213 protein-coding genes and 3 tRNA genes (2 of these 216 only partly in view) are annotated in these 228,619 nt (G+C 71.2%); 92 read left to right on the forward strand and 124 right to left on the reverse strand.

Annotation, left to right across the window (positions count from 1 at the left end; translation table 11 throughout):
• The 6 genes from ABG085_RS11965 to ABG085_RS11990 form a co-directional block, all read right to left on the reverse strand.
• Positions 1-209: the 5' end (the start) of a MarP family serine protease gene (locus ABG085_RS11965; protein WP_347975962.1), read on the reverse strand. The gene continues 964 nt to the left of window position 1, outside the view; the window shows 209 of its 1,173 coding nt (coding positions 1-209); it begins with the start codon at positions 207-209; its stop codon lies off the left edge, out of view.
• Between the two features lie 117 nt (positions 210-326).
• Entirely contained in the window at positions 327-1,193 is an 867-nt protein-coding gene (locus tag ABG085_RS11970) for an ATP-binding cassette domain-containing protein (RefSeq protein WP_347975963.1), read from the reverse strand.
• Complete coding sequence (locus ABG085_RS11975) at positions 1,190-2,086, reverse strand: ABC transporter ATP-binding protein (RefSeq protein WP_347975964.1); 897 nt, start codon at positions 2,084-2,086, stop codon at positions 1,190-1,192. Before ABG085_RS11975 ends, ABG085_RS11970 begins: the two co-directional genes overlap by 4 nt.
• Positions 2,083-3,063: an ABC transporter permease gene (locus tag ABG085_RS11980; protein ID WP_347979181.1), complete on the reverse strand. Its 981-nt coding sequence runs from the start codon at positions 3,061-3,063 to the stop codon at positions 2,083-2,085. The genes ABG085_RS11975 and ABG085_RS11980 overlap by 4 nt, the downstream gene beginning before the upstream one ends.
• Before the next feature lie 103 nt (positions 3,064-3,166).
• The gene (locus ABG085_RS11985) at positions 3,167-4,162 is read right to left on the reverse strand and encodes an ABC transporter permease (RefSeq protein ID WP_347975965.1); all 996 of its coding nucleotides are present in this window, start codon (positions 4,160-4,162) and stop codon (positions 3,167-3,169) included.
• 43 nt (positions 4,163-4,205) lie between these two features.
• Positions 4,206-5,882: an ABC transporter substrate-binding protein gene (locus tag ABG085_RS11990; protein WP_347975966.1), complete on the reverse strand. Its 1,677-nt coding sequence runs from the start codon at positions 5,880-5,882 to the stop codon at positions 4,206-4,208.
• A 256-nt stretch (positions 5,883-6,138) separates the two neighbouring features.
• Here ABG085_RS11990 and ABG085_RS11995 point away from each other — a divergent pair, with 256 nt between their 5' ends.
• The 6 genes from ABG085_RS11995 to ABG085_RS12020 all read left to right on the forward strand — a co-directional run bounded on the left by ABG085_RS11995 (position 6,139) and on the right by ABG085_RS12020 (position 13,115).
• Positions 6,139-6,858: an NUDIX domain-containing protein gene (locus ABG085_RS11995; protein ID WP_347975967.1), complete on the forward strand. Its 720-nt coding sequence runs from the start codon at positions 6,139-6,141 to the stop codon at positions 6,856-6,858.
• Positions 6,859-6,881: 23 nt separating this feature from the next.
• Positions 6,882-8,252: a quinolinate synthase NadA gene (nadA, locus tag ABG085_RS12000; protein WP_347975968.1), complete on the forward strand. Its 1,371-nt coding sequence runs from the start codon at positions 6,882-6,884 to the stop codon at positions 8,250-8,252.
• Positions 8,249-10,024, forward strand: a complete 1,776-nt coding sequence (gene nadB / locus ABG085_RS12005; protein WP_347975969.1) for an L-aspartate oxidase — start codon at positions 8,249-8,251, stop codon at positions 10,022-10,024. Before nadA ends, nadB begins: the two co-directional genes overlap by 4 nt.
• Positions 10,018-10,875 carry a carboxylating nicotinate-nucleotide diphosphorylase gene (gene nadC / locus ABG085_RS12010; protein ID WP_347975970.1) on the forward strand — a complete coding sequence of 286 codons (858 nt, stop codon included), beginning with the start codon at positions 10,018-10,020 and terminating at the stop codon, positions 10,873-10,875. The genes nadB and nadC overlap by 7 nt, the downstream gene beginning before the upstream one ends.
• A gap of 25 nt (positions 10,876-10,900) precedes the next feature.
• On the forward strand, positions 10,901-12,070 hold the full coding sequence (locus ABG085_RS12015; protein ID WP_347979182.1) for a cysteine desulfurase family protein: 1,170 nt from the start codon (positions 10,901-10,903) through the stop codon (positions 12,068-12,070).
• Positions 12,071-12,161: 91 nt separating this feature from the next.
• The gene (locus ABG085_RS12020) at positions 12,162-13,115 is read left to right on the forward strand and encodes a glycosyltransferase family 2 protein (RefSeq protein WP_347975971.1); all 954 of its coding nucleotides are present in this window, start codon (positions 12,162-12,164) and stop codon (positions 13,113-13,115) included.
• 19 nt (positions 13,116-13,134) lie between these two features.
• Here the strand turns inward: ABG085_RS12020 and ABG085_RS12025 are convergent, their stop codons facing one another.
• A complete protein-coding gene (locus tag ABG085_RS12025; protein WP_347979183.1) occupies positions 13,135-15,150 on the reverse strand; it encodes an ABC transporter ATP-binding protein in 2,016 nt (671 codons plus the stop codon).
• A 60-nt stretch (positions 15,151-15,210) separates the two neighbouring features.
• On the opposite strand from ABG085_RS12025, the gene ABG085_RS12030 reads away from it, so the two are divergent.
• From ABG085_RS12030 to ABG085_RS12040, 3 genes are all read left to right on the forward strand, one after another.
• A complete protein-coding gene (locus ABG085_RS12030) occupies positions 15,211-15,420 on the forward strand; it encodes a hypothetical protein (RefSeq protein ID WP_347975972.1) in 210 nt (69 codons plus the stop codon).
• A 134-nt stretch (positions 15,421-15,554) separates the two neighbouring features.
• Positions 15,555-17,084, forward strand: coding sequence for a DHA2 family efflux MFS transporter permease subunit (locus ABG085_RS12035; protein ID WP_347975973.1), 1,530 nt, complete (start codon positions 15,555-15,557; stop codon positions 17,082-17,084).
• A gap of 107 nt (positions 17,085-17,191) precedes the next feature.
• Positions 17,192-17,788 carry a carboxymuconolactone decarboxylase family protein gene (locus ABG085_RS12040; RefSeq protein ID WP_347975974.1) on the forward strand — a complete coding sequence of 199 codons (597 nt, stop codon included), beginning with the start codon at positions 17,192-17,194 and terminating at the stop codon, positions 17,786-17,788.
• 54 nt (positions 17,789-17,842) lie between these two features.
• On the opposite strand, the gene ABG085_RS12045 is transcribed toward ABG085_RS12040, so the two are convergent.
• From ABG085_RS12045 to ABG085_RS12065, 5 genes are all read right to left on the reverse strand, one after another.
• Complete coding sequence (locus ABG085_RS12045) at positions 17,843-18,352, reverse strand: hypothetical protein (RefSeq protein WP_347975975.1); 510 nt, start codon at positions 18,350-18,352, stop codon at positions 17,843-17,845.
• A 33-nt stretch (positions 18,353-18,385) separates the two neighbouring features.
• The gene (locus ABG085_RS12050) at positions 18,386-18,508 is read right to left on the reverse strand and encodes a hypothetical protein (RefSeq protein WP_347975976.1); all 123 of its coding nucleotides are present in this window, start codon (positions 18,506-18,508) and stop codon (positions 18,386-18,388) included.
• A 50-nt stretch (positions 18,509-18,558) separates the two neighbouring features.
• Entirely contained in the window at positions 18,559-19,398 is an 840-nt protein-coding gene (locus tag ABG085_RS12055) for a DNA-formamidopyrimidine glycosylase family protein (RefSeq protein ID WP_347975977.1), read from the reverse strand.
• 40 nt (positions 19,399-19,438) lie between these two features.
• Entirely contained in the window at positions 19,439-19,726 is a 288-nt protein-coding gene (locus ABG085_RS12060) for a hypothetical protein (protein ID WP_347975978.1), read from the reverse strand.
• Positions 19,727-20,051: 325 nt separating this feature from the next.
• Positions 20,052-20,420: a hypothetical protein gene (locus tag ABG085_RS12065; protein ID WP_347975979.1), complete on the reverse strand. Its 369-nt coding sequence runs from the start codon at positions 20,418-20,420 to the stop codon at positions 20,052-20,054.
• Positions 20,421-20,703: 283 nt separating this feature from the next.
• Between ABG085_RS12065 and ABG085_RS12070 the strand changes: the two genes are divergently transcribed.
• From ABG085_RS12070 to ABG085_RS12080, 3 genes are all read left to right on the forward strand, one after another.
• On the forward strand, positions 20,704-21,057 hold the full coding sequence (locus ABG085_RS12070; protein ID WP_347975980.1) for a helix-turn-helix domain-containing protein: 354 nt from the start codon (positions 20,704-20,706) through the stop codon (positions 21,055-21,057).
• A 73-nt stretch (positions 21,058-21,130) separates the two neighbouring features.
• Positions 21,131-21,916, forward strand: coding sequence for an EI24 domain-containing protein (locus tag ABG085_RS12075; RefSeq protein ID WP_347975981.1), 786 nt, complete (start codon positions 21,131-21,133; stop codon positions 21,914-21,916).
• A 92-nt stretch (positions 21,917-22,008) separates the two neighbouring features.
• On the forward strand, positions 22,009-22,791 hold the full coding sequence (locus ABG085_RS12080; protein ID WP_347975982.1) for a patatin-like phospholipase family protein: 783 nt from the start codon (positions 22,009-22,011) through the stop codon (positions 22,789-22,791).
• A 27-nt stretch (positions 22,792-22,818) separates the two neighbouring features.
• Here ABG085_RS12080 and ABG085_RS12085 read toward each other — a convergent pair whose 3' ends face one another.
• A complete protein-coding gene (locus ABG085_RS12085) occupies positions 22,819-23,619 on the reverse strand; it encodes a DUF1206 domain-containing protein (protein WP_347975983.1) in 801 nt (266 codons plus the stop codon).
• A gap of 75 nt (positions 23,620-23,694) precedes the next feature.
• Positions 23,695-24,381, reverse strand: coding sequence for a phosphatase PAP2 family protein (locus ABG085_RS12090; protein ID WP_347975984.1), 687 nt, complete (start codon positions 24,379-24,381; stop codon positions 23,695-23,697).
• A gap of 115 nt (positions 24,382-24,496) precedes the next feature.
• Here ABG085_RS12090 and ABG085_RS12095 point away from each other — a divergent pair, with 115 nt between their 5' ends.
• Positions 24,497-25,870, forward strand: coding sequence for an NAD(P)-binding protein (locus ABG085_RS12095; protein ID WP_347975985.1), 1,374 nt, complete (start codon positions 24,497-24,499; stop codon positions 25,868-25,870).
• Between the two features lie 16 nt (positions 25,871-25,886).
• Here the strand turns inward: ABG085_RS12095 and ABG085_RS12100 are convergent, their stop codons facing one another.
• Positions 25,887-26,192: an NIPSNAP family protein gene (locus tag ABG085_RS12100; RefSeq protein ID WP_347975986.1), complete on the reverse strand. Its 306-nt coding sequence runs from the start codon at positions 26,190-26,192 to the stop codon at positions 25,887-25,889.
• A 230-nt stretch (positions 26,193-26,422) separates the two neighbouring features.
• Between ABG085_RS12100 and ABG085_RS12105 the strand changes: the two genes are divergently transcribed.
• A complete protein-coding gene (locus ABG085_RS12105; RefSeq protein ID WP_347975987.1) occupies positions 26,423-26,773 on the forward strand; it encodes a LysR family transcriptional regulator in 351 nt (116 codons plus the stop codon).
• A 72-nt stretch (positions 26,774-26,845) separates the two neighbouring features.
• Here the strand turns inward: ABG085_RS12105 and ABG085_RS12110 are convergent, their stop codons facing one another.
• From ABG085_RS12110 to ABG085_RS12120, 3 genes are all read right to left on the reverse strand, one after another.
• Positions 26,846-27,535 carry an alpha/beta hydrolase gene (locus tag ABG085_RS12110; RefSeq protein ID WP_347975988.1) on the reverse strand — a complete coding sequence of 230 codons (690 nt, stop codon included), beginning with the start codon at positions 27,533-27,535 and terminating at the stop codon, positions 26,846-26,848.
• A gap of 66 nt (positions 27,536-27,601) precedes the next feature.
• On the reverse strand, positions 27,602-28,675 hold the full coding sequence (ychF, locus tag ABG085_RS12115) for a redox-regulated ATPase YchF (RefSeq protein ID WP_347975989.1): 1,074 nt from the start codon (positions 28,673-28,675) through the stop codon (positions 27,602-27,604).
• Positions 28,676-28,732: 57 nt separating this feature from the next.
• Complete coding sequence (locus ABG085_RS12120) at positions 28,733-29,344, reverse strand: dihydrofolate reductase family protein (protein ID WP_347975990.1); 612 nt, start codon at positions 29,342-29,344, stop codon at positions 28,733-28,735.
• 81 nt (positions 29,345-29,425) lie between these two features.
• On the opposite strand from ABG085_RS12120, the gene ABG085_RS12125 reads away from it, so the two are divergent.
• Entirely contained in the window at positions 29,426-30,082 is a 657-nt protein-coding gene (locus ABG085_RS12125; RefSeq protein WP_347975991.1) for a methyltransferase domain-containing protein, read from the forward strand.
• Positions 30,083-30,111: 29 nt separating this feature from the next.
• Here the strand turns inward: ABG085_RS12125 and ABG085_RS12130 are convergent, their stop codons facing one another.
• The gene (locus tag ABG085_RS12130; protein WP_347975992.1) at positions 30,112-30,882 is read right to left on the reverse strand and encodes a class I SAM-dependent methyltransferase; all 771 of its coding nucleotides are present in this window, start codon (positions 30,880-30,882) and stop codon (positions 30,112-30,114) included.
• A 75-nt stretch (positions 30,883-30,957) separates the two neighbouring features.
• Between ABG085_RS12130 and ABG085_RS12135 the strand changes: the two genes are divergently transcribed.
• Complete coding sequence (locus ABG085_RS12135; RefSeq protein WP_347975993.1) at positions 30,958-31,560, forward strand: 3'-5' exonuclease; 603 nt, start codon at positions 30,958-30,960, stop codon at positions 31,558-31,560.
• 52 nt (positions 31,561-31,612) lie between these two features.
• A complete protein-coding gene (locus ABG085_RS12140) occupies positions 31,613-32,944 on the forward strand; it encodes a DNA recombination protein RmuC (RefSeq protein WP_347975994.1) in 1,332 nt (443 codons plus the stop codon).
• Between the two features lie 9 nt (positions 32,945-32,953).
• On the opposite strand, the gene ABG085_RS12145 is transcribed toward ABG085_RS12140, so the two are convergent.
• Positions 32,954-33,166, reverse strand: coding sequence for a UDP-N-acetylmuramyl pentapeptide phosphotransferase (locus ABG085_RS12145; RefSeq protein ID WP_347975995.1), 213 nt, complete (start codon positions 33,164-33,166; stop codon positions 32,954-32,956).
• 161 nt (positions 33,167-33,327) lie between these two features.
• A complete protein-coding gene (gene glpX, locus ABG085_RS12150) occupies positions 33,328-34,317 on the reverse strand; it encodes a class II fructose-bisphosphatase (RefSeq protein WP_347975996.1) in 990 nt (329 codons plus the stop codon).
• Positions 34,318-34,614: 297 nt separating this feature from the next.
• On the opposite strand from glpX, the gene fbaA reads away from it, so the two are divergent.
• Positions 34,615-35,646 (forward strand): class II fructose-bisphosphate aldolase, encoded by a 1,032-nt coding sequence (gene fbaA / locus ABG085_RS12155; RefSeq protein WP_347975997.1) that lies wholly within the window; start codon positions 34,615-34,617, stop codon positions 35,644-35,646.
• Positions 35,647-35,757: 111 nt separating this feature from the next.
• On the opposite strand, the gene ABG085_RS12160 is transcribed toward fbaA, so the two are convergent.
• The 5 genes from ABG085_RS12160 to ABG085_RS12180 all read right to left on the reverse strand — a co-directional run bounded on the left by ABG085_RS12160 (position 35,758) and on the right by ABG085_RS12180 (position 39,513).
• Positions 35,758-36,309, reverse strand: a complete 552-nt coding sequence (locus ABG085_RS12160) for an MOSC domain-containing protein (RefSeq protein ID WP_347975998.1) — start codon at positions 36,307-36,309, stop codon at positions 35,758-35,760.
• 49 nt (positions 36,310-36,358) lie between these two features.
• Positions 36,359-37,063, reverse strand: a complete 705-nt coding sequence (locus tag ABG085_RS12165; protein ID WP_347975999.1) for a hypothetical protein — start codon at positions 37,061-37,063, stop codon at positions 36,359-36,361.
• Positions 37,060-37,599 carry a sigma-70 family RNA polymerase sigma factor gene (locus ABG085_RS12170; RefSeq protein ID WP_347976000.1) on the reverse strand — a complete coding sequence of 180 codons (540 nt, stop codon included), beginning with the start codon at positions 37,597-37,599 and terminating at the stop codon, positions 37,060-37,062. The genes ABG085_RS12165 and ABG085_RS12170 overlap by 4 nt, the downstream gene beginning before the upstream one ends.
• Before the next feature lie 172 nt (positions 37,600-37,771).
• Positions 37,772-38,476, reverse strand: a complete 705-nt coding sequence (locus ABG085_RS12175; RefSeq protein WP_347976001.1) for a DUF6264 family protein — start codon at positions 38,474-38,476, stop codon at positions 37,772-37,774.
• Positions 38,473-39,513 carry a 4-hydroxy-3-methylbut-2-enyl diphosphate reductase gene (locus tag ABG085_RS12180; RefSeq protein ID WP_347979184.1) on the reverse strand — a complete coding sequence of 347 codons (1,041 nt, stop codon included), beginning with the start codon at positions 39,511-39,513 and terminating at the stop codon, positions 38,473-38,475. The genes ABG085_RS12175 and ABG085_RS12180 overlap by 4 nt, the downstream gene beginning before the upstream one ends.
• Positions 39,514-39,673: 160 nt before the next feature.
• Here ABG085_RS12180 and xseA point away from each other — a divergent pair, with 160 nt between their 5' ends.
• The 7 genes from xseA to ABG085_RS12215 are packed head-to-tail and all read left to right on the forward strand — an operon-like array spanning position 39,674 to position 46,227.
• Positions 39,674-41,029, forward strand: coding sequence for an exodeoxyribonuclease VII large subunit (gene xseA / locus ABG085_RS12185; RefSeq protein WP_347976002.1), 1,356 nt, complete (start codon positions 39,674-39,676; stop codon positions 41,027-41,029).
• Between the two features lie 10 nt (positions 41,030-41,039).
• Positions 41,040-41,285: an exodeoxyribonuclease VII small subunit gene (locus tag ABG085_RS12190; RefSeq protein WP_204260114.1), complete on the forward strand. Its 246-nt coding sequence runs from the start codon at positions 41,040-41,042 to the stop codon at positions 41,283-41,285.
• A complete protein-coding gene (locus ABG085_RS12195; protein ID WP_347976003.1) occupies positions 41,282-41,929 on the forward strand; it encodes a DUF4245 family protein in 648 nt (215 codons plus the stop codon). The genes ABG085_RS12190 and ABG085_RS12195 overlap by 4 nt, the downstream gene beginning before the upstream one ends.
• Before the next feature lie 35 nt (positions 41,930-41,964).
• Positions 41,965-42,576: a carbonic anhydrase gene (locus ABG085_RS12200; protein ID WP_347979185.1), complete on the forward strand. Its 612-nt coding sequence runs from the start codon at positions 41,965-41,967 to the stop codon at positions 42,574-42,576.
• A gap of 46 nt (positions 42,577-42,622) precedes the next feature.
• Positions 42,623-44,017: a class II fumarate hydratase gene (locus ABG085_RS12205; RefSeq protein WP_347976004.1), complete on the forward strand. Its 1,395-nt coding sequence runs from the start codon at positions 42,623-42,625 to the stop codon at positions 44,015-44,017.
• Positions 44,018-44,029: 12 nt separating this feature from the next.
• Positions 44,030-45,574 carry a HAMP domain-containing sensor histidine kinase gene (locus ABG085_RS12210; protein ID WP_347976005.1) on the forward strand — a complete coding sequence of 515 codons (1,545 nt, stop codon included), beginning with the start codon at positions 44,030-44,032 and terminating at the stop codon, positions 45,572-45,574.
• Complete coding sequence (locus ABG085_RS12215) at positions 45,571-46,227, forward strand: response regulator transcription factor (protein WP_163618675.1); 657 nt, start codon at positions 45,571-45,573, stop codon at positions 46,225-46,227. Before ABG085_RS12210 ends, ABG085_RS12215 begins: the two co-directional genes overlap by 4 nt.
• Before the next feature lie 80 nt (positions 46,228-46,307).
• Here the strand turns inward: ABG085_RS12215 and ABG085_RS12220 are convergent, their stop codons facing one another.
• The 4 genes from ABG085_RS12220 to ABG085_RS12235 all read right to left on the reverse strand — a co-directional run bounded on the left by ABG085_RS12220 (position 46,308) and on the right by ABG085_RS12235 (position 50,774).
• Entirely contained in the window at positions 46,308-47,039 is a 732-nt protein-coding gene (locus tag ABG085_RS12220) for a hypothetical protein (protein WP_347976006.1), read from the reverse strand.
• A 170-nt stretch (positions 47,040-47,209) separates the two neighbouring features.
• Positions 47,210-48,565, reverse strand: a complete 1,356-nt coding sequence (locus tag ABG085_RS12225; protein WP_347976007.1) for a PhoH family protein — start codon at positions 48,563-48,565, stop codon at positions 47,210-47,212.
• Positions 48,566-48,821: 256 nt separating this feature from the next.
• A complete protein-coding gene (locus ABG085_RS12230) occupies positions 48,822-49,949 on the reverse strand; it encodes an aminotransferase class V-fold PLP-dependent enzyme (RefSeq protein WP_347976008.1) in 1,128 nt (375 codons plus the stop codon).
• Between the two features lie 39 nt (positions 49,950-49,988).
• Positions 49,989-50,774 (reverse strand): isoprenyl transferase, encoded by a 786-nt coding sequence (locus ABG085_RS12235; RefSeq protein WP_347976009.1) that lies wholly within the window; start codon positions 50,772-50,774, stop codon positions 49,989-49,991.
• Between the two features lie 112 nt (positions 50,775-50,886).
• Between ABG085_RS12235 and ABG085_RS12240 the strand changes: the two genes are divergently transcribed.
• Positions 50,887-51,630 carry a hemolysin III family protein gene (locus tag ABG085_RS12240; RefSeq protein WP_347976010.1) on the forward strand — a complete coding sequence of 248 codons (744 nt, stop codon included), beginning with the start codon at positions 50,887-50,889 and terminating at the stop codon, positions 51,628-51,630.
• 53 nt (positions 51,631-51,683) lie between these two features.
• Here ABG085_RS12240 and ABG085_RS12245 read toward each other — a convergent pair whose 3' ends face one another.
• A complete protein-coding gene (locus ABG085_RS12245; protein ID WP_347976012.1) occupies positions 51,684-52,019 on the reverse strand; it encodes a hypothetical protein in 336 nt (111 codons plus the stop codon).
• 131 nt (positions 52,020-52,150) lie between these two features.
• On the opposite strand from ABG085_RS12245, the gene ABG085_RS12250 reads away from it, so the two are divergent.
• Positions 52,151-52,558, forward strand: coding sequence for a DUF4307 domain-containing protein (locus ABG085_RS12250; protein ID WP_347976013.1), 408 nt, complete (start codon positions 52,151-52,153; stop codon positions 52,556-52,558).
• Positions 52,559-52,662: 104 nt separating this feature from the next.
• Entirely contained in the window at positions 52,663-53,154 is a 492-nt protein-coding gene (gene greA / locus ABG085_RS12255) for a transcription elongation factor GreA (RefSeq protein WP_308869562.1), read from the forward strand.
• 30 nt (positions 53,155-53,184) lie between these two features.
• Here the strand turns inward: greA and ilvA are convergent, their stop codons facing one another.
• Complete coding sequence (gene ilvA / locus ABG085_RS12260) at positions 53,185-54,471, reverse strand: threonine ammonia-lyase (protein WP_347979186.1); 1,287 nt, start codon at positions 54,469-54,471, stop codon at positions 53,185-53,187.
• Positions 54,472-54,479: 8 nt separating this feature from the next.
• Positions 54,480-55,685: an AI-2E family transporter gene (locus tag ABG085_RS12265; RefSeq protein ID WP_347976014.1), complete on the reverse strand. Its 1,206-nt coding sequence runs from the start codon at positions 55,683-55,685 to the stop codon at positions 54,480-54,482.
• An 84-nt stretch (positions 55,686-55,769) separates the two neighbouring features.
• Here ABG085_RS12265 and ABG085_RS12270 point away from each other — a divergent pair, with 84 nt between their 5' ends.
• The gene (locus ABG085_RS12270) at positions 55,770-57,140 is read left to right on the forward strand and encodes a crosslink repair DNA glycosylase YcaQ family protein (protein WP_347976015.1); all 1,371 of its coding nucleotides are present in this window, start codon (positions 55,770-55,772) and stop codon (positions 57,138-57,140) included.
• A gap of 42 nt (positions 57,141-57,182) precedes the next feature.
• On the opposite strand, the gene ABG085_RS12275 is transcribed toward ABG085_RS12270, so the two are convergent.
• The 14 genes from ABG085_RS12275 to ABG085_RS12340 form a co-directional block, all read right to left on the reverse strand.
• Positions 57,183-58,280, reverse strand: a complete 1,098-nt coding sequence (locus tag ABG085_RS12275) for a crosslink repair DNA glycosylase YcaQ family protein (protein WP_347976017.1) — start codon at positions 58,278-58,280, stop codon at positions 57,183-57,185.
• A gap of 135 nt (positions 58,281-58,415) precedes the next feature.
• Positions 58,416-58,982: a LemA family protein gene (locus ABG085_RS12280; protein WP_163618666.1), complete on the reverse strand. Its 567-nt coding sequence runs from the start codon at positions 58,980-58,982 to the stop codon at positions 58,416-58,418.
• An 83-nt stretch (positions 58,983-59,065) separates the two neighbouring features.
• Complete coding sequence (locus ABG085_RS12285) at positions 59,066-60,379, reverse strand: D-arabinono-1,4-lactone oxidase (protein WP_347976019.1); 1,314 nt, start codon at positions 60,377-60,379, stop codon at positions 59,066-59,068.
• Positions 60,376-61,605: an alanine racemase gene (locus ABG085_RS12290; protein WP_347976020.1), complete on the reverse strand. Its 1,230-nt coding sequence runs from the start codon at positions 61,603-61,605 to the stop codon at positions 60,376-60,378. The genes ABG085_RS12285 and ABG085_RS12290 overlap by 4 nt, the downstream gene beginning before the upstream one ends.
• A gap of 108 nt (positions 61,606-61,713) precedes the next feature.
• Complete coding sequence (locus tag ABG085_RS12295) at positions 61,714-61,878, reverse strand: hypothetical protein (RefSeq protein WP_347976021.1); 165 nt, start codon at positions 61,876-61,878, stop codon at positions 61,714-61,716.
• Positions 61,879-61,946: 68 nt separating this feature from the next.
• Positions 61,947-62,019 (reverse strand) — tRNA-Leu (locus ABG085_RS12300).
• A gap of 101 nt (positions 62,020-62,120) precedes the next feature.
• Entirely contained in the window at positions 62,121-63,563 is a 1,443-nt protein-coding gene (locus ABG085_RS12305) for an FAD-dependent oxidoreductase (RefSeq protein ID WP_347979187.1), read from the reverse strand.
• 34 nt (positions 63,564-63,597) lie between these two features.
• Positions 63,598-64,878, reverse strand: coding sequence for a S8 family serine peptidase (locus ABG085_RS12310; RefSeq protein WP_347976022.1), 1,281 nt, complete (start codon positions 64,876-64,878; stop codon positions 63,598-63,600).
• Positions 64,875-65,393, reverse strand: coding sequence for a DUF501 domain-containing protein (locus ABG085_RS12315; RefSeq protein WP_347976023.1), 519 nt, complete (start codon positions 65,391-65,393; stop codon positions 64,875-64,877). Before ABG085_RS12315 ends, ABG085_RS12310 begins: the two co-directional genes overlap by 4 nt.
• A gap of 94 nt (positions 65,394-65,487) precedes the next feature.
• Positions 65,488-65,976, reverse strand: a complete 489-nt coding sequence (locus tag ABG085_RS12320; RefSeq protein ID WP_347976024.1) for a septum formation initiator family protein — start codon at positions 65,974-65,976, stop codon at positions 65,488-65,490.
• 132 nt (positions 65,977-66,108) lie between these two features.
• On the reverse strand, positions 66,109-67,389 hold the full coding sequence (gene eno, locus ABG085_RS12325; RefSeq protein ID WP_347976025.1) for a phosphopyruvate hydratase: 1,281 nt from the start codon (positions 67,387-67,389) through the stop codon (positions 66,109-66,111).
• A gap of 96 nt (positions 67,390-67,485) precedes the next feature.
• On the reverse strand, positions 67,486-68,172 hold the full coding sequence (locus ABG085_RS12330; protein ID WP_347976026.1) for an O-methyltransferase: 687 nt from the start codon (positions 68,170-68,172) through the stop codon (positions 67,486-67,488).
• A 31-nt stretch (positions 68,173-68,203) separates the two neighbouring features.
• Positions 68,204-69,220, reverse strand: a complete 1,017-nt coding sequence (locus ABG085_RS12335) for a DUF1648 domain-containing protein (protein WP_347976027.1) — start codon at positions 69,218-69,220, stop codon at positions 68,204-68,206.
• Entirely contained in the window at positions 69,210-69,566 is a 357-nt protein-coding gene (locus ABG085_RS12340; protein ID WP_347976028.1) for a GntR family transcriptional regulator, read from the reverse strand. Before ABG085_RS12340 ends, ABG085_RS12335 begins: the two co-directional genes overlap by 11 nt.
• A gap of 100 nt (positions 69,567-69,666) precedes the next feature.
• On the opposite strand from ABG085_RS12340, the gene ABG085_RS12345 reads away from it, so the two are divergent.
• Positions 69,667-70,209 carry a DUF4442 domain-containing protein gene (locus ABG085_RS12345; RefSeq protein WP_347976029.1) on the forward strand — a complete coding sequence of 181 codons (543 nt, stop codon included), beginning with the start codon at positions 69,667-69,669 and terminating at the stop codon, positions 70,207-70,209.
• A gap of 7 nt (positions 70,210-70,216) precedes the next feature.
• Here the strand turns inward: ABG085_RS12345 and ABG085_RS12350 are convergent, their stop codons facing one another.
• Both ABG085_RS12350 and ABG085_RS12355 read right to left on the reverse strand, forming a co-directional pair.
• Positions 70,217-71,035 (reverse strand): SGNH/GDSL hydrolase family protein, encoded by an 819-nt coding sequence (locus tag ABG085_RS12350; RefSeq protein WP_347976030.1) that lies wholly within the window; start codon positions 71,033-71,035, stop codon positions 70,217-70,219.
• Between the two features lie 36 nt (positions 71,036-71,071).
• Positions 71,072-71,542, reverse strand: coding sequence for a YdeI/OmpD-associated family protein (locus ABG085_RS12355; protein WP_347976031.1), 471 nt, complete (start codon positions 71,540-71,542; stop codon positions 71,072-71,074).
• Between the two features lie 76 nt (positions 71,543-71,618).
• On the opposite strand from ABG085_RS12355, the gene ABG085_RS12360 reads away from it, so the two are divergent.
• On the forward strand, positions 71,619-72,866 hold the full coding sequence (locus ABG085_RS12360; protein ID WP_347976032.1) for an amino acid permease: 1,248 nt from the start codon (positions 71,619-71,621) through the stop codon (positions 72,864-72,866).
• An 8-nt stretch (positions 72,867-72,874) separates the two neighbouring features.
• Here ABG085_RS12360 and ABG085_RS12365 read toward each other — a convergent pair whose 3' ends face one another.
• The 5 genes from ABG085_RS12365 to nhaA form a co-directional block, all read right to left on the reverse strand.
• Entirely contained in the window at positions 72,875-73,405 is a 531-nt protein-coding gene (locus ABG085_RS12365) for a hypothetical protein (protein WP_347976033.1), read from the reverse strand.
• A complete protein-coding gene (locus tag ABG085_RS12370) occupies positions 73,402-73,656 on the reverse strand; it encodes a hypothetical protein (RefSeq protein ID WP_347976034.1) in 255 nt (84 codons plus the stop codon). Before ABG085_RS12370 ends, ABG085_RS12365 begins: the two co-directional genes overlap by 4 nt.
• Positions 73,657-73,730: 74 nt before the next feature.
• Positions 73,731-75,050 (reverse strand): ATP phosphoribosyltransferase regulatory subunit, encoded by a 1,320-nt coding sequence (locus ABG085_RS12375; protein ID WP_347979188.1) that lies wholly within the window; start codon positions 75,048-75,050, stop codon positions 73,731-73,733.
• A gap of 88 nt (positions 75,051-75,138) precedes the next feature.
• A complete protein-coding gene (locus ABG085_RS12380) occupies positions 75,139-75,825 on the reverse strand; it encodes a MazG family protein (protein ID WP_347979189.1) in 687 nt (228 codons plus the stop codon).
• Between the two features lie 53 nt (positions 75,826-75,878).
• The gene (nhaA, locus tag ABG085_RS12385) at positions 75,879-77,039 is read right to left on the reverse strand and encodes a Na+/H+ antiporter NhaA (protein WP_347976035.1); all 1,161 of its coding nucleotides are present in this window, start codon (positions 77,037-77,039) and stop codon (positions 75,879-75,881) included.
• A 173-nt stretch (positions 77,040-77,212) separates the two neighbouring features.
• On the opposite strand from nhaA, the gene ABG085_RS12390 reads away from it, so the two are divergent.
• Both ABG085_RS12390 and ABG085_RS12395 read left to right on the forward strand, forming a co-directional pair.
• Entirely contained in the window at positions 77,213-79,900 is a 2,688-nt protein-coding gene (locus ABG085_RS12390; protein WP_347976036.1) for a phosphoenolpyruvate carboxylase, read from the forward strand.
• A gap of 67 nt (positions 79,901-79,967) precedes the next feature.
• The gene (locus ABG085_RS12395; RefSeq protein WP_347976037.1) at positions 79,968-80,138 is read left to right on the forward strand and encodes a hypothetical protein; all 171 of its coding nucleotides are present in this window, start codon (positions 79,968-79,970) and stop codon (positions 80,136-80,138) included.
• Between the two features lie 78 nt (positions 80,139-80,216).
• On the opposite strand, the gene ABG085_RS12400 is transcribed toward ABG085_RS12395, so the two are convergent.
• The 3 genes from ABG085_RS12400 to ABG085_RS12410 form a co-directional block, all read right to left on the reverse strand.
• Positions 80,217-81,902, reverse strand: a complete 1,686-nt coding sequence (locus tag ABG085_RS12400; RefSeq protein ID WP_347976038.1) for an MFS transporter — start codon at positions 81,900-81,902, stop codon at positions 80,217-80,219.
• Positions 81,903-81,988: 86 nt separating this feature from the next.
• Positions 81,989-82,588, reverse strand: coding sequence for a gamma carbonic anhydrase family protein (locus ABG085_RS12405; RefSeq protein ID WP_347976039.1), 600 nt, complete (start codon positions 82,586-82,588; stop codon positions 81,989-81,991).
• Positions 82,589-82,708: 120 nt separating this feature from the next.
• Complete coding sequence (locus ABG085_RS12410) at positions 82,709-83,080, reverse strand: VOC family protein (RefSeq protein WP_347976040.1); 372 nt, start codon at positions 83,078-83,080, stop codon at positions 82,709-82,711.
• A 171-nt stretch (positions 83,081-83,251) separates the two neighbouring features.
• Here ABG085_RS12410 and gdhA point away from each other — a divergent pair, with 171 nt between their 5' ends.
• On the forward strand, positions 83,252-84,634 hold the full coding sequence (gene gdhA / locus ABG085_RS12415) for an NADP-specific glutamate dehydrogenase (protein WP_347976041.1): 1,383 nt from the start codon (positions 83,252-83,254) through the stop codon (positions 84,632-84,634).
• Between the two features lie 81 nt (positions 84,635-84,715).
• Here the strand turns inward: gdhA and mfd are convergent, their stop codons facing one another.
• Positions 84,716-88,348: a transcription-repair coupling factor gene (mfd, locus tag ABG085_RS12420; protein ID WP_347976042.1), complete on the reverse strand. Its 3,633-nt coding sequence runs from the start codon at positions 88,346-88,348 to the stop codon at positions 84,716-84,718.
• A gap of 182 nt (positions 88,349-88,530) precedes the next feature.
• On the opposite strand from mfd, the gene ABG085_RS12425 reads away from it, so the two are divergent.
• Entirely contained in the window at positions 88,531-89,157 is a 627-nt protein-coding gene (locus ABG085_RS12425; RefSeq protein WP_347976043.1) for a hypothetical protein, read from the forward strand.
• Positions 89,158-89,328: 171 nt separating this feature from the next.
• On the opposite strand, the gene pth is transcribed toward ABG085_RS12425, so the two are convergent.
• Both pth and ABG085_RS12435 read right to left on the reverse strand, forming a co-directional pair.
• The gene (gene pth, locus ABG085_RS12430) at positions 89,329-89,913 is read right to left on the reverse strand and encodes an aminoacyl-tRNA hydrolase (protein ID WP_347976044.1); all 585 of its coding nucleotides are present in this window, start codon (positions 89,911-89,913) and stop codon (positions 89,329-89,331) included.
• 71 nt (positions 89,914-89,984) lie between these two features.
• On the reverse strand, positions 89,985-90,620 hold the full coding sequence (locus tag ABG085_RS12435; RefSeq protein ID WP_347976045.1) for a 50S ribosomal protein L25/general stress protein Ctc: 636 nt from the start codon (positions 90,618-90,620) through the stop codon (positions 89,985-89,987).
• Between the two features lie 281 nt (positions 90,621-90,901).
• On the opposite strand from ABG085_RS12435, the gene ABG085_RS12440 reads away from it, so the two are divergent.
• Positions 90,902-91,024, forward strand: a complete 123-nt coding sequence (locus ABG085_RS12440) for a hypothetical protein (protein WP_347976046.1) — start codon at positions 90,902-90,904, stop codon at positions 91,022-91,024.
• Here the strand turns inward: ABG085_RS12440 and ABG085_RS12445 are convergent.
• Positions 91,009-91,623 (reverse strand): gluconokinase, encoded by a 615-nt coding sequence (locus ABG085_RS12445; RefSeq protein ID WP_347976047.1) that lies wholly within the window; start codon positions 91,621-91,623, stop codon positions 91,009-91,011. The genes ABG085_RS12440 and ABG085_RS12445 overlap by 16 nt on opposite strands.
• Positions 91,624-91,923: 300 nt before the next feature.
• Here ABG085_RS12445 and gndA point away from each other — a divergent pair, with 300 nt between their 5' ends.
• The gene (gene gndA, locus ABG085_RS12450) at positions 91,924-93,366 is read left to right on the forward strand and encodes an NADP-dependent phosphogluconate dehydrogenase (RefSeq protein WP_347979190.1); all 1,443 of its coding nucleotides are present in this window, start codon (positions 91,924-91,926) and stop codon (positions 93,364-93,366) included.
• Positions 93,367-93,451: 85 nt separating this feature from the next.
• Here the strand turns inward: gndA and ABG085_RS12455 are convergent, their stop codons facing one another.
• Positions 93,452-94,795, reverse strand: a complete 1,344-nt coding sequence (locus ABG085_RS12455; protein ID WP_347976048.1) for an FAD-binding protein — start codon at positions 94,793-94,795, stop codon at positions 93,452-93,454.
• A 104-nt stretch (positions 94,796-94,899) separates the two neighbouring features.
• Here ABG085_RS12455 and ABG085_RS12460 point away from each other — a divergent pair, with 104 nt between their 5' ends.
• Complete coding sequence (locus ABG085_RS12460) at positions 94,900-95,889, forward strand: SDR family oxidoreductase (protein ID WP_347976049.1); 990 nt, start codon at positions 94,900-94,902, stop codon at positions 95,887-95,889.
• 28 nt (positions 95,890-95,917) lie between these two features.
• On the opposite strand, the gene ABG085_RS12465 is transcribed toward ABG085_RS12460, so the two are convergent.
• Both ABG085_RS12465 and ABG085_RS12470 read right to left on the reverse strand, forming a co-directional pair.
• Entirely contained in the window at positions 95,918-96,646 is a 729-nt protein-coding gene (locus ABG085_RS12465; RefSeq protein WP_347976050.1) for an ABC transporter ATP-binding protein, read from the reverse strand.
• 80 nt (positions 96,647-96,726) lie between these two features.
• Entirely contained in the window at positions 96,727-98,193 is a 1,467-nt protein-coding gene (locus ABG085_RS12470) for an ABC transporter permease (RefSeq protein WP_347976051.1), read from the reverse strand.
• A 195-nt stretch (positions 98,194-98,388) separates the two neighbouring features.
• On the opposite strand from ABG085_RS12470, the gene ABG085_RS12475 reads away from it, so the two are divergent.
• Both ABG085_RS12475 and ABG085_RS12480 read left to right on the forward strand, forming a co-directional pair.
• Positions 98,389-99,117, forward strand: coding sequence for a response regulator transcription factor (locus ABG085_RS12475; RefSeq protein WP_347976052.1), 729 nt, complete (start codon positions 98,389-98,391; stop codon positions 99,115-99,117).
• Complete coding sequence (locus tag ABG085_RS12480) at positions 99,114-100,733, forward strand: HAMP domain-containing sensor histidine kinase (protein WP_347976053.1); 1,620 nt, start codon at positions 99,114-99,116, stop codon at positions 100,731-100,733. Before ABG085_RS12475 ends, ABG085_RS12480 begins: the two co-directional genes overlap by 4 nt.
• On the opposite strand, the gene ABG085_RS12485 is transcribed toward ABG085_RS12480, so the two are convergent.
• From ABG085_RS12485 to ABG085_RS12520, 8 genes are all read right to left on the reverse strand, one after another.
• Positions 100,720-102,282, reverse strand: coding sequence for a flavodoxin reductase (locus ABG085_RS12485; protein ID WP_347976054.1), 1,563 nt, complete (start codon positions 102,280-102,282; stop codon positions 100,720-100,722). The genes ABG085_RS12480 and ABG085_RS12485 overlap by 14 nt on opposite strands.
• 5 nt (positions 102,283-102,287) lie before the next feature.
• Positions 102,288-102,854 (reverse strand): MOSC domain-containing protein, encoded by a 567-nt coding sequence (locus ABG085_RS12490; RefSeq protein WP_347976055.1) that lies wholly within the window; start codon positions 102,852-102,854, stop codon positions 102,288-102,290.
• A complete protein-coding gene (locus ABG085_RS12495; protein ID WP_347976056.1) occupies positions 102,851-103,786 on the reverse strand; it encodes an FAD:protein FMN transferase in 936 nt (311 codons plus the stop codon). The genes ABG085_RS12490 and ABG085_RS12495 overlap by 4 nt, the downstream gene beginning before the upstream one ends.
• Positions 103,787-103,789: 3 nt before the next feature.
• Positions 103,790-104,269 carry an FMN-binding protein gene (locus ABG085_RS12500; RefSeq protein WP_347976057.1) on the reverse strand — a complete coding sequence of 160 codons (480 nt, stop codon included), beginning with the start codon at positions 104,267-104,269 and terminating at the stop codon, positions 103,790-103,792.
• Between the two features lie 90 nt (positions 104,270-104,359).
• The gene (locus ABG085_RS12505; RefSeq protein WP_347976058.1) at positions 104,360-107,155 is read right to left on the reverse strand and encodes an HAD-IC family P-type ATPase; all 2,796 of its coding nucleotides are present in this window, start codon (positions 107,153-107,155) and stop codon (positions 104,360-104,362) included.
• Between the two features lie 58 nt (positions 107,156-107,213).
• A complete protein-coding gene (locus ABG085_RS12510) occupies positions 107,214-108,248 on the reverse strand; it encodes a ribose-phosphate diphosphokinase (RefSeq protein WP_347976059.1) in 1,035 nt (344 codons plus the stop codon).
• Positions 108,223-109,695, reverse strand: coding sequence for a bifunctional UDP-N-acetylglucosamine diphosphorylase/glucosamine-1-phosphate N-acetyltransferase GlmU (glmU, locus tag ABG085_RS12515; RefSeq protein WP_347976060.1), 1,473 nt, complete (start codon positions 109,693-109,695; stop codon positions 108,223-108,225). Before glmU ends, ABG085_RS12510 begins: the two co-directional genes overlap by 26 nt.
• 1 nt (position 109,696) lies before the next feature.
• Positions 109,697-109,768: transfer RNA gene (locus ABG085_RS12520), tRNA-Gln, on the reverse strand.
• A 166-nt stretch (positions 109,769-109,934) separates the two neighbouring features.
• On the opposite strand from ABG085_RS12520, the gene ABG085_RS12525 reads away from it, so the two are divergent.
• The gene (locus ABG085_RS12525; RefSeq protein WP_347976061.1) at positions 109,935-110,438 is read left to right on the forward strand and encodes a MarR family transcriptional regulator; all 504 of its coding nucleotides are present in this window, start codon (positions 109,935-109,937) and stop codon (positions 110,436-110,438) included.
• 84 nt (positions 110,439-110,522) lie between these two features.
• Here the strand turns inward: ABG085_RS12525 and ABG085_RS12530 are convergent, their stop codons facing one another.
• The 5 genes from ABG085_RS12530 to ABG085_RS12550 form a co-directional block, all read right to left on the reverse strand.
• Complete coding sequence (locus ABG085_RS12530; RefSeq protein ID WP_347976062.1) at positions 110,523-112,334, reverse strand: ABC-F family ATP-binding cassette domain-containing protein; 1,812 nt, start codon at positions 112,332-112,334, stop codon at positions 110,523-110,525.
• A 62-nt stretch (positions 112,335-112,396) separates the two neighbouring features.
• Positions 112,397-112,699 (reverse strand): DUF427 domain-containing protein, encoded by a 303-nt coding sequence (locus ABG085_RS12535; RefSeq protein ID WP_347976063.1) that lies wholly within the window; start codon positions 112,697-112,699, stop codon positions 112,397-112,399.
• A gap of 96 nt (positions 112,700-112,795) precedes the next feature.
• Positions 112,796-114,145 (reverse strand): GNAT family N-acetyltransferase, encoded by a 1,350-nt coding sequence (locus ABG085_RS12540; protein WP_347976064.1) that lies wholly within the window; start codon positions 114,143-114,145, stop codon positions 112,796-112,798.
• A gap of 33 nt (positions 114,146-114,178) precedes the next feature.
• Positions 114,179-115,105, reverse strand: a complete 927-nt coding sequence (locus tag ABG085_RS12545; protein WP_347976065.1) for a 4-(cytidine 5'-diphospho)-2-C-methyl-D-erythritol kinase — start codon at positions 115,103-115,105, stop codon at positions 114,179-114,181.
• Positions 115,102-116,187: an aldo/keto reductase gene (locus ABG085_RS12550; protein ID WP_347976066.1), complete on the reverse strand. Its 1,086-nt coding sequence runs from the start codon at positions 116,185-116,187 to the stop codon at positions 115,102-115,104. Before ABG085_RS12550 ends, ABG085_RS12545 begins: the two co-directional genes overlap by 4 nt.
• Before the next feature lie 191 nt (positions 116,188-116,378).
• Between ABG085_RS12550 and ABG085_RS12555 the strand changes: the two genes are divergently transcribed.
• Complete coding sequence (locus ABG085_RS12555) at positions 116,379-117,965, forward strand: stealth conserved region 3 domain-containing protein (protein ID WP_347976067.1); 1,587 nt, start codon at positions 116,379-116,381, stop codon at positions 117,963-117,965.
• On the opposite strand, the gene ABG085_RS12560 is transcribed toward ABG085_RS12555, so the two are convergent.
• Both ABG085_RS12560 and rsmA read right to left on the reverse strand, forming a co-directional pair.
• On the reverse strand, positions 117,913-118,833 hold the full coding sequence (locus ABG085_RS12560; RefSeq protein WP_347976068.1) for a phosphodiesterase: 921 nt from the start codon (positions 118,831-118,833) through the stop codon (positions 117,913-117,915). The two genes, ABG085_RS12555 and ABG085_RS12560, sit on opposite strands and share 53 nt — an antisense overlap.
• Before the next feature lie 119 nt (positions 118,834-118,952).
• Positions 118,953-119,813, reverse strand: a complete 861-nt coding sequence (rsmA, locus tag ABG085_RS12565) for a 16S rRNA (adenine(1518)-N(6)/adenine(1519)-N(6))-dimethyltransferase RsmA (protein ID WP_347976069.1) — start codon at positions 119,811-119,813, stop codon at positions 118,953-118,955.
• Between the two features lie 106 nt (positions 119,814-119,919).
• Between rsmA and ABG085_RS12570 the strand changes: the two genes are divergently transcribed.
• Positions 119,920-121,383, forward strand: coding sequence for a sugar porter family MFS transporter (locus tag ABG085_RS12570; RefSeq protein WP_347976070.1), 1,464 nt, complete (start codon positions 119,920-119,922; stop codon positions 121,381-121,383).
• A gap of 45 nt (positions 121,384-121,428) precedes the next feature.
• Entirely contained in the window at positions 121,429-122,733 is a 1,305-nt protein-coding gene (locus ABG085_RS12575; RefSeq protein ID WP_347976071.1) for an MFS transporter, read from the forward strand.
• Positions 122,734-122,870: 137 nt separating this feature from the next.
• Here ABG085_RS12575 and ABG085_RS12580 read toward each other — a convergent pair whose 3' ends face one another.
• The 3 genes from ABG085_RS12580 to ABG085_RS12590 form a co-directional block, all read right to left on the reverse strand.
• Positions 122,871-123,791, reverse strand: a complete 921-nt coding sequence (locus ABG085_RS12580) for a TatD family hydrolase (protein WP_347976072.1) — start codon at positions 123,789-123,791, stop codon at positions 122,871-122,873.
• A gap of 93 nt (positions 123,792-123,884) precedes the next feature.
• Positions 123,885-125,465 (reverse strand): methionine--tRNA ligase, encoded by a 1,581-nt coding sequence (metG, locus tag ABG085_RS12585; protein ID WP_347976073.1) that lies wholly within the window; start codon positions 125,463-125,465, stop codon positions 123,885-123,887.
• Between the two features lie 121 nt (positions 125,466-125,586).
• Complete coding sequence (locus ABG085_RS12590) at positions 125,587-126,603, reverse strand: LacI family DNA-binding transcriptional regulator (protein ID WP_347976074.1); 1,017 nt, start codon at positions 126,601-126,603, stop codon at positions 125,587-125,589.
• A 204-nt stretch (positions 126,604-126,807) separates the two neighbouring features.
• On the opposite strand from ABG085_RS12590, the gene ABG085_RS12595 reads away from it, so the two are divergent.
• The 5 genes from ABG085_RS12595 to ABG085_RS12615 all read left to right on the forward strand — a co-directional run bounded on the left by ABG085_RS12595 (position 126,808) and on the right by ABG085_RS12615 (position 135,096).
• Positions 126,808-128,862 (forward strand): beta-galactosidase, encoded by a 2,055-nt coding sequence (locus tag ABG085_RS12595; RefSeq protein WP_347976075.1) that lies wholly within the window; start codon positions 126,808-126,810, stop codon positions 128,860-128,862.
• A gap of 142 nt (positions 128,863-129,004) precedes the next feature.
• Positions 129,005-130,237 (forward strand): extracellular solute-binding protein, encoded by a 1,233-nt coding sequence (locus ABG085_RS12600; protein WP_347976076.1) that lies wholly within the window; start codon positions 129,005-129,007, stop codon positions 130,235-130,237.
• Positions 130,238-130,322: 85 nt separating this feature from the next.
• Positions 130,323-131,948, forward strand: a complete 1,626-nt coding sequence (locus ABG085_RS12605; RefSeq protein ID WP_347976077.1) for an ABC transporter permease subunit — start codon at positions 130,323-130,325, stop codon at positions 131,946-131,948.
• Positions 131,948-132,862 carry a sugar ABC transporter permease gene (locus ABG085_RS12610; RefSeq protein WP_347976078.1) on the forward strand — a complete coding sequence of 305 codons (915 nt, stop codon included), beginning with the start codon at positions 131,948-131,950 and terminating at the stop codon, positions 132,860-132,862. The genes ABG085_RS12605 and ABG085_RS12610 overlap by 1 nt, the downstream gene beginning before the upstream one ends.
• A gap of 44 nt (positions 132,863-132,906) precedes the next feature.
• On the forward strand, positions 132,907-135,096 hold the full coding sequence (locus ABG085_RS12615) for a glycosyl hydrolase 53 family protein (RefSeq protein ID WP_347976079.1): 2,190 nt from the start codon (positions 132,907-132,909) through the stop codon (positions 135,094-135,096).
• Positions 135,097-135,106: 10 nt separating this feature from the next.
• Here the strand turns inward: ABG085_RS12615 and rsmI are convergent, their stop codons facing one another.
• Positions 135,107-135,925 carry a 16S rRNA (cytidine(1402)-2'-O)-methyltransferase gene (gene rsmI / locus ABG085_RS12620; protein WP_347976080.1) on the reverse strand — a complete coding sequence of 273 codons (819 nt, stop codon included), beginning with the start codon at positions 135,923-135,925 and terminating at the stop codon, positions 135,107-135,109.
• A gap of 23 nt (positions 135,926-135,948) precedes the next feature.
• Here rsmI and ABG085_RS12625 point away from each other — a divergent pair, with 23 nt between their 5' ends.
• On the forward strand, positions 135,949-137,622 hold the full coding sequence (locus ABG085_RS12625) for a glycosyltransferase family 39 protein (protein ID WP_347976081.1): 1,674 nt from the start codon (positions 135,949-135,951) through the stop codon (positions 137,620-137,622).
• A gap of 12 nt (positions 137,623-137,634) precedes the next feature.
• On the opposite strand, the gene ABG085_RS12630 is transcribed toward ABG085_RS12625, so the two are convergent.
• Genes ABG085_RS12630 through ABG085_RS12660 form a run of 7 tightly spaced genes read right to left on the reverse strand, consistent with a single transcriptional unit; the run spans position 137,635 to position 143,950 of the window.
• A complete protein-coding gene (locus ABG085_RS12630; protein WP_347976082.1) occupies positions 137,635-139,518 on the reverse strand; it encodes a DUF255 domain-containing protein in 1,884 nt (627 codons plus the stop codon).
• 28 nt (positions 139,519-139,546) lie between these two features.
• Positions 139,547-140,383: an aldo/keto reductase gene (locus ABG085_RS12635; protein WP_347976083.1), complete on the reverse strand. Its 837-nt coding sequence runs from the start codon at positions 140,381-140,383 to the stop codon at positions 139,547-139,549.
• 32 nt (positions 140,384-140,415) lie between these two features.
• On the reverse strand, positions 140,416-141,225 hold the full coding sequence (locus ABG085_RS12640) for an ABC transporter permease (RefSeq protein WP_347976084.1): 810 nt from the start codon (positions 141,223-141,225) through the stop codon (positions 140,416-140,418).
• Positions 141,222-142,145, reverse strand: a complete 924-nt coding sequence (locus tag ABG085_RS12645) for an ABC transporter ATP-binding protein (RefSeq protein WP_347976085.1) — start codon at positions 142,143-142,145, stop codon at positions 141,222-141,224. Before ABG085_RS12645 ends, ABG085_RS12640 begins: the two co-directional genes overlap by 4 nt.
• Complete coding sequence (locus ABG085_RS12650; protein WP_347976086.1) at positions 142,142-142,438, reverse strand: transcriptional regulator; 297 nt, start codon at positions 142,436-142,438, stop codon at positions 142,142-142,144. Before ABG085_RS12650 ends, ABG085_RS12645 begins: the two co-directional genes overlap by 4 nt.
• Positions 142,431-143,132 carry a hypothetical protein gene (locus ABG085_RS12655; protein ID WP_347976087.1) on the reverse strand — a complete coding sequence of 234 codons (702 nt, stop codon included), beginning with the start codon at positions 143,130-143,132 and terminating at the stop codon, positions 142,431-142,433. The genes ABG085_RS12650 and ABG085_RS12655 overlap by 8 nt, the downstream gene beginning before the upstream one ends.
• Positions 143,129-143,950 (reverse strand): CPBP family intramembrane glutamic endopeptidase, encoded by an 822-nt coding sequence (locus tag ABG085_RS12660; RefSeq protein ID WP_347976088.1) that lies wholly within the window; start codon positions 143,948-143,950, stop codon positions 143,129-143,131. The genes ABG085_RS12655 and ABG085_RS12660 overlap by 4 nt, the downstream gene beginning before the upstream one ends.
• Before the next feature lie 119 nt (positions 143,951-144,069).
• Here ABG085_RS12660 and hrpA point away from each other — a divergent pair, with 119 nt between their 5' ends.
• On the forward strand, positions 144,070-148,077 hold the full coding sequence (gene hrpA / locus ABG085_RS12665; RefSeq protein WP_347976089.1) for an ATP-dependent RNA helicase HrpA: 4,008 nt from the start codon (positions 144,070-144,072) through the stop codon (positions 148,075-148,077).
• Positions 148,078-148,104: 27 nt separating this feature from the next.
• A complete protein-coding gene (locus tag ABG085_RS12670) occupies positions 148,105-149,046 on the forward strand; it encodes an NADP-dependent oxidoreductase (RefSeq protein WP_347976090.1) in 942 nt (313 codons plus the stop codon).
• A gap of 12 nt (positions 149,047-149,058) precedes the next feature.
• Here ABG085_RS12670 and ABG085_RS12675 read toward each other — a convergent pair whose 3' ends face one another.
• The gene (locus tag ABG085_RS12675; RefSeq protein ID WP_347976091.1) at positions 149,059-149,889 is read right to left on the reverse strand and encodes a sulfurtransferase; all 831 of its coding nucleotides are present in this window, start codon (positions 149,887-149,889) and stop codon (positions 149,059-149,061) included.
• A gap of 137 nt (positions 149,890-150,026) precedes the next feature.
• Between ABG085_RS12675 and ABG085_RS12680 the strand changes: the two genes are divergently transcribed.
• Genes ABG085_RS12680 through ABG085_RS12690 form a run of 3 tightly spaced genes read left to right on the forward strand, consistent with a single transcriptional unit; the run spans position 150,027 to position 153,791 of the window.
• Positions 150,027-151,424 carry a PLP-dependent transferase gene (locus ABG085_RS12680; RefSeq protein ID WP_347976092.1) on the forward strand — a complete coding sequence of 466 codons (1,398 nt, stop codon included), beginning with the start codon at positions 150,027-150,029 and terminating at the stop codon, positions 151,422-151,424.
• 41 nt (positions 151,425-151,465) lie between these two features.
• On the forward strand, positions 151,466-152,491 hold the full coding sequence (locus ABG085_RS12685; protein WP_347976093.1) for a Gfo/Idh/MocA family oxidoreductase: 1,026 nt from the start codon (positions 151,466-151,468) through the stop codon (positions 152,489-152,491).
• Position 152,492: 1 nt separating this feature from the next.
• Entirely contained in the window at positions 152,493-153,791 is a 1,299-nt protein-coding gene (locus tag ABG085_RS12690; RefSeq protein WP_347976094.1) for an NYN domain-containing protein, read from the forward strand.
• Positions 153,792-153,829: 38 nt separating this feature from the next.
• On the opposite strand, the gene ABG085_RS12695 is transcribed toward ABG085_RS12690, so the two are convergent.
• Complete coding sequence (locus tag ABG085_RS12695) at positions 153,830-154,657, reverse strand: alpha/beta hydrolase (protein WP_347976095.1); 828 nt, start codon at positions 154,655-154,657, stop codon at positions 153,830-153,832.
• 1 nt (position 154,658) lies between these two features.
• Positions 154,659-156,044 (reverse strand): FAD-linked oxidase C-terminal domain-containing protein, encoded by a 1,386-nt coding sequence (locus tag ABG085_RS12700; RefSeq protein ID WP_347976096.1) that lies wholly within the window; start codon positions 156,042-156,044, stop codon positions 154,659-154,661.
• Between the two features lie 121 nt (positions 156,045-156,165).
• Between ABG085_RS12700 and ABG085_RS12705 the strand changes: the two genes are divergently transcribed.
• The 7 genes from ABG085_RS12705 (at position 156,166) to ABG085_RS12735 (ending at position 164,286) form a co-directional block, all read left to right on the forward strand.
• Positions 156,166-157,368 carry an ROK family transcriptional regulator gene (locus ABG085_RS12705; RefSeq protein WP_347976097.1) on the forward strand — a complete coding sequence of 401 codons (1,203 nt, stop codon included), beginning with the start codon at positions 156,166-156,168 and terminating at the stop codon, positions 157,366-157,368.
• A gap of 9 nt (positions 157,369-157,377) precedes the next feature.
• Positions 157,378-158,475, forward strand: a complete 1,098-nt coding sequence (locus ABG085_RS12710) for a substrate-binding domain-containing protein (RefSeq protein ID WP_347976098.1) — start codon at positions 157,378-157,380, stop codon at positions 158,473-158,475.
• 58 nt (positions 158,476-158,533) lie between these two features.
• Positions 158,534-159,469 (forward strand): ATP-binding cassette domain-containing protein, encoded by a 936-nt coding sequence (locus ABG085_RS12715; protein ID WP_347976100.1) that lies wholly within the window; start codon positions 158,534-158,536, stop codon positions 159,467-159,469.
• Positions 159,466-160,713 carry a sugar ABC transporter permease gene (locus tag ABG085_RS12720; protein ID WP_347976102.1) on the forward strand — a complete coding sequence of 416 codons (1,248 nt, stop codon included), beginning with the start codon at positions 159,466-159,468 and terminating at the stop codon, positions 160,711-160,713. Before ABG085_RS12715 ends, ABG085_RS12720 begins: the two co-directional genes overlap by 4 nt.
• Positions 160,714-161,009: 296 nt before the next feature.
• Positions 161,010-162,095, forward strand: coding sequence for a substrate-binding domain-containing protein (locus tag ABG085_RS12725; protein ID WP_347976103.1), 1,086 nt, complete (start codon positions 161,010-161,012; stop codon positions 162,093-162,095).
• A gap of 95 nt (positions 162,096-162,190) precedes the next feature.
• Positions 162,191-163,018: an ATP-binding cassette domain-containing protein gene (locus ABG085_RS12730; protein WP_347976104.1), complete on the forward strand. Its 828-nt coding sequence runs from the start codon at positions 162,191-162,193 to the stop codon at positions 163,016-163,018.
• Positions 163,015-164,286, forward strand: a complete 1,272-nt coding sequence (locus ABG085_RS12735) for an ABC transporter permease (protein WP_347976105.1) — start codon at positions 163,015-163,017, stop codon at positions 164,284-164,286. Before ABG085_RS12730 ends, ABG085_RS12735 begins: the two co-directional genes overlap by 4 nt.
• Here ABG085_RS12735 and ABG085_RS12740 read toward each other — a convergent pair.
• From ABG085_RS12740 to ABG085_RS12755, 4 genes are all read right to left on the reverse strand, one after another.
• Positions 164,283-165,281: an IS481 family transposase gene (locus ABG085_RS12740; RefSeq protein WP_347976106.1), complete on the reverse strand. Its 999-nt coding sequence runs from the start codon at positions 165,279-165,281 to the stop codon at positions 164,283-164,285. The two genes, ABG085_RS12735 and ABG085_RS12740, sit on opposite strands and share 4 nt — an antisense overlap.
• A gap of 172 nt (positions 165,282-165,453) precedes the next feature.
• The gene (locus ABG085_RS12745; protein WP_347976107.1) at positions 165,454-166,179 is read right to left on the reverse strand and encodes an NAD-dependent deacylase; all 726 of its coding nucleotides are present in this window, start codon (positions 166,177-166,179) and stop codon (positions 165,454-165,456) included.
• Positions 166,176-166,796, reverse strand: coding sequence for a hypothetical protein (locus ABG085_RS12750; protein ID WP_347976108.1), 621 nt, complete (start codon positions 166,794-166,796; stop codon positions 166,176-166,178). The genes ABG085_RS12745 and ABG085_RS12750 overlap by 4 nt, the downstream gene beginning before the upstream one ends.
• Positions 166,797-166,885: 89 nt before the next feature.
• Positions 166,886-168,418, reverse strand: a complete 1,533-nt coding sequence (locus tag ABG085_RS12755; RefSeq protein ID WP_347976109.1) for a CitMHS family transporter — start codon at positions 168,416-168,418, stop codon at positions 166,886-166,888.
• A 241-nt stretch (positions 168,419-168,659) separates the two neighbouring features.
• Between ABG085_RS12755 and ABG085_RS12760 the strand changes: the two genes are divergently transcribed.
• Positions 168,660-170,309 (forward strand): sensor histidine kinase, encoded by a 1,650-nt coding sequence (locus ABG085_RS12760; protein WP_347976110.1) that lies wholly within the window; start codon positions 168,660-168,662, stop codon positions 170,307-170,309.
• Positions 170,306-170,962 carry a response regulator gene (locus tag ABG085_RS12765; protein WP_347976111.1) on the forward strand — a complete coding sequence of 219 codons (657 nt, stop codon included), beginning with the start codon at positions 170,306-170,308 and terminating at the stop codon, positions 170,960-170,962. The genes ABG085_RS12760 and ABG085_RS12765 overlap by 4 nt, the downstream gene beginning before the upstream one ends.
• 17 nt (positions 170,963-170,979) lie before the next feature.
• Here ABG085_RS12765 and ABG085_RS12770 read toward each other — a convergent pair whose 3' ends face one another.
• From ABG085_RS12770 to ABG085_RS12790, 5 genes are all read right to left on the reverse strand, one after another.
• The gene (locus ABG085_RS12770) at positions 170,980-172,515 is read right to left on the reverse strand and encodes an ATP-dependent DNA ligase (protein ID WP_347976112.1); all 1,536 of its coding nucleotides are present in this window, start codon (positions 172,513-172,515) and stop codon (positions 170,980-170,982) included.
• A gap of 61 nt (positions 172,516-172,576) precedes the next feature.
• Positions 172,577-173,578 carry a DUF1731 domain-containing protein gene (locus ABG085_RS12775; protein ID WP_347976113.1) on the reverse strand — a complete coding sequence of 334 codons (1,002 nt, stop codon included), beginning with the start codon at positions 173,576-173,578 and terminating at the stop codon, positions 172,577-172,579.
• 10 nt (positions 173,579-173,588) lie between these two features.
• Complete coding sequence (locus ABG085_RS12780; protein ID WP_347979191.1) at positions 173,589-174,017, reverse strand: hypothetical protein; 429 nt, start codon at positions 174,015-174,017, stop codon at positions 173,589-173,591.
• Positions 174,017-174,781 (reverse strand): LLM class flavin-dependent oxidoreductase, encoded by a 765-nt coding sequence (locus ABG085_RS12785; RefSeq protein ID WP_347976114.1) that lies wholly within the window; start codon positions 174,779-174,781, stop codon positions 174,017-174,019. The genes ABG085_RS12780 and ABG085_RS12785 overlap by 1 nt, the downstream gene beginning before the upstream one ends.
• Positions 174,778-175,653, reverse strand: coding sequence for an LLM class flavin-dependent oxidoreductase (locus ABG085_RS12790; protein WP_347976116.1), 876 nt, complete (start codon positions 175,651-175,653; stop codon positions 174,778-174,780). The genes ABG085_RS12785 and ABG085_RS12790 overlap by 4 nt, the downstream gene beginning before the upstream one ends.
• Before the next feature lie 133 nt (positions 175,654-175,786).
• Here ABG085_RS12790 and ABG085_RS12795 point away from each other — a divergent pair, with 133 nt between their 5' ends.
• On the forward strand, positions 175,787-176,509 hold the full coding sequence (locus tag ABG085_RS12795) for a DUF72 domain-containing protein (RefSeq protein WP_347976117.1): 723 nt from the start codon (positions 175,787-175,789) through the stop codon (positions 176,507-176,509).
• Positions 176,510-176,665: 156 nt separating this feature from the next.
• On the opposite strand, the gene ABG085_RS12800 is transcribed toward ABG085_RS12795, so the two are convergent.
• Positions 176,666-179,227, reverse strand: a complete 2,562-nt coding sequence (locus tag ABG085_RS12800; protein ID WP_347976118.1) for an ATP-dependent Clp protease ATP-binding subunit — start codon at positions 179,225-179,227, stop codon at positions 176,666-176,668.
• Positions 179,228-179,415: 188 nt separating this feature from the next.
• On the opposite strand from ABG085_RS12800, the gene ABG085_RS12805 reads away from it, so the two are divergent.
• Positions 179,416-179,787, forward strand: coding sequence for a GNAT family N-acetyltransferase (locus tag ABG085_RS12805; protein WP_163618581.1), 372 nt, complete (start codon positions 179,416-179,418; stop codon positions 179,785-179,787).
• 115 nt (positions 179,788-179,902) lie between these two features.
• Here the strand turns inward: ABG085_RS12805 and ABG085_RS12810 are convergent, their stop codons facing one another.
• Both ABG085_RS12810 and ABG085_RS12815 read right to left on the reverse strand, forming a co-directional pair.
• The gene (locus tag ABG085_RS12810; protein WP_347976119.1) at positions 179,903-180,367 is read right to left on the reverse strand and encodes a DUF3817 domain-containing protein; all 465 of its coding nucleotides are present in this window, start codon (positions 180,365-180,367) and stop codon (positions 179,903-179,905) included.
• Between the two features lie 39 nt (positions 180,368-180,406).
• The gene (locus tag ABG085_RS12815) at positions 180,407-180,838 is read right to left on the reverse strand and encodes a helix-turn-helix domain-containing protein (RefSeq protein WP_347976120.1); all 432 of its coding nucleotides are present in this window, start codon (positions 180,836-180,838) and stop codon (positions 180,407-180,409) included.
• A gap of 83 nt (positions 180,839-180,921) precedes the next feature.
• Between ABG085_RS12815 and ABG085_RS12820 the strand changes: the two genes are divergently transcribed.
• The gene (locus tag ABG085_RS12820; RefSeq protein WP_347976121.1) at positions 180,922-182,052 is read left to right on the forward strand and encodes a methyltransferase; all 1,131 of its coding nucleotides are present in this window, start codon (positions 180,922-180,924) and stop codon (positions 182,050-182,052) included.
• Between the two features lie 3 nt (positions 182,053-182,055).
• On the opposite strand, the gene ABG085_RS12825 is transcribed toward ABG085_RS12820, so the two are convergent.
• The 5 genes from ABG085_RS12825 to nrdH all read right to left on the reverse strand — a co-directional run bounded on the left by ABG085_RS12825 (position 182,056) and on the right by nrdH (position 187,123).
• The gene (locus ABG085_RS12825; protein ID WP_347976122.1) at positions 182,056-182,673 is read right to left on the reverse strand and encodes a hypothetical protein; all 618 of its coding nucleotides are present in this window, start codon (positions 182,671-182,673) and stop codon (positions 182,056-182,058) included.
• 571 nt (positions 182,674-183,244) lie between these two features.
• On the reverse strand, positions 183,245-184,219 hold the full coding sequence (nrdF, locus tag ABG085_RS12830; RefSeq protein ID WP_347976123.1) for a class 1b ribonucleoside-diphosphate reductase subunit beta: 975 nt from the start codon (positions 184,217-184,219) through the stop codon (positions 183,245-183,247).
• 28 nt (positions 184,220-184,247) lie between these two features.
• Complete coding sequence (gene nrdE / locus ABG085_RS12835) at positions 184,248-186,401, reverse strand: class 1b ribonucleoside-diphosphate reductase subunit alpha (protein WP_347976124.1); 2,154 nt, start codon at positions 186,399-186,401, stop codon at positions 184,248-184,250.
• Positions 186,386-186,817 carry a class Ib ribonucleoside-diphosphate reductase assembly flavoprotein NrdI gene (gene nrdI, locus ABG085_RS12840; protein WP_347976125.1) on the reverse strand — a complete coding sequence of 144 codons (432 nt, stop codon included), beginning with the start codon at positions 186,815-186,817 and terminating at the stop codon, positions 186,386-186,388. The genes nrdE and nrdI overlap by 16 nt, the downstream gene beginning before the upstream one ends.
• Positions 186,818-186,889: 72 nt before the next feature.
• Positions 186,890-187,123 carry a glutaredoxin-like protein NrdH gene (nrdH, locus tag ABG085_RS12845; protein ID WP_163618574.1) on the reverse strand — a complete coding sequence of 78 codons (234 nt, stop codon included), beginning with the start codon at positions 187,121-187,123 and terminating at the stop codon, positions 186,890-186,892.
• Positions 187,124-187,516: 393 nt separating this feature from the next.
• Here nrdH and ABG085_RS12850 point away from each other — a divergent pair, with 393 nt between their 5' ends.
• Positions 187,517-188,725: an MFS transporter gene (locus ABG085_RS12850; RefSeq protein ID WP_347976126.1), complete on the forward strand. Its 1,209-nt coding sequence runs from the start codon at positions 187,517-187,519 to the stop codon at positions 188,723-188,725.
• Positions 188,726-188,749: 24 nt separating this feature from the next.
• Here the strand turns inward: ABG085_RS12850 and ABG085_RS12855 are convergent, their stop codons facing one another.
• Entirely contained in the window at positions 188,750-189,154 is a 405-nt protein-coding gene (locus ABG085_RS12855; protein ID WP_347976127.1) for a pilus assembly protein CpaE, read from the reverse strand.
• A 65-nt stretch (positions 189,155-189,219) separates the two neighbouring features.
• Between ABG085_RS12855 and ABG085_RS12860 the strand changes: the two genes are divergently transcribed.
• Positions 189,220-189,978 carry an alpha/beta hydrolase gene (locus ABG085_RS12860; protein ID WP_347976128.1) on the forward strand — a complete coding sequence of 253 codons (759 nt, stop codon included), beginning with the start codon at positions 189,220-189,222 and terminating at the stop codon, positions 189,976-189,978.
• 33 nt (positions 189,979-190,011) lie between these two features.
• On the opposite strand, the gene ABG085_RS12865 is transcribed toward ABG085_RS12860, so the two are convergent.
• Complete coding sequence (locus tag ABG085_RS12865; protein WP_347976129.1) at positions 190,012-191,019, reverse strand: TIGR00341 family protein; 1,008 nt, start codon at positions 191,017-191,019, stop codon at positions 190,012-190,014.
• On the opposite strand from ABG085_RS12865, the gene ABG085_RS12870 reads away from it, so the two are divergent.
• From ABG085_RS12870 to ABG085_RS12890, 5 genes are all read left to right on the forward strand, one after another.
• A complete protein-coding gene (locus ABG085_RS12870) occupies positions 191,018-192,220 on the forward strand; it encodes an acyl-CoA dehydrogenase family protein (protein WP_347976130.1) in 1,203 nt (400 codons plus the stop codon). The two genes, ABG085_RS12865 and ABG085_RS12870, sit on opposite strands and share 2 nt — an antisense overlap.
• Positions 192,221-192,324: 104 nt before the next feature.
• Positions 192,325-193,596, forward strand: coding sequence for a DUF445 domain-containing protein (locus ABG085_RS12875; protein ID WP_347976131.1), 1,272 nt, complete (start codon positions 192,325-192,327; stop codon positions 193,594-193,596).
• A gap of 110 nt (positions 193,597-193,706) precedes the next feature.
• Positions 193,707-194,057: a gamma-glutamylcyclotransferase family protein gene (locus ABG085_RS12880; RefSeq protein WP_347976132.1), complete on the forward strand. Its 351-nt coding sequence runs from the start codon at positions 193,707-193,709 to the stop codon at positions 194,055-194,057.
• A gap of 52 nt (positions 194,058-194,109) precedes the next feature.
• Positions 194,110-194,580 (forward strand): histidine phosphatase family protein, encoded by a 471-nt coding sequence (locus ABG085_RS12885; RefSeq protein WP_347976133.1) that lies wholly within the window; start codon positions 194,110-194,112, stop codon positions 194,578-194,580.
• A 25-nt stretch (positions 194,581-194,605) separates the two neighbouring features.
• Positions 194,606-195,253 (forward strand): HD domain-containing protein, encoded by a 648-nt coding sequence (locus ABG085_RS12890; RefSeq protein WP_347976134.1) that lies wholly within the window; start codon positions 194,606-194,608, stop codon positions 195,251-195,253.
• Positions 195,254-195,429: 176 nt separating this feature from the next.
• Here ABG085_RS12890 and hutH read toward each other — a convergent pair whose 3' ends face one another.
• A complete protein-coding gene (gene hutH, locus ABG085_RS12895; RefSeq protein WP_347976135.1) occupies positions 195,430-197,028 on the reverse strand; it encodes a histidine ammonia-lyase in 1,599 nt (532 codons plus the stop codon).
• Positions 197,029-197,230: 202 nt separating this feature from the next.
• Between hutH and ABG085_RS12900 the strand changes: the two genes are divergently transcribed.
• The 3 genes from ABG085_RS12900 to ABG085_RS12910 all read left to right on the forward strand — a co-directional run bounded on the left by ABG085_RS12900 (position 197,231) and on the right by ABG085_RS12910 (position 199,921).
• Entirely contained in the window at positions 197,231-197,995 is a 765-nt protein-coding gene (locus tag ABG085_RS12900; RefSeq protein ID WP_347976136.1) for an IclR family transcriptional regulator, read from the forward strand.
• A 64-nt stretch (positions 197,996-198,059) separates the two neighbouring features.
• Positions 198,060-198,644: a helix-turn-helix domain-containing protein gene (locus ABG085_RS12905; protein WP_347976137.1), complete on the forward strand. Its 585-nt coding sequence runs from the start codon at positions 198,060-198,062 to the stop codon at positions 198,642-198,644.
• Positions 198,641-199,921, forward strand: coding sequence for an MFS transporter (locus ABG085_RS12910; RefSeq protein WP_347976138.1), 1,281 nt, complete (start codon positions 198,641-198,643; stop codon positions 199,919-199,921). The genes ABG085_RS12905 and ABG085_RS12910 overlap by 4 nt, the downstream gene beginning before the upstream one ends.
• Before the next feature lie 99 nt (positions 199,922-200,020).
• On the opposite strand, the gene ABG085_RS12915 is transcribed toward ABG085_RS12910, so the two are convergent.
• Positions 200,021-200,503, reverse strand: a complete 483-nt coding sequence (locus tag ABG085_RS12915) for a YbaK/EbsC family protein (protein WP_347976139.1) — start codon at positions 200,501-200,503, stop codon at positions 200,021-200,023.
• A complete protein-coding gene (locus ABG085_RS12920) occupies positions 200,500-201,309 on the reverse strand; it encodes a methyltransferase domain-containing protein (RefSeq protein WP_347976140.1) in 810 nt (269 codons plus the stop codon). The genes ABG085_RS12915 and ABG085_RS12920 overlap by 4 nt, the downstream gene beginning before the upstream one ends.
• Positions 201,310-201,502: 193 nt before the next feature.
• Here ABG085_RS12920 and ABG085_RS12925 point away from each other — a divergent pair, with 193 nt between their 5' ends.
• The 4 genes from ABG085_RS12925 (at position 201,503) to ABG085_RS12940 (ending at position 207,920) form a co-directional block, all read left to right on the forward strand.
• Positions 201,503-202,588 (forward strand): Glu/Leu/Phe/Val dehydrogenase dimerization domain-containing protein, encoded by a 1,086-nt coding sequence (locus tag ABG085_RS12925; protein ID WP_347976141.1) that lies wholly within the window; start codon positions 201,503-201,505, stop codon positions 202,586-202,588.
• Positions 202,589-202,796: 208 nt separating this feature from the next.
• Positions 202,797-204,389: an AMP-binding protein gene (locus ABG085_RS12930; RefSeq protein ID WP_347976142.1), complete on the forward strand. Its 1,593-nt coding sequence runs from the start codon at positions 202,797-202,799 to the stop codon at positions 204,387-204,389.
• 427 nt (positions 204,390-204,816) lie between these two features.
• On the forward strand, positions 204,817-205,638 hold the full coding sequence (locus ABG085_RS12935) for a ZIP family zinc transporter (RefSeq protein ID WP_347976143.1): 822 nt from the start codon (positions 204,817-204,819) through the stop codon (positions 205,636-205,638).
• A 371-nt stretch (positions 205,639-206,009) separates the two neighbouring features.
• The gene (locus ABG085_RS12940; RefSeq protein WP_347976144.1) at positions 206,010-207,920 is read left to right on the forward strand and encodes a heavy metal translocating P-type ATPase; all 1,911 of its coding nucleotides are present in this window, start codon (positions 206,010-206,012) and stop codon (positions 207,918-207,920) included.
• Here the strand turns inward: ABG085_RS12940 and ABG085_RS12945 are convergent.
• The 3 genes from ABG085_RS12945 to ABG085_RS12955 all read right to left on the reverse strand — a co-directional run bounded on the left by ABG085_RS12945 (position 207,872) and on the right by ABG085_RS12955 (position 211,911).
• The gene (locus ABG085_RS12945) at positions 207,872-208,702 is read right to left on the reverse strand and encodes a MerR family transcriptional regulator (RefSeq protein WP_347976145.1); all 831 of its coding nucleotides are present in this window, start codon (positions 208,700-208,702) and stop codon (positions 207,872-207,874) included. The genes ABG085_RS12940 and ABG085_RS12945 overlap by 49 nt on opposite strands.
• 150 nt (positions 208,703-208,852) lie before the next feature.
• The gene (locus ABG085_RS12950; protein WP_347976147.1) at positions 208,853-210,184 is read right to left on the reverse strand and encodes a DUF222 domain-containing protein; all 1,332 of its coding nucleotides are present in this window, start codon (positions 210,182-210,184) and stop codon (positions 208,853-208,855) included.
• 476 nt (positions 210,185-210,660) lie between these two features.
• Positions 210,661-211,911, reverse strand: a complete 1,251-nt coding sequence (locus ABG085_RS12955) for a glutamyl-tRNA reductase (RefSeq protein ID WP_347976148.1) — start codon at positions 211,909-211,911, stop codon at positions 210,661-210,663.
• A gap of 17 nt (positions 211,912-211,928) precedes the next feature.
• On the opposite strand from ABG085_RS12955, the gene hemE reads away from it, so the two are divergent.
• From hemE to ABG085_RS12995, 8 genes are all read left to right on the forward strand, one after another.
• Positions 211,929-212,987: a uroporphyrinogen decarboxylase gene (gene hemE, locus ABG085_RS12960; RefSeq protein ID WP_347976149.1), complete on the forward strand. Its 1,059-nt coding sequence runs from the start codon at positions 211,929-211,931 to the stop codon at positions 212,985-212,987.
• Positions 212,980-214,200, forward strand: a complete 1,221-nt coding sequence (locus tag ABG085_RS12965; RefSeq protein WP_347976150.1) for an FAD-dependent oxidoreductase — start codon at positions 212,980-212,982, stop codon at positions 214,198-214,200. The genes hemE and ABG085_RS12965 overlap by 8 nt, the downstream gene beginning before the upstream one ends.
• A gap of 468 nt (positions 214,201-214,668) precedes the next feature.
• Positions 214,669-215,352: a hydrogen peroxide-dependent heme synthase gene (gene hemQ, locus ABG085_RS12970; protein WP_347976151.1), complete on the forward strand. Its 684-nt coding sequence runs from the start codon at positions 214,669-214,671 to the stop codon at positions 215,350-215,352.
• Positions 215,349-216,281, forward strand: coding sequence for a hydroxymethylbilane synthase (gene hemC / locus ABG085_RS12975; protein WP_347976152.1), 933 nt, complete (start codon positions 215,349-215,351; stop codon positions 216,279-216,281). The genes hemQ and hemC overlap by 4 nt, the downstream gene beginning before the upstream one ends.
• On the forward strand, positions 216,278-217,264 hold the full coding sequence (gene hemB, locus ABG085_RS12980) for a porphobilinogen synthase (protein ID WP_347976153.1): 987 nt from the start codon (positions 216,278-216,280) through the stop codon (positions 217,262-217,264). Before hemC ends, hemB begins: the two co-directional genes overlap by 4 nt.
• A complete protein-coding gene (locus ABG085_RS12985; protein WP_347976154.1) occupies positions 217,261-218,595 on the forward strand; it encodes a glutamate-1-semialdehyde 2,1-aminomutase in 1,335 nt (444 codons plus the stop codon). Before hemB ends, ABG085_RS12985 begins: the two co-directional genes overlap by 4 nt.
• A gap of 19 nt (positions 218,596-218,614) precedes the next feature.
• Positions 218,615-219,265, forward strand: coding sequence for a DUF6624 domain-containing protein (locus ABG085_RS12990; RefSeq protein WP_347976155.1), 651 nt, complete (start codon positions 218,615-218,617; stop codon positions 219,263-219,265).
• A 28-nt stretch (positions 219,266-219,293) separates the two neighbouring features.
• Complete coding sequence (locus tag ABG085_RS12995; protein ID WP_347976156.1) at positions 219,294-220,208, forward strand: macro domain-containing protein; 915 nt, start codon at positions 219,294-219,296, stop codon at positions 220,206-220,208.
• 86 nt (positions 220,209-220,294) lie between these two features.
• Here ABG085_RS12995 and ABG085_RS13000 read toward each other — a convergent pair.
• The 4 genes from ABG085_RS13000 to galU all read right to left on the reverse strand — a co-directional run bounded on the left by ABG085_RS13000 (position 220,295) and on the right by galU (position 223,165).
• Positions 220,295-220,370, reverse strand: a tRNA-Ala gene (locus tag ABG085_RS13000).
• 66 nt (positions 220,371-220,436) lie between these two features.
• On the reverse strand, positions 220,437-221,492 hold the full coding sequence (locus ABG085_RS13005; RefSeq protein WP_347976157.1) for a large exoprotein: 1,056 nt from the start codon (positions 221,490-221,492) through the stop codon (positions 220,437-220,439).
• 121 nt (positions 221,493-221,613) lie between these two features.
• Positions 221,614-222,243, reverse strand: coding sequence for a GNAT family protein (locus tag ABG085_RS13010; RefSeq protein WP_347976158.1), 630 nt, complete (start codon positions 222,241-222,243; stop codon positions 221,614-221,616).
• A gap of 34 nt (positions 222,244-222,277) precedes the next feature.
• Positions 222,278-223,165: a UTP--glucose-1-phosphate uridylyltransferase GalU gene (gene galU, locus ABG085_RS13015; protein ID WP_347976159.1), complete on the reverse strand. Its 888-nt coding sequence runs from the start codon at positions 223,163-223,165 to the stop codon at positions 222,278-222,280.
• 81 nt (positions 223,166-223,246) lie between these two features.
• On the opposite strand from galU, the gene ABG085_RS13020 reads away from it, so the two are divergent.
• The 3 genes from ABG085_RS13020 to mscL are packed head-to-tail and all read left to right on the forward strand — an operon-like array spanning position 223,247 to position 224,622.
• Complete coding sequence (locus ABG085_RS13020) at positions 223,247-223,843, forward strand: 5-formyltetrahydrofolate cyclo-ligase (RefSeq protein WP_347976160.1); 597 nt, start codon at positions 223,247-223,249, stop codon at positions 223,841-223,843.
• 19 nt (positions 223,844-223,862) lie between these two features.
• On the forward strand, positions 223,863-224,162 hold the full coding sequence (locus tag ABG085_RS13025; protein ID WP_347976161.1) for an FmdB family zinc ribbon protein: 300 nt from the start codon (positions 223,863-223,865) through the stop codon (positions 224,160-224,162).
• 43 nt (positions 224,163-224,205) lie between these two features.
• Entirely contained in the window at positions 224,206-224,622 is a 417-nt protein-coding gene (gene mscL, locus ABG085_RS13030; protein ID WP_347976162.1) for a large conductance mechanosensitive channel protein MscL, read from the forward strand.
• A 284-nt stretch (positions 224,623-224,906) separates the two neighbouring features.
• On the opposite strand, the gene ABG085_RS13035 is transcribed toward mscL, so the two are convergent.
• Complete coding sequence (locus ABG085_RS13035; protein WP_347976163.1) at positions 224,907-225,107, reverse strand: hypothetical protein; 201 nt, start codon at positions 225,105-225,107, stop codon at positions 224,907-224,909.
• Positions 225,094-228,619 carry the 3' portion of an AAA family ATPase gene (locus ABG085_RS13040; protein WP_347979192.1) on the reverse strand. It continues 245 nt past the right edge of the window, so 3,526 of the gene's 3,771 nt are visible here — the last part of the coding sequence; its start codon lies beyond the right edge, outside the window — the gene reads right to left on this strand; the stop codon is at positions 225,094-225,096. Before ABG085_RS13040 ends, ABG085_RS13035 begins: the two co-directional genes overlap by 14 nt.

Genomic DNA, 228,619 nt, shown 5'->3' on the forward strand with positions numbered 1-228,619 from the left:
ATGAGTCCGATCGCGGCGAGGATCACGGCCGGCCCACGCCAGATGGGCGACGGCACCCACGAGCTCACCAGCGGCGTGAGCCAGTACGCCGCGAAGGCGCCGGCGGCGATGCCCGCGAAGGTGCCGATGCTGGCGAAGAAGCCGCGCTGCACCCCGGCGATGCAGGCCGCAATCAGGAGGAGGACGATCACCACGTCGACGACGACCATCCCACCCCTTCCGCCCGTCAGGATCCGCCTCGACAGGCTACGCATCAAGCCTGGGAGACGACCCCGACGGGCACTCCGGGCGTGTCGTGCGGTGGGGTGCGGCGCGCGGGAGGTGGCTCAGTGCTGCGGCGCGGCCAGCTCCCTGCGCACCTCGTCGCGCAGCCTCCCCTGGTTCTCGGGATCGGGCGCGGCTCCCAGCAGCGTGCGGGTGTAGTCGTGCTGCGGGTCGAGGATGACGGTGTCGGCCGGGCCGCGCTCGACGATGTCGCCGCGGTACATCACCAGGATCTCGTCCGAGAAGTGGCGCGCGGTCGCGAGGTCGTGGGTGATGTAGAGGACTCCCAGGTGGTCCTCGCGCTGCAGCTGTGCGAGGAGGTTCAGCACGCCGAGGCGGATCGACACGTCGAGCATCGAGACGGGCTCGTCGGCGATGATGAACTGCGCCCCCGGCGCGAGGGCGCGCGCGATCGCGACGCGCTGGCGCTGACCGCCCGACAGCTCGTGCGGGCGGCGCTCCGCCATCTTGTCGGTCGGGGTGAGTCGCACGCGGTCGAGCAGCTCGAGCACCCGCCGGCGGACCTCCGCCTTGCCCATGCCCGGATTGTGGATGCGCAGCGGGCGCTCGAGGTGATGCTCGATCGAATGGAAGGGGTTCAGCGAAGAGAACGGGTCCTGGAACACCATCTGCACGTCGCCGCGGTACGCCGCGACCTCGCGGCTGCTGTTGCCCGCCGGTCTCCCGTCGAGGAGGATCTGCCCCTTCGTCGGCGTCTCGAGCCGTGCGAGCATCTTCGCGATGGTGGACTTGCCGGAGCCGGACTCCCCCACCAGCGCGATCGTGCGACCCGCCTCGAGCGTGAACGAGACATCCTTCACGGCGTGGAGGGTGGAGAAGCTCAGCCCGCTGCGGAGCCGGAAGTCCTTGACCAGGTTGCGGGCCTCGAGCGTGCGCGGCCCCTGCGCGGTGGGTGGCTGGGCGCTCATGCGGCTCCTCCTTCGAGCGGGACGTTCACGGCCGAGCCCAGCGTCGCCGAGACCGGCTGCGCGCCGGTGCGCACGAAGTCGCCGCGATCGCCGCGCAGGCTCGGGAAGCTCGACAGCAGCTTCTTCGTGTATTCATGCTGCGGATCGCGGTAGATCTCGGTCGCGGTGCCCAGCTCGACGATCTCGCCCTGCAGCATGACGGCGATGCGGTCGCTGATCTCGATCAGCATGGGCAGGTCGTGGGTGATGAAGATCACGGCGAACCCGAGCCGCTCGCGCAGGCGCATGATCTCGCGGATGATGCCGCGCTGCACCACGACGTCGAGTGCGGTCGTCGGCTCGTCCATGATCATGACCTGCGGATCGAGGGCGAGCGCCATGGCGATCATGACGCGCTGACGCATCCCGCCCGACAGCTCGTGCGGGAAGCTCGACAGCCGCTTCGGGTCGACACCCACGAGCTCGAGGAGCTCTTCGCTGCGCCGCTGCTTGTCGCGTTTGGACATCTCGGGGCGGTGGGTGGTGAACACGTCGAACAGCTGCGCACGAACGTTGATGACGGGGTTCAGCGAGTTCATCGCCCCCTGGAAGACCATCGACACCTTGTCCCAGCGGAAGCGGCGCAGCTCCTCGTCGGCAAGGCCGACGACGTCGATGTCCTCGCCGGAGCGGTCGTGGAACACGATCTCGCCCGACGTCATCAGCGCCGGCGGCTTGAGCAGGCGGTTGACCCCGTACGCGAGGGTGGACTTGCCGCAGCCCGATTCCCCGGCGAGGCCGAGGATCTCGCCGCGGTGGAGCGTCAGCGACACATCGCGCACCGCCTTGACGGGCGGATCGACCTCGTACTCGATCGATACGCTGCGCGCCGTGAGGACGGCATCCCGGTTCATGCGGCGACTCCGTTCGTGCTGCGGACCGACTCGACACCGCGGCCCGCGCGCTTGGCCTTGCGCACACGGCGCGCATTCTCGGGGGCGAGGCGGAGCTTCGGGTTGATGATCTCGTCGATCGAGAAGTTGATGAGCGACAGTCCGGCGCCGAGCAGCGCGATCATGAGGCCCGGCGGCACGAACCACCACCAGGCGCCCGTGCCGAGCGCCTGACCGGTCTGCGCGTCGTTGAGCATCGTGCCCCACGTGATGGATCCCGTCGGCCCGAGCCCGAGGTACGACAGGCCCGCTTCGCCGAGGATCGCGAAGATGATCGCGAAGAGGAACTGCGCCGCGAGCAGCGGGAGCAGGTTGGGCAGGATCTCGACGCGGATGATGCGCGTCGTCTTCTCGCCCGCGACGCGGCTGGCGGCCACGTAGTCGCGCGACCGCAGCGAGCGCGCCTGCGCCCGGAGCACGACCGCGGATCCCGCCCAGCCCGTGATGCCGAGCACCACGGCCACCAGCATCCAGCTTCGCCCGGGGATGTAGGTGGCGATCACCATCACGAGGGGCAGGCCCGGGATGACGAGCATGATGTTCGTGAAGAGCGAGAGGATCTCGTCCCACCAGCCGCCCTTGTAGCCGGCGATGATGCCGAACACGATCGACAGCACCAGCGCGATGAGACCGGCGGTGATGCCGACCATCAGCGATCCGCGCGTGCCCCAGGCGAGCTGGGCGAGCACGTCGTAGCCCAGCTTGGTCGTGCCGAGGAGATGCTCGGCGCTGGGCGGCGACAGGGCGGGGTTGTCGGAGTCCATCGGGTCCTGGGTGAACAGCGGCCCGAGGATGCCGAACAGCACGATTCCGATGACGATGGTGAGGCCGAGCGCCAGCTTCAGCGACATGCGCGGCAGCAGCTGCCGGATGCCGCGGCGGGCGGCGGACGCCTCGTCCCGTGCGGCGATGACCTCGGCGTCGACGGGCGGCGTCATGAGGGCGCCGGGCGCGACGATGACGGAGTCGATGGTGCGGTCGGAGAGCGTCTCGGGGGCGCTCTCGAGACGGCCGGTCGACGATTCGGTCACTTCGACCCTCTCAGACATTGTGACGCGCTCTCGGGTCGATGAATCCGTAGACGATGTCCATGATGAAGTTCGCCGCGAGCACCGCGACGGTGATCACGAGGAAGACGCCCTGCATGAGCGCGTAGTCGCTGTTCTGCACGGACTGGATCATGAGCTTGCCGATGCCGGGGTAGGTGAACACCTGCTCCATCACGATGGAGCCGGCCACCACGAAGCCGAGCGAGATGCTGAAGCCGGCGATCGACGGGATCGCGGCGTTGCGCGTCGCATAGGTGCGGAGGATGCGCATCGGCTTCAGCCCTTTGGCCTCGGCCGTGATGATGTAGTCCTCCGACACGGTCGAGACCATCATGTTGCGCATGCCGAGCAGCCAGCCGCCGACGGAGCTCAGCACGATCGTCAGCGCCGGCAGGAAGCCGTGGTAGATCGCGCTGCCGATGAAGTCCCAGCTCCACTCCGGGCCGTTGGGGAACTCCCAGACGTCGTAGCCGCCGAAGATCGGGAAGATCCCGAGTGCGACCGAGAAGATCGCCACCAGCACGAGGGCCAGCCAGAAGTACGGGATCGACTGGAGCACCGTGGTGAACGGCACCAGGTGATCGACCCACGTGCCCCGCCGCCACCCCACCCAGGCGCCGATGCCGACGCCGAGCACGAACGAGATGACGGTGGCGATCCCCACCAGGATGACCGTCCACGGCAGCGCCGCGGCGATCAGCTCGGTGACCGGCGTCGGGTACTTGGTGACCGAGACGCCCAGGTCGCCCTGGAGCATCCGGCCCCAGTACGCGACGTACTGCTCCCACATCGACGACGTGTCGCCGCCGAGGAGGGCCTTGATGTTGCGGACGGTCGTCTCATTGAGCTCGCCGCCCGCCCGCTGCATCTTCGCGAGGAGGATGTCGGCGGGGTCCCCGGGCAGAAGCCTCGGCAGGAGGAAGTTGAGGGAGATCGTCGCCCACAGTGTCACCACGTAGAACGCGATCCGCCGCGCATAGAACTTCATTGCGGCCTGCTCCTCCGTGCCGCGGCCTCTGCCCGGTTCTGCATTACTTCACCGGCTCCAGGTGCTGGAGGACGTAGCCGGACGCGACCGAGCCCCACGCGGGCGGGAAGGCGTACAGGTCGTCCTCGGTCGGCCAGCCCGTGAAGTCCTTGGTGTTGAAGAACGTCTGGGTGGCGTTGATGACCAGCGGGATGTAGGGCAGGTCGCGCACGATCTCGGCCTGGAGGGCGGCGTACGCCTCCTGCTTCGCGGCCTCGTCGTCGGTGGCGGCCGCCGCGGCGACGGCCTCGTTGACGACGGGGTTGTCGTAGCGGCTGAAGTTCCAGCGACCCGAGGGGACCTCCTCGCCGACCTGCGACGTCGACTCACCGGCGAACCAGTCCTTGTAGATCTGGAACGGGTCGGCGACCGAGGTGCCGATGACGCCGCCCATGATCAGCTGGTACTGACCGGTCTGGCGCGCGTCCGAGAACTCCTGCCACTGCACCGTCGAGGCGTTGACCTTGATGCCGGCCTCGGCGGCCTGCTCGCTGATGAGCTTCGCGGCGTCGTTGTAGTCGGTCCAGCCGTCGACCGAGATGAGGCTGAGCTCGAGCGGCGCGCCGTCCTTCGCGTAGAAGCCGTCACCGCCCTTCGCGTAGCCGGCGGCCTCGAGGATCTCGCCGGCGGCCGCGGCGTCGGGCGACTGGGGGCTGATCTCGTTCGCCGGGTCGCCGACCCACTTCTGGTCGCGCGGCAGCAGCGCGAAGGTCGGCGAGATGTCGCCGGTCAGGCCGACGAAGGCCTTCTCCTTGATGGTGCCGCGGTCGATCGCGACGTTGAGGGCCTGACGCACGGCGACGTCGGTCTGCGGACCGGTGCAGCCGAGTTCGGCGTTGGCGCAGGTGTACAGGACCGTCGGGTCCTGCGGCGTGTTGAGCATGCTGATCACGCCCTTGGACGTGATGGAGTCCGGGTTGGGCACGAACATGCCCGTCCAGTCCAGCTCGCCCGCGGTCAGCAGATCCTGGGCCGACTGGTTGGCGTCGATGCCGATGTACTGCAGCTTCTTGATCGCGGGCACGCCCTCGTCGCGGAACTCCTCGTTGGCGACGACGGTGTAGGAGGCATCGGTCACGGTGTCGACGACGTACGGGCCGGTGCCGACCGGCTCCTCGTCGGTGAACGTGGTGTAGTCGTCGACCTCCGACCAGATGTGCTCGGGCAGCATCCAGGTGGTGCCGAGGATCTGGAACTCGTTGGTGAACTGCGGCGTCTCGTAGGTGAGGACGACGGTGCTCTCGTCCGTGGCCTCGGCCGAGATGAGGCCGTCGCGGTGGTTCGGCTCGTAGTTGAAGGTGAAGGCGGCGTCGTCGGCGGTGAAGTCCTCACCGTCGTTCCACTTCACGCCCTCCTTGAGCTTCACCGTGATGACGGTGCCGTCCTCGTTGTACTCGTAGCTCTCGCCGAGCATGGGCGCGGGAGTGTCGTCCGCGGTCTTGTTGTAGAAGAACAGCGGCTCGTAGATCGGGCCGAGTGCGGCGTGCAGCACGCTCGGCGAGAACGGGTTGAAGTTGGCCTCGATGGGCGTCTGGCTGCCGGCCCAGACCCGGAGGGTGCGTCCCTCGGAGTCACTGTCGTCGTCGCCGCCACCACCGGCACAGCCCGACAGGCCGATGCCCAGGATCGCTGTCCCGGCCACGGCGATGAGCGCCGCTCGGCGCTTCGCGTTTCGAATCATCGTTGGTTCTTTCTCTCGTGCGGCATTGCAGGAAGGGAAGGTGCGGGGCACCGGCATTCATTAAGTACTGAGCCCTAACAAATGTTTGGACGTAAACCTAACAAACATTCCTCCCACTTCGCATCCCTCAGCGGCCGCGCGTACGTCACGTCTTGGCAACGGTTCGCCCGAGCAGCCAGGAGCCGGCTCGTGTGACGGCGACGGTTTGGCTTCTGGTCGCAGTGACACTATGATCGATTCGACAGTTAGAGTCATCATGACCAGAACAGCTTCCGAAGTCCCCGCCCCCGGCTCACCGACCGGCGCCGATCCCACGCGCGTGGCGGTGTCGACCGTGATCTTCACGCTCCGACGCCTGCCCGGCAGCGACGGCGTCCGGGTGGTGCTTCCGCTCGTGCGGCGCACCCGGGATCCGCACGAAGGTCAGTGGGCGCTCCCCGGCGGCTGGCTCGATGCGGCCGAAGGCCTCGCCGCCGCGGCATCCCGCACCCTCGCCGAGACGACCGGCCTCGCGCCCAGCTATCTCGAGCAGCTGTACGCCTTCGGCGCCGTCGACCGCTCCCCCACGCGCGTCGTCTCGATCGTGTACTGGGCGCTCCTGCGGGCCGACGAGATCACCGACGCCTCGGTCGAGAACGTCGCCTGGTTCGATGCCGCGACGCTCCCCCGCCTCGCCTTCGACCACAACGAGATCGTCGAATACGCACTGTGGCGCCTGCGCAACAAGGTGGGCTACAGCCGCATCGCCCACGGCCTCCTCGCCGACGAGTTCACCCTCGCCGAGCTGCGCGAGGTGTACGAGGCGATCCTCGACAGACGCCTCGACCCGGCGAACTTCCGCCGCCAGGTCGAGAACTCCGGCACCCTCATCCCCACCGAGGGATTCCGCACCGGCAGCCACCGCCCGGCGCGCCTGTACCGCTACAACAAGGACGTCGAGCTCGCCGACCGCGGCCCGCTCGACACCCGCGACTGACCCATCCGAACGGAGCGCCCGACATGCCTGCCGTCAACATCACCCTCCAGCCGCCGCCCGCCGCCGCGGAGCGGACTCCGACCGATGCGTCGGTGGACCACGCGATCCAGGCGATCATCGCGGGCGCGTCGACCGGCGAGACCTGCAACACCGACCTGGCCGCCGGCCCGTGGGACTTCGACACGCGCCCCGGCTACGGACCCGGCTCGTCGATGGGAGACGTCATCCCCACCGGCTCCCCCCGCCAGGGAGAGCTGCCCCGTGAGTACCGCGAGGCGTCCGAGGCCGAGCTCGCCGATCGCGTCCGCGCCGCCAAGGCGACGCTCGGCGACCGCGTCGTCGTGCTCGGCCACTTCTACCAGCGGGAAGAGGTCGTCGTCCACGCCGACTACGTGGGCGACTCGTTCCAGCTCGCCAACGCGGCCCTCGAGCATCCGGATGCCGAAGCCATCGTGTTCTGCGGCGTGCACTTCATGGCCGAGACCGCCGATCTGCTGTCGCGCCCCGAGCAGGCCGTGATCCTGCCCAACCTCGCCGCCGGCTGCTCGATGGCCGACATGGCCGACATCGACCAGGTCGAGGACTGCTGGGAGCAGCTCGCCGAGGTGTACGGCGACATGGACGCCACGGATGCCGACGGCCTCGTGCCCGTCATCCCCGTCACGTACATGAACTCCTCCGCCGCGATCAAGGGCTTCGTCGGTCGCCACGGCGGCATCGTGTGCACGTCGTCGAACGCGCGCACCGTCCTCGAATGGGCCTTCCAGCGTGGACGCCGGGTGCTGTTCTTCCCCGACCAGCACCTCGGGCGCAACACCGCGAAGGCGATGGGCGTCCCCCTCGAGCAGATGCCGATGTGGAATCCGCGCAAGCACCTGGGCGGGGCATCCGTCGACGCGATCGAGAGCGCCCGCGTCATCCTCTGGCACGGCTTCTGCTCGGTGCACCGGCGCTTCTCGGTCGACCAGATCGAGAAGGCGCGCGCCGAGCACCCCGGTGTGCGGGTCATCGTGCACCCGGAGTGCCCGATGGAGGTCGTGGACGCCGCCGACGAGGCCGGCTCGACCGACTACATCCGCAAGGCCATCGCCGGCGCGACCGAGCCCACGACGTTCGCCATCGGCACCGAGGTGAACCTCGTGCAGCGCCTCGCCGCCCAGTACCCGCAGCACGAGATCTTCTGCCTCGACCCGGTCGTGTGCCCCTGCTCGACGATGTACCGCATCCACCCGGGCTACCTCGCCTGGGTGCTCGAGGGGCTCGTGGCGGGCGAGGTGCGCAACCGCATCGAGGTGCCGCAGGACGTGGCCGATCCCGCCCGTCTGGCACTGGAGCGGATGCTGGCGGCCAAGCCCCCCGCCGCACCCGCGGCCGCCTGGGAGCACGCGTCATGACCGCGGCTGCGACTCGGCCGCACGCGATCGTCGTCGGGTCGGGGATCGCCGGACTCCTCACCGCGCTGCACGCCGTCGCGCACGGCTGCCGCGTGACGCTCGTCACCAAGGACGTGCTCGAGCACGCCAACACCCGCTACGCCCAGGGCGGGATCGCCGGCGTCATGTTCGACGACGACCGCGCCCAGGACCACGTGCGCGACACGCTCGTCGCGGGCGCCGGGCTCAGCGATCCCGACGCCGTCCAGGTGCTGGTCGACGAGGGCCCGGCCCGCATCCGCGAGCTCATCGCCCTCGGCGTCGCCTTCGACCGCGACGCCGGCGGCGGGTTCGTGAAGGGTCTCGAGGCCGCGCATTCGTATCCGCGGATCCTGCACGCGGGCGGCGACGCCACCGGGACGGCGATCGAGAAGGCGCTGGTCGCCGGGCTGCGCGTGAGCGACGTCACCGTCATCGAGCACGCCTTCCTGCTCGGCCTGGTGCTGGACGAGGTCGGCGCGCCCGCGGCGGGCGGGCGACGGGTCACCGGAGTGGAGCTGCTGATCGGCGAGACGGATGCCGGCCCCGACGGCCGCGCGACCCTCGCGGCCGACGCGGTCGTGCTGGCCACGGGCGGCGCCGGCGAGCTGTACGCGCACTCGACCAACCCCGAGGTGGCCACGGGCGACGGCATCGCCGCGGCGATCCGCGCCGGCGCCGACGTCGCCGACCTGGAGTTCTTCCAGTTCCACCCGACGGTGCTGGAAGGCAAGGCTGACGCCGCCGGACTGGCGATCGGAAGATCGTTCCTGGTGTCGGAGGCCGTACGCGGCGAGGGCGCGACCCTGGTCGACGAGCACGGGCGCCGGTTCGTCTTCGACGCCCATCCCGACGGCGAGCTGGCGCCTCGCGACGTCGTCGCCCGGGCGATCGCGCAGCAGATGGAGGCTCAGGACGGGCGCCCGGTGCTCCTCGACGCGACGCACATCCACTCCTCGGACGCCGACGAGCGCGCGGCGTTCCTCGCGCGGCGCTTCCCGACGATCGACCGCGCCGTGCGCGAGCGCGGCCTCGACTGGGCGCGCGAGCCGATCCCGGTGACGCCGGCCGCCCACTACCTGATGGGCGGTGTCGCCACCGACCTGTTCGGCCGCACGTCCCTGCCGGGTCTCTACGCGGTGGGTGAGGTCGCCCGCACCGGCGTACACGGCGCGAACCGTCTGGCGTCGAACTCGCTGCTCGAGGGCGCTGTGTTCGGCGCGCGTGCCGGAGATGCGATCGCGGCGGATGCGGCATCCGGTTCGTGGCCGGCATCCGCGGTCCAGGACGCAGCCGTCACCGCGGGACTCCAGTCCACCGGCGCCGCGGCATCCGCGCGCGATACGCCTGGACCGACCACGCCGGGCTTCTCGCGGCGAGCGCTGCAGGAGCTCATGTGGGAGCACGTGGGACTGGTCCGCGACGAGGAGGGACTCGGGCGCGCGGCATCCGTCCTCGCGCACTGGCGTGCCGAATCGCGCACCCCGGTCGCCGAGCACGGATACGAGGACGAGAATCTGCTGCTCGTCGCGGGGGAGGTCGTCGCCGCGGCCCGCGCCCGCCGCGAGTCCGTCGGCGCGCACTTCCGCGCCGACGCACCGGTCGAGGATTCCGCTCCCGCCCCGGCCCGCAGAACTCCACGGATCGACGCGCCAGCCCGCCTCGCGGCCGCGGGCGCTGCAGATCGGCGCCAGGATCTGTGGAGTTCTGCAGATACCCCGGCGCCCGCCGTCGAGGAGGTGGTCGCTTGCTGACCCGGGCCGTGATCGACCGGGCGGTCGCCGCCGCGCTCGAAGAGGACGCCCCCTGGGGCGACCTCACGAGCGAGACGCTCATCGCCGAGAACGCGGTCGCGCGCGCCGACCTGGTGGCCCGGGAGCGCGGCGTCTTCTCGGGCGGCGAGGTGTTCCAGGCCGCGTTCCGGCTCACCGATCCGGCGATCGACGTCGAGCTCGTCGTCGAGGACGGCGAATGGTTCGAACCGGGCGCGGTGCTCGCCGTCGTCACCGGACCCGCGCGGGGGGTGCTGACGGCCGAGCGCATCGGACTGAACTTCGTGCAGCGGATGTCGGGCATCGCGACGCTCACCGGCGCCTACGTCGCCGAGGTGGCCCACACCGGCGCTCGCATCGCCGACACCCGCAAGACGACGCCGGGTCTGCGCGCCTTCGAGCGCAAGGCGGTACGCGACGGCGGCGGCCGCAACCACCGCCACTCTCTGTCGGACGCCGTCATGGCGAAGGACAACCACCTCGCGGTGCTCGCACACAAGGGTGTCTCGCCCACCGCGGCACTCCTCGCCGCGAAGGACCTCCTGCCCCACACCACCCACATCGAGGTCGAGGTGGACCGGCTGGAGCAGATCGAGCCGGTGCTGGCCGCCGGCATCGGCACGATCATGCTCGACAACTTCTCGCTCGACGAGCTGCGCGCGGGTGTCGCCCAGGTCGCCGGCCGGGCGACGGTCGAGGCATCCGGCGGCGTGTCTCTCGAGACGGTGCGCGCGATCGCCGAGACCGGTGTGGACGTCATCTCGGTCGGCGCGCTCACCCACTCCGCCCGCGCGCTCGATCTCGGGCTCGACGTGCGGATCGACGCACCCTGAGCCACGGGAGCCGCAGCCCATGAGCATGCTCTACCTCGACAACGCCGCGACCACCCCGGTGCGCCCCGAGGTGCTCGAGGCGATGACGCCGTACCTGACCCGCTGGTACGGCAATCCGTCGAGCCATCACACCGTCGGCGAGGCGGCGGCCGATGCGCTGGCCGATGCGCGCGCGCGCGTCGCCCGGGTGCTGGCGCTGCGCGCCGGCGACATCGTCTTCACGTCCGGCGGCACCGAGGCCAACAACCTCGCGATCAAGGGCATCGCGATCGCCGCGGCCCTGCGCCGCGCGGGGGCCGACGGTCCGCGGGCTGGGCTGCACGTCGTCACGACTCCGATCGAGCACGAGTCGGTGCTCGAGTCGGTCGCCTACCTCGAGCGGGTGCACGGATTCGCGGCGACGCGGGTGCCGGTCGACGCGCACGCACGCGTGTCGACAGATGCCGTCGCCCGAAGCCTCCGCGAAGACACGGCGCTGGTGAGCATCGGCTACGCCAACAACGAGGTGGGCACCGTTCAGGATGTCGCCGCGGTGTCTGCCGCCGTTCGCGACCGCGGCGTCCCGCTGCACCTCGACGCTGTGCAGGCCGCCGGCTGGCTGTCGCTGTCGGCGGCGGAGCTCGGCTACGACGCGATCTCGCTCGCCGGGCACAAGCTCGGTGCACCCAAGGGCACCGGGGTGCTCGGCATCCGCGGCCGGATCCCGCTCGAGCCGCTGCTGCACGGGGGCGGGCAGGAGCGCGGTCGCCGCAGCGGCACCGAAGACGTCGCCGGCGCCGTCGGCTTCGCCACCGCGCTGGAGCTCGCCGAGGCGGAGCGGGTCGAGGCATCCGCTCGCGTCAGCGCGATCCGCGACCGCTTCATCGCCCGCGTGCTCGAGCGCGTGCCGTCTGCACGGCTCACGGGCGATCCCGTGCACCGGCTCGCCGGCACCGCGAGCTTCACCTTCGCCGGCACCAGCGGCGAGGCCGTCCTGCTCGAGCTCGAACGCCGGGGCGTCGTCTCGTCCAGCGGCTCGGCCTGCGCGGCGGGCAGCGACGAGCCGTCGCACGTCCTCCTTGCGATGGGCATCGCGCCGGAGCTGGCGCAGACCGCCGTGCGGTTCACCTTCCCTCGTTGGCTGAACGCACCGCTGGATGCCGTCGCCGACGCGGTCGAGGCATCCGTCGCCGCGGTTTCGCCGCCCGGCCGCTGAGCCGCCGCACCGCGCACGCCCCGCAGAGCCGCCCGCAGCGCGGTGCCGCCCGAAGGATCCCGGTGCCCCCGGGCGACCGTAGGATCAGGACGTGACTTCCGCCGTGACCGTGATCGTGCCCGGTTACGACGTGGCGGCCTACGCCGGCGAGGCGCTGGACTCCCTCCGTGCCCAGACCCGGACCGACTGGACCGCGATCCTCGTCGACGATGCGTCGACGGATGAGACCGGTGCCCTGTTCGACGCCGCAGCGGCCGACGACGACCGCTTCCGGGTGGTCCACCACCCGGCGCAGCAGGGCCTCGGCGCAGCGCGCAACAGCGGGCTGGATCTGGTGCGCACGCCCTTCGTCGGCTTCCTCGACGCCGATGACCGCCTGACCCCCCGTGCCCTCGAGCGGCTCGTGGGCACTCTCACGGCCAGCGGCAGCGACTTCGCGCTCGGCGCGTACGTGCGGCTGCGTCCCGACACCGCGGGCGGCTATACGCCCGGCATCGTGCAGCCGTGGGTCGCGGCCGCCACCGCTCCGACGCGCCTCGGCACGACTCTCGATCAGCACCCCGAGGCATCGGGCAACATCGTCGCGTGGTCGAAGGTCAGCCGCACCGATCTGTGGCAGCGCACCGGCCTGCGGTTCCCCGTCGGCAAGGCGTACGAAGACCAGATCGTCGCGCAGCAGATGTACACGCGCGCCCGGGCGTTCGACGTCATCCCCGACGTCGTGGTCGAGTGGCGCGAGCGGGCGGACGGCTCGTCGATCACCCAGCACAAGGGTGAGCTGCCGGTGCTGCGCGACTACCTCGACGCGCTGACGGGTGGCATCGCGGTGCTGGATGCCGCCGGCCAGGCACGTGCCGCGGCATCCCGGGTGCGACTCATCCTCGCCATGGACCTGCCGCCGCTCGTCGATCTTGCCCGCGACCATGCCGACGAGGACTACCGGCGGGAACTCGGGGCGTTCGCACGGGCGCTCTGGGCGCGCTTCGACGGTCCGGAGCTTCCCGAGCCCGCCGCGACCGCCGTCGCCGCCGCCCGGCTGTGGTGACCCGGGTCTGACGACCGCGTCAGTCCTCGCGCCACTCCGCCTCGACAGCGCCCCGCCCGGACGCCAGCACCTCGTCCACGGGGACCACCGGAACGTCCGGAGCGATGTCCGCCCGACGGCCCGGGTGGTCGGCCGGCGGCTCGGCATCCTCCGCCTCGAGGATCTTGGTCGTCGCGAGCTGCTGGGCCGCGAGCTCGGTGTAGAGGCCGCCCGCCGCCAGCAGCGACGCGTGGGTGCCCGACTCGACGATGCGTCCCGCCTCGACCACGTGGATCACGTCGGCCGCGATCACCGTCGACAGCCGGTGGGCGATCGACAGGGTGGTCCGGCCGCGGGCCGCGGCATCCAGCGCCTCCTGAACCACGCGCTCCGACACGGTGTCGAGCGCCGACGTGGCCTCGTCGAGCAGCAGCACCGGCGGGTCCTTCAGCAGCACGCGGGCAATGGCGATGCGCTGCTTCTCACCGCCCGAGAGCCGGTAGCCGCGCTCACCGACGACGGTGTCGTAGCCCTGCTCGAAGCGCTCGATGACGTGGTGGATGTTGGCCGCACGGCACGCGGCCTCGAGCTCGGCATCCGTCGCCGCCGGCTTCGCGTAGCGGAGGTTCTCGCGAATCGTGGCGTGGAAGAGGTATGTCTCCTGCGAGACGATGCCGACGTGGTCGACGATCGACTCCTGCCGAAGGCGGCGCACGTCTTCACCGGCGAAGAGCACGGAGCCGCCGGATGCCTCGTACAGCCGCGGCGTCAGATACAGCACCGTCGTCTTGCCCGCGCCCGAAGGCCCGACGAACGCGACGTGCTGGCCCGGCTCGGCCACGAACGAGACGCCGCGCAGCGTCGCCCGGCTGTCGGCGGCGGCGTCGGGGTAGCGGAACACGACATCGCGGAACTCGATGCGCCCGAGGGGACCGGGCGCGTCGGCCACGTCGATCGCGACGGGATCGTCGCGGATGGCCGGCACCAGGTCGAGGTACTCGAAGATGCGCGCGAACAGCGCCGACGAGGTCTGCAGGTCGAGGGAGACGCGCATCAGGCCCATGAGCGGCATGAGCAGCCGGGCCTGCACGGTCGTGAAAGCCACGATCGTGCCCGCGGTGATGGTGTCGCTGCCACCGCCGATCAGGTAGCCCGAGACCAGGTAGATGATCGCGGGCACGCTCGCCATGATGACCTGCACGACGGCGAAGAAGCCCTGGCCGCTCATCGCCCGGCGCACCTGCAGCCGCACCTGGTTGAGGTTCTCGTCGGCATAGCGGCTCGCTTCGGTGCGCTGCCGGTTGAAGGACTTCGAAAGGAGGATGCCCGAGACGCTCAGCGTCTCCTGCGTGATGGCCGTCAGCTCCGAGAGCGACTCCTGCGTCTCGCCGGCGATGCGGGCCCGCACCTGGCCCACACGTCGCTGCACCAGCACCAGGAAGGGCATGAGCACGACCGCGATGATCGTGAGCCGCCAGTCGATGAGGATCATCGCCACGAGCGAGGCCACGACCGTCACGGTGTTGCCGAGGATGCTCGTCACCGTGTTGGTGAGCACCCCCGAGACGCCGCCCACATCGTTCTGCAGGCGCGATTGGATGACGCCGGTCTTCGTGCGCGTGAAGAAGCCGAGCTCCATCGACTGCAGGTGGTCGAACAGCTTCACCCGCAGATCGCCCGTGACCCGGTTGCCGACGGTGGAGGTGAGCCAGGTCTGCACCACGCCGAGCGCCGCCGACAGCAGGAACAGCGCGATCATCGCGACCACGAGCTGCCAGAGCAGCCTCAGGTCGGGCGGCGAGCCGTCGAGCGGGAACAGCGCATCGTCGAACACCCGCTGCACGAGGAGCGGCGGGATGACGGCGATACCCGCTCCGACGACGACGAGCAGGCCCGTGATGAGGATGGACCACTTGTACGGACGGAAGAGTCCGACGACGCGCTTGCCCAGCCCTGGGATCTCGGGCGCCTCCGCGTTCGCGCGGCGCTGCGCCTCGGTGTCGACGGGCCGGAAGCCGGGGTGTCCGCCGCCTCCCCCGCCCCCACCACCGCGCATGCTCACACCGCCAGCCTAATGAGCCCTGCCGACGCGGGGCTCCGACGCTAGGCTCGAAACATGACCTCGACTCCCGACGCCCCCGAACACGATGGCAGCGACCTCGCCGAGCTGCGCGAGGAGATCGACGCGCTCAAGGCGATCCCGCACGAGGAGATCGTCAACCCGCTTCCGAAGAACCTCGAGGACCGCGAGCCCGACGCCGAGCCGACCGACGCGATCGGATCGGAGAGGTGGGACGACACCGAGTCCCCGCGCCCCGGCAGCTGATCCCCGCGGACCGTCCGCCCGGCGGTCGACCTTCCCCGAATCGGGAATGGGATGTCGGAACCTGTGGTTATGGTGAGAGCTTGCCATCCTCGGGTGGCACTTCGCTGTCCATCCGAGCCTCGAGGAGACGACCTATGGCCGCCATCGATACGACCCCCGGAACCGGCAGCATCGCCGTCCCCCGCACCACCGCCGCCACCGGCGTCGCGAAGCTCGGCCCGCGCGAGAGCCGCGTCATCTGGCTGCTCCTCGCCGCCGCGTTCGTCGCGATTCTCAACGAGACCACGATGGGCGTCGCGATCCCGCACCTCATCACCGATCTCGGCATCACCGCCCTGGCCGCGCAGTGGCTGACGACCGCGTTCATGCTGACGATGGCCGTCGTCATCCCGATCACCGGCTTCCTGCTGCGCCGCTTCACCACGCGGACGATGTTCGTCGCCGCGATGTCGCTGTTCTCGACCGGGACGCTCCTCGCGTTCCTCGCGCCCGGGTTCCCGATGCTCCTCGTCGCGCGCGTGGTGCAGGCCTCGGGCACCGCCATCATGATGCCGCTGCTCATGACGACGCTGATGACCGTCGTGCCCGCAGCCATCCGCGGCCGCATGATGGGCCGCGTCAGCATCGTGATCTCGCTCGCCCCCGCGATCGGCCCGACGCTCGCCGGCGCCATCCTGAACAACTTCGAATGGCGCTGGATCTTCGGCATGGTCCTGCCGATCGCCATCGTGGCGCTCGTCGTCGGCGCCCGCTGGATCCACAACCTCGGTGAGACCACGCACGCTCCCATCGACGTGCTGTCGGTGATCCTGTCGGCTCTCGGCTTCGGCGGACTGGTCTTCGGGCTCAGCCAGCTGGGGGCCGGCGGCCATGGCGGTGGAGCGGATGCCGCGGCCGCGAGCGCCGCCTCGACCACCACGCTCGTCGTGTCGCTGACCGTGGGCATCATCGCACTCGGCCTGTTCGGCTGGCGCCAGGTGCTGCTGCAGCGCAAGGACGACGCGCTGCTCGACCTCCGCGTCTTCCGCAGCGCGAACTTCTCGCTCTCGATCGGGCAGATGGCCATCATGTCGATGGCGTTCTTCGGTGCCATCACCGTCGTGCCGCTGTACCTGCAGGACGTGATCGGCGTCGACGCGCTCACCGCGGGTCTCGTGGTGCTGCCCGGCGCGCTGGCGATGGGACTCGCCGGTCCCTTCATCGGTCGCATCTACGACCGCTGGGGCACGAGGGTGCTGCTCGTGCCCGGTGCCGTGATCACCAGCGCGATGCTGTGGTTCTACACGACCTTCGGCACCGAGACTCCGGTGTGGCTCGTCGCAGGGGCGCAGACCGTGCTGTCGATCGGCCTGGCGCTGTCGTTCACCCCGCTGTTCACGGCGTCGCTCGCGTCGCTGCAGCCGAAGTTCTACTCGTACGGCTCGGCGGTCGTCGGCACCGTGCAGCAGGTCGCGGGCGCCGCCGGCATCGCGGTGATGTTCGGGGTCATGGCCGCAGCCACCGCCGCGGCCACCTCGTCCGGCGCGGAGCAGGCCGCCGCGGGCGCCGCCGGCACGCATGCGGCGTTCCTGACGGCTGCCGTCCTGTCGCTGCCGATGCTCGTCGGCGCCTTCCTGATCCGCAAGCCCGCCGATCAGCCGATGGGCATGCCCGCGGCCCACTGATCGCTCGGCCGCGCCGGCCCCGGTATCAGGCGGATGCCCCACCCCTCGACAAGGGGTGGGGCATCCGCCATTCTGGTTGCGCCCGAACCCGACGGGAAGGCACGACAATGATCGTCAGCACTCCGGATCTCGACGGCGCCACCGGCCACGTCGCCGACATGTACGACAGCGACCGGAAGGGCGACGGCTTCGTCTTCGCGTACACCCGGGCGATGGCCGTGAATCCCGAGGCGCACCAGGCCTTCGAGACGCTGGTCCGCGCGATCGTGCCGTCCATCGGCCTGCGCACCTACGAACTCGCCACGCTGGGCGCCGCGCGCGCGATGGGCTCCGAGCACTGTCTCCTCGCGCACGGCCGCCGGAGCCTGCGCGCGGGTCTCTTCGACGAAGACCAGCTGGCGAGCGTCGCGCGCGACGGCGTCGGGGCCGACCTCGACGAGCGCGACCGTGCCGTGGTCGCCTACGCCGAGAAGCTCTCGACGGATGCCGCGGCCATGACGGACGCCGACTCGGGCCGGCTGCGCGAGGTCGGGTTCACCGACCGCGAGATCGTCGACATCACTCTGGCCGCCGCCGCGCGCAATTTCTTCAGTCGCGCGCTGCTCGCTCTCGCCGTTCCGGTCGACGACGTCCCCGGGTTGACGCCGGCGCTCGTCGCCGCGCTGCGCGCACCGGGCGACGCCGCGCGCGTCAGTGCCGGTTGATCTTCAGCGCTGGTCGATCGTCAGTGCTGGTTGATCGTCAGCGCTGGTCGAGCCTCAGTGGTGGATGAGCGCCTTCAACAGGATGAGCACCCCGCCGAAGGCGGCCGTGATCACGGCGCTGAGGATGCGGGGAATCCAGTGGGTGCTCCAGCGGGCCACGGCGATCCAGCCCAGCGCGCCGAGCAGCACGGTGTTGGCGATGAGCGCGACCCAGAGGGCGAGGCTGTCGTCGATCACGCGCGTCGCGCCGAGGAGCAGGATGATCAGGGGCGGCACGGCGGCGAGGAGCATGCCGCCCGACAGATGGGCGGAGGCCCGAAGGCTTGCCCGCAACCCGGCCTTCCCGTCCGTCGCGGCGAGGCGACCGAGCGTCCCGGCGAACACATGGGCCGCGAAGAACACGACGACCGTCACTCCGACGGTGATGAACGCATCGACGGCGGTGCCCGTCGAGGACCCGCTGACCACGATCATCCCCGAGACGAGGATCAGTCCGTAGATCGCCTCCTCGGACATGAGGATGCGACCCACGCGGGGCGTGATGTGGAGCTGTTCGTCGGTCATCGACGGCGCGTGGCGAGGTTGGGGAGCGTCAGGTCAGTCGATGCTGCAGCTGCCGCCGCCGCAGCACGAGCCGGCGGAGTCGACGACCGTGAGAAGGTTCTTGTCGTCCGGAACCGGCGCGAGCGTGATCGGGGCCGGCTGCTGCGAAGTCGTCATGCCGTCCATGCTACCTACGCGGGCGCCCGCCGGGGCCCACTGCGACCCGGTCACAGCGGCACTCCCCCGTTCTGACAGGTGGGGCAGTACTGCGCCGATGCGCCGGAGAACGTCAGATCGAGGATCGTATCGCCGCAGACGGGGCATGCTTCGCCTCTGCGCCCGTGCACGCGCATCGCGGCGACCTTCTGCGCCTTCAGCTGATCGATGGGCACGCCGCTCCGAGCCGCGATGGCCCCTCTGACCGTGGTGATCGTCGCCTCGAAAAGGCGGTCGGTCGCCTCCGCATCGAGTGCCGCAGCGTGGGTGACAGGCGACTGGCGTGCGAGGTGGAGGATCTCGTCGGAGTACGCATTGCCGATGCCTGCGAGCGTCTCCTGCTCCTGGAGGATCGCCTTGATCTGCTTCCGGCGCCCGCCGAGCGCGGCATCGAACTGGGCGCGTGTGAAGTCCGGATCCGCCGGATCAGGGCCGAGCTTCGCGATGGCGGGGACTTCGTCGGCCCGGTCGACCACGAACAGGCCGAGCGACACCCAGGATCCGGCATCCGTCACCTCAAGAGCGATGTCGCGCGACAGATCGAGCGTGGCGAGGGCCGGCGGCGCATCGGAAGGCACCTCCGACTCCGCCTCCGTCGAGTCCGCGCCGACCCAGCGCATCCACCCGTGCCGGCCGAGCGACACCACGAGACTCTTCTCGTCGAGGATGAGCTCGACATGCTTGCCGTGACGCGCCGCACCCGTGATCGTGCGTCCGGCGATGCCGGTCGGCGGCGCACTGCGGGTCTTGACCGTGCGGAACTCCAGCACATCGACGGCGCGGATCTCACGACCGGATGCCTCGTCGGCGAGGAACCGCGCGAGAGCCTCGACCTCTGGCGACTCAGGCATGGCCCCATCCTGCCATCGCCCGCCGACACGGGCGATGAGCTCACGCGCGGGCGGGTGGGCGGTGCGGGATCGGGTCGGGCTTGAGAGCGCCGAGGCTGCGGCACTGCTCCAGCATCTGCACGGCCGCGAGGAAGAGCATCTCCAGCGATGCGAACCGCGCCGTGCCGCTGCCGACCGAGACCCAGACGGCCTCGTACATGCCGTCGTCATCGAGCTCGACGTAGGCGACGAGGCTGGAGGGATCGCCCCGGTCGATCGCGTGATCGCGCAAGCGCCACGCGCGATCGGCCAGCGGGGTCAGCACCAGCTGATGTATGTCGTCGCGCATGTTCGCCTCCGCGCTCTCACTCATGCCGGTCGGCCGGCATGGGACCCCACCAGGGGTGCTCGTCGGAGAGGCGCCGCCGCGGGCGTTCCGGGGCGTCGCTGCGCGCCGATCGCTCCCCGGACCTCGTTCCGCGTGGCGATTCTGGCGCCGATGTGCTCGGCGCCGGCTTGTGCGCGACGTCCTCGTCGGCGATGGATTCGGTCATCGTCAACCTCCTGCGCTCCGAGGATGCGGCCCCGCCGGCACGAGGACAAAAGGGTTGACAGCGGACGCCTCGACCGGTCTGCGAGACCGAACCCGGGCGCGACGCAGGTCGAGGCCGCGATCACGCCGCCGGCTGGGCCACCTCGGCCGGTGCCTTCTCCGGCCGCGGCGGAGCGTCGCCCGACGCCGCGAGCAGATGCATGTCTGCGAGGTCGAGGATGAGTCCGCCGTTGGAACTGGCCGCCGCCGCCAGGCTCGCGAGCAGAGCGTGATCGATCGCCGGTTCTTCGATGCTCTCGAAGACGAACCGCAGTGGAATGGACGGCTCGAGCCACACCGAGGAACGGCCGCTGCCGTCAGGATGACGCCAGGTCATCATGAAGCTCTCGTTGCGGCGCAGCTTCGTGGCGACGACGAGTTTGACATGTGCGAGGAGATGTTCCGGCATGTGCACCGGATCGCCCTCGGCACCGTAGATGAGTTCAGCCATGGGTGCTGTTCCTTCCGAAGGCCAGAGCTCCATGATACTTCGTCATCGAACTATTCGATGATGAGAGTTTTACCATCTGGTGTTTCATTCACTTGAATTTCATGGTCCAATAGGACCCCGGCGTCCTCACCGCGGCGCCGGAGGCAGAGAAGGGCGAGTCGTGATGGTCCAGACCGGGGCTTCCGAACCAGCAGAGGGCAGACGACCTGACGTCGCCGGCATCCTCGAGCATCTCCGCCTCGCCGAGGCGAAACTCACGCGCCAGCGCGAACAGCAGAGCGGGATGACCGAGACCGACCGGGCCGCGATGCGGTACCTGCTCGAGCGCGATGACTCAGAAGAGGTCACGCCGGGGAGGATCGCACGCGCGCTGCACCTCTCCCCCGCCTCGGGCACGGCGCTCATCGATCGCCTGGTGGCACGCGGACTCGTGGTCGTGCACGGGCACCCCAATGACCGCCGCAAGAAGCTCGTGCGGCCCCTCGACGGCGACCTCGACCTCGACCACCTCGACCCGCTCACGGTGCGGCTGCGCTCGATCGCCGCGAAGCTCACATCCGGCGACGCGCGGATCGTGGCGACGTTCCTCGAGGACGTGCTCGCGAGCGTCACGCACGCGACGGCACCGTCGCACTGACCGCCGGGTCGTCGATGCCTGTCGCAGGACGGACGGCACCGGACGCTCGAGACGGCGTCGTAGGCTGAGGCAGATGCGCGAGATCGGCAGAGGAGTGGCCCACCTGGGGCGCGGCTTCGCCTACTGGCGGCGCCGCCCCGGTCTGATGATGCTCGGGCTGCTGCCCGCGGCGATCGTCGGGGCTCTGTTCCTGGCCGGGCTGATCGCCCTGAGCGCCTCGCTGCCCGGACTCACGGACGCCATGACGCCCTTCGCCGACGGTTGGCCGAGCCTCTGGGCGACGGTCTTCCGCATCGCCGTCGGCACGGCCCTGCTGGGCGCCGCGCTCGTGCTGGTGGTCGTGACCTTCACCGCCGTGACGCTGCTCGTCGGCGACCCCTTCTATGAGCGCATCTGGAGAGCCGTGGAGACGGATGCCGGTGCCGCGCCTCCCGATGCGCGCTATGGTTTCTGGCGCTCGGTCTTCGACGGACTGTCACTCATCGGCCGCGGACTGGGGGTGGCGCTGCTCGCCGCGCTCATCGGGCTGGTGCCGGTCGTGGGCGGCGCGCTCAGCGCGGTGTTCGGCGTGGCGCTCACCGGATGGCTGGTGGCAGACGAGCTCACGTCGCGGGCCTTCACGGCGCGGGGGATGGCCCGGTCCGAGCGTCACCGGCTGATGCGCCGCCACCGCGGTCGCGTGCTGGGCTTCGGCGTGGCCACGCAGCTCACCTTCCTGGTGCCGCTGGGCGCGGTCGTCACGATGCCGGCGGCGGTGGCGGGTGCGGCGCTGCTGGCGCGGTCGATGCTCGACACGGGTACCGGGCAGGCGGAGCCACCCCGCGGGAACGATCCGAGGCTCGGCATCCCTCGGACGTGATCGCGGATCGACCGCCACCGCGGCGCCGCGCCCACAGTCAGCACCCATGTGCGCGGTGCTAGCTTGGCTCCGCACGACGAGCGGAGGACCACGTGGGCGACGACCCTGATCTCGGGCTCGTGCTCGGCGGCGGCGGCGCGTTCGGCGCCGCGCACGTGGGTGTCCTGCAGGTCCTCGCGGAGCGCGGCATCCGACCGGGCATCGTCACGGGAACCAGCTCGGGCGCCCTCGTCGGCGCCGCCTACGCCGCGGGCGTCGAGCAGGAGGCTCTCGACCGGGCTGCGCGCGAATTCCGCTGGGGCGCCATCGCACGCTGGTCGCTGGCTCCGCGATGGGGCCTGCTCGACACGACGGCCATCGTCGACGCGGTGTCGCGCACGTTGGGCGACGATCCGCTCATCGAGGAGCTGCCGCGACGATTCGCGGCTTTCGCCACCGATCTGCGGACGCGACGAGGCGTGATCATCGACACCGGTCCGCTCAGCTTCGCCCTGCGGGCGACCGTCGCCGTCCCCGGCCTGCTTCCGCCCGTGAGGCGAGGTCGCGAACTGCTGGCCGACGGCGGGATGATCGACAACGTGCCGGTCGCGGCCGCCCGGGAACTCGGCGCGTCCCGCGTCATCGTGGTGCGCCTGCACGCGAAATGGGAGAACGTGCGCATGATGCGCACCGTCACCCGCACGGCGGACCTCGTACAGGATCCGTCGGTCGTGCTCGTGCAGCCGGAGATGGAGGGGATGGCGCAGTGGACGATGTCCGACGTGCCGCGCCTCATCGGCGAGGGGCGCCGCGCCGCGATCTCGGCGCTGGACGACGCGGACTGGGAAGGGCGGAGCGTCGCGGCGTCGGATGACGGGCAGCCGGAGGCCCGCTGATCCCGGGCGGATGGGCGTCGGAGCGGCTCACATGCGCGCGTAGCGGGCACGCGCGAAGCAGAACAGTCCGTAGATGATGAGACCCGCCGCGACCACCCAGAGGATCACCGGCCCGAACGGCAGCTCGGCGAGCGCGTGGAGGGCGCCGTCCAGTCCGCCGGCCTTCTCAGGGTCGTTGGTGAAGGCCGCGACGATGAAGAGCACGCCGGTGACGGCGACGGCGACGCCCTTCGCGACGTAGCCGACCACCCCGAACGTCACGATGCCCTTGCGGACGGTGCCGGCCGGCAGATCCAGGTGCTTCTCGAACGCCCGGGTGAACCCGCGGACGACGAAGGCGATCCCGATGGCGAGCACGACGAGCCCGATCAGCACCAGCAGGATCATGCCGCCCGTGCTGGCCATCAGCTGCGCGCTGAGGCCCTGCGACGACTGGGACGAGTCGGACTGGCCTCCCACGGCGTACACCAGCGCGGTGAGGGCGATCGCGACGTAGACGATCGCGGTGCCGGCGAACTTGACCCGATGACCCCACTTCTTCTTGGCGTCCGCATCCCGAGCGAGAAAGGCCTCGGCGATCTGCCACGCGGCGAGCGCCACGAGCCCGATCACGATCGCCCAGAGCAGCGCCACGCCGGCGGGGGAATCCCGGATCATCTCCATCGCACCGCCCTGGTCGGCCTGGCCCCCACCGCCCGTCGCGACGGAGATCGCGATGATGCCGATCACGATGTGCAGCACACCCAGCACGACGTAGCCGATGCGGGCGATCGTACGGAAGGCGGGCGATTCCGTCGCGGTGCGTGCCGCGTTCTTGGCAGTGGTCATGGCGGAAGCGTATCGAGGTGCCGGCGCCGAAATTGGGGCTTGCAATCGGGCGCGATCCAGGCATCAGGCGGCCGACTACGACGACGACATCGTCCGCCGGATCCGGTAGGCCTGGACGGCACTCCACACCAGCGTGGCCACCGCCACGCCCTCCAGCATCCCGGCGACGACGTCGCTCAGCCAGTGCGCCTGCAGATAGGTCCGGCTCCACATCATGTAGAGCACCCAGATCGCGCCGAGGAGCCAGACGTACCAGCGCCGCAGCAGCAGACCGAGGGTGACCGCCATCGTCGTCGCGACCGCGGTATGGCCGGACGGGAACGACGTGGCGACGCTCTCGGCGAGCGAGTCGGCGGGCCGCACGCGCGCGATGATGGCGGCCATGGGCGCGCCGATCGCGACGACCACGATGATGGCGCCGGCAAGGGTCACGGCATCCCATCGCCTTCGCTGCCACAGGAAGACCGCGACGAGCAGGATGCCGATCACGATCATGCCGATCATGCCACCGGCGATCGCCGGCACCCATGCCGCGATGATGCCGACCTCGCTGACGGTCGCCACCATGAGGTCGTGCCACCACAGGTCGATCGGAAGCGGCTCATGCCCGCCGAGTGCCACGACGAAGCGCAGCACGACGAAGGCGACCGTCGCGACCACCCCCACGACGAGGACGACGGCCCGGTGCGGTTCGGGGTGCGGAAGCTGCTCGAGGGGCGGGGCCGCGTACGGCGCTGTCCCCTGACGTTCGTCGTCGGTCACCAGCCCATTGTGGGTGCACCGGGCCGGGCCGCCGTCGCACTTGCCCCAGGTCGCGCATCGGTGTAACGCGGGGCGGCCCATTGACGCCGTCCATCGCCACTGCTCTGATGAGCGCATGGAGGCGATCGTCGACGTCGACTACCTGGTGGTCGGCGCGGGAGCCATGGGGATGGCGTTCGTCGACGCCCTGACCGCCCACGCCGACGTCTCGGTCGCGATCGTCGACCGTCGCCACGGCGCCGGCGGCCACTGGCTCGACGCATACGGATTCGTGCGGCTGCACCAGGCCTCGGCGTTCTACGGCGTCGCGTCGACGCTGCTGGGCGGCGGGCGCGTGCAGTCCGACGGCCCCGAGCGCGGATTGCACGAACGCGCGCGTGCCGCCGAGGTCACGGAGTACTACGCGCGGGTGCTGACCCGCCTGACGGCGAACGGGCAGGTGGTGTTCCACGGGCGCTCCGAGTACCTGGGCGACCGCCGGTTCGCATCGCTCCTGAGCGGGCGACGGTACCGAGCGCCCCGTGCGCGGGTGGTGGATGCCGCGTATCTGTCGCCCGACATCCCCGCCCTCACTCCCCCGCCGTTCGCCGTCGACGACGGCGCCCGGGTCATCCCCGTGAACGACCTGGTCCGCATGTCGCGCGCCCCCGAGCACTACGTCATCGTGGGGGCGGGGAAGACCGCGACCGACACGTGCGTGTGGCTGCTGCAGAACGGCGTCTCGCCGAGCGCCATCACCTGGGTGCGCCCGCGCGACCCCTGGCTGCTCAATCGCGCCGTCGTGCAGCCCGACCCGCGGGTCTTCCTCGGCATGGCCGCGGACACGATGGCCGCGGCGGCGCAGGCGACGAGCCCCGACGACGTGTTCCTCCGGATGGAGGATGCCGGGATCATGCTCCGCATCGACCCGACGGTGACGCCGACCATGGCCAAGACCCCGACCCTTGCGACGTGGGAGCTCGACCTCGTCCGCACCATCGACGACGTCGTCCGCCGCGGCCACCTGCGCGCCGTCGCTCCCGGACGCCTGGTCTTCGCCGACGGTGAGGTGCGGGTCCCTCTCGACACGCTCGTCGTGCACTGCGCGGCCGAGGGCCTCAAATACCCGGGCCTGCGGCCGATCTGGACGCCGGCCGCGATCACCCCGCAGCCGGTCCGGGTGGGGTTCCCCTGCTTCGGGGCGGCGCTCGCGGGCTATGTGGAGGCCACGCGCGACGACGATGCCGACAAGAACCGCGTCTGCAAGCCGTCGCCGTATTCGAACACGCCCGCCGACTGGACCACCATGCAGGTGATCGGCGGGGATGCGTCGCTGGCGATGACGAGGGAGGCCGACCTGCGGGAGTGGTCGAACACCACGCCGCTCAACCCTGCCCGCATCCCCGCGGAGCTCACCGACGATCCGTCGGTGCTCGGCGCCCGCGACCGGTTGAAGCAGACCATCGGAGCCGGACGCGCGCGTCTCGCGGCGCTCGCGGACCTCGGGTGACGCCGCGGGATCCCTGTCAGTCGAAGACCGGGGTCTGGAAGCGGCGCTCGTAGCGGCGGATGCACTGCGTGTCACGCGCGAACTGGAAGGCCGCCACGCATTCCGGGTCGGTGCGGGAAGCGATGCGGTAGGCCTCGTAGTCCGCCATGGACGGGAAGGTGAACAGCGCGAAGGCCTCGTCGCTGTCGCCCTCGCCGGGCATGAAGTAGCCGTGGTGGGTGCCGCCGAGCCTGTTGACGAGCCGGATCCACTCCCGGCCGTACTGCGTGAACTCCTCGAGCTTGTCGGGGTCGATCTCGTAGCGCAGGTGGATGGTGATCATGGGTGTCCGTTCGTCCGTCGGGCCGGCAGTCGCGCCGTGGGCCGTCTTCGATTGTCGCCGACCGTGGGTCCCCGACTGTCGACGGGGCGGCCCATCGGCCGCGGCTGGCGGAATCGCGTCCACCTTTGGCAGGACGTCGCCCACCCTCTGCCGCGGTGCCGAGGGCGAACCGAACGCGGAGGGTCCTGATACCGCCGTATCCTGAAGACGCCGGCGACGGAAGGCCCTCTGTGAACATCACCCTGCTGCAACGGTTCGTCACCGTCGTCGCCGAAGACCTGCACTTCCCGCGCGCCGCGCAGGCGCTCGGCATCCCGCTCGCCGCGCTGTATTCGTCGATCGACAAGCTGGAGGCCGAGGTCGGACACCCGCTGATCGTCCGCGGCAAACCCAGCTGGTCGCTGACGCCGGCCGGGGTCCTGCTGCTCGAAGAGGCGCAGCGGCGGATCGCCGAGGCGCCCGTGTCCGCTCCGAAGCCGGCCGTGCCCGCCGGCGGCAAGGCCAAGGCCTCGAAGGGCAAGGGTCGGGCTCCGGCGGTGAAGGGCCAGCCGAAGCCGTTCAAGAAGCGCCAGGGCCGCTAGAGCGGTCGCCGTCCGGACGTCAGACGCGCGGCCGATGCGCGAATACTCGGCGCGGGCGCTGCGGGATGCCGCTCAGTCCCAGTCGAGGTAGTCCTCGATCGGCCACGCGGTGGCACCGACGTGGGTCACGGGGAACAGGTGCCCGGCGCCCTCGACGCGCGCGACACTCACGCGATCCGGTGCGGATGCCTGGAGCTCTTCGCCGTTCGACGGCGGGGTCATCCGGTCCTCGGTGCCCTGCACGACCAGCACCGGCACGGCCGGTGCGAGGGACGACCACTCGAGCTCGGGCGTCGCTTCCAGCGCGCTGCGCTGCATCGACTCGACTTCGGCATCGCGCGCCTGCGCAGGGATCTCCGACATATCGGATCCGAGCTCGTCCGTCGACTCGGCGCCTTCGACGCCGAGCAGCAGCACGCCGTTCACCCGTCCCGGGTGGTCGAGCGAGACCGCCCGCGCGACCGAGCCGCCGAACGCGTGGCCGCCGACCCAGGCGCTCGCGAGTCCGAGGTGCTCCATCACGTCGACGACGTCCTGGGCCAGATCGTGCATCGAGACCACCTGGTCGGCGGCGGCACGCGGATGACGCGGGCCGATGCGGACGACGTGGAAATCCTCCTCGGCCAGCGCGTGCGTGAGCGGACCCAGATAGCTGATGTTGAGGCCGCGCCCCGGAAGCAGCACGAGGGCGGGGCCGTTGGCCCGCTCGTCGACGTAGGGGATCGCACGGCCGTCGGGCTCGAAGATCTGGGTTTCAGCCAAGGTTCTGGGGTCCTCTCGCGTGCACGTTCGTGGGTTCGTCGCGCCCGGCCGGACGCGGTGGGGGCTTCAGACGTTGAAGCGGAACTCGACGACGTCGCCGTCCTGCATGACGTAGTCCTTGCCCTCGAGGCGGGCCTTGCCCTTCGAGCGCGCCTCCACGACCGAGCCGGTCGCCACGAGGTCGTCGAACGAGATGACTTCGGCCTTGATGAAGCCCTTCTCGAAGTCGGTGTGGATGACGCCCGCGGCCTGCGGAGCCTTCCAGCCCTTCCCGATCGTCCAGGCGCGGGCCTCCTTCGGCCCGGCGGTCAGGTACGTCTGCAGGCCGAGCGTGTCGAAGCCGATGCGCGCGAGCTGGTCGAGGCCCGACTCCTCCTGGCCGGTCGATGCCAGCAGCTCCGCCGCGTCCTCCGGGTCGAGGTCGATGAGCTCGGATTCGATCTTCGCGTCGAGGAAGACGGCATGGGCGGGCGCGACCAGCGCCTCGAGCTCCGCCTTGCGGGCGGCATCCGTCAGCACCGCCTCATCGACGTTGAAGACGAAGATGAACGGCTTCGCGGTCAAGAGGCCCAGCTCCTTGATCGGGGCGAGGTCGATTCCCGACGCCGACAGCAGGACGCCGCGCTCGAGGGCGTCCTTCGCCTCGACGGCCGTGGCGAGCACCGAGGGGTCGAGCTTGCGGCCCTTGACCTCCTTCTCGTACCGGGTGATCGCCTTCTCGAGCGTCTCGAGGTCGGCGAGCTGCAACTCGGCGTTGATGGTCTCCATGTCGCTCTTCGGGTTCACCGCGCCCTCGACGTGCACGACGTCGTCGTCGGCGAATCCCCGGACCACCTGGGCGATGGCGTCGGCCTCCCGGATGTTCGCGAGGAACTTGTTGCCGAGCCCCTCGCCTTCCGAGGCGCCGCGCACGATGCCGGCGATGTCGACGAACGACACCGCTGCGGGCAGGATGCGCTCGGAGTGGAAGATCTCCGCCAGCTTGTCGAGCCGAGGGTCGGGCAGGTTGACCACGCCGATGTTGGGCTCGATCGTGGCGAACGGGTAGTTCGCCGCGAGCACCTGGTTCTTGGTCAGCGCGTTGAAGAGGGTCGACTTGCCGACGTTCGGGAGTCCGACGATTCCGATGGTGAGAGCCACGGGCATCCAGTCTACGTGGGAGGGATGCCGCACCCTGCCCCGCCTGCACCGGAAGAGTCAGTCGGGGTCGACGCGCCAGCGCATGAGCACGTTGCCGCTCTCCTCCCACACCCGCGTCTCCAGCAGCTTGAGCGCGACCGGCGGTCGATCGTCGAACAGCGGGACCCCCGATCCGGCGATCAGCGGGAACGTCACCAGGTGCAGCTCGTCGACGAGTCCCGCGCGCATCAGGTCGTTCCACAGCACCCGGCCGAGCAGGATCAGGATGCCGCGTCCCTCGCGCTCCTTCAGCGCGGCGACTTCTGCGCGCGCCGCGGCGACGGGCACGATGCGGACGTTCTCGTAGGGAGCGACGTCGGCATCGGTGATCGTGTCCGAGACGACGATCTTCTCGACACCGAGGATGAGCTCGGCGAACTCGCGGCGGATGGCGGTCGCGGCGGGGTCCGCGCGCACGCTGGTCCAGTAGCCGAGGTTCCCGAGCGCCGAGCGGCGGCCGGCCAGCAGCAGGGTGTCGGAGTCCCGCAGGAGCGCCGTGGTGTAGTGGTCGAACGTGTCCGCACCGTGGTAATCGGGGTGCCAGTGCTCGAAGAACGAGACGATGTCGTGGTCGTCGTCCTCGTAACGGCCGTCGACGGTGACGAAGTTGCAGACGGTGAGAGTGCGCATCCGCGACACGGTACTCCGCCCCGAGGACACCCGAGGACCGCACCCGTTGCCCGGCCGTCGCCGCCGGACGATACTGACGCCATGGACGACTGCTGCGCACCGCAGACGCCTGACGGATACGAGCGCGAGTTCGACGCGCGGTTCGCACGCGGGCTCGCGCGTCGCTACCGCAACGAGGGGCTGACGCCCAGCGCGCAGCTGATCCTCTCGTTCGCGGCATCCATCGGCCTGGACGGCGCCTCCGTGCTCGAGATCGGCGGCGGCATCGGCGACATCCAGCTCGAAGCACTCAAGCGCGGCGCTGCCCACGCCACGAACGTCGAGCTGTCGTCGGCGTACGAGCCCGAGGCGGGTCGGCTGCTCGATGAGGCGGGACTCCGCGAACGCGTCACGCGTGTGCTGGGCGTCGACCTCGCGGGCACGCCGCAGGCCGTGGATCGGGCGGACATCGTCGTCCTGCATCGGGTCGTCTGCTGCTACCCCGATTACCGTCGGCTGCTCGGCGCCGCGGCCGGCCGAGGCAACCGCGCCGTGGTCTTCAGCCATCCGACGCACAGCCTCGGCATGCGCTTCGCCGCACGCATGATCAACGCGTGGTACACGCTGACGGGCAATCCGTACCGCGCGTTCGCGCACGCGCCCGATGCGATGGTCGACGTGCTGCGCGAACGCGGGTTCGAGCCCCGGTTCCGCGAGCGCAGAGGACCGTGGCACGTCGTGGGGACGGTTCGCATCTGACGACGCCGTCGGTGCCCGCACCCGCGGCGTCAGGGACGGATGCTGCGGTACGCGCGCGTGACGTACGGCAACGTGATCGTCTCGGCGCCGTCGCCCGCTCCGTGCGGCTCCGCGCGCCGCCGCTCGTCGAACAGGTCGCCGACGGCGGCGAGGATCCTGGCGCGCTCGGCGTCGGAAGCGGTGATGATGTAGCTCCGTGAGGCGACCATGTCGAGCAGGGCGGCACGGGAGAGCGAGCGGGTCCAGCTCCACGACCTCGCCTCGAGGCCGTCGAACGGCTGGGCGACCTGCGGCCCGTCGCCCGCGAGCATCTCCTCGGCGTGACTGCCGTGCATCGCGGCGGTGAGCCGCGCGACCCAGGGGTCGGACTCGTCGCGGATGTTCCACACGAGGCCGAGCACGCCGCCGGCGCGGAGCACGCGCCCGGCCTCCGCGGAGGCCGCGACCGGGTCGACCCAGTGCCACGCCTGTCCGAGCAGCACGGCGTCGACGGAGGCGTCGGGCAGCGGCATCCGCTCGCCCGTGCCCACGAAGGTGGGGATGCCGTGCACGTTGCCGCGCAGCGTGGCGAGCATGTCGGGGTCGGGATCGATCGCGACGACCTCGGCGCCCGCCTCGACGATCGTGCGGGTGAGCTTGCCGGTGCCGGCGCCCACGTCGGCGACGCGCAGCGCGCGGCCCTCGTCGCGCACGGGGGCGAGCATCCAGTCCACCGCTTCGCGGGGGTAGTCCGGCCTCCCCGACTCGTAGGCTCCGGCGGCGGACCCGAACGACAGCGACATCTCCTCGCGGCTGGCCATGATCCGACCCTATGCCGACACCCTCGTGCGGCGCGCCTTCCGTCGGCGCGGCCTGTGCCGGGTGAGTCTGGGGAGGTGCCATTGGACTTCACCGCGATCGACTTCGAGACGGCGAATTCCAGCAACGCCTCCGCCTGCGCCGTCGGCCTCGTGCGCGTGCGCGACGGCCGGGTCGTCGACAAGACGGGCTGGCTCATCCGCCCGCCCGCCGGTCACGACGTGTTCTTCGAGCTGAATGTGCGCATCCACGGCATCCAGCCCGAGGACGTCGCCGACGCCGCCCCATGGAGCCGGCAGCTCGCCGACATCATCGCCTTCGCGGGCGACGACATCCTGGTGGCGCACAACGCCGGCTTCGACATGGCCGTGCTCAAGCGCGCGTGCGACGCGACGGGCGACGACTGCCCCGCCTACCGCTACGCCTGCAGCCTGCAGGTCGCGCGCAAGGTCTACCGGCTCGAGTCGTACCGGCTGCCGTTCGTCGCGGCCGAGGCGGGCTTCGGGGACTTTCCGCACCACAACGCGACGGCCGACGCGCTCGCCTGCGCCCACGTCATGATCGACGCCGCGCGCCGCCTGGGCGCGGCGGACATCGAGGCGCTCACCGAGGCGGTCGGCGTGCGCGTGTCGCAGATCGCGATCACCCAGGCCCCCGCCGTCTCGTTCGCCGTCGCCTGAAGCCCCAGCGCGGTGCGAGCGTCATGTCGGAGGCCTCGGTCATTCTGAAGGCATGGACGCAGCAGTGATCGGTGTGGTGGTGATCGCCTGCATCGTCGTGGGTGCCGTGGCCGGATGGGCGGCAGGACTCGCGCGCGGTGCCGCCCGCGCGGCCCGAGAGCAGGCAGCACTCACGGCGCAGCTGGCGGGGTCTGAAGCCGCGCGTCAGGGCGTCCAGGCCCAGCTCGAGCACCAGCAGCTGCTGTACCGCGAGCTGGCGAGCCAGGCGCGCCATGACCAGGCGGCGCGGGAGGAGCGGGAGCGGCGCGAGCAGTCCGTGCTGCGGGCCCTCGCCCCCGTGCAGGAGACGCTCGCCGCGATGCACACCAAGGTCGACGACCTCGAGCGCGATCGGCACCTCCAGTTCGGCACGCTGGCCGAGCAGCTGCGCCGTGCGCAGGAGTCCGACGAGGCCCTGCGCGTGACGACCGAGTCGCTGGCGAGCGCCCTGCGCTCGGGCAGCACGCGCGGGGTCTGGGGCGAGACCCAGCTGCGCCGCGTCGTCGAGGCGGCCGGCCTCACCCGACATGTCGACTTCGACCTGCAGGCATCGATCACGACGGATGCCGGTGCAGGCCGCCCCGACATGGTCATCCGCCTGCCCGGCGACAAGGCCATCGCCGTCGACGCGAAGGTGCCGCTCGACGCGTTCCTCGAGGCCAGCGCGATCCCGCTGACCGCACAGGGGGCGGAAGCGGCGCGACGTCGCTCACTGCTCGACAAGCACGTCAAGGCGGTGCGCGCGCATGTCGACGCGCTCGCGCGCAAGACCTACTGGGCCGGCCTGTCGTCGAGCCCAGAGTTCGTGGTGTGCTTCCTTCCGAGCGAGTCGCTGCTGGCCGCCGCTCTCGAAGAGGATGCCTCGCTGCTCGACTACGCGTTCGGCAAGCGGGTCGCGCTGGCGTCGCCCGTGAACCTCTGGGCGGTGCTCAAGACGGTCGCCTACACCTGGACCCAGCAGGACGTGTCGCAAGAGGCCCGAGCCCTCTTCGACCTCGGCAACCAGCTGTACGAGCGACTCGGGTCGCTCGCCACGCACGCCGACGACCTGCGGCGCGCGATCGAGCGGACCGTCGACAGCTACAACCGCTTCGCCGGGTCGCTCGAGACCCGCGTGCTGGTGAGCGCGCGCAAGTTCCCCGGCATCGATGCGACGAAGCTCGACGCGGTGAGCGAACCCGCCACGATCGACAAGAGCCCGCGCCGGCTCACCGCGCCCGAACTGCTCGACGAGACCCTCGCCGGCATCGACGAGACCCCCGCACCGCCGACGGCGACCACGACGCCCACGGCGACCGCGGAACTCGGCGACGTGCGCGTGCGCATCGCCATGCCGAACGACTAGCGCCGGAGCTCAGGCGCCGCCCGGCACGAAGCTGAGGAGCACGATCACGGCGGCGGACACGCCGACGAAAGCGCCCACCATCCACCAGGCGCTGATCTCGTGGCCCTCGTCACGCCGGACGCGCAGCAGCACGTCGGGGCGACGAGCCGGATCGATCGCATTGGCGACCACCGCATGCGCGCCCGTCTGGGGCGACGACGGTTCAGCGGACTGCGCAGACATCGTCAACTCCTCGCGTCGGAAACACCATCATGTCTCCATCGACACCACAGTCGATTCTGCCAGAGTCGCCCGTGAACGGCGGTCACGAATCAGTCACAAGAGCATCATCTGCCACACCGGCCACAGCTGCCCCGCGGGACACGTCCTCAGATGCAGTCAGCTCACAGCCACTTCGAGACGAGGTGCTCCGACGAGATGCGCCGCAGCGTCCCCGACGCTCCACGCAGCACGACGCTCTCGGTGTACAGATAGCCGCCCTCGCGGCGCACACCGGCGACGAGCGCGCCGTCGGTCACCCCGGTCGCCACGAAGATGGTGTTGCTGCCCTTGACGAGTTCGTCGGCCTCGTACACGTATCCGTCGAGCCGCAGGCCGGCATCGACGCCGCGCTGCTTCTCGTCGTCGTCGCGCGGCCAGAGCCTGCCCTGGATGTGACCTCCGAGCGCCTTGATCGCACAAGCCGTCACAATGCCCTCGGGGCTGCCGCCGACGCCGACGCACATGTCGGTGCGCGCGTTGTGACGGGCGGCGTTGATCCCGCCGGCGACGTCGCCGTCGCTCATCAGGCGCGTGCCCGCCCCCGCTTCGCGGATCTCCTCGATGAGGCGCTCGTGGCGTGGGCGGTGCAGCACCGACACGACCAGCTCGTCGACGGGCTTGCCGAGCGCCTTGGCCAGCAGACGGATGTTCTCGCCGATCGGAAGGCGGATGTCGACCACTCCGACTCCGGCCGGGCCGGTGACGAGCTTGTCCATGTAGAAGACGCTGGAGGCGTCGAGCATCGTGCCGTGGTCCGAGACGGCGATGACCGACAGCGCGTTGTTGCGCCCGGCGGCCGTCAGCGAGGTGCCGTCGATCGGGTCGACCGCCACGTCGGCCTGAGGCCCGCGGCCGTTCCCGACCCGCTCGCCGTTGTACAGCATCGGGGCTTCGTCCTTCTCGCCCTCGCCGATGACGATGGTGCCGTCGAAGTTCACGGTGGTGAAGAACGCGCGCATCGCATCGACGGCGGCTCCGTCCGCCGCCTCCTTGGCTCCGCGGCCGATGAACGGCACAGCGCGGATCGCGGCGGCCTCGGTGGCCCTCACCAGCTCGAGTGCGAGGTTGCGGTCGGGATGGAGGGGACTCATGTCCGCGGTCAGACTCACCATGCTGGTCAGCCTAGCCAGGCGGCTGCCCGATTCCCCGGAATTTCACGCTTTCAGAAGTGAAGGAATCGCATTTCTTTCCGATGCTGCAGGGACGTGGATTTCCCGCGGCGGCGCAGCGCAGCGGCATCCGTGCGCGATCCGGCGCTTCGGTAGAGTTTGCAGTACGCCCGCAAGGATCGACAGCCTGGGGCCGACGCCCTTCCGCCGACGCCCTTCCGCCCGACACCCTTCGGCCGGCACTTTCAGCCGAAACCCTTCAGCCGACACGTTCAGCACAGCGAAGATCTAGGAGCACCCATGCCCGTCGCCACCCCGGAACAGTACGCCGACATGCTGGACCGCGCGAAGGCCGGTGGCTTCGCGTATCCCGCCATCAACGCCGCCAGCTCGCAGTCGGTCAACGCCGTCCTGCAGGGCCTCACCGAGGCCGGATCCGACGGCATCATCCAGGTCACCACCGGCGGCGCCGACTACTTCGCCGGCCACACCGTCAAGGCCCGCGCGACCGGCGCCCTCGCCTTCGCCGCCTACGTCCACGAGGTCGCCAAGAGCTACCCCATCACGGTCGCCCTCCACACCGACCACTGCCCCAAGCCGGCGCTCGAGGACTTCGTGCTGCCGCTCATCAAGGCATCGGAGCAGGTCGTCGCCGACGGCGGCAACCCCATCTTCCAGTCGCACATGTGGGACGGCTCGGCCGTGCCGCTCGCCGAGAACATCGAGATCGCGAAGGAGCTGCTCCCCCGCATCAAGGCGATCAACGCCATCCTCGAGGTAGAGATCGGCGTCGTCGGCGGCGAAGAGGACGGCGTCCAGCACGAGGGCTCGAACGAGGCTCTCTACACGACGACCGCCGACGTCTCGCAGGTCGTCGAAGCACTCGGCCTCGGCGACCAGGGCCGCTGGATCGCGGCCCTCACGTTCGGCAACGTGCACGGCGTCTACAAGCCCGGCAACGTGAAGCTGCGCCCCGAGCTGCTCGGCGAGATCCAGGAGGGCATCGCCGCGCAGTTCGGCACCGGCCCGAAGCCTCTCGACCTCGTCTTCCACGGCGGCAGCGGCTCGACCGACGAGGAGATCGCGCTGGCCGTGGCCAACGGCGTCGTGAAGATGAACATCGACACCGACACGCAGTACGCCTTCACCCGCTCGGTCGCCGGCTTCATGTTCCAGAACTACGACGGCGTGCTGAAGGTCGACGGCGAGGTGGGCAACAAGAAGGCCTACGACCCGCGTGCGTGGGGCAAGATCGCCGAGTCGGCGATGGCGGCCCGCGTCGTCGAGGCGACGCGGCAGCTCGGTTCGGCGGGCAAGAGCCTCGCCGCGTAACAGCCCACGCGGGCAGCGATGCCCGTGAACATCGGATGCCCCGGCACCCGCCCTGCGAGGGGCTGGGCGCCGGGGCATCCGCATCTCGTCGAGGCGGCCGGGAGGCAGCGTCTATTCGGGGTCGCGGTAGACGTCGAGGAGCCCGGGAGCGCCCTCCGGGCGATGGAGCACCACGATCTCGTCCCCGGCCTGCACCCGCCCACCCTGGACCACGCGCAGGTAGGGTCCGAGGCGGCGTTCGCTCGAGAAGCGCTTCACCCAGCCGCGCGCCGCGTCGCCGCCGACCCAACGGGCGAACGTCTGACACGGCGTCCGCGGCATCGTCACCTCGACCTCCACGCGGTCGCCGATCCGCCATCGCTCGCCGATCAGCGCCCCGTTGACATCGAGCCCTTCGACGCGGAGGTTCTCGCCGAACCATCCGGGCGGGAGTTCCCGCCCGAGCTCCGACTCCCAGTACGCCGCGTCCTCCGCCGCGTACGCGTACAGCGCCTTGTCCACGCCGCCGTGGTGCTTGCGGTCCGCCTGCACGTCGGCGTAGACGCCGTACGGCCCGACGCGCACCGGCCCGTCCACGGGGGCCTTGTCGATGGCGGTCACGCCGACGGAGCCGCGGTCGGGGTGCAGACGCCGGACAGCGCAGACGGCGACGAGGCGAGGCATCCGCTCATCGTAGCCAGCGCGCCCGTACCCACGCGAGGCCAGGACGACCTCACTCTCCCGGCTCCCCGCGCAGCAGGACGCTGCCGTCCGAGACGGCACGCACCTCGATCGCGGCGATATCGGAGCGGTCCAGTGCGGTGCCGGCGTCCAGGTGCGCGGTCGATCCCGGGCCGGCGCGCCAGCTCGACAGTTCGCTGGTGGCGCCGTCGGCCGACGTGACGACGAGCACGTACGGCCACTCCTGGTCGGCGACGGAGGGGTCGTCGCTGGAGGCGTACTCGCAGACCATCGCGATGCGCGTGCCCCACGCGACGTCGGTCAGCTCCACCGTCGCACTCAGCGGCACGTCGGTGACGGGCTGGAGCGCGACGACCTCTTCGGGCACCGCCGCCGGAACGATCGAGGTCGTGACCGCGAAGGCGACCACCACCGCGAGCACCGCCGCCGCCGCGATGCCGGCTCCCCACGCGATCACCCGCCGACGGCGGGCGTAGCGCCTGCCCCGTGCCACGAGCCGCGCCCGCGTCGCGGGATCGAGGCCGCTGCCCTGACCCGGCGCGTCGAGGAGCGACTCGGCGCGGTCGACCCCCACGCGCGCCAGCAGACCGATCGCCGGGGCGAGGTCGGCGATCGCGTCACGACAGATACGGCAGTCGTCGAGGTGCGCCTCGTAGAGCTTGCGGTCGTCGGAGCCCAGCGCGCGCACGACGTACGCGGCATCCCATTCCGCGAAGCGGACGTGGTCGGTGCTCATCGCGTCAGCCCCTTCTCCTGCAGGGTGAGCCGAAGGGCGCGCAATCCGTAGTGGAGGCGGGACTTGACGGTGCCGGCGGGGATGTCGAGCTCGTCAGCCATCTCGGCGACCGACTGCCCGCGGTAATAGGCCCGCACGACGACGGCGCGATGCTCCGTCGTCAATGCGGCCAGCGCCTCCTCGACGATGATCGCCTCGAACAGCGCGTCGGTCCCATCGGGCGCGATGCGCTCGGGCACCTCCGCCACGCCGATCTCACGGCGGCGGCGCGCGCTGCGGGCCTCGTCGATGACGAGGTGGCGGGCCACCGTGAACATCCACGAACGCGTGGTCGAGGGGTCCTGCTCGAGGATCCTGGGCGTACGCCACGCCCGCAGCAGCGTCTCCTGCACGATGTCGTCGGCACCGGAACGATCGCCGGTGAGATGCACGACGTAGCGCCAGACCGGGGCGGCGTGGGCATCGTAGAGAGCGGCCAGCCGAGCGGCGTCACGATCGGCGGCGCCCTCCCGACTCTCCACGCTGTCGTGCGGCATCCATCACCTCCCGCAGGAGACACGAGACGTGGCAGCCGCAGGTTCAGGTGAGCCGCAACGCCCGTGCCGTCATCCGAGTATGGACCTTTGGCACCTGGTCACGGCACCCCGACGCCGCGTGCCGCCCGCACCCGACAGCGCACCGCCGTTACGCGACCCGCGCTGCGGGCACTCAGCCGCCCGCGCTGTCGATGAGCGCCTGCCACACCGCGGGATCGCTCAGGAGCGGGACAGCCATCAGCGCGCCGGCCGCGAACGTGAACAGGATGCCGGCCACCAGCGGGATCCACCAGGTCAGCCGCCCGCGGCGCACGCTCCAGAACGAGACCGCCGTCGTCGCGCACCACCCGATGGTCAGCACGAGGACGGCGGCGATCCCCCACGCCCTTCCGTCGGCAGGGTCGCTGACCTGAACGTCGACGCCCAGCATCGTGAGCATCGTCTCGGCGTACGCGCCGTAGTCGAGGAACGCCGGCACCGCCGACACGACGTTCACCAGGCCGTACGCCAGCAGCGCGAACGTCACGATCCGGTCCACCGGGCGTGGGCGTCGCGGGGCGGGCTCGGCAGGCTGAGACGGCGACGGGATGCCGGCTGCCGGGGCCTCCTCCGTCATGATGGGCGTCGCCAGCTCCTGCTGCCAGGGAGCGGGCGCCTGGATGCGAGCGCGCTGCTCTTCGGGCGTGGCGTACTCGCCGTATTGCGGCCGGGGTCGCGATGATTCGGCACCGTGCGGCCGGGGTCGCGATGTTTCGGCACTGTGCGGCCGGGGTGAGGATGACTCGGCACCGCGCGGATGGGGCAGCGGTGCCTCCGCGGGCGGCGCCGCCGATCCCGACGGCGGATCGGGCTCTGCGGTCGCCGGTGCGTCGCTCATGCGCGGCTCCGGCCACCGAGGGCACGGTCGTCACGCCGGCCCGCGGCATCCGTCCGCAGCTCCTTGGGGAGGGAGAACTGCAGGTCCTCCTCGGCGGTGCGCACCTCTTCGACGTCGCGGTATCCGGCGGAGGCGAGGTCGTCGAGCACCTGCTGCACGAGCACCTCGGGCACCGACGCGCCGCTGGTGACCCCGACGGTCTCGACGCCCTCGAGCCAGGCCTGCTCCACCTCGTCCGCGTAGTCCACGCGATAGGCGGCCTTGGCACCGTACTCGAGTGCGACCTCGACGAGCCGCACGCTGTTCGACGAGTTCGCCGAGCCCACGACGATCACGAGGTCGGCATCCTTCGCGACCTTCTTGATCGCGACCTGGCGGTTCTGCGTCGCGTAGCAGATGTCGTCCGACGGCGGGTCCTGGAGCTCGGGGAACCGTGCCCGCAGGCGCCGCACCGTCTCCATGGTCTCGTCGACCGACAGCGTCGTCTGCGACAGCCACACGACCTTCGACGGATCGCGCACCTCGATGGTGTCAGCTTCGTCGGGAGAGTTCACGATGGTGACGTGGTCGGGCGCCTCGCCCGCCGTTCCCTCGACCTCTTCGTGGCCGACGTGACCGATGAGGAGGATCTCGAAATCGTCGCGGGCGAAGCGCACGGCTTCACGGTGCACCTTGGTGACGAGCGGGCAGGTCGCGTCGATGGCGCGGAGGCCGCGATCGGATGCCGCATTCACGACCGCCGGCGACACCCCGTGCGCGCTGAACACGACGTGGGCGCCCTCGGGGACCTCGTCGACCTCCTCGACGAAGATCGCGCCGGCGGCCTCGAGCTCGGTGACGACGTGGATGTTGTGGACGATCTGCTTGCGCACGTACACCGGCGCACCGAAACGCTCGAGCGCCTTCTCGACGGCGATCACGGCGCGGTCCACGCCCGCGCAGTAGCCGCGCGGGGATGCCAGGAGCACCCGCTTCTGTCCGGACCCGGCGATATCCTGGAGCGGTTCACGCCGCCGCGGGATGCGCGGAATGGGCATGCTCACAGGGGTCTGACTCATTCGGGTCTGCCCCGCGGTGCTGATGCTCACCCCACGATTCTACGGGCGGGCTCCTGAGCGGGGCCTCCGTGAGACCACCCGCGGCGCCGAGCGGTGCCCCGGGCGAGAGCCACCCGCCCTCCGGGCACGAAAGGACCGCATGACGACCTTCCAGCCCGTCGCCGTCCCCGGCGAGCCCCCGCCCGCCGACTCGGTGCGCCCGCGGGACTCCACCGCGCAGGCTCCGACCTCGGTCGCCCGCCTCAACGACACGATCCGCGGCTTCGTGCAGACGTGGGGGTCGGTGTGGGTCGAGGGCGAGATCACGGCGTTCAACCTGCGCGGCGGCAACGTGTTCGGGCGCCTCAAGGACCTCGCCGGCGACGCCACGATCTCGTTCCGCATCTGGTCGTCCACGCGCGACCGGCTGCCCGGCGACCTCAAGGTCGGCGACCACGTGATCGCCTGCGTGAAGGCGGACTACTTCGTCAAGAACGGCGACTTCGGCTTCGGCGTCTCGGCGATGCGTCATGTCGGGCTCGGCGACCAGCTCGAGCGTCTCGAGCGGCTGCGGGTGCAGCTGCGAGCCGAGGGGCTGTTCGACCCGTCGCGCAAGAACGCCCTGCCGTTCCTTCCGCGCCTGATCGGCCTGATCACCGGCGAGAATTCGGATGCCGAGAAGGACGTGCACCGCAACGCCGAGCTGCGCTGGCCCCAGGTGCGGTTCCAGACCAAGTACGCCGCCGTCCAGGGCGACCGCTGTGTGCCCGAGACGATCGCGGCACTGAAGGCGCTGGATGCCGCGCCCGACGTCGACGTCATCATCATCGCGCGCGGCGGCGGCGACCCGCAGACCCTGCTCGGCTTCAGCGACGAGCGCCTGCTGCGGGCGGTGGCCGCGGCATCCACCCCCGTCGTCAGCGCCATCGGCCACGAGAACGACCATCCGCTGCTCGACGACGTCGCCGACCTCCGCGCCTCGACGCCGACGGATGCCGCCAAGCGCGTCGTCCCGGATGTCGCGGAGCAGCGCGCCATCGTCGGTCAGCTGCGCTCCCGCATGAACATGCGGCTGACGCAGCGGATCTCGCACGACATCGCGCAGCTCGAGCAGCTCAGGTCGCGTCCGGTGCTGCGTGCGCCCGAGACGCTCCTCACGACGCGCGCCCACGAGGTGGAGCTGCTCGCGGCGCGGGGGCGCGACCGCGTGGGCCGCTCGCTCCAGCTGCACGAGCGTCGCACCGCCGAGCTCCGTGCGACGCTGCGCGCGCTCTCGCCGGCGTCCACCCTCGCCCGGGGCTACGCCATCGCGCACCTGACCGACGGCGTCATCGTGCGCGACGCGGCGCAGGCTCCGGCATCCACTCCCGTCATCGTCACCGTAGGGCGCGGATCGTTCGCCGCGCACTCCGACGGCGAGATCGCCGAACAGCCGTCCCCCGCCGCCGAGCCTGCGGGGGAAGATGCCGCGCAGGCCGATTCGCCGGGGCGCGGGGCCCCCTCGGCCGCGAACTAAGATGGAGGCCATGACTGAGACGAGCGGCGCCCTCGAGGACGTCGCGACCCTCTCGTTCGAGCAAGCGCGTGATGAGCTCGTGCGCGTCGTCGCCGAGCTCGAGCAGGGTGCGCCGACGCTCGAGCACTCTCTGGCCCTGTGGGAGCGCGGCGAAGCCCTCGCCGCGCGCTGCGAGGAGTGGCTGCTGGGCGCCAAGCGCCGGCTCGAGGCCGCGCGGGCGACGGTCGAACGTGGCGACGGCGAGGCGGCCCGATGACGCGCGGGCCCCGCATCGTCGCCGAGCTCGGCCGGCCCGAGACACCGGAAGAGACCGCCGACCGCAAGGCGGAGTCGTCGCGGGTCTACCGCTCGAGCCAGAATGTGCGCAACCTCGTGGCGGCCCTGCTGGCGACCCTGGCGGTCGTCGTCGTCATCATGTTCGCCGTTCCTCGTGGCACTCCCCCGGAGCGCGAGCCCATCGACGTCGCCGCGGTCGCCGAGAGCATCGCGGCCTCGGAGGAGCGCACCGTGATCACGCCCGAGATGTCGGACGGGTGGGTGGTGAACAACGCGGGCATCGAAGGCAACGGCTCGGTGCGCGCCTTCACCGTCGTCTACGCCCCGGCAGGAGAAGACCAGCGGGGCTTCCTGCGTGTGGCTCAGGGCTTCGACGCCGACGAGGCGTGGGCGGCACGGGTGCTCTCGGGCTCCGCCCCGCAGGACACCGTGACCATCGACGGCATCACGTGGGAGCGCTACGACCTCGACGCCGATCGCACCGGCAACATCACGGTCGCTCTGGCCACCGACGCCGGCACCGACACCGTGCTGATCTACGGCGCCGCCGCCGAGAAGGCCCTGGAAGAGACGGCGCGCTCCGTCACCGATCAGATCACCGCGCTGCGCGAGGAGGCCGAGTGACCGACCAGCCCGCACCTGCCAAGGCATGGCAGGAGATGCAGCGCGGAAACGCCCGCTTCGTCGCCGGCAACCCGCGGCACCCCCGCCAGGACGTCGACACCCGTCATGAGCTCGCCGACGGACAGCGCCCCCGCGCCGCCCTGTTCGGCTGCTCCGACTCGCGGCTGGCGGCGGAGATCATCTTCGACAAGGGCCTCGGCGACCTGTTCGTCGTGCGCAACGCCGGTCAGGTCATCTCGGACTCGGTCGTCGGCAGTCTCGAGTATGCGGTGGCGGTGCTCGAAGTGCCGCTCATCGTGGTGCTCGGCCACGACGCGTGCGGTGCCGTGCGCGCGGCGATCGACATCACCGCTCCCGAGGCCGACCCCCTGCCGCCGCACATCTGGCGGCTGATCTCCCCCATCGTGCCCGCGGTGCGCCGCGTCCAGCGCGGGTCCGCCGTGGACGGCGTCTACCCGGCCGCGATCGACGCCGACGAGGTCGGCCGCGAGCACCTGCGCGACACCGTAGGCGAGCTGCTCAACGCGTCCGAGCTCATCAGCACAGCCGTCGCCGAGGGCCGCCTCGCGATCGTCGGCGCCAACTACCGCCTCGCCGAAGGCACCGCGGTCCCCGACGTGATGGTCGGCATCCCCGACCTGGCCTGATCCCGACTTCTCCCCCCACCCGTACCGACACGTGAGGAACAACGACGTGACCGACATCGAGTACCGCATCGAGCACGACACCATGGGCGAGGTGCGTGTGCCCAAGGACGCGCTCTACGCCGCGCAGACGCAGCGCGCCGTCGAGAACTTCCCGATCTCCGGCGACCGGCTCGAGCCCGCGCAGATCGTGGCGCTCGCTCGCATCAAGAAGGCCGCGGCGCTCGCGAACAAAGAGCTCGGCACCCTCGACGGCGCGATCGCCGACGCGATCGCCGGCGCCGCCGACCGGATCATCGCGGGCGAGTTCGCCGACCAGTTCCCGATCGACGTCTACCAGACCGGCAGCGGCACGTCGTCGAACATGAACATGAACGAGGTGCTGGCCACTCTCGCGACGCAGGCGCTCGGCGCCACCGTGCACCCGAACGACCACGTCAACGCGTCGCAGTCGTCCAACGACGTCTTCCCCACGTCGGTGCACATCGCGGTGACACAGGAGATCATCGACGACCTGATCCCCGCGCTCGACCACCTCGCGGTGGCCCTGGAGGCGAAGGCCGACCTGTGGAAGACCGTCGTCAAGTCGGGCCGCACCCACCTGATGGACGCGACGCCGGTGACCCTGGGCCAGGAGTTCGGCGGCTACGCCCGTCAGATCCGCCTCGGCATCGAGCGCGTGCAGTCTGTGCTCCCCCGCGTCGCAGAGGTGCCGCTGGGCGGCACGGCGGTGGGAACCGGCATCAACACGCCGCTCGGCTTCCCGCAGCGCGTGATCGAGCTGATCGTGACCGACACCGAGCTTCCGATCACCGAAGCCAAGGACCACTTCGAGGCCCAGGCCAACCGCGACGCTCTGGTCGAGGCATCCGGCGCTCTGCGCACCGTCGCCGTCTCGCTCACGAAGATCAACAACGACCTCCGCTGGATGGGCTCGGGCCCGAACACCGGCCTCGGCGAGCTGCACATCCCCGACCTGCAGCCCGGTTCGTCGATCATGCCGGGCAAGGTCAACCCGGTGATCCCCGAAGCGACGCTCATGGTGTGCGCCCGGGTCATCGGCAACGACGCGACGGTCGCGTGGGCCGGAGCCTCCGGCGCCTTCGAGCTGAACGTCGCGATCCCCATCATGGGCAGCGCGGTGCTCGAGTCCATCGAACTGCTCGCCAACACCTCGCGCGTGCTCGCCGACAAGACCATCGACGGTCTCGAGGCGAACGTCGAGCGCGCGGCGGCCTACGCCGGGATGTCGCCGTCAATCGTCACGCCCCTCAACAAGCTCATCGGCTACGAGGCGGCGGCGAAGATCGCCAAGCACTCGGTGGCGAAGGGCATCACGGTGCGCGAAGCCGTGATCGACCTCGGCTACGTGGAGCGCGGCGAGCTCTCCCTTGAGCAGCTCGACGAGAAACTCGACCTGCTCTCGATGACGCACGCGGGCTGATTCGCCCGCCCCATGCCGCTCCCCCTGCGTCGGCGGGATAATCGGGACATGGCCCGAACGCCCCGCCCGGTCCCCGCGCGCGTCAGGATCCTTGCCGCGATCCTCGCCGTGGCGTGCGTCGGTCTGGCGATCGTGGGCAGTGTGACGTTCCTCGTGCAGCGCGAGCAGGCCCTGGCGGGCATCAACGAACGGCTCGAAGCTCAGGTCGACTCGCTGCAGGCGGTGTCCGCCGATGCCGCCGAGGGCGCGACCCAGGGGGCTCCCGCGGCGACCGAGGAGAAACTCGACAAGGACGACTTCCGCTCCATCGACGAGTACCTCAGAGCCGTCGTCGCGCGGCTCGTCCCCGCCCGCAACGAGGCCTCGCTGGCGCTGGTCGACGGCGTACCGCGCTGGGTTCCGGCCACGCTGTCCGGCTTCGACATCTCGAAGAACCAGCAGCTCATCGACCGCGTCGTCGAGGAGACCGCAGACGGCGGCACGAAGCGGGGAACCGCGGTGACCGACCAGGGATCGCTGCGCTACATCGCGATTCCGGTGCGCATGGATGGCGACCCGGGACAGGGACTCTACGTGCGCGCGGTCAACCTCGGCGAGGAACTGCAGCCGGTGACGTTCGCGATGACGACGTACGTGATCGCCGCGGTGGCGGTGCTGTTCGCGATCGGCATCGTGGGCTGGTTCGTGACGGGGCGGCTGCTGTCGCCGATCCGCCATCTGCGTGAGACGGCCGACGCCATCTCCATCAGCGACCTCTCGCGGCGACTGGAGCCGCACGGCAACGACGACATCTCCGACCTCTCCCGCACCGTGAACTCGATGCTCGACCGCCTGGAGGACTCGGTCGACGGTCAGCGTCAGCTGCTCGACGACGTGCGTCACGAGCTGAAGACCCCGATCACCATCGTCCGTGGCCACCTCGAACTGATGAATCCGCAGGATGCCGCGGATGTGGCCTCGGCACGCGACATCGGCATCGCCGAGCTCGACCGGCTGACCCGGCTCGTCGAAGACATCGATCTGCTCGCGACCGCCGAAGCGGACTCCAACACGGTCGCGCCGGTGGACCTCGCGTCCCTGACCGCGCGTGTCGGCGAACTCGTCGCCGTGATCCCGGGTCACACCTGGACGATCGAGGCGATGGCCGACGGTGAGACGAGCGGTGATCAGGACCGCCTGCTGCAGGCCTGGCTTCAGCTGGCCGACAACGCGGCCAAGTACACGCCCGTCGGCAGTCCGATCGAGATCGGCAGCGCGCGCGACCTCGAGGGCACCCGTCTCTGGGTGCGCGATCATGGCCAAGGGATCCCGCCGGACGAGCGTACCCGGATCTTCCGGCGCTTCGACCGCGCTCACGTCAAACGCTCCGTGGGAGGCTCGGGACTGGGCCTCGCCATCGTCGACGCCATCGCCAAGGGTCACGGCGGTCACTGCACGGTCACCGACACCCCCGGCGGCGGGGCCACTTTCACCATCCATCTGCCTCCGACGGAGGCCGAGCTGCCGGTGCCGGTGCGCGCCGGAGACGTCGTACTGCAACGGGAGGCCGCCGGATGACCAGGATCCTGATCGTCGAGGACGAGCCGCGGATCGCCGCCTTCGTCAGCCGTGGGCTGGAGGCAGCGGGCTACGAGACCCTCGTGGTCGAGGACGGGCCGGAAGGACTCGAGGCGGCCCTCCGCGGTGATGCCGACCTGGTGCTGCTGGATGTGGGCCTGCCGACGATGGACGGATTCGAACTGCTGCGCGAGCTGCGCGCCCGCGGGTCGGCGATCCCGGTCATCATGCTCACGGCGCGTTCCAGCACCCGCGACACCGTCACCGGATTGGATGCCGGAGCCAACGACTACGTACCCAAGCCCTTCACGTTCGAAGAGCTTCTGGCCCGCGTCCGCTCCCGGCTGCGCGAAAGCGTGCCCCAGCCCGGAGTGTCGATCTCCCATGGCGACGTCGTCCTGGACATCCTGGCTCGCCGCGCCACCGTCACCGGACGGGAGATCGACCTGTCGGCGCGTGAGTTCTCGCTGGCCGAGCAGTTCCTGCGCAACCCCGGGCGGGTCCTCAGCCGTGAGCAGCTGCTGAGCCGCGTGTGGGGGCTGGACTTCGATCCCGGGTCCAACGTGGTCGACGTGTACGTGCGCTACCTGCGGGGCAAGCTCGGCTCGGACCACATCGTCACGGTCCGCGGCGCCGGCTACCGCTGGGAGTAGGGCCGGAGGGCACGAAGAAGCCCCCGGTGCTGGGGGACACCGGGGGCTGTGAAAGGCCGGACTGGGGAATCCGACCGTTGTCAGTCGCGCTTGTCTGGGGAATTGCGCGACTGGTCTTTCTTCGCGTCGTGACCGGCGCCGTTGCCGTTCCCGACGTTCGAGCCCGCTTGCGCGGGACGTTCTTTGCCGACCGATACCGGGTCGGGAGCGGTCTGGCGGTCGTACTCCGCCTCAGCCTGGACCTGACGCCGCTGGGTGTCGGGCTCGCTGGGCACAGGGGCCTCGGCGAGTTCGGCGTTGTTGGACAGCTCCGACGACTTCTCTGCCAGTTCCCGCTCGAGGCGTGACACCAGGGCATCGATTCGCGCGGCGGTCCAGCCGTGCGCCTGCGTCCACGCGCGGAGCTCGTCCCACGAGCCGGACGCCTTCGCCGCCGCGATCACGGGCTCGATGTCGGCTGCGGGGGCGGGCCCCGATGCATCCGGCGGCGTCGCCGGGGTGGCGGGGGCCGCAGGCGCCGCCGGGATCTTGGGCGCGTCGGATGCGAACGGCGGATCCACGACGAGCGGAGCAGGTGCTTCGACGACTTCCGCGTCAGCCGGAGGAGCCGCTTCGAGTGTGGCGGTCGGCGTCGCCCGAGGAGACGCGGACGGCGATGTGGTGGAGGGAACGACCACGCTCTCGGACGCGAGGCTCGTGCCGCGCGAGTCCGTCAGGGCCATGGTGTTCGTCAGCGCGACCGCGGTCACGACGGCGATGCTCGCTGCGACGGCGGTGACGCCGCCGATCACGAGCCCCGTGCGTGCTTCCACGTCTCGCCTGCCTCCCCTGTGCGCCGAACGATTCCCCTCCATCCATGGTGACAGACCGACCGCGTCACAGGAGCCACGGGCGATGAGACTCTTCTCATGCTGATCCGGCGCGGCGGGTCAGGGATGCGGCATCCCCGACCCGCCGCGCCGTCAGCGCATCCGACGGTCTCTCAGGCGAGTTCTCCCGCCTCGAGCAGGTCGGTGACGAGCGCGGCGATGGCGGAGCGCTCCGAGCGCACGAGCGTCACGTGCCCGAACAGCGCGTGCCCCTTCAAGGTCTCGATCACCGACGCGACACCGTCGTGGCGGCCGACGCGCAGGTTGTCGCGCTGGCCCACATCGTGGGTGAGCACGACGCGTGAGCCCTGACCGATCCGGCTCAGCACCGTCAGCAGCACGTTGCGTTCGAGCGACTGCGCCTCGTCCACGATCACGAACGCGTCGTGCAGCGAGCGTCCGCGGATGTGCGTCAGGGGCAGCACCTCCAGTAGGCCCCGCTCGATCACCTCTTCGAGCACGTTGCTCGACACGACCGAGCCGAGAGTGTCGAACACCGCCTGACCCCAGGGGTTCATCTTCTCCTGCTGGTCCCCCGGCAGGTATCCGAGCTCTTGCCCGCCGACGGCGAACAGCGGCCGGAACACGATGATCTTGCGCTGCTGCTGCCGTTCCAGCACCGCCTCCAGCGCTGCGCAGAGCGCCAGCGCGGACTTGCCTGTGCCGGCCCGGCCGCCGAGCGAGATGATGCCCACCTCCGGGTCGAGGAGCAGGTCGATGGCGATGCGCTGTTCGGCAGAGCGTCCGTGCAGCCCGAACACGTCCCGATCGCCGCGGACGAGGCGGAACTCGCCGTCGCCGATGACGCGCCCGAGCGCCGATCCCCGCTCGGAGTGGACGATCAGCCCGGTGTTGACCGGGAGCCCGCGGACGTCCTCGCTGACGGCGACTTCGCTCTCGTAGAGGTCGCTGATGTCGTCGCCCGACACGTCGATCTCGGAGATGCCGGTCCAGCCGGAGTCGACGGCCTGCTCCGCGAGGTACTCCTCCGCGCTGATGCCGAGCGAGGCGGCCTTGACGCGCATGGGCAGGTCCTTCGAGACGACGGTGACCTCCTGCCCGTCCCTCGCGATATTCATCGCGATGGCCAGGATGCGACTGTCGTTGTCGCCGAGTCGCATGCCCGACGGCAGCACCGTGGGGTCGGTGTTGTTGAGCTCGACGCGCAGCGTCCCGCCCTCGCCGACCGGCACCGGGAAGTCGAGGCGGCCGTGCTCGACGCGAAGCTCGTCGAGGTGGCGCAGCGCCTGCCGGGCGAAGTAGCCGATCTCGGGATCGTGCCGCTTGCCTTCGAGCTCCGTGATCACCACGACGGGGATCACGACGCTGTGTTCGGCGAAACGGAAGAATGCCCGTGGATCACTGAGCAGCACCGATGTGTCGAGGACGTAGGTGCGCAGATCCTGATCGGAGTCCGCGACCTCCTCGAGATGCCGACTGCGCTGCTCGTGTGGTGCTCGTGTGGTCACAACCCACTCCCGCCCCGGGTGTTTCACCCGGCAGTCACGAGTCGACCAGGGTAGCGAGTCGAAGATCGTGAAGTCGCGATCCGTGAGGCCGACTCGACCGGGCTCTTTGCCCGATGCGCTCACGCTACGTCCGTGCGCCGACATTGCGCGCGCCCGACACGCAGGAAACATGTGTCGATTCGATGAACGGATGCTGTGGCCCCTCGCCTCGCCGACGGCTCCGGCATCGCGAGGCGATGTCAGCCGGCGAGCGTCGTCACCAGACCCGCGCGGAAGAGAACGCGGCGAGCGCGTCCCCGAACAGCCGGAGCGTGTCTGCGCCCGTGCCGACGTGCGGGGCGACGCGGATGCGGCCCGCCCGCGTGGTCACGGTGAGGCCATGGTTCGCGAGCGACGCGGCGAGCGGTGCGGCGTCCTGCGGAGCGGGTTCGAGTGTGACGATCCCCGCGCGGTGCTCAGGCTCGCGCGGCGTCACCACCGGCACCTCATAGCGGTCGGCGAAGAACATCACGTCCGTCGCGCGTGCCGACAGCGCCGACTCGATCTGCGTGACGCCGACGTCGGCGACCTCGCGGAGCGCCGTCGCCAACCGCGCGGTCGCGAGCGTGTCGGGCCCGGAGACCGAGAATGCCTGGGCCGACGCAGAGGGCGCCGGCACGGTGTCCACCGGCAGGTCGCCGTCGACGCCGCGGAATCCCGAGAGCACGGGCGCGATGCGCTCGAGCGCGCGCTCTCCGAACCACGAGAAGCCGGTCCCGCGTCCGGCGCGGAGCCACTTGTACCCGTGGCCGCAGACGACGTCGGCGGCCAGATAATCCGCCTCGACCATGCCGAAGCCCTGGATGGCATCGACGATGAGCAGACGATCGCCGATGACCTCGCGCAGAGCGGACAGGTCGGTGCGGTAGCCCGTGCGGAAGTCGACGAGACTCACCGCCACGGCCCGGGTGTCGTCGGAGAGAGCAGAGCGCACCGCGTCCGGCGTCATGAATCCGTGCGACGGCTCCACCCACTGCAGCTGGAGTGATCCGAAGGCGTCCGAGGCGCGGGTGGCGGCCACCGTGAGGCTGGGGAACTCGCCCCGGCTCATCATCAGTCCGCCTGCCAGTCCGTAGACGGCGTGCATCAGTCCGTGCGTGGTGGACGGCTGCAGCACCACGTGCTCGGCATCCGTGCCGATCAGCTCGGCGACCAGCTCGCGCGCCTCGCGGACGTGGTCGGCCACCAGCTCGATGCTCGTGCGGCGCCCCGAGCCGAGCAGCTCGGTGTCTCCCTGCGCCTCGCTGCGGACGGCAGGAGAGAGCGGGCCGAACGCCGCCCAGTCCAGATACCCCGGTTCCCCATCGAACGACGCCAGATACGAATCCAGATCGGTCACGCGCATCAGTCTGTCAGAGCGGCGAGCCCCGGTGGGACAGCGGTTTCAGCTGCCGAAGCGGCGCTCTCGCGAGGTGAAGTCGCGGATCGCACGCAGGAAGTCCACCTCGCGCAGATCGGGTCCCAGGGCCTCGACGAAATAGAACTCCGAGTGCGCCGACTGCCACAGCAGGAAGTCGCTCAGGCGTTGCTCGCCCGAGGTGCGGATCACGAGGTCGGGGTCGGGCTGTCCGCCGGTGTAGAGGTGCTCGCCGATCTGCTCGGGGGTGAGGCTCGCGGCGAGCTCCTCGAGCGATCCGCCCTGCTCGTCGTGCTGCGCGATGATGCTGCGCACGGCGTCGACGATCTCGCCGCGCCCGCCGTAGCCGACGGCGAGGTTGACGTGCATCCCGGCGTTGCCCTTGGTGCGGGCCTCGACGTCGGCGAGCACGCGAGACAGGTCGCCGGGCAATGCATCGGCGCGGCCCACGTGCTTCACGCGCCAGTCGCGCTCGTGCGAGAGCTCGTCGGCGAGCTCGGCGATGATCTCGATCAGATCCGACAGCTCGCGGGAGTCGCGCTTGCGCAGATTGTCGTTCGAGAGGAGATACAGCGACACGACGCGGATGCCCACGTCGTCGCACCAGCGCAGGAACTCCTTCATCTTGGCGGCGCCGGCGCGGTGGCCGTGCGCGGCGGAGTCGTATCCGAGCTGCTTGGCCCAGCGCCGATTGCCGTCGATCATCATCGCCAGGTGGTGGGGCACCGCGGCGGGATCCAGCCGCCGGCGCAGGCGGTTGATGTAGAGGCGGTAGAGGGGTCCCCTGCCCTCGTTCGTCTCGCCGCGCGCCACACGCCTACGCTACCCCGGGTGCGGCGGGGACCCTAGCGCGAGGGCGGGCTGCGGCATGGCCTCGACCGGGCATGTTCCCCGACGGGTATGCGCCGCCGTCTACGCTGAGACGATGAGCCGCCGTCGCAGTGATTCCCGGGCCCCCGAGGTCCCCGTGCTGCCGCTGATGGATGCCGCGGCCGTCGATGCCGCGACGCCCGAGATCAAGCCCTCGTGGCGCGGGTGGATCCATGCGGCCACGTTCCCGGTCGCCATCGCCGCCGGCATCGTGCTGATCGTGGTCGCGGAGGGCGGGCCGGCGAAGTGGGCGTGCGTCGTGTTCATGGCGACGTCGCTGCTGCTGTTCGGAAACTCCGCGCTGTACCACCGGTTCGACTGGAACCCGCGGACCAAGACGATCCTCAAACGCATCGACCACGCGAACATCCTGCTGCTGATCGCCGGAACGTACACCCCGATCGCGACGCTCGCGCTCCCGCCGCAGCAGGGCGCACTGCTGCTGGTGCTGGTGTGGAGCGGCGCGCTGGTCGGCATCCTGTTCCGCGTCTTCTGGCTCCACGCGCCGCGCTGGCTGTACGTCGCCCTCTATCTGGCGCTGGGCTGGGCCGCGGTCATGTACCTCGTCGACCTCTTCGAGGCCAATGCCGCGATGATGATCCTCGTCGCCGTCGGCGGGCTGCTCTACACGGGCGGAGCCGTCGTCTATGCGCTCAAGCGGCCCAACCCGTGGCCCGGCCACTTCGGCTTCCACGAGATCTTCCACGTCTGCACGGTGCTGGCGTTCCTGTGCCACTGGACCGCGTGCCTGCTGATCGCGCTCAACCCGCTGTCACCGTCGCTGGGACTGCCTGGCTGACGAAGGATGCCGCGACCCGCGGCATCCCGTCCCGTCCCGTCCGTCTGACGGGGTCAGGCTCGAGGCGCCCCGCCGCGGCGGGGGTCGTCGTCATCGGGGCTCGGCTCATCGGCGCTTCCCGCATCGATGCTCTGGTCATCGGCCTCGGTCGCCTCGGTGGCCCGTGCCGCCTGCTCCTCGGCATCCAGCTCCTCCTGGATGTCCGCGCGCACGCGACCGCGGCGGATGCGCCGCATCATGTCCCACACCAGCAGGATCACGGCGATCGCCACGAACGCGGTGACGAGGAAGCCCACCACGCCCGGGGTCACGATGTCGGGGTCGACCTCGGACGGCGTGGGCGTCGGAGTCGTCGCGGCGCTGAGGATCACGGCGATCGCGTGCTGCATGGGGTCCTCGCTCTGCCCGGGGAGGGCGGTGTCGTCGGGGGTGCGCGCGAGCGCATAGCCTGGAGGTCCAGCCTAATCTTCCGATCCGGCGTCGACTTCCGATCCGGGTCCTCGAGACGTCAGGGAGCGGCGTGACCACGCAGGACATGCTCGACGAGCGCTACGGCCGTCGTCGTTCGCCTGCCCGCCGCTGGGCGATCGGGGGCGCAGTCCTGATCGCGGTGGCGGTCGTCGCCCTGTTCGGCTGGTTCACGGTGCAGAACGCCCTGGACTCCGTCGACGCCGACACGACCTCGTTCGAGGTGGCCGATGAGCACTCGGTCTCGCTCGGATTCCAGATCACCTCTCCCCCGGGATCCGCCGTCGCCTGCGCGATCGAGGCCCAGGACGAGGAGCACGGCGTGGTGGGCTGGCGCGTCGTCGAGCTCCCGGCATCCGATCTGCACGCCCGGGCGTTCCGCGAGGTGATCCCCACGACCGCGCTCGCGACGACGGGATTCGTCAACTCGTGCTGGGTTTTGTCTCCGTCCGCGCAGTGACGTAGTCTGTCGGGACATCAGTCGAATCGCGCCCTGGCCGTGAGCCGGGGCGTTCGGTTTATGCCCGTGCCGCACGTATGCCGGGCCGAACGAAGGAGTCAGCCGTGTCCACCGACGCCCCCGTGACCTTCCTCACCCAGGACGCGTACGACCGCCTGGCCGCCGAGCTCGAGCACCTGTCGACGACCGGCCGCGAGGAGATCGCCAAGCGCATCGAGGCCGCGCGCGAAGAAGGCGACCTCAAGGAGAACGGCGGCTACCACGCCGCCAAGGACGAGCAGGGCAAGCAGGAGGCCCGCATCCGGACGCTCCAGCACCTGCTGAAGACCGCCACGGTGAGCGAGGCCCCGCAGAGCACCGGCGTGGTCGAGCCCGGCACCGTCATCACGGCGATCATCGCCGGCGGCGAAGAGGTCTTCCTCCTCGGCAACCGCGAGATCGCCGTCGGCTCCGAGCTCGACGTCTACAGCGAGGCCTCGCCGCTGGGCACCGCGATCCTCGGCCGCAAGGAGGGCGAGAAGACCTCGTACACCGCTCCGAACGGGCGCGAGATCGCCGTCGAGATCGTCAAGGTCGAGACCTACAACGGCCAGTGACGCCGGTTCCCGACGGGCGCGCGCGGCGCGTCAGTCGGGAACGACGGTCGGAGCATAGCCGGCGCCTTCGAGCACCGAGATGACGTGTGCGCGGTGCTCCTCGCCGCGCGTCTCGACGCTCAGCTGCAGGATCACCTCGCTGATCTGCAGTCCCTGGCCGTGGCGCGTGTGCAGCACCTCGATGACGTTCGCCCCGGCGATCGCCAGCAGCTCCGAGACCTGCGCCAGCTGACCGGGGCGATCCGGCAGCGGGATGCGCAGCGTCATGTACCGACCGGATGCCGACAGCCCGTGCGCGACGACGCGCTGCAGCAGCAGCGGATCGATGTTGCCGCCGGACAGCACGGTCACGGTCGGGCCGTCGGCGACCACCTTGCCTGCGAGGATCGCGGCCACGCCGACGGCGCCCGCCGGCTCGACGACCTGCTTGGCGCGCTCGAGCAGCACGAGGAGCGCCCGCGCGATGTCGTCCTCGGTGACGGTGACCACCTCGTCCACCAGATCCCGGATGATCTCGAACGGCAGGTCCCCCGGCCGGGCCACGGCGATGCCGTCGGCGATCGTCGGCAGGGTGGGCACCTCGAGCGGATGCCCCGCCTCGAGCGACGGCGGATACGCAGCCGAGTTCGCCGCCTGCACGCCGATCACCCGCACCGTGCGGCCCTCCGCGGCGGCGCGGGCCTTGACGGACGCCGCCACGCCGGCGATGAGCCCTCCCCCGCCGATGCCCAGCACGATCGTGTCGAGGTCGGGCAGCTCGTCCATGAGCTCCAGGCCCAGCGTGCCCTGGCCGGCGATGACGTCATGGTGGTCGAACGGATGGATGAACACGGCACCGGTGCGCTCGGCGAACTCGGCCGCCATCCGCAGCGGCGTCTCGACGGTCGCGCCCTCGAGCACGACATCGGCGCCGTAGCCGCGCGTGGCGAGGAGTTTGGGCACCGGCACGCCGAGCGGCATGAAGATCGTGGCGCGGATGCCGAGGGCCTTCGCCGCGAGCGCCACGCCCTGCGCGTGGTTGCCGGCGGAGGCGGCGACCACGCCGCGCGCACGCTCCTCGGCCGTCAGCCGGGAGAGGCGGTACGTCGCGCCGCGGATCTTGAACGACCCGGTGCGCTGCAGGTTCTCGAGCTTGAGGTGCACCGGCACGCCGAGCACGTCGGACAGGTGCTGGGACTCGTCGAGCGGCGTGTGCGTGATGACGCCCTCGAGCGTGGCCCTCGCGTCCTCGAAATCGGCGAGGGTGGGCACCGACGACGCGGAGGGAACCGCATCGTCGGCCGCCGCAGCGGGGCCGGCGGGTCCTGCGGAAGACATGGCGGTGGTCACGGGCGGACTCTCCTCTGCCGCGGAACGGTGCTCCAGATGAGGTCGCCGGAGGGTTTCGCTCCGGTCTCCCACGCACGTTCTGCGAGATAGACGGCGACGACGTTGACGAACGCCGCGAGCGGGACGGCGAACAGTGCGCCGGGGATGCCGGCGATCATTGCACCGCCTGCCACGACGAGCACGACCGCGAGCGGATGCACCTTGACGGCGGAGCCCATGAGCAGCGGCTGGAGCACGTGGCCCTCGAGCTGCTGCACGCCCAGCACGACGACGAGCATCCACAGGGCGATCCAGGGGCCGTTGTAGACGAGCGCGAGGAACACCGCGACGGTGCCGGTCACCACGGCACCGACGATCGGCACGAACGCGCCGAGGAAGACCAGGACGGCGACGGGGATGGCCAGTGGGACGCCGAGGAGTGCGGCCCCCAGGCCGATGCCGATGGCGTCGATCGTCGCGACGAGCAGCTGCGTCCGTGCGTAGTTGACGACGGTGACCCAGCCGGCGCGTCCGGAGCCGTCTGCGGCGGGACGGGCTTTCTTGGGGAAGAGCCGCAGCGTCCACCGCCAGATGCCGGCGCCGTCGGCGAGTAGGCACAGCAGGATGAAGAACGCCAGCACGGCGCCGGTGACGACGTGACCGATGGTGGAGCCGATCGCCAGCGCACCCGACCACAGGAGCTCGGCCTGCTCCTGGACGAAGACCCAGCCCTGGTCGAGGAGGTCGTCGATCTGCTCGGGGCTCAGATGCAGCGGCCCGTCGATGAGGTACTGCCGGAACTGGTCGATGGCCGCGACGGTGCTGGCCCGCACGGAGTCCCACTGGTTCATGATCTGCCACACCACGAGCCAGAGCAGGCCCGTCACGATGGCCAGGGTGCCGACGACCGAGATGACGATGGCGAGCCAGCGGGGAACGCGCCGGCGGAGCATCCACGCGAAGGTGGGCCACAGGAGCGCGGTGATGAGGATGGCGATCAGCAGCGGGATCACGAGCAGCTTCAGCTGGATCACGAGCCACACGACGATGCCGATCGCCGCAGCGACGACGATCACCCGCCAGGAGTACGCGGTCGCGATGCGCAGGCCACGCGGCACGGCGGCGGAGGTCTCGGTGGAGACCACCCGACTGCGGTCGCGCACCGCATCGAACAGGGAGCTGCGGGGCTTGTCGTCGGAGCCGCTCGTACGCCCAGTGCTCATTCGCCCAGTCTAGGCGCGTCGCATTCCGCACCGGTCATGAAGGAGCCTGCGGGGATGTCGGAGGCGCTGGCTAGGCTGACGCGCGTGAAGTCCTCGCTCAGCGCCGCGGAGGCGCGCCGCGTCGCGCTCGCCGCCCAGGGGTTCGCGCGCCCCCGACCGGCGACCGCGGGGACGCGGCAGCTCAACGGCGCCCTCGCGCGCATGGCGACGCTCCAGATCGACTCCGTGAACGTCTTCGCCCGCTCGCACTACATGCCGCTGTTCTCGCGCGTCGGCGCCTATGACACGGCCGCGCTCGACCGCCTGCTGTTCGCGCGGCGATCGCCCTACGTCGAGTACTGGGCGCACGTGGCCGCGTTCATCCCCGCGGACGACTGGGGGCTCTTCGACTTCCGTATGCAGGCGATGCGCGCGAAGTACGGCTCGCAGCCCGGCGGCTGGTTCGACACCCATCGCGAGATCATCGACTGGGTGCGTGCCGAGCTCGCCGACCGCGGCCCGCTCCGCCCCGCTCAGATCGAGCACGACGCCAAGAAGGGCGCCCGCGGACCCTGGTGGGACTGGGACGTCGTCAAGCACGCCCTCGAGTACATGTGGCTGTTCGGCGAGGTGGCGATCGCCGGCCGTCGCGGATTCGAGCGACGCTACGCCCTCGCCGAGCAGGTGATCCCGCGCGAGGTGCTCGACGCGCCGGTGCCCCGCGACGACGCCGTGCGCGAGTTGGTGCGGCGCGCCGCCCGGGCATACGGGGTCGCGACGGCGGCCGACATCGCCGACTACTGGCGCATCGCCGACCGCAAGGCGGTGACAGCCGCCCTGGACGACCTCACGGATGCCGGCGAGCTGCACCCGGTGGCGGTGGAGGGGTGGACCACGGCGGGCCGCCCCGCCAAGGCGTGGCTGCACGCCGACGCCGTCGTGCCGCGTCGTATCCAGGCTGCCGCGATCCTCACGCCGTTCGACCCGGTGGTGTGGTTCCGCGATCGCGCCGAGCGCCTCTTCGACTTCGAGTACCGCATCGAGATCTACACGCCGGCAGCTCAGCGCCGGTTCGGCTACTACTCGCTGCCCGTCCTCATCGACGACGACGTCGTCGGCCGCGTCGATCTGAAGGCCGATCGTGCGGCGTCGACGCTCCGGGTCCAGTCGGCCTGGTGGGAGCACGGGCGACCCGCGGATGCCGCACCGCGCCTCGCCGACGAGCTCCGGCTCGCTGCGGACTGGCAGCGGCTGGCGTCGATCTCGATCTCACGGTGGGGCGACGCGGTCGAGGACCTCGCCCGCGTGATGCCGGAGGCCTCGCGCCATGATGCCGGGCCGGCAGAGCCCGTGGCGCTCGCCACCGATGAACCCGGCACCGATGAGCCGGGCACCGATGAGCCGGGCACAGACGAGCCGGGTGCCGGTGCGCGGTCGCGCAGCGCCGATCTGCGCGTCGAGGAACTGGCGAACTGACGGCGCCCGACCGGCGGGCACCGCTGCGCGACCTGCGACTCGTCAGGCCGCCGGCGAACCGACGACGTCGAGCCCGAGCCAGCGGGCGAGATCCTGGATCTCGGCATCCACCGCCCGGCGGATCTCATCGGTGAACGGCTCGTCCTCGTGGACCGCGTGCACCCGCAGCACGCCGGCCTTGCGGTCGCTTTTGGCGTCGAGCTTGCCGACGAAGCGGTCGCCGTGCAGGATCGGCAGCGCGAAATAGCCCCACCGGCGCTTCGCGGCGGGCTTGTACATCTCGAGCAGGTACTCGTACCCGAAGATGTCCTCCAACCGGCGACGGTCGAACACGAGACGGTCGAAGGGCGACAGCAGCGCGGTCCGGGGCGTGAAGTCGTCGAGCGCGGCGAGTGCGTCGGCATCAACCCGCCAGGTGCCCTGCGTCCCGTCGACGACGGCCTCCTCGCCGAGCTCGCCGACGTCGATCGGCTCCAGCGGCTGGGCGATGCCCTTTGCGCGCGCGATGCCCAGCGAAGCGAGCCGGCGCTCCGCCCGCTCGCGAGCCGCCTCTTCGTCGCCGAGGATCGGCACATCGGCGGGATACACGCGGTCGGCGACGTCGAACAGGCGGCCGGAGGAATCCCTGGACGAGATGGCCACGTCGCCGCGCAGCACGAGGATCTCGAGCAGCTGCAGCGAATTGCGGTTGTTCGTCCAACCGGACGAACGCCACGACACCTGAGCGGCGTCGGGGATGTCGCTCGCCCGCAGGGGTCCCTCGGCACGCAGGCGCGCCATCACCTCACGGCGGAACACCTCGTTGGCCGCGAGCCACTCCCGTGCCTGCGCCGACTGGGGCCGGCGCCGCATCTCGGGCAGGAGGAGCGGCAGGTCGGTCATGGCGCGATAGAAGCCGCCCCACTCGAACACGGCGCGGTCCTCTTCGACCAGTCGCACGAGGTCGGCAGGCTGGTAGGGCCAGCCGAGCCGGCTCCAGAGGATCAGATCCGCACTGGGCGCCACCGCGGCGGTCGGCTCGATGTTCACGATCGTGAGCGCGTCGATGGTCTCGACGATGCCCGCGGGACGCTCGGCCGTCAGCAGCTGGCCGCGCAACGCGATGCGACGCGCCTCGTCACGGGTCAGCCGGACTGTCACGCCTCGACGCTACCGGCCGGATCCGACATCCGTCTCGATGGAGGTTGCAGCGGGGGTTTCGACTCGCTCCGCTCGCTCAACCTTGACCCCGACCCGCATCAACGCTCGCTGCCGCTCGCATTGATCCGAGTCGCGTCAGAACTGCACGCGTGGCGGCTCTGAGATCGCGGCGCCGTCGATGACCTCGAAGAACTCGCGCTCGAAGAACCCCAGATTTCGCGCGAAGAGGTTGTTCGGGAAGACCTTGATCTTGGTGTTCAGCTCGCGCACACCGCCGTTGTAGAACCGGCGGGAAGCCTGGATCTTGTCTTCGGTGTCGACGATCGACTGCTGCAGCTGCAGGAAGTTCTGGCTCGCCTGCAGCTGGGGGTACGCCTCGGCGACGGCGAACAGGGACTTGAGCGCCTGCTGCATGCGCCCCTCGGCAGCACCCGCCTCAGCGGGGCCGGTGGCCGACAGCGTGTCGGCGCGCGCCTGCGTCACGCGTTCGAAGACCGCCTTCTCGTGCGTGGCATAGCCCTTGACCACCTCGATGAGATTCGGCAACAGGTCCGCTCGACGCTTGAGCTGGACGGTGATGTCGCTCCACGCCTCATCGACGCGCACGTTGAGCTGGACGAGCGAGTTGTACGTCGCCCAGAGATAGATGCCGACGATGACGGCGAGCGCCACCACGATAAGGACTGGGATCAGCCATTCCATGTGCCGAGGCTCCGTTCCGTAGTCACCTCATCCTACCGACGCACACCCGCCGCACATGATGGCGATCCTGGGACTCCCAGCCGTTACCCACCGAGGACGCGATCGAGATACGGGTTGCGGAACAGCCGCTCCGGGTCGAGCCGGTCGCGCAGCTGTACGAAGTCGTCGAACCGCGGATGCCGCTCACGAAGGGCCGCCGCATCGAGGGTGTGCATCTTGCCCCAGTGCGGACGCCCCCCGAATCCGAGCATGATCTGCTCGACCTCCTCGAAGTACTCCGTGGCGTCCTCGCGCCAGTAGCGGTGCACCGCGATGTAGCCCGACGCACGCCCGTGGGCGGTCGACAGCCAGCGGTCGTCGGCCGCGGCGAACCGCACCTCCACCGGGAACCCGATGCGCCATCCGCGATCGTCGATCAGAGCGCGGAGCGCCTCGAAGGCGGGGCGGACGTCCGCCGCCGGCAGGGCGTATTCCATCTCGCGGAACCGCACGGACCGGCTGGTCGCGAACACGCGGGCGGAGGCATCCGTGAATTCCCGGTCACCCCAGATCCTGGCCGACACGCGGTTGATGGTGGGTACGAGGGCGGGAATCGCGCGACCGGTCGAGCAGGCGATCTGGTGCAGGCCGCTGCCGACGAGAGTGTCGTCGATCCACTTGCCGACCGGGGCGAGCGGATGCCGCGGGGCGCTCTCGGGCAGCCGGGTGTTGGTCTTCGTCATCGCGCGATCGGTGTGCGGGAACCAGTAGAACTCGAAGTGGTCCGCGGCCGCGACGCGCTCGTCGAGCGCCGTCAGCACCTCGTCGAGGGGTTCCGGCTGCTCCACCGCGTGCAGCACGTACGCCGGCACGCACTGCAGCGTGACGTCCACCAGGACGCCCAGCGCGCCGAGCCCGAGCGCCACCGCGGGCACCAGCTCGGGGTTCTCGTCCTCGTTCACCGTGAGGAGATCGCCGGATGCCGTCACCAGCGTCGCACCCACCACCTGGGCCGCGAGTCCACCGAAGCGGGCGCCGGTGCCGTGCGTGCCGGTCGAGATCGCCCCGGCGATCGACTGGCGGTCGATGTCGCCCAGGTTCTCCATCGCGAGGCCGAAAGGCGCCAGGAGTGCGGGCACGCGGTGCAGGCGGGTGCCGGCGAGGAGCGTCACGCGGCCGCGGTCGACGTCGACCGAGACGAGGCCGCTGAGGTCTCGCAGCTCGAGCAGTGCGCCGGGCGCGACGGCGATGCCGGTGAAGCTGTGACCGGCGCCCACCGCCTTGACCGGGATGCGCTGCGCCGCAGCGGCGACCACCGCACGCTGCACCGCCGCCACCGTCGGCGGGAACTCCACGCGCTGAGGCCGTACCGACTCCGTCCTCGCCCAGTTGCGCCATATGCCACCCGGGCGGGTCACAGGAACGCCTTCCCCTCGCCGCGGTACGTCGCCAGCTCGCCCACGCGGGCGTCGCCGTCGACCAGGTGGTAGCTGAGGACGCGCTCGGCGAGCTCTCCGCTCTTGGAGTGGCGGAACCACACGCGGTCACCCACGCGCAGGGCCTGCGCCGCGTCGCCGCGCAGCGGTGTCTGCACTTCGCCGGCACCCTCGCGCGGCGCCATGCGCAGGCCCGTGGGCGCCACCGCCCGCGGCTGGCGCGACTCGAGTGCGGGACCCGACGCGATCCACCCGCCGCCGAGCACGGTGGCGACGTCGGGCGCCGGCTTGCGCACGACCTCCAGGGCGAACGCCGCGGCCGGCGCCGGATCGAACGCGCGGTAGCCGTCGAACAGGTGGCCGGCGAGCAGACCGCTGCCGGCGGTCACCTCGGTGACGGACTGATCGGATGCCGTCAGCTCGAGCGATCCCGTACCACCCCCGTTGACGAACTCCAGGGGCGCGATGTCGTGGAGGGCCGCGACGATGGCGGCACGGCGCTCGAGCAGCTCGGACGCCGAGCGACGCTGCATCCACCGGATGACGGCATCCCCCGATCCCGTCGCGTCGCCCTGACCGGCGATCTGGGCCTCGTACATCATCAGGCCGACGAGCCGGAATCCGGGCCGGGCGGCGATCGAACGCGCGAGCGCCGCGACCTCCCCCGCCTCGTACAGGGGCGAGCGGAGCACGCCGATGTGGCCGAGGCCGGGAGCCCGCCACGAGGCGTCGGCGTCGATCGCGACGCGGATCTCGGAACGGGTGGCCGGGGCCGCGATGGCGTCGACGAGGTCGAGCTGCGCGAGGTCGTCGACCATCAGGGTGATCCGCGATGCGGCGGTCTCGTCGGCCGCGAGGGCCGCGATCGCCGCCCGATCGACCGTCGGGTAGCCGAGCACGATGTCATCCGTGGTCTCGGCGAGCCAGAGCGCCTCGGGAAGCGTGAAGGCGAGGATGCCGCGGTAGCCCGGCAGCGCGAGGACCGCGTCGAGGACTTCGCGCACGCGCACGGACTTGCTCGCGACGCGGATCGGGACGCCGCCGGCGCGCACGACGAGGTCGAGGGCGTTGTAGCGGAGGGCCTCGGCGTTGATGGCGGCGACGGGGCCGCTGACCTCGGCGAGGGCAGCAGTCATCGCGCCCCAGTAGGAGGCGGGGTGGGCCCAGGGCTTCGTCGTCCTGGGTGTGGACAGCAGATCGAGACTCATACGGCTCGCTTCGGGTGCGTGCGCATCGCACCAGCCTAGAGTGCGGCGGACGCCTGCCACGACCGTCGCCGGGGCCGCTCGTCGGCGCGTGACAGGCGACGGCGTGCTTCAGTCCTTCGGCTTCGAGGCGCGCTCCTGTTCGACCTCTTCCTCGGCGCCCCAGACCGCGACCGGCGGCACACCCATGAACAGGGCGGTGAGCTTCCACCACCACCCGCTCCGGGGCGCTTCGCTCCCGCTCGCGCCTCGCTCTTCCGTGCTCTTCTCGCCCATATCGGGGCCCCTTCGCCGCTTTTGCCCAGGCTAGCGGGTCTTCTCGACGATGGCGAGGGGTCGGCGAGTGCCCCCGCTGGGACTCGAACCCAGACTGAAGCGATTTTAAGTCGCCTGCCTCTGCCATTGGGCTACGGGGGCCGATCGTCGTCCGCCGGACACACGAACGCCGCAGGCTCATCTTCTCAGACGAGCCTGCGGCGGGGCCGGCGCGCTCCCGTAGGGCGCGACAACTCACGACGTTAGTTGGCGGCGACCTTTCCGGCGTCGGCCGCAGCGGCCTTCGCCGGCGTCTTGCGCGCGGGAGCCTTCTTGGCCGGGGCGACCGGGGCCGCCTGCTCCGCCGGGGCTTCGACGGGCTGCGGCGGGCGCGGACGCGCCGCGAACTCTTCGAAGACGTAGCGCGGGTTCTGCACCGTCGACAGGTTCACCATGTCGCGGCCGAGCCAGAAGTTGTTCCACCAGCCCCACAGCACGCGCCACTTGCGCTCCCACGACGGCATCGCCAGGCCGTGGTAGCCGCGGTGGGCGAGCCAGGCGATGGGGCCCTTGAGCGCGAGCTTGCCGGACTGGAACACGCCGACCCAGAGCCCGAGGCCCGCGACGGCGCCGAGGTTCTTGTGGTAATACTCGCGCGGCAGTTCGCCGCGCAGCACGCCCACGAGGTTCTTCGCGAGCAGCTTCGCCTGACGCACCGCGTGCTGGGCGTTGGGGACGCAGTAGCCGCCCACGCCGCCTCCGGTGAGGTCCGGCACGGCGGACACATCGCCGGCCGCCCAGGCGCCCTCGACGATCTCGTCCTCGCTGCCCACCCGCAGGTCGGCGCGGGTCCGGATGCGACCGCGCTCCTCGACGGGAAGGTCGCCGCCGCGCACCACCGTGGGGTTCGCCATGACGCCGGCGGTCCAGATGATGAGATCGCTCGGGATCGTCTCGCCCGTCGAGAGCTCGATGTTGCCGCCGACGGCGCCGGTCACCTGCGTGTCGAGGTGCACCGAGGCGCCGCGCTGGGCGAGGTTCTTGAGCACCCACTCGCTCGTCTTCAGCGACACCTCGGGCATGATGCGGCTCATGGCCTCGATGAGGTGGAAGTGCGTGTCGTCGAACGTGATCTGCGGGTAGCTCTTGACCAGCGACGAGGCGAGCGAGCGCAGCTCGGCGAACACCTCGATGCCGGCGAACCCGCCGCCGACCACCACGACGGTCAGCAGCCGGTCGCGGTCGGGACCGGGGGGAAGCGTCGACGCCTTGTCGAAGTTCGACATCAGCCGGTCGCGGATCGCGACGGCCTCTTCGATCGTCTTCAGGCCGATCGCGTTGTCGGCGATCCCCGGGATCGGGAACGTGCGCGACACGGCGCCCGCGGTGACGACGATCTGGTCGTACTCGAACTCGTACGGCTCCCCCGCGATGGGCGTGATCGTGGCGACCTTGCCGGCGTGGTTGATGCCGGTGACCTTGGCGGCGACGACGTTGGTGCGCTTGAGGTGGCGGCGCAGCGCCACGACGGAATGGCGCGCCTCGATCGAACCGGCCGCGACCTCGGGGAGGAACGGCTGATAGGTCATGTAGGGAAGCGGATCGACGATCGTCACGTCCGCCTCGCCCCTGCGCAGATGCTTCTCGAGCTTCCAGGCCGTGTAGAAGCCTGCGTATCCGCCACCGACGATGAGGATCTTGGGCACGGTGTTGGTCACGGTTTGGAGTACTCCTCCTGTGTCAGCGGCTCGGCGCGCGGGACGCCAATCGGATGCGTCGGACAGCAGCGGTGACGCCGAGCGCCACCAGTATAGCCGTCGCTGTGGCCAACAGGAGCGGCAGGGTGCCGTAGAGCACGGTGTCCCGATCGGGCAGCAGCGGCGAGGTGACGCGCGTGGGCGCATCCGCTTCCGGCAGCGCGGGAACCTCCACGGCGGGCGCCGGCGCCTCCGGCGTCGGCGCGACAGGGGCGCGGCGATACAGCCGCACCCAGTCCTCGAGGCTGCCCATCGGGTTGGCGGTCACACCGGGCACGCTCGCCGCGACGGCGGCTGCGGCATCCACCAACCCGAAGCCGTAGAGGAGCCGGGTCTGGGGGTCCTCGCCGACGGGCCGTGCGGTCTTGACGATGCGGTTGATGACGTTCGCCGCGTCGAGTTCGGGATGCGCCGCCCGCACGAGAGCTGCGATCCCGGCGACGATCGGCGCGGCGCCGCTCGTGCCGTCCCACGAGACGAGGGTGGAATCGGCCGAGACGCCGATGAGCTCTTCGCTGGGCGCCGACACGCCGATCGTGATGCCCTGCGTGGACGCGTCGACGCTCGCCTTTCCGGAGCGGTCGACGCCGCCCACGGTCAGCACGCCCGGGATGGTCGCGGGGGCGCCGACGCGGGTGGTGCCGCTTCCGCGGTTGCCTGCGGCCACGACGATGACGACGTCGTGCTCGAACGCGTACAGGAACGCATCGTCCCAGCTCTCGGGCCAATCCGGCACGTTCGTGGTGAGCGACATGTTGACGACGTCGGCGCCGTTGTCGACCGACCAGCGGATGGCGTCCGCGATCTGGTCGGAGAACGGCCGCTTCGCCGACGATCCGAAGGCAACCGACACCGAGAGCAGCTGCGCCTCGGGTGCGACGCCGATCATGCCCGTGTCCGGACCCGTGCCCCGCCCCGCCGCGAGGGAGGCGACCCAGCTGCCGTGATCGCTGTCGACCGTGCCGAGGGGCGTTCGACCGTCGGACGAGCCGGCACCGGAGACATCCGTGCCGCCGGCGACAGCCCCGTCCAGCTCGACGGGTCCACGGCCGATGCCCGTGTCGATGACGGCGATCTTGACGCCGGCGCCCCGCGTGGTCTCCCACGCCTTCTCGACGCCGTAGTCGGCGAGCCAGTACTCGGCGGCACGCACCGGGTCTTCACCGCCGGGCGCCGGCGCCGCCAGGGCCGTGGCGGGGGCCGCCACGACCAGAGCCGCGGCGACCGTCGCCGAGGCGACGACGGCGACCAGCCGCCGGATCATCCGCCCGACCCCGGCTCGGCGCAGACGCAGCGCTCGGGCGACCAGGACGACAGCGCGAGCGCGCGGTCGCCGATCGGATTGACGCCGGGACCCGCGGCGAGCGCGTGCCCTGCCAGTGCGTGCAGGCACTTGACGCGTGTCGGCATCCCGCCCGCCGAGATGCCGGCGATCTCGTCGACCTCGCCGAAGTTGGAGCGGTCGCGAAGATACGCCTCGTGGGCGAGCCGGTAGGCGGAGGCGACCTCTTCGTCGTCGGCCAGCACCTCGGAGAGCTCGCGCATCACGTGGTCGGCCTCGAGGACGGACATCGCGGCGGTCGCAGCGGGGTGGGTGAGGTAGTAGAACGTGGGGAACGGCGTGCCGTCGGGAAGCCGGGGCGACGTGGCAACGACGGTGGGATTGCCGCACACGCAGCGCGCGGCGATCCCGACGACGCCCCGCGCCGGGCGACCGAGCTGTTCGCGAAGCACGGCGAGGTCGGCGTCGCTGACAGGGGGGTACGGCGGGGTCGTCACAGAGCAGCTCCTTGGTCGGGCCTAGGGTACCGGCGGCACCTGGGATGGTGCTGGACCGGGTGACGGCCGAGGGGGCCGTGCCGGTCGCGGTCACTCACGGCGTCGGCGTGGGCGAGGGTTCGGGATCGGGCACGCCCACCGTCACGGGCGCGACCGTCTGCGCGAGCCCGGCCTCGGTCACGGAGCGCATCAGCTTCGCCATCCAGTCGGCGTCGGCGGCCTGGAGCTCGTCGCTCACCGGCTCCTGCTCCTGGGGCTCGAGCTCGGGCGGAAGATCGTCGTCGACGAGATAGACGACCTCGCCGGGCTGGACGTAGTACAGGCGCTCGCGCGCCTGCGTCGTGATGTACGCGGGGTCCTGCCAGCGCTCGCGCTGCGACTCGAGGTCGGCGACCTCGTCGCGGCTGAGCTGCACCGCCTCTTCGAGGGCCGCCACCTGCTGGCGCTGGTCGACGTAGGTGCCGATCGTCGGCACGAGCACGAACGCGGCGAGCACGACCAGCCCCATCATGATCACCATGAAGCCGGAGAGACGGATGCCGCCGAGCCATCCCCGCACGTCGACCGGACGCCGTCCGCTCACGGGCCGACGGCGCGCCGCGGCGGCCGGCGAAGGCGCCCTCGGAGTACGAGAAGGGGGAGCCGTCGTCTTGGCCACGGCTCCCCCTTCCCTGTGCGCTCGCTCAGCGGCGCGACTTCTCACGCTGTCAGCGCATCAGCCCTTGAACCGGGGGAAGGCTCCACGGCCCGCGAACACCGCGGCCTCGCCGAGCTCCTCTTCGATGCGCAGAAGCTGATTGTATTTCGCGACGCGCTCGCTGCGAGCGGGCGCGCCGGTCTTGATCTGACCCGCGTTGACGGCGACGGCGAGGTCGGCGATCGTCGTGTCCTCGGTCTCGCCCGAGCGGTGCGACAGCATCGAGCGGTAGCCGTTCTGGGTGGCCAGGGCGATGGCGTCGAGCGTCTCGGACAGCGTGCCGATCTGGTTGACCTTCACCAGCAGCGCGTTGCCGACCCCGAGGTCGATGCCCTTCTGCAGGCGGGTGGGGTTGGTGACGAAGAGGTCGTCGCCGACCAGCTGCACCTGCGAGCCGATCTTCTCGGTGAGAATCTTCCACGCGTCCCAGTCGTCCTCGTCGAGGGCGTCCTCGATCGTGACGACGGGGTAGTTCGCCACCAGGTCGGCGAAGTAGTCGGTGAGCTTCTCGGCCGACCACGGGTTGCCCTCGACGGTGTAGACGCCGTCCTCGAAGAACTCGCTCGCGGCGACGTCGAGTCCGACGCCGATGTCCGTGCCCGGGGTGAAACCGGCCTTCTCGATCGCCTGGATCAGGAAGTCGAGGCCCTCGCGGTTGTTCGGGAGGTCGGGCGCGAAGCCGCCCTCGTCGCCGAGCCCGGTGGCGAAGCCGGCCGCCTTCAGCTCGCCCTTGAGGACGTGGTAGACCTCGGTGCCCCAGCGGAGCGCCTCGGTGTAGGTCTCGGCGCCGATGGGGGCGAGGAAGAACTCCTGGAAGTCGATCCCGTTGTCGGCGTGCTGGCCGCCGTTGATCACGTTGAACAGCGGCACGGGCAGGACGTGCGCGTTCGGGCCGCCCAGGTAGCGGAAGAGGGGCAGGTCGGCCGAGTCCGCGGCCGCCTTGGCCACCGCGAGCGACACGCCGAGGATGGCGTTCGCGCCGCAGCGCGACTTGTTCTCGGTGCCGTCGGTGGCGATGAGGATCTCGTCGATGACGCGCTGCTCGCTCGCCTCGACACCCTCGATGGCCGGACCGAGCTCGTCGATGACCGCCGCGACGGCCTTCAGAACGCCCTTGCCGCTGTAACGGCTCTTGTCGCCGTCCCGCAGCTCGTACGCCTCGAAGGCTCCGGTCGACGCGCCGGACGGCACGGCCGCACGCTGGACGATGCCATCGTCCAGCAGCACCTCCACCTCGACGGTCGGGTTTCCACGCGAGTCGAGGATCTCGCGGGCGCCTACAGCCTCGATCTGTGCCACAGGGGTTCTCCTTGCTTAGGGTGATTCGCTGGAGCGTCGTCGGTCCGCCCCTCAGCCTACTGACCCGCCACCGCGTTGTGACGACGACCTCGTCCGTCAGACGACCAGCGCGATGGCGATGCCGTCGTAGCCCTTGGCGTCGAGCGTCTGGATGGCCGTGGCGTCGAAGCGCGGGTCGCGCCCCAGCATCTCGAGGCCGCGCTGCACCCCGATGATCTGCGGATTCTCGGTGGCGGGGTTGGCGACTTCGCCGCCGCGGACGGTGTTGTCGACCATCACGACAGTGCCCGGCCGGCCGAGCCGCGCCGCCCAATCAAGGTAGATCGTGTTGGACTCCTTGTCGGCGTCGATGAAGACCAGGTCGAACGGCTCGTCGCCGGCGAGGGTGGGCAGCACGTCGGCCCCTCGGCCGAGCCGGATCTCGACCTTGTCGCCGACGCCCGCACGTTCGAGGTTGGCACGGGCGAGCTCGGCGTTGCGAGGCTCCGCTTCGATCGTCACGACATGGCCGTCGCCCGGGATGCCGCGGGCCAGCCAGATCGTCGAGTACGCGGCCAGCGTTCCCACCTCGAGCACCCGGCGGGCGCCCGAGATCCGTGCCATGAGGTGCAGCAGCTTGCCGTTGACGGGCGCGACCTCGATGGCCGGGAGCCCCGCGTGCTGCTGATCGGCGACCGCACGCTCGAGGTCGGGGTCGTGGCCGACGAGCAGCTCGGTCAGGTACGCGTCCACACGCGACCACTTCTCGGGAGTCGGCCAGGTGTCGGGTGCGGGTTCAGCCATGTCCTCAGCCAATCCGCCCGCCGACCGGGCGTCAAGGCCTCGAGGCCGCCCGGCTCACCAGGGCCTCGAGAAGCGCGGCGCCGGTGTCGGCGTCGTCGACGGTCACGACGAACCGCTTGCCGCTGCGGCGGAGCACCTCGATCGCCTCGCCGGCGCGCAGCACCACACCGAAGCGCCGGCCGGTCGACAAGCGCAGCCCCCAGCCGCCGAACTCGCCCATCGGGTTCACCTCGACGCGCGCAGCCGACTCGATGTCTGCGAGCGGCACGTGGAATCGCGGGATGCCGAGCACCGAGCCGACGTGCAGCCCGCTGTCGTCGACGCGGACGTGGAACGCCAGCGTCGTGGCTGCGAAGGCTAGCAGCAGCAGCGCCACACCCATGAGCACCCACACGAGGATCGGCTCAGCGCCCGTCGCCCAGGCGCCGAGCGCGCAGGCGGCGATGACGAGCACCGCGGCGACGATCGCGATCGCCGCGCCCCGGTTCATGCCGATCGTGCGCATCCACAGCACGCGCTCGTTCGCGGACACCGCGAGCGGCGTCGCGCGCGTGGTGGCGGCATCCATCGACTCCTGGCGCGGCTGGAGGAACCACGCCGCCACACCGGCGACCGCGGCCGCGACGAACGCGGCGATGAGGGCCGGCCACACGGTGGGCGCAGCGGTCGAGCCGTCGAGCCCGCGCTGCATGACGAAGGTCCAGGTCAGCGCCACGGTCACGAGCGCCGACAGTGCGGCCGCCGTGGCACCCATCAGGCGGTAGGTCGGGCCGCGCTCACCCCGGCGAAGTCCCGGCAGCGAGGTCAGGGCGATGAGCAGCGGCAGCCCGAGGCCGAACACGATGGTGGCGAGGGGCTGGCTCCAGGCCGGTGCGAAGCCGTCGGCTGCGCCCGCGGCATTCCAGTGCACCGCGATCGCCGCCGGCATCTGGGGCAGCAGGACCAGCTGCACGGCGACTCCCAGCGCCGTGAGCACGACGGGAAGCCACACCGCCACGAGCACGAAACGGCGCAGGGCGAGGCGGGACGGGGTGCGGTCAGCGTTCACGGGCGATCTCCTTGACGAGGGCGGCGAGGGCGTCGGGCGGCAACCCCGCCGCGCGCGCCCGTGCGACGAGGTCCTCGATGTCGTGGTGAAGCGTCTCGAGGGTCGCGGCCTGCACGGTGACGACCGCGCCGCGGCCGCGCCGCAGTTCGACGAGACCTTCGTCGCGCAGGTCCTGGTAGGCGTGCAGCACGGTGTGCACGTTCACCCCCAGGGCGGCGGCGATGTCACGGGCCGCGGGCAGCCGGTCTCCCGGGCGCACCCGGCCGGCTGCGGCATCCGCTCGGACGGATGCGGCGATCTGCGCGAACAACGGCGCTTCGCTCTCGGGATCAATGCGAACCAGCATGGCCATAACTCTACTAGCACTAGAACAAGTAACGGAACCATTTGTGGAAATCGACCAATCGAATTCCGCGCTCACGCCGCACTCGGCCATGCTGAAACCCATGCGCGTGACTCCCCGACGCCTGGCTCTCGGCATGAGCCTGTGGATCCCCAACCTGTGCAGCGGCATCCGCGTGAAGCGGTTCGCCGACGACTGGACGAGCGCCACCGTCGAGCTGCATGTGAACGTCGTCACCCGCAACTACGTCAAGACGGCGTTCGGCGGATCCATGTCGGCGATGACCGACCCGTACTTCTTCATGCTCGTCATGCACCAGCTCGGCCGCGACTACGTCGTCTGGGACACGCGCGGCGAGATCGAGTTCCTGAAGCCCGGACGCGGGGTGCTCACCGCGCGCTTCGAGGTGTCGCGCGAGAAGGCCGAGGAGCTGCGCGAACGCGCGCGAGGCGGCGCGAAGGTGCTCGAGTGGTTCGAGACGGACATCACGGATGCCGCGGGCGACGTCGTCGCGAGGGTGCGGCGCGAGGTGTACGTGCGCGAGAAGAAGCGCGTCACCGCGGCCTCGACGAACGGCTCAGCTCCCGCCTCCGCGCCGTCGTCGGAGTCGGTTGCCGAGCCGGACGACCGTCAGGCCGCGCGGTAGTCCTCGGTCACTCCACCAGCGCGCGAGCCGCGGTCAGTTCCTTGAGGATCGCGGGCAGCAGTGCCTCGGCGGTCCGCCGATAACCCAGCGCGCTGGGGTGGAACCGGTCGAGACTGAACATCTCGTCCGGCTGGGTCACGAAGAACGGCCCCACGGCTCGACGCAGCGACACCGGGCGCGCTCCGCACCGCGAGGCCGCCTCGGCCTGGGCTTCGGCGAGCTGGCGCGACAGCCGCGAGCCGAGCGCCCGCAGGGGCTGCGGCACCGGCCGCAGGGCACCCAGATCGGGGCACGTTCCCACCACCACGACAGCGCCCCGCGCGCGGAGGCGCAGGATCGCCTTCTCGAGGTGGGCGACCGAGATCGGCACGGGCACACGGTGGGTGATGTCGTTGCCGCCGACCACGATGACCGCCGCGTCCGGCGCGTAGTCGGCGGGCAGGGCGTCGACCTGGTCGTCGAGCACCGACGACTCCGCGCCGACGATCGCCGCCGTCCGCAGCCGCACCGGCCGCTGCGTCCTGCGGGCGAGTCCCTTCGCGATCCGGGCGCCCAGGGTGTCCTTGCGGCGCTCCGCACCCAGCCCCGCGGCGATCGAGTCACCGAGTACGACGAGCTCGATCGGCTCGCCTGCGAAGCGACGGGCCCAGACGCGGTCGGCGTCGAGTGCCTCCTCCCCCAGCGGCTTGCCGATCCGGCGACGGGCCAGCGCGGCCTGCCGCGCCAGCACGGCGCGTCCGCCGAACACGACGAGTCCGGCGCCGAGCAGGGCGCCGGCCGAGGCCGCGGCGACGGCTCCGGGCGAGAGGTCACGCGCGCGGGACATGCCGACATGCCACAACACGCGGGTGAACGGATGCCGTCACCCCGGTGACGTGCCGGGTTCGGGCGTTCCGGCCCCCGCGAGCACATCCAACACGGCCCCGATGCGGCGCTCGCGGGTCTCGGGACGCTTCGCCTCCGACACGGAGCGTGCGAGCTCCTTGCGCCTGCTGAGCGACAGCGCGTCGAACGCGGGGCGCACGCCGCCGGCGTCGAGGGCTGTGGCGAGGTCCGCCGGAACCTCGACGTCGCGCTCCTCCGTGTCGAGTGCGACGGTCGCGTCCACCTCGTCGCCGATCTCGACGCCCAGGTCGGCGCGCACCGCCTTCGAGAGCCCGATGACGTTCCGGCCGTCCATCACGGCCAGGCGCACCCGTGCAGACCGCCCGCCGATGCCGACCACGACCGCGGCCCGCTTGCCGCCGCCGAGTTGCGCGACCTGCGCGTCGGTCAGCTCGATCGCGGTCGCCGGCCCGAACGGCACCAGCACGGTGTGGATCTGCAGCGTCATGGCATCATCCTGGCGGGCGGCGGGCGTCTCGTGAACCCCGAAACCGCCGTTCGATCGCGCGCGCTAAAGTTCGCCCGTGACATCCCCCTCCCTCCAGCGTCGGCTCGGCCTCGGTGATGCCGTCTTCATCGGCCTCGGCTCCATGATCGGCGCCGGCGTGTTCGCGGTATGGGCGCCGGCGGCGGATGCCGCGGGCACCGGTCTGCTGATCGGACTGGCGATCGCGGCGGTCGTGGCGTTCGGCAACGCGACCTCGTCCGCGCAGCTCGCCGCCGCGTACCCGACGTCCGGAGGCACCTACGCCTACGGTCGGGCGGAGCTGGGTCCCTGGTGGGGGTACATCGCGGGCTGGGGCTTCGTGGTGGGCAAGATCGCCAGCTGCGCCGCCATGGCGCTGACCTTCGCCGCCTACGCCGCGCCGAGCGGGTGGGAGCGACCGGTCGCGGTCGCGGCGGTGGTCGTGCTCACGGCCGTGAACGGATTCGGCGTGACGCGCACGGCCGGCGCCGCCCGCGTGATCGTCGTGGTCTCGCTCGGCGCGCTCGCCGCCGCGATCACGGCCGCCTTCTCGGCGAGCGCGACGCCGGAGTGGCTGACAGCCGAGACGGTGTGGGCGGGCGGCGGCTACGGCATCCTGCAGTCCGCCGGTCTGCTGTTCTTCGCGTTCGCCGGCTACGCGAGGATCGCGACGATGGGCGAAGAGGTCCGCGATCCCCGTCGGGTGATCCCGCGGGCCATCGTGATCGCGTTCCTCGTCGCACTCGCGGTCTACGCCGTGGTCGCCGTCGCGGTGCTGAGCGCGCTGGGCCCCGCCGGCGTCGCCGCATCGACCGAGCCGGTGGCGGAGGCGGCGGTGCGGTCGGGATGGGAATGGATCGGCACGGTCGTGCGCGTGGGCGCGGCGGCCGCGTCGCTGGGGGCGCTGCTCGCACTCATCGCGGGCGTGAGTCGCACCACGTTCGCCATGTCGCGCGAAGCGGACCTGCCCCGGTTCCTCGATCGCGTGCACCCCCGCACCCGCGTGCCGCTGCGCGCCGAGATCGCCGTGGGCGCCGTCGTGGTGGTACTCGTCGCGCTGATCGATCTGCGCGGTGCGATCGGGTTCTCGTCGTTCGGCGTGCTGCTCTACTACTTCGTGGCCAACGTCGCGGCCCTCCGCCAGCGCGGTGAGGCGCGGCGCTACCCGGTGGCGCTGCAGATCGTCGGGGCGATCGGATGCCTCGTCCTCGCCGTCACGCTGCCCTGGCAGTCCGTCGTGGGCGGCGTGGTCGTCGTCGCCGCCGGCATCGCCTACCGCGCGGTCAGGCTCCGGCGGAGAGCCTGACGCATGCTCTACGCCGGTGGCGGTTCGGGCGGCGTGCCGAGATCGCGGATCAGGTAGATCCACGGGAAGGCGCGGCATCCCACCCGCCAGCCGTCCGCCGCCTCCGCCGCGAGCGAGCCGCGCCACAGGATCCGGCGGTGCTCCCATTGGGTGTCGGTGCGCACCATGCGGTGCGACAGCATGCCGGCCTCTACCGTGTGCCAGCCTTGGCGTCCCGCGATCTCGAGTTCGGCGAGCTCGTCGAACGCGGTGACCGGGCCCAGCCACCGTTCCGACTCGCCGGCGGTGCTGCTCGCGGCGCCGAACCGCTGCTGCGCGGCCTGCCGCGACATGCCCAGTTCCGCCCCGATGAGCGCCCAGCTCGCGCCGCCGGCCCGCGCCGCCGCGACCGACCGCTGCAAGAGCCCGCGGGCCTCGTCCTCGGCGCGCGCGCTCGCGGCGACCAGCGCGAGGTGGTCGCCGACGGTCAGCGAGCCCGTGGTCTCGACCTGTGCGGCGGCCAGGACCGCCCGCCCCACCGCGTCCGCGAGCGCGGTCATTCCCGCCCGTCGCGGCTCGGGAGCCAGCCTGCCCGGGTCGCGGGCCGGCTCATCCCGTTGGCGTAGCCCCAGAGGTACGCACCCACGCCGGCGAGGCCGACTCCTGCGCCGAGGGCGAAGCCTCCCCCGACGCCGGACCACCCGAATCCGACGCCGAGGATGACGATGACGACGCCCGTCACGATCGCGGCGATGGCTGCGCCGGTCAGGCGTCGGTGGAGAGGCGACAGATGCTCGGGGAATGCGCTCATGCCTGTCAACTTACGCTTGACGTTCGGCCATGTCAACTTCGTCTTGACATCCCGGCGCCGGCCGACACAACCCGTCAGCTGAGGGGCTTAACCTCGAGCGTGGCGCCGGTCGTGCCCGCCCCGACCGTCGCGAAGGCGGTGTAGCCGTCGGTGGCCGCGCGCTCGAGGAGCGCCTTGAGGTTCTTCGTGCGCTGCTCCAGGCGCACCCGCGAACCCTGTCGCACCAGCCCGGCCTTCAGGGCGAGCAGCTCTGCCTCGGACACGTCGCGGTCGTGGACCAGCACGACGGCCGGGGCTGCGGCATCCGTCTGCTCCGCCACGAGGTCGACGATGCGCTCGAAGCCGATCGAGAAGCCGACCGCGGGCACATCCTGCCCGAGGAAGCGGCCGATCATGCCGTCGTAGCGACCGCCGCCGCCGAGCGAGTAGTCGACCGAGGGGTGGGCGAGCTCCAGGATCGTGCCCGTGTAGTAGCCCATGCCCCGCACCAGGAACGGGTCGAACACCAGCGGGATCTCGCCGCCCTTCGACAGGCTCACGGACCCCGCATCGGTTGCTGCGCCTGTCGAAGCGCGCGCCGCGGCCACCGCCTCACCGATCCCGACGAGGTGCGCGACGATGTCGTCGGGCGCGTCCGCCGGCAGCGCCTTGCGGATCTGGCGCTCACCGTACGGGTGGTGCTCGAGCGCCATCGGGCGGCGCAGGAACGCCTCGAAGGCGTCGATCGCCGTCGAGTCGGGCCCGGACGCCTGTCGAAGGGCGCGCTCGCGCAGCTCGGCGACGATGCCCTCCGGCCCGATCTTGTCGAGCTTGTCGATCGTGATGAGGACGCCGGGACGCTCGTCGGCGCCGAAGCCGAAGCTGTCGAGCATCCAGTCGAGCAGGCGCCGGTCGTTGATGCGGATGCTGCCGCCGTCCAGGCCCAGTGCGTCCAGCGTGTCGAGCGTCGCGACGGCGAGCTCGGCCTCGGCACGGGCCGACGCATCCCCGATGATGTCGATGTCGCACTGCACGAACTGGCGGTAGCGGCCCTTCTGCGGGCGCTCGGCGCGCCACACCGGTGCGATCTGGATCGAGCGGAACACCGACGGCAGCTGCCCGCGGTTGGTCGCGTAGAAGCGCGCGAGCGGCACGGTCAGGTCGTAGCGCAGCCCGAGGTCGGTGAGGCTCGCGGGGTCATCGGCAGCCCCGCGGATGGCGTCGGCGTCGAGGCCGCGCTTGAGCACGTTGTAGGCGAGCTTCTCGTTGTCGCCGCCGATGCCGGCGTGCAGCCGCGAGTACTCCTCCATCACGGGCGTCTCGATCTCGTCGAACCCGTGCGCGCGGTAGCGCTCGCGGATGACGGCGAGCACGCGCTCGCGACGGGACTTTTCGGCGGGGAGGAAGTCGCGCATGCCGCGCGGCGGATTGACGGATGCCACGGAGCCATCTTCCCAGATGGGCCGAGGGCGCTCCTCGCGCACGGCCTCCGCCGACGACCCTCTACCCTTCGGCGGCCCCTTCGGCGGCCCCTTCGGCGGCGCGGATGTCCCGCTCCATGCGCCGCAGCCGCTCGCGGAGTGCCCGCTCCGCGTCCCAGCCGTTCGCTCGAGCCGTTGCGACGAGCGCGAGCAGCGCGTCGCCGAGCTCGGCCTCACTCGTCGCCTCGTCGCGCTGAGACCGGGCGGCTCCGCCGAGACCGGTGGTCTCGCCCTCGGTGTCGACGGGGATCTCCTGGTTCGACGTCCCCGGCGCGGGGACCCCGGCCTGGGCCGCCTTCGACAGGAGCTTCTGGGCGAGCGCGAGGCTCGGCATCCGCTCGCTCACGCCGTCCAGGACGCTCGTGCGCGCGCTCTTCTCGGCCGCCTTCGCGGCGTTCCAGTGCACCAGCACCTCTTCGGGCGTCGTCGCGATCGCATCGCCGAAGACGTGCGGATGCCGTCGCACCATCTTGTCGGTCAGCCCACGCGCGACGTCGTCGATGTCGAACGGCGCGGTCTCGTCGCGGGAGGCGATCTCGGCGTGGAACAGCACCTGCCAGAGCAGATCGCCGAGCTCCTCGCGCAGCTCGTCGCGCGAGCCGTCCTCGACGGCGTCGATGAGCTCCGCGCTCTCTTCCACGAGGTAGGGCACCAGGGCGCGATGGTCGATCTGCTGGGTCCACACGCAGCGGTCGCGGACCGCGCGCATGACCTCGGCCGCCTCGCGGAGCGGGTCGGCCGCGTCATGCGGGCGTGCGTCGGTCACGTCGTCGCGGATCCGGTCGTCGCCCGCTGCCGGTAATGCCATGCCCGCCAGGATACGAGGCCGGCGGCCAGCAGGAGCGAGATCACGGAACCGGCCAGCACGCCGAGTGTCGCCTGATCGCGCAGGTCCGCAGCATCCGTGAAGGCGAGCTCCGACAGCAGTAGCGACACCGTGAACCCGATGCCGCCCAGCGCTCCGGCGGCGACGAGGTCGGCGAATGCCAGAGGCGGCGCACTCCCCCGGTGCGCGAGGCGCAGCGACAGCCAGCCGAACGCCGCGATGCCCACGATCTTGCCGACAGGGAGCGCCACCAGCACACCCCAGAACGCCGGCGACAGCTGCGACAGCGGCACGGACGGGATGGCCACGAGCGCGGCGGAGAACGCGAACACCGGCAGCACGATGACGTTCACCCACGGCTCGAGCTCGTGCCGCACGCGCAGCGCGGGCCGCTGCGCCATCGCGAGCCCGAGGACGACGCCCGCGATCGTCGCGTGGACGCCCGACAGGTAGACCAGCACCCACGTGGTGATCGCGAGCAGCACCAGCACCACCGCGATCGGGATGCGGGCGCGGGTATCGAGCTGCCTGCTCAGTATGCCGAACGCGACCACCGCGACCGCCGCCCCGGCGAGCGCCGCGATGTCCACCCCGTCGGTGAAGAGCACCGCGATGAAGATGATGCCGACGATGTCGTCGAGGATCGCGAGGGCGAGGAGGAACACCCGCAGCGCCGCGGGAAGCCCCTTGCCGAACACCGCGAGGACGCCGAGCGCGAAGGCGATGTCGGTCGCCGTCGGGATCGGCCATCCTGCGGTCGCGTCGGTGCCCCACGCCATCGCGGCGTAGATCGCGATCGGCACGAGCACGCCGCCGGCCGCTGCGATGGCCGGCTGCAGCGCCTTGCGGGCGGAGTTGAGCTGCCCGCCCGTGAGCTCGTACTGCAGCTCGACGGCGACGACGAAGAAGAAGACGGCGAGGAGGCCGTCCTTGATCCAGTGCGACAGGCTCAGCTCGAAGACGCCCGGGATGCCGAACTCGGCGTGCATGGCCGCGTCGACGGCGGGCGCCACCGCGGAGTTGGCGACGAAGAGGCCGAGACCTGCGGCGACGAGCAGGATGACAGCGGGAAAGCGGGCGGAGCGAAGAAGCGACATCGGGCCTCCGGAGGGGATCGCGGGTCGACAAGGGGTGCGCCGACCAGACTTCCCGGCTCTCCACGGGCCAGTGTAGCGAGGCCGACTTCGTCACCGAGGGACGCCGTGCGGCGCCGTCGTCACACAGCGTCGGCCGTGACGGCCGGGCGACAGCGCGCCGTTAGCCTGGAGAGATGCGCGAACTCACCCAGACCGAAGCGATCGACCTCGTCGGCCGATACGAGGCGGAGCAGGCGATCCCCGAGCAGATGCGCAGCGACGTGCGCATGCTGGGCACCCTCCTCGGCCAGGTGCTGCGCGAGAGCGGTTCGCCCGGGCTGTACGAGGACGTCGAGCGCCTGCGCACCGCGACCATCCAGGCCTACACCGACGAGACGCCCGAGGCGTTCGCCCGTGCCGCGGCGATCGCCGACTCCTTCACGGTCGCGCGCGCCGAGGAGGTCGCCCGGGCGTTCACCGCGTACTTCCACCTCGTGAATCTCGCCGAGGAGCACCAGCGGGTGCGCATCCTCCGTGAACGGGACGGCCGGCCCGACCGCGAGCAGGCCACCGACTCGGTCGCGGCGGCCTTCGTGCGGCTCGCCGCCGAGGTCGGCGACGACACCGCGCTGCGCCGGCTGCAGAACATGCGGTTCCACCCCGTCTTCACCGCGCATCCGACCGAGGCGCGCCGCCGCGCCGTCTCGACCAGCATCCGCCGCCTCGCGACGCTCCTCGAAGAGCACGACGCATCGCGGCGCAGCGGTGTGAATCAGCAGCGTGCCGACCAGCGCCGCGCCGAGCGGCGCATGCTCGAAGAGATCGACACGCTGTGGCGCACGGCACCGCTGCGATCCGAGAAGCCTGCGCCCACCGACGAGGTGCGCGCGGTGATGGCAGTGTTCGACGACACGCTCTACACCGCGGTGCCGCACGTCTACCGCCGCGTCGACGACGCGCTGCAGGGGCCGGCGGCCGGCGGCCGCGCGCCCGTCGTCCGTCCCTTCGTGCGGGTCGGGTCGTGGGTCGGCGGCGATCGCGACGGCAACCCGTTCGTGACGGCATCCGTCACCCGCAAGGCGTCCGCCATCGCGAGCGAGCACGTGCTGCTGGGCCTCGCCCGCACCGCCGGCCGCATCGGGCGCACGCTCACGCTGGACGCGACCACCACGCCGCCGAGCGACGCGCTGCTGGCGCTGTGGCGGCGCCTGAAGGCGGCCGACGAGGACGCCGCGAAGGACATCGCCAAGCGGTCGCCCGACGAGCCGCATCGCCGCATCGTGCTGCTGATCGCGCGGAAGATCGAGGCGACGCGCGCCCGCAACGCCGACCTCGCGTATGCCGACCCCGAGCACCTCCTGGCCGACCTCCGCGTCGTGCAGGATTCCCTCGTGCAGGCCGGCGCACCGCGCCAGGCCTATGGGCACCTGCAGCAGCTGCTGTGGCAGGTCGAGACGTACGGGTTCCACCTCACCGAGCTCGAGGTGCGTCAGCACTCGGCCGTGCACGCCAAGGTGCTCGCGGAGCTCGAGTCGGGTGTCCCGCGCAGCGAGCTCGCCGAGGAGGTGCTCGATGTGATCCGCACCGTCGGGTTCCTGCAGGAGCGCTACGGCTCGCGGGCGGCCGGCCGCTACATCGTGTCGTTCACGCAGTCCGCCGAGGACCTCGCCGCCGTCCACAAGCTCGCGGCGTACGCGGTCGGCCCCGAGGGCCGGGCCCCCGTGCTCGACGTCATCCCGCTGTTCGAGACCTTCGCCGATCTGCAGGCGGCGCCCCGCATCCTCGCCGAGATCGTCGAGCACCCGGAGTTCGCGGCTCGCCTGGAAGCCACCGGACGGCGCCTGGAGGTCATGCTCGGCTACTCCGACTCGTCGAAGGACGTCGGACCGGTCGCCGCGAACCTCGCGCTGTACGAGGCGCAGGCCAAGATCGCGGCCTGGGCCGACGAGAACCGCATCGAGCTGACGCTGTTCCACGGACGCGGCGGCGCGCTCGGCCGCGGCGGAGGGCCTGCCAACTCGGCGATCATGGCCCAGCCGCCGCACTCGGTCGACGGCCGGTTCAAGCTCACCGAGCAGGGTGAGGTGATCTTCGCCCGCTACGGCGATCCGGCCATCGCCATGCGGCACATCGACCAGGTCGCCGCGGCGATCCTGCTCGCGTCGTCACCCTCGAACGAGGAGCGCAACCGCGCGGCGGCCGACAAGTACGCGGGTGTCGCGGCGACGCTGGATGCCGCATCCCGCGAGCGCTTCTTCTCGCTGGTGAAGGCGCCCGGCTTCGCGCCGTGGTTCGCCCGCGTCACCCCGATGGAGGAGATCGGCCTGCTGGCGCTGGGTTCGCGCCCGGCCCGCCGCGGTCTGTCGGTCGAGTCCCTCGAGGACCTGCGCGCCATTCCCTGGGTGTTCGCGTGGACCCAGGCTCGGATCAACCTGGCCGGATGGTTCGGACTCGGCACCGCGCTCGATGCGGTCGCCGACGAGCCCCTCCTGCGGCAGGCGTACCAGGACTGGCCGCTGTTCCGCACGCTGATCGACAACGTGGCCATGAGCCTCGCGAAGACCGACGATCGCATCGCGCTGCACTACCTGGAGCTCGGCGACCGCGACGACCTCGCCGCGCTCGTGCGCGACGAGATGCGGCTGACGCGCGACTGGGTGATCCGGATCACCGACGGCACCGAGCTGCTCGGCAACAAGCCGGTGCTGCAGCGGGCCGTCAAGATGCGCAGCCCCTACGTCGACGCCCTCTCGCTGCTGCAGCTGCGCGCCCTGCGGGCGCTCCGCGAGGCACCGGAGGGTGCACCGGTCGACCCGGAGCTGCAGCGACTGCTGCTGCTGTCGGTGTCGGGCGTGGCCGCCGGGCTGCAGAACACCGGCTGACCGGACGCCGCGCGGGATCGGCGCGTCGCACCCGGGGCCGCGCACCGCGCGGCGTACCGTGGCCCCCATGGCACGGATCATCGTCGCCGAAGTCTGCCCCCACTGCGGGTCGCTCGATGCGCGGGCGACCGAGCCGAGGTGGTTCCGGATCGAGTGGGATCGTCGAGACGCCCTCGACGACGGCTTGATCGACCGCGTCGAGTTCGAGTGTCGCGACTGCGGCCTGCACTGGGAGTGACGACGGCGGATCACGAATGCCGCTGGGCCGCAGGCCCACGCGGCCCGGCCCTTCGTCGGTCGTTCATCCCGGCGGGTCTCACGATGCCCGCGGCCCGTCGGGCGGTTCGTCGGGCGCGTACCGATCCAGCTGGTCCTCCACCGTCGTGGCGGCCGCCTGGGCACTGGGCGCGAAGCCGAGGACGACGGCGGTGAACCGATCGGCGGCGAGCGCCTTCAGCTCGAGCCGCGTTTGCGCGACCACCGTCGCCGTCCGCGGCGTGCGACGAAGCAGCGCGATCTCGCCGAATCCCTCGCCTTCGCCGAGCGTCGCGATCACGCGACCGTCGCCCAGCACGTCGGCTCGGCCGCTCTCGACCACGTAGTAGTGATCGCCGAGGTCCCCCTGGCGGAAGACGGCGCTGCCCGGTGCCACCTCGACCGGCTCCAGCCCGCGAGCGAGCTGCTCGATCGCGGGCAGCGGGAGCGGCTGGAACATCGGCACACGCTGGAGGAGGTCGACCTCGGCGTCCAGCGCCCCGACGGAGTGATCAAGACCGCGCAGCCGCCACCACGAAGCCAGCGCGAGCACTGGACACAGCATGCCGATCGCAATCAGCGCGCCGTCGACGCCGAGCCACGCGATCATCACCGACGCGACGATGGCCCCGACGCCGATGGAGACGGCGACCAGGCTCTCGAGCACGCCGAAGACGCGCGCCATCAGGGCGTCCGGAGTCAGCCTGCCGATCAGCGTGAACCCGGCGAGGTCGATCAGCGCGTTGCCGACCCCGACGAACGCGAGCAGGAAGAGCGCCGCCGCCTGCGCCGGGAAGACGCCGACGAGGGCGATGGGCAGTCCCCACAACGCCACGCCGACGGCGAACCACCCGCCCAGCCGCCGGGTTCCGACGAGCAGCGAGGCCGCGAGCGAGCCGAGGACCGCGCCGACGCCGACCGAGGCCATCAGCGATCCGGCGCCGGACTCCCCCATGCCGAGCAGCTCGATGGCGACCACGACCGAGAACACGGTGAGCGCGCCCCGGGTGAGCGATTGGGCGGCGGCCAGGCCGAGGATCAGCTGCAGATCGCGGCTCCGCCACACCGCGGCGGCTCCTTCCGCGGCCTCCCTCAGCAGGTCGCGCCGCGGCGCCGCCGGTCTCGGCGGCGCGTCGTATCGCACTCGGAAGAGCAGCAGCGCCGCCCAGAACGACGCGACCGCCGCGACGGCGAACACGACGGAGACATCGGTGAAGGCCAGCAGGATCGCGGCGAGGAGCGGCCCGACGAGCGTCGCGACGGAGTCCAGCAGACCCCGCACGACGTTGGCGCTGGCCAATTCGTGGCCGGTGCGGCACAGCGTGGGCAGGAGGGCGGAGTGCGCCGGCCGGAACATGGTCGCCGCGATCGTCGAGACGACCGCGAGCGCGTAGACGACGGCGATCGGGCCCGACACGGCCACGACGGCCGCCGCGACCGCGGTGGCAGCACCCCGCACGACCGACACCACGACGAGGACGCGCTCACGCCGCCCACGGTCGGCGAACGGCGACAGGATGGGCGCCAGCAGCGCGGAAGGGAGCATGCGCAGCAGTCCCACCGCGCCGAGGGCGAGCGCGCCGCCGGCGTTGTACGCGACGATGCCGAGCGCCACCGTGAAGGCCCACTCCGCTGTCCAGGCACCGAGAAAGCTCAGCTGCGCGCGCCGCAGATTGGCGTTGCGCCAGTTGCTCGAGAAGGCCCCCACGGCCTGATCGAGCCTCGAACGGGTCCCCAGACGGCCCATGTCGCGACCCTACGGCTTCGGCCGGGGGAAGGCCAGCGCCACGTGGATCTCGTGACCGCCGGCTGAGCGACCGAATCGCCGAGATGTCAGTCGAGGCGGCGGTCGTCGGCGTGACGCGCGAGGCTGCGGCCGTAGCGCTCGGTGAGCTGCACCATGAGGTCGGGGGTCTCTCGGTCGAGGCCGAACACGTAGCCGGGGAAGTCCAACTCCCGCTGCGCCGCCCAGATCTCCTCGTGGCGATCGGGCGGAAGGACCTGGACCGGATCTCCCACGGCGACCCAGCCGATCGGCACCGTCGAGTCCGCCGGAAGCGTCGTGCGCAGGTGCACGACGGCGTTGATGCGCACCTCGCTGCGCGCGCCGATGCGCGCACCGTTGAAGACGCGGGTGCCGGTCGCGAGGAACACCTCCTCCTCGACGACGGCGCCCGACACACTCGCCATCGGGCCGACGAGCACGTGATCGGCGATGTGGACCGGATTCGTCGAGGTGGCACGGATCAGCGCATTCTCCATGACGATCACATTCGCGCCGAGGGTGACCGCTCCGCCCTCGGCGGTGATGACCGCACCGTGGAGGATCTGGCAGTCGGCGCCGATCTCGACGTCGCCGCTGATCACGGCCGTCGCGGCGACGACGGCGTCGGGGTGGATGCGGGGCTGGGCCCCGAGGTGCTCGAAACGCATCATGCCTCCTCGATCCCGAGCCGGCCCGCTCGTCGTCGGGGCCGTCGCGGTCGGTTCACAGCGTAGTGCGGTGCATCTTCACCGCACGCCGTCTCCATCGCACGACGTCTTCTCACGCGGTCAGGTCGGGTGCTCGGTCAGCCGCCAGTAGTACCCGCTCGGATCGAGCACCCGGAAGTCGCGGAGGCCCCACGGCTGCGCCTGCACGTCGTCGTCGACGGGCCAGCCCTCCTCGGCGACCCGCAGGCGGGCGGCATCCAGATCGTCCGTCTCGAGCACGAGCTCCACCCCGACGGGTGGTCGGCGGGGCGCGGTATCGACGGACGCCCGCCAGGCCGCGCCGACGCGCACGCGGCCGAGCTCGAGCGCGACGTAGGCCCACTCGACGTGCCGCTCATCGCGCACGAGCGTGAACCCGAGCACGCGGACGTAGAAGTCGACGGCCCGGTCCAGGTCGTCCGGGAAGATCTCGATGCGGAGGTCGGCCACCATCCCACCACTCTCCCGCACCTGGATGCGGTGCGTCGCGCGGAGCGCGCGCAGACACGCTGCGCGGGGACGGCGGGCGCCGTCGTCACACGCGCGGTCGACGCTGCGGACCCTGGGTAGGGTGAAGAAGCGCCACCCCAGAGCGCATCGCTCCACCCCGAAAGCTTTCCCGATATGCCCTCTGCACTGCCGACCACCGCTGCTCCCGCCGCCCTCGCGTCCACCGAGTCGATCCGCCTCGTCCTCGACACCGTCGCGGCGCGCAATCCTCACGAGCCGGAGTTCCTGCAGGCGGTGCACGAGGTGCTCGAATCGATCGCACCGGTGCTGGAAGCGCACCCGGAGTTCATCGACGGCGGCATCTTGGAGCGGCTCGTCGAGCCGGAGCGGCAGATCATCTTCCGCGTGCCGTGGGTCGATGACGCCGGACGCCTGCAGGTCAACCGCGGGTTCCGCGTGCAGTTCTCCTCGGTGCTCGGTCCCTACAAGGGCGGTCTCCGCTTCCACCCCTCGGTGAACCTGTCGATCATCAAGTTCCTGGGTTTCGAGCAGATCTTCAAGAACGCCCTCACGGGTCAGGGCATCGGCGGCGCCAAGGGCGGCAGCGACTTCGATCCGCACGGCCGCTCCGATGCCGAGATCATGCGCTTCTGTCAGTCGTTCATGAACGAGCTCTACCGCCACCTCGGCGAGCACACCGATGTGCCCGCCGGAGACATCGGCGTGGGTGCCCGTGAGATCGGCTATCTCTTCGGCCAGTACCGGAAGGTGACCAACCGCCACGAGTCAGGCATGTTCACCGGCAAGGGCGTGCAGTGGGGCGGCGCGGAGGTCCGCACCGAAGCGACCGGCTACGGTGCGGTCTTCTTCAGTGCGGAGATGCTCGGCGTCCACGGCGAGACGCTCGCGGGCAAGCGGGTCGGCGTGTCCGGCTCGGGCAACGTGGCGATCTACGCCATCGACAAGGCCCACCAGCTGGGCGCGACGCCCGTGACGGCATCGGACTCCTCCGGTTACGTCGTCGACGACGCCGGCATCGACGTCGGTCTGCTCCGGCAGGTCAAGGAGGTCGAGCGGGCGCGCATCGCGGAGTACGCGGCGCGACGCCCGACGGCCCGCTACGCCGAAGGCGCACGCCCCTGGGAGGTGGCTGTCGACGTCGCGATCCCCTCGGCCACGCAGAACGAGCTCGACGCCGACGACGCGCGGACACTCATCGCGAATGGCGTGGGCGCCGTCGCCGAAGGCGCCAACATGCCCTCGACTCCCGAGGCGATCGAACTCTTCCAGTCCGCGGGCGTCCTGTTCGGGCCGGGCAAGGCGGCGAACGCGGGCGGCGTCGCGACCTCGGCGCTCGAGATGAGCCAGAACGCCGCCCGTCAGCGCTGGAGCTTCGATGACAGCGAGGCGAAGCTGCGCGCGATCATGGCCGACGTGCACGACGCCGCGTTCGCCGCCGCCGAGAGATACGGCCGCCCGGGCGACTATGTCGTCGGGGCCAATTCGGCCGGCTTCGAACGGGTCGCGCACGCGATGCTGGCGCAGGGCGTCATCTGACCGCCACGGTGGCAGAACGGGTCGCCCACAGCGGGCTGTGCCCGCCCACTCGGCTGAGGGGCGGGGCGCGCACGCCGACGGTCAGGCGCTGACGGCCGCCTCGGCGGCGGCATCCGCGTCGGCCTTCTTGGGCGGCCACAGCTGCTCGATCAGCTGCGCGACCCAGGCGATGAGCTCGTCGTCGCCGAGCGGCTCGCCGCCGGCCGACGGAAGCGGCACGACCATGGCCTCGCCGCCGGCGACGAGCTTGGCCTTGGGGTGCAGCCGCTGCAGGCGCACGCGCATCGAATCGGGCAGGTTCGCGGGCGCGATGCGCAGGTTCGGACCCATCGCGACCACGTCGGCGAGGCCGGCCTGTCCTGCACGGCGTCGCAGCCGTGCGACCGCGAGCAGTCCCTCGACCTCGGCCGGCGGCTCGCCGTAGCGGTCGGTCAGCTCCTCGACCACGAGGTCGATCGCGTCGGGCTGCGCGGTGACGGATGCCGCCGCCGAGAGCTTCTGATACGCCTCGAGTCGCAGGCGCTCACTGTCGATGTACGACTCGGGGATGCGGGCCTGCACCGGCAGCTCGAGGCGCAGCTCGGCAGGTCCCTCGGTCTCTTCGCCGCGGAACGTGGCGACCGCCTCGCCGATCATGCGCAGGTACAGGTCGAAGCCCACGCCCGCGATGTGACCGGCCTGCTCGGCGCCCAGGAGATTGCCGGCGCCGCGCAGCTCAAGATCCTTCAGCGCGACCTGCATGCCCGAGCCGAGGTCGTTGTTGACCGCGATCGTCTCGAGGCGGTCGGCCGCGGTCTCGCTGAGCGGCTTCATGTCGTCGTAGAGGAAGTACGCGTAGGCCCGCTCCCGCGCGCGACCCACCCGGCCGCGCAGCTGATGCAGCTGGCTGAGACCGTACTTGTCGGCGCGGTCGATGATGATCGTGTTGGCGTTGGAGATGTCGAGACCGGTCTCGACGATCGTCGTGCAGACCAGGACGTCGGAGCGCCGCTCCCAGAACGCGTCGACGACCTCTTCGAGCGCGTGCTCCCCCATCTGGCCGTGTGCGACCGCGATGCGCGCCTCGGGCACCAGCTCGGCGAGCTCGGCCGCCACGCGCTGGATCGACTGCACCCGGTTGTGCACGTAGAACACCTGGCCCTCGCGCAGCAGCTCGCGGCGGATCGCCGCGGTGATCTGCTTGTCGTTGCGCGGCCCGACATACGACAGGATCGGATGCCGGTCCTCGGGCGGCGTCTGCAGCGTCGACATCTCACGGATGCCCGTCACCGCCATCTCGAGTGTGCGCGGAATCGGCGTCGCGCTCATGGCGAGGATGTCGACGTTGGTCTTCAGCTTCTTGAGCTGGTCCTTGTGCTCGACGCCGAAACGCTGCTCCTCGTCGATGATCATGAGGCCGAGATCCTTGAAGATCACCTTCTCGGTGAGGATGCGGTGCGTGCCGATGACCATGTCGACGGTGCCGTCGGTGAGGCCGGCGAGCACCTCGCGCGCCTGCTTGTCGCTCTGGAACCGCGAGAGCGCCTTGACCTTCACCGGGAAGCCGGCGAAGCGCTCGGTGAACGTCTCGAGGTGCTGCTTGACCAGCAGCGTCGTCGGCACGAGCATCGCGACCTGCTTGCCGTCCTGGATGGCCTTGAACGCGGCGCGGACGGCGACCTCGGTCTTGCCGAAGCCGACGTCGCCGGACAGCAGGCGGTCCATCGGGATCGGCTTCTCCATGTCGGCCTTGATCTCGTCGATCGTCTGCAGCTGGTCGGGAGTCTCGGCGAACGGGAACGCCTCTTCGAGCTCGCGCTGCCAGGGGGTGTCCGGCCCGAAGGCGTGGCCCTTCGACGCCATGCGCGCCGAGTACAGCTTGACGAGCTCGACGGCGATGTCGCGCACCGCGCGGCGGGCCTTGCTCTTGGCCTGGGCCCAGTCGCTGCCGCCCATCTTCGACAGCGTCGGGGCCTCGCCGCCGACATAGCGCGAGAGCAGGTCGAGCTGGTCGGTCGGCACGAACAGCTTGTCGCCCGGGTAGCCGCGCTTGGACGGCGCGTACTCGAGCACGAGGTACTCGCGCACGCTTTTCACCGCGTTGCGTCCGCCGCTCGAGACCTCGCGCTGGGTGAGCTCGACGAACTTGCCGATGCCGTGCGTCGCGTGCACGACGTAGTCGCCGGCCTTGAGCTGCAACGGGTCGACGACGGCCTTGCGCCGCGAGGCGAGCTTCTTGACGACCCGGTTGTCGCCGCCGATCGTGCGGCCGTAGAACTCCGACTCGGTGAGCACGGCGAGCTTCGCGTCCGCCGCCTCGAACCCGCGCTCGAGCACGCTCAGGACCACGTGGGCGACACCCGGCTCGGGCGCCTGCAGCACCTCGTCGACCCTGCGGGCCGCGATGCCGCGTTCGGCCAGCACGTCGCGGGCGCGTTCTACGAGGCCGGCTCCGGATGCCGCGACGACGACGCGCCAGCCGTCCGCCAGGAGCGCTCCGATGTGCGCCGTCGCGCCTTCCACGTTGCCCTGGAAGGACGGGACGGCCGACCCGGGCACGCGGATCGCGGCGGCGGCCTCGAGTGCGACGTCGATGTCCTCGTCGATCAGGCCTTCGGCGGCGGCATCCGCCTGTCCCGAGTCGAAGGCGCTGAGACTCCACCAGACACCGCCCCGTGCGCGGGCAGCCGCACGCACCGCGGGCAGCGACAGGAAGTCGCCGGCACCCAGGTCGATCGGGGTGCTGGCACCTGCCGTCGCCGCGCTCCACGCCGCCTCGAGGAATTCGCGGTTCGTGTCGCCGAGGGTGATCGCACGCGCGACGGCGCGCTCCGGGTCGACGAGCGCGACGGCCGAGCCCTCGGGCAGATAGTCGACGACGGCCACGAGCCGATCCACGACGGCCGGGAGCAGGGACTCCATGCCTTCGACCGGGATGCCCTCGGCCATCTTCTCGAGCATGCCGGCCAGGCCCGGCAGCTCGTCCTTGAGCTCTCGGGCACGCTCGCGCACGGCGTCGGTGAGCAGCAGCTCTCGGCTGGGCAGCAGGGTGACCTCACGCACTTCGCCGGGCAGCGACCGCTGATCGGCGACCGAGAAGGCGCGCATCTCGTCCACCTCGTCGCCGAAGAACTCGACGCGGTACGGGTGCGGTGCGGTCGGCGGGAAGACATCCAGGATGCCGCCGCGCACCGCGAACTCGCCGCGCCGCGACACCATGTCGACGCGGTGATAGGCGAGCTCGATGAGCCGGGCCGAGACGTCGCCGAGGTCGTGCCCGCGAGCGCCGATGACGAGTTCGATCGGCGCGACGTCGGTGAGTCCGGCCGCCAGCGGCTGGATGGCGCCCCGCACCGAGGCGGTGATCACGAGCGGCGTCGTGGCATCCCAGCGGGCGATGCGCGTGAGGATCTCGAGCCGGGTGCCGACGGTCTCTGCGCTCGGGCTCAGCCGCTCGTGCGGCAGCGTCTCCCACGCCGGGAAGTGGAGCACCTCGGCGCCGGGCAGCAGCGCACCCAGCGCGGGACCGAGCGACTCCGCACGGCGCCCCGTGGGCGCGATCAGCATCACCACCGGCGGTTTGCCCGCGGCGCGGCGGCGCTCGATCAGGGCTGCGAGGAGCGGAGCGTCGAGTCCTTCGACGAGCGAGAAGTCGGCATCGACGGATGCCGCGGCCACCGCGTCCCGAAACGGCTCAGCCTGCTCGAGGGCGCGAACGATCCCGGGAACTGTCACCGCACGAGTCTACGGCGCAGGACCGACACCCGGGCTCCACGGACCGACACGACACCGGGTGCACAGAATCGGAGGGCGTGCGGGGCGCGCCGGGCCGCGGCATCCGCTCTCCGGCGTGTCGCCGACAAGATCCGATTCTGTGCAGGCGGATTCCACGTGACCGTGCTCCTAGGATCAATCGCGTGAGCACCCCTGACGCGCCGCAGAACCCGCCCGTCCCGCCCGGGCCGTGGGCGCCGCCCGCCGCACCACCGTTCGGACCGCCTGCGGGGACGACCGGAGGCCCGGCGCAGCCCGCCGGCGGACATCCGGGGGTTGCGCCCGGTCGGCCCGCACCTCCCGCAGGAGCGTACGCCCCGCCGGCCGGCTACGCCCTCGCGCCCGGTGCGGCGGGTCCCGCGTACGGCGCCGCGCCCGCGCATCGCAGCAGCGTACTCGGCGTGGTCGCCCTGGTCCTCGCCCTCGTCGCGACGGTGGGGGCGAGCATCTTGGGTGCGATCGCGAGCTACCGGATCGGACTCGGCGCCGGCCGCCAGATCACGGCCGGGGCCCTCGACACCGATTTCGACTGGTCGATCCTGACGCCGGTACGCGACTGGGTGCTGCTCGGCGAGGTCTCGTTCTGGGTAGGCACCGCGCTCGGTGTGTGGGCCCTGGTGCAGGGTGTCATCGCGATCGTCACGGCGCGCGGACGAGGCGCCGGCATCGCCGCAGTGATCGTCGCCGCCCTCGGCCCGATCGCCTTCGGCGCCGTGGTGCAGGGCTTCCTGACCGCCGGCCTCGCCGCCGGCACCGGCATGGGCAGCTGACGGGTCTCGCGAAGCCTCGGCCCGCGGCATCCGTCTTCTCCGTCGCTGTTTCCTCAGTTGAGGACCAGAGCCGAAACGAGGGCCGATCTCGGCCCGCTGCTCCGCATCTCGGCACCATTCCTCAACTGAGGAACGCGGATGCCGCAGCCGGCGCTCAGCGGACGCGAGAGGTCAGACGCGGGGGGCGTGGTGCTTCTGCTGAGCGGCGAGGAGGCCATCGGCCACGAGCTGCTCGACCGCGTCAGCGGCGTCGCCGATGAGGATGGGCAGGTTCTTGCGCTCCGTGGCGCCGAACGGGTCGAGCACCCAGTCGGCCGGGTCCTGACGCCCCATCGGGCGGCCGATGCCGACGCGCACGCGCGGGAACTCCGCCGTGTCGAGCGCCTTGGCGACATCGCGCACGCCGTTGTGGCCGCCGTGGCCGCCGCCGACCTTGAGCTTGATCGTGTCGAACGGGATGTCGAGCTCGTCGTGCACGACCACCACGTGGTCGGGGGCGATGCCGTAGAACTTCGCGAGCCCGGCGACGGGTCCGCCGGACACGTTCATGAACGTGTTCGGCTTGGCGAGGATGAGCTTCGCCGCACCGGGGCGCAGCCACGTCTCGACGACGCGCGCGTTCGCCTTGTGCGCCTTGAAGGACTCGCCACGCCGTCCCGCGAGCTCATCCACCACGAGCTGTCCGACGTTGTGGCGCGTGAGCTCGTAGCGGGGGCCGGGGTTTCCCAGGCCGACGATCAGCCACGTCTCTGCCATGTCATCCATCCTGCCGGTGAGACGAAGGCGAGGGGGCGCGGCATCCGCACCCCCTCGCCGTCGTGAAGGAATTACTCGGAGGCGGACTCTTCCGAGGCCTCGGCCTGCTCGGCGGCGACCTCGGCATCGGCCTCGGCGATCTCTTCCTCGGCGGCCAGCGTCGAAGCCGGCACCGAGATGGCGACGATGAGCAGCTCGGCGTCGGCGATGAGGACCGACCCCTTCGGCAGCTTCAGGTCGGCGGCCGTGATGTGCGTGCCTTCCTCGAGGCCCTCGACGTCGACCTCGATGTGCTCGGGGATGTGCGTGGCCTCGGCCTGGAGGGTGACGGTCGTGTTGTCGAGGTTCGCGATGGTGCCGGGAGCGGACTCGCCCACGACGACGATCGGCACCTCGATCTCGACCTTCTCGCCCTTCTTCACGACGAGCAGGTCGATGTGCTCGATGACCTGGTGCACCGGGTCCTTCTGCACATCCTTGACCAGCGTGAGCTGCGACGTGCCTTCGAGGTCGAGCTCGAGCACCGCGTTCGCGCGGCGGATGAGCAGCGAGACCTGGTGGCCCGGCAGGGCGACGTGCACGGGGTCGGTGCCGTGACCGTAGATGACGGCGGGGATCTTGCCGGCGGCGCGGAGGCGGCGGGCGAAGCCCTTGCCGAAGCTCTCGCGGAACTCGGCCTGGACCTTGGTATCGGGCTCGGACGACATGGGGTTCTCCTTGTGGGCGCACTGGCCCGGTAAGCTGCGGCGCGTGGCCGTTCTGACTCGGCCTGCGCGGTGGCGGGCCCGGGGTATTCGGGGTGTCTTCGACTCGAACGCGCACGCGTGAGGAAAGCCCGTTGGGCCGGCATCACTGCGTCGATCACGGATGCCGCAGCCCACCGGAATCGACGGGCGCGAGGCATCCCTCGCCGAAGTTCGAGACGAGTCTACCAGCGCGCCCGCTACGATGAGGAACGCCCCTGCTTCCCGCTCCCTCGGAGGACCCCATGGACTACGGCTTCTGGAGCCACGCTCTTCTCTGGCTCATCGGCGCCATGGCCGCGGTCGGTGCGCTTGCGACCGCGCTGGCGTTCTGGAGCCTCGGTCGCCAGGGCTACCGCAAGGACTGATACCGCTCGAGCGCCGCCACCGCGGCGTCGACGACATCGGCCAGCGGCGGGTCTCCCGCCACGACGACGCCCGCCTCATCCGGCTCGAGGTGCTCGAGCGTCTGCAGCTGCGAGATCAGCAGCGATGAAGGCATGAAGTGCTCGCGCGCGCCCATGCGACGCGCGAGCTCGTCCCGCGGCACGCGGAGTTCGACGAAGACGACACGGGGTGCGGTCGTTCGGCCGCGGATGCGGTCGCGGTAGCGGCGGGCGAGCGCCGAGCAGGCCATCACCACTCCCCCGGGCGCTTCCCGCAGCGTCGCGGCCACGACGTCGAGCCACGGCATCCGATCGCCGTCGTCGAGTGCGACCCCGGCGGCCATCTTCGCGACGTTCTCCGTGGGATGGAGGTCGTCCGCATCGACGAACGGCAGTCCGAGCCGCTGGGCCAGCGCCAGACCGACGACGGATTTGCCCGAACCGCTCGGCCCCATCACCACGATCCGCATCGCCGATGCGGGGCCGGCGCCGACGACTCCCGGCGCAGCGGGCTCCGGCGCAGCGGGTTCCGGCGGGGTGGACTCCGGGAGGGGGGACCCCGGGAGGGAGGGCTCGGTCACGACGGCCACGGTAGCCCACCGCCCGACGACGCGTCACACCCGGCCGGTTCGGGGTGTGAGCGTCCCGCCGCTGCGGCGTAACACGGACCCGTCAGACTCTAGGCTGAAAGAGACGATCTAACCTCAGGAGCGCGTGTGTCTTCGAACGACCCTTCAGCGAGCGGCAATCAGGCCGAGACGAACATCTCGACGGATCAGGACCAGGCTCCTGACGAGGCGACGACCGCACACGAGGCCGCACCGGCACCCGAGGACGTGGCCCGCGAGACTCCGGAGCCGCAGGGTCCCGAGACCGATCGCGTGGCCACGGCGAACATCGGCGTCGTGGGTCTCGCGGTGATGGGGTCGAACCTCGCGCGCAACCTCGCCAGCCGCGAGGGCAACACCGTCGCCGTGCACAACCGCAGCCGGTCCAAGACCGACGAGCTGCTCGCCGCCCATCCCGAGGCGGGCTTCGTGCCCGCGTTCTCGTACCAGGAGTTCGCCGCGTCGCTGCAGAAGCCGCGCGCCGCGATCATCATGGTGAAGGCCGGCCGTCCCACCGACGCCGTCATCGACGCGCTCGTGGAGGTGTTCGAGCCGGGCGACATCATCGTCGACGGCGGCAACGCGCTGTTCACCGACACGATCCGCCGCGAGAAGGCCGTGCGCGAGACCGGCATCAACTTCGTCGGCGCCGGCATCTCGGGCGGCGAGGAGGGGGCCCTCAACGGCCCGTCGATCATGCCCGGCGGCTCGGACGAGTCGTGGGTCACCCTCGGCCCGATCCTCAAGTCCATCGCCGCGGTCGCCGAGGGCGAGCCGTGCGTCACGCACATCGGCCACGACGGCGCCGGCCACTTCGTGAAGATGGTGCACAACGGCATCGAGTACGCCGACATGCAGCTCATCGCCGAGGCGTACGACCTCATCCGGCGCGGCACGGGCAAGACGCCGGCCGAGATCGCCGACGTGTTCGCCGAGTGGAACCGCGGCGAGCTGGAGTCGTACCTCATCGAGATCACCGCCGAGGTGCTCCGCCAGGTGGATGCCGAGACCGGCGAGCCGCTCGTCGACGTCATCCTGGATCAGGCCGGCGCCAAGGGGACCGGCGCGTGGACCGTGCAGACCGCCCTGTCGCTCGGCGTCCCGGTCTCGGGCATCGCCGAGGCCACGTTCGCCCGCTCGCTCTCGTCGCACCCCGAGCAGCGCGAGATCTCGCGCGACCTGCCCGGCGCCGAAGAGGAGCTCGAGGTCGAGGACGCCGACGCGTTCATCGAGGACGTGCGGCTCGCCCTGTACGCCTCGAAGATCGTCGCGTACTCGCAGGGCTTCGACGAGATCCGCGCCGGCGCCGCCGAGTACGACTGGCAGATCGACCTCGGCGCGGTGTCGAAGATCTGGCGCGCGGGCTGCATCATCCGCGCCCAGTTCCTCAACCGCATCGCCGACGCCTACGACCAGACGCCGGATCTCGCCGTGCTGCTGACCGCGCCCTACTTCGTCGAGGCGCTGGGCCGCGCACAGGGCGCCTGGCGCAGGATCGTGTCGACGGCCGCGGGTGCCGGCATCCCGGCGCCCGCGTTCTCGTCGTCGCTGTCGTACTACGACGGCCTGCGCGCCGAGCGCCTGCCGGCAGCGCTGATCCAGGGTCAGCGCGACTTCTTCGGCGCCCACACCTACAAGCGCATCGACAAGGACGGCACCTTCCACACGCTGTGGTCGGGCGACAGGTCCGAGATCGAAGCCGAAGACACCCACTGACGCGAGACCCGCGCCGGACGAGGCCGACACATCAGAGGGCGGATCTCCATCGCGGGGATCCGCCCTCCGGCGTCTGCGCCGACTTCTAGCCCGCGTGGCCGTTCGGTACGGGCTTCACGTTGTGGTTGCGGCAGAACATGTTGCCCGGGTCCCACGTGTGCTTGACCGCGGCCAGTCGCGCCATGGTCGCCGGCGGGTACATGTGCTGGGCGATCGTCTCGTCCGTCGACACGGTGAAATTGCCGTAGACGCCCGAGCCCTTGGCCTCGATGGCCTCCCACTCGGCCGTGACGTCGGCGCGCCCCGCGTCGTCGAGCATGCCGGGGATGTCGAACGCCCCGGCCATTGCGAACCACGTCGCGTCGCGCGCCGGGAAGGCCGTGTCGTCCTGCGCGACGTCGCCGTACGCGCCGCCGAGCGAGCGCAGCAGCACCACCGACGCGGGGTGCTGCTCGCGGAACGTCACGAGGCGGTCGATGGCGTCGTCGTCGAGCGCCCCGAGCAGCGTGTTTCCTCCGACGAAGCCGGGCATCGGCTGTTCGGGGTCGAACTCGGGAGCCTCCAGCAGGACGTCGGGATAATCCTGCACGCCGAACTCCCGCTCGGTGACGCCGGGCGCATGCGCGAGCGGCGCCAGCGCGCGACGGGCGGCGTCCTCATCGGTGCCTGCCCACACCGCCGTGATCGAGGCGCCCGCCGGCGCACTCGGGTCCATCGCGGGGACGTCCATGTAGGTGACGGTCAGCTCTCGCGGCGCATCGGCCAGGACATCGGCCAGCACGCGCAGGACCGGCCGAGCGTCGCCCTCGAGCCCGTAGACGGCGTGCACGACGCCGTCGAGCGGGTGGGCTTCGAAGTCGAACCGCGTCACGACGCCGAAGTTGCCGCCGCCGCCGCGCAGCGCCCACAGCAGCTCCGGGTGGGACGTCTCGGTCACCTCGACCACGTCGCCGCGCGCGGTGACGAGCTGCGCGCCCACCAGCTGGTCGGCGGCGAGTCCCCAGGCCCGCACCATCCAGCCGATGCCGCCGCCGAGTGTGAGCCCGCCGACGCCCACCGAGGCCGTATCGCCCGAGCTGAGCCCGAGCCCGCGTTCGGCGAGGGCATGGGCGACGCCGCCCCAGAGGGCACCGCCGCCGACGCGCACACGCGTGCCGTCGACCTCGACCGTGTCGAGGGCGGAGAGGTCGAGGGTGAGGCCGCCGGGCACCCCGCCCCAGGCGCTGTGACCGCCGCCGCGGATCATGATGTCGAGCCGCTCGGCGGCGGCGTAGCGGACGGCGCCGCGCACGTCGTCGACGCTCGCGGCGCGGATCACGGCAGCGGGCTCGCCGATGCCGGAGTGGAAACGGCGGGCGGACTCCCATTCGGAGTCGCCCGGACGGATGACGGTGCCGACGGATCCGGCACTGAGGTCGTCGTTGCTCATGACCGCAACGCTAGGGGCCTCCACCGACATCGGGGAAGATGTTCGCCGTCAGCGAGAGAGCGCCTTCCACCGCGCCGTCCGCGTGCGGGCGTAGGCTCGCACGGGTGACGAGCATCCTCTACATCGGCGGTACCGGAACGATCAGCGCGGCGTGCGTGCGCCGCTCGGTGGCCCTCGGGCACGAGGTCGCGGTGCTCAACCGCGGCACCGCGAGACGCCCGCTCCCGCCCGAGGTCGAACTGATCGAGGCCGACGTGCGCGACGCCGGCGCGGTGCGCACCGCCCTCGGCGACCGCCGGTTCGACGTGGTCGCCGAGTTCCTGGCCTTCACTCCCGAGCACATCGCCACCGACCTCCAACTGTTCGAGGGACGCACCGGGCAGTACGTGTTCATCAGCTCGGCATCCGCGTACGAGAAGCCTCCGCGGCGCGTGCCGGTGACCGAGTCGACGCCGCTGCGCAATCCGTTCTGGAAGTACTCGCGCGACAAGATCGCGTGCGAGGACGTGCTCGTCGCCGCATACCGCGAGCGCGGTCTGCCGGTGACCATCGTGCGACCCTCGCACACCTACGACGAGCGGCTGCTGCCGACCCTGGGCGGCTGGACCGACATCGCGCGCATGCGCGCGGGTCGACCGGTCATCGTGCACGGCGACGGAACGAGCCAGTGGACCATCACGCACTCGGACGACTTCGCGGTCGCCTTCACCGGGCTGCTCGGCAATCCGGCAGCGATCGGCGACGCGTTCACGATCACCGGGACGCACGCGCCGACCTGGAACCAGATCTACGGCTGGCTGGCCGATGCCGCCGGTGTCGACTCCCCCGATCTCGTGCATGTCGCCTCGGACACGATCGCGGCGTTCGCACCCGATCTCGGGCCCACGCTCATCGGCGACAAGGCCCACTCGATGCTGTTCGACGCGTCGAAGGTGACGCAGCTGGTGCCCGACTTCCGCACCACGATCACCTTCGACGAGGGCGCCCGCCGCATCCTCGCCCACTACGACGCGCACCCCGACGAGCAGCGCATCGACGAGGGCCGCGACGCGCTCTTCGATCGCATCGCGGCCCATGCGCGCTCGGCCGGCTGATCAGCGTCGGCTGACCGGCGGCAGCTGATCAGCGGCGGGTGATCTCGCGCACCGCACCCTTGTCGAGACGCAGGCGGCGCCGCGCGCGGCGCGCGACAGCGGAGTCGTGCGTGACGACGATGAGCGTGAGCCCTTCGTCGTTGAGAGCCTGCAGCACCGAGAGGATCTCGTCGCGCATGCTCTCGTCGAGGTTTCCGGTCGGCTCGTCGGCCAGGAGCACGCGCGGGCGCTTGACGATCGCGCGCGCGATCGCGACCCGCTGCTGCTGACCGCCTGAGAGCTCACCCGGACGGTGGTCGGCGCGGTCGGCGAGGCCGACGTGCGAGAGGGCCTCGGCGACGCGGGCGGAGCGCTCGTCCTTCGACAGCCCGAGTGGCTCCAGCGCCATGTCGACGTTCTCGTGCGCGGTGAGCGTCGGGATGAGGTTGAACCCCTGGAACACGAAGCCGATCTCGTGCGCGCGGATGCGGCCCAGCTCGGCGTTGCTCGCGGTCGCGATGTCGATCTCGCCCAGGTGCACCGAGCCGGCGCTGGGACGGTCGAGCGCGCCCAGCAGCTGCAGCAGGGTGGACTTGCCGCCGCCGGTCGGCCCCTGGATCGTGACGAAGTCTCCGGCGTCGATCGTGAGGTCGACGCCGGCGAGCGCCTTCACGATGCGGCCCTTCTGCGTGTAGGTGCGGCTGACGCCCTCGAGCCGGTACTGCGCCGGGGCTGCGGCATCCGGAGCAGAGGGGGTCTCGATGTCGATCATGGTCATGATGTGCTCTCCCTTCCTGGAGGCGGGTTCTGCGGAGACGGGTTCGGGTGCGGTGGGGACGGCGCCGGACATCGGATGCCTCAGCCGACCGAGCGGAGCGCTTCGGCGGGGCTCAGCCGCGCGGCGCGCCAGCCGCCGAACGCACCGGCCACGAGGCCTCCGAGCACCGCGATGCCGACGGCCGCGATGACGACCCAGAGCGTGACCGGCGCCTGCAGGACGATGTCGGCTCCCGACTGCTGCATGGCCGCGGCGCCGAACGGGCCGCCGCGGGACACCGTGCCCCCGGCGCCACCGGGGCCGAAGCTCTCGGTGGCGGGCGGCGTCGAGATCGTCGGGGCGATGAGGTTGATGGCGAGGATGCCGGCGAAGCCGATGACGAGACCGGCAACACCGCCGATGAGCCCCTGCACGACCGATTCGCCGGCGACCTGCCCGACGACGCGGCTGTTCGACCAGCCGATCGCCTTGAGCGTGCCGAACTCGCGGGTGCGGCGCGAGACGCCCGAGATGGTGAACAGCACCGCGAGCACGAGTGCGACGGCGAGCACGACGAGGGACAGCCAGGTGCCGAGATTTGTGATCAGCGCCGACGCGCTCGAGAGGGATCCCGACACGGTGGAGGCGAGATCGGACTGCGAGCTCACCGTCGCCTCGGGGAGCTCCTCCTGGAGCGCCGTCTGCACGGCCGAGATGTCGTCGGAGGTCTCCGCCTGCACGTACACCGTCGAGATCACATCTCCTGCGCCGGAGAGCTCCTGAGCCACGTCCAGCGGGATGTACGCGTTCGACGCGGTGTCGGCCTCGTCCGAGGTGGAGGCGACGATCCCGACGACCTCGAAGTCCTGCCCGCCGACGTCGATGGTGTCGCCGACGGCGAGGTCGGCGGTCGCGGCGTAGGTCGCATCGAGCACCGCCACGTAGGCGCCGGCGTCGGATGTCTCGAGGCCTCGGCCGTCGCTCAGCTCCACGGCGGACAGCGGGCCCACGGCATCCGCCGACGGGTCGATGCCGAGCACCGTGAAGGAGTCCACGTCGAACGAGCCGCCGGCGAATCCGCCCCCGGCTTCGCCCTCGGTCTGCTGCGGGGGCAGTGCCTGGGTGGTGTCGCCGGACTCATCGGGACGCGGCGGCAGCTCGCCCGAGAAGGTCATGTTCGTGAGGCTGAGCGCCCCGGATGCCGCGGCCACGCCTTCCACGCCGGTCACGGTGCCGAGCGTCGACGCGTCGAGGGTCGAGCGCATCGGCTCGGTCACCAGGCGCGACTGGCTGAGCTCGGTGGTGCCGTCGTCGGCGGTCTCGCCTCCGTCCTCGGCGAAGTCGAACCGCGCGCCGCCTTCCCCGGGCTCGGCCTGAGCGCCGGTGACGGTGAGGTCGGTGCCGACGCCGTACACCGACTCGAGCGCCTGCGCCTGCGCGGCGCTCACCCCGGCGGCGAGCGAGTTCACGATCATCACGAGCGCGATGGCGATCGCAAGGCCCGCCGCAACGATGATCGTCTGCTTCTTGCGGCCGGCCAGCTCCCGCCGCAGATAGGTCAGGTACATGGGTCTCCTCTCGGCGGGCGGAATGCCGGCCGTCGAAGGGAACCTACGGAGCTCATTCATGTGCGCCGCCAGCGGGGGCTATGCAGACCGTATGAAGCCGGATGTCGCAGCGCAGGCCGCGCCGGAGCCGCAGTTCACAGCCGGCGCATAGCGCGCTCCATAGGAACCGCATAGGAAGAGCGCCACACTGGACGCATGACCAACCCCGCGCCCACCCTGCTGCGTCCCGACGGCTCGAATCTTCGCGTTCTCGTGGTGGACGACGAGCAGATGCTCACCGACCTGCTGTCGATGGCGCTGCGCATGGAGGGGTGGGAGGTGCGGACCGCCGGCTCGGGGTTCGAGGCCCTGCAGGCTGCGCGCGAGTTCGAACCCGACGCCATGGTGCTCGACATCATGATGCCCGACCTCGACGGCATGGCCGTGCTGCAGCGGCTGCGTCAGGCCGGCGATGACGTCCCGGTGCTGTTCCTGACCGCGAAGGATGCCGTGAACGACCGTGTCGCGGGGCTCACCGCCGGCGGCGACGACTACGTCACCAAGCCCTTCAGCCTCGAGGAGGTCGTCGCACGCCTCCGCGGTCTCATGCGCCGTGCCGGCACCGCCCACGCCGCCGGCGCCGAGCCGATCCTGCGCGTCGGCGACCTCAGCCTCAACGAGGACAGCCACGAGGTCGCGCGCTCGGGTGAGGAGATCGAGCTCACCGCCACCGAGTTCGAATTGCTCCGTTACCTCATGCGCAACCAGCGCCGCGTGGTCTCGAAGGCGCAGATCCTCGATCGCGTCTGGAACTACGACTTCGGCGGCCGCTCGAGCGTCGTCGAGCTCTACATCTCGTACCTGCGCAAGAAGATCGACGCCGGTCGCGAACCCCTCATCCACACCGTGCGCGGCGTCGGCTACATGATCAAGGCGCCCCAGTGACCGACACGGCCGGCGGAGAACCGGTGGCGAAGAAGACGGGGACGGATGCCGCGGCCGCCGCCTCGGCGACCGCCGAAGCTCCCCTCGACGCGTCCGGTACGGCGTCCGACTCCCCGGCCGGCGAGCAGCTGCCCCGCCGCGCACCGTGGACGCTGCAGCGCAAGCTCATCGTCACGGTCGTGGGCATCACGTCGTTCATCATGGTGCTCGTCGCCGCCGCGACGAGCGCGATCCTGGGGGGCGTGCTCGAGCAGCAGCTCAACGACAACGTGCAGTCGGCGGCGCGGCGGTCGTCGGTCGTCATCGCGCAAGCCGGGGTCGCCGGCCTCACCGCCGAGGAGATCCTCACCCAGCAGCCACAGCCACCCGGCTACTTCCTCGCCGTTCAGACGGTTCCCGCCGCTCCGACCGCCGCAGTGATGACCGCCGAGGGCGTCGTCGAACTCGGCGAGGACGAGATCGACAAGATCAGCGAGAGCCTGCGCGACCAAGACGACCAGCTCGTGGTCACGGTCGAGGACCGCGGGACGTATCGCGTGGAGCCCGTGCAGGTCGGCGGCACCTTCGCCCTCGTCGGGCTCTCCCGCGACGACGTCGCGGCGACGATCGGTCGCATGCTCACCACGATCGGCCTCCTCACGGCCGGCGGCCTCCTCCTGCTCGCGGTGGCCACCGCCTGGACCATCCGCCGCGGCCTGGCTCCCCTGCGCGCCGTCGCCGACACCGCGGCCCGGGTCTCGACGCAGCGGCTCGACCAGGGCGAGGTCACCATCGCCGAGCGGGTGCCGACACGCGAGGCCGACCCCCGCACCGAGGTCGGCCGGGTCGGCGAGGCGCTGAACACGCTCCTCGACCACGTCGACGAGTCGCTCACGGCGCGCCAGCGCAACGAGGAGCGCATGCGCGCGTTCGTCGCCGACGCCAGCCACGAGCTGCGCACGCCGCTCTCGTCGATCCGCGGATACTCAGAGCTCTCGCTGAAGGCGCTCAGTCGTGGTCAGGGCGCCGCCACCATCGAGACGACGGAGGCGTCGCTCGAGCGCATCCAGGCGCAGTCGCTGCGCATGACCTCGCTCGTGGAGGACCTGCTGCTGCTGGCGCGCCTCGATGAGGGCCAGGAACTCGTCTACGGCACCGTCGACCTCACGCGGCTCGTCATCGACGCGGTCGGCGATGCGCGGCCCACCGGTCCCGACCACGAGTGGGTGCTCGAGGTGGGCGATGAGCCCGTGCTCGTCGCCGGCGACACCGGCCGGCTGCACCAGGTCGCCGCCAACCTCCTGGCGAACGCCCGCACGCACACGCCGACGGGCACGACGGTGACGGTGGGTGTCGCGCGCGACGACGGCGCCGCGGTGCTCCGCGTGCACGACAACGGCCCCGGCATCGATCCGTCGATCAAGGACGAGCTGTTCGAGCGGTTCTCGCGCGCCGACCGCTCGCGTGCACGCCAGACGGGCGGCACCGGCCTCGGCCTCTCGATCGCCCGGGCGATCGTCGACGCCCACGGCGGCAGCATCCGTGTCGACAGCGTCCCCGGTGACACGACGTTCGAGGTGCGCCTGCCTGCTCGACCCGCCGACCCGGCCCTGAGCCCCGGCCTCAGTAGCCGCTGAAGGCGTCCGTGGTGATCGAGCGGGCGCGCTCGAGCGCGGGTGCGAGATCGGCGATCAGGGCCGCCGGCCCCGAGATGTACGCGTGGCGCGATGCGATGTCGGGCACCACGCGCAGCAGCCCGTCGGCGTCGAGCCGCACGCCGCGCGCCCAGACCCAGTGGTCGGGCAGGTCGGTCGGCCGGTCACGCGTGAACACGATGACGTGGGCTCCGGATGCCGCGATCTCGTCGCGGTACGCCAGCTCCGAGGAGTCGGACGCGACGTAGACCAGCACGATGTCGCGGTCGAGGCCCGCTTCCTGCGCGTGGCGCAGCTGTGACACGAACGGCGTGACGCCGATGCCGGCGGCCACCATCAGGATCGGCGCGGCGTCGCGCTTGGGGAGCAGGAAGTCGCCCCAGACACCGGTGATCGCCAGCGCGTCGCCGGGTCGCACCTCGGCCAGCGCCTTCTTGTACGAGCTCAGGGGCTTGGTGGTCTTGCCGTCCTTGAACGCCACCTTCAGGAGCGGAAGGTCCTCGGGGGCCGACGCGATGCTGAACTCGCGACGCGTGCCGCGGGCGTCGGGGTGGCGGTGCGGCACCTCGAGCTCGAGATACTGGCCCGGGAGGAACGCCAGCCGGTCGTGAACGCGGAACGTCAGCTCCTGCACGCTCGGCGTGGGCTCCGAACGGGACACGAGCGTGAGCCGCACGGCGGTGCGCACCGCGAACGCGAAGGCGACGAGGTTTCCGACGAGCAGCGCCCGCTCCTGGCCGAGGGTGATGTCGCCGATGGGGATCGGCCAGCCCGCCAGCACGCCGACGACGGTGGCGACCGTGAGCTGCTGCCAGCGCCGCGGCGGCAGCGTGAGCGGCTCGGACAGCATGAACGCCCCGAGGAAGAGGAACGGCGACGACCAGAGCACCGGCCACAGCACGTCGAGCACGTCGAGGTCGACACCGGCCGCCTGGTACTGCGCCGCGGTGCGGAAGACGGCCACGGCGACCGCGAACACCAGGAACACCGCGACCACCCGCAGCTTCTCGGTGCGCACGAGCACCGCCAGTCCGAGCAGGATCACGGGCGCCGCGAGCGCCGGCGTCCCGACCCACCAGGACGACGCGCCGAGATCCGGCCAGACCAGGCTCAGCAGCGTGAGCACCGTCGCGCCCACGGCCGCGGGGTTGAAGATGTGGCGCCCGCGCCACGCGAGCACGTACTTCGACAGCGACGCGACGGCCGCGGCGATGACGATCCCGAGGAGTCCGGCGAGCTCGAGGGTCGGACGCAGCACGAAGAGCAGGATGTGCGCCGTGATCAGCGAGGACTCCAGGCGCCAGGGCAGGTTCAGCAGGCGCTGGGCCGCGGCATCCACCCCCACGCACACGGCCGCGAGCACCGCGAGCGTCACGACGAGCTGCAGCGGATCGGGGCCTACGAGACCGAAGAACGACAGCAGCAGGGCCACGACGGCCAGTGCGGCGAGCGCGAAGTAGACCAGCCGGTACATCGACATGCGGCCGAGCACCGCGAAGACGCGGTTCCAGACGGCGGTGAGGGTGCCCATCGGGGTCACACCGGCTGCAGGGGCTCGTGGGGGCCCGCAGGCGGGATGACACGGATGCCGTCGCCCGGGCGTACGACGCCGCCCTCGAGCACGACCGACATGACGCCCGCCAGGCGCACGGTGGCGCCCGAATCGTCGACGTGGACCAGCTCCTTCATCAGCCCCGTCGAGACGCCGTCGATCTGCACGCAGGGGTTGCGGAGGCCCGTGATCTCGACCACCGCGTCGTCGCCCAGCTCCAGACGCGTGCCCCGCGACAGCCCGAGCAGGTCGATGCCGGCGGTGGTGACGTTCTCGCCCAGTGCGCCCGGGTGCACCTCGTGGCCCCGTTCGGCCATGTCGTCGAACAGCTCGGCGTGGATCAGGTGCACCTGGCGCAGGTTCGGCGTCGTGGGGTCGCGCCGGATGCGGGACAGGTGCTGCACGGTGGTGCCGGCGTGGGCATCGCCCTCGACGCCGAGCCCCGCGATCAGGGCGATGCTCTCACGCGTCGGCTTGCTGAAGCGATGCGCGTCGTCGCGCGCGACGGCGACGACATGCCCGGTGAGGGTTTCGGGGCGGGGTTCGGTCACTGCTCAAGGCTATTCGGTCGGGAAGCCGGCGCGGTCCGGGCCCCGCGGTCCTTTCGCACGAACACGTCGGCGCGGCAGCCGGGAGACCACTCGACGCGGCCATCCGTCGTCATGCGCACCCAGTCGACGCCCCACTCGTGCGCCAGGCGCGGGCCGCCGTCGAAGAACAGGGCCGTCGCGACGGCATCCGCGGTCATCGCGTCCGGCGCCACCGCCCACGTCGCGGCGATCGTCCGCACCGGCTGCCCGGTGCGCGCGTCGAGCACATGGTGCAGGGTCGTGCCGGCAGCCGATGGCCACGCGCGCCGGTTGACGGCGGAGGCGCAGAGCGCGGCATCCGTCACCTCCCACACGCCGATCGCGCGACGGGGATCGAACGGATGCTCCAGCCCGATGCGCTGCGGCCGCCCCCGCACCGCCAGGTCGCCGCCGGCGTCGACCGTGAGGTCGCCGGTCTCGGTGCGCATCAGCATGTCGAGCACGAGGTCGACGAGGCGGCCCTTGCCCAGGGCGCCGACGTCGATCGTGGCGGGCACGGCGAGCGCGAGGCGCCGCTCGCCCCAGGTGAGCACCTGCTGCCAGCCGGACGGGGCCGGGAGCGGCCCCTGGTCGTGGAGCGTGTACCCGGCGTCGTAGCCGAGGGCGTCGAGCGATGCCCCGATGAGCGGGTTGACGGCGCCCGCCGTGGCGTTCGAGAGCGCCTCGAGGGCATCGAGCATCGGCACGGCGTCGGCGGGCGCGGGGATCGCGCCCGCGGTGCGCGCCAGCGCGCTCACCGCCGAGTCCGGACGGAATCGCGACCACGTGCGGTCGAACTCGTCGATGCGGGACATCACCTCGTCGCGCACCGCCGGTGGCAGGCGGCGCTCGGTGACGATCTCCCACCTCGTGCCGATGGCGTCGAAGCGCCACGGCTCCGGCGCCGCTGTCACGGCCTAGCTCGCCGCCTCGGCCTTGATGGTCTCGATGGCCTCGTTGAACCCGCCGCTCGTGAGCGACGATCCCGCGACGCGGCTGACCTGGATGTCGTCGATGTCCTGCCCGACCACCACATCGGCGATGCCGCCGATGAACTCGCCCTGGTACTGCTCCGATTCGCGCTTCTGCGGGTCGCCCGTCACCTCGACGTCGGTGATCACGTCGCCCTCGAGGGTGACGGTGACCGAGATCGTCTCCACCGATTCGGGCGTGGCGTACGAGCCGTCGGCCGTGTATGTGCCGTCGGCGTACGAGCCGGTGCCCGCGGAGCCTCCGTCGGTCGAGCCGCTGTCGGTGGTCTCGGTGGTGTCGGGGCTGGCCGGCTCCTCGGCCTCCGATGCCGTCGGCGCACAGCCGGCGAGGAGGGCGATTCCGGTGACGGCGGTCAGCGCGGCCCCGGCGCGGACGGGGCGGGAAGCGAGTGCGGTGCGGATCATGACGGTCCTCCTGGCTCGTGGTGCTCGGTCGGTGCTCGGTCGAAGCGAGCGGCTGACGCAGCAGCGTCGGGAAGATCCTGTCAGTCCGTCCTATGAGCCGCCTCTGAGCGTGTCGGCGGATGACGACGCCGTGCCGCGCGCACGCAGCGCGGCCTTGAGCGCCTCGACCGCGAGGAAGATCCCGATCGACACGACGATCGGAAGGATCCAGGAGGTCGCGGCCAGCGGCCGCGAGTCGAACAGCACGTTCATGAACGGCACGTAGGTGTAGATCACCTGCAGCACGATCAGGGCGATGGCCGACCACCAGACCGCGCGGTTTCCGCGCAGCACGTCGAGCGTGAGGCTGGAGCGACTGAGGAACCGGCAGTTGAACAGGTAGGCGAGCTGGCCGAGCGCCAGCATGAGGACCGCTTCGGTGCGGGCCACCTCGATGTCCTCCCCCGCCGCGACGACGCCGTAGAAGACGCCCATCGCCGCGCCGCCGATGATGAGCGACACGACGAGCACGAACCCGAGTTCGCGGCGATCGATGATGGGACCGCCGGTGGCGCGGGGCGGGCGGCGCATGATGCCGCGCTCGGCGGGCTCGTAGGCGAGCGCGAGCGACAGCGTCACCGCGGTCACCATGTTGACCCACAGCACCTGCACGCTCGTGATGGGAAGCGCCAGACCGAAGACGACGGCCACGAGGATCACGAGCGACTGCGCGCCGTTGGTGGGCAGCAGGAACACGATCGACTTGCGGAGGTTGTCGTAGATGCGCCGGCCCTCGGCGATCGCGCTGCGGATCGTCGCGAAGTTGTCGTCGGCCAGCACGAACTCGGCGGCCTCCTTGGTCGCCTCGGTGCCCTTGATGCCCATCGCGATCCCGACGTCGGCGCGGGTGAGGGCGGGAGCGTCGTTGACGCCGTCACCGGTCATGGCGACGACCTCGCCGTGGGACTGCAGCGCCCTCACGATCCGGATCTTGTGCTCGGGGCTCGTGCGCGCGTACACGTCGACGTCGCGCACCACCTCGCGCAGCTGCTCCTGGCTCAGCGCCTCGAGCTCGGCACCGGTGAGCACCTCGGCGTCGGCGCCCGCCAGCCCCATCTCGTGCGCGATGGCGAGGGCCGTGCCGGCGTGGTCGCCCGTGATCATCTTCACGCGGATGCCGGCGGTGTGGCAGTCCGCGATGGCCTCGACCGCCTCGGGCCGGGGCGGGTCGACGATCCCCCACAGCCCGATGAACTCGAGGTCGATGAGGTCGTCGAGCTCGAACTCGTCGGTGGTCGGCCGCACGGGCTTGCGCGCCGCCGCGAGGACCCGGAGGCCCTGCGAGCTCAGGGCGGTGACCGCCGCGTCCCACCGCGCGAGGTCGAGCGGCTCCGACCCGTCGGCGCCGCGCTGCGTGAGCGACCGCTCGAGCAGCCGGTCGGGCGCGCCCTTGACGAGGATCGCGCGCGACACCTCGCCGGCCGCACCGCCCGAGCGGGCGCCTTCGTTGAGCGTCGCCATCAGCTTGTGGGCCGAGTCGAACGGGATGACGGCGACCCGGCGCCCGCCGGCGCTGCCCACGCCGCCCTTCATCGCGACGACCTTGAGGGCGCCCTCGGTCGGCTCGCCCACGAGGTTCCACGCGCCGTCGTCGCCGCGGACGATGTGCGCGTCGTTGCACAGCGTCGCGATCGCGAGGATCGCGGCCAGATCGCCGCGGTCGGCGGCCGCCCCCGCTTCCGCGGTCGCGCCGGCGGGGACGATCTCGCCCTCGGGGACGTAGCCGAGCCCGGTCACGTCGTACTGGCCGAGCGGCGTGACGATGTGCCGCACGGTCATCTCGTTGCGGGTCAGCGTGCCCGTCTTGTCGGAGCAGACCGTCGTCACCGACCCGAGCGCCTCGACCGCGGGGAGCTTGCGCGTGATGGCGTTGTGGCGGGCCATCTGCTGCACGCCGATCGCGAGCGTGATCGTCACGAGCGCCGGCAGGCCCTCGGGGATCGCCGCCACGGCGAAGCCGATCGCCGCCGAGATGAGCTCGGGGTACGGCATCCCGTGCAGGAAGCGGCCGATCATCATCATGATCGCCGCCATCGCGAGGATGACGACGGTGAGGACGCGTCCGAAGCCGTCGAGCTGACGCGTGAGCGGGGTCGCGAGCGACTCCGCCTCGTCGGCGAGGCTCTGGATGCGGCCGAGCTCGGTCGTGGGTCCCGTTGCCGTGACGACACCGCGGCCCTGGCCGGCGCTCACGATGGTGCCCGAGAAGGCCATCGATCCCCGGTCCCCTACTCCGGCCTCGGGCGCCGAGGGCTCGATGGTCTTCGACGACGGAACGGACTCGCCGGTGAGCGCGGCCTCGTCGATGCGCAGCTGGAAGGCCTGCAGCAGCCGCAGGTCGGCGGGCACCTTGTCGCCCGGCATCAGCCGCACGACATCGCCCGGCACCAGATCGGCGGCCGGCACGGTCACCCAGCCGCCGTCGCGCCGCACGCTGGCATCGGCCGACAGCATGCCGCGGATGCCGGCCAGAGCCTTCTCGGCGCGGCCCTCCTGGATGTACCCGATCACGGCGTTGATGACCGCGACCACCATGATCACCCAGAAGTCGAGCCAGTCGCCCATGAGCGCCTTGATGACGGCGGCGCCCAGCAGGATGTAGATCAGCGTGTCGTTGAAGTGCGCCAGGAAGCGCAGCACCGCCGGCTTGCGCACGGGGTCGGGCAGGCGGTTCGGGCCGGCGATCTCGAGACGCGCCTCGGCGTCAGCGGTGCGCAGTCCCCCGGCGTCGGCATCGAGGTGCGCCAGCACCTGCTCGACCGGCAGCCCCCAAGGACGCGCGACGGTGAGGCGGCCCTCCGTCAGCTGTCCGGAGTCGAGCGGTGCGGAGTCCAGCGGCTGCGTCATGGATGCTTCGTCCTTCCGTCGCCGCCCCGGAGTCGGTCGGTGAGACCCGGTGCCGGCGTCAGGCCGCCCCGTCGAACATGCTGGTGACGGAGCCGTCCTCGAACACTTCGTGGATCGCCCGTGCGAGCAGCGGGGCGATAGGCAGAATCGTAAGGCTCGGGAACCGCTTCTCGTCGGGGATGGGCACCGTGTCGGTCACGACGACCTCGTCGATCGCGGGGCTCTGCAGCCGCTCGGCCGCCGGATCGCTGAAGATCGCATGCGTCGCGGCGACGATGACCCGCGTCGCGCCGTTGGCCTTGAGCGCCTCGGCCGCCTTGACGATCGTGCCGCCGGTGTCGATCATGTCGTCGACCAGCAGGCAGACGCGGTCTTCGACCGCGCCGACGATCTCGTTGACGGTGACCTGATTGGCGACGTTGGGATCGCGGCGCTTGTGGATGATCGCCAGCGGGGCGCCGAGGCTGTCGGACCACTGGTCGGCGACGCGCACCCGTCCGGTGTCGGGCGAGACGACGGTGAGGCGCTCGCGGTCGGCTTCGCTGAGGGTGTTCTGGAAGTACTCCAGCAGCACGGGCTTGGCGAACAGGTGGTCGACCGGACCGTCGAAGAAGCCCTGGATCTGCGCGGCGTGCAGGTCGACGCTCATGATGCGGTCGGCCCCGGCGGTCTTGAAGAGATCGGCGACCAGTCGCGCGCTGATCGGCTCGCGGCCGCGGCCCTTCTTGTCCTGACGGGAGTAGGGGAAGTACGGCGCCACGACGGTGATGCGCTTGGCCGACGCGCGCTTGGCCGCGTCGAGCATGATGAGGGTCTCCATCATCCACTCGTTGACCGGCGGGCCGAAGCTCTGGATGAGGAAGAGGTCGCAGCCGCGGATCGAGACCTCGAACCGGGTCAGGATCTCGCCCGAGGCGAAGGTGCGGTACTCGGTCGGCACCAGCTCCGTGCTCAGCTGCTCGGCGACCTGTGCCGCGAGCTCGGGGTGCGAGCTCCCGCGTGCGATGACGAGCCGCTTCTTCGTCTTGGCGACGAGGCCGGGGGCGATGTCATTCGCCCGGTCGAGTTCAACGGTCTTCTTCTTGCGCGACATCGTCCGCCTTCTGTGCGCTGCGGGCCTTGGCGGCGACATCCGCCGCTCCGGTACCCGGTCTGTTCTGCTCGACCCACCCCTCGACGTTGCGCTGAGGGGCGACGCTGAGAGCGAGGGCACCGGCGGGCACATCCTTGCGGATGACCGCCCCCGCCCCCGTCTTCGCGCCGTCTCCGATCCTAACGGGCGCCACGAAGACGTTATGCGAGCCGGTGTGGACTTCGTCGCCGATCTCGGTGCGGTGCTTGGTCAGATCGTCGTAGTTCGCGGTGATCGCGCCCGCGCCGAGATTGACCCCGCGGCCGATCGTGGTGTCGCCGATGTACGACAGGTGCGGCACCTTGCTGCCCTCGCCGATCGTGGAGTTCTTCGTCTCGACGAACGTGCCGATCTTGCCGTTCTCGCCGAGGTAGGTGCCCGGCCGGAGGTACGCGAACGGACCGACGGTCGCGCGGGCGCCGATGACGGCGAGCGTCGCGTCGGTGCGGGTGACGGTGGCGTCCTCGCCCACCTCGCAGTCGACGAGGCTCGTGTCGGGTCCGACGACGGCACCGGTCGCGATCGTCGTGGACCGGAGGATGTGCGTGTTGGGGAGCACCGTGACGTCGGGGGCGAGCGTCGCGGTCACGTCGATCCACGTCGTCGCGGGGTCCAGGATCGTCGCGCCCTCCAGCTGCCAGCGGCGCACGGTGCGGGCGTTGAGCAGGCGGGCGGCCTCGGCCAGCTGCACGCGGTCGTTGACGCCCAGGGCGGCGGCGGCATCCGGAGCGGTCTGGGCCGCCACGGCGAGGCCATCGCCGCGCAGCAGCGCGACCACGTCGGTCAGGTACTTCTCGCCCTGCGCGTTGGCGGTTCCGACGAGCGCCAGCTCGGTGCGGAGAGCCTGCATCTGGAAGACGTACACCCCCGCGTTGATCTCGGAGACGGATGCCTCATCCGCCGCCGCGTCCTTCTGCTCCACGATCCGCGACACGGCGCCGTCGGCGTCGCGGATGACGCGGCCGTAGCCGGTGGGGTCGTCGAGCGACGCGCTGAGCACCGTCGCGGCGACGGCACCGTCGCGGTGCCGGCGCAGAAGCTCGGCCAGCGTGTCGGCATCGAGGAGCGGCACGTCGCCGCTCAGCACGAGGACGTCTCCGGCGAAGTCGTCGAGCGCGTCGAGGGCCATCTCGACCGCACGGCCGGTTCCCGGGATCTCGTCCTGGTCGACCACGATGACGCCCGGCGCCGCCTCCACGACGGCACCCGCGACCAGGTCGCGCTCGTGCCGCACGACCACCACGACGCGCTCCGGCTCGAGGGCGAGGGCGGTGTCGAGCACGTGCCCGACGAGCGGGCGGCCGCCGATGCGGTGCAGCACTTTCGGCAGCGCGGACTTCATGCGGGTGCCCTGGCCGGCGGCGAGGACGATGACGGCCAGAGCGCTGTCGCGGGGGGTGTCGGTCATGCTCCGCCGCCAGGACTCGAACCTGGGCCTCACAGCTCCAAAGGCTGTCGTGCTGCCATTACACCACGGCGGACCACGGCGCCCGGTGGTCCGGATGCCGCCCGACAAGTCTGCCAGACCCTCTCGCCGGGCTCGGCCCGCACTCGGGTGTCACGACACGCCGTGATGCGCTCGCGATGCCGCCCGTCGCACCACCCGAACGGCGGCGTCGGCGGGGACCGGACCGCCATAATGAGGGCATGACGGCGCAGAGCGACGAGGTGGATCGCATCGTCGAGGCGTGGACGACGCAGCGCCCCGACCTCGACTTCTCGCCGCTGGGCGTGCTCTCGCGCGTCGACCGGCTCTCACGGCACCTCGACCGCGCGCGCCGCGACGCCTTCCGCCGCAGCGAGCTCGAGCCGTGGGAGTGGGATGTGCTGTCAGCCCTGCGGCGGGCCGGCGAGCCGTTCCAGCTGAGCCCCAAGCAGCTGCTGCAGCAGACCCTCGTGTCGAGCGGCACGATGACCAACCGCATCGATCGCCTGGTCGGCCGCCGGCTGGTGCGCCGCGAGTCGGACCCCGACGACGGTCGCAGCGTGCTGGTCACGCTCACCGACGAGGGGAAGATCCGGGTGGATGCCGCGATCACGCGACTCGTCGACGCCGAGGCGCTTCTCCTCGACACGCTCTCGCGGGGAGACCGCGAGCGGCTCGCCGCCCTGCTGCGCAAACTCAGCCTGGGCTTCGACGCGACCGCGTGAAATGTCCGGGCTGGATCGAGCAGATCAGCCCGCCGAGGCGCGGATATCGCCGATCCTGCCCGGGTCTTTCACGCTCAGGGACGCTCACCCGAGCTGCTCGGTGAGCTCGAACCAGCGCTCCTCGACGCCGTCGCGCTCCTTCTCGAGCTCGCCGATGCGCGCCATCTCCGCTCCGAGGCCCACATAGTCCGCCTGGTCGTGGTCGGCGAGCCCGATGCGGGCGGCACTGATCTGCGACTCGAGCTTCTCGAGCCGACGCTCGAGCGCGGACACCTCCTTCTGCGCGGCGCGCAGGTCGGCTCCCGACAGCGAGGGCGACGCGGATGCGGGGGCTGCGGCATCCGTTCCGGCACCGCGTTTCGTGTCGTCGCGCTCGCTCAGTGCCCGGGCGCGCAGCCGCAGGTACTCGTCGACGCCTCCCGGGAGGTGGCGCAGGTGGCCGTCGAGGATCGCGTACTGCTGGTCGGTGACGCGCTCGATGAAGTACCGGTCGTGCGACACGACGAGGAGCGTTCCCGGCCAGGAGTCGAGCAGATCTTCGATGGCGGCGAGCATGTCGGTGTCGAGGTCGTTCGTGGGCTCATCGAGGATGAGCACGTTCGGCTGCTCGAGCAGGATCAGCAGCAGCTGCAGCCGCCGCTTCTGACCGCCGGAGAGGTCCTTCACCGGCGTCGAGAGCTGCGCGCTCTGGAAGCCCATGCTCTCGAGCAGCTGGCCCGGGGTGAGCTCCTGCGCCTTGGAGCCGGCCCCGAACGTGTAGGTCGTGCGCAGGCGCGAGATGACGACGCGCACCGGATCGTTGAGATGCTCCTCGAGCTCGTCGAGGCGCTGTGTGAGCGTGGCGACCTTCACGGTCTTTCCGCGCTTCACCCGCCCCGACGTGGGCTCGACATCGCCCGACACCAGGCCCAGCAGGGTCGACTTGCCGGCGCCGTTGATGCCGAGGATCCCGGTGCGCTCGCCGGGCGCGATCCGCCACTCGACCGGATGCAGCACCTCGCGGCCGTCGTAGGCGACGGCCGCGTCGAGGAGGTCGACGACGTCCTTGCCGAGGCGCGAGACGGCGAGCGAGCGCAGCTCGGTCGCGTCGCGGATCTCGGGGACGTCGGCGATGAGGACGTTGGCGGCGTCGATGCGGAACTTCGGCTTGGACGTGCGGGCCGGAGCGCCACGACGCAGCCACGCGAGCTCTTTGCGGGCCAGGTTCTGGCGCCGCTGCTCGATCACCGCCGACTGGCGGTCGCGCTCCACGCGCTGCAGGATGTACGCCGCGTAGCCGCCCTCGAACGGCTCGACGATCCGGTCGTGCACCTCCCACGTGGTGTTGCACACCTCGTCGAGGAACCAGCGATCGTGCGTCACGACCAGGAGGCCGCCCTGGCTGGCGGGCCAGCGGCCCTTGATGTGCTCGGCGAGCCACGAGATGGCCTCGACGTCGAGGTGGTTGGTGGGCTCGTCGAGGAAGAGCACGTCATGGTCGCCCACGAGCAGCGTCGCGAGCGAGACGCGCCGGCGCTGGCCGCCCGACAGCCCCGCGACGGGTCCGTCCCACGGCAGGTCGCCCAGCAGCCCCGCGATGACATCGCGCGCGCGGGCGTCACCGGCCCACTCGTGGTCGGGACGATCGCCGACCACGGCCTGGTGCACCGTGAGCGTGTCGTCCAGCGTGTCGGCCTGGTCGAGCACGCCGACACGGATGCCGCCGCGCACCGTCACGCGACCGCCGTCGGGGTCGAGCCGGCCGGCGAGCATCGCCAGCAGGCTCGACTTGCCGTCGCCGTTGCGGCCGACGACGCCGATGCGGTCGCCCTCGTCGATGCCGAGCGAGACCCGGTCGAAGACGACCTTCGTCGGGAACTCCAGATGCAGGGCCTCGGCCCCCAGAAGATGTGCCATGTCCCCTCCAGGCTAGGCGAGGTGCGGGGCCCGGCCGCGCGCGGGGAGCCGAGGAGACCCGGTCAGTCGGCGATCTGCACCGCGCGGTCGAATGCCACGTAGCCCGAGAAGTCGGCGCCGACGCGCGCAACGGCGCTCGAGTGCGGCGTCGGGTACGACCACGCGCGGTCGGGGTGCTCGCCGTCACCGGCACGGACGCTGAAGTACTGGGCCTCACCCTTCCAGGGGCAGGTGTACGGCGTCGCGCTCTCGACGAGGGCGCCCTTCGCGACCGCCACGGGCGGCCAGTACCAATTGCCCTCGATGCGGACGAGGTCGTCCTTGTCGGCCTCGGCGATCACCACGCCGTTCAGCACAGCCTTCATCATTCCTCCAGGTGGGTTGGTCTGCCCCCAGAGGACGAACCGGCCCTGGCGCGGATGTGTTCCCGCCGGAGGTGGCGCGCGCTGCGCGACGCGGAGTCAGTACCAGATGCTCAGCCGCGGCGCGGTGTGCCAGCCCAGCACGCGCGCAGCGGCCGCGGCATCCGTCGTCTTCACACGTCCCGCCGCGGCGAGTGTCGCCGCTGAGACCGCTCCGAGGTAGGTGGCCGACAGCTCCGTGATGCCGAGCGCGACCTCCACCGCCCCGTCGGGCGACTCGCCGTCGGCGAGAGTCGTCACACGTCCGACGCCGTCGGCGTCGACCTCGAGCAGATACCGCCCGCTCGAGAGCCCGAGCGGGTCGGACACGTCGAGCACGAGTGTGCCCGCACCGCCGTAGCGACGCGTCTCGAGGCATGCCGCCACGTCGATGATCCGCACGTACTGGTGGTCGCGCACCGTCACCTTGGCCGCCCGCTGGTCGGCGATCATCCAGAGCAGCGGCTCGTCGATCGAGAGCTCTCCCGCGTGCACCTCGGCGACCAGGTCGAGCTCGAGGAGGAACCGCCAGAGCGCGGCGTACGCGTCGTCGGTCTCGGCCAGGAGGTAGTGAACCGTGACCGTCGCCTTGGTGAAGTCGTCGTGGTTCTCGCGCACGGCGTAGACCGCAGCACCGCGCACCTCGCCCTCGGCATCCGTGTACTGGACGGCGCGCTTCTCGCCGACCTTCTCGGCGGCCGGATTCGTGCCGGCGAACCCGTCCCAGTGGCTGCCCGGCACATCGATCTCGCCCGGGAAGCGGTGGCGCACCCGCTCGTGCAGCGCCGGCAGGAGCTCACGCACCCGCTCGCGGGTCACGAAGTCGACGCGCCCGGCGGGCTGCGGGCCGATCCACGCCGCGCGCTTGGTCTCGATCTGCCACGATGCGCCCGCCGCCGCCGGGGCGAACCCGTAGCGGCCGTAGAGCGGGGACTCGCTGACCGTGAGCATCGCCATCGGGATCCCGGCGGCCTGAGTGGCGCGCAATTCGCCCTCCAGCATCGCCCGGGCGACGCCGCGGCGACGATGCGTCGGCGCGACGGTCACCGCCGAGATCGCGCACGATGCGATCGCCGCACCGCCCGGCACGGTGAGTTCGCCGAGCCAGGACGCGATGGTCGCCACCGGGGCGTCGGCCATCGGACCCGCGGGGTCGTACACCCCGGTGAGCCGGCGGAAGCCGCTGCGGTCGCGAGACGCCGAGATCTGCTCATCGGTGCGCTCGCCGTCCTGGAAGCCTCGCGCGACGGACTGGAGCCAGCCGACGAACCCGTCGCCCTCGACCTCGAGCCGGCGGTAGTCGAGGCCGTTCGCGGCGAGCCGCGTGCGGGACTGCTCGTCCACGGGTCCGCCGCGGAACGCGGCGCGCTCGGACTCGCCGGCAACGCGCGTGGAATCGACGGTGTTCATGGGGTCTTCCTCTCGGGGCTCAGGACGCCGGTCTCACGCCACCACGCGTGCACCGGCCACCGGCCCGTGCACATGGAGCGCTTCGTACCCGGCGGCCGACAACGTGATCTGCAGTTCGAGTGCCGACTCGGGATCGACCGCCAGGAAGGCCAGCGTAGGGCCGGACCCCGACACCAGCCCGGCCAGCGCACCGGACTCCTCGCCCAGCTCCAGCACCTCGCGCAGCTGCGGCCGCATCGACAGCGCGGCGATCTGGAGGTCGTTGCGGGTGTGCTCGGCGAGCGCGACCGGGTCGCCGGCGCGCAGCGCCTGCAGCACCGTGGGATCGACGGCGGGGACGCGGGCTGCGGTGGCGATATCGGGGCGCACCCGAAGCTCGTCGAGGTGCGCGTACACCTCGGGCGTCGACAGTCCGGCCTTCGACGGCACCACGACCCAGTCGAACCGGCCCTTCGCGAGGGCGGGGCTCAGCTGGTCGCCGCGGCCGGTCCCGATCGCCGTCCCCCCCATGAGGGCGAACGGCACGTCGGCGCCGAGCCGGGAGGCGAGCTTGTGCAGTTCGGCGGTGCCCAGCTCGGCACCCCACAGCGCGTCGCACGCGACGAGGGCGGCCGCGGCATCCGCCGATCCGCCGCCCATGCCGCCCGCGACCGGCACGTGCTTGACGATGTCGAGGTGCACGCCGCCGTCGTACCCGATGCGCTGCGCCACGAGCCGCGCCGCGCGCACCGCGAGATTGCGGTCGTCGGCCGGCACTCCGGTCACGTCGACGGTGCCCGAGATCGCCACCGTGAACTCGTCGGAGGGCGAAGCCCACACGTCCTCGTACAGCGACACCGCCTGATACGCCGACGCGACGTCGTGGTAGCCGTCGTCGTGCACACCGCCGACCTCGAAGAAGAGGTTCAGTTTTCCCGGCGCCCGCACCCGGACGCCGTCGGCGGCGAGGGCCTGCGTCACCGGTTCGCCGATTCCGCCCAGAGATCCACGTCGATGCCATCCGACAGCGCGTCGATGCGCTCCAGCTCCTCGGTGTCGAACGCCGGGCCCTCGAGGGCCTTGAGGTTCTCATCGAGCTGCGCCGGACGCGACGCGCCGATCAGGGCGGACGCGACCACGGGGTCGCGCAGCACCCACTGGATCGCCATCTGGGCGAGCGTCTGCCCCCGCTCCTTCGCGATGACGTCGAGTGAGCGGAGCGTCGACAGGCCCTTCTCGCTCAGCGACCCGCTGGGAAGCGACGCCCGCTGCTGCGCACGCTCGGCCGAGCCGTCGCCGAGGTACTTGTCGGTGAGCAGGCCCTGCGCCAGCGGCGTGAACGCGATCGCCCCCATGCCCTCCTGCCGCAGCACCCCGGTCAGGCCGTCTTCGACCCAGCGGTTGAGGATCGAGTACGACGGCTGGTGGATCACCAGCGGCGTGCCGAGCGATCGGGCGACGGCGGCCGCCGCCGCCGTCCGCTCCGCGCTGTAGGACGAGATGCCGACGTACAGCGCCTTGCCCTGACGCACCAGGGTGTCGAGCGCGCCCACGGTCTCTTCGACGGGGACGTCGGGGTCGACGCGGTGCGAGTAGAAGATGTCGACGTAGTCGATGCTGAGGCGCTGCAGGGACTGCTCCGCGCTGGCGAGCAGGTACTTGCGCGCACCGCCGTTGCCGTACGGACCGTGCCACATGTCGTAGCCGGCCTTCGACGAGATGATGAGCTCGTCACGGTACGGCGCGAAGTCCTCGCGCATCATGCGGCCGAAGTTCGTCTCGGCGCTGCCGTACGGCGGGCCGTAGTTGTTGGCGAGATCGAAGTGGGTGATGCCACGGTCGAACGCGTGGCGCAGCAGGGCTCGCTGGTTGTCGAACGGGATGTTGTCGCCGAAGTTCCACCAGAGGCCGAGCGACACGGGAGGGAGGGTGAGGCCCGACGTGCCGACGCGGCGGTACTCCCCTCCTGCCGCGGAGCCCGTGGAAGCGTAGCGGTCGTCGGCGGCGGCGTAGGGGCGGTGGAGGTCTCCTCCACGGGACAGGTAGCGCGCGTCTTCGGTCACCGGTCCAGGCTATCGGCGCGGCGTGCGGCGCGCAGGTGGCGCCCGCGGCGTGTGCCTCCCGCCGCGCCCCGGCACAGGGGCACACGCGGTGCCGGCATGTCAAGGATGCGGTCGGAAACGTCTTCGTAACGGATGATGCCTAAGGTGACCACACCGGACGGCGACACCGCGTCGCCAGCGAAGGAGGAAATATGGCCGCACTCTCGGCTCTGCCGCAGCCCGCCCTCACATGGACGGGACTGCTGGAGCGCGCGGACATCGCCATCGACCGCGGCATCCTGCACGTCGTGCACGACGATGTCACGCCGGTCGAGGCCCGCACGACGGATCTCCTGCTCGTCGCCGGCGCCCTGGAGGCAGCCGGCATCTCCGTGACCCTGATCCGCCACGATCGCGCGATCCCCGCGCTGGCCGTCGACCTCGCCGATCGCGACAGCGCGCTCACCGCGCTCGCCGGCCTCTGCGCGACGGAGCCCGTGTACATCAAGGCGAAGGGGCGTCCGCCCGTGCTCGCCTCGGACGCCTCGCCGTTCCCCGCTGCCCCGTCCGGCGTCCGCGTCTACCGGCCGCGCATCAGCCGCAACGGCACGCTCCGCTACACCGCCGCCCTCGGCGCCCACCTCGAGTTCTGGCGCTTCGCCGACGACGTCGTCGAGGCGCCCCACGACAACGCCCTCACGCGCAAGCTCACGCCCGCCGACGATCTCACCTACACGACCGTCGAGCGGTACGGGCGCGCGTGGCGGACGCTGGACGGCATGTTCGACCCGCAGCCGCACGAGTTCACCGAAGAGGTCGACCTCGTCTTCTCGTGGGTGGACGGCTCATCGAGCGCCTTCCAGCGCATGCGCGCCGCCCAGATGGCCGAGTACGTCGTCGGCGACGGCGACGACGGCCCCGCGCGCTACCGTCACGTGGACGAGCTGCGCTACGCGCTGCGGAGCGTCCACATGTACGCGCCCTGGGTGCGACGGATCTTCATCGCGACCGACTCGCCGGCGCCGTCCTGGCTGCTCGAGCACCCGAAGGTGACCATCGTCCGCAGCGAGGAGTTCTTCGCCGACCCCTCGGTGCTGCCCACCCACAACTCGCACGCCGTCGAGGCGCAGCTGCACCGCATCCCGGGCCTCGCCGAGCACTTCCTGTACTCCAACGACGACATGTTCTTCGGCCGCCTGGTCGAGCCCGAGCTCTTCTTCACCCCGGCCGGCGTGACGAAGTTCGTCGAGTGCGAGGTGCGGATCGGGGCCGGCGCGCCGGCGTCGCATCGCAGCGGCCACGACAACGGGCTCCGCGTCAACCGCGCCCTGCTGAGCGAGCGATTCGGCCGCACGATCGTCCGCGACCTCGACCACTGCGCGACGCCGCTGCGCAGGAGCGTCATGGCCGAGCTCGAGGAGGCCTTCCCCGACGACTTCGCGCGGACCGCGGCATCCCGCTTCCGCTCCGCCACCGACATCTCGGTCACCAACAGCCTCTACCACTACTACGCCCTCATGACCGGGCGGGCGGTCGCCACCCACGAGCCGCGCGTGCGGTACGCGCAGACCACCATGGCGTCGGGGCTCCGGCGCATGCAGCGCCTCGCCGAGCGGACCGACGTCGACATGTTCTGCCTCAACGACGGCGGCAACGCCGAGGTCCCCGAGGACGTCCGGGTGCGGAGCCTCCGCGACTCGCTGGAGCGCATGTTCCCGGTGCGGGCGCCGTGGGAGCGCGCCGAGCTCAGCGCAGCAGAGGAATCGGCTCGGTCGGCGCATCCCTCCGGACGACGCTGAGCGGCGCGACCTCGGCGGCGCGCAGCCGGCGCTGCGCCTCGTCGGCGTCGATGTACTCCAGGGTCCGCGGCGCGTCGACGGGCACGACCGAGTGCACGACGGTGTCGTCGTAGACGTGCACGAGGTTGAAGGCCTGCGCGCCGTCCTGGGGGCGGGTGCCGCCCACGGGAACCGTGAGGTCCTGCGCGTAGCAGGTGGAGGATGCGACCGACACCGGAATGCCGGCGAAGGTGGCGAAGGTGGAGTAGTGCAGGTGGCCGGCGATGATGGCACGCACGTCGGTGCCGCGGAGCACCGCCGCGAGCCGTGACTGATCGCGCAGCTCGACGCTCGCAGCGAGGGGCAGCACGGCCGGGACCGGCGGGTGGTGCATCGCCACGATGGTGCCGAGCGGCGCCGGGGTGGCGAGCACCTCCCTCAGCCACGCCAGCTGCTCATCGCGCAGCTCGCCGTAGTGGTGACCGGGAACGCTGGTGTCGAGGGTGACGACGCGGAGCCCGTCGAGCTCGTCGACGCGGTCGACGGGACGACGATCGGATGCCTCGTCCAGCAGCTCGGCGCGGAACGCCGCGCGATCGTCGTGGTTGCCCATCACCCAGAGCACGCGCGCCCCGATGCGTTCGGCGAACGGCTCGACGAGGGCGCGCAGATCCGCATAGGCGCCGCGTTCCCCGAGGTCGACGAGGTCGCCGGTGAAGACCACCGCGTCGGGCCGCACGCCCGACTCCTCGATGACGTCCAGCGCTCGCGTCAGCTGGGCCGCCCCGTCGAGCGCGTCGAACAGACGCGGCGTGGACGCCGCGCGCAGGTGGGTGTCGCTGATGTGCAGCAGGATGCGTTCAGGGGCCGGATGCTCTGCGGGTCGCATGTCGGTTCACTCCGGTCCGCCGCGAGGCAAGCTGCCCGTGGAGCGGGACGGCGGACGGCAGAAATGTTACCGGCATGTTTCGGGCCATCCGGTCACCACACGGTGAACAATGACCAAACTCACACCGCGTCGGGATCTCCGGCCGCCTGGGCGATGCGGACGAAATCGTCGATGGAGAGGTCCTCGCCGCGCGCGGTCGGCGCCACCCCGGCCTTCTCCAGCACCGCGGACGCGGCGGCCGCGGAGCCACCGAGGACCGCGGAGGTCGCCTGCCGCAGCATCTTGCGCCGCTGCTGGAAGGCCGCGTCGACGATGCCGAACGTCCTCCGCCGCAGGGCCTCGTCACCGCGCGGCTCGGCGTCCCGGCGGAACCCGACCAGCACGCTGTCGACATTGGGGACGGGCCAGAAGACCTGTCGCGAAACCGTGCCCGCCAGTCGCCACGGGCCGTACCAGGCGGCCTTGACGCTGGGGGCGCCGTACACCTTCGAGCCCGGCGGGGCGGCGAGCCGCTCCCCCACCTCCGCCTGCACCATCACGACGCCGCGGTCGAGACCGGGAAAGTGCTCGAGGAAGTGCAGCAGCACCGGCACGCTCACGTTGTACGGCAGATTCGCGACGAGCACCGCGGGGTCGCCGGGCAGCTCGGTGACACGCAGCGCATCGGCGTCCACCACCGTGAGGGCCCCGTCCGCGACGCCGTGCGCGGCGACGGTCGCCGGCAGGCGCTCCGCGAGGCGGTGGTCGATCTCGACGGCGGTGACGGATGCCCCGGCCTCGAGGATCGCGAGGGTCAGCGATCCCAGCCCCGGCCCCACCTCGACCACGCGGTCGCCCGGGACCACCTCGGCGACGTTCACGATCTTGCGGACCGTATTGGCGTCGACGACGAAGTTCTGCCCGAGCTTCTTCGTCGGCGTCACGTCGAGTTCGGCGGCGAGGGCACGGATCTCGGCCGCGCCGAGGAGTGTCACGGGCATGCGTTCACTGTACGGCGTGCGGGTGCGCAAACCCGGATCGCGCGTCGTTCGCCGACCGGCCGCCGATGACCTCGCCCTCGCGCGACCCGGCCGCTAGCGTACGACCATGAGTTCGACCGGATCGATCCCCGCAGACGCGTTCTCCCTCCGCAGCCCGTATGGGCGCCGCGCGATCGGCCTCTCGGTCGCCGCCGCCGTCGGCGGATTCCTGTTCGGCTTCGACTCGTCGGTGATCAACGGCGCCGTCGACTCGATCTCGCAGGATTTCGCGCTGAACGACGTCATCACCGGCTTCGTGGTCGCGATCGCACTGCTCGGCTGCGCGGTCGGCGCGATCATCGCCGGCAACCTGTCGGATCGCTGGGGGCGTCTGCGGGTCATGTTCCTGGGCGCGATCATGTTCTTCGTCAGCTCGATCGGCGCGGGGCTCGCGTTCTCCGCCTGGGACCTGGCGCTCTGGCGCGTGATCGGCGGTCTCGGCATCGGCATCGCGTCCGTCGTCGCGCCCGCCTACATCGCCGAGATCGCGCCCCGGCAGATCCGCGGCGGCCTCGCCTCGCTGCAGCAGCTCGCGATCACCCTGGGTATCTTCGCCGCCCTGCTGTCGGACGCGCTCCTCGCCAACACCGCCGGCGGCGCCGACGAGGTGCTGTGGTTCGGCCTCGAGGCGTGGCGCTGGATGTTCCTGGTCGGCGTCGTCCCGTCCGCGGTGTACGGCATCCTGTCGTTCACCCTGCCGGAGTCGCCGCGCTATCTCATCGCGAAGGGACGCTACGCCGAGGCGAAGGAGATCTTCTCGCGCCTCGTGCCGGCCGCCGATCTCGACCACACCATCCGCGACCTGCAGACCGCGATCGAGAGCGACCGCAAGAACGCCGGCGTCTCGCTGCGGGGGCCCGTGCTGGGCCTGCAGCGGATCGTCTGGGTCGGCATCATCCTGTCGGTGTTCCAGCAGTTCGTCGGCATCAACGTGATCTTCTACTACTCCACGAGCCTCTGGCAGTCGGTCGGATTCGACGAGAGCGACTCGTTCACGATCAGCGTCGTGACCTCGATCACCAACGTGCTGGTGACGCTCATCGCGATCTTCCTGGTCGACCGCGTCGGCCGGAAGCCCATTCTGCTGACCGGCTCCGTCATGATGGCCGTGTCGCTCGGACTGATGGCGATCTCGTTCGTGTTCTCCGAGACGGATGCCGAGGGCGCGGTGACCCTGCCCGCACCGTGGGGGCCGATCGCGCTCATCGCGGCGAACGTGTTCGTCGTGGGCTTCGGCGCGTCGTGGGGGCCACTCGTCTGGGTGCTGCTCGGCGAGATCTTCCCCAGCCGCATCCGCGGCAAGGCGCTCGGCGTCGCCGCCGGGGCGCAGTGGATCGCGAACTTCCTCATCACGATCTCGTTCCCCGCGATGTCGTCGTGGTCGCTGCCGCTCACCTACGGCATGTACGCGGTGTTCGCCGCCCTGTCGTTCTTCTACGTGCTGCTGCGCATCCCCGAGACCAAGGGCATGGACATCGAGCAGACCGAGACGCTCTTCACGCACAAGGGCGCCGCGACGCCGGCGAGCTGACCCTGCGGCGGCTGCGGCATCCGTCTCGCCCTCTAGGATGAACGGATGCCCTCGCTCGGCGAACTGATCGCACCACGCCGCCTGGGCACCGATTTCCGGTGGCTCCTCGCGTCCTCGTGGACGAGCAACCTGGGCGACGGCATCGCGCTGGCCGCCGCGCCGCTGCTGATCGCGTCGCTCACGTCGTCCCCGATCCTCGTGGCCGCCGGCGCCATGATGCAGTTCCTGCCGTGGCTGCTGTTCGGCCTGCTCGCCGGTGCCGTCGCCGACCACCACGACCGCCGGCGGCTGGTGATGCTCGCCAATGGCGTGCGGGCGCTCGTCGTGCTCGCCCTGGTGGTGTTCCTCCTCACCGGGAACGCGACCGTCTGGCTCGTGCTGGCGACCAGCTTCCTCTACGGCACCGCCGAGGTGTTCGCCGACTCGGCCGGCAGCACACTGCTGCCGATGCTCGTCAAGCCCGCCGACCTCGGCATCGGCAACGCGCGCATGCAGGCGGGCTACCTCGTCGCGAACCAGCTCGCCGGACCACCTCTCGGCGCGTTCCTGTTCGCCCTCGGCTCGTTCTGGCCGTTCGTGCTGCAGGTGCTGTGCGTGTCGCTGGCGGTGCTCCTGATCTCCCGCATCGCGCGCACGCCCGTCCCCGAGCATCCGGAATCGTCCCCAGGCACCAAGGTGCACGCGATCCGCGAGGGTCTGCAGTGGCTACGCCACAATGCGCCGGTGCGCACGCTGGTGATCATCATCCTGGTCTTCAACGTCACCTGGGCCGCCCCGTGGGGCGTCCTCGTGCTGTATGCCACCGAGTACCTCGGCATGGGGCCGGTCGGCTACGGCGCCCTGGCCACCGCGTCGGCGCTCGGCGGATTCATCGCGATCTTCAGCTTCGGCTGGCTCGAGAAGCACGTGTCGTTCTCGACGCTGATGCGGGTGTGCCTGTCGCTCGAGGTGCTCATGCACCTCTCGTTCGCGCTCACGACCTCGCCCGCCGTGGCCTTCGTCATCATGTTCGGCTTCGGCCTGTACGCCTTCGTGTGGGGGACGATCTCGACCACCGTCCGCCAGCGTCTCGTGCCGATGGAACTGCAGGGCCGCATCGCCTCGGTGAACATGGTGGGGGTCTTCGGCGGACTGGTGATCGGTCAGTTCATCGGCGGGGTCCTCGCCCAGACGTGGGGGCCCACGGCGCCGTGGTGGTTCGCCTTCGCCGGCTCCGCCATCACGCTCGCGCTGGTGTGGCGGTCGATCTCGCACATCGCCGCCGCGAAGCCGGTGCTGGACGAGAAGGACGCGAAGGACGTCGCCACCGAGGAGGAGCCCGGCGCAGGCGGTCTTCCGCTGCCGGACTGACCGCCGGCGCGCGGCCCCGCCGATCCCCTGTCTCGCCGAACCAAGGGATTTCCGACGAGACCCGGGGCATCGCCCCCGGTCTCGCCGCGAATCCCCTGTCTCGCGGAGAGAATCTCTGGCTGGGCGGGCGAATCCCGTCAGTCCTCGAACGAGCCGTACGCCTCGAGCGTGTTGGCGGCGACCTGGGCGCAGAACTCGTCGAGATCGACGTCGAGCTCGGCGGCCATGAACCGCACGGTCACCGGCACGAGATACGGCGCGTTCGGACGCCCGCGATGCGGGATCGGCGTCAGGAACGGGGCATCCGTCTCGACCAGGATCCGCTCGCGCGGCGTCACCACGAGCGCATCGCGGAGGTTCTGGGCGTTCTTGAAAGTCACGTTGCCGGCGAACGAGAGGTAGTAGCCGCGCTCCGCGGCGATGCGGGCCATGGCGTCGTCGCCCGAGAAGCAGTGGAAGACGGTGCGCTCGGGCGCGCCGACGCGTGCCAACGTCTCGAGCACGGCGTCGTGGGCGTCGCGGTCGTGGATCTGCATCGCGATGCCGTGCTTCTTCGCGAGTCCGATATGCGCCTCGAAGCTCTCGAACTGGGCGGGCAGACCCTCTTCGCCGGTGCGGAAGAAGTCCAGCCCCGTCTCGCCGATGGCCCGCACGCGCGGTTGCGCCGCCAGCTCGTCGATGACGGCGAGCGCCTCGTCCAGCCGGCCGGCGGCCGCGTACGCGGGCGCTTCGTTCGGGTGGATCGCGACGGCCGCCAGCACGCGGGGATGGGATGCCGCCGCCCAGGCCGACCAGCGGCTCGACTCGATGTCGCCGCCGGCCTGCACGACGCCGACGACCCCGACCTCGCCGGCGCGCTGGAGCTGCTCGTCGAGCGACAGGCCGACCTCGCCGTCCTCGATCTCGAGGTGGGCGTGGTTGTCGTAGACCGGCACCGCCAACGGCTCCGGGGCGTCGGGGTAGGTGACGTCCCGCGATCCCTTCTCGCGGGTGCGGACGTACTGCGAGGGGTCGGAGCCCTCCGCCGGATACGGGACCGCGGTGGTCGCTTCACTCACTGACGTGTCCCACTTTCTCGCGCTCTTCGGTCCCGGACGCCGGCTTTTCGGGACATGACGGCGCGGAATCGGGACATGGATGGGGGGGCGGGGTCAGACCGACTGCTCGACGCGCGGGAACAGCGGCGCCAGGCCGTTCACCGACGTGCCGGGCTTCAGCACTCCCCAGGCGCCGGCCTCGCGGATGCGCTGGTCCTGAAGGCGCCCGATCGACTCGGCGGCGCCGAGCGCCACCCACAGCTTCTCGGTCGATTCGGGCATGACCGGCGACAGCAGCACCGCGAGCGCCCGCAGGCCCTCAGCCGCGGTGTACAACACGGTGCCGAGACGCTCGCGCTGGGCCTCGTCCTTGGACAGCGCCCACGGCTCGTTCTCGGTGATGTACAGATTCAGCGCGTCGACGATCGTCCACACCGAGCTGATCGCCTCGTCGATGCGGAAGCGCTCGATCGCGGCGTCGGCGGCGGCCGCGGCATCCGCCACCGTCTTCTGGATGTGCAGATCGGCCGCGGTGTAGTCGGAAGGCGGCGGCACGACGCCCTCGAAGTAGCGCTCGACCATGGCGGTCGTACGCGAGGCGAGGTTGCCGAAGCCGTTCGCGAGCTCGGCCTGGTAGCGGGCCGAGAGGTCCTCCCACGAGAACGAGCCGTCCTGACCGAACGCGATCGCCGACAGGAAGTAGAACCGGTACGCGTCCGAGCCGAAGACATCGGTGATCTCGGTGGGCGCGATGCCGGTCAGCTTCGACTTCGACATCTTCTCGCCGCCGACGAGCAGCCAGCCGTGCGCGAACACGCCGCGGGGCACCTCGAGGCCGGCGGCCATGAGCATCGCCGGCCAGATCACGGCGTGGAACCGCAGGATGTCCTTGCCGACGATGTGGTACGCCGGCCAGCGGCGGGCGAACTCCTCGGGGTCGGTGCCGTACCCGATCGCCGTGGCGTAGTTGAGCAGCGCGTCGACCCACACGTAGATGACGTGCGACTCGTCCCACGGCAGCGGGATGCCCCAGTCGAACGCGGAGCGCGAGATCGAGAGGTCCTTCAGCCCGTTCTTGACGAACGAGACGACCTCGTTGCGCGCCGACTCGGGGCGCACGAAGTCGGGCACGCCCGAGTACAGCTCGAGGAGCTTGTCCTGGAACTCGCTGAGCTTGAAGAAGTAGTTCTTCTCCTGGAGCAGCTCGAGCGGCTTCGAGTGGATCGCGCAGACCTTGAGGCCCTCGAACGCGCCGGTGCCGTCGACGATCTCGGACTCGGGCTTGAACTCCTCGCAGCCCACGCAGTACAGCGCCTCGTACTCGCCGGCGTAGATGTAGCCGCGGTCGTAGATCGCCTGCACGAACTGCTGCACGCGCTCCTCGTGGCGCTGCTGCGTCGTGCGGATGAAGTCGTCGTTGGCGACATCCAGCGTCTGCAGCAGCGGGAACCAGGCCTCGGTGACGAGCTTGTCGACCCACTCCTGCGGCGTGACGCCGTTCGCCGACGCGGCGCGCATCATCTTCTGACCGTGCTCGTCGGTGCCCGTCAGCATCCAGGTGTCGTCGCCCGCCTGGCGGTGCCAGCGCGCGAGGGTGTCGACCGCCACGGTGGTGTAGCCGTGGCCGATGTGGGGCACGTCGCTCGGATAGTAGATCGGCGTCGTGATGTAGAAGGACGAGGGGCCGGAAGTCACCCGACGAGTCTAGTTCGACGGGATGCCGCCGCCGCCGCTGTGACCGGACGCCGTCGTCGAGGGTCGCGGCAGGGGCCGGATGTAACACTCGGGCGCTCGTGCACGGCGAACCCCCGCCACATCAGGCGCTCTCGCGCACCACGAGGGTCGTCGGCAGCGTGACAGGCCCCGGGCGTGCACCCGCGATGACGTCGAGGAGCTGCGCCACCATCTCGCTGCTGAGGCGTTCCCACGGCTGGCGCATCGTGGTCAGCGGAGGCTCGTGCGTGGCGGCCAGTCCGGAGTCGTCGAAGCCGGCCACTGCGATGTCGTCGGGAACGCGGAGGCCCGCCCGGCGCAGAGCCGCGACGGCACCGGCCGCCATGAGGTCGCTGGCGGCGAAGACGGCGTCGATGTCGGTCGTGCGCTCGAGCAGCCGCGCCATGGCGACGGCACCGGACTCCTGGCTGTAGTCGCCCTCCTCGACCAGCTCGGGGTCGAAGTGCTCGCCCATCTCCTCACGGAAGCCCACGAGGCGGAACTTCCCGCCAGGGGTGTCGTGAGGGCCGGCGATCATGGCGATGCGCTCATGCCCGCGGCTGCGCAGGTAGCGGGTCATCTCGCGCGCAGAGCCGATCTCATCGACCGACACCGTGGGCACCTGTGTCTCGTGACCGAGCGGGATGCCACAGCACACGGTCGGCACGCCGGCCGCCAGGAGCTCGTCCACGAGCGGGTCGGCCTCGTGCGATGAGATCAAGAGCACGCCGTCGACGTGGCCGGTGCTGACGAAGTGCGCGACGTTCGCGCGCTCGGCCGGAGTACCGGCGACCAGGAGCACGAGCGTCATCGACCGCTGCGCGAGCGCCTCGGCGGCTCCCCGCAGGAGGAGCGCGAAGGTCGGATCGTCGAACAGCAGATGCTGCGGCTCGGTGAGCAGGAACGCGAGGGAGCCTGCCCGTCCCGTGGCGAGGCTGCGGGCCGCGTGGTTGGCGGTGTAGCCGGTGCGGCGGATGGCTTCCTCGACTGCCGCGCGTGCGTCGGGCGAGACCCAGTGGCCGCCGTTGATGACGCGCGAGACGGTGCCGCGCGAGACGCCCGCCACCGCGGCGACGTCGCGAATCGTCGGTCTGCGCCGCACGGCCGTCGTCTCGTCCACGACCAGCGACTCTACCCCCGTGCGACGGCGCAGGAGCGCCGACACGATCATGACTGTGACCGGTCACAGTTGCGTAACGCTTCCCGCCGCAGCCCGTCATCGATCGATCGGCTCGGGTAGAACTGTGACCGGTCACAGTCGGCGCCGTCCGGACGACCGCCCCGAGCTGCAGACCGTTCCTGCACCCGACCCGATGGAGTGTCCATGGCATCGCCCGACCGCTGGCCCGAGATCCGGGGAATCGCCTATGGCGGCGACTACACCCCCGAACAATGGCCCCGCGAAGTGTGGCGCGAGGACGTCGCACTCATGCGCGTGGCCGGGGTCAACCTGGTCAGCGTCGGGATCTTCACCTGGGCGCTCCTCGAGACGCGTGAGGGCGTCTTCGATTTCGCGTGGCTCGACGAACTGCTCGACCTGCTGCACGAGAACGGCATCGCGGTCGACCTCGGCACCCCCACCGCCTCTCCCCCGGCCTGGTTCTTCGCCGAGCATCCGGATGCCCGCGTGGTGACGCGCGACGGCGTCACGATGGGCTTCGGCGCCCGCGGCATGGCATCGCACTCTTCTCCCGCGTACCACGCGGCGATCGTGCGCATCGCGTCCGCGCTCGCCGAGCGCTACGGCTCGCACCCCGCCGTCGTCATGTGGCACGTGCACAACGAGTACGGCGTGCCCGTCGGGGAGGACTACTCCGATCACTCGGTGCGCGCCTTCCGCGTGTGGCTGCGCGAGAAGTACGTCTCGCTCGAGGCGCTCAACACCGCGTGGGGAACGACCTTCTGGGGCCAGCACTACGGCGAGTGGGACCACATCGGCGCCCCCGCCGCGGCGCCGTCGGTCGTGAACCCGGCGCAGCGCCTCGATTTCGCCCGCTTCACCGACCACCAGCTCCGCGCCTGCTTCCGCGCCGAGCGCGATGCTATCCGCGCCCACGCCCCGCAGCCCGTCACCACGAACTTCATGGCCAACCAGAGCTGGACGACCGACCTGTGGGCCTGGGCCGGCGAAGTCGACATCGTCTCGGACGACCACTACCTCTGGGCGGCCGATCCGGAGGGCGAGATCGGGCTCGCGATCGCGGCCGACCTGTCGCGCTCCGTCGGCGGCGGGAAGCCCTGGATCCTCATGGAGCACTCCACCTCGGCCGTGAACTGGCAGCCCCGCAACGTCGCCAAGCGTCCCGGTGAGCTGGCCCGCAACTCGCTCAGCCACCTCGCACGCGGGGCGGATGCGATCCTCTTCTTCCAGTGGCGCGCGTCACGCTCGGGCGCCGAGAAGTTCCACTCGGCGATGATCCCCCACGCCGGAACCTCGTCCCGCGTCTGGCGGGAGGTCGTCGAGCTCGGTGCGGCGCTCGGACGCCTCGACGAGGTGCGCGGTGCGCGGGTGGCGGCGGATGTCGCGATCCTGTGGGACTTCGAATCGTTCTGGGCCCAGGACCTCGAGTGGCGGCCGTCGGTCGAGCTGTCCCACGCCGAGCGCATCCGCACGTTCTACGAGCGCCTCTGGCGCGACGGCATCACCGTCGACTTCGCACTGCCGGGCCATGACCTCTCGAGCTACAAGCTCGTGATCGCCCCGGCGCAGTACCTGCTCAGCGCCGACGACGCCGCGAAGCTGACGCGCTACGTCGAAGCCGGCGGCACGCTCGTCGTGTCGTTCTTCTCCGCGATCGTCGACGAGAACGACGCCGTGCATCCGGGCGGTTTCGTCGCGCCGCTGCGGGAGGCCCTCGGCGTCGTCGTCGAGGAGTTCCTGCCCCTTCGCGAAGGCGCGCGCCACGCCGTGCGATGGGACGGCTCCACCTCCGCGACTCTCGTCGCGGACGCGTGGCAGGAGGACCTCGTCCTCGACGGCGCCGACGTCCTCGCCACCCACGTCGACGGTCCGGGCGCCCGCAAGGCGGCGGTCACCCGGCACGCGCACGGCACCGGGCACGGCTGGTACATCAGCACCCGATTGGATGCCGCCGGCCTGCGCACCGTCATGTCGGACGTGTACGCGGATGCCGGCCTCTCCCCCTCGGGGCTTCCGGACGGCCTCGAGCTGGTCGTCCGCCGCGGCGACGGCGCGGACTACGCGATCGCGATCAACCACCGCGATGACGACGTTCCGCTCGCCGTGTCCGGCGTCGAGCTGCTGAGCGCCCAGGACGTCGATGGCGAGCTCGTCGTGCCCGCCGGCGGCGTCGCGGTCGTCCGCACCCCGCTCCCGCACTCCGGGGGAGGTGGTTCCGCCAAGAGCGGCAATCCCTAGTCTCGCCTGGTTCCGGGATGCCGTCTCAGCGAGATCGTCGACACACACAGCAGCACCCCATCCCGGGCAATGACATCAACCGGTCGTGACGGCGCGACCCACGAGAGCAGCGCCGCCTCGACCACTTCCTGGAAGGAACATCATGCGCAAGCACATCGGCACCGGCATCGCGGTACTCGCGACCGCGGCACTCCTGGCGGGTTGCAGCTCAGCCGGCGAGGACACCGACTCCGGCGAGCAGGCGATCGACGGCGAAGGCCAGACGCTCACCATCTGGGTCGACGAGAACCGCGAGCCCGCGGTCGAGGCCGCGGCGGCGACGTTCGAGGAGGAGACCGGCGCGACCGTCGAGTTGGTCCAGAAGAACTTCGACGACATCCGCAACGACTTCATCGCACAGGTGCCCACCGGCGACGGCCCCGACATCACCGTGGGTGCGCACGACTGGCTGGGCGCGCTGGTCGCGGCCGGCGTCGTCAACACGATCGACCTCGGTGACAAGGCGAGCGAGTTCGAGCAGGTCGCCATCGACGCCATGACGTACGAGGGCCAGCTGTACGCCCTGCCGTACTCGCTCGAGACCCTCGCCCTGATCCAGAACGTGGATCTGGTGGGCGAGGAAGCGCCCACCACGTGGGACGAGATGATCGAGGTGGGCCTCGCCTCCGGCGCCGAGCGTCCGTTCGTGATCAGCACCAACGGCCAGACCGGCGACGGCTACCTGATGTACGGCTTCCAGACGTCGTTCGGCGCCCCGGTGTTCGTGCAGGACTCATCGGGCTCGTACACCACCGAGGTCGGCATGGGCGGCGCGGCCGGCGAGGCGTTCGCGACGTGGCTCGGTGCGAACGGCGAGGCCGGCACCGGCTACATCTCCACGACGGTCGACTACGCGATCAACAACGAGCTGTTCAACAGCGGTGCGGCGCCGTTCACGGTGCAGGGTCCGTGGGCGATCGGCGAGTACACCGACGTGAACGTCGCGGTGAACCCGATCCCCTCCGCCGGTGGCGAGGAGGCGGCACCGTTCGTCGGCGTGCAGGGCTTCTACCTCAGCTCGCAGAGCGAGAACACACTGCTGGCCAACGAGTTCCTCGTAAACTACCTCGGCACCGAAGACGCGCAGCGCGCACTGTACGAGGCAGACCCGCGCATCCCGGCGTGGTCGACCCTGGCCGAGGAGGTCGCGGAGGACCCGATCATCGCGGGCTTCCTCGCCTCGTCGCAGGCCGGCGTGCCGATGCCGTCGATCCCCGAGATGGGATCGGTGTGGGACTACTGGAACGCCGCCGAGTCGCAGATCATCACGGGCCAGGACCCGGTCTCGACCTGGAACACGATGATCACCGAGCTGTCGGCGGCCGTCGCGGGCTGACTCTCCTCGCGGTCCCGGGGCGCGGACGCGTCCCGGGATCGCACCCCACCACCCCACACACGCTCGCGGTCGAACAGGAGAACAGATGTCGGTGAAGGAAGCGGAAGGTCAGGTCTCGCCCCCGAGCGATGACCGCACCCCGCGACGATCGGGCGAGTCGCACGCGCGCGGATGGCGCGGGGTGGGATGGGGCTTCATCGTCAAGCTCATCCTGGTCGCGCTCGTCAACGCGTTCGGCGTGATGGTCGTGATCTCGGCGTTCCGGGTCGAGTCGTGGTTCATCCTCGGCGCGATGATCGTGCTGGTCGCCGCGGTCGACGTGGTCTACTTCACCAGGCGCGCGCTGCCTCTGAAGTACCTGCTGCCGGGCCTCATCTTCCTGCTCGCCTTCCAGGTCTTCATCTTCGGCTACACGGCGTACATCGCCTTCACCAACTACGGGACGGGTCACGCAGGCACCCAGGAGCAGGCGGTCGAGGCGGCTCTGATCCAGGGTGAGCGCCGTGTCGAGAACAGCCCCACCTATCCGCTCGCCGTCGTGGAGCGCGGACTCGGCGAGCTCGGCTTCGCGATCAACGACGACGGCACGGTGCTCGTCGGGTCGGAGCTCGAGCCGCTGAGCGAGGTGGGCGAGATGGGCGCGGGCGCGCCGACCGACGTCCCCGGCTGGACGATCGTCGAGCGCAGCCGGCTGCTGTCGGACCAAGCGCTGCAGCAGACGGTCATCGATCTGCGCGTCCCGGTCTCAGACGACCCGAACGACGGCTCGATCCGATCGCGCGACGGGTCGAGCGGCGCGGTGTACGAATCGACGCTCGTCTGGGACGAACAGGCCCAGACGATCACCGACACCACCGACGGCACCGTCTATCACGCGACCGACCGCGGCAGCTTCGTCGCCGACGACGGCTCGAGCCTGCCCGCCGGGTGGTTCGTCGGCGTGGGCTTCGACAACTTCGTCAAGATCTTCACCGATCCCCGGCTCGCCGAACCGCTCCTGCTGGTCGCGGCGTGGACCTTCGTCTTCGCGATCCTGTCGGTGCTCGTCCCCTTCGCGCTCGGGCTGCTGTTCGCCCTCGTGTTCAACGACCCGCGTGTGCGCGGCCGCAGGGTGCTGCGGACGCTGTTCATCCTCCCGTACGCGTTCCCGGTGTTCCTCTCGGCGCTCGTCTTCCGCGGCATGTTCAACGCCGAGTTCGGCGTGATCAACGACCTGTTCTTCTTCGGCGCGAACATCAACTGGCTGGGAGACCCGTGGCTCGCCCGGTTCGCCGTGCTGTTCGTGAACGTCTGGCTGAGCTTCCCTTACTGGTTCCTGGTGTGCACGGGCGCCCTGCAGGCGATCCCGACCGACGCCCTCGAGGCCGCCGAGATCGACGGTGCGGGACGGTTCCGCCGCTTCTGGTCGATCATCCTGCCGCTGCTGCTCGTCTCGACCGCTCCGCTGGCGATCGCCTCCTTCGCCGTCGGCTTCAACAACTTCACGGTGATCTACCTCTTCAACAACGGCGGTCCGCCCATCCCGGGCGCGCCCTACGGGCTGGGCTACACCGACATCCTCATCTCGGCCATCTACGACATCTCGGGCGTCTCCGGCGGCGCGGCCGACTTCGGGCTGGCCAGCGCACTGGCGATCGTCGTGTTCATCGTGGTGGGCGTCATCGCCGCCATCTCGTTCCGTCAGACCCGTCGCCTGGAGGAGTTCCAATGATGTCCAGCCAGACCGCGACCACCACCGTGCCGACGAAGGCCGGGGCCTGCCGCGACCGCACCCGGGCACGGCGACGTCGCTGGCTCGTCGAGGTGGGGTGGAAGTACCTCTTCGCCGTCGTCATCGTCTTCTACGCGGCGTTCCCGCTCGTGTACACCCTGTCGGCGGCGCTGAACCCGCGCGGCACTCTGTCCGCGGCATCCGGGCTGTTCAGCAGCCTCAGCCTCGACAACTTCGCCGGCCTCGCCGACACCCGGTACTGGACGTGGATGGGCAACTCGCTCATCATCGCGATCGTCACGTCGATCGGGTCGGTGCTCATGGGTGCCGCGGCGGCGTACGCGTTCTCGCGGTTCCGCTTCTCGGGGCGCCGAGCGAGTCTGTCGGGCCTCCTCATCATCCAGATGTTCCCGCAGGCCCTCGCGTTCATCGCGATCTTCCTGATGCTGCTGGCGCTCGGCGAGGTCATCCCGGCGCTCGGGTTCAATTCGAAGATCGCGATCATCTGCATCTACTTCGGCGGCGTGCTCGGCGCCAACACGTTCCTCCTGTACGGCTTCTTCAACACCGTGCCGATCGAGATCGACGAGTCGGCCAAGATCGACGGCGCGACCCATGCGCAGATCTTCTGGCGTCTGATCTTCCCGCTCGTCACCCCGATCCTCGCCGTCGTCGCGCTGCTGTCGTTCATCGCGACCTACTCCGAGTTCCTGATCTCGCGGATCGTGTTGACGAGCGAGGACCAGTGGACACTCGCCGTCGGGATGTACGGCTGGGTGTCCGATCAGCTCACGGCGAACTGGGGCCTCTTCACCGCCGGCGCAGTGCTGGGTGCGATACCGATCCTCGTACTCACGCTGCTGCTGCAGCGCTACATCGTCGGCGGCCTGACCTCGGGCGCCGTCAAGGGCTGACAGGCCCTCTTTCCCCACCTCCCTCAACGAAGCAGGAGAACACCATGATGCGTCTCTTCCACCGCCGCCCCGTGCGGTCCACACTCGCCGCTGTCGCGGCATCCGTCATCCTCGTCGCGGGCCTCGCCGTGGCGGGCGCGGCCGCTGCCGACGAAACCGACGGGCCGGTGGACGCCGGCATCTTCGTCGACAAGGTCGAAGGTCTCGCCGACGACTTCGCGATGGGCGTCGACGTCTCCACCGTGCTCTCGCTCGAGGAGAGCGGCGTGGTGTTCCGGGATGCCGCGGGGCAGCCTGCCGACCTCTTCGACGTGCTCGCCGACAACGGCGTCAACTCCGTGCGCATCCGCGTGTGGAACGACCCGTACGACGCCGCGGGGCGAGGCTACGGCGGCGGCACCGTCGACGTCGATCGCGCCGTCGAGATCGGGCAGCGTGCCACCGGCGCGGGGCTGGACGTGCTCGTCGACTTCCACTACTCGGACTTCTGGGCCGACCCCGGGCGTCAGCTCGCGCCGAAGGCCTGGGAGGCGCTCACCGACGCCGAGACCGTGACGGCGCTGCACGACTTCACCGCCGACGCGCTCCAGCGCTTCGAAGACGCCGGCGTCGACGTGCGCATGGTGCAGATCGGCAACGAGACCAACAACGCCATCGCGGGCCACACCCGGCCGGGTCGGGAGATCGACGCGCAGTTCGCGGCGCTGATCTCGGCCGGCAGCGCCGCCGTCCGGGAGGTGCTTCCCGACGCGCTCGTCGCGGTGCACTTCACCAATCCCGAGACGGCGGGCCGGTATGCCACTTACGCGGCGGGCCTGGCGTCTTTCGGTGTCGACTACGACGTCTTCGCGAGCTCGTACTACCCCTACTGGCACGGCGGCATCGACAACCTCACCGCGGTCCTGTCGGACATCGCCACGTCGTACGGCAAGAAGGTCATGGTCGCCGAGACCAGCTGGGCACGCACGCTGGAAGACGGCGACGGCTACCCGAACGTCATCGGCGCCGGCGGCACCACCGATCAGTACCCCGTGAGCGTGCAGGGGCAGGCGTGGGAGCTCCGCGACGTGATCGCGGCGGTCGCCGCCGTGGGCGAGGCCGGAATCGGCGTGTACTACTGGGAGCCGGCGTGGCTTCCCGTCGGCCCGGCGTCAGAGTTCGAGGCCAACCGCGTGCTGTGGGAGCAGTTCGGCTCGGGCTGGGCGACGAGCGCCGCGAGCGACTACGACCCGGTCCACGTGGGCGAGTACTACGGCGGGTCGGCGTGGGACAACCAGTCGCTGTTCGCGTGGGACGGCACCCCGCTCGAGTCGCTCAAGACCTTCCAGTACGTGCGCACCGGGGCCGTCGCGCCCCGCGAGATCGTCTCGATCCAGGAGGTGACGCTCAGCGTCGTCGACGGCGCGCCGATCGAGCTGCCCGCTGCCGTCGCGGTCCAGTTCAACGACGGCACCACCGAGCACCACGGCGTGCAGTGGAGCGACGCGGCCGCGTGGATCCGCGGCCCCGGCCGGTACGAGATTCCCGGACGGACCGACAGCGGGCTCGCGGTCACGGCGAGCGTGACCGTGGAGACGGCGAACTTCGTGGTGAACCCCGGATTCGAAAGCGCCGACATGAGCGCGTGGTCGCTGACCGCGCCCGCCGCCCGCACCGAGACGGCCGACGCATTCGCGGGCGACTACGCAGTGACGTTCTGGAACGGCGCCGCGTACCAGACGTCGGCGACGCAGACCCTCACCGGTGTTCCGGCGGGCACCTACGTGCTGCAGGCGACGACCCAGGGCACGAACAGCCCTGCGACCGATACGCGCACCCTCCGTGCGACCACGTCGGAGGGATCGTGGAGCGCACCGCTGGAGTTCACCGTGTGGAACGACTTCCGCACCGCCGAGGTGCCCGGGATCGTCGTGGGAGCCGATGGCGTGGTGGAGATCGCCGCAGAGTTCTCCCTCACGGCCGGAGCCTGGGGTGTGCTCGACGAGGTGCGACTCGTGGAGGCCGCCTCGACCGGCGGCGGCGATGTCGACACCGCCTCACTGGAGCGCGCACTCGCGGCGGCGGCATCCGTCGATCGCGAGCGGTACACGGACACCTCGCTCGCGCGGCTCGATGACGCCGTCGCGGTGGGCGAGGTCGTCCTCGCCGGTTCCCAGGCCACGGCCGCCGATGTGAAGGCGGCCACCAAGCTCGTCGACAAGGCGGTGAGCCAGCTGAAGAAGGCGAAGTCGTAGACCGGCGCCGCTACCCGCGTGCGGACAGCGCGGCCTGATACAGCTCGCGGCTGGAGTGTCCGGTCTCACCGGACACTTCGGCCGCGGCGGCCTTCAGCCGGGTGCCGTCGCGGACGAGCCCGAGCACCTGCGTGACGGCGTCGGCGAAGGGCACCTCGCGCGCGGGCGCGCCTTCGACCACGATCACCAGCTCGCCGCGGACGCCCGCCTCGGCCCAGGCGGCGAGGTCGGCGAGTCCGCCGCGCGCCACCTCCTCGTGAAGCTTCGTCAGCTCACGGCAGACGGCGGCCCGACGGTCGGCGCCGAAGGCGGTCGCCATGTCGGCCAGCGTCGCCGCCGCGCGCGAGGGCGCCTCGAAGAAGACCATCGTGCGGGGCTCGGACGCGAGCCCCCGGAAGGCCGCGGCGCGCTCCCCCGGCTTGCGCGCCACGAATCCTTCGAACGTGAAGCGGTCGGTCGGCAGCCCCGATACGGCGAGCGCGGTGACGACGGCGCTGGGTCCGGGGATCGCGGTCACCTCGACGCCCGCGGCGGCCGCCGCTGCGACCAGGCCGTAGCCGGGGTCGCTCACCGTGGGCATGCCGGCGTCGCTCAGCACGAGCACGTCCTGGTCGCGGGCGAGCTCGACGAGCTCGGGTGCCCGCTCCTTCTCGTTGTGGTCGTGGAGCGCGATCAGTCGCGGGCGGTTCGCGATGCCGAGGGCGGCCAGCAGCCGCTGCGTCGTACGGGTGTCCTCGGCGGCGATGACGGTCGCCTCGGAGAGGGCTTCGACGAGGCGGCGGGACGCGTCCCCGAGGTTTCCGATCGGGGTCGCCGCGAGGATGATCACGCCCTCAGCCTAGACTTGGCCGGGTGACGGATGCCCCGCTGCCCGCTGCCGGCCAGCACGGCGTCGACCCGCACGGTGTTGACCAGCACGGTGTTGACCAGCACGGTGTTGACCAGCACAGTGCCGACCCGCCCGCCGCGCCGCTCCTCCCCCCGGCACGACCGAGTCTCTACGACCGCTTCGCTCGCCGCCTGAGCGAGGACGCGCGCGCCCGGCGGCTGTACGCCTGGCTGGGGCCGGCGATCGTCCTGGTGATCGCCGCCGTGCTGCGCCTCTGGAACCTCGCCGCCGCGCACGACCTGATGAACCAGTTCGACGAGACGTACTACGTCAAGGACGCCTGGACGCTGCTGAACCTCGGGTACGAGGCATCCTGGCCCGGCGACGGCAACGAGAGGTTCCTGTCGGGCGAGCCCGACGTGTTCACCACGAATCCGGCGTTCGTGGTGCATCCGCCGCTCGGCAAGTGGCTCATCGCCCTGGGCATGATGGTGCTCGGTCCCGAGTCCGGGTGGGGCTGGCGCATCACGACCGCGCTGCTCGGCATCGCCGCGGTGCTGGTGCTGATGCTCATCGCGAAGCGCTTGACGAAGTCGACCACCTTCGCCGTCGTCGCGGGGCTCCTCATGGCCGTCGACGGCCTCGCGATCTCGATGAGCCGCGTCGCGTTGCTCGACACCTCGCTGACCTTCTTCGTGCTGCTCGCCTTCCTGTTCGTGCTGCGCGATCGCGAGCGGACGATGGCGCGCATCGCCGAGGCGGTCGCCGCACGCCACGACGGCGACGACCCGTCGACGGTGAGACAGACGTCGTGGGGACCTCTGCTGTGGAACCGGCCCTGGCTCATCGCGGCCGGTGCGGCACTGGGGGCCGCGACCGCGGTCAAGTGGTCGGGCGCGTGGGTGCTGGCGGGTCTCGGCATCTACCTCGTGGTGACGGATGCGCTGGCCCGCCGGCGGGCGGGGGTGGCGTACTGGCCGACGGATGCCGTGCGCCAGGGTCTCGTCACCTTCCTGCTGTTCGTCCCCGTCGCGGTGCTGGTGTACCTGGCGTCGTGGACCGGCTGGCTCGTCACCGACGGCGGGTACGACCGTCATGCCGGGAGCAATCCGCTCGAGAGCCTCTGGCTCTACCACGTGGCGATGTACACATCGACCGCGGGGATCACCTCCGCGCACGCGTATGCGAGCCCCGCCTGGCAGTGGCCGCTGCTGATCCGGCCGACCGGCGTGTACTACCACCACGATGCGGTCGGCGTGAACGGATGCACCGTTCCGAACGGGTGCAGCGAAGTCATCGCGACGATGCCGAACCCGCTGATCTGGTACGCCGGAGTGGTCGCGGTGCTCTACCTGGCGTACCGCTTCGTGGTATCCCGCGACTGGCGCTACGCCCTCGTGCTCACCGGCATCGCCGTCACGTACGTCCCCTGGCTGTTCCTGCCCTCGCGCACGGTGTTCCAGTTCTACACCGTGCTCATCCTGCCCTTCATGCTGCTGGCGCTGACGTTCGCGCTCAAGGACATCGCCGGGCCCCCGACAGCGGACACCTACCGCCGTCTGACGGGTCAGCGTCTGGTCCTGGTGTTCCTGGGGGTCGCGCTGGCGCTCTCGGCCTTCTGGTACCCGGTCATCTCGGCGGTCAACGTGCCGTACGACTTCTGGCACATGCACATGTGGCTCGACAGCTGGGTCTGAAGCGGTGTCGGTCTAGGCCCGCAGGTCGGCCGGGTCGGTGACCGGCAGCCGGCACGCGAAATCGCGGCAGTCGTAGGCGGTCGCCCACCCGTCGCGCAGCGCCTTGTCGGCGAACAGCCCGAACCCGGCGCCCTCCCACGCGGCGACCTGCTCGGGCGAGACGATGCTGACGACGTCGGCACGGATGCCGCGGGCCGCGGCCGCGATCGCGATCGCGGCGTCCGTCGTCACGACCACGACCTGCCGCGGCGCGCCGGCCAGGCTCGTGGCGACCCGCAGCAGCGCGCCGTACGCGAGCGGCTGCGCGACGGCGGCGGACGCGTGCGTCGAGACGAGCCGCTCGGCGAGAGCGCGGTACTGCTCGCCGGCGCCGAGCGTCCACAGCGCCGCTGCTGCTTCGGCGAGCGCCGCCGGCCCCGAGGGCTCGTCGGCGTCGGAGGCGGCATCCGGCGCGCCGATCCCCTGCCGTGTCAGCACCGGGTCTCCTCCGCCGGGCACCGTGACGTGACCGTCTGGTGCCACGCACGAGTCGACGAGCTCCCGCGCCCGGACCGCATAGGCGACCTCGCCCGTCGCCACCGCGAGGGCGAGGAGCCCGCCCGCGAGCTGGCCGTGGTCGGCGAGGGTCGCGTGCGCCCGTGACGGGATCTCGTCGAGCGAGGCGCGCAGCAGCCGGCCGTCGGGCGCGACGTTCGTCTCGAGAACGGCATCGGCCGCCCAGCGCGCGGCCTCGATCCACGACGCCTCGGCGAGGCGCGCGCCCGCACGGGCGAGCGCGCCGATCGCGAGCCCGTTCCAGCCGCTCACCACCTTGCCGTCCACGGCGGGCGGCTCGAGCGGGGCGCGCCCGGCGGCGTCGCGGAAGTAGTAGCCGCCCTCGCTCCGGGCGCCGTCGATCCACGACTCCGAGTCCTGCGCGGCGCCGAAGCCGCCGCCCGGCTGCTGGAGGACGTCGATGAGGAACCCGGCGATGCCGCGCGCGACATCCTGCTGGTCGAGTGCCGCGTCCACCGGCGCTGCGTCCATGGCCACGTCGAGCAGCTGGGCGTTGTCGGTGAGCATGCGCTCGTAGTGAGGCACGGTCCAGTCGGGACGGGTCGCGTAGCGGAAGAAGCCTCCCTCGACGGGGTCCCGCAGCGGCGATGAGGCCATGGCCGCGAGGGCCCGGTCGGCGACGGCGGAGGCCTCCGCCGCCTGTTCACGGACAAGGCGGGTCTGCAGGAACCGCAGCGCTGTGGCCACCGGGAACTTGGGGGCGTTCGACCCGGGGTCGCCGAATCCGCCGTGGCGCCGGTCCTCGCGGGCGGCGAGAGCGTGCGCTGCTGCGACGAGGTCGTCGGCGACGGGCGCTGCGACAGGCTCAGCGGCCGGGTCTTCGGGCGCGGGGGCCGCGTCGCGCACCTCGGCCAGGGCGCCGGCGACGGCGTCGGCGGTCTCATCGATCTGGTCGCGCCGTTCGGTCCACGCCTCCTGCACCGCAGCGAGCACCTGCCGGAAGGCGGGCATGCCGGCGCGCGGCTGCGGCGGGAAGTAGGTGCCCGCGTAGAACGGCCGGCCCTCGGGTGTCGTGAACACCGTGAGCGGCCACCCGAGGCTCGGGGTGAACGCGGCGGCCGCCGCCATGTACGCCGCATCGACCTCCGGGTGCTCCTCGCGGTCGACCTTGATCGACACGAAGCCGCCGTCGAGCTCCGCTGCGGTCGCGGCGTCCTCGAACGACTCGCGCGCCATCACGTGGCACCAGTGGCAGGTCGAGTAGCCGATCGACACCATCACCGGCACGTCGCGGCGCCGCGCCTCGGCGAACGCCTCCTCGCCCCACGGGAACCACGCGACCGGATTGCCCGCGTGGGCTCTCAGATACGGGCTCGTCGCTTCCGCGAGACGTGGGTTCACGGCATCCGCTCCTTCCGCTGTCGGGCGGTCAGTTCACCTCGTCGGGGTGCGCGCTGACGCGACCGCTGCCGTCCCCCGCGTCCATCGCGTCGATGGCGGCCATCTCGTCGTCGGTGAGCTCGAAGCCGAAGACGTCGAGGTTCTCCTCGAGGCGCTCGCGGCGCACCGACTTCGGGAAGACGATGAAGCCCTTCTGCAGGTGCCAGCGCAGCACAGCCTGCGCGGGAGTCCTGTCGTGCGCCGCCGCCGCGGTCGCCACGGGGGCTGCGTCGAAGAGGTCGTACTTGCCCTGTCCGAGCGGACCCCACGACTCGATCCTCACGTCGTGGGCCGCTGCCCAGTCGGTGATGTCGCGCTGCTGGTAGGCGGGGTGCAGCTCGATCTGGTTCACGGCGGGCGCGACGCCGGTGGCCGAGACGATCTTCTCGAGGTGAGGCACCAGGTGGTTCGAGACGCCGATGCTGCGCGTGAGGCCGGCATCCCGCAGCTCGATGAGCTTCTCCCACGCGTGCAGGTAGTTGTCGCGCGCGGGCGCCGGCCAGTGCACCAGGTAGAGATCGACGCGCTCGAGCCCGAGCCTGTCGAGGCTCTCGGCGATGGCGGCGTTCGGCTCGTCGCCGTCGTGACGGTCGTTCCAGAGCTTCGTGGTGATGAACAGCTCGTCGCGCGGGATGCCGCTCGCGGCGATCGCCGCACCCACGCCCTCCTCGTTGCCGTAGATCGCCGCCGTGTCGATGTGACGGTAGCCGACCTCGAGCGCCTCGGTGACGGCCCGCTCCGTGTCGGCCGGCGGCACCTTGAAGACGCCGTAGCCGAGCTGCGGGATGGTGCTGCCGTCGTTCAAGGTCACGCTGGGGACTGTCATGTTTCCAGCGTAGGCGCGTCGGGCGCGGACCGTCAGCGGTAGCGCTTGCCCTCGTCGCGCTGGTAGAGCAGCAGCGAGATGACGAGCATCGCGACCGTCCACACCACGATCCCGACCCACACCCACCACTCGAGCGGCCCGCCGGAGACGGCCCAGATCACGAACTCGCGTGCCTGCCGCGACGGCGTGAACTTCGAGATCGCGTTGAGCCAGTCGGCGAAGAGGATCGGAGGCAGGAACAGGCCGCCGATGAACGCCAGGGCGAACATCACGATCTGGACGACGGCGATCGCCGCCTTGAAGGGGAAGGCGTAGCCGACCGCCGTGCCGATCAGCATGAACGGCACGGCCGAGACCGCGAGCGCCACGAGTCCCGCGACGATCCGCAGCGGCGGTGCTTCGGCCGCAGTGAAGAGTCCGCCGACGACCACCACGGGCACGATGGCCACGATCCCCAGTGCGCCGGTGGAGAGGATCTGGGCCAGCACACGGGCGAGCCCCGGCGCGGGCAGCGTCCGCAGGTACGGATCCCACGGCTTCTCGCGGTTCTCCGAGATCGTGAGCCCGAACGAGAACAGCGCGTTCGCCATGACCGCGAACACGCACACCGAGATGACGGCCTGCGTCGCGTAGAGCGGGTGGTCGGCGACCGCGCGCTGGGGCACGACGAAGAACAGCAGCGAGACGGCCGGGAAGACGATGGTCCCGATCACGGCGATCGGCACACGGAACGTCTCGATGAGAACGTACTTCGCGTGCAGCGTCGTGAGGCGCAGGGTCGACGGCGGCGTTCGCCCGTCGGTTCGACGGGTCGCCGGTGCGGCGGTGGGCATGCTGGTCATACGACGTCCTTCCGGAGGGAGGCCGCCGCGAGGCCCGAGCCCGGCGCGGACGCCTCGGTGAGCGCGAGGAAGGCCTCCTCGAGCGTGGCTCCCCGCACGGCGAGAGCGCGGAAGTCGGCGCCCGACCCCACCAGCTCCCGCACGAACGCATCGGCGTCGGTCACGGTGAGCATCTCGCGCCCCTCCGCGCTCTCGTGCTGCACGACGCTGGGGAGCGCGGCGATCGCGCCGCTGTCGGACGAGGAGAGCTCGACGCGACTGACGCCGACGCGCGAGGTCACGTGCGCGACGGTGTCGTCGGCGAGCACGCGCCCGTCTCCGAGCACCACGACGCGCTGGGCGAGCGCCTCGATCTCTTCGAGGTAGTGGCTGGTGACGACGACCGTCGCACCCGCCTCGTGCTGGCGACGGATGGCGGCCCACAGCGTGCGGCGCGCATCCACGTCGAGGCCGGTGGTCGGTTCGTCGAGGAGGACGAGCCGCGGGCGCCCGACGAACGCGAGGGCGACCGCGACACGTCTCTTCTGGCCGCCGGAGAGCGACCCGCACTGCCGCCGCAGCAGCTCGTCGAGACCGAACTCCACGGCCAGCTCCCCCGTCGGCGCCCGATCGGCGAAGTGTCCGCCGACGTAGTCGAGCACCTCGCCGACGCGCAGCGTGTCGGGCAGTGCGGTCTCCTGCGGGGTCGATCCGAGCAGGCGTCGCGCGTGCGCGTCGGAGGGGTCTGCGCCGAACAGCGTCACCCGCCCGGAGGTCGGGCGGCGCAGACCCTGCAGCAGCGAGAGAAGCGTGGTCTTGCCCGCCCCGTTGGGCCCGAGGAGCCCGACGATGACGCCGGGGTCGATCTCGAGGCTGACGTCGTCGACGGCGACGAGGTCTCCGTAGCGACGTGTGACGTGTGCGAACTCGGCGATGGTCATGCGGATTCTCCCAGCACGGATCGGAGGGTCTCGACGTAGTCCTCGAAGGCGCGTCGCCCCTGTTTGGTGAGAGCCAGATACGTCACCGGCGTGCGCCCGCGGTGGGTCTTGTCGACCGCGACGTACCCCGCCTCCTCGAGCTTGCGCAGGTGCGTCGACAGATTCCCGGCGGTCATGTCGAGCAGTTCCTGCAGGCGCGGGAAGGTGATGCTCTCGCCCGCATCGAGCGTCGCCAGCGCCGCGGTGATGCGCAGTCGCGCGGCGGCGTGGATGACAGGATCGAGCTCACTCATCGACGTCCTCGGCGGGCTCGGGACGGCGGCGGCTCTCGCGCAGCCACAGCCAGGCGACCAGCGCACCCAGCAGGAAGACGCCGCCGCCGGCCAGCGCGAAGACCAGGTAGTGGGTGGGATAGCCGAAGAAGGGGGCGACCGCCGCGACGAGGAGGATCCATCCGCCCATGGCGATCGACTGCCAGTTGCGCCAGATCCCGCCCGCCAGCACGTACATGATGCCGACGAAGATCGTCGCCGACGTCGGGTAGTAGATGCTGCCCAGCTCCGGCGGCATCCCGTTCACCACCAGTGCGCGACCGAGCGCCATGATCGCGAGGAATCCGATCGGCCACGTGAGCCCGAACACGATGCCCGTCCACGCGGCGCCGGGAGCCTGACGGATGCCGCGGCCCATCCGCGCCCCCACGACGGCGCTCACGACCAGGGCGCCCGCCATGAGGATGACGAAGGCCACGGCGGCGACCGCGATGGGGATCGCGAAGGTGGGCCGCGCCCCGTCGATCATCCACAGCAGCAGGAATCCGACGAACCACGCCACTCCCCAGCCGAGCAGGATGACCGGGACCCCTGCGGCGAGGCGCCGGCTCATCCGTGCCTGCTCGGAGCGGACGAGCTCCAGCATCGCAGCGACCTCGCGCGGATCGTCGCGCATGTCGTCGCCCGCACCGGCGGGCGGGTCGGGAAGGGTCATGATGCTCCGTTCGCGAGAAGGAAGGGCACGGCGAGGGCGGGGAGCGAAGTGAGCAGGTCCACCAGGAAGTGGGCGACGATGATGGGCAGCAGCCGTCGCTGTCGCCACGCGATGAGACCGGAGCCCACTCCCCACACGAAGAAGGCGCACGCGTAGACCAGCACCGCGTCGGGCGTCGGCGCGTACCAGACGTGCTGCAGCCCGTAGAAGGCCGATGCCACGAGGATCGCGGCGACCACCGGCATCCGTCTCGTCAGATCCTGCTGCGCCGTGCCGCGGTACAGCAGCTCTTCAGCGGGCGCGTTCAGCGGCGCGAAGGTCAGGACGGCGACGACGGCCAGCACCGCGGCGACCGCCGGAGAGAGAGGGAAGCTCGCCTCGGGATCGAAGAACACCGTCTCGAACGCGACGTACATGGCGTCGCCGTGCAGCAGCGCCATCACCAGCATGACGGTCAGCGTGAACGGCACGTAGAGCACCACCAGCCACAGCAGGCCCCACAGGATGTCGCGGCCGAGCCGGCCGCGGCGGTAGCCGACGAGGTCGCCCACGCGGCGGCCCTGCGACCGCAGCCGCCGGACGACGAGCGCGAGGCACACGAGGTTGACCGGCAGCATCGCGATCGCGGCGAACATCGGCGGCAAGGGGTACGGCATCCACTCCGCGGTGACGCCCACCACGAGCCACGCCAGGGTGCAGGCCGCCGCGACCAGCGCCACGCGCAAGGCCGGCAGCCCGATGCCCCAGGCGAGCGCACCGTCGCCGTTCCGCGGGCGCGGGCGCGGCGGCGCCGATCCGCGGTTCGTGTCGATGGCCATGAGAACTTTGTACTGCAAAGTCCTCTGCAGCACAACCCTCTTTGCGCGGCCAGCGCCGTCGGATGTGACGTGACAGGCAGTGGCTGATCGGCCCGCCGAACGGGATACGATCGAAGGCTATGTCTGCGCCCGCACCCGTCATCTCGTTCCCACCGGAGCTTCCTGTCAGCGCCGCGCGGGACGAGATCGCGCGCGCGATCCGCGACAACCAGGTCGTCATCGTCGCCGGCGCCACCGGATCGGGCAAGACGACCCAGCTCCCCAAGATCGCGCTGCAGCTCGGCCGTACGCGGATCGCCCACACCCAGCCCCGCCGCATCGCGGCCCGGACCATCGCCGAGCGCATCGCCGAGGAGATGCAGGTGCCGCTCGGCTCGACCGTCGGCTACAAGGTGCGCTTCACCGACAAGGTGTCGGAGGAGACGCGCATCGCCCTGGTGACCGATGGGATCCTCCTCAACGAGATCCACCGCGACCGGCTGCTGCGCCGCTACGACATGGTCATCGTCGACGAGGCCCACGAGCGGTCCCTCAACGTCGACTTCCTCCTCGGGTATCTGCGGCGGATCCTCCCGAAGCGCCCCGACCTCAAGGTGGTCATCACCAGCGCGACGATCGACCCGCAGAGCTTCGCCGAGCACTTCGCGAAGCCCGACGGCACCCCGGCGCCGATCATCGAGGTGTCGGGACGCACCTACCCGGTGGAGATCCGCTACCGCCCGCCCGCGCTGCCCACCAGAGAGGCGGACGAGTCCGACGACGTCGACGGCATCACGACGGCGCTCCGCGAACTCGACCGTGAGCCTGCAGGCGACGTGCTGGTCTTCCTGCCGGGTGAGGCCGAGATCCGCGACGCCGCGGACGCGGTGCGGGGCATGTACGCGAAGGATGCCGCCCCCACCGAAGTACTGCCGCTGTACGGGCGGCTGTCGGCGGCCGAGCAGCACCGCGTGTTCGAGCGGTCGCAGGTGGCCGGCATCCGTCGACGTGTGATCCTCGCGACGAACGTGGCGGAGACCAGCCTGACGGTGCCCGGGATCCGATACGTCGTCGACACCGGCACGGCGCGCATCTCGCGGTACAGCAACCGCAGCAAGGTGCAGCGTCTGCCGATCGAGGCCGTGTCGCAGGCGTCCGCGCAGCAGCGCTCCGGCCGCGCGGGACGCACCAGCGACGGCATCGCGATCCGGCTGTACTCCGAGGAGGACTTCGACAGCCGGCCCGAGTTCACCGAGCCGGAGATCCTGCGGACGAGCCTGGCCTCGGTCATCCTGCAGATGCTGTCGCTCGGGTTCGGCGACATCTCGTCGTTCCCGTTCCTCACCCCGCCGGACTCCCGCGGCGTGAAGGCGGCGTTCGACCTGCTGGTCGAGCTCGGCGCCGTGCGCCCTTCCGGAGGCACGGGGACCGGGGCACGTGCCGGATCCTCGGGCGACGGCCGCACTCACCCGACGCTCACCGACCTCGGCCGCGAGATCGCGCGCCTGCCGATCGATCCCCGATTCGCGCGCATGCTCATCGAGGCTCGCCGCACCGGGGTCCTCCGCGACGTGCTGGCGATCGTCGCGGGGCTGTCCATCCAGGATGTGCGCGAGCGCCCCGAAGACCGGCGCGAGGAGGCCGACCGCCTGCACGCGCGGTTCACCGACCCCACCAGCGACTTCGTCAGCCTCCTGAACCTCTGGAACCATCTGCAGGACAAGCAGGCCGAGCTCGGCTCGAGCGCGTTCCGACGGCTGTGCCGCGCCGAGCACCTCAACTACGTGCGCGTCCGCGAATGGGCCGACGTGCACCGGCAGCTGAGCACCCTGGTGAAGGCTCCGCGCCCTTCGACCGGCTCAGGGACCGTTCGCGGAGGCGCAGGGACCGTTCACGGAGGCGCCGCCGACGCCGACGAGATCCACAAGGCGATCCTCTCGGGACTGCTGTCGCAGCTCGGGATCCTGGACGAGCGCACGACCGGCAGCGCCGCACGCGGACGATCCTCCGATCGCTCCGACCGCGCCGACCAGCGCCGCAGCGCCGAGTACGTGGGCTCGCGCGGCACGCGCTTCGCGATCTTCCCGGGCTCGGGGCTCAAGAAGAAGCGCCCGAGCGCGGTGATGGCGGCCGAGGTCGTCGAGACCAGCCGGCTGTTCGCCCGCACGGTCGCCGCGATCGACCCGGAGTGGGCCGAGCCGCTGGCGGGCGACCTCGCCAAACGCTCGCTGAGCGAGCCGCACTGGTCCAAGGCGGCGGGTGCGGCATCCGCCTACGAGAAGGTCACGCTGTTCGGGCTCGAGATCGTGCCGAAGCGCCGGGTGCAGCTCGCGCGATTCGACCGCCCTTTCGCGCGTGAGCTGTTCCTGCGCCACGCGCTGGTCGAGGGCGACTGGGACTCGACGCACCTCGACAAGCGCCTCACCGCCTTCGAGCGGCGCAACCTGGAACTGCGCCGGCGCCTCGAGAAGGTCGAAGAGCGCGAGCGGCGCCGCGACATCCTGGTGGGCGACGAGGCCGTGTACCGCTTCTACGACGCGCGGATCCCCCGCGACGTCTTCGACGCGCGGTCGTTCGAGGCGTGGTGGCGGGACGCCTCCGCCCGCACGCCGCGCCTGTTGGACATGACCGAGGCCGACCTCGTCGACGAGGCCTCGCGCGGCGACGAGCGCGACTTCCCGGCGCGGTGGACGCAGGGCGACCAGGTGCTGTCGCTGGCGTACCGCTTCGAACCCGGCGCCCCTGACGACGGCGTCACGGCGGTCGTGCCGCTCGCACTCCTCGCCCAGCTGCGCCCTGACGGGTTCGACTGGCAGGTGCCGGGCATGCGCGACGAGCTCATCACGGCCCTGCTGCGCTCGCTTCCCAAGTCGATCCGCCGCCACGTCGTGCCCGCCGCAGACTGGGCCGCCACCTTCTCGGCCGACCTCGCCGGGCAGGGTCCGGAGGCCCGCGACGGCCTGCCGCCGACGGGGCTGCGTGAGGCCCTCGCCGCGCGCATCCAGCGGGTCGCGAGTCAGCCGGTGAGCGCCGCCGACTTCGAGATGGAGCGCGTGCCCGGTCACCTGCAGGTCTCGTTCCGCGCGGTCGACGAACGGGGCCGTGCCGTCGGCTCGGATCGCGACCTCACGGCCCTTCAGGCGCGGCTCGCCGACCGGGCCCGGGCATCGGTCTCACGCTCGCTCAGCGCCCGGGCGCCGGCGTCCGGACCGGCGGCGGGCTCGCCGGCACCGCGAGCGGCGGCCGCGCCCGGGGCTGCGGCGCGTCCCGAGTCGACGTTCGCCGAGCGCTCCGGCCTGACCGCCTGGACGTTCGGCGACCTCCCCGAGGTGGTCGACACGAAGGTCGCCGGCGGCGTCGTGCGCGGCTACCCCGCGCTCGTCGACGAGAACGCCTCGGTGGCCGTCCGCGTCGAGACCACCCCCGAGGCGGCGGCCCGTGCCACGCGGGCCGGTGTACGGCGCCTCGTGCTGCTGTCGGTTCCCTCACCCACGGCGTACGTGCTCGAGCACCTGACCTCCGCCGAGAAGCTCGCGCTCGCGGCATCCCCGTATCCGTCGGCGAAGGCGCTGATCGAGGACTGCCGCGTGGCGGTGGCGGATGCCGTCATCATGCGCACTGCGGCGAACGAGCCGGTGCGCACGCGGGCCGGCTTCGAGGCGGTGCGGGACGCGTTCTCGAGCGCCGTCGTGGACGAGCTCTTCCAGACCGTGTCGCTGGCCGCGCGGATCCTCACGGCGTCGCGCGAGGTCGAGAAGGCGATGCGCGACGGCAATTCGCTGACGCTGCTCGGCGCCCTCAACGACGTCAAGGGCCAGCTCGCGGGTCTGGTGTTCGCGGGCTTCGTGTCGCGCACCGGCACGGCCCGCCTCGCGCACCTGCCGCGCTACCTGCGCGGCGCGCTCGACCGCGTGCGCACGCTCGCCGACAATCCGGGCCGCGACCGGCAGCGGATGACGGAGTTCGAGCGCGCCGCGACCGTCTTCGCCGAGGCGGGCGGCACCATCCCGCCGCTCGATGGCGCTCCGGCGCCACTCGTGCACGCACGGTGGCTTCTCGAGGAGTACCGTGTGAGCCTGTTCGCGCAGTCGCTCGGCACGGCGGAGCCCGTCTCGCTGCAGCGCATCCAGAAGTCCCTGCGGGAATAGCCGCCGACGACAGGAGTTGCCCACGCCATGACCACTGCGATCGTGTACACCGAGTTCGGCGGCCCCGAGGTGCTGCGGGAGGTCTCCGTCCCCGAGCCCGTGCCGGGTCCCGACGAGGTCGCGATCCGCGTCACCGCGGCAGGCGTCAACCCGATCGATGCGAAGCTGCGCTCGGGCGCACGGCCGTCGGGCGAGATCACCGAGCCGCGGCGCGTGGGCGGCGACGGCGCAGGCGTCGTGATCGCGGTCGGCGACGACGTCGACGGGTTCCGGGCCGGCGACCCGGTGGTCTTCGCGGGCGCGTCCGGTGCGTACGCCACCGAGCTGGCGGTCCCCGCGGGGCGGGTCTTCGCCCGGCCGCCGCAGGTGAGCGCCGCCGAAGGCGCCGCGCTCGGCATCCCGGTCGGCACCGCCTACCAGACGCTGCGCTCGCTGGGGGTCGGCAGCGGCGACACCCTCCTGGTGCACGGCGGATCGGGTGCCGTCGGGCAGGCGCTCATCCAGCTCGCAGTGCTGTGGGGCGCGAGCGTGGTCGCGACGTCGTCCGAGCGCCGGTTCGACCGCGTGAGTGCGCTCGGCGCCATCCCCGTCGCGTACGGCGAAGGGCTCGCCGAACGCGTGCGCGACGCCTCCCCGCACGGCCTGACCGTCGCCGTCGACGCCGCCGGCACCGATGAGGCGCTCGAGACGTCGATCGAGCTGGTGCCCGACCGGCAGCGGATCGCGACGCTGGTGCGCGGACGGGATGCCGCGGGCCTCGGCATCCGTGCGTTCTCGGGCGGGTCTCCCCAGCCGCTCACCGCTCAGCAGCAGGTGTGGCGCACCGAGGCGGTGCCGGTGACGGTCGCCCTGATGGCGGCGGGGCTCTTCTCGGTGGAGCTCGGCCCGTCGTTCGCCCTCGCCGACGCGGCAGACGCGCACCGCGCGATCGAGGCGGGCGTCGACGGCAAGATCACCCTCGTGCCCTGACGGCCCTCCTGGCTACGGCGCGGCGCCGGTGGCGACGGGGCGGCCGGGCGTGTGGGTCCACTGACTCCATGAGCCCGGGTAGATGCCGAGCCGCAGTCCCGCCCGCTCGGCGGCGAACACCGCCTGCGCGGCGGTGACGCCCGACCCGCAGTAGGCGGCCGCGTCCACGCCCTCGGTGACGCCGACGTCGGCGAACAGCGCACGCAGGCTCGCGGCATCCCGGAACCGCTCGCCGTCCATGTACGCACCGGTCGGAAGGTTCACGGCGCCGGGGATGTGCCCGGCGATGGGATCGATCGGCTCGACCTCGCCGCGGTAGCGCTCGGCGGCGCGCACGTCGATGAGCACGCCGGAGGCGGCGAGTGCCGCAGCCTCGTCGATGGAGAGCACCGGCTCTTCCAACGCGGTGAGCGACACGTCGCCGGGCTCGGGCACCACGGGTCCGGTCTCGAGGGGCAGGCCGGCGGCGCGCCAGGCGCCGAGGCCCCCGTCGAGGATGCGCACGTCGCCGACGCCCGACCGCGTGAGCAGCCACCACGCGCGCGAGGCGCCGAGGGAGCGGTCGTCGTCGTAGATCACGACGGTGTCGCCGTCGCGGAGGCCCCAGCGGCGGGCGGCGGCCTGCAGGCTCTCGGTGGACGGGAGCGGATGCCGCCCGTCCTCGGGCCGGCCGTGCTGCGACAGCTCCGTCTCCATGTCGACGTAGACGGCGCCGGGCACGTGCCCCTCGAGGTGCTCGGCGCTGCCGTCCGGGCGGTCGAGGCGATAGCGGACGTCGAGCACGCGGGCGGTGCCGGAGCGGAGAAGGTCGTCGAGTTCTGCGGGGGTGATCAGCTGCGCCACCGGTCCATTCTGCGTCCATTCCGGCTCGCGTCCCACTCGCGCGCGCTTTACCGCCGGGCGGCGGCGCCGGAGCCGGTACCGCAACAGTTCGACACACGACGTACGGGCACGGCCCACCCGGCTCGACAATGGTCAGCATGCCTCGTGCCACCGACAACGACCTGCCGCCGCGTCCGGCCGCCCCTCGCTCGTTCGCGACGGCGCAGGTGCAGGCCGGGTTCGACTCCTCCGTCGCGGAGAACACCGCTGTTCCCGCCATCCACCAGTCCAACGGCTTCGAGTTCCGCTCGCTGTCCGAGGCGCGCGACCTCTTCGCACTCCGCAAGGACGGCAACATCTACAGCCGTGCCGCGAACCCGACCGTGCTCGTGTTCGAGCGCCGGGTGGCCGAGCTCGAGGGCGGCATCGGCGCCGCGGGCGTGGCGTCGGGCCAGGCGGCCGTCGCCGTGGCACTGCTCGCGCTCGCCAAGCAGGGCGAGCACATCGTCGCCGCGCGCCAGCTCTACGGCGGCACCGTCGACCTGCTGCAGGACACGTTCGCCGACTGGGGCATCGAGGTGACGTTCGTCGACCAGGACGACATCGAGGCGTGGCGCGCCGCCGTTCGTCCGACGACCCGCGCACTCTTCGCCGAGTCGATCTCGAACCCCATCGCCCAGGTGCTCGACCTCGGCGCGGTCGCGGCCGTCGCCCGCGACGCGCGGGTCCCCCTCGTGATCGACAACACCGTCGCGACGCCGTACCTGCAGCGGGCCAAGGACTTCGGGGCCGATATCGTGGTGCACTCCGCGACGAAGTTCCTGGGCGGCCACGGCACCTCGCTCGGCGGGGTCGTCGTCGACCTGGGCACGTTCGACTTCACCGCGCAGCCCGGGCGCTGGCCCCAGCTGACGCAGACCTACCCGCGCGTCCCCGACGGCAGCCTCGTCGAGCGCTTCGGCCAGACGGGGTCGCCGTACATCGCGCTCGTCAAGACGAAGTACGTCCACGACCTGGGCCCGTCGCTGTCGGCGTTCAACGCCTTCCAGCTGCTGCAGGGCCTCGAGACGCTCGACCTCCGCATGCAGCGCCATACCGAGAGTGCGCTCGCCGTCGCGCGGTTCCTCGAGACGCATCCCGCGGTCGCGCGGGTGCACCACCCGGGGCTGGACTCCAGCCCCTGGCGCGCTCAGGCTCAGACGTACCTCCCGCGCGGGGTGAGCTCGGTGTTCGCGTTCGACCTGCCTGCCTCCGGCGACGCCGAGGCCGACTTCCGCCTCGTCGAGGAGTTCGTCTCGCGTCTGCAGGTGGTGAGGCTCGTCGCCAACATCGGCGACGCCCGCAGCCTCGTCGCCCACCCCGCCTCGATGACCCACAGCCACATGTCGCCGACGCAGCTGGCCGAGGCCCACATCGGCCCGACGACGGTGCGGCTGTCGATCGGCCTGGAGGACGCCCGCGACATCGTGGAAGACCTCGCCCGCGCGCTCGACCGGATCGCCGAGAGCGCCGAGAGCGCCGACGCGGTGCGGCAGCCGGAGGCCGTCGCACACTAGCGGGTCGGGCGCCGGTGCGCTCCCGCCGCTAGCCTCGTGTCATGACCTCAGAGTCCTCACCATCGAGCCGGCAGACGCCCGGCTCGTCCTCCCCGCGCTGGGGCATCCTCGGTCCCGGGGGCATCGCACGGGCCTTCACCTCCGACCTCCGCACCGCGGGGCTCGACGTCGCCGCGGTGGGATCGCGCCGCCGCGAGACCGCCGAGGCGTTCGCCGCCGACTTCGACATCCCCCACGCTCACGGCTCGTACGAGGACCTGGTCGCCGACCCCGACGTCGATATCGTCTACATCGCCACGCCCCATCCGATGCACGCCGCCAACGCCCTGCTGGCGCTCGAGGCCGGAAAGCACGTGCTCGTCGAGAAGCCCTTCGCGCTGAACGCGACGGAGGCGGCGGCGGTCCGCGACGCGGCGGCCGAGCGGGGGCTGCTGGCGATGGAGGCCATGTGGACGCGCTACCTGCCACACATGGTCCGCATCCGCGAGCTGGTGGCCTCCGGAGCGCTCGGCGAGATCCGTGCGGTCACCGCCGACCACACCCAGCGGATCTCGAGCGATCCCGCCCATAGGCTCAACGACCTCGCCCTCGGCGGCGGCGCCCTGCTCGACCTCGGGATCTACCCGGTGTCGTTCGCATGGGACATCCTCGGCGAGCCGCTGTCGATCGGAGCCACCGCGCGCCTCGGCGACACCGGAGCGGACACCGAGGTCGCCACGATCATGGCGCACGAGTCCGGGGCGCTCTCCACGACGCTCTCCGCCTCCCGCGCAGCCGGCCCCAACACGGCCGCGATCATCGGAACCGACGCCCGCATCGAGATCGCCCGCGTCTGGTACACCCCGACGTCGTTCCGCGTCGTCTCGCACGACGGCACGGTGCTCGAGGACTTCGTCTCCGACGTCGCCGGCCGCGGGATGCAGTACCAGGCGCTGGCGGCCTCGCGCTATCTCGCCGAGGGTCGCACCGATTCGGACGTGCTGCCGATCGACGAGACCGTCGCGATCATGGCGACGCTCGATGAGATCCGCGCGCTCGTGGGCGTGCGCTACCCCGGAGAGGCCTGACATGCCCGATCTGCAGAATCCCCGCGTCGCGGTGTATCTCGACTTCGACAACATCGTGATGTCCTGGTACGACCGCGTGCACGGCCGCAACTCGTACTCGCGCGACCGGCAGCGGATCGCCGAGAACCCGGCCGATCCCGAGATCGCCGAGCGGCTCTCGGCGGCGACGATCGACGTCGGCGCGATCATCGACTTCGCGGCATCCTTCGGCACGCTGGTGCTCACCCGCGCGTACGCGGACTGGTCGGCTCCCGTCAACGCGATCTATCGCTCGCAGCTCGTCGCCCGTGCGGTGGACCTGGTGCAGCTCTTCCCCGCCGCGGCCTACGCCAAGAACGGGGCCGACATCCGCCTCGCGGTGGATGCCGTCGAAGACATGTTCCGTCTGCCCGACCTCACGCACGTCGTCATCGTCGCCGGCGACTCGGACTACGTCCCGCTCGCCCAGCGATGCAAGCGCCTCGGCCGCTACGTGGTCGGCGTCGGCGTGGCGGGGTCGACGGCGAAGTCCCTGGCTGCCGCCTGCGACGAGTTCGAGGCGTACGACTCGCTGCCCGGCGTCCCGCGCTTCGCACGCGAGCCTGCGAAGGCGGTCAAGGCGCCGGAGAAGGCGCCTGCGAAGGCCAAGGCCGCTTCTTCCACCCGGGCCGCGAAGGCGAAGGAGACGGGAGCCGCGGCAGCAGCCACCGCCGCGCCGCGTTCGGGAGGCCGCCGAGGGACGGCGAAGACGGCGGTGACGGATGCCGCGGCTCAGGAGGCCGTCGCGCCCGAGGCCGTCGCGCCCGAGGCCGGCACGCCCGAGGCCGGCACGCCCGAGGCCGGCACGCCCGAGGCAGGCACGCCCGAGGCCGTGGCAGTCGAGGCCGCGCCGACGCGCTCGGCGCCCGAGATCGAGGCCGCGCTCAACGAGGCGCTGGAGACCGCGGCGCCGCCGAAGCGCACGAATCGTCGTGCCTCGTCCAAGACGGTCGCGGCCCGCGCCGAGACCGCGGCTCCCGAGCCGCCCCAGCCCCTGGAGCCGCAGCCTGTGGAGGAGCAGCCCGTGGAGGAGCCGGCGGAGGATCCGCAGGAGACGGCGACGCGCCTCCTCGAGCGCGCGCTGCGGCTCGGCCACGACAAGAACGACGACTCCGAGTGGCTCCACAGCTCGGCGGTCAAGACGCACATGCGGCGCATGGACCCCTCGTTCAGCGAGAAGGCCCTGGGCTATCGCTCGTTCAACGACTTCGTGAAGGCGCGCGAGTCGATCGCCGAGCTGGAAGAGACCGGGCACGAGCGACTGGTGCGGCTCCGCGAGTAGCGGCTCCATCGCCCCCGCGGCACACGGGGCGGGGCTCGTCAGGAGACGCGGGCGAGGAAGTCGAGCAGTCCGGCGTTGAATGCCGCCGGCTGCTCGATGTTCGCCGCGTGGCCGTCGTGGGCGATCACGGCCGACTCGCCCCGCGGGGCGAGCGCGGCGGCGGCCGCCGCATGCGAGCTCGGCCAGAACTCGCTCTCGGCGCCCGCGACGAAGAGCACCGGCAGCGGCGTCGCGGCGATCACCGGCCGCCAGTCGGCCTTGGCGTGATCGTTGAGGAGCGCGAGTTCGCCGGCGCTCAGCTCACGCTCGGCGCCCTTCATGGCCCGCAGCAGCCGCACCAGCCGCATGCCCCGCCGGAGCATCGGGGTGCCGTGGCCGGTCTCGGGGATGCCCTCGGCGAAGTACGTGTCCGCGTTCTCGGGGGTGTAGCCGTAGAACCCGTGCCGCCAGTCGGCGGTGTTGAGCATCTTCGGCGTCTGATCGACCGACACCACCGCCGCAGCGCGCTCCGCGCCCTCCTGGCCGAGGTACGACCAGATGGTGTTCGCTCCCATCGAGCCGCCCACCAGCACCGCGCCCCGAAGGTCGAGCGCCGCGAGTACGTCGCGGACGTCGCTCCCCCTGCGAGCCATGTCGACGCCCGACGCCGGCCGCTCCGCGGCGCCGTGGCCGCGGACGTCGACGGACAGCACCCGATAGCCCGCGCGCGCCAGCACCGGCACCTGATACCGCCACGTGGTGGCGGCGGCCTTGAACCCGGCGAGCAGCACGACCGGGCGGCCGGTGCGCTCGCCTGCCTCCTCGACGTGCAGCCGCACGCCGTCGTCAGAGTGGATCGCGGAGTCGTCCGCGGGGATCGAGGGCATCTCAGTCTCCGTTCGGGAAGGCCTTGCCGGGGTTGAGCAGCCCGGCCGGGTCGAGGGCGTGCTTGATCGAGCGGTGCAGCCCCCGCACCACCGGGCTGAGCTCGGCCGCCGCGCCGTCTAGCTTGAGGAGGCCCACGCCGTGCTCGCCGGTGACGGTTCCGCCGAGCGCGCGGCAGTCGTCGACGATGCGATCGAACGCCGCTTTCGCGCGCGACTTCGCGTCGCCGTCGCCCTCCGGCGCGATGATCAGCGGATGCAGGTTGCCGTCGCCCGCATGGGCGATGTTGGCGATCACGACCCCCGCGTCGGCCGCCGCCTCCTCGATCCGTGCGAGCATCTCGGGAACGGCGCCGCGCGGGACGCACACATCCTCGGTCAGCACCGGTCCCAGCCGCTCCAGTGCGGGGTACGCGAGGCGCCTTGCGCCGAAGAGCCGGTCGATGTCGGCGGGCTCCACCGCCCGTTCGACGCGGCTGCCGCCCGCGGTGCGGAAATGCGCCTCGATCGCGGCTGCGAGCTCTTCACCGCGCGCACCGGGCTCGTCCACCTTGGCCAGCAGCAGCGCGTTCGCATCCTCCGGCAGGTCCCAGCCCTGCCATTCGGCCACCGCGTGCAGGCAGGTGCGGTCGATCAGCTCCAGGGCCGACGGCACGATGCCCGCCTCGGACACGGCCGCGACCGCGCGTCCGGCATCCGTCAGCGTCCGGAAATAGCCGACGACGGCACGCTCCTCGCGGCCGCCGAGGGGTCGCAGCTTCACCGTGACGTCGACGATGATGCCGAGCGTGCCCTCGGAGCCGACGAACAGACCGGTCAGGTCGTACCCGGTCACGCCCTTGGCGGTCGTGCGGCCGAGCTTGGCGACGCTGCCGTCGGCGAGCACCACCGTCATGCCGATGACGTAGTCGCGGGTCACCCCGTACTTCACGCAGCAGATGCCGCCGGCGTTGGTCGCGACGTTTCCGCCGATGGTCGAGATCGCCTGACTCGCCGGGTCGGGCGGATACCAGAGCCCGTGCGCGGCGACGTGGCGGCGCAGGTCGTCGTTCAGCACCCCTGCCTCGACGACGGCATAGCGTTCGGCGGCGTCGACCTCGACGATCCTCGTCATCCGCTCGAGCGAGAGGACGAGGCATCCGGGCGTCGCGTTCGCGCCCCCCGACAGGCCGGTGCCCGCCCCGCGCGGCACGACCGCGACCCCGTGCGCCGCCGCGATGCGGACGGTCGCCACGACATCGTCGATGCTCGACGCGAAGACGACGGCGGCGGGCAGCCCGAAGTCGGCCCACTCGGCGTCGTCGTGGCTCCGCCGCTCGAGCGTCTCGGCATCGGTGGCGACGGTGTGCGGCGGCAGTGCGGCGCGGAGCGCCTCGACGACGGAGTGCATGGCGTACCGATGCTAGTCCGTGCGGCTCCGCGTGATCCGTCGCTGCACCGCGAACCCAGGGCCGATCTGGGAATTCGCCGCACCCGGTCCGCGATCGAGGGGGTGGGCTACAGTGTGACCTGTGGCACGCCGTAATGCCCCGCCGGGCTCGCAGACCTCGCTGCGCGAGGCCAATCGCGCGCGCGTCGTCGAGTCGCTCAAGCGCCACGGCCGTCTCACGCAGATCGAGCTCGCCGGCAGCACCGGCCTCTCTCCCGCCACGGTCTCGAACATCGTCAAGGAGCTGACGGCCTCGGGCCTTCTGCACACGTCGTTCACGACGAGCAGCGGCCGTCGCGCCACGCTCGTGTCGCTCGCCCGCCGGCTGGGCCTGGTCGCGGGCGTCCACTACAGCTCACGGCAGCTGCACATCGCGATCGCCGACACCGCGCGCACGATCGTCACGCAGTCCTCGCTCCCGCTCCCCTTGGATCACCGCCACGACTCCGAACTGGACCGTCTCGCACTGCTGCTGGGCGACATGATGGAGTCGCTCGGCGGGTCGCTGGCCGATCTCCTCTCCGTCGGGCTGGCGCTGCCCGCGCCCATCGACCCGCGCACCGGGATGGTGTCGACCCCCGGCCTGCTGCGCGGCTGGGAGGGCGTCGACGTCGCCGAGAGCCTCTCGGTGCGCATCGGCCGGCCGGTGCACGTCGACAGCGAGGCGAACCTCGGCGGACTCGCCGAAGCGCGCGAGGGCAACGGCCGCGCCGCCGCATCGTCCGTCTTCATCCGCGTCGGCCACACCATCAGCGCCGGACTCGTCGTCGGCGGCGACCTGTTCCGCGGCGTCAACGGCAAGGCGGGCCAGATCGGTCACGTCACGCTCGACGAGAACGGACCGATCTGCCGCTGCAGCAACCGCGGCTGCCTCGAGACCTACGCCGGCGGACCGGCGCTGCTGTCGCTGTTCCCGCCGAGCGAGGGCATGCACCGCCTCGGCGACCTGCTCCACGCCGCCGAGGCCGGGGACGGCGCCGCGCGTCGCGTCATCGCCGATGCGGGACGCCATATCGGCATCGCCGCGGCGAGCCTCTGCAACCTCTTCGACCCCGAGGTCATCGTCGTCGGCGGCGAGCTGGGGCTGGCGGGCGAGATCCTGATGGCGCCGATGCGGCACTCGCTCGAGCGCACCGCGCTGCCGTCGGCGGGCGGTCTGCCCGAGATCGTCGGCGCCTCGTTCGGCGAGTGGGCCGAGACGCGCGGGGCGATCGCCATCGCACTCGACCATGTGACGGTCAGCGCCCAGATCCCGACGGCATCCTCGCTTCCCATCACCGCATAGGCTCGTCCGATGTCCCGCATCCGACACGATCGGCCGTGGCGGCGCCCGGGCGGGCGTCGCACCGCGCTGGCCGCCGCGGTGGTGGTCGTCGCCGCGGCGCTGCTCTCCGCCTGCACCGGGACGCCCGCCGAGAACGATCCGCCCAGCGACGACACCATCGCGCTCCTCCTGCCCGATGCGAAGACGGCGCGCTACGAGACGTTCGACCGGCCGCTGTTCGAAGCTCGCGTGGCCGAGCTCGGCGACTACGACGTGCTGTACGCCAACGCCGATCAGGATGCCGCGAAGCAGCAGCAGCAGGCGGAGTCCGCGCTCACCTCCGGCGCCGGCGTGCTCGTCCTCGATCCGGTGGACGCCAACGCCGCCGTCAGCATCGTGAGCACCGCCAACGCCAAGGGCGTGCCGGTGATCTCGTACGACCGCCTGATCGCCGGGGGCGACCTGGCCTACTACATCTCCTTCGACAACGAGAAGGTCGGCGTGCTGCAGGCACAGGCCTTCGTCGACGCGATGCGGGCGACCGACGACGGCAGCGGCATCCTGATGGTGAACGGCTCGCCGACCGACAGCAACGCGGCGCTGTTCAAGCAGGGCGCCCACAGCATCATCGACGAAAGCGGCCTGCGCGTGCTCGCCGAGTACGACACCCCCGGGTGGAGTCCCGAGAAGGCGCAGGAGTGGGTGTCGGGGCAGATCGCCCAGCACGGCGACGCGATCGCCGGGGTCTACGCCGCCAACGACGCCACCGCCGGCGGCGCGATCGCAGCCCTGCGGGTCGCGAACGTGGATCCGCTCCCGATCGTGACCGGACAGGATGCCGAGCTCTCGGCCATTCAGCGGATCCTCACCGGCGACCAGTACATGACGGTGTACAAGGCGATCAAGCCGCAGGCCGAGCTCGCCGCCGAAGTCGCCGTCAAGCTGCTGCACGGCGAAGAGGTCACCGCACCGCTGGAGATCGAGGGAACGCCGGCCACCCTGCTCGACCCCGTGGCGGTGACGATCGACGACATCATGGACACGGTGGTCGCCGACGGCTTCTGGAGCGTCGAGGACATCTGCACGCCGGCCTACGCCGATGCGTGCCAAGCTGCGGGCATCGGGTAGGGTCTCGACTCTGGCAGGGCTCGGCTGGGGCCGGAACGACGACGAGGACGGGGCGAGGATGTCGATGACGCACCCGCGGACGGGGCGGCCGCGCGAACGCGTGCTGACGATGCGCGGCATCGGCAAGCGGTTCGGTGCGGTCAAGGCGCTGACCGACGTGGACTTCTGGGTCAACGAGGGCGAGGTGGTCGCACTCGTCGGCGACAACGGCGCCGGCAAGTCGACGCTCGTCAAGGTTCTGGCGGGCGTCCACCCGCCGGACAGCGGGTCGATCGAGTTCGACGGCGAAGAGGTGGGCATCGGCTCCCCGGCGGATGCTCAGCAGCTCGGGATCGAGACGATCTTCCAGGACCTGGCGCTGTGCGACAACCTCGACGTCGTCGCGAATCTGTGGCTCGGGCGCGAGCTCCGCGACGGCGCCACCCTCGACGAGGTCGACATGGAGCAGCGCACCTGGACGCTGCTGCGCGAGCTGTCGGCCAAGATCCCCTCGGTGCGCGTCCCGGTCGCCTCGCTGTCGGGCGGGCAGCGCCAGACCGTCGCGATCGCCCGTTCCCTGATCGGCGAGCCTCGCGTCGTCATCCTCGACGAGCCGACCGCGGCGCTGGGCGTCGCGCAGACCGCCGAGGTGCTGAACCTCATCGAGCGCCTCCGCGAGCGCGGACACGGCGTGATCCTCATCAGCCACAACATGGCCGACGTCATGGCCGTCGCCGACCGCGTGGTGGTGCTGCGCCTCGGGCGCAACAACGGCGTGTACAACGTCGCCGACGTGACGAGCGAGACCCTCATCGCGGCCATCACCGGCGCGGTCGACCACTCCGCGGCACCGCGACGTGCACCGGAGCGCGCGCCGGAGCGGACGGATGCCGCGTCCGCCCCTCCGCGCGAGGAGGAGCCGTCCCTCGAGGAGTCCACCGGCGGCACCGTGATCCGCATGCCGCGCGCCGGCTCCCGCCGCACTCCCCGACCTCGCGGGGACGGGAGCCGATGAGCGGGCGCGGCGACGACCGCCTGGCGGAGCCCACCGCGGACGAGCGACTGCTGAGCAGCACCGGCATCCGTCTCGCGCTGGAAGCCTTCGTGACGCGCATCCGGGGCGGCGACCTCGGCGCGCTTCCCGTCGTGCTGGGGATCGCGGTGATCTGGACGGTGTTCCAGCTGCTGAACCCCGTCTTCCTCTCCAGCGAGAACCTCGTCAACCTCACGATGCAGTGCGCCGCCATCGGCACGATCGCGCTCGGCGTCGTGCTCGTGCTGCTCGTCGGCGAGATCGACCTCTCGGTCGGCTCGGTCTCGGGCCTGGCTGCCGCGGTGCTCGCGGTGAGCTTCGTGCAGCTGCAGTGGAACCTCTTCCTGGCGCTGGCCGCCGCGATCGTCGTCGGCTGCCTCGTCGGGCTGCTCTACGGCTATCTCTTCACGCGCTTCGGGCTGCCGAGCTTCGTCATCACGCTGGCCGGTCTTCTCGGGTTCCTCGGACTGCAGCTGTGGGTGCTGGGCGAGACCGGATCGATCGCCATCCCGTTCGACTCATGGCTGGTGCAGTTCGCGCAGCAGATGTTCCTGCCGGCGTGGGCGTCCTACGTCGTGGCGGTGCTGGCTGCGGCCGCGTTCGCCTGGTCGCTCCTGCGCCGCGCACGACGGCGCGCGGCGGCCAATCTGGTCAGCCAGAGCTACGTCGAGATCGCGGTGCGCAGCGGCGTCCTGCTCGCTTTCCTCCTCGTCGCGACGTGGTACCTGAACATCTATCGCGGCGTCGGGGTGATGTTCCTGTTCTTCCTCGGCCTCATCGTCGCCATGAACTTCGTCCTGACCCGCACCCGCTGGGGCCGGGCGGTGTACGCGGTCGGCGGATCGGTCGAGGCAGCCCGGCGTGCCGGCATCCGGGTCGACCGCATCTACCTCTCGGTGTTCGCGATGTGCTCGACGCTCGCCGCGGTCGGAGGCATCCTGGCGGCCGCACGGCTGGCGTCGGCGAACCAGAGCTCGGGCACGGGGGATGTGAACCTCAACGCGATCGCCGCGGCCGTCATCGGCGGGACGAGCCTGTTCGGCGGGCGCGGATCGGCGTTCTCGGCACTCGTCGGCATCGTCGTCATCCAGTCGATCTCCTCGGGGCTGACCCTCATGAACCTGGACTCGTCGGTGCAGTTCATGGTCACCGGCGTGGTGCTCGTGCTCGCGGTGATCGTCGACTCGCTCTCACGCCGCACGCGTGCCGCCACCGGCCGCGCCTGAACACAGGCTGCGGCGCACTGTCTTCACTTGGCGAACACTCGGCCAGGGCTGCTCGCTCACCCTTCGATCGGCGAGGTGCATTATGTGCGGTCTTGGCGCAGAGAGTGTGCATTCTGCACGGTAAGCGCTCTCTTCGATGCGGCCGACCCGATTCGGCCGCCCTCTGACCTCCGGCGTTGCCAAAGCGTTACGTTCAAGACTTGACGCCAAGAATGCCCGTCATCGATGATCGCATCAGCGCGAAGAAACCGGGGACGATCCTGGGGCTCGCTCGCTTCAATGACGAAAGGCGAATGATGAAGAAGTCTTCACTCCTCGCTGTGGTCGCCCTCACGGGCGCGGCCGCGGTGATGCTGGCCGGCTGCGCCGGCGGCAACGGCGACACCGGTGACGGCGGGGACGGCGGTGACGGCGGCGAAGCCGCGGACCGTGCCTGTGTGATCCTGCCCGATGCGGCGTCCTCGCCGCGCTGGGAGAACTTCGACCGCAAGTACCTCCAGGAAGGGCTGGAGGAGGCCGGTTTCGACGTCGACATCCAGAACGCGCAGGCGGACGTCAACAAGTACTCGACGATCGCCGACCAGCAGCTCACGCAGGGCTGCGGTGTCATGCTGCTCGTCGACTATCAGGGCGCTGCCGAGGCCGTCGCGACCAAGGCGAAGGCCGAAGGCATCCCCGTGATCGCGTACGACCGCCCGTTCACCGGCGCGGACTACTACGTCTCGTTCGACAACACCGAGGTCGGCCGTCTCGAGGGCCAGACCGTTCTCGACGGCCTCGAAGCCGCCGGCAAGGACCCGGCGACCGCGGTCGTCGTCTACATGGGTGGCGACCCGACCGACGGCAATGCCGCGATGTTCCACGACGGCGCCGTCGAGGTGATGGAGGCCGCCGGCATCACGCCGGCGGCGGAGCCCCCGGGGATCTGGGACCAGGCCAAGTCGCAGACCAACTTCGAGCAGGCGCTGACGGGCCTGGGCGGCAAGGTCGACGGCGTGTGGGCCGCAAACGACACGAACGCCGCGGGTGTCATCAAGGTCCTGCAGGACAACAACCTGACGGGCGTCGCAGTGTCGGGCCAGGACGCGAACGTCGCAGGCCTGCAGAACATCCTGCTCGGCTGGCAGACCGCCACGGTCTACAAGCCGGTCAAGGACGAGGCCACGGCCGCCGTCGAGACGGCCGTCGCGCTCCTGAAGGGCGAGACTCCCGAGGCCGACGCCGAGCTCGAGGACGGCACGCCCTACATCCAGGTGACGCCGATCCTGGTCGGTCCCGACGAGGTCAAGGACGTCGTCGCCGCCGGCGACGCCGCCTACGACGACGTCTGCACCGCTGACGTGATGGCCGCCTGCGAGCAGTATGGAGTCACCGCCGAGTAGCGGATCGGCTTACGGCTGAACCCGCGAGGGGGCGCCGCGCCACTCGGCGTGGCGCCCCTTCTCGCCGGACCACGGGCACTCCCAAGGAAGCGAGCATGTCAGATACATCCACCACCATTCCCGCCCCGGTCGGCGCCGAGCCGATCATCCAGCTGGTCGGGGTCAAGAAGTCCTTCGGCCCCGTCAGCGTCCTGAAGGGCGTGGATCTCAAAGTCCACCCCGGCAAGGTCACCGCCCTCGTCGGCGACAACGGCGCCGGCAAGTCCACGCTCATCAAGGGTCTGGCGGGCGTGCAGCCGTACGACGAGGGCGAGGTCCTCATCGACGGCGTGCACCGCGATCTGCACACGCCCCGCGACGCCGGGCACCTGGGCATCGAGGTCGTCTACCAGGACCTGGCGCTGTGCGACAACCTCGACATCGTCCAGAACATGTTCCTCGGCCGCGAGGAGCTCTCATCCGGCACCTTCGACGAGGGCCGCATGGAGAAAGAGGCGTCCGACACGCTGCGCTCCCTCTCGGTGCGCACCGTGAAATCCGTCCGCCAGAAGGTGTCGAGCCTGTCCGGCGGCCAGCGGCAGACCGTCGCGATCGCTCGCGCCGTGCTGAAGAAGGCGCGAGTGGTCATCCTCGACGAGCCGACGGCCGCCCTCGGCGTCGCCCAGACCGAACAGGTGCTGAACCTCGTGAAGCGCCTGTCGGAGCAGGGGGTCGCCGTGGTCCTGATCAGCCACAACCTGGTGGACGTTTTCGAGGTCGCCGACGACATCGCCGTCCTGTACCTCGGTCAGATGGTCGCCCAGATCCCGGCGTCCTCGACCACCCGCGACGACGTCGTGGGCTATATCACCGGAACCAAGGCGCCCGCCGGTGTCACGATCCTCGACACGTCGACCGTTCGCACCGAAGGAGGCGCGGAATGAGCAGCAATGCCACCCGGACCGAGGCCGCTCCCGATCCCATCGCGAGCGACCTGATCGGCAGCGGCGTCGAGGGCGGCGTCGGCGACCAGCTCCAGGCGTGGTGGCAGCGCGTGCGCGGCGGCGACATGGGCGCCCTTCCGGCCATCGGCGGCCTCGTCGTGCTCGGCGCGCTGTTCTCGATCATGAGCCCGTTCTTCCTCACGGAGCGCAATTTCGCCAACCTGCTGAACCAGGCGGCGACGCTCGTCGTGCTCGGCATGGCGCTCGTGTTCGTGCTGCTGCTCGGTGAGATCGACCTGTCCGCCGGTGTGACCGGCGGTGTCGGCATGGCGCTGTTCGTCGTGCTGAACGCGCAGTTCGGCGTCCCCTGGCCGCTCGCGCTCCTGATCGGCTTCGGCTTCGGGTTCCTCACGGGGGCGTTCATCGGCTTCTTCGTGGCGAGGGTGGGCATCCCGTCGTTCGTCGTCACGTTGGGCTTGTTCCTCGGATTCCAAGGTCTCGCGCTCGTCATCATCGGCCCCGGCGGCCTGTTCCGCCTCGAGGTGCCCGAGCTCATCGCACTCCAGAACGGAAATCTGCCCGTGTGGGGCGGATGGGCGATGCTCGTCATCATGCTCGCGATCTCGGGGGGAACGTCCTTCTGGGACCGGGCGCGCCGCACGCGTGCCGGCGTTCCTAACCGTGCCGTGTCGTTGGTGTTCATCAAGCTCGCGGCGATCGCGGTGATCGGCGGTGCGGTGGTCTTCGTCCTCAATCAGAACCGAGGCCAGTCCGTGGTCGAGGTGGCCGGGGTCCCCATCGTCGTGCCGGTCGTGCTGACGATCCTCTGGCTCGGCACGTTCCTGCTCGACCGCACCAAGTTCGGCCGCTACATCTACGCCATCGGCGGCAACGCGGAGGCTGCACGCCGTTCCGGTGTCAAGGTGCGGTGGATCAAGTGGTGGGCGTTCGTCATCTGCTCGAGCCTCGCGGTGTTCTCGGCGCTGCTGAGCGTGGCCCGGGTGGGCTCCGTCGACGCGACCGTCGGCCGCGACATCGTGCTGTCGGGTGTGGCCGCGGCGGTCGTCGGCGGTGTCAGCCTGTTCGGCGGCAAGGGACGCCTGATGCACGCGGCGATCGGCGCGCTCGTGATCGCGACGATCACGAACGGTCTGGGCCTGCTCAACCTGCCCGCGGGCGTCAACCTGCTGGTGACCGGCGGCGTGCTGATCCTCGCGGCGACCGTGGACGCGCTGTCGCGCGTGCGGTCGGGCGGCGGAAGGATCTAGCTGTGCTGTCCAGGCAGGTTGGTCAATCTGCTGATGGGTGGGTGGCCGCCGATCGCGGTGTGGGGCCTGTGGTGATTGTAGGAGTGCAGCCAGGTCGGGAGCGCGTTGCGGCGGGCTGACTCGGAGTTGTAGTGCCGTGAGTAGGCCCAGCCGTCGGCGAGCGTGCGGTGGAATCGTTCGATCTTCCCGTTCGTCTGTGGCCGGTAGGGGCGTGTGCGTTTCGGTCGAATGCTGAGTTCGGCGCAGGCGTCCCGCCAAGCGAAGGAGCGGTACGCGGAGCCGTTGTCGGAGAGGACGCGCTCGACGGTGACGCCGCGGGCAGCGAACCAGCCGACCGCGCGTCGCAGAACAGCGACGGCTGTGGCTGCGGTCTCGTCGTCGTGGATCTCGGCGTAGGCGACGCGGGAGTGGTCGTCGATGACGGTGTGGATGAACGCTGTCCCGGTGACCATGTCGCCGGCGATGCCACGTCTTCCGGTCCGTTTGGCGGTGACCGCTCGGTTGCGGTCGCCTTGGAACCGGCCGACGTAGCGCCACCCGCCGCCGTCGGGGATGTTGCCGAGCTTCTTCACGTCGACGTGGATCAACGAGCCGGGATGCTCGTGCTCGTAGCGGCGGGCGGGCTCGCCGGTGCGAACGTCGACGTGGCTGAGCCGATTCACCCGGCAACGCGTCAGGATCGCATGGACGGTCGACGCCGGCATCCCCAGCTGAGCGCCGATTCCGACCGGACCGAGCCGCTTCTTCCACCGCAGATGCACGACCTTCCGCACCACCGGCCGGGGCGTCCTGTTCGGACTCGAGTGCGGCCTGGAGGAGCGGTCCTGCATCCCCGCCTCACCCATCTCGACATAGCGGCGCGCCCACCGTTCCGCGGTCCGCCACGACACCCGGAAGTAGCTCGCAGCCGCAGCGACGGACCAGCCGTCATCGACGACCTGTCGGGCGAGCCGGAGGCGTTGGCGAGGGGTCAGCGCAGCGTTAGCGTGGGTCACGAGGACCTCCTTGGTCTCGAGTGCGGGAACTAGACAGCTCCACTCTCGACCGGGAGGTCCTCACCCGTCTATCGCGTCACACCTCAACCAACGTCCCTGGGCAGCACATCTAGCCGGGTCGCTGACCCACACGAAGACGCCGGGCGGAGGCATCCGCCCGGCGTCTTCGTCGTCAACGGCGGGTCGAGAGTCCCGCGATCACCTCGTCGACCCAGGCAGGCACGAGTTCGGTCGCACGCCCGGCGCGCGACTCGTCGAACGGCACCGCGTCCTCGAAGAGCAGCAGGGTGTCGCGGGGCTCGAGGTTGAGCTCGATCGTCCGCGCGCCGAAGGCCGCCGCGAGCGCCACGTACCCCGCTGCGGGATAGACGGCGCCCGACGTGCCGATCGAGACGAACTCGTCGCATGCCACGACCGCGTTCTCGATGCGCTCGAGCTCGTACGGCATCTCGCCGAACCAGACCACGTCGGGGCGCAGCATCCGCTCTCCGCACTCGGGGCACGGCGGGCGATCGATGAGGTCGCCGTCCCACTCGGGCCGGGCGCCGCACGCGCCGCACAGCGCCCGGCGCAGCTCGCCGTGCATGTGCACGAGGCGGCGGCTGCCGGCGCGCTCGTGCAGATCGTCGACGTTCTGCGTGACCACGACCAGGTCGTCCCCGATCGCGCCCTCGAGCCGGGCGAGGGCGCGATGGGCGGCGTTGGGCGCGACGGCTCCGAGGGCACGGCGCCGCGCGTCGTAGAAGGCGAGCACGGTGTCGGGGTCGCGCTCGTAGGCGTCCGGCGTCGCGACGTCTTCGACGCGGTGCCCCTCCCACAGTCCGTCGGCGCCGCGGAAGGTGGGCACCCCGCTCTCGGCGGAGATGCCGGCGCCGGTCAGGACGACGATCCGCGTCATCGCACCGTGCCCGGTGCGACGTGCGACAGCACGCGCTCCCACACGTCGGCGAGGATCAGGCGAGAGGTGGGATCGGTGGTCTTCGGGACCATCTCGACGCGCGCGGACGGGAGCCGCTCGGCGAACCAGCGTGCCGCGCCGGCGGCGGCATCCGGGTCGTCCCGCCCGTTCATCAGCAGCGTCTTCGCGTCGATGCTCTCCAGGAGCTCTGCGAGCTCGTAGGCGCCGAGCTCGGACTCGGCACGCGGCACGGCGACCAGGGCGAGCCGGTCGACGCCGGCGCCGACGAGGGCGGCGACCCGGACGGCCAGCTCCCCGGCGGTGGCCACGCCGACGATGCCGGCAGGGCGATTCTCGCGCTCCTCGGTGACGAACTGCGCGATCCGCCGGGCGGTGGCTTCCGCGGGCGTGGTTCCGCGGTAGGCCACCGGGTCGTCGACGTCATCGACGGTCAGTCCGATCGCCACGACTCGCGCGTCGCGTCGCATCGTGGCGTCGGGCAGCGGATCCGACAGCGCCGAGGCGCCCCCGCGGAGAAGGAAGACGGTGCGCTCCGCGCCGGGTGCCCCGAAGCTGCGGTGCTCGTAGGCGGCGTCGGGTGCTGCTGCTCGGGTCATGGCGAAAGCCTACGAGTCATCCGCGCAGCCAGGGGCGGCCGGCGCGCGCCGGGAAGCAGGTGCGCGCCGGCCCGCAGGCCTCCCTACGCTCAGGCCATGAGCGGGATCGCACCCACCAGCACGCCGACGGCGAGCATCGCGAGCGACACGACGCAAGCCCGCCACAGCACCTTCTTGTGGTGGTCGCCGAGGTTGACGCTGGCGAGCGAGACCAGCAGGAGGATGGCGGGGACGAGCGGGCTCTGCAGGTGCACCGGCTGGCCGGTGATCGAGGCGCGGGCCATCTCGACCGGCGCGATCCCGAAGTGCTCAGCGCTCTGCGCCAGTACGGGCAGGATGCCGTAGTAGAACGCGTCGTTCGACATGAAGAACGTGAAGGGGATCGACAGGATGCCGGTGATCACTGCCAGGAAGGGTCCGAGCGAGGCGGGGATCACTGTCGTGATCCAGGTCGCCATCGCGTCGACCATGCCGGTGCCGTTCAGCACGCCGACCAGCACGCCCGCGGCGAGGACCATCGAGACGACGCCGACGATGCTCGGCGCATGGGCGACGATCTCGTCCGCCTGGCTCTTCAGCTTCGGGAAGTTCACCAGCAGCGCGACTCCGGCGCCGACCATGAACACGTACGCGAGCGGGAACACGTCGAGCACGAGCAGCACCATCACCGCGAGCGTGAGCGCCAGGTTGAACCAGATGAGCTTCGGCCGGAGGCTCGCGCGGTTGGGGTCGAGCATCGTGTCGGCCATCGCGGTGTCTTCGCGATCCACGACCGCCGTCGCGGCCGGGATGCCGCCGCGACCACCCGTGAGCGTCACGATGTTGCCGGTGCGCAGCGTCGCACGGGCGCCCGGCTTCGTGTCGGCGCCGCGGAAGAAGCGTGGTCCGGCCAGCCCTCCCCCGCCGTCGAGGCGGGACTCGTCGATGCTGCCGATGCGCTTGCGCTCCGAGAGCCCGAGGAACCAGGCGAAGGTCAGCGAGATGACGATGCCGGCAGCGAGCGACGGCAGCATCGGCACGAAGATGTCGGTCGGCTGCAGGCCCAGTGCGGTCGCCGCCCGCACCGTGGGACCGCCCCACGGAACGATGTTCAGTGTGCCGTTCATGAGACCCGCGACGCACGTGAGCACGACGGGGCTCATGCCGAGGCGCAGGTAGATCGGCAGCATCGCGGAGGTCGTGATGATGAAGGTCGTCGACCCGTCGCCGTCGAGCGAGACCGCGCCCGCCAGCACCGCCGTGCCCAGCACGACCTTGGCGGGATCGTCGCCGAGCAGGCGCGTGATCGCCCGGATGAGCGGATCGAAGAGACCGACGTCGATCATGATGCCGAAGTACATGATGGCGAACATGAGCAGCGCGGCGGTCGGCGCCATGCTGCCGATCGCGTCGATGATCATGTCGCCGAGTCCGAGCCCCGCTCCGGCGAACAGCCCGAACACGGTCGGCACGAGGATGAGGGCGACCATCGGCGTCAGCCGGCGCGTCATGATGAGCGCCATGAAGACCAGCACCATCGTGAAGCCCAGTGCGACGAGTATGCCCTCGGACGGCACGAAGGCGGTGGCGTAGCCCTCGTCGGCCTCGGCGGCCTGGAACAGGAACGGAACTGCCGCGTTCATCTCGACTCCTTCGTCGTGTCGTGCGGGTGGTGGCGTCGTGCGGGTGGTGGCGTCGCACCGGTCGCGGTGCGTTCCCGCGAGGCTAGGCGCGCGGCGCGGGTCGTCGCGCGTTAAGTCGCATTCCGGCAGGTTGTGCGCGTAGCGTGTGTTCTGCGCATTGTGCTCACGTGCGTGGGGACGATGACCCCTCATCGGCCTCGGCCCTCGCCGGCCCGTCCGCACATCAGGCCAGGGAGGTGGGATGCGCTTCGCGACACGGCTCCTGCTGATGCAGCTGGCGACGGTGACCGCCGTCGTCGCCGTGTGCGCGCTCGTCTTCGGGTGGCTGGGCGTCCGGCAGCTCCGCGCGGAGTCCGAGGCCGCCGCCCTCAACATCGCCCGGACCGTCGCGGAGGACCCCGACGTGAAGTCCCTGGTCGCCGAGTTCTCCGCCGATCCGGGAACGCCGGATGCCGCCGAGCTGCGAACGGGCGAGCTGCAGCAGATCGCCGCCGACGTCGCGGATCGCACGGACGCGCTGTTCGTCGTCATCGCCGACGATCACGGCATCCGTCTCGCGCATCCGACGGAGGAGCTGCTGGGCCAGGTCGTGTCGACCCCGTTCGCCGAGGTGCTCGAGGGGAACGAGGTCGTCGACTGGGAGGTGGGAACGCTCGGCGAGTCCGCCCGTGCCAAGGTGCCGGTCTACCCGGAGACCGGCGGCACGCCCGTCGGCGAGGTGAGTGTCGGCTTCGAGCGCGCGAGCGTCTTCGACGACCTTCCGGCTCTCGTCGCGACGATCGCGATCGCGGCGGTCGGTGGGCTGGCGCTCGCCGCGGTGGCCACGCTGCTGGTTCGACGGCGGTTCGAGCGGCTCACCCTCGGGCTTCAGCCGGAGGAGCTCGTGGCGCTGGTGCAGAATCAGGCGGCGGTGCTCGAGGGGGTCGGCGACGGCGTCGTGGCGCTCGATCCCGACGGCGTGGTGAGGGTGTGCAACGAAGCCGCGGAACGGATGCTGGGGATCGATGCGCCGGTCGGGCGCCGGTTCGACGACCTCGCCCTGCCCGATACGGTGCGCGACGCCGTGAGGAATGGGGCGTCGGGCGTCGAGGCCGTCGTCGGCGACCGCGTGCTGTACCTCGACACGCGGCCGGTGCAGCGGGACGCCCGGGCGCTGGGTCAGGTCGTGGTCGTGCGGGACCGCACCGACGTCGAGGCGCTCGCCGGCCGGCTCGAGACCGTGCGCGCCATGACCGAGGCGCTGCGCGTGCAGCGGCATGAGTTCGCCAATCGCCTGCACGTCGCGTCGGGCCTGATCGACGCCGAACGCGTAAACGAGGCTCGGGCGTTCCTCGGCGACCTGACCGAGCGCGGGGCCGTGGACTTCGGCGTCGCGGGGCTCGAGCGCGTGCCCGACGCCTTCCTGACGTCGCTGCTCGGCGCGACCGCCGCAACGGCGCGGGAGCGCGGAGTCACGGTGCGCATCTCGGAGGACACGCTGCTGCTGAGCGAGGTGGCCGAAGCGGAGGACGTCGCCGCGGTGCTCGGCAATCTCGTCGGGAATGCGGTCACCGCGGCAGTCGGCGGCGCGGGGCCCGGCTGGGTCGAGATCGCGCTGCTGGGCGACGGCGAGGAACTGGTGATCACGGTGGCCGACTCCGGTGAGGGCATCCGCCCGCCGGGAGCCGACCCCTTCGCGCGCGTCGCCGCACGCGAGACGGATCCGAGCGGGAACGACACCGTGCACGGCCACGGCTTCGGGCTACCGCTCTCGCGCGACCTCGCGCGCCGCCGCGGCGGCGACGTGTGGTTGATCGACCCCGGCGGCGAAGGGTCCGGCGCCGTGTTCGGCGCTCGGCTGCCCGGGGCACTGCGCCCCGCCGATGGGAATCCCGAGGAGAAGAGCGCATGAATCGTCCCATCCGCGTGCTCGTCGTCGACGACGACTTCCGCGTCGCCGGGCTGCACCGCGACATCGTGGCGTCGCGCGCCGGGTTCACCGCCCTCGAGGCCGTGCAGTCGCTGGGCGCCGCACGGCAGGCCGTGCGGGCGCACGCCCCCGACCTGCTGCTCGTCGACGCCTTCCTTCCTGACGGCGACGGCGTCGAGTTCGCCGCCCAGGCGGACGTCGACGCGTTCGTGCTGTCGGCCGCCACCGATGCCGCCACGGTGCGCCGCGCCCTGCGGGCGGGGGCGCTCGCGTATCTGACCAAGCCCTTCGATGCCCGGGTGCTCGCCGAACGGCTCGACCGCTATGCGCGGATGCGCAACCTGCTGGTCACCGACCGGCCGCTGGAGCAGGAGCAGATCGATCGCGCCCTCGCGATCATGCACGGCGGTGCGGAGCCCGCGACCGTCACGCGCTCGGCGACCGAGCAGCTGATCCTCGAGGGGCTCGGCGATGACGAGGCGTCCGCCGCCGAGATCGCCGACCGCGTCGGCATCTCACGAGCGACCGCCCAGCGGCACCTCGCGGGGCTCGCCAGCCGCGGCCTGGTCGAGGTGCGACTGCGGTACGGCACGACGGGCAGGCCCGAGCACCGCTACATCGCGGTCCGCCGCTGACGTCGGGGCGGGCACGTTCACCCCCGCAGCAGACTCCGCAGCGCGTCGATCGTGTCGGCCTCCGCGGGACCCTTGTCGGGGCGATAGCCCTTCACTCGGGCGAAGCGCAGAGCGACACCGCCCGGGTAGCGCGTGGAGCGCTGCACCCCGTCGATGGCGACCTCGACGACGGTCTCGGGCCGCACGTGCACCGCGTACGACGACCGGTGCGTCTCGATGGTCGGAAAGAACTCGGTCTGCCAGCGCAGCGTCGCATCGGTGAGGCCCTTGAAGGTCTTGCCCACCATCACGAAGCCTCCGGGCTCGCCGAACGCCCCTTCGGGGTCGCGGGCACCCAGGTGCAGGTTGGAGAGCTGCCCGGTGCGCCGCCCCGATCCCCATTCGACGGCGAGCACGACGAGGTCGTAGGTCAGCACGGGCTTGACCTTGAGCCAGCTCTTTCCCCGGCGCCCGGCGGCGTAGGGAGCATCGAGCCCCTTCACCATCACGCCCTCGTGCCCGGCGGCGAGCGCCTCGCGCGAGAACTCCTCGGCGCGCGCCGCGTCGTCGGTGACGATGCCGGGCATGCGGGCGTCGCCGACGGCACGGTCGAGCAGCTCGAGGCGCGTCGCGAGCGGCTCGTCGATGAGGTCGCGGCCGTCCAGATGCAGGATGTCGAAGAACCACGGCCGCAGCACGACGGCGGCCGCGTCGTCCGCCCCGAGCGAGCCGAAGCGGGCCATCGTGTCCTGGAAGGGACGGGGGCCGCCGTCCTCGTCGAGCGAGAGCGTCTCGCCGTCGAGGATCACGCGGTCGGCGGGCAGCGCCCGCACGGCCGACACGATCTCGGGCACGCGGTGGGTGATGTCGGCGAGGCTGCGGGTGAACACGCGCACGTCGTCGCCGTCGCGGTGCACCTGGATGCGTGCGCCGTCGAGCTTGTATTCGACGGATGCCGTGCCCCCGAGTGTCTCGAGCGCCTCGGCCGTCGAGCCCGCCGTCGCGGCGAGCATCGGCAGCACGCCGCGCCCCACCTCGAGTCCGATGGCGTCCAGGTCTTCGGGCGCGCCGGTGAGCGCGGTACGCGCCGTGGTGCCGAGATCGCCCGACAGCATGGCGGCACGGCGCACGGTCGGCGCGGCGCGGTCGGATGCTTTCGCGACGGCGTCGAGCAGCACGCCCTCGAGCGCGCCGGTGCGGAGTTCCCCGAGCATGACGCGGGCGAGGAAGTCCCACTCCCCCGCCGTCGCCGCACGCGCGAGCTGGTCGAGGGCGGCGGCGCGGGTGGCGACGGAGCCCGGGCCGTCTGCCCCGGCGAGGAGGTCGAGCGCCTCATCGACGTCGCCCACGGTCAGCGTCGGCTCGTCGGCGTGCGTCACGGCGAGATTCGAGAGGCTCCGCCACCCGACGCCGAGGCGCCCCTGCCGCGGACTCGCGGTCAGGAATCCGATCGCCGGTCCGATCTCGTCGGGGTCGAGCCGGCGGAGCACCTCCGCGAGCGCGGCGACCTTGGCCAGTCGCGACGACGTCGAGGCCACGGCATCCGTCGCCGTCACGAGCTCGTGGAGCAGCATGCCCGCATTCTCGCATCCGTCCCCGACATGCACGCAGCCTGCCGGCGCGTCGGCGCGCTCGTCACGAAGACGAGCGCCGCCGTGATCCCAGCGACGCGACGACCTCGCGCAGCGCCGGTTCCAGCTCCGGATGCCTGAACTCGTACCCGGCCGCGGTGAGCGCCTCGGGAGCGGCCCATCTGCTCTTGAGCACGAGCTCCGGCTCGGTGCGCAGCACCCACATCGCCGGCTCGAGCATGAACCGCCAGGCGGGCAGTCCGATCGGCGCGCCGACGATGCGGCGCAGCGTCGCCATGAGCCTGCGATTGTCGGAGGCCTCCGGAGCCGCGAGGTTGACCGGTCCGACGATCCGCGGGTCATCGCGCACGAACCGCACCGCTCCGACCACGTCGTCGAGGTGGATCCAGCTGAACCGCTGCCGGCCGCGGGATCGGTGGCGCGGCGCGCGACCATCACCGGTCGGGTGGGGGCCGATGCCGCGGTAGCGCGCGTGGGGGAACCACCAGCCGTCGTACTGGGGCCCGCCGAGTCCGACGCGGGCCAGCCGCACGAGGGTCCGCGTCGCGGGACCGTCGCCGAGCACGATCGCCATGCGCAGCGCCACGCGCCGCGTGGACGGAAGGCTCCCCGCGAAGAACTCGTCCTCCCACGCGCGGGCGACGTCGACGGAGAAGCCCGTGCCGAGCTCGCCCTGCTGTTCCGTCTGCGGCCGGTCGAGCGCGTAGCGGTAGATGGTCGCCGTGCTCGCGTTCAGCCACAGCGGCGGCGGCGCGTCCGCACCCTGGATCGCGAGTCGGAGCGTGCGAGTGGTCTGGACGCGCGAACGCAGGATCTCGTCGCGGTTCGCATCGGTGTAGCGGCAGTCGACGGACTTGCCCGCGAGGTTCACGACGATCGCCGCGCCGTCGATGAGGGCACGGATGCCGTCGGCATCGGTCCATGACGCGTCGGCGCTCACCCGGCCGATGGTGCGTACGTCGTAGCCGTCCTCGGTGAAAGCCCGCACGAGCGCGCGGCCGACGAAGCCCGAGGCTCCCGCGACGGCGGCGACCGGGCGGCTCATCGAGCCTGCCTCACCGTCGCGACCTCTTCCGCGCCGGGCGAGCGCGTCGCCGAACGGGCAGACCGTCGGCGCTCCACAGCACCCACGCCACCAGCAGCGGCTGCAGCAGCAGCCGCACGAACCGTGCCCGGTCGCTGCGCAGCATCGGCGCCGCTCTTCCGGTGCGCCACTGATGGACGTTGCCGGGAAAGACGGCGACGAAGAACGCCGCGATGACCCAGCCGACGCGACGGCGCTCGGCGGGAAGCGCCACGAGCGCGCCGCCGAGCATCAGCTCGACCACGCCCGAGGCGACGACGATCGTGTCCTTGTCGGTGCGGAGGAAGCGCGTGGCCCACTCGGGCACGACGATGCGGTAACCGCGGCGGCCCCAGGTCAGGTGCGAGGCGCCCGCGACCGCGAGGAGCGCCGCGAGCGCCCACCGGGCGATGACGCGCATCACGCGATCGCCTCGGCGATCGCATCGATGAACCGCAGGTGCTCGTCGGCACTGCCCGTCGGCGTGATCGCCCGCAGGACGACCTCGTCCACGCCGGCGCGGTAGCCCGCGATCCGGTCGCGCAGCTCTGCCGGACGGATCACGGTGTCGGCGGCGTCCACGCCCAGGCGGGCGAAGTTGGCGGCGTACGCGGGGTAGCCCGCGTAGCGGGTGGCTTCCTCGTCGAGGGCGGCGACAGCCGCGTCGTCGACGGCCGTGCGCACGTACAGCGCGACGTGGGTCTCCGGCGTGATCGCGTGCGCCTCGGCCGCCTGCGCGGCGGCGGCCCGGGGGGTGAGCCAGCTCAGCAGGACCCCATCGGATGCCGCGGCCGCCGCCCGTCGCATCCTCGGGCCCAGCGCACCGACGATGACGCGCGCGTCGGTGCGGCGGCGCAGCTCGGCGGCGGCATCCGTCACCAGCTCCACCGCGCCGGTGCGCGCCTGACCCGAGCCGACGCCGAGCATGAGGCGGCCCGCCGGCAGCCCGGCTGCGGCGACGGCGATGTCGTCGGGGGTACGGCGGTCCACCGGCAGCACACCGGTGGCGAGCACCAGGCGCTCGGTCGCGTCGGCGGCGGCCGCGAGCACGGCGAGCGCGTCGTGGCCCGGGGTGTCGTTCACCCAGAGGGCGTGGAAGCCGGCCGCCTCGGCGGCGGGCGCCACCCGCCCCGCAAGGGCTGGGCCGGCCGCGGCCGCGATCCCGAGGGAGAGCACCGCCGTCACGAGGCGTCCGCCGCAACCAGGCGCGCCACGTCGGCGGCCGCGCGGTAGAAGTCGGCGATGTCACCGCGGGAGGCCGGGAGGAGGATCACGTCGTCGACGCCCGCGTCGAAGAACCGCTGCGCGCCGGCCGCGACCTGCGCCGGATCGCCCCAGAGTGCACGCTCGGCGGGGTCGGGCTTGTCACCGACGTCCGCGATCGCCCGCGCCTCGGCATCCGCGCCGAACGCCGTGACGACGTAGGCGACCACGTCGTGGCTGCCGCCGCGCCCGGCGACTTCGCGCGCCTCGCGGATCGCGGCGGTCGCCGTCGCGTACTCCTCGGCGGTGTGGCCGCTGTCGAGCACCGTGCCGTCGGCGACCTCGCCGCTCAACCGGAGGGTCTTCGGGCCTTCGGCCGCCGCGTAGACCAGGGGCGGACTCGTCGGCGGGTAATCGAGCCGCACGCGGTCGAGCGACACGTAGCGCCCGGCGGTGGTGACCTCGTCGCCCGCGAGCAGGCTCCGCAGCGCCGGGACGTACTCGCGCATCAGCGTCAGCGGCGACGCCACCCGCGCACCCGCCTGCCCCATCCAGTCGAGCACGCCGTGCCCGACGCCGGGCAGCAGCCGGCCGGGGAAGAGCCGCTCGATGGTCGCCAGCTCCATGGCGGTCGCGGCGACGTTGCGCAGCGGCATGGGCGCGATGCCGATCCCGATGCGCAGGGCGTCGGTCCACGCGAGCGCCGCACCGACCGTGCCGAACGCGGACTGCCGGAAGCAGTCCTCCCAGATCCACAGTTCGGGCAGGCCCGCGGACTCGGCGGCGAGCACCGCGTCGCGGAACCCGTCGGGAGCGTGCGTGTAGGGATTGAAGATCGCACCGATGCGGGTCATCCCCCCACTCTGTCAGCGGTCGCCGACAGGCGCATCCTGACGCGGGGCACCTGGCCGCCGCCGCACGCGGTTATCGCGGCCGGCGCGGCCACGCAACCCCGTCGCCCGTGCCGTGCCCAGCCCGCACGCTGGGGTGATGGCGCGCATCGGGACATCCGGCTGGGTCTACCCCCACTGGCGGGGCGTGCTCTATCAGGGGCCCCAGAGCCAGTGGCTCTCGCAGTACCTCGAGGTGTTCGACGCGGTGGAGCTCAACGGCAGCTTCTATCGCTGGCCGGCCGACGCGCGGTTCTCGGCATGGCGCGAACGGCTGCCGGACGGCTTCCAGATGGCCGTCAAGGCGCCCCGCGGCCTCACGCACGCGCGGCGGCTCCGTGATCCCGATGTCTGGATCTCGCGGGTCACGCGAGGACTCCACGAGCTCGACGGCAGCCGCGGGCCGCTGATCGTCCAGCTGCACCCGGCGATGGAGCGCGACGACGCGCGGCTGGAGCACTTCCTGGCGGAGCTCCCGGAGTGGACCCGGCCGGCGATCGAGTTCCGGCATCCGTCGTGGGTGGATGACGCCGTCTTCGCGATGCTCGAGCGCCACGGGGCGGCCTACTGCGTGATGAGCGGTGCGCGGCTGCCCTGCGTCCTGCGCGCCACCGCGCCCCTCGTCTACGTGCGGCTGCACGGCCCCGACCCCGAGCACCTCTACGCGGGCTCGTACTCCGACGACGACCTCGCCTGGTGGGCCGAGCGCATCCGCGAATGGGAGCGCGGCGGGCATGAGGTGCAGGCGTACTTCAACAACGACGGCGAGGGCAATGCCGTCCGCAACGCGATCACGCTGAAACGGATGCTGGAGGCTTGACGCCGCCTCGAGCGCAGGGTCGCACCCGTCCCGCGATACGGCGAGAGGCGCCGGCCCGAAGGCACGGCGCCTCTCGCAGAGGAGGTGCTCAGCTCACGCGGCGAGGTGTCCAGCTCACGCCGCGAGGTGTCCAACTCACGCCGCGAGGTGTCCAAGTCACGCGGCGAGAGGCAGCGACGCCTCGGCGACCACCGACAGCTCATCACCGACGGCATCCACCGTCACGGCGCCGCCGTCGACGAGCGCACCCGTCACGAACAGGTCGGCGATGCGGTCGTCGACCTCGCGCTGGATCAGGCGGCGCAGCGGCCGGGCGCCGTACTCGGGCTCGTACCCGTGCTCGGCGAGCCAGGCGACGGCGCCGTCGGTGACGACGAGGTCCACCTCGCGCTTGGCGAGCCGTGCCTCGGACGCGCCCAGCAGCAGCCGCACGATGCGCTGCAGCTGCGGCTTGTCGAGCTTGCGGAACAGCACGATCTCGTCGATGCGGTTGAGGAACTCGGGCCGCATCGCCTCGCGGAGCTTGGCGAACACGCGGTCGCGCAGATCCTTCTCCGAGCCGAAGCCGGTCGAGCCGCCGCCGTCGGCGAGGAAGCCGATGGCACCGCCGCGCGAGGCGAGGAACTCCGAGCCGAGGTTCGACGTCATGACGATCACGGTGTTGCGGAAGTCGACCGTGCGCCCCTGGCCGTCGGTGAGGCGCCCGTCGTCGAGCACCTGCAGCAGCAGGTTGAACACGTCGGGGTGCGCCTTCTCGATCTCGTCGAACAGCACGATCGAGTACGGGTTGCGCCGCACGCGCTCGGTGAGCTGCCCGGCCTCGTCGTAGCCGACGTATCCCGGAGGGGCGCCGACCAGGCGCGACACCGTGTGCCGCTCGCCGAACTCGCTCATGTCGAAGCGGATGACGGCGCTCTCGTCGTCGAACAGGCTCGCGGCGAGCGCCTTGGCCAGCTCGGTCTTGCCGACGCCGGTCGGGCCGAGGAACAGGAACGATCCCACGGGGCGGTGCGCGTCGCCCATGCCGGTGCGGTTGCGGCGAACGGCCTTCGCGACCGCGACGACGGCATCGTCCTGGCCGATGACGCGGTGGTGCAGCTCGTCCTCCAGGGACGCCAGCCGCTCGCGCTCCGTCTCGGTGAGACGGTTGACCGGGATGCCGGTGGCCCGGCTGATGACGGCCGCGATCTCGGGCTCGCCGACGATCGCGTCGACACGCGTGGCGGCTGCGCCGGACGCCGTGGCCTCGTCGAGCTTGGCCTGCACCGCGGCGATCTGATCGCGGATGCGCGAGGCCTCCTCGTAGTGCTCGGCCGACACGGCGGCGTTCTTGTCCGCCTCGAGCGTCGCCAGGCGCTCGATGAGCCCGCTCACGTCGACCTTCGAGCCCAGGCGCAGGCGCAGCCGCGCACCCGCCTGGTCGATGAGGTCGATGGCCTTGTCAGGCAGCACCCGCTCGGTGAGGTAGCGGTCGCTGAGCTCGACGGCGGCACGGAGTGCCTCGTCGGTGTAGGCGATGCCGTGGTGCTCCTCGTAGGCGGGCTTCAGGCCGCGCAGGATGAGCACGGCGTCCTCGACGGACGGCTCCCCCACCCGCACCGGCTGGAACCGGCGCTCGAGCGCGGGATCCTTCTCGATGACGCGGTACTCCTTGAGCGTCGTCGCGCCCACCAGGTGCAGCTCGCCACGCGCGAGGCGGGGCTTGAGGATGTTTCCGGCATCCATGCCGCCGTCACCGGCGCCGCCGGCGCCCACCACGGTGTGCACCTCGTCGATGAAGACGATCAGCTCGCCCTTGTGCTGGGCGATCTCGTCCATCGTCTTGGTCAGGCGCTCCTCGAAGTCGCCGCGGTAGCGGGTGCCGGCGAGCATCGCGGGAAGGTCGAGTGCGACGACGCGCTTGCCGAGCAGCTGCTCGGGCACGCCGCCGTCGACGATCGCCTGGGCGAGTCCCTCGACGATGGCCGTCTTGCCGACGCCGGCCTCGCCGACGAGCACCGGGTTGTTCTTGGTGCGCCGGCTGAGGATCTCGATGGTCTGCTCGATCTCGTCGGCGCGGCCGATCACGGGATCGAGCTCGCCCGCCACGGCGCGTGCCGTGAGGTCGGTGCCGTAGGTGTCGAGCATGGGCGTGACGGATGCCGCGGCATCCGTTCCCGCTTCCGCCGAGGCGGCGTCGCCCGGCGTCACCGTCTCGCGGGCACCCTGCATGAGCGCCTCGGCCGTCACGCCGGCGTGCGCCAGCACCTGGCCGGCGGGCGTGTCCTGGGCGAGGACCAGGGCGAAGAACAGGTGCTCCGGGTCGACGTACGTCGAGCCCGACGAGCGCGCCACCTGGAACGCGTGGAACAGCGCGCGCTGCACCGACGCGGTGACGACGGCGCCGTCGACGTCGGCGGCGGCAGAGGCTGCGGGGAGGCGCTCCTCGGTCGCGCGCGCGATGGCGTCGGGATCGGCGCCGATGCGCTGGACGGCGTCGCGGGCGGGAGCCTCGGTGACGAGGATCCGCAGGACGTGCAGGGCGTCGAGCTCACGCTGACCGCGGTCGAGCGCGTACTTGCCGGCACGCTGCAGCATCTCCTGGGTGCGGGCGCCGAGATAGCGGCTGAGGTCGATCGACCGCTCGGCACGCGCACGCTCCCCCGCGAGGTAGCGCGCCAGGAACTCGTCGAACGAGCTCCCGTCGTCGCCGGCCTGGGGAGTGAAGTCTTCGGGCATTCCGTCTCTCCTGAAACTTGAGTGATCGAGCATCAAGTTTTGAACTTGATACAGGCATTGTCAAGTTCAACGGCACCCGCTCGCAGGTATTCCCTCCCCTCTCGGTTTCTCCGGACTGCGGCCGTGTCGGCGTCGGTGGGGCGGCGTAGCCTCGTGACTCGGGGGAACCGCGCTCAGAGGAGAGAACCATGGACTGGAAGATCGAGCTCATCTTCGTGCCCGTCACCGACGTCGACCGGGCGAAGGAGTTCTATGAGCGGATCGGATTCCACGCCGACCACGACCAGGTCCCCTTCGAGGGCTTGCGGTTCGTGCAGATGACGCCGCCCGGTTCGGCCTGCTCGATCGCATTCGGCACGGGGCTCGGCAACGACCTCGAGCCGGGTCGCCAGAACACGATCCAGGTCGTCGTCCCCGACGCCGACGAGGCGCTCGCCCACCTGCGGAACGTGGGCGTGGAGGCGCGCGGCGTCGACGAACAGGGCTGGGGCCGGTTCGTGCAGTTCGATGACCCCGACGGCAACACCTGGACGCTGCAGCAGCTCCCGCCGCGCGACTGAGCCATCGGCGCGCGCGCGCGACTGAGCTATCGGGTGCGCGCGACTGAGCTACCGGGGCGCGCGACTGGGCTATCGGGCGCGCGCGACGGGGCGCTTCACGGCCCGGCGGCGAGCGTCAGTCGCGGCCGCCCGGCGGCCCGAGGATCAGCAGCACGACGAACAGCGCCACCACGGCGAGGGCGATGAGCGCGCCGAGCACCCACGGGCGCCGCAGGAACCACCGCATGAGCCGGTCGTACCAGGCGCCGTCGCGCGGGTCGTCGGTCGGCTCGAGGCGCCAGGCGCCGGCCAGCCGACCGCTGCGCTGCAGCCACAGCTCGGCGGGGATGGTGGCGTACGGGATGAGGGCACTGACCAGCGCGACCACGGTGGGCCACGCGCGCCAGCGGTTGTTCAGCGCGACGAGGATCGCCGTGGCGCCGTACGACAGGAAGACGAAGCCGTGGATACCGCCGCCGATCGTGACGCCGAGGGCCCAGCCGGTGGTGGCGCGGAGGACGAGGCCCCCGATGAGGAGCGTCCACGAGATCGCCTCGGCGATCGCGAGCGCACGGAAGAGGGTGTGGGGGTTGCGGAACACACCTTCAGCCTAACTGAAAGACTTCAGTCAACCTGAAGGTCAGCGGGGCGTCGGCGCGCCGTCCGCGCCGTACGGCTGCTCGTGCAACCCCTGCAGGGCGATCGCCAGGGTGGGGGCGTCGCGGGTGAGGGCGGCGTCGAGGGCGGCGAGGCGCTGCTGCGCCGCCTCCAGCACGTCACTCCCCCGCGCGGTGACCCGCAGGTCGGACGCCGAGCCGGCGTGCTTCGTGGCGTCCTCGACGAGCCCGTCGGCGACGAGGGTCTGCACGGCGGTGTGGGCCGACTGGACGGTGATCTGGGAGCGCCGCGAGAGCTCGCTGAACGAGATGCCCGGCGTCGCCTCGATGTGGGCCAGGAGCGCGTACTTGCGGGTGGTGAGCCCGAGGTCGCGCAGCTCTGCACCGAGGTGGCCGTCCCAGACACTCGCGACCGTCAGCAGTGAGATGACGGGACTGAACGCGCGCTCGGACATGTGCTGAATGCTAGCCCGGGTGCCGCGCGACGCGGCGCATTCGCCCGTCTCCGGTGCGATCGCCCGCCCGCTACCGTGGGACCGTGACGTTCTCACTCGACGGTCTGCGCCGCTGGCCCGACGTCGAGGCTCCGGGCCTCGTGGCGACGGATGCCGCGGACCGGCTGCTCCTCGACGAATCCGCCGCTGCGCGTGCCGGCGTCGAGGACGGCGAACTCACGGTGATCGGCGACGGCTACGGCGCACTCACCCTCGGTGCGGCGGCGGACGGCGGCCGCGGCATCCGTGTCCATCAGGACCCGCTCACGGGCGAGCGAGCGCTGGCCGCCAACGCCGAGCGGTTCGCGCTCGCCGATGCATTCGCGTCGCTTCCGCTCGGGGCGGATCTGGTGCGTGGCGCACGAGTGGTGCTGGTCCGCCTGCCCCGGTCGCTCGAGGCGCTGCGCGACATCGCGGGACTCATCGCCGCACATGCGGAACCGGACGTCGTCGTCTTCGCCGGCGGGCGCATCAAGCACATGACGCTCGGGATGAACGACGTCCTGCGCGAGAGCTTCGCCAGGCTCGACGTCAGCCATGCGCGGCAGAAGTCCCGCGTCCTCGTGGCGCGCGAGCCCCACGACGGCCGTGATCCCGCGCCTCTCCAGGCGTCCCACGACGGCATCGTGGTGTGCGCCTTCGGCGGAGCGTTCGCGGGGTCGTCGATCGACATCGGCACGCGGCTCCTGCTCGACCATCTGCCGGCCGACACCGACCAGCTGCCCCGGCTCCTCCACGGGCCCGGAGCGGTGATCGACTTCGCGTGCGGCACCGGGGTGATCGCTGTCGCGTTGGCGCTGCGGCATCCCGATCTCCGCATTCTGGCGACGGATCAGTCGGCCGCGGCCGTCGCCTCGGCGACAGCGACGGCGCGGGCGAACGGGGTGGAGGAGCGCGTCGACGTGGTGCGGGATGACATGCTCGGCGGGCAGCCCGACGGCAGCGCGTCGTTCATCGCACTCAATCCGCCGTTCCACTCGGGATCAGCCGTCCACGAGGGCATCGCACCGCGGATGTTCGCCGAGGCCGCGCGCGTGCTGCGTCCCGGCGGGGAGCTGTGGACGGTGTGGAACTCGGGCCTGCGCTACCGGCAGGCGCTCGAGAACACCGTGGGGCCGACCCGGCAGATCGCGCGCAACGCGAAGTTCACCGTGACCGCCTCGACCCGGCACTGACGGTTAGTCGGTCGCCGCGGGCGACGGCTCCGGTGTCGGGCCGAACAGCGCCCAGGCGCCGTCGGCGCACTCGTAGAACTCCACCGCTACGGTGTCGATGAACACGTCGCCGTCCGCGGTGCAGTCGGTCTCCTCGGGGGCCGCCGTGCCGAGCGTCACCTGGGTGCCCGGTGCCCCGGGCGCTCCGCTCGGTCCCTCCTCGCCCTGCTCACCCTGCTCGCCCTGCTCACCCTGCTCCCCCTGCGGACCCTGCGCGCCTGGGGCGCCCTCCGGCCCCTGCTCGCCGGTGAGGTTCTCGGCCGCGGACTGACGGATGTTGCCGACGAAGGTCCAGTCGTCCTGGAAGAGATACACATCGGCGGTGAGGACGTCGATGTAGACGTCACCCTCATACCCCTTGCCCGACTCCGGGGCACCCGATCCTGCCCGGACGGCCGACCCGGCCGGCAGGATCTCGGCGAGCGCCTCCTCGTAGTCGGGCGCCGGGGTCGCAGACACCGACGCCGACGGCGCCGGCTCGGCCGTGTCCACCGATCGCGCGAGCCACGAGCCGAGGAATGCCGCGAAGAACGAGAGGAGCACGAACCCCAGTCCGAACCACACCAGGGTGCCGCGCGTCACGGCCGCAGCCGCAGGAGCGGCCGCCGGTTCCGCCGCGGGCGCGGGTGCGGAAACCCCTGTCGGACGCACTTCACTGTCCACGCAAGCTCCCCTTTCACCGCGTGCACTGCCGGCGCCGGTTCCCACAGCCGGACGCCGTTGTCACAACTGTAGGAACGCGGGGGCTCCGTGTCACCTGTTCCGGCGCAATTCGGCTTTCACGGCGGTGCCGGACGGGGATCAGAAGCTCAACCGGGAGCCGGTCGCCGCGAGGCGAGAGATTGACCGGGGGGCCGACGCGAGAATGCCGGCGCCCCCGGTAGCCGGGGGCTCGGGACCCACGGCCGGGGTGCCGGACCGGGGCTCCGGCGCATCCCCCACTCAAGAGACAGCATCGACGGCCGTCTATTACGCGACTTCGCACGCTTTCTGCCCGGGCCGCCGCCACGAAAGAGAGGACGGATGCCGCGGGTCGCGGCATCCGTCCCATTCCTACGTTCGCGGCGGGGTTTCGATACGCTCGTTCCTCGCTACTCAACCTTTACCCGACGCGCATCAACGCTCGCTGGCGCTCGCATTGATCCGCATCGCGTCAAAAGTCCCAGTCCTCGTCTTCGGTGGCCTCGGCCTTGCCGATGACGTACGACGAGCCCGACCCCGAGAAGAAGTCGTGGTTCTCGTCGGCGTTCGGTGACAGGGCCGACAGGATCGCCGGGTTCACGTCGGTGACGGTCGAGGGGAACATCGCCTCATAGCCCAGGTTCATGAGGGCCTTGTTGGCGTTGTAGTGCAGGAACTTCTTGACGTCCTCGGTCAGGCCGACGCCGTCGTAGAGGTCCTGCGTGTACTGGATCTCGTTGTCGTAGAGCTCGTACAGCAGCGAGAACGTGTAGTCCTTGATCTCGTTGCGCGTGGCCTCGTCGACCTTCTCGAGGCCCTTCTGGAACTTGTAGCCGATGTAGTAGCCGTGGACGGCCTCATCGCGGATGATGAGGCGGATGAGGTCGGCCGTGTTGGTGAGCTTCGCGCGGCTGGACCAGTGCATCGGCAGGTAGAAGCCCGAGTAGAACAGGAAGCTCTCGAGCAGGGTCGATGCGACCTTGCGCTTGAGGGGCTCGTCGCCGCGGTAGTACTCCATGACGATCTGAGCCTTCTTCTGAAGGTTCGGATTCTCGACCGACCAGCGGAACGCCTCGTCGATCTCCTTCGTCGAGCACAGCGTCGAGAAGATCGACGAGTACGACTTCGCGTGCACCGACTCCATGAACGCGATGTTCGTGTAGACGGCCTCCTCGTGCGGCGTCAGCGCGTCGGGGATGAGCGAGACCGCGCCCACCGTGCCCTGGATCGTGTCGAGCAGGGTCAGACCCGTGAACACCCGCATCGTGAGTGTCTGCTCGTCGGGCGTCAGCGTGTTCCACGACTGGATGTCGTTCGACAGCGGCACCTTCTCGGGCAGCCAGAAGTTGTTCACGAGGCGGTTCCACACCTCGAGGTCCTTGTCGTCCTGGATGCGGTTCCAGTTGATGGCCTGGACGTGGTCCAGGAGCTGGAGCTTCTCGCTCATCTCTCCTCTTTCGAAGTCCGGATCAGCGTCACAGCGTGCAGGAGACGCATTCGGACATGTCCGTGCCCTCCAGTGCCATCTGACGCAGGCGGATGTAGTAGATCGTCTTGATGCCCTTGCGCCAGGCGTAGATCTGAGCCTTGTTGATGTCGCGCGTGGTCGCGGTGTCCTTGAAGAACAGCGTGAGCGACAGGCCCTGGTCGACGTGCTGGGTGGCCGCGGCGTACGTGTCGATGACCTTCTCGTAGCCGATCTCGTAGGCGTCCTGGTAGTACTCCAGGTTGTCGTTCGTCATGAACGCCGCCGGGTAGTAGACGCGGCCGAGCTTGCCTTCCTTGCGGATCTCGACCTTCGCCGCGATCGGGTGGATCGAGCTCGTCGAGTTGTTGATGTACGAGATCGAGCCGGTCGGCGGCACCGCCTGCAGGTTCTGGTTGTAGATGCCGTGCTGCTGGATCGAGGCCTTCAGCTCGCGCCAGTCGTCCTGCGTGGGGATGTGGTGACCGGCGAACATCTCCTTGACCTTGTCGGTCGCGGGCACCCACTCCTGCTCGATGTACTTGTCGAAGAACTCGCCCGACGCGTAGGTCGAGTCGGCGAACCCGTCGAACGTCTCGCCGCGCTCGATGGCGATCTTGTTCGACGCGCGCAGCGCGTGGAACAGGATCGAGTAGAAGTAGATGTTCGTGAAGTCGACACCCTCTTCCGACCCGTAGTAGACGTGCTCGCGGGCGAGGTAGCCGTGCAGGTTCATCTGGCCGAGGCCGATGGCGTGCGAGCGGTCGTTGCCGTCCTCGATCGAGCGCACCGAGCGGATGTGGCTCTGGTCGCTCACCGCGGTGAGGGCACGGATGCTGGTGTCCACGGTCTGCGCCAGGTCACCGCCGTCCATCGCCAGCGCGATGTTGAGCGATCCCAGGTTGCACGAGATGTCCTTGCCGATCTGGGCGTAGGAGAGGTCCTCGTTGAACGTGGTGGGCGTGTTCACCTGGAGGATCTCGGAGCACAGGTTGGACATGTTGATCCGGCCCTTGATCGGGTTGGCCTTGTTCACCGTGTCCTCGAACATGATGTACGGGTAGCCCGACTCGAACTGGATCTCGGCGAGGGTCTGGAAGAACTCGCGCGCGTTGATCTTGGTCTTCTTGATGCGCGGGTCGTCGACCATCTCGCGGTACTTCTCGGTCACCGAGATGTCGCCGAACGGCACGCCGTAGACACGCTCGACGTCGTACGGCGAGAACAGGTACATGTCCTCGCCGTTCTTGGCGAGCTCGAACGTGATGTCGGGGATGACGACGCCGAGCGACAGCGTCTTGATGCGGATCTTCTCGTCGGCGTTCTCACGCTTGGTGTCGAGGAAGCGCAGGATGTCGGGGTGGTGCGCGCTGAGGTAGACCGCGCCGGCGCCCTGACGCGCACCCAGCTGGTTGGCGTACGAGAATGAGTCTTCGAGGAGCTTCATCACGGGGATGATGCCGCTCGACTGGTTCTCGATCTGCTTGATCGGCGCACCCGACTCGCGGATGTTCGACAGCAGCAGCGCCACGCCGCCGCCGCGCTTGGACAGCTGCAGCGCGGAGTTGATGCCGCGGGCGATCGACTCCATGTTGTCTTCGATGCGCAGCAGGAAGCACGACACCAGCTCTCCGCGCTGCGCCTTGCCGGCGTTGAGGAAGGTGGGCGTCGCCGGCTGGAACCGACCCGAGATGATCTCCTCGACGAGGGCGGTGGCGAGCTTCTCGTCACCGTCCGCCAGCGCGAGCGCCGTCATCACGACGCGGTCCTCGAAGCGCTCGAGGTACCGCTTGCCGTCGAACGTCTTCAGCGTGTAGCTCGTGTAGTACTTGAACGCCCCGAGGAACGTCTCGAACCGGAACTTCTTCGAGTACGCCAGGTCGTTGAGCTTCTGGATGTACTCGAACGAGTACTTCTCCAGCACAGCGCCCTCGTAGTACTCCTTCTCGACCAGGTAGTCCAAGCGCTCCTTGAGGGAGTGGAAGAACACCGTGTTCTGGTTCACGTGCTGCAGGAAGTACTCCCGCGCCGCACGCTTGTCGGCCCCGAACTGGATCTTGCCGTCGGCGTCATAGAGGTTGAGCATCGCGTTGAGGGCGTGATAATCCATGCCCTCGAAGCGTGCCTCCGTCTTGAAGTCGGTCTGCGTCAGAGTTCCCACCATCGTTCCAATCCCGCGTTCACGCGTTCCACATCTTCAGGCGTGCCGAATACTTCGAGCCGGTACAAGTGCGGCACGTGGCACTTGCGGCTGATGATGTCGCCGGCGAGACAGAAGTGCTCGCCGAAGTTGGTGTTCCCCGCGGAGATCACTCCGCGGATGAGGCGCCGGTTGCGCTCATCGTTGAGGAACCGGATCACCTGCTTGGGAACGGCGCCCTTCTCGACGCCGCGCCCCTGGCCTCCGCCATAGGTCGGTGTCACGAGGACGTACGGCTCGTCGACGACGAGCGCCGGATCGGTCGCATGCAGCGGGATCCGGAGCGCGCGGGCTCCGAGCTTCTCGATGAAGCGCGCGGTGTTGCCCGACACGCTCGAGAAGTAGACCAGCAGCGGTGCCTGCGTTGCTACGACACCCATGACGCCCCCCTGCTCGGGTGCACCCGTCGGGTCGTCGAGCTCCGTCGAGACGGACGGGCGCGCTGCGCCGAACTACGCGAGCCGGGCTGCGAGTTCGTCGATCTTGTCGGGACGAAAGCCCGACCAGTGGTCTTCATCCGTGATGACGACCGGCGCCTGGAGGTACCCCAGCGCCTTGACCTGCTCGAGGGCCGACGGGTCCTCGGAGAGATCGTGGATTTCGTACTCGATCCCCTTGGAATCGAGTGCTCGATACGTCGCCGTGCACTGCACGCACGCGGGCTTCGTGTAAACCGTGATGGCCATGTCGATTCCGTCTCCTCAGTGCTTCCCCCGGTGGCATCCGGTGCTCTTCCCGGTAGTCCCCCCACCGGGAGTCCAATACTACATATGGGTACCGACATCCGATAGCACCACAAGGGCTAGTAGTTACATCAGTGTCATTTTCCACCGTTCTCCCCATGTACAACACAGGTTCTCCACGGATTCATCCACAGCCCGGAGGATCTGGAAAAGTCCAGGATCACGGGGCTTTCGGACGCCACGGCCGCATCCCTCCACAGGCACGACGGTAGATCCGGGGTCCGACATCGGATCCGCCTGTGGAGAAGCCCTCCGGCGTGTCGCGGCGTGTCGCGGCCGTGTCGCGGCACCTGCCCCGCGTGACGTGCGGCCCAGGCCGTGGCGTAGCGTTGTCGGGTGGCCGGCTACCGGGATCTTCTGCGCACCCCCGGGGTCGCCCGCATCATCGCGGCACAGCTGACCGCGCGCTTCCCGAACGGGATGATCAGCCTCGTGATCCTCCTGCACATCGAGGGGATCACCGGCTCCTACGGGGCCGCGGGCATCGTGCTGGCCGCCGTGTCGATCGGCCAGGCGCTGGCGGGCCCGGTCACGAGCCGCTGGATGGGCCGCTGGGGCATGCGTCGCGTGCTGACGCTCACGACAGCCGTGTCGGCGGCATCCCTGCTGGCGATCGCCTTCCTCGTCGCGCCGGTGCCGGTGTACCTCGTGCTGGGCTTCATCGCCGGGGCATCGACGCCGCCGATCGTGGCGGCGGTCCGCACGATCTACGCCAAGATGGTCAACTCGACGCAGCTCACGGCGCTGTACTCGCTCGACGCCTCCCTGCAGGAGGTCATCTGGATCCTCGCCCCGGTGCTCATCACCTTCGTCGCGACGCAGTCCGGCACCGTCGTCGGCTTGATGCTGCTGGTGCTGTTCCTGGTCGGCGGCGGCGCGTGGTTCATCCTCTCCCCCGAGGTCGGCCGGGTCCGCATCCCGCGCAGCAAGCGCTCCTTCGGCACGGTGCTCACCCGCCCGCCGATCCTGCTCGCGACCGTCGTCGGCTTCCTCCTCATCGGCTCGTTCGCCGCGGTCGAGGCGAGCGTCGTGGCGACGTTCGACCACGGTGGCCTGGAGGCCGGGCTCGTGCTCGCGGTGTTCTCGATCGGCAGCCTCGCCGGCGGCTTCGCGTTCGGGCACCTGCCGATGGGGCGCTGGGCGCTGGCGCGACGGCTGACCGTGGTCGCGATCGGGCTGGCCCTGACCGGCCTGTGGATCAACGTGTGGTGGATCGGCGCCACGCTGTTCGTGGCCGGCATCGGCATCGCGCCGGCCCTCGCCGTGCTCTCGGCGGTGACGACCGCGAGCGTGAAGTTCAGCGACACCGCCGAGGCCTTCGGATGGGTGGGCACCGGTCAGCTCATCGGCGCGGCCGCCGGCTCGGCCGTGGCAGGCCTCCTCATCGACGGCCCGGGCGGCGTGACGGCGGCCTACCTCGCGGCCGCGGCGTTCTGCGCGGCCGCGCTGCTGGTCGCGATCGTCTTCGCACGGGGCCTGCCCGATCTCCGCGTCCGAGGCGCGAGCCCGATCCCCGACACCGAGCCGGTGGCGACGATCCGCTGAGCCCGGCCGAGGGTCACGCCGGCTTCACTCCAGGCGCCGCAGCAGCTCCAGCAGGGCGAGGCCGTAGGCGTCGGCGGGTTCGGGGTGCTCGAACACGCGCCGCTCGCCGCCCATGACGATCTCCACCTCGTGGGTGTCGGGCAGGCGCCGGAGCCCTCGGAAGGCGCCGCGCAGCAGCTCGCGCAGCTGGTGCTCGTGCGGCAGCCACAGCGCGTCCTCGAGAGCGACCGAATCCAGTGCCCATTCGGTGGTGCCGTTGAAGGCGAGGATGCGCCCGGTCGGGTACTCCCGCGGCTCGATGGTCATCTCGCTGACCGTGAAGACGTCGGCCTCGAACTCCGGCTCGTCGAGCTGGAACCGGTCACCCGAGTGGGGATGCCACACCAGGCCCGCGTCGCGCAGCGCCACTGCCAGTTCCGTCGAGATCATGCCAACCCCCGTTCCCATCCTGCCGTGCGCCGAGACGGCCGGGGCCGCACTTCTAGGCTGAGAGTATGCCAAGCCCCGTCGCCCTCCCCCGTCTGTCGTGGGGCTCGCCCTCCGCCGAGCGCCGCGCACTGCTCATCCACGGCCTCGGCTCGAACGGCGCGCTGATGTGGCGCTACGGCGTCGCCCTCGCCGATGCCGGATGGCGAGCGGATGCCGTGGACCTCCGTGGACACGGCGCCGCCCCGCGTGCGCTCGACTACACGCTGGCCGCCTACGGCGCCGATGTCGCGGCGACCCGCGCCGGCGACGGCGAGCCGTGGGACCTGGTGATCGGGCATTCGCTCGGGGGTGCGGCATCCGTCCTGGCGGCCGCAGAGGATGCGTCGTGGACGCGCCGGCTCGTCCTCATCGACCCGGCGATCTCGCTCACCGACCGGGATCGCGACATCGTCCGCAACAGCCAGACCCGCTCGTTCGACGACCCGACCGAGGAGGCGGTGCGTGCCGAGCACCCGCACTGGCACCCGCAGGACATCGAGCTGAAGGCGCTGTCGGCGCAGCAGGCGAGCCGGTGGGCGGTCGAGCAGACCAGCGCGCAGAACCCGCGCTGGGACGTGACGGATGCCGCGCTCCGCGTGAGCGTGCCCACCCAGGTCATCGCGTCCGACCCTCACGTGTACTCGATCTTCCGCGGCAAGCCCGCCGAATCGGCCGTCTCCCGCAACCCCGTGTTCACCGTGTCGGTGGTGCCCGATGCGGGCCACTCGCCGCATCGCGACCGGCCCGAGGCGACGATCGAGGCGCTGCACGCCGCGCTGGCCTGACGATGCGACGAGCCGGACCTGCGAACGTCCGGCCTACTGCACAGGGATCTCGACGCCCTGGCCCACATCGACGACCACGCCGACGAATGCGGGGACGATCTGCGCGATCGCCTTCTGCAGGTCGTCGACGGGCGGGGCCTCGCCGTCGCCGGTCGTGACCTCGATCGTCGCCGTCGCGCCCGACCAGTCCACGCCGTAGACGCGGGCGCCCTCCTCGTCGGCGAGCCACTGCGTGGCGGCGTCCTGGATGCCGACCGACCACCGCGCGAGCGCCACCGAGACGACCGAGTTGACGACCAGCGGGATCGTGATGACGACCGCCAGCACGGTGACGATGGTGTAGGCGCGGCGGCGGTTGGCCACCGGCGATGACCCCGGATCGCGGGCGTACCCGGCGAGGGTGAAGACGATGCTCCCCGCGATGACGAGGGCGACCACGTTGGAGAGGAACAGCCACAGCGCGCCCAGGGCGTCCGTCCAGAGACCCTGTCCCGCGCACACGCCGACCACGCCGAGCGGGGGAACGAGCGAGATCGCGATGGCGACGCCGGGGAGGATGGCGCTCAAGTCCTTGCGGCACATGGCGAAGCCGCCCGCGAACCCGGTGGCGAGCGCCGCCACCAGGTCCATGAAGCTCGGCGACGTGCGGCCCACGACCTGGGAGTTCGTCTCCAGGCTCTCCGGCGTGGAGACGAAGACCGAGAACGCGAGCCCCAGGACGATCACGATGGCCACGCCGAGGAGCACCCAGAGGATCGACCGCACCACGAGGCTGAGGTGCCCTCGGACGATGCCGAGGCCGATGCCGAGGATCGGCGTGCCCAGCGGCGCGATGATCATCGCGCCGATGACCGTCGCCGTCGAATCGGTCAGCACGCCCGCGATCGCGATGATCCCGGCGAGCGTCAGCATGATGAGGAACCCGCTGCGCTTGCCGGCCCGGTCCCCGGACCCGAGGTCGAGCGCTTCGGTGACGTCGGCCGCCGTCTGCCGCTGCGTCGCGGGGATCAGCGTCTGCAGCATCTGGGAGAGCGTCGCCATGGGCACATCATGGCGTAAGAATGGCGGGGTGACTCCCATCGATGCCGCCGACTTCCTCCCGGACGAACTCCTCGAGCGCTTCCGCGCCCGGGCGGCCGTGCACGACCGCGAGAACACGTTCCCCGACGACGATCTGGCAGACCTGAAGGATGCCGGTTACCTGGCGATCCTCGTGCCTCGCGAGCTCGGCGGTGCAGGGCTGGGCCTGGCCGAGGCATCCGTCCTCCAGCAGCGTCTGGCGGGCGCCGCGCCGGCGACGGCGCTCGCGATCAACATGCACCTGGTGTGGACCGGCGTCGCCAAGGTGCTGGCGGATCGCGGCATCGACGCGCTGCGGTTCGTGCAGGAGGGCGCGGCGGCCGGAGAGGTGTTCGCGTTCGGCATCAGCGAGGCCGGCAACGATCTCGTGCTGTTCGGCAGCGGGACGGATGCCGCGCCCCTGCCCGACGGCGGCTACTCGTTCACAGGCACCAAGATCTTCACCTCGCTCGCGCCCGTGTGGACGCAGCTGGGCCTGCACGGCCTCGACACGTCGTCCGAGGACGCACCACGCATGGTCTACGCGTTCGTGCCGCGATCGGAGGTGGGGGTGGGCCGCGTGGTGGTGCGCGACGACTGGGACACCCTCGGCATGCGCGGCACGCAGTCCCGCACCACCGAGCTGCGCGATGCGGTGGCGCCGGCGGACCGGGTGGTGCGTCGGCTCGCGCCGGGGCCCAACCCCGACCCGCTGGTGTTCGGCATCTTCAGCGTCTTCGAGCTGCTGCTCGCCTCCGTGTACACCGGCATCGCGCGACGGGCGCTGGATCTCGCCGTGGCGGCGGCAGGCACGCGCACCTCGAAGCGCACCGGCAAGGCGTACAGCCAGGACCCCGACATCCGCTGGCGCATCGCCGACATGGCGCTCGCGTACGACGCGCTGCCGCCGCAGATCGAGACGCTCGCGCGCGACGTCGACGAGGTCGCCGACCACGGCGCGCAGTGGTTCTCACTGCTCGCCGGGGTCAAGCACCGTGCGGTCACAGCGGCGAAGTCGATCGTCGACGACGCCGTGCTGGTCGCCGGAGGCTCGTCGTACTTCTCGGGCAACGAGCTGAGCCGGCTCTACCGCGACGTGCTCGCGGGGCTCTTCCACCCGTCCGACCCGGAGTCGGCGCACTCCACCGTTGCGACGGCCTGGCTCGGCCCGCTCCAGGACTGAGCCGATTGGGCTCCGCCCTCCTCGCCCTTACCTGGTGCGACGAGCTCGCCGCAAGCCTCGAGGCGTAAGGCCCCCGCCCGGCGGGCGCGTGCGAGGATGACCCCATGGCGAGGACCCCGACCCATCTGCTGAGCCCCGCCGACCAGGAGCGCCGACGGGGCCTGCGCACCATGAAGGGCGTCGCCCTCGGGGCGCTGGTGTTCATGGCGGTGCTGTTCGCGTTCTCGTTCGCGTTCCAGCAGGACGTCCCCGCCCTCGCCTACGTGCGCGCCGCGGCGGAGGGCGGCATGGTCGGCGCACTCGCCGACTGGTTCGCGGTGACGGCGCTGTTCCGGCATCCGCTCGGCATCCCGATTCCGCACACGGCCATCATCCCGAGCCGCAAGGACGAGATCGGCCAGACGCTGGGCGAGTTCGTCGAGACCGAGTTCCTGCGCGGCGACGTGGTGCGCGCCAAACTCGAGCAGACCTCGATCGCCGCGCGGCTCGGCGAATGGCTGAGCCAGCCCGAGCATGCCGAGCGCGTCGCGGCCGAGGCATCCGTGATGGCGAGCAGCGTGCTGCAGGCTCTGAGCGACGACGACGTGCGCGATCTGATCGAGGAGCTCGCGCGCGAGCACCTCATCGCCCCGGAGTGGGGACCGCCGCTCGGCGAATGGCTCGGCCGCCTCATCGACGCGGGCGGGCACCACGGCGCGGTCGACCTCGCGAACGACACCATCGCCGCGTGGCTGGACGCCAACCAGGTCGCGTTCAACGGCGTCATCTCGCGTCGCCTGCCGGCTTGGGTGCCATCGATCGCGCACCGGTTCGTCGACGACACCGTCTACAACGAGGCCGTGAAGTTCGTCGCCGCGGTGCGGCGCGATCCGCAGCATCCGGCCCGCGTCGCGATCGACGGCTACCTGACGCGGCTCGCCGAGAACCTGCAGCACGACCCCGCGACGATCGGGCGCTTCGAGGACGCCAAGCTCGCGGTCTTCGACAGTCCGCGTGTCCGCGAACTCGCCGGCGAGGTCTGGGCCACCGCCAAGGCGGGTCTGCTGCGCTCCCTCGCCGATCCCGAGAGCGGACTGCGGCGGCGGGGCACCGAGGCGCTGGCCGAGGTCGGCGGACGGCTGACGACGGATGCCGCGCTGCAGCGCCGCGTGGACACCTGGGTCATCGACGCCGCCGTGTTCCTCGTCGACCGGTACCGCCACGACATCGCGTCGATCATCACCGACACCGTCGAGCGGTGGGATCCGGCCGAGACGACCGAGAAGATCGAGCTCATGGTCGGACGCGACCTGCAGTACATCAGGCTCAACGGCACGATCGTCGGTGCGCTGGCCGGCCTCGCGATCTTCTCGATCGCGCACGCGCTGCTCGGCTGACCCGGGCGCGGCGACGCGCGTGTGGAGCGCGCGTGGAGCGCGTGGAGCACGCGTGTTAAGACTGCGTGAAGACCGGGGATCGCGGCGGGGCCGCGCGTTACCCTGATGCCGTGTCGGTGGACGAGCCCCTCCAGTACCTGTTCAGCTACGGGACCCTTCAGCACCCCGACGTGCAGCTCGACACCTTCGGTCGCCTCGTCGACGGCGACGACGACGCGCTGCCGGGCTACACCGTCGACTACGCGGAGATCGAGGACACCCGCGTCGTCGACCTATCGGGGCTCTCGGTGCACCCCATCGTGCGAGCCACCGGCAACCCGCTCGACAAGGTCGTCGGCCGGGCGCTCGCCGTCACCGAGGACGAGCTCGACGCGTCCGACGAGTACGAGGTGGCGCTCTACCGGCGGGTCGCCGTCGTGCTGGCGAGCGGGCGCGCCGCATGGGTCTACGTCGGCGCCTGACGGGCAGGTAGCGTCGAGACGTGAGGGCACGTGCATCCCGAAAGGCGGCGTCATGATCAGGCTCGCGCTGGTGCGGCATGCGAAGTCGGACTGGGGCGATCCGGGTCTGGACGACCATGACCGGCCGCTCAACGACCGCGGCATGCGCGATGCGCCGCGCATGGCGCGTCGGCTGGCCGAGTCGGGATTCCACGCCGACCTCATCCTCTCGAGCACGGCGCTGCGCGCCCGCACGACGGCCGAGGCGTTCGCGGCGGAGCTCGGCGTGGGCGTCTCGCTCGATCCCGAGCTGTACGGGGCACCGGCGCGCACGCTGCTCGCCGCGGCGGTCGCCACCCGCGCCCCGGCTGTCGTGGTGGTCGCGCACGACCCGGGGATGAGCGTCCTCGCCGCCCACCTCTCCGACGACGCCATCAGCCACATGCCGACGTGCGCCGTCGCCACGTTCGCGTGGGAGGTCGACGACTGGGACGTCGCTTCGGCGCTCGATCCCGACGAGTGGACGTTCGAGACGCCTCGGTGACCCGACGCGATGACCCGATGACCCGATGACCGCCAGCGAGACACCCACCGACGAACGCTCCGACGCCGAGCGCGGCCGCATGCTGCGGACCGTCCTGCGCGAGAGCGCCGTGCCGTCCGCCGCGCTCCGCGCCGACGGGCTCATCGACGGGGTGCCCGAGCACGCAGCGCTCGCCGGCACTCCCCAGGATCCGGCGTGGCATCCCGAGGGCGATGTGCTCGTGCACTCACTGTGGGCGGCCGACCTGGCCGCGCGGCACGCCGAGCGAGAGGGGCTCTCCGCCGACCTCCGCGAGCGCCTGGTGCTGGCCGCACTGTGGCACGACATCGGCAAGCCCGACACGACGAGGCCGCGAAACGGCCGCATCACGTCGTACGGTCACGCCGAGCGCGGCGCCGAGATCGCGCTCGCGCTGGGTCGTCGCCTGGAACTCCCGTCCCCGCTCGTGCGCGCAGTGGCCGAGATCGTCGCGACGCATATGGTGCACGTCTCGGTGAGCGGTGAGCCGACGCCGAAGGCGGTGCGGCGCCTGGTGCGGCGCCTCGAGAGCGCGGGCACCTCGATCGAAGAGTGGGCTGTCGTCGTGCGCTGCGACGGCGATGCGCGCGGCGCGGCGGCGCGCCCCGACGCGTCACTCCCCTGGCTGCGCGTCGCGAACCGCCGGCTCGCCTGACCCGGAACCCGCACCGCGCCCCGACGCGTCACTCCCGTGGCTGCGCGTCGCGAACCGCCGACTCGCCTGAGCCGGAACCTGCCCCGCGCCCCGACGCGTCACTCCCCCGGCTGCGCGACGCCAACCGCCGCCTCGCGTGACCGGCCGACGCAGAACCAGCGCCCCCGCCCGCTCCGTCAGTTCGCGCTGTGCGCGAAGGCCGCGTCCGCGACCGCTCCCGCGGCGACGAGCGCGGTCACGGCCTCGATCTCGGGCGACAGGAAGCGGTCGGGGCCGGGACCGGCGGCAACGGTGCGCACGAGGTCGCGCACGGCGCCGGTGGCGGGGCCGGGCTGCAGCGGAGCCCGCAGGTCGAGGGCGCGCGAGGCCGTCAGCACCTCGATGGCGATGACGCGCGAGAGTCCGTCGATCGCGCGGCGCAGCTTGCGCGCGGCGGCCCACCCCATCGACACGTGGTCCTCCTGCATCGCCGACGACGGGATGGAGTCGACGGATGCCGGAACCGCCAGGCGCTTCAGCTCCGAGACGATCCCCGCTGCGGCGTACTGGGCGATCATGAAGCCCGAGTCGACGCCCACCTCGTGTGCGAGGAAGGGCGGCAGCCCGTTGCTGCGAGCCGGGTCGAGGGCGCGGTCCGTGCGGCGCTCCGAGATCGAGGCGACGTCGGCCACGGCGATCGCGAGGAAGTCGAGCACGTACGCCACGGGGGCGCCGTGGAAGTTGCCGTTGGACTCGACGCGCCCATCATCGGTGATGACCGGATTGTCGACGGCGGCGGCGAGCTCGCGTGAGGCGATGAGGAGGGCGTGGTCTGCGGTGTCCCGGGCGGCACCGTGCACCTGCGGCGAGCATCGCAGCGAGTATGCGTCCTGCACCCGCGTGCAGACGGCCGGGTCGCGGTGCGATGCCACGATCGGGGAGCCGGACAGCACGGCGCGCAGGTTCGCGGCGGATACCGCCTGGCCCACCTGCGGGCGCAGTGCCTGCAGGTCGGCGGCGAAGACCGCGTCGGTTCCGAGCTGGGACTCCACCGACATGGCCGCCGCGACGTCCGCCGTGTCGAGCAGCAGCGAGATGTCGTGAAGGGCGAGCAGCAGCATCCCGAGCATGCCATCGGTGCCGTTGATGAGCGCGAGCCCTTCCTTCTCGCGCAGGACGAGTGGGGCCACGGATGCTGCGGCCAGCGCGTCGGCCGCGTCGACCTCTTCGCCGTCGGCGTTGCGGACACGCCCCTCCCCCATCGCGGCGAGCGCGACGTGCGACAGCGGGGCGAGGTCGCCCGAGCAGCCGAGCGAGCCGTATTCGCGGACGATCGGGGTGATGCCGGCGTTGAGCATGGCCGCGTAGGTCTCGACGACGAGCGGACGCACCCCGGTGTGGCCGGTGGCGAGGGTCTGCAGCCGCAGCAGCATGAGGGCGCGCACGACCTCGCGCTCGACCTCGGGGCCGGTGCCGGCGGCGTGCGAGCGGATGAGGCTCGCCTGCAGCTGCATCCGTCGCTCGGGTGCGATGAAGGTCGTGGCGAGGGCGCCGAAGCCCGTCGAGATGCCGTAGTGCGGCTCGGGGTCGTCGGCGAGCCCCTCGACGAGCGCCCTCGCGGCGGCGACGCGGGCGAGGGCTTCGGGTGCGACCACGACGTGGGCGCCATGGCGGGCGACGGCGACGAGCTCGGCGGGGCTCAGCGGCGCCGCACCGACGGTGACCTCGCCGTCGGTGGCGGCGGCGGTGTCGCTTGCGGGAACAGGCGTGTCAGTGCTGTCGAGACTCGTGGTCATGCTCTGATTCCACACCGCGGGGCTGCCGCGCGACAGCCGTCCGTGACATCCTGTGTCTGTCATGCCAGACAGCTTTGGTTCTCCGCGCGCGCCACAGGCCGCGCGCATCGAGCCGGTACCGCGGACCGCCGACTCCTCCGCCGTCCGGCGGACCACTGATTCGTCTCGTACACCGCGCGCCGCGGATCCCTCGCGCCCACAGGTGCCCGCCGCCGACCAGACGCTGCGGATCCTGTCGTTCCTCGCGCGGCAGCGCGGACCAGCGCCGGCGAGCGCGATCGCGGCGACGCTCGGCATCCCCCGCTCGACCGTGTACCACCTGCTCGCCACACTGCAGGAGCACCACTTCGTGGTGCACCTCCCCGAGGAGCGGCGATGGGGCCTGGGCCTCGCCGCGTTCGAGCTCGCCGGCGGCTATTCGCGGCAGGAGCCGCTCGCCCGTCTGGGGCGCCCGGTGCTCGCGGATCTCGTCGACCGCGCAGGCGAGAGCGCGCACGTCGCCGTGATGCACGGCCGCGACGTGCTGTACATCGTCGAGGAGCGCGCGCCGCGGAGGCCCGCGCTCGTGACGGACGTCGGGGTGCGCCTGCCCGCGCACCTCACGGCGACCGGGCGGGCGATGCTCGCGGCGCTGCCGCGTGAGCAGGTGCGGGCGCTGTTTCCGGATGCCGCGGCCTTCGCCGATCGCACCGGCCGTGGTCCCCGCCGGCCCGGCGAGCTGCGCGACGTGCTGCGGCAGGTGCGTGATCGCGGTTATGCGGTCGAGGACGGCGAGGTGACGCTCGGTCTCGGGTCGGTCGGCGTCGCCGTGCTCGACCACGTCGGCTGGCCGATCGCGGCGATCGCGCTCACCTACCCCGCCGACGGCGAGCGAGACCCGGCGGTGATCGCCGCTCTCGTCGCACCCCGGGCGACGGAGCTCGGGCGGAGGATCCGCGGCGCCCGTCCGCCCGAACCGAAACTCTGAAAGGCTCTTGCAGATCTGGCCGGCGAAGCGGATAATCTGAAACAGCCTTTCAGATTGGACAAACATGGCCGAGCCCGAGCTCAGACGCGCGATCACCGACCCGGCGGCCCTCGACGCGCTCGCCCACCCCGTGCGGCTCGACCTGCTGAGCTTCCTGATGTCGCACGGTGCGGCGACCGCCTCCGAGTGCGCGCGAGCAGTCGACGACAACCCGTCGAACTGCAGCTATCACCTCCGGGTGCTCGCCAAGCACGGCCTGGTCGAATCGGTCGAGTCCGATGACGGCCGCGAGCGTCCGTGGCGCGCGACGATCACCGGTCTGAGCCTGGACCTCGACTCCGACGACCCGTCGGTCGTCGCCGGCGCGAGCGCGATGCTCGAGGCCTCCATCCAGCTCGACTATCAGCTGGCGCGCGAGCACGTGCGGCGCCGCGACCGCATCGAGGGGGCGTGGCGCGATGTCGACGCCCATGCCCAGTACGGCCTGCGGGTCAGCCCGGACGAGCTGCGCTCGATCGTCGAGCGGATCGACGCCATCGTCCGTCCCTACATCGCCGCCACCCGCGCGGACGCTCCGGAGGATGCCGAGATCGCCAGTCTTTCGCTGCTGGCGTTCCCGCGCCCGACATTCGGCGAGGCCGCGAAGTGACCTCGCGCACCGCCTTCGCGATTCCCCCCTTCCGGCGGCTCTGGGCGGCCGGGCTCATCTCCGACACGGGCGACTGGCTGCTGTTCATCGCGCTTCCGCTCGTCGTGTTCCAGCTCACCGGTTCGGCGCTCGGCACCTCCATCGCGTTCCTGTTGGAGCTCGTGCCCGCGGTGGTGCTCGCGCCGCTCGCCGCGCGGCTCATCGGCAGATTCGACCGCCGCTGGATCATGGTCGCGGTGAACATCGGACAGGCCCTCGCCCTCCTCCCCCTTCTCTGGGTGAACGAGGTCGCCGACCTCCCGCTCGCGTACGCCGTGATCTTCGTGCACGCCTCGCTCAGCACGCTGTTCGAGCCGGCGAAGAACACGCTGCTTCCCGACCTGGTCGACACCGAGCGGCTGGTCTCGGCCAATGCACTGATCGGCCTGAATCAGAACCTCGGCCGGCTCATCGGCGGTCCGCTCGGCGGCGTCCTGCTCGCGGTCGGCGATCTCGGCCTCATCGTCGCGGTCGATGCCATCACGTACGTCATCTCGGCCGTGCTCATCGCCACGCTCCCGGCAGTCGCTACGACGGCGCATGACGCCGGCGGTGCGGATGCCGACGCCCACCGCGGCGCAACCCGGGCCGATCGCCCGGTCGGTCTGCTCGAGGCGCTGCGCATCCCGCGACTGCGCGGCGCGTTCGCGGTCATCCTCGTCTCGAGCGTCGCCCAGGGCATGTTCCTCGTGCTCTTCGTGCTGTTCGCGCTCGGTCCGCTGCGAGGGTCGGATGCCGACGTCGGCCTGCTGCGCGGCATCCAAGCTGTGGGCGCTGTCGTAGCCGGGGTCGTCCTCGGGTTCATCGCACGGGGATCGTCGCCGCGGGTGCTCACCGGCGCGAGCCTGTTCGCGTTCGGTGCACTCTCCCTGGCCACCTGGAACCTTCCGCCGGTCACCACGGCCATATGGCCGTACGTCCTGCTGTTCGCGGCCGTCGGCGCGCCGGGCGTGATCATGATCGCGGGCCTGATGAGCGTGCTGCAGGAACAGTCGGAGCCGCGGCAGCGCGGCGCCGTCTTCGCCGCGGTCGGGCTGGTCAGCGCCGTCGGGCAGGCGCTCGGCATCCTCCTGGGCGCTCTCTCCGACGGAGCGATCGGACTGCTCCCGCTGCTCGAGGTGCAGGGCTGCCTGTATCTGCTGGGCGGCGTGATCGCGCTGCTGTGGCTGCCTCGCGCGGCGGATCGCCCGACGTCGAGGGCGGAAAGCGCCACGGACACCGTGAGCCGCACCGCGTGACCGCGGGCCGCCCACCGCTGCTTCGCGCTCAGTCGACATTCACCATCGACACCGTGAGCCGCACCCCGCGACCGCGGGCCACCCACCGCTGCTTCGCGCTCAGTCGACCTTCGCGACGGTCCCCTGCGTGAGCCGCACGAGTTCGTCGTAGGTCATCGGGAAGACGGTGTGCGGCGTGCCGCCGGCCGCCCAGATCTCGGGATAGCCGGCGAGGTCCTCGTCGACGATGGTGCGCAGCGGCGACGGATGCCCCGTGGGGGCGACGCCGCCGATCGCCTGGCCGGTGGCCTCGCGCACTTGCTCGGGCGTCGCGCGCTGGATCTTGCCCAGGTCCAGACGCTCGGCGAGCGCTGCGGTGTCGACGCGGTGGGCACCGCTCGTCATGACGAGGAGGGGCTCGCCGTCGCAGAGGAAGACCAGGCTGTTGGCGATCGCGCCGACCTCGACCCCGAGGGCCGCAGCCGCGAGCGGTGCGGTGGACGCGGCATCCGGGAGCACGACGATGTCGCCCGAGATGCCCACGGCTCGGATCGCGTCGTGGACGAGACGGCTGCGGGCGGGAAGCGAGGCGGACGTCGTCATCGGACAGCCTGACGACGCGGCCCGTGGGCCAGGATCTCGCCGTGCGGCATGAGCAGCCAGCCGTCTTCGGCCGCTGCCCACTCCCGCCAGCCGTCGGAGATGCGCTGCAGCCGGCCGTCGTCGGCGCCCGCCGCGCGTGCCGAATCGGCGAACGCGGACTGCAGTACCCGGTCGGCCCACATCCCACCCCACCAGGCACGGTCGGACTCGTCCTCGAACAGCCACACCGACGCGCTGGCACGGATGCCGGTGAGCCCGGCCTCCTGCGCCCACGCCTTCAGGCGCCGCCCGGCTGCGGGCTCGCCGGCCACGCTCCGGTGGGTCGTGAGGTACAGGGCGAGCCACTCGTCGAGCGCCGGGATGAGCGGGTACCAGATCACGCCCTCGTAGTCGACGTCGCGTGCGGCGACGAGTCCGTCTTCACCCGCGACGCGACCGAGCTCGCGCAGCATGTCGACGGGCCGGTCGACGTGCTGCAGCACCTGGTGCGCGTGCACGACGTCGAACTCGCCGTCGGCGTACGGCAGGGCGTACGCGTCGCCCACCTCGAACGACAGGCCCGGCGCGGTGTGATCGGCCGCGGCCTGCGCGACGACGTCGGCGGAGGCATCCGTGCCCACCACGCGACCGGGTGCGACGCGCGTGGCGAGATCCGCGGTGATCGTGCCCGGTCCGCTTCCCACGTCGAGCACCGAGACGCCGGGTCGCAGGTGCGGCAGCAGGTAGGCGGCGGAGTTCTCGGCGGTGCGCCAGCGGTGCGACCGCAGGACGCTCTCGTGGTGACCGTGGGTGTAGGCGTCGGGCATCCGTCGATGCTATCGAGGGCGCGCACTCTGATGACGCATGCGCAAATCGCTGGCTCGATAGGGCGCAATCTGCGCACTCGCCGACGGCAGGCTTGAACAATCCGGCGATCAGGTGTGCAATGGGGGTGGATGCCGCAACGCCGCGTCGTCCGCAGCGCAACGCCCACGAGGCCCGCCGAAGAAAGTACCCGCGATGATGCACACTGTGCCTTCCCTGCCCCTGCCCGATTTCGCACACGAGCGGGTCGAGGTGATCACCGGCCGGCGAAGCGGCCTCTTCATCGCCGTCGCCCTCCATTCGTCCGTTCTGGGCTCGGCTCTCGGCGGCGCCCGCCTGTGGACGTATCCGCACTGGAGCGATGCGCTCGGCGACGCCCTGCGACTGTCGGCCGCCATGACGCTCAAGAACGCCGCCGCGGGTCTGGATGCCGGCGGTGGCAAGTCGGTGATCGCTCTGCCGCCCGGCATCACCCTCGACGCCGACCGGCGCCGCGCCGCGTTCCTCGACCTGGGCGATGCGGTCGAGTCGCTGCACGGCCTGTACCGCACCGCCGAGGACGTGGGCTCGACCACCGACGACATGCTCGTCGTCAGCGAGCGCACGGAGCACGTGGTCGGGCTGCCCGACACCGTCGGCGGTTCGGGCGAGCCCGCCGGCCCCACGAGCCTCGGCGTCTACGAGTCCCTGCGTGCGACGCTCGAGCGCGTCGCCGGCACCGCCGACGTCGCGGGCCGCCGCATCACCATCTCGGGCCTCGGCCAGGTCGGCAGTCGTCTGGCGGTCCGCCTGTCGGCCGAGGGCGCGCGTCTCACCGTGACCGATGTGAACCCCGCCAAGCGCGACCTGGCGGCAGAGCTCGGCGCCGACTGGGTGAGCCCGGGCGAGGAGCACCTCGTACCCGCGGACGTGTTCGTGCCCGCCGGCATCGGCGGCCTCCTCACCGACGAGGTGATCGACGCGCTCGACGCGAAGGCCGTGTGCGGTCCTGCCAACAACCCGCTGGCCGACCACAGCGGTGCGGCGCGACTCGCCGGGCGCGGCATCCTGTACGCGCCCGACTTCGTGGTGAACGCCGGTGGCGTGATCTATCTCGACCTCGAGGCGAAGCAGCTCGGCACCCGTGCCGAGATCCTGGAACGGGTCGGGCAGATCGGCGACACCGTGCGCCGGATCTTCGACGAGGCCGAGTCGCGGGGTACGACCCCGCTCGAGGCGGCAGAGGGTCTCGCGGCCGAGCGGCTCGCCGCCGGCGGACGCCAGCACGCCCTCGCCGGCTGAGAGCAGCGACCGACGCCCGGCCGCCGTGTGGGCGGTTGGGGTCGTGCGCCGCGCCGTGCGTCTGCGCCACTGCTCACGGGGTGACACTGCGTTCCACCATTCGCGGAATCGCGTGCCAGAATCCGGGGTCGGGGTGGCATGATGGTCGCACGGCGGGCCCAGGGCGCGCCGGACGGCGATTCCCGCAGCCCCGATCGAAGGAGATCCGGTGTTCACCAGCCCCCGCCCCGATGTCGAGATCCCCGAGCTCAGCGTCTACGACTACCTCTTCTCGAGCCTGACGGACGAGGATCTGGGACGCGTCGCGCTCATCGATCCGGCCACCGGCGCCGAGACCACGTACGGCGCACTGCGCGCGCAGGTCGATCTGTTCGCCGGCGCGCTGGCCGCACGCGGCGTGGGCGTCGGCACCGTGCTGGGGGTGCTCTGCCCGAACGTCCCGGCGTTCGCGACGGTCTTCCACGGCATCCTCCGCGCCGGTGCGACCGTCACGACCGTGAACTCGCTGTACACCGCGGGTGAGATCGAGAAGCAGCTGCGGGATGCCGGGGCCACGTGGCTCATCACGGTGAGTCCGCTCCTCCCCCAGGCCGCGACCGCCGCGGAGGCCGTCGGCATCCCTCACGACCGCGTCATCGTGCTCGACGGTGCGGCCGGGCACCCGAACCTGCGGCAGCTGCTCACCGAGAGTGCGGCGGCGCCGGAGGTGTCGTTCGATCCCGCGACGCACGTCGCGGTGCTGCCCTACTCGTCCGGCACCACCGGCGTGCCGAAGGGCGTGATGCTCTCGCACCGCAACCTCGTCGCGAACGTCGCCCAGTGCCGTGTGGCGCTCGACCTGAGTGCGAGCGACCGCGTGCTGGCGGTGCTCCCGTTCTTCCACATCTACGGCATGACGGTGCTGCTCAACCTGGCGCTGCGGCAGCGGGCGAGTCTCGTGACGATGCCGAAGTTCGACCTCGTCGAGTTCCTCACCAACATCCAGAAGTTCCAGTGCACCTACCTCTACATCGCCCCGCCGATCGCGGTCGCGCTGGCCAAGCACCCGGTCGTCGATCAGTTCGACATCTCGAGCGTGCACACGGTCTTCTCGGGTGCTGCTCCGCTCGACGGCGAGACCGCCGAGACGGCCGGCCGTCGCATCAACGCCCGCATGATGCAGGGCTACGGCATGAGCGAGCTGAGCCCCGTCTCGCACGCGATGCCCAACGATCGCCACGACATCCCGGTGAGCTCGGTGGGCATCATGCTGCCCAACACCCTCAACAAGCTCATCGACACCGCGACCGGTGAGGAGATCACCGAGGTCGGCCCCGACGGTGTGACAAAGCCGGGCGAGTTGTGGGTGAAGGGGCCGAACGTCATGCTGGGCTACCTGAACCAGCCCGAGGCGACGGCCGAGACGTTGGACGCCGAGGGCTTCCTCCACACCGGCGACATCGCCGTGTACCACGAGGGCGGCTACTTCTCGATCGTCGACCGCGTGAAGGAGCTGATCAAGTACAAGGGCTACCAGATCGCTCCCGCCGAGCTCGAGGCGCTGCTCCTGGGTCACCCGAAGGTGATGGATGCCGCGGTCATCGGCGTGCTGGACGACGACAAGCAGGAGATCCCCAAGGCCTTCATCGTGCCCGCACCCGACTCGGGGCTCACCGAGGACGAGGTGATGTCGTTCGTCGCGGAGCAGGTGGCGCCGCACAAGAAGGTGCGTCGCGTCGAGTTCATCGACGCGATTCCGAAGTCCACCGCGGGCAAGATCCTCCGCAAGGACCTGCGCGCCCGCGAGGCCGCCACCGTCTGAGCCGCTCGATGCGTGCCCCCCGGCGGACGCGTTCCGCCGGGGGCACTTGGACGCCGGTGGCGGGTGCGCTCGTCGGACGGGGACGCGTGCCGGCCTGTCGGCAAGCGAGCCACCGCGAGCAAGTCGAACCCCCGCGACGCTTCAGCGCGCCGCGACATCGCAGCGCGCCGGGCGGGTCAGCGGACCTGCAGCGCGCACCCCGACCTCTCCTCTATCGCAGCGCGAACGAACGGACCCGCCCGCACGCATCCTGCTGTCCCGCGCGCCGCGCGGCCGAGCATCGCCTCGGCCCGCGCTGACTTCCCATCCGGTCGTTGAGCGAGCGAGCGCCAGCGAGCGAGACGAAACGCCGTGAACGCCCCAGCCCGCCGGGATGCGTCTCGTCGCGCCTCCCGCGCTCGAGGGCGTAGACCACTAGGTTGGCGCCATGGAGGGCGTCTGGCTCGCCGCGCTCAGCGGCCTCATCGGCGGCGGAACGCTGCTGGTGGGCGCAGGCGTGGCGTGGTTCGTCGATATCCCCCAGCGAGTGGTCGCGGGCATCATGGCGCTGGGCGCGGGTGTGCTGATCTCGACGCTCGCATTCGAGCTCGTCGAGGAGGCCGCCGACGTGGGCGGTCTCGTTCCGACGACGGCGGGGTTCCTGGGCGGCGCGGTGCTGTACATCGTCGCCGACCAGCTGATCTCCCGGCCGCGCAAGCCCAAGCCGACGCCGACAACGAGGCAGACGGATGGGAGCCGCGGGAGCGATCAGGATGCTGTTGCCGCGGAGCCGCCCGCGAACATCGCCGCCCGTCGCGCCGTCGCGGGGGCTGCGAGCAGTGCGGGCGTCGTGATCGCCGTCGGTGCGCTGATCGACGGCATCCCGGAATCCATCGTGATGGGCCTTTCGGTGCTGCAGGGCGGGATCAGCATCCCTATCGTGGCGGCGATCGCGATCAGCAACATCCCGGAGGGGCTCGGTTCGACGGCGGCGCTCAAGCGCGGCGGATCCACCGGGCGCTTCGTCGCACTGCTGTGGAGCGGCATCGCCCTCGTGACCGTGATCGCGGCGGTGCTCGGCTTCGTGGCGTTCCAGGCGGCGTCGCCGAACCTCATCGCGCTCATCACGACCATCGCGGCCGGGGGTCTGCTGGCGATGGTGTGCAACACGATGATCCCCGAGGCGTTCGACGAGCAGCACGCGCTCACCGGCCTGTGGGCGACGATCGGCTTCCTCGGCGCATTTCTGCTCCACGAGCTCGCCGGCTGACGGTTCGGTGCGAGCGCGGGAGCGATGAGTTTCCTCGGCGCCTTCCTGCTCCACGAACTCGCCGGCTGACGGTTCAATGCGACACCAGGAGCGATGAGGTTCCTCGACGCCTTGCTGCACCACCAGCTCGCCGGCTGACGGTTCAATGCGACAGCAGGAGCGATGAGATTCCTCGATGCTTGGCTCCCCCACCAACTCACCGGCTGACGGTTCGATGCGAAAGCGCGAGCGACGAGATTCCTCGGCGCATTCCTCCCCCACGAACCAGCCGGCTGACGCGTTCGGTGCGACGGTGACGGCCACGACGTTCCTCGGCATGTTCCGGCTCCCCCCTGTCGCCGGCTGACGCGTTCGATGCGACAGTGAGAGCCATGAGGTTCCTCCGCTGGCTCATGCGGTACCCCGTGGTGTGGCTCACCGTTGTCGTGCTGGTAGGGGTGCTGATCCTGGAGAGCGCGGGTGCGGGGGCCACAGCGGCCGGAGTCGCCGTCGTCTACGTCGGCGGGGTCATCGCCTGGACGCTCGTCGGCATGATCCGCGATGTGCTGCGCGGGCACATCGGGCTCGACATCCTGGCGGTCGTCGCCATGGTCGCCACCCTCGCCGTGGGAGAGTATGTCGCTTCGCTCGTGATCGTGCTGATGCTGTCGGGTGGTGAGGCCCTCGAGGACTACGCGAGTCGCCGCGCGAAGCGCGAGCTCACCGCACTGCTGGACCGGTCGCCGCGGATCGCACACGTGCTCGTGCATCCCCGGTCGGACAGCGACGAGGTGCAGGACACGGATGCCGACGATGTCCGTGTCGGCGATGTGCTGCTGGTGCGACCCGCCGAGATCGTTCCGGTGGACGCCGAGCTGCTGAGCGCGGATGCGTCCTTCGATGAGTCGTCGCTCACCGGCGAGAGTCTGCCGGTGGACCGCCGCGCGGGTGACGAGGTGCTCTCGGGTTCGGTCAACGGAGCTCGCGCGGTGCGGGTCCGTGCGGTGCGGCGCAGCGCCGACAGTCAGTACCAGCAGATCGTCGAGCTCGTGAAGCAGGCGCAGGAGGAGCGCGCGCCGACGGTGCGTCTGGCCGATCGGTTCGCGATCCCGTTCACCGCGGTGTCGCTCGTCATCGCCGGTGCGGCGTGGGGCCTCTCAGGAGATCCCACGCGCTTCGCCGAGGTGCTGGTGCTCGCGACGCCGTGTCCCCTGCTGATCGCCGCACCCGTGGCGTTCCTCGGCGGTCTGTCGCGGGCGGCCAAGGCGGGCGTGATCGTCAAGGGCGGTGCGGTGATCGAGCAGCTCGCCCGCATCCGTTCGGCGACGTTCGACAAGACCGGCACGCTGACCGAAGGTCGTCCCGACCTCGTGGCGATCGAGCCGGCCGAGGGCTTCGCTCCCGATGAGCTCCTCGCGCTCGCAGCCTCGGCGGAGCAGTACTCCAGCCATGTGCTGGCCGACGGCATCCGTCGTGCGGCGTCGGGGCGCGGCATCCCGTTGCGCACCGCCTCACAGGCTCAGGAAGTGGCGACCAACGGCGTGACGGCTGTGATCGATGGGCGCACCATCGTCGTCGGCAAGCCGGCGTACGTCGCGTCGCTGGCGCCCGATACCGTGCGACGGAGCATCGAGTCGGGCGAGGCGGCGGCCTACGTCGCGATCGATGGGCGGTTCGCCGGCGTGCTGGTGCTGGCCGACGACCCGCGGCCCGAGGCGCGCGCGGTCGTGGCGTGGCTGCGCGATCACGGCGTCGAGCGCATCGCGATGCTCACGGGAGATACGCGAGGGACAGCGGATGCCGTCGCCGGCGCGGTCGGGATCACCGACGTGTACGCCGAGCTCCTGCCGCCCGAGAAGGTTCATCTCGCGGGGCAGATCCGCCCACGACCGGTACTGATGGTCGGCGACGGCGTCAACGATGCGCCGGTGCTCGCAGCCGCCGACGTCGGTGTCGCCATGGGGGCCAAGGGCTCCACCGCGGCCGGCGAGGCAGCCGATGCCGTCGTGCTGAAGGACTCGCTGCTCGGCGTCGCCGAAGCGGTGTCGATCGGGCGTCACACGCTGCGGATCGCCTACACGGCCATCTGGATCGGCATCGCCCTGAGCATCGGGCTGATGCTCATCGCCACGACCGGGGTGATCCCGGCCGTGGCGGGCGCGTTGATCCAGGAGGCCGTGGATCTCGCCACGATCCTCTACGCGTTGCGCGCACTCACCGGTCCGGCGACCGGTCTGCCTCGCCCGGCGGAGCCTCAGGCCTTCGCGACGGGAACGATGAGCTCGGTGACCCACTCCGACTGAGGAAGCTCGGGGGCTGCCTCCAGGTAGACCTCGCGCGTGGGGCCGACGATGCGGTAGCCGTCGTCGACGACCTGGTTCATGAGTGTCATCCAGGACCTGCCGATGCTCGGCATGTCTCCGCGGTGCGTGAGGACGCCGGCGGTCGGGATGCGAGGCAATTCGACCACGTCGTACCCGTCGCCCTGGACGGGTGCCGGGTCGGCCGTGAAGCTCACGTGCACCGAGAGCTCCTCAGAATCGGGCACGGTCTCGTACCAGAACACGCCGGGCTCATGCAGAGGGCGGCCCGCGGCACCGAGCGCACGCTCGAGGCGTTCCAGCAGGGGATCGATCACGGGTGAGACGTTCTCAGGCCCCATCCCGGGTGCGCGCCCTTCGACGGCGTAGACGGTGACGGGGTCGATCGAACGGTATTCGACAGCGGACATGGCGTTTCCTTCCAAGGCGCGGAGACGTTCGGCGATCTGCTCGAGCCGATCCTGATCGGCGGCGATCGAGGCCTCGAGCTGCGCGCGGCGCTGAAGCAGCGCCTCGCGCATCGCCGCGGACCGATCGCCGGCCGACAGGACACTGCCGATCACATCGAGACCGCAGCCGAGCTCGCGCAGTTCGACGAGTCGCAGCAGGTCGGCCAGCTGCGCGTCGGCGTAGTGGCGGTATCCGGTGCGATCATCGACGTGCGCCGGAGGCAGGATGCCGATCGCGTCGTAGTGACGCAGCATCCGCACGCTCACCCGCCCGATCGCGGCGAAGTCTCCGATGGTGTACATGGTGAAGTCCACGCTCGACCCTGACACAGTGTGAGAGTCAACCAGAAGACCAGGACGAGGAACAGGTCGCCGGACATGGCGTCGTTCGGGACCTTTCCGGCGTCCCAGAGAGCGTGCCGGATCCGACGTGGCGCGGGGCCGCGCCGCCGGGTGCCGGCTCGGTCAGAAGGGTGCGCTGCCCGCGTCGTCGGCGCTGGCGCTGGCGCGGGCGCGGGCGCTGTGGAAGACCGGAACCTTCCGTTCTGGCTGCACCACGTAGCGCCGGCCGGTGGGCGAGATCCACTCGAGCGCACCACCGGAGCCCGGAAGCTGCGTGACGACCCAGTCGGTGTTGTCTTTCACCAGGTGGTGGCCCTTGCACAACGGAGCATTGTTCTCGAGCGCGGTCTCGCCCTGGTCGGCCCATCTGATCTGATGGTCGACCTCGCACCGGGAGGCCGGCACCCCGCAACCCGGACCCATACACCGATCCGCTCGCCATTTCACCAGCTTCTGCAACGCGGCCGGCGGCGAATACCGGTCCCGACCGACGGAGAGCACGATGGCAGTCTCGGGATGGGTCAGCACGCGCATCCACTTGGCGTCGCCGCCGCAGAGTTCCCTGGCCCGCGACAGCGAGATCGGCCCGATCCCTTCGACCACGGGCGGGTCACCCGCCACGGCAGCCTGGTCGTCGAGCAGTGACAGCACCGGGACGGTCACGACGACCGAGGCCCTGATGCCCGACGCAGCGGCCGGAAGGTGCTCGGTCGTGCCGTCGATGAGAAGGTCGGCGACGATGTCGGCGCGGATCTGATCGAGCGTCCGCGTCTCGCCGGGCGAAGCCTTGATCACCTTGGCCATCGCGGTCGCCCGACCGTAGATGGCGTGCAGCTCGACCTGCGGCCCGTGCAGCAGCAGCAAACCCATGCCGTCTGCACCGGACTCGACCACGACACGCCGACCATCGACTGCCGCTGCGTGACGCTCCTCGAGCGTCTTACTCTCGGCCCGCGCGATGAGGTCACGAAGACTGCGGCGGAACGCTCCGACCGGCTCAGCCTCGGCGAGCGCGACGGCCCGGTCGGCGACGTCGGCTCGCAGCTCGGGCGCGACCTGATCGACGAGGTCGACGAGGATCTCGGCGTGCTTCTCGGTGATCCGTGCCCCCGACAGCGCATCAAGCGCGCTCGGATAGCGGTTGACCAGAGCGTCGGCCTGCAGAAGAAGGCGACCGGCCGCGTACTCGGTGATCCGCATTCCGGCGGAGAGTTCGAGGCGGATCGACCGCTCTGCCATCTCCACGGCGCCCGCCCCTCTCCCCACGATTAGCTCGAGCTCCTCACGCCGCATCGCCTCGATCCTGCGCAGCCGCTCAGCGGCGAACACGGCGAGCATCGTGGCGGTCTCGAGCACCAAGTCCACGGCGTCCGGTACCGCTGGGACGAACGCGTCACCACCGTCGTCAGCGCACCCGAACCGCTCGGGATCGGAATGCGGCGGACGGTGACTCATATCTCGAGTTTAGAACATATGTTCGAAGATCGCAATCATCTCTTCTGCACGACCTGCGCCGGCCCGCAGGTTCACACCGCGCGACCGCAGCGGGAAGCACGGCGGATGCACTCGACACGGAGATCAGCGACACCTTCGCCGAATGCGCCCCGCTTGAGGGTGCGAAGGACCGGATGCCGCGCCCACTGCGGGCCGCGGCATCCGTGTCGTTGACCGAAGGCGGCTACGGCTGCACGCACACGAATCCGGCAATCCTCACTCGCCGTCGTTGAACGAGCGAGGAACGAGCGATATCGAACGCCCCGGACTAACGCCGGGTAACCGCGTCCCCTTCGCCCCGGTCACCGACCGAGCGACGAACGAGCGAGACGAAGGCCCCCAACCGCACCGACCAACGCCAGATCACTGCACCCCTGCGCCCCGGTCTCCGACCGAGCGAGGAACGAGCGAGACGAAACGCCCCGAACCGCAGCGACCTAGGCGGTTTCCCAAAGGTCGTCGTCGGCGTCGACCACACCGGGCGCGTCGATCGACAGACCGTGCAGCAGCTCGAGTGCCGCGCGAGCCTCGTCGATCCGGCCCTCGACGGCGAGCTCGCGGATCCGCACCGACGGCTGGTGCAGCAGCACCCCGGCGAGGTGGCGCAGCGCGGCCTCGACCTCGTCGCCGGCGCCGCGCGAGCGGGCGCGGGCGATCTCGGCGTCGAGCGTCTTCAGCACGTCGGTGCGGAGCGCCGTGATCGCGGGACCCGCGAGGCGGTCGGCGTGGAACTCGGTCGCGGCATCCCCCACGATGACGCGTGCGTCGGCGTGCGCGTTGAGCTCCTGAAGCGGGGCGTGCAGCCGGATCGTCTCGAGGTCGAGCAGCTCGACACCGGCCACGGCGCCGACGGCCGGGTCGACGTTGCGGGGCAGCCCGAGATCGATCACGAGCACCCGCCGGCCCGGAACGAAGGCATCGGCGTGCACGACCGCGTCGGCGGTGCAGGTGATGACGACATCAGCATCGGCCGCTGCCGCCGCGAAGTCCGACACCGGGATGAGTCCGTGCTGCGCGGCGAACCCCTCGGCCCGCCCCGAGGGCGAGAACACGTGCACGTCACCGGCACCGCGAGCGCGCAGGGCGTCGACGGTGCGGGCCGCGTAGCGCCCGGTGCCCACGAGTACGACACGGGCGGCCGCCCAGTCGGCGACACGGCTCGAGGCCAGCTCGAGGGCGAGGCGCACGAGCGAGCGGTGGGCGCCGCGCAGCTGGGTGCGGTTGCGCACGCCACGACTGGTGTGCGTCGCCTTCTGGAACAGGCGCTCCAGCTCACTGCTGGTCATGCCGTCGGCACGCGCGGCGTCGAGGGCGCGACGCACCTGGCCGGAGATCTCGTCTTCGCCGACGACCATCGACTCGAGGCCGCTGGTGACCGCGAACAGGTGGGCTGCGGCATCCGCTCCCTGGTGCACCGCGACGGACGCGCGCAGCAGATCGACGGGAACATCGGATGCCGCGGCCATGGCTTCGACGACCGACTCGACCGCGACGGCCTCGCCGCCGGTGAGCGGCTCGTCGATGTCGAGATACGCCTCGAACCGATTGCACGTGGCGAGCACGACGGCGCCGGACACGAAGAGCTCGTCATCCACGAGGGCGCGCGTCGCCGTGGGCGCTCCCACAGAGAGACGCTCCAGGATGTCGAGACTCGCGTTCCGGTGGTTCGCGGTCAGACAGAGGAGCACAGACCTAATCTTAACGTGTGTCGTTGCATGACTCTCACCCTTCCGTCCTTCAGAGAAACGATCCCCCCGCGCTGATACGCGCCTACCGGGGTGATCGTCCGACCCGGACGCCGGTGTGGTTCATGCGCCAGGCGGGACGATCTCTGCCCGAGTACCGCGAGCTGCGCGTGGGCACCGACATGCTCGACGCCTGCCTGAACCCCGAGCTCGCCAGCGAGATCACGCTGCAGCCGGTGCGCCGCCACGGCGTCGACGCGGGCATCTTCTTCAGCGACATCGTGATCCCGGTGCGTCTGTCGGGCGTCGACGTGCGCATCGTCGCGGGCCGCGGGCCGGTGCTCGAGAACCCGGTGAGGACGGCGGCGGATGTCGCGGCTCTGCCGCCGCTCGACCCCGAAGCGCTCGCACCGATCCGCGAAGCGGTGGCGCTCACCGTCGCGGAACTCGGCACCACGCCGCTCATCGGCTTCGCCGGCGCGCCGTACACCCTCGCGTCGTACCTCGTGGAGGGCGGCCCGTCGAAGGAGCAGCTGCGCACCCGCGCGCTCATGCACTCCGACCCCGAGACGTGGTCGGCGCTGCTGACGTGGTGCGCCGAGATCACCGGCGCCTTCCTTGCGGCCCAGATCGAGGCGGGAGCGTCCGCCGGGCAGCTCTTCGACTCGTGGGCGGGTTCGCTGAGCCTCGCCGACTACACGCGGCACGTCGCGCCGTTCTCGGCGCGGGCGCTCGAGCCGGTGCGGGAGCTCGGCGTGCCGCTCGTGCACTTCGGCGTCGGCACCGGCGAGCTGCTCGCCGCGATGCGCGACGTCGGGGTCGACACCGTCGGCGTCGACTGGCGCCTCCCCCTCGACGAGGCCGTGCGCCGCCTCGGCCCGGACGTGTCGGTGCAGGGCAACATCGACCCCGCACTGCTCCGCGCCCCGTGGCCGGTTCTCGAGGCCCACATCGTCGACGTGCTCGAACGCGGCCGCGCCGCCCGCGCGCATGTGCTGAACCTCGGCCACGGCGTTCCGCCCGACACCGACCCGACCGTGCTCACGCGCATCGTGGAGTTCGTCCACGCGCATGGCTGAGTCCGGCGCGAGCAGTCGCTTCACCGTCGTCGGCGGCGGCGTCGCAGGGCTCGTGGTCGCGCGCCGGCTCGCGGCGTCGGGCGCGGCCGTGACGCTGTTCGAGGCATCCGATCGCCTCGGCGGAACCGTCGCGCGGCACGAGGTGGGCGGGCTCGCCCTGGACGCCGGCGCCGAGAGCTTCGCCGTCCGCGGCGGGGTCGTCGCAGCCCTACTCTCCGAGCTCGGACTCGCCGACGACATCGTCGCGCCCGCTCCGGGCCCGGCGTGGCTGCTGCCCGTGACCGGCGAGGCAGTGCCCCTGCCGGCAACGGCGCTCCTCGGCATCCCGTCCGATCCGCTCGCTCCCGATGTCGTGCGGGTCGTCGGTCGCGCCGCCGCCGAGCGTGCGGTCGAGCTCGACGCCCGCCCCGTGGAAGCGCTGCCGCCCACGCTCGGCGCCCTCGTCCGACAGCGCTTCGGCGACGAGGTCCTCGACCGCCTGGTCGCACCGGTGGTGCACGGCGTGCACTCGCAGCATCCCGACGACGTGCCCGTCGCCCGCGCACATCCGGGACTCGCCGACGCCGTTGCGAGCGCCGGTTCGCTCGGGGCGGCCGTCGCGCAACTGCGGGCTGCCGCTCCCCCGGGGTCCGCCGTCGCCGGCCTTCGCGGCGGCGTCAACCGCATCGTGCCCGCACTCGCGGAGGATCTCGCCCGCCGTGGCGGCGACATCCGGCTCGGCACCCGCATCGACGACCTGGAGTCGGTCGGCGGCATCGTGATCGTCGCGACGCCCGCCCTGGTGGCGACCGCCGCGCCGGGCCGCCGCATCGACCTCGTCACCCTCGTGGTGGAGCAGGACGAACTGGATGCCGCACCCCGCGGCACCGGACTGCTCGTCGCCGCCGGGGCACCCGTCGGCGCCCGCGCGCTCACCCACGCGACCGCCAAGTGGGCGTGGGTGCGCGAGGCCGCCGCGGGCCGGCACGTGCTGCGCCTGTCGTACGACGCGACGCCCGCCGATCCGGTCGCCGCGGCGCGTGCCGATGCCGAGGTGCTCCTCGGCGTGCCGCTGCCCGTCGTGGTGGACGCGGCCCACGTGTCGTGGGTGCGGCCCGCCGCCGCCGTGCCGTCGGGCGGGGTGACGGTCGTCGGCGAGACGGTCGCCGGGTCGGGCCTCGCCGGCATCGTCGCCCACGCCGAGCGCACCGCCGCCGACCTGCTGTCGCGCTGAGCGGAGGGGTCCCCCGGCGCTTTCGTGGCGACTCGCCAAAATCGCCTTCTCGGCAACGGGAGGGCGCAGACCGCACTCCCATCCTGGCGAGTCGCCAGGAACTCACCGCGAATCCTGCACAAATTGGCGACTCGCCAAAATCGCCTTCTCGGCAACGGGAGGGCGCAGGCCGCACCCCCAATCCTGGCGAGTCGCCACGAACTCACCGCGAATCCTGCACAAGTGGCGAGTCGCCAAAATCGCCTTGTCCGCACCGGGAGGGCGCCGACAGACCACACCCCGAATCCTGGCGAGTCGCCACGAATCACTGCTCGGCCCCGCAACTCTTGGCGATTCGCCAAGAGCCGCCGGCTCCGACGCCGGGCCCACCAACCCCGGGCCGCCCTGCGACGCACTGCTCCGACCCAAAGCTCGGGCGCAGAACGGCCGGCGGGCAGCACGCTGGGCGCGGAGTGAAATGATGGAGGCATGACCGACGTCGCGGCGAACTCCCCTGAAACCCTCGGCTACACCCTGTGGGCGGTCTTCCGGCGCAACGCCACGGCCGGCCCCTCACCCGTCACCGACCTGACGGCCGCGGTCGCCGAGGTCGAGGCATCCGGCGTCACCGTCCGGGGGTTCTACGACGTCTCGGGCCTGCGTGCCGACGCCGACCTGATGATCTGGCTCACCGGCACCGGCGTCGCCCCCGAGGTGCTGCAGTCCGCCCTGCGGACGCTGCGCCGCGCCGAGCCGCTCACGTCGCTCGTTCCGGTGTGGAACGCGATGGGCGTGCACCGCGACGCCGAGTTCACGGCCAGCCACCTGCCCGCGTTCATGCGCGACAAGGATCCCGAGGCCTGGCTCACCGTCTATCCGTTCGTGCGGTCGTACGAGTGGTACATCCTGCCCGACGAGGAGCGTCGCCAGATGCTCGCCGACCACGGGCGCAAAGGGGCCGCGCACCGCAGCGTCCTGAGCAACACCGTCGCGTCGTTCGCACTCGGCGACTACGAGTGGATCCTCGCGCTCGAGGCACCCGAGCTCGTGGAGCTGGTCGACCTGATGCGCGACCTCCGCCAGACCGACGCGCGCCGCCATGTCCGCGAAGAGGTGCCGTTCTACACCGGCCGCCGCATCACCGTCGACGAGATCGCCGAGGTGCTCGCGTGAGCGCTTCATCCAGGAGCGCGCTGCGCATCGGCACGCGCGGGAGCACCCTGGCCCTCGCCCAGACCGGCATGGTGGCGGACGACCTCGCCGACGCGACCGGCGTCACCACGGAACTCGTCACGATCACCACCGAAGGCGACCGCTCGAAGGAGCCGCTGTCCCGCGCCGGCGGCACGGGCCTCTTCACGGGTGCGCTGCGCGACGCACTGCTCGCGGGCCAGTGCGACGTCATCGTCCACTCGCTCAAAGACCTGCCGACGGCGCCGCACGACCAGCTCGTCATCGCCGCGATCCCGGCACGGGAAGACCCCCGCGACGCGCTCTGCGCGCGCGACGGACTCACGCTCGCCACCCTCCCCGCCGGCGCGCGCGTGGGCACCGGCTCACCCCGGCGCATGGCGCAGCTGCGCGCCCGCCGCCCCGATCTCGAGGTCGTCGACATCCGCGGCAACGTCGACACGCGGCTCGGCAAGGTCACGAGCGGGGAGTTGGATGCCGTCATCCTCGCCGCCGCCGGGCTCCGCCGCATCGGACGCACCGACGTCGTCACCGACTACCTCGACGCCGACTCCTGGCCGACGGCACCGGGCCAGGGCGCCCTCGCGATAGAGGTGCGCCGCGGCGAGGAGGATCTCGTCCGCGCCCTCGACCATGCCGAGACGCGCGCCGCCGTGGAGGCCGAGCGCGAAGTACTCGCCCTTCTCGAGGCCGGCTGCTCGGCACCCGTGGGCGCACGCGCCGTCGTGGACGCGGGACTCCTCCTGCTGTCGGCGCGCGTCTACAGCCTGGACGGCGCGACGGCTCTCACCTCGTCCCACGCCACCACGTGGCCCGAAGACGAGGGCGACCCGCCGCGCGAGGTCGCGGCATCCGTCGCCCGTGAACTGCTCGACGCCGGCGCCGCCGGCCTGACGGGAGAACGCCCGTGACCCCCCACCTCGCCGGTGCCACCGCCCGGCCCCGCCGCCTGCGCGCGACCCCCGCGATGCGCCGCCTCGTCGCCGAGACGCGACTGCACCCGGCCGAGCTGATCCTGCCGATGTTCGTGCGGGAGGGCGCCACCGAGCCCGTGCCGATCTCGTCCATGCCGGGTGTCGTGCAACACACAACCGAGAGCCTGAAGAAGGCGGTGACGGATGCCGCGGCCGCCGGCATCGGCGGCATCATGCTGTTCGGCGTGCCCGAGCACAAGGACGCGACGGGCTCCGGTGCGACCGATCCCGACGGCATCCTGAACGTGGCGACCCGCATCGCAGCCGCCGAGGCGGGCGACGCGCTCGTCGTGCAGACCGACCTCTGCCTCGATGAGTTCACCGACCACGGTCACTGCGGCGTGCTCGATGCGAACGGCTACGTCGACAACGACGCCACGCTCGAGCGCTACCGCGACATGGGCGTCGCCCAGGCCGAAGCCGGCTCGCAGCTGCTGGGCCTGTCGGGCATGATGGACGGCCAGGTCGCCGCCGTGCGCGATGCGCTCGACGGCTCCGGCTTCGGGAACACCCCGATCCTGGGCTACGCCGCCAAGTACGCGTCGGCGTTCTACGGCCCCTTCCGCGAGGCGGTGCAGTCCTCGCTCGAGGGCGACCGTCGCACCTACCAGCAAGACCCGGCGAACCGGCGCGAGGGCGCACTCGAGGTCGACCTCGACATCGCCGAGGGCGCCGACATCGTCATGGTGAAGCCCGCGATGAGCTACCTCGACGTGCTCGCCGACACCGCGGCCGTGAGCCCCGTGCCGGTGTGGGCGTACCAGGTGTCGGGCGAGTACGCCATGATCGAGGGCGCCGCCGCGAACGGCTGGATCGACCGGCGCCGTGCGATCGAGGAGTCGGTGATCGGCATCCGCCGTGCCGGCGCCGACGCCGTGCTGACCTACTGGGCGATGGAGCTGGCGGAGTGGATCCGATGACGACGAACGAGCAGGAGTTCGCCCGCGCCCGCGGCGCGATGCCGGGTGGCGTCAACTCGCCGGTGCGCGCGTTCGGCTCGGTGCACGAGACGCCCCGCTTCTTCGTGGCGGCCTCTGGCCCGTACGTCACCGACGTCGAGGGGCGCGAGTACGTCGACCTCGTCGGCTCATGGGGTCCCGCGATCCTCGGGCATGCGCATCCCGCCGTCGTGAAGGCGGTGCAGGATGCGGCCGCCCACGGCCTCGGCTTCGGCGCGAGTACGCCCGGCGAGACCGAGCTGGCGGAGCTGATCGCGGACCGCGTGCTTCGACAGGCTCAGCAACCGGGGGGAACGGCGACGCACCCCGTGGAGCGCGTCCGCCTCGTGTCGACCGGCACCGAAGCGACGATGACGGCGATCCGCCTCGCGCGCGGCGCGACCGGACGAGACCTGGTCGTGAAGTTCGCCGGCCACTACCACGGGCACTCCGACGGCCTCCTGGCCGAAGCGGGCTCGGGCGTCGCGACCCTCGCGATGCCGGGCTCGGCGGGCGTTCCCGCCCCGATCGCCGCGCAGACCCTGGTGATCCCCTACAACGACCTCGATGCCGTGCGGGAGGTCTTCGCCGCCCGCGGCGACGACATCGCGGCGATCATCGTGGAGGCCGCCCCCGCGAACATGGGCATCGTGCCGCCCGCCCACGGCTTCAACGCCGAGATCACCGACATCGCCCACGCGCACGGCGCCCTGCTGATCCTCGACGAGGTGCTGACGGGGTTCCGCGTCGGCCCCGCCGGCTGGTACGGCATCGACCCGGTGCCGTTCGCCCCCGACCTCATCACGTTCGGCAAGGTCGTCGGCGGCGGGCTCCCGCTCGCCGCACTCGGCGGATCCGCGGCGCTGATGGAGCTGCTCGCGCCGCTCGGGCCGGTGTACCAGGCCGGCACGCTGAGCGGAAACCCGCTCGCCGTCGCGGCCGGGCGCACCACGCTCGACCACCTCGACGCCGACGCCTATGCCCGCATCGACGCCGCCGCGACGACGATCGCGGATGCTGCGGCATCCGCCCTCACCGAAGCCGGTGTGACGCACGTCGTGCAGCGCTCGGGCAACCTGTTCTCGATCCAGTTCGCCGCCGAGCCGCCCGTCGACTACGACACGGTCAAAGCGCAGGAGGCCTACCGCTACCCGCCCTTCTTCCGCGCCATGCTCGCGCAGGGCGTCTCGCTGCCGCCGTCGGTGTTCGAGGCGTGGTTCGTCTCGGCCGCGCACGACGACGCCGCCGTGTCGCGCATCGTCGATGCCCTCCCCGCCGCCGCACGAGCCGCCGCCGAGGCACGCCCCGGCTGACCCACCGACAAGGACGATGATGTCCCGACGCACCCTCGCCGCGACCGCGCTCCTGGTGGCCGGGTTCGCGGTCGTTGCGTGCGCTCCTTCCGCGGGGCCCGTGGGCGCGACGGCGTCCCGCATGGCCACCCCGCCGGCGACGGAGGCCGCGGCCCCCGCGCCGAGGCCGACGTGGACACCGTCCGAATTCGACGCCGCACTGTCGGCCGAACTGATCGAGATGCTGGCGCAGGATCAGGCCGATCGCCTCGCCGGCGACGGCGAGGGCACCGACGAGGAGCGCACGGAGCGCCTGCGCGAGATCATCGTCGCCCACGGCTGGCCGACGTATTCGCTGGTCGGCGAGGAGGCGGAAGACGCGGCGTGGGCGATCGCCCAGCACTCGGACCATGACCCCGACTTCCAGCGCGAAGCGCGGGAATGGCTGCTGATCGCCGTGGAGAACGACGACGCCTCCCCCGGCAACCTCGCCTACCTGACCGACCGCATCGCCGTGGGCGCCGGCGAGCCGCAGACGTACGGTACGCAGATCGGCTGCGCCGAAGACGGCCCCGAGCCCTCGACGCCCATCGCGGACGAGGCGGCGGTCGACGAGCGACGCGCCGAGGTGGGCCTGCCGCCCCTCGCCGACTACTACGCCGAGCTCGAGACCGTCTGCGCCGCGGAATAGGTCCGGCGCCCGCACAGGGAGGGAAGCGATGACCCGCCTCTTCGCCGTCCACGGCGACATCACCACTCAGACCGCCGACGCGATCGTCAACGCCGCCAACAACGCCATGCGCGGCGGCGGCGGTGTCGACGGTGCGATCCACCGCGCCGGCGGCCCCGACATCCTTCGCGACTGCATCGCGCGCTTCCCGCACGGGCTCGCCACCGGCGACGCCGGCTGGACGACCGCCGGTCGCCTCGCCGCGCGGTGGGTCGTGCATACGGTGGGACCGGACTTCGGCGCCGGCCAGCGTGATCGCGGACTGCTCGAGTCCTGTTACCGGCGCTCACTCGAGGTGGCCGGCGAGCTGGGCGCCTGCAGCATCGCCTTCCCGCTGATCAGCGCCGGGGTCTACGCGTGGCCGCGGCGCGAGGCGATCACCACCGCGATCGACACGATCGCCGCCAGCGGGACCTCGCTCGACAGCGTGGCGCTCGTCGCCCACGACAAGCCCGCGCACGACGAGATCGCGTCGGCGCTCGTGATGACGACATCCGTCCGCATCCTGCAGGGCGTGCGCGAGTTGCACCGGCGGGGTTTCCATGGCCTGCGGGTGCAGCCCGGCATGGCACCCTCGGGGATGTACTGGCGGATCGTGCTGACGGATGCCGCCGACCCGGACGCCACGATTGCCTACACGTCAGGCGCCGAGACCGAGTTCGCGGGCGGCACCGTCGACGCGATGACGACGCCGGCCGCCGTCGCGGAACTGATCCTCCGGGCTCTTCCCCGCCTCGCCGCCACCCACGACGCCCCGGCGTACGCGGCGTGGTTCGCCGGGCTTGTCGCGGCGGTCGAACCGCAGCACGCGCTGCCCGTCTCGTTCGCCGACTACTTCGACGACAGCGCCGGATGGGAGATCGGCTGGGGAAGCGGGTTCCGCTATCCCGCGCCGTCGGCGTGACCGGGGCGCGCCGCGCACGGCGTTCTGAAAAGCCCCGTCCAACCGGGCAAAAGCAGAAGGCCCCCGCGCTGCGGGAGCCTTCTTTCTGGTGGACCTGAGGGGAATCGAACCCCTGACCTCCTCGATGCGAACGAGGCGCGCTACCAACTGCGCTACAGGCCCGTGAACCTCAGAAACACTATCACGGTTCGAGGTCCGCCCCGAATCCGGGGGACCCCTCGGAAGACCCTATTCGCCGGACGCGCGGCGGGTCAGCAGCTGGCGGACATGCGCCTCGATCTCGGCGTCGTCGACGTATCTCATGCGGGTGTAGACCGAGTCGGCGGATGCTTCCCGGGCGACCCGAGCAGTGTCGATCGACGGCGGCTGCTGGGTCTCGGTCCGGGCCAGCATGGCCTGCTCGAGAGCGGCCTGCCGCAGGGCCGCACGTGCGGCCTCGGCATCCAGCACGGCGGCGGCACGTGACCCGGCCGACGCCGTCAGCGGGCGCGGCAGGTCGCGCGGAGCCCATTCCCGCTGCTCCCGCTCGAGCGCGACGTCCTGCAATTCGGCGGCGCGCAGGGCGGCGGCCCGCTGCTCGGAGGCACGGCGGGGTACGGCATCCGTCTGCCGCACGGCCGCACGCGCCGCGACACGGGACAGGCGATGAAGTGTGATGCCCGACACCATCACGAGACCGACGCCCACCCACAGCAGCGTCTGGACACCCGCGGTCAGAGTCTCGAACACACCCCAGGCGGCGAGCCCGAGACCGCCGAGACCCACGAGCGTCGCGACGAGGCGGAAGATGCGGCGTACGCGCGCGCGGCGCGCGGCAGGGATCGCGCGCGCGGCGGCGAGCTCGGCACGCGCAGCCTCCTCGGCCGATGCGCGCGCGGCGCGTGCGCGCTCGAGGTCCACACGGGCGGCCGCCTCGGCGGCGACGCGCTCGGTGCGGGCGCGCTCGCGCTCGAGCCGCGCAGTGGCTTCGGCCACCTCACGCTCGGTCCGGGCACGCTCGAGGTCGACGCGCGCCTCTTCGAGTGCCGCATGCTCCCGTTCGGCGAGTGCGCGCTTGGCGAGCCGCTGCTGCGCAGCAGCGGTGCGGGCGTTGAGCTCGAGCCGCACTTCTTCCGGCGTCTCGCTCGTCTCGGCGAGCACGCGCAGGGCCTGGTTCAGGCGGACGGCGTTGCGCTCGGCCGCGTCGAACTGACGGCGACTGTGCCACGACGGGAGCAGGTAGACGAGCCACAAGACCACGGCGACGAGAACGATCACTCCCCCGCCCCATACCTGCCCGCCCATGCAGACCACGGTATGCGACGGATGCCGGAGCCCTCGGCACCCGCGGGCGTGTCCCTCAACCCCGCCCGGCGTCCGGACGTGACCTGAATACTCGAGATAGCGCGTCCCGAGGCCTCGATCGCTACGCGTGCAGGCGGTCGCTGGGCGGCACGGTGGCGGCGTCCTGGGGTGCCCGGCCCGACACCCAGCGCTGGAGCACTCCCTCGGGCACGTCCTCGCGCACCAGGGCGAACGCGTAGTGGTCGCGCCAGTCGCCGTCGATGTGGATGAACCGCCGCCGCAGCCCCTCGTAGCGGAAGCCGAGCTTCTCGACCACGCGCAGGCTGGCGCGATTCTCGGGACGGATGCAGATCTCCATGCGGTGCAGGCGCAGCTCCGAGAAGCAGACGTCGGTGGCGAGCGCGACGGCGGTCGGCGTGATGCCTCGGCCCGCGAACCGCTCGCTGACCCAGTACCCGATCGTGGCGGAGGCCAGCGAGCCGCGCGCGATGCCCCACACGTTCAGCTGGCCCGCGATCTCACCGTCGGACTCCATGACGAAGGGCACGCCTGCGCCGTCGCGATACTGCTGCAGCAGCCGGCGTACGCCCATCCGCATGTCGAACGACACCGGCCCGTCGGGGCTGGTCGCCTCCCACGGGCGCAGCCAGCCGCGATTGGACAGCAGCTCGTTCTGCAGCACGCGCGCGTCGCGCTGGCGCACGAGCCGGATGGCCACCGAGCCATGCCTGCGGGGAGCCGACAGATCCACGAGACTCCCTCGAACGGGCGGCGCGATCCGGAGATCAGAGTTTCGCCGCGAACTCCTTGAACCAGGGACGCAGTGCGGGGCCGAGATCGTCGCGATCCGCCGCGAGCTGCACGATGGCCTTGATGTAGTCCACCCTATCGCCGGTGTCGTAGCGACGGCCACGGAAAACCACGCCGTACACACCCGGACCGTCAGGGTCGGTCGCGAGCTCCTGCAGCGCGTCGGTGAGCTGGATCTCGCCGCCCTTGCCCGGCTCGGTGCGCTCGAGGATCTCGAACACGCTCGGCGACAGCACGTAGCGGCCGATCACTGCGAGGTTCGACGGTGCGTCCTCGGGGCTGGGCTTCTCGACGAGGCCGTTGACCTTGACGACGCCGTTGCCGTCGGTCGACTCGACCGAGGCCACGCCGTACAGATTGATCTGCGCGGGGTCGACCTCCATGAGGGCGACGATCGCCGCTCCGGTCCGCTCGTGCGCCGCGATCATCGTGGTGAGCAGCTCGTCCCTCTCGTCGATCAGGTCGTCGCCCAGCAGGACGGCGAACGACGAGTCGCCGACGTGTGCCTTGGCCCGCAGCACGGCATGTCCCAGGCCCTTCGGCTCACCCTGGCGCACGAAGTGGATGTCGGCGAGATCGCTCGACTCCAGCACACGGCGAAGGCGATCGGTGTCGCCCTTGTCCTTCAGCTTCTCTTCGAGCTCGGGCACCGAGTCGAAGTGATTCGAGATGGCGTTCTTGTTGCGTCCGATGATGACGAGGATGTCGTCGATGCCTGCCTGCGCCGCCTCTTCGACGACGTACTGGATCGCCGGCTTGTCGACGACGGGGAGCATCTCTTTGGGCATCGCCTTCGTTGCCGGGAGGAAGCGGGTGCCGAGACCGGCGGCCGGAATGACGGCCTTGATCGGAGAATGGGGCATCTTCCGAGTCTAGACGTGACGCCGCCGCGGCCGATTTCGCGCGCGACCGGGAGCGGAGCCGCGCGCCGTAGAATCGACACCATGTCCGACGCCATCGCCGATGCGAAGCGCGCCCTGCGCGCAGAGCTTCGCGAGCGCCGCCAGCTGATCACCCCGCAGGCCCGCGAACTCGCCGAGGCCGGCATACAGGCTCAGCTGGACGCCCTCGTCGCCGAGCACGGCGCCGAGGCGATCTCCTGCTTCCTGTCCATCACCACCGAACCCGGCACACGTTCTTTCGTGACGGATGCCGTGGCCCGCGGCATCCGTGTCCTGCTTCCGGTGACGCGCACCGACGGCCTGCTGGACTGGGCGGTCGCCACCCCCGAGGGCGACATCGCCGAGGGGATGTTCGGACTCCCCGAGCCCGTCGGGGAGCTGCTCGGACCGATCGCCGTCAACGACGTCGACCTGCTGATCATCCCCGCCGCCGCGGTCGATCGCACCGGGATGCGCCTCGGCTGGGGCCGGGGCTTCTACGACAAGACCATCGGGTCGATGGAGCGCTGCCCTCCCGTGTACGCGGTCGTCTTCGACTCCGAGTTCGTCGACGAGCTTCCGAGCGACGAACTCGATCAGCGCGTCACCGGCGTCGTCACGCCCACGCGCACCATCACCCTCGCGCCCACCCGGCGCTGATACCCACCGAGAGAGCCCCATGCCCACCTACGCCTACGCCTGCAAGCAGTGCGGTCACCGCTTCGACGCGGTGCAGTCCTTCGCCGACCCGACCCTCACCGAGTGCCCCGAGTGCGGCGGCGTTCTGCGCAAGCAGTACGGCTCGATCGGCGTGACCTTCAACGGCTCCGGCTTCTACCGCACCGACTCCCGCGCGGGCGCCAAGACCGGCGGAGCCGCTTCGAGCGGGGGGACGGATGCCTCGAGTGGCGCCTCCTCGTCGACTTCGACATCATCGAAGTCCGAGGCGAAGGCCTCACCCGCGTCGTCCGGATCCTGACGGTCTCGAGCCCCCGGCGCGGTCGACACCCAGGGGGGTATCCGTGATCAAGGGCTTCAAAGAGTTCATCCTGCGCGGCAACGTCATCGACCTCGCGGTCGCCGTCGTCATCGGCGCCGCGTTCACCGCGATCGTCAACGCCATCGTCGAGGGGCTGATCAATCCGCTGATCGCCCTCGTGTTCCAGGCGGACAGCCTGAACGACGTCGTCATCGCCGTGCCGAACATCCGGGGCGGCACGACCGACTTCGGGATCGGTCTCATCCTCGCCGCGGTCATCAACTTCCTCGCGGTCGCCGTGGTGGTCTACTTCGTCTTCGTATACCCGATGAACCGGGTCAAGGACCGCGCCGCGGCGAAGGCCGGTGTGACGCCTGCTGACGAAGAGCCGAAGCTGCCAACCGAGCAGGAGCTCCTCGTGCAGATCCGCGACCTCCTCGAGACGTCCCCCGGTCGTTGAGCGAGCGCAGCGAGACGAAACGCCCCGCACCCGGCGCGCCACAGCGGCTCAACGCGTTTCGTCTCGCTCGCTGGCGCTCCCTCGCTCAACGACCGGAGCTTGGTCTCGATCGTTGAGCGAGCGCAGCGAGACGAAACGCCCTGCACCCGGCGCGCCACAGCGGCTCAACGCGTTTCGTCTCGCTCGCTGGCGCTCCCTCGCTCAACGACCGGAGCTTGGTCTCGGTCGTTGAGCGAGCGAGGAACGAGCGAGACGAAACGCCCGCACCCGGCGCACAGTCCCGGTCAGTAGTGCGGGGGGACGTCGCGCCGCAGGCGCTCGTCGTTCGGCCCGGAGGAGCCCGGAGTCGGGTCGGGCGCCGCGGCCTCGGCATCCGTCGTCTCGTCCCCCGGTACGGGCTCGGCGCTCGTGCCGGGCGCGGGTGTCAGCTTCGCGCGGCGTGAGCCCTGGACCCGCTCGATGCGCTGACGGTCACTCGACGACATCGATCGGCTGGGTCTCGTTGTCGACCCGGGGCGCGTCAGGCGGCACGCCCAGCATCGCCGCGATGCGCTGGGCGACGTCGGCGGGGTCGCGGTACAGGTCGAACGAGTGCACGCGCACGTAGTGCCAGCCGAGGCGCCGCAGGATCTGGGGGCGCAGGCGCAGGGACTCGCGCAGCGACTCGCCGATCGTCTCGGGATCGCTCTCGACCACGACGGCCTTGCCGTCGTACTGCGCGACGAGCGGCAGCAGACCGCGATAGTGCACGTCGACCGAGAGTCCCGCACGGCGAAGCTCGCGGGCGAGCGCCCTGGTCAGCGGATCCGCGAGGTCTTCGAGCCGCGCCTCGCGCGAGCGCGCGGCGATGCCGCCGAGGATCGCCATGAGCGTCGCGGCGCCGTACTCGAGGCGCCCCTCGTCGAAGGCGGACGGGCGGATCGACGACACGATCACCATCGACCGTCGCGCGCGCGTCATGCCCACCGTGAGCAGCCGCTCGCCGTCCGGTGACGACAGGTCGCCGAAGTCGCTCAGCACGCGGCCGTGCTTGGTGAGGCCGAAGCCGAGCGAGAACACCACGCGGTCGCGGCTCTCGGCGACCGACTCCTCGAGGGTGAGCACGGCGAAGGGCTCGGCGGTGTCGCGCGAGACGAAGTCGGCCACGTCGGAGCGCCCCGCGAACGCGGCCTCGACGGCGCCGCGGATGCGCTCGGCGTGCCGCGCGCTCGCGGTGACGACCATGAGCGACTCGTTCCCCCGGTTGACCGCGTGCTCCACCACGAGCGTCACGACGCGCGCCACCTCGGAGTCGGGGCTCTCGACGGCGCCGGTGATGGGATCGGGTGCCCCGTGGCCGCCCTCGACGTAGTCGACGGCGAGGCTGCCGCGGCCGAGGTACGAGCCGGCCCAGGGCAGCGACACGAGTTCGCCGCCGTAGAACGCGTCGTTGACGAGCGCCGCCAGGTCCTCGCCGCCCGCGCGGTAGCTGCGGGTGAGCGTCTCGACCGGCAGCAGCTCGGCGAGCCGCTCGAACACGCTCGTCCCGTCGAAGGGCACCTCGTCGTCCGCGCCCTCGGCGGGCGCGCCGTTCCCATGGCCCGTGCCGTTGCTCGCCCCGTTGCTCGGAGGCGGCGTGGGGGCATCCGACGCCACGTGGCCGGCGGCGACGCGGAACGGCGTCGGCTTCTGCGTGACCGGGTCCCCGAACGCCACGACCTGGCTGCCTCGGCGGAGCGCCGGTGCGGCCTCGGCGAGGCAGAGGGCTCCGGCATCCGCGAGGATCACGACGTCGAACGCGACGGCGTCGGGAATGCGCGGCACCTCGTACGGCGACGCCAGCCACACCGGCGCCAGCGTCCGCGAGAGCGTGGGCGCGACGGTCGCGAGTTCGGCAGGGGTGATCGCGCCGCGCTTCAGCGCCTGCTTGAGCCCGGCGGCCTCGTCCGCATGGTCGACGATCCCGATGCGCCACTGGGTGGCGAGATGGGCGGCGAGAAGGGGACCGGATGCCGCGGCATGGGCCTCGTCGACGAGCCGGAAGTCCCGCTCCAGCCGGTCGACGACGGCGGTGTTGGCACCCAGCACCGCGCGGTCGGTGCGCAGCAGCAGCTCGAGTGCGGACTGCCACCACGCGTACTCGAGCTCGGCCGCCACCTCATCCTCGGGCACGTGGCGCACCGACAGCTCGAGCAGGAGGGGCTCGAGGCCCATCGCCGCGAGCTCGGTGCGCAGCGTCGCACGCTCCTTGAGGTTGTCGAACACGTCGGAGTCGGCGGCGAGGCCGGCGAGCGTGCGCACCAGGTGCTTCACGGGCAGCGTCGCGAGCCGGTCGGGGTCGGTGCGGCCGAGGGCCGCGTCGAGTTCGCCGAGCTCGGCATCCACCCGCTGCCACGCCACCTGCACGTCGGCGAGTCCCAGCGGCAGTTCGGGGGTGACGCCGGTCTCGACGTACCGCTGCCACTCGGTGCGCTGCTGCTGGATGCGCACGAGCGCCTCGTACATGTCGGGCACGTGCACGCCGGGGCGCAGGTACTCGCGCGACAGCCGACGCAGGCGACGGCGGTTGGCGCCGGTCATCTCCGGCGCCTCGCGCCGGGGCGCGTGCGCCTGGATCAGCTCGCCGAGCGGGCGCTCGAAGACGGTGAGGCTGAACCGGTCGAGCGAGTCGCGGATGCCGCGCAGCAGGCGCAGGTACACCCCGAGCTCTGCGATGGTCTGGAAGGGACGCATGCGCGTCTGCGCGATGAGTTCGTAGCCGCGCTCCAGCAGCGTGGGCACGTCGCTGCGGTGCAGCTTGCCGGCCAGCGCGTGGGCGCCGCGGGCCTCTTCCACCGTCGTGAACGTGACGCCGTACCAGGGCGAGTCGTCAGGGCCGAAGCGGAACTCGCCCAGCCGGGCCGCCGCGGCGAGCTTGGCTGCGGCATCCTGTCGCGTCGTCGCCAGGCGCTCGAGCGCCTCCGCGTCGAAGCGGGCCTCGGTCACCGGTGTGCCGCCCTGCTCGGTGAGCCGCGAAAGCTCGCGCAGGATGTCGAGCACCGATACCCCGAACGACGGATGCCGCGCCGTCACGGCGCCGCGGTAGTCCCGGAGCACGCCACGCAGGCGCACCAGCGCATCGTCGATGTCGGAGACCTTGGGCGCCTGGGCCTTCTCGTTGCGGCCGATCGCACGGATGAGGTCACGCTGCAGGCGGTCGGGCGAGACCGCGAGGCCTGGAAGCCCGATGCCGGCGAGCCGGTGCCGCACGCCGTCGAGGGTCGAGCGCCGCGCGCTCACCACGAGGACCCGCTTGCCGTCGCGCACCAGCGCGCCCACGGCGTTGATCACGGTCTGCGTGCCGCCGGTGCCGGGCAGCGTGTGGACGACCAGCGACTGACCGTCGGTCACGCGCGCGAGCACGCGCTCCTGCTCGGAGTCGGCGTCGAGCAGCAGCATGTCGGCGGCGGGAGGGCGCTCGTCGGGACTGGTGGGAACGGGTCCACGGCGGTGGAGCGTGAGCGACTCGCGGTCGGCGACGTGACCCGCCAGGGCGTTCAGCACGCGGTGATCGAGGTCTGCCGCGTCGAGCGCCATGTCGCCCCCGACGTCGGCGAAGCTCGACACCAGCAGGCGGGGCTTCACGACGAAGCTCTCGCTGGACGCCGTCAGCGCACGGATGTGGTCGATCACCGGCTGCGGCTTGAAGACGCCGTTGTCGTAGGCCAAGGCGGCGAGGCCGCCGGCGTCGATCATGATCCCGAAGTGGGTGTGCATCGCACGGATGAGCTCAGGGTTGACCGAGAACGTCCCGTGCAGCTTGAGCTCGAAGTCGCCGTGGTGGCGCCGGATCGCCAGCGGCCGCAGCAGCACGGGCGCACTCCAGCCGATCCCGCCCACACGCCAGTTCGCGAGGCCGACGGCGAGGCGCACGGCGTCGAGGCCGCGCGTGGTGCGCAGCTCCTGATCCTTCGCGGTGATGCGCTCGGCGGCCAGCCTCGCGTTGCGCAGCGCCACCTCGTCGCGGAAGAGGTTGGAC

The sequence above is a fragment of the Microbacterium sp. ProA8 genome, from assembly GCF_039905635.1.
In the GTDB taxonomy this organism is placed as follows: Bacteria; Actinomycetota; Actinomycetes; order Actinomycetales; family Microbacteriaceae; genus Microbacterium; species Microbacterium chionoecetis.

Coding starts and splice junctions, on each gene's coding strand:
- ABG085_RS11970 (WP_347975963.1), bottom strand. CDS start 1,193: ATGAGCGCCCAGCCACCCACCGCGCAGGGGCCGCGCACGCTCGAGGCC.
- ABG085_RS11975 (WP_347975964.1), bottom strand. CDS start 2,086: ATGAACCGGGATGCCGTCCTCACGGCGCGCAGCGTATCGATCGAGTAC.
- ABG085_RS11980 (WP_347979181.1), bottom strand. CDS start 3,063: ATGACGCCGCCCGTCGACGCCGAGGTCATCGCCGCACGGGACGAGGCG.
- ABG085_RS11985 (WP_347975965.1), bottom strand. CDS start 4,162: ATGAAGTTCTATGCGCGGCGGATCGCGTTCTACGTGGTGACACTGTGG.
- ABG085_RS11990 (WP_347975966.1), bottom strand. CDS start 5,882: ATGATTCGAAACGCGAAGCGCCGAGCGGCGCTCATCGCCGTGGCCGGG.
- ABG085_RS11995 (WP_347975967.1), top strand. CDS start 6,139: ATGACCAGAACAGCTTCCGAAGTCCCCGCCCCCGGCTCACCGACCGGC.
- nadA (WP_347975968.1), top strand. CDS start 6,882: ATGCCTGCCGTCAACATCACCCTCCAGCCGCCGCCCGCCGCCGCGGAG.
- nadB (WP_347975969.1), top strand. CDS start 8,249: ATGACCGCGGCTGCGACTCGGCCGCACGCGATCGTCGTCGGGTCGGGG.
- ABG085_RS12015 (WP_347979182.1), top strand. CDS start 10,901: ATGCTCTACCTCGACAACGCCGCGACCACCCCGGTGCGCCCCGAGGTG.
- ABG085_RS12025 (WP_347979183.1), bottom strand. CDS start 15,150: ATGCGCGGTGGTGGGGGCGGGGGAGGCGGCGGACACCCCGGCTTCCGG.
- ABG085_RS12030 (WP_347975972.1), top strand. CDS start 15,211: ATGACCTCGACTCCCGACGCCCCCGAACACGATGGCAGCGACCTCGCC.
- ABG085_RS12035 (WP_347975973.1), top strand. CDS start 15,555: ATGGCCGCCATCGATACGACCCCCGGAACCGGCAGCATCGCCGTCCCC.
- ABG085_RS12040 (WP_347975974.1), top strand. CDS start 17,192: ATGATCGTCAGCACTCCGGATCTCGACGGCGCCACCGGCCACGTCGCC.
- ABG085_RS12045 (WP_347975975.1), bottom strand. CDS start 18,352: ATGACCGACGAACAGCTCCACATCACGCCCCGCGTGGGTCGCATCCTC.
- ABG085_RS12050 (WP_347975976.1), bottom strand. CDS start 18,508: ATGACGACTTCGCAGCAGCCGGCCCCGATCACGCTCGCGCCGGTTCCG.
- ABG085_RS12055 (WP_347975977.1), bottom strand. CDS start 19,398: ATGCCTGAGTCGCCAGAGGTCGAGGCTCTCGCGCGGTTCCTCGCCGAC.
- ABG085_RS12060 (WP_347975978.1), bottom strand. CDS start 19,726: ATGCGCGACGACATACATCAGCTGGTGCTGACCCCGCTGGCCGATCGC.
- ABG085_RS12065 (WP_347975979.1), bottom strand. CDS start 20,420: ATGGCTGAACTCATCTACGGTGCCGAGGGCGATCCGGTGCACATGCCG.
- ABG085_RS12070 (WP_347975980.1), top strand. CDS start 20,704: ATGACCGAGACCGACCGGGCCGCGATGCGGTACCTGCTCGAGCGCGAT.
- ABG085_RS12075 (WP_347975981.1), top strand. CDS start 21,131: ATGCGCGAGATCGGCAGAGGAGTGGCCCACCTGGGGCGCGGCTTCGCC.
- ABG085_RS12085 (WP_347975983.1), bottom strand. CDS start 23,619: ATGACCACTGCCAAGAACGCGGCACGCACCGCGACGGAATCGCCCGCC.
- ABG085_RS12095 (WP_347975985.1), top strand. CDS start 24,497: ATGGAGGCGATCGTCGACGTCGACTACCTGGTGGTCGGCGCGGGAGCC.
- ABG085_RS12100 (WP_347975986.1), bottom strand. CDS start 26,192: ATGATCACCATCCACCTGCGCTACGAGATCGACCCCGACAAGCTCGAG.
- ABG085_RS12120 (WP_347975990.1), bottom strand. CDS start 29,344: ATGCGCACTCTCACCGTCTGCAACTTCGTCACCGTCGACGGCCGTTAC.
- ABG085_RS12125 (WP_347975991.1), top strand. CDS start 29,426: ATGGACGACTGCTGCGCACCGCAGACGCCTGACGGATACGAGCGCGAG.
- ABG085_RS12130 (WP_347975992.1), bottom strand. CDS start 30,882: ATGGCCAGCCGCGAGGAGATGTCGCTGTCGTTCGGGTCCGCCGCCGGA.
- ABG085_RS12140 (WP_347975994.1), top strand. CDS start 31,613: ATGGACGCAGCAGTGATCGGTGTGGTGGTGATCGCCTGCATCGTCGTG.
- ABG085_RS12145 (WP_347975995.1), bottom strand. CDS start 33,166: ATGTCTGCGCAGTCCGCTGAACCGTCGTCGCCCCAGACGGGCGCGCAT.
- glpX (WP_347975996.1), bottom strand. CDS start 34,317: ATGGTGAGTCTGACCGCGGACATGAGTCCCCTCCATCCCGACCGCAAC.
- fbaA (WP_347975997.1), top strand. CDS start 34,615: ATGCCCGTCGCCACCCCGGAACAGTACGCCGACATGCTGGACCGCGCG.
- ABG085_RS12160 (WP_347975998.1), bottom strand. CDS start 36,309: ATGCCTCGCCTCGTCGCCGTCTGCGCTGTCCGGCGTCTGCACCCCGAC.
- ABG085_RS12165 (WP_347975999.1), bottom strand. CDS start 37,063: ATGAGCACCGACCACGTCCGCTTCGCGGAATGGGATGCCGCGTACGTC.
- ABG085_RS12170 (WP_347976000.1), bottom strand. CDS start 37,599: ATGCCGCACGACAGCGTGGAGAGTCGGGAGGGCGCCGCCGATCGTGAC.
- ABG085_RS12175 (WP_347976001.1), bottom strand. CDS start 38,476: ATGAGCGACGCACCGGCGACCGCAGAGCCCGATCCGCCGTCGGGATCG.
- ABG085_RS12180 (WP_347979184.1), bottom strand. CDS start 39,513: ATGCCCATTCCGCGCATCCCGCGGCGGCGTGAACCGCTCCAGGATATC.
- xseA (WP_347976002.1), top strand. CDS start 39,674: ATGACGACCTTCCAGCCCGTCGCCGTCCCCGGCGAGCCCCCGCCCGCC.
- ABG085_RS12190 (WP_204260114.1), top strand. CDS start 41,040: ATGACTGAGACGAGCGGCGCCCTCGAGGACGTCGCGACCCTCTCGTTC.
- ABG085_RS12195 (WP_347976003.1), top strand. CDS start 41,282: ATGACGCGCGGGCCCCGCATCGTCGCCGAGCTCGGCCGGCCCGAGACA.
- ABG085_RS12200 (WP_347979185.1), top strand. CDS start 41,965: ATGCAGCGCGGAAACGCCCGCTTCGTCGCCGGCAACCCGCGGCACCCC.
- ABG085_RS12210 (WP_347976005.1), top strand. CDS start 44,030: ATGCCGCTCCCCCTGCGTCGGCGGGATAATCGGGACATGGCCCGAACG.
- ABG085_RS12215 (WP_163618675.1), top strand. CDS start 45,571: ATGACCAGGATCCTGATCGTCGAGGACGAGCCGCGGATCGCCGCCTTC.
- ABG085_RS12230 (WP_347976008.1), bottom strand. CDS start 49,949: ATGCGCGTGACCGATCTGGATTCGTATCTGGCGTCGTTCGATGGGGAA.
- ABG085_RS12240 (WP_347976010.1), top strand. CDS start 50,887: ATGAGCCGCCGTCGCAGTGATTCCCGGGCCCCCGAGGTCCCCGTGCTG.
- ABG085_RS12245 (WP_347976012.1), bottom strand. CDS start 52,019: ATGCAGCACGCGATCGCCGTGATCCTCAGCGCCGCGACGACTCCGACG.
- ilvA (WP_347979186.1), bottom strand. CDS start 54,471: ATGTCTTCCGCAGGACCCGCCGGCCCCGCTGCGGCGGCCGACGATGCG.
- ABG085_RS12265 (WP_347976014.1), bottom strand. CDS start 55,685: ATGAGCACTGGGCGTACGAGCGGCTCCGACGACAAGCCCCGCAGCTCC.
- ABG085_RS12280 (WP_163618666.1), bottom strand. CDS start 58,982: ATGGAATGGCTGATCCCAGTCCTTATCGTGGTGGCGCTCGCCGTCATC.
- ABG085_RS12290 (WP_347976020.1), bottom strand. CDS start 61,605: ATGAGTCTCGATCTGCTGTCCACACCCAGGACGACGAAGCCCTGGGCC.
- ABG085_RS12295 (WP_347976021.1), bottom strand. CDS start 61,878: ATGGGCGAGAAGAGCACGGAAGAGCGAGGCGCGAGCGGGAGCGAAGCG.
- ABG085_RS12310 (WP_347976022.1), bottom strand. CDS start 64,878: ATGATCCGGCGGCTGGTCGCCGTCGTCGCCTCGGCGACGGTCGCCGCG.
- ABG085_RS12330 (WP_347976026.1), bottom strand. CDS start 68,172: ATGGCTGAACCCGCACCCGACACCTGGCCGACTCCCGAGAAGTGGTCG.
- ABG085_RS12340 (WP_347976028.1), bottom strand. CDS start 69,566: ATGCTGGTTCGCATTGATCCCGAGAGCGAAGCGCCGTTGTTCGCGCAG.
- ABG085_RS12345 (WP_347976029.1), top strand. CDS start 69,667: ATGCGCGTGACTCCCCGACGCCTGGCTCTCGGCATGAGCCTGTGGATC.
- ABG085_RS12350 (WP_347976030.1), bottom strand. CDS start 71,035: ATGTCCCGCGCGCGTGACCTCTCGCCCGGAGCCGTCGCCGCGGCCTCG.
- ABG085_RS12355 (WP_347976031.1), bottom strand. CDS start 71,542: ATGACGCTGCAGATCCACACCGTGCTGGTGCCGTTCGGGCCGGCGACC.
- ABG085_RS12365 (WP_347976033.1), bottom strand. CDS start 73,405: ATGACCGCGCTCGCGGACGCGGTGGGGCGGGCGGTCCTGGCCGCCGCA.
- ABG085_RS12370 (WP_347976034.1), bottom strand. CDS start 73,656: ATGAGCGCATTCCCCGAGCATCTGTCGCCTCTCCACCGACGCCTGACC.
- ABG085_RS12375 (WP_347979188.1), bottom strand. CDS start 75,050: ATGCGCGACTTCCTCCCCGCCGAAAAGTCCCGTCGCGAGCGCGTGCTC.
- ABG085_RS12380 (WP_347979189.1), bottom strand. CDS start 75,825: ATGCGCGCGGTCCGCGACCGCTGCGTGTGGACCCAGCAGATCGACCAT.
- nhaA (WP_347976035.1), bottom strand. CDS start 77,039: ATGTCGCTTCTTCGCTCCGCCCGCTTTCCCGCTGTCATCCTGCTCGTC.
- ABG085_RS12390 (WP_347976036.1), top strand. CDS start 77,213: ATGCGCGAACTCACCCAGACCGAAGCGATCGACCTCGTCGGCCGATAC.
- ABG085_RS12395 (WP_347976037.1), top strand. CDS start 79,968: ATGGCACGGATCATCGTCGCCGAAGTCTGCCCCCACTGCGGGTCGCTC.
- ABG085_RS12400 (WP_347976038.1), bottom strand. CDS start 81,902: ATGGGCCGTCTGGGGACCCGTTCGAGGCTCGATCAGGCCGTGGGGGCC.
- ABG085_RS12405 (WP_347976039.1), bottom strand. CDS start 82,588: ATGCGTTTCGAGCACCTCGGGGCCCAGCCCCGCATCCACCCCGACGCC.
- ABG085_RS12410 (WP_347976040.1), bottom strand. CDS start 83,080: ATGGTGGCCGACCTCCGCATCGAGATCTTCCCGGACGACCTGGACCGG.
- gdhA (WP_347976041.1), top strand. CDS start 83,252: ATGCCCTCTGCACTGCCGACCACCGCTGCTCCCGCCGCCCTCGCGTCC.
- pth (WP_347976044.1), bottom strand. CDS start 89,913: ATGGCAGAGACGTGGCTGATCGTCGGCCTGGGAAACCCCGGCCCCCGC.
- ABG085_RS12435 (WP_347976045.1), bottom strand. CDS start 90,620: ATGTCGTCCGAGCCCGATACCAAGGTCCAGGCCGAGTTCCGCGAGAGC.
- ABG085_RS12440 (WP_347976046.1), top strand. CDS start 90,902: ATGGACTACGGCTTCTGGAGCCACGCTCTTCTCTGGCTCATCGGCGCC.
- ABG085_RS12455 (WP_347976048.1), bottom strand. CDS start 94,795: ATGAGCAACGACGACCTCAGTGCCGGATCCGTCGGCACCGTCATCCGT.
- ABG085_RS12465 (WP_347976050.1), bottom strand. CDS start 96,646: ATGACCATGATCGACATCGAGACCCCCTCTGCTCCGGATGCCGCAGCC.
- ABG085_RS12470 (WP_347976051.1), bottom strand. CDS start 98,193: ATGTACCTGACCTATCTGCGGCGGGAGCTGGCCGGCCGCAAGAAGCAG.
- ABG085_RS12475 (WP_347976052.1), top strand. CDS start 98,389: ATGACCAACCCCGCGCCCACCCTGCTGCGTCCCGACGGCTCGAATCTT.
- ABG085_RS12485 (WP_347976054.1), bottom strand. CDS start 102,282: ATGGGCACCCTCACCGCCGTCTGGAACCGCGTCTTCGCGGTGCTCGGC.
- ABG085_RS12500 (WP_347976057.1), bottom strand. CDS start 104,269: ATGATCCGCACCGCACTCGCTTCCCGCCCCGTCCGCGCCGGGGCCGCG.
- ABG085_RS12505 (WP_347976058.1), bottom strand. CDS start 107,155: ATGACGCAGCCGCTGGACTCCGCACCGCTCGACTCCGGACAGCTGACG.
- ABG085_RS12510 (WP_347976059.1), bottom strand. CDS start 108,248: ATGTCGCGCAAGAAGAAGACCGTTGAACTCGACCGGGCGAATGACATC.
- glmU (WP_347976060.1), bottom strand. CDS start 109,695: ATGACCGACACCCCCCGCGACAGCGCTCTGGCCGTCATCGTCCTCGCC.
- ABG085_RS12525 (WP_347976061.1), top strand. CDS start 109,935: ATGACGGCGCAGAGCGACGAGGTGGATCGCATCGTCGAGGCGTGGACG.
- ABG085_RS12530 (WP_347976062.1), bottom strand. CDS start 112,334: ATGGCACATCTTCTGGGGGCCGAGGCCCTGCATCTGGAGTTCCCGACG.
- ABG085_RS12535 (WP_347976063.1), bottom strand. CDS start 112,699: ATGAAGGCTGTGCTGAACGGCGTGGTGATCGCCGAGGCCGACAAGGAC.
- ABG085_RS12540 (WP_347976064.1), bottom strand. CDS start 114,145: ATGAACACCGTCGATTCCACGCGCGTTGCCGGCGAGTCCGAGCGCGCC.
- ABG085_RS12555 (WP_347976067.1), top strand. CDS start 116,379: ATGGCCGCACTCTCGGCTCTGCCGCAGCCCGCCCTCACATGGACGGGA.
- ABG085_RS12560 (WP_347976068.1), bottom strand. CDS start 118,833: ATGCGACCCGCAGAGCATCCGGCCCCTGAACGCATCCTGCTGCACATC.
- rsmA (WP_347976069.1), bottom strand. CDS start 119,813: ATGCCCGTGACACTCCTCGGCGCGGCCGAGATCCGTGCCCTCGCCGCC.
- ABG085_RS12570 (WP_347976070.1), top strand. CDS start 119,920: ATGAGTTCGACCGGATCGATCCCCGCAGACGCGTTCTCCCTCCGCAGC.
- ABG085_RS12575 (WP_347976071.1), top strand. CDS start 121,429: ATGCCCTCGCTCGGCGAACTGATCGCACCACGCCGCCTGGGCACCGAT.
- ABG085_RS12595 (WP_347976075.1), top strand. CDS start 126,808: ATGGCATCGCCCGACCGCTGGCCCGAGATCCGGGGAATCGCCTATGGC.
- ABG085_RS12600 (WP_347976076.1), top strand. CDS start 129,005: ATGCGCAAGCACATCGGCACCGGCATCGCGGTACTCGCGACCGCGGCA.
- ABG085_RS12605 (WP_347976077.1), top strand. CDS start 130,323: ATGTCGGTGAAGGAAGCGGAAGGTCAGGTCTCGCCCCCGAGCGATGAC.
- ABG085_RS12610 (WP_347976078.1), top strand. CDS start 131,948: ATGTCCAGCCAGACCGCGACCACCACCGTGCCGACGAAGGCCGGGGCC.
- ABG085_RS12615 (WP_347976079.1), top strand. CDS start 132,907: ATGATGCGTCTCTTCCACCGCCGCCCCGTGCGGTCCACACTCGCCGCT.
- ABG085_RS12635 (WP_347976083.1), bottom strand. CDS start 140,383: ATGACAGTCCCCAGCGTGACCTTGAACGACGGCAGCACCATCCCGCAG.
- ABG085_RS12640 (WP_347976084.1), bottom strand. CDS start 141,225: ATGACCAGCATGCCCACCGCCGCACCGGCGACCCGTCGAACCGACGGG.
- ABG085_RS12645 (WP_347976085.1), bottom strand. CDS start 142,145: ATGACCATCGCCGAGTTCGCACACGTCACACGTCGCTACGGAGACCTC.
- ABG085_RS12650 (WP_347976086.1), bottom strand. CDS start 142,438: ATGAGTGAGCTCGATCCTGTCATCCACGCCGCCGCGCGACTGCGCATC.
- ABG085_RS12655 (WP_347976087.1), bottom strand. CDS start 143,132: ATGACCCTTCCCGACCCGCCCGCCGGTGCGGGCGACGACATGCGCGAC.
- ABG085_RS12660 (WP_347976088.1), bottom strand. CDS start 143,950: ATGGCCATCGACACGAACCGCGGATCGGCGCCGCCGCGCCCGCGCCCG.
- hrpA (WP_347976089.1), top strand. CDS start 144,070: ATGTCTGCGCCCGCACCCGTCATCTCGTTCCCACCGGAGCTTCCTGTC.
- ABG085_RS12670 (WP_347976090.1), top strand. CDS start 148,105: ATGACCACTGCGATCGTGTACACCGAGTTCGGCGGCCCCGAGGTGCTG.
- ABG085_RS12680 (WP_347976092.1), top strand. CDS start 150,027: ATGCCTCGTGCCACCGACAACGACCTGCCGCCGCGTCCGGCCGCCCCT.
- ABG085_RS12685 (WP_347976093.1), top strand. CDS start 151,466: ATGACCTCAGAGTCCTCACCATCGAGCCGGCAGACGCCCGGCTCGTCC.
- ABG085_RS12690 (WP_347976094.1), top strand. CDS start 152,493: ATGCCCGATCTGCAGAATCCCCGCGTCGCGGTGTATCTCGACTTCGAC.
- ABG085_RS12695 (WP_347976095.1), bottom strand. CDS start 154,657: ATGCCCTCGATCCCCGCGGACGACTCCGCGATCCACTCTGACGACGGC.
- ABG085_RS12700 (WP_347976096.1), bottom strand. CDS start 156,044: ATGCACTCCGTCGTCGAGGCGCTCCGCGCCGCACTGCCGCCGCACACC.
- ABG085_RS12710 (WP_347976098.1), top strand. CDS start 157,378: ATGTCCCGCATCCGACACGATCGGCCGTGGCGGCGCCCGGGCGGGCGT.
- ABG085_RS12715 (WP_347976100.1), top strand. CDS start 158,534: ATGTCGATGACGCACCCGCGGACGGGGCGGCCGCGCGAACGCGTGCTG.
- ABG085_RS12720 (WP_347976102.1), top strand. CDS start 159,466: ATGAGCGGGCGCGGCGACGACCGCCTGGCGGAGCCCACCGCGGACGAG.
- ABG085_RS12725 (WP_347976103.1), top strand. CDS start 161,010: ATGAAGAAGTCTTCACTCCTCGCTGTGGTCGCCCTCACGGGCGCGGCC.
- ABG085_RS12730 (WP_347976104.1), top strand. CDS start 162,191: ATGTCAGATACATCCACCACCATTCCCGCCCCGGTCGGCGCCGAGCCG.
- ABG085_RS12735 (WP_347976105.1), top strand. CDS start 163,015: ATGAGCAGCAATGCCACCCGGACCGAGGCCGCTCCCGATCCCATCGCG.
- ABG085_RS12745 (WP_347976107.1), bottom strand. CDS start 166,179: ATGACGCGGATCGTCGTCCTGACCGGCGCCGGCATCTCCGCCGAGAGC.
- ABG085_RS12750 (WP_347976108.1), bottom strand. CDS start 166,796: ATGACCCGAGCAGCAGCACCCGACGCCGCCTACGAGCACCGCAGCTTC.
- ABG085_RS12755 (WP_347976109.1), bottom strand. CDS start 168,418: ATGAACGCGGCAGTTCCGTTCCTGTTCCAGGCCGCCGAGGCCGACGAG.
- ABG085_RS12760 (WP_347976110.1), top strand. CDS start 168,660: ATGCGCTTCGCGACACGGCTCCTGCTGATGCAGCTGGCGACGGTGACC.
- ABG085_RS12765 (WP_347976111.1), top strand. CDS start 170,306: ATGAATCGTCCCATCCGCGTGCTCGTCGTCGACGACGACTTCCGCGTC.
- ABG085_RS12770 (WP_347976112.1), bottom strand. CDS start 172,515: ATGCTGCTCCACGAGCTCGTGACGGCGACGGATGCCGTGGCCTCGACG.
- ABG085_RS12775 (WP_347976113.1), bottom strand. CDS start 173,578: ATGAGCCGCCCGGTCGCCGCCGTCGCGGGAGCCTCGGGCTTCGTCGGC.
- ABG085_RS12780 (WP_347979191.1), bottom strand. CDS start 174,017: ATGCGCGTCATCGCCCGGTGGGCGCTCGCGGCGCTCCTCGCGGTCGCG.
- ABG085_RS12790 (WP_347976116.1), bottom strand. CDS start 175,653: ATGACCCGCATCGGTGCGATCTTCAATCCCTACACGCACGCTCCCGAC.
- ABG085_RS12800 (WP_347976118.1), bottom strand. CDS start 179,227: ATGCCCGAAGACTTCACTCCCCAGGCCGGCGACGACGGGAGCTCGTTC.
- ABG085_RS12805 (WP_163618581.1), top strand. CDS start 179,416: ATGGACTGGAAGATCGAGCTCATCTTCGTGCCCGTCACCGACGTCGAC.
- ABG085_RS12815 (WP_347976120.1), bottom strand. CDS start 180,838: ATGTCCGAGCGCGCGTTCAGTCCCGTCATCTCACTGCTGACGGTCGCG.
- nrdF (WP_347976123.1), bottom strand. CDS start 184,219: ATGAGCGAGAAGCTCCAGCTCCTGGACCACGTCCAGGCCATCAACTGG.
- nrdE (WP_347976124.1), bottom strand. CDS start 186,401: ATGGTGGGAACTCTGACGCAGACCGACTTCAAGACGGAGGCACGCTTC.
- nrdI (WP_347976125.1), bottom strand. CDS start 186,817: ATGGGTGTCGTAGCAACGCAGGCACCGCTGCTGGTCTACTTCTCGAGC.
- nrdH (WP_163618574.1), bottom strand. CDS start 187,123: ATGGCCATCACGGTTTACACGAAGCCCGCGTGCGTGCAGTGCACGGCG.
- ABG085_RS12855 (WP_347976127.1), bottom strand. CDS start 189,154: ATGATCTCGACGGAACTGGCAGTGGCGCTGCGCGACGCGGGCCTGGTG.
- ABG085_RS12860 (WP_347976128.1), top strand. CDS start 189,220: ATGCCAAGCCCCGTCGCCCTCCCCCGTCTGTCGTGGGGCTCGCCCTCC.
- ABG085_RS12870 (WP_347976130.1), top strand. CDS start 191,018: ATGGGCACATCATGGCGTAAGAATGGCGGGGTGACTCCCATCGATGCC.
- ABG085_RS12865 (WP_347976129.1), bottom strand. CDS start 191,019: ATGGCGACGCTCTCCCAGATGCTGCAGACGCTGATCCCCGCGACGCAG.
- ABG085_RS12875 (WP_347976131.1), top strand. CDS start 192,325: ATGGCGAGGACCCCGACCCATCTGCTGAGCCCCGCCGACCAGGAGCGC.
- ABG085_RS12885 (WP_347976133.1), top strand. CDS start 194,110: ATGATCAGGCTCGCGCTGGTGCGGCATGCGAAGTCGGACTGGGGCGAT.
- ABG085_RS12890 (WP_347976134.1), top strand. CDS start 194,606: ATGACCGCCAGCGAGACACCCACCGACGAACGCTCCGACGCCGAGCGC.
- hutH (WP_347976135.1), bottom strand. CDS start 197,028: ATGACCACGAGTCTCGACAGCACTGACACGCCTGTTCCCGCAAGCGAC.
- ABG085_RS12905 (WP_347976137.1), top strand. CDS start 198,060: ATGGCCGAGCCCGAGCTCAGACGCGCGATCACCGACCCGGCGGCCCTC.
- ABG085_RS12915 (WP_347976139.1), bottom strand. CDS start 200,503: ATGACGACGTCCGCCTCGCTTCCCGCCCGCAGCCGTCTCGTCCACGAC.
- ABG085_RS12920 (WP_347976140.1), bottom strand. CDS start 201,309: ATGCCCGACGCCTACACCCACGGTCACCACGAGAGCGTCCTGCGGTCG.
- ABG085_RS12925 (WP_347976141.1), top strand. CDS start 201,503: ATGATGCACACTGTGCCTTCCCTGCCCCTGCCCGATTTCGCACACGAG.
- ABG085_RS12935 (WP_347976143.1), top strand. CDS start 204,817: ATGGAGGGCGTCTGGCTCGCCGCGCTCAGCGGCCTCATCGGCGGCGGA.
- ABG085_RS12940 (WP_347976144.1), top strand. CDS start 206,010: ATGAGGTTCCTCCGCTGGCTCATGCGGTACCCCGTGGTGTGGCTCACC.
- ABG085_RS12950 (WP_347976147.1), bottom strand. CDS start 210,184: ATGAGTCACCGTCCGCCGCATTCCGATCCCGAGCGGTTCGGGTGCGCT.
- ABG085_RS12965 (WP_347976150.1), top strand. CDS start 212,980: ATGGCTGAGTCCGGCGCGAGCAGTCGCTTCACCGTCGTCGGCGGCGGC.
- hemQ (WP_347976151.1), top strand. CDS start 214,669: ATGACCGACGTCGCGGCGAACTCCCCTGAAACCCTCGGCTACACCCTG.
- ABG085_RS12985 (WP_347976154.1), top strand. CDS start 217,261: ATGACGACGAACGAGCAGGAGTTCGCCCGCGCCCGCGGCGCGATGCCG.
- ABG085_RS12990 (WP_347976155.1), top strand. CDS start 218,615: ATGTCCCGACGCACCCTCGCCGCGACCGCGCTCCTGGTGGCCGGGTTC.
- ABG085_RS12995 (WP_347976156.1), top strand. CDS start 219,294: ATGACCCGCCTCTTCGCCGTCCACGGCGACATCACCACTCAGACCGCC.
- ABG085_RS13005 (WP_347976157.1), bottom strand. CDS start 221,492: ATGGGCGGGCAGGTATGGGGCGGGGGAGTGATCGTTCTCGTCGCCGTG.
- galU (WP_347976159.1), bottom strand. CDS start 223,165: ATGCCCCATTCTCCGATCAAGGCCGTCATTCCGGCCGCCGGTCTCGGC.
- ABG085_RS13020 (WP_347976160.1), top strand. CDS start 223,247: ATGTCCGACGCCATCGCCGATGCGAAGCGCGCCCTGCGCGCAGAGCTT.
- ABG085_RS13025 (WP_347976161.1), top strand. CDS start 223,863: ATGCCCACCTACGCCTACGCCTGCAAGCAGTGCGGTCACCGCTTCGAC.
- ABG085_RS13035 (WP_347976163.1), bottom strand. CDS start 225,107: ATGTCGTCGAGTGACCGTCAGCGCATCGAGCGGGTCCAGGGCTCACGC.